This window comes from Rhodococcus sp. D-46 (assembly GCF_011290655.1).
GTDB classification, from domain to species: Bacteria; Actinomycetota; Actinomycetes; order Mycobacteriales; family Mycobacteriaceae; genus Rhodococcus_F; species Rhodococcus_F qingshengii.
In genome coordinates this window covers 1-230,686 of record NZ_JAANTF010000005.1, presented here as the reverse complement: position 1 = coordinate 230,686, position 230,686 = coordinate 1, and the positions used below count along the sequence as shown (strand labels likewise).

Genomic DNA, 230,686 nt, shown 5'->3' with positions numbered 1-230,686 from the left:
GCCTTGCGGAAGGGGTCGATCTGCGCCGTGGTGACGTCGGGAAGCAACATCATGTCGGACTCGTGGATCGACTGGAATCCGCGGACCGAAGATCCGTCGAATGCGAGGCCGTCCTCGAACACGTCCTGGTTGAAAGCAGACGCCGGGATCGAGAAGTGCTGCTGGACGCCGGGCAGGTCGCTGAACCGAATGTCGACGTACTCGATGTTCTCGTCCGCGATGTACTTGATGACCTCTTCGGCCGTGGTGAACGCCACGCTTGTGCTCCTTAAGTCGCTTCAGCCAAGTGATGTCGGTTGAATCCGTCGAGGCAGACGGTAGGGAGCTGGTGTTGCCCGCTCGTCAACCCTTTGTTTCGGCAGTGTTACGCGTCGCAGCATCCTGGGGATTTCCGAAGTCCATGTGACCGGCCACACAGTTAAAACCCGGCAAATCTGGACTACGGTGCTGCGACGCCTATCCTGGACAGCATGGCACGTATCACCGGAACTTGGCTCTCTGGGCCGCAAGCAGCTTTGCCGAAGAGCGCGGACGGCCGTGAGCAGTCGTACCGTGGCGAGTTCCTCGGTTTCCCTCAGGAGGGTCCGGGTTCGCTGGTCGGTTCGGGCCGTCGTATCGCGGCACTGTTGGTGGATTGGGTGATGGCTGTGGGAGTGGCCTCGCTCATCACCGGCGACTTCTTCGACGGTATGACCTCGACTGTCACGCTGATGGTGTGGTTCGCCGTCGGTGTCGTCACCGTGGCTCTGTTCAACTTCACCCCGGGGCAGTTCGTCCTCGGACTTCAGGTTGCGCGTATCGAAGGCCCGATCCGAGTGGGCTTCGTGCGCGCGCTCGGACGTCAGGCACTGCTTGTGTTCGTGATTCCCGCGACCATCACCGACATCGACGGTCGCGGTATGCAGGACCGCGCGACCGGCACTTTGCTCGTGAAATCGCGCTGACACAAATTTCTCGAAGTAAAGAAAGACCCGGGTCCGTGTGGGCCCGGGTCTTTCGTTTTGCTGTGGGGGAGTGTCAGCGACGACGAATGGTTCGCTGCATTCCCTTCATCTTCGCGCCTCCGGGCATCGGGCCCTTGGGAAGCGCTGCTCCGCCGCCGCGTGCGCTCAGTGCAGCGAGGCGACCTTCGATGTTGTCCATGCGCTTGGTGTCGATGTTGCGGGGCAACTTGTTCAAGTAGCGCTGGAGCTGCGAGAGCGGAACCTGGCCCTCGTCGTTGCCGATGATGATGTCGTAGATCGGGGTGTCGCCGATGAGGCGGGCGGTCTTCTTCTTCTCCTGCGCGAGGAGGCCCTTGACGCGTTGCGGCGAACCTTCGGCGACGAGGATGACACCCGGCCGTCCGACGACGCGGTGAACGGCATCGAGTTGGGTAGTGCCGGCGACGGCATTCGTGACGCGCCACGCACCCTGCATGTTGTCGAGCGCCCACGCAGCGGCACCGGCCTGACCTTCAGCCTTCTTGTACACCGATTTCTGGACGCGACGACCGAAGATGATGAAGGCGCCGAGGAGACCGAGAACGATGCCGATCGGCAGCAGGAACCACTGAAGGCCCCAGATGAGGCCGACCAGGAAGAAGACCAGAGCCGCACCGACGAGGGTGCCGATCATCAGCGGCAGGAGGAGCTTGTCGTCCTTGCGCTGCATCTGGAATGCCTGCCAGAGCTGAGTTCTACGTTCCTTGGAAGCCTGCTTGCGGGCAGCCTTCGCTGCAGCCTTTGCCTCTTTGGTGGGTTTGCCCTTACCGGATTTGCTGCCGTTCGCCATGTACCCAGGATACGTCCATTGCTGTGCGCCTTTACTAACCGCCCGCGGTTAATAAAGGCGCACAGCAAAAAGTGGATCAGCGATTCAGGCGCGCCATGAGTGAGCTGGCTTCCTGGGAAGCGTCGCCGCCCTCGGTCAGATGACGCTGCGCCTCGGGAAGTTCGCGGCCGTGATGTGCCATGGCCTGCGCATACAGGCGGCCGGCGCGGTACGACGAGCGAACCAACGGACCGGCCATGACGCCGGCGAAGCCCATCTCTTCTGCAGCCTTCGAGTGTGCGACGAACTCCTCGGGCTTGACCCACCGCTCGACGGGGTGGTGCCGGGGCGAGGGGCGCAGGTACTGGGTGATGGTGAGGATGTCGCAACCGGCGGCGTGGAGATCTGCCATCGCCTCGGTGACCTCTTCAGGGGTTTCGCCCATGCCGAGGATCAGGTTGGACTTGGTGACCAGTCCGTAGTCGCGTGCTGCGGTGATGACGTCGAGGCTGCGCTGGTACCGGAATGCCGGACGGATCCGCTTGAAGATGCGGGGGACGGTCTCGAGGTTGTGTGCGAGTACCTCGGGGCGTGAGGCGAAGACCTCGTCGAGCAGTTCGGGCTTGCCGTTGAAGTCCGGAACCAGGTTCTCGACGCCGGTGCCCGGGTTGAGTTCGTGGATCTTGCGGACGGTCTCGGCGTAGAGCCAGGCGCCGCCGTCGGGGAGGTCGTCGCGGGCGACGCCGGTGATCGTGGAGTACCGAAGGCCCATGGCCTGAACGCTTTCCGCGACGCGACGGGGCTCGTCGCGGTCGAGGGCTTCGGGCTTGCCGGTGTCGATCTGGCAGAAGTCGCAGCGGCGTGTGCACTGCTCACCGCCGATCAGGAACGTGGCTTCGCGGTCTTCCCAGCACTCGTAGATGTTGGGGCAGCCCGCTTCCTCGCAGACGGTGTGCAAACCTTCACGCTTGACCAGGCCCTTGAGCTCCGTGTACTCGGGGCCCATCTTTGCTCGGGTCTTGATCCAGTTGGGTTTGCGTTCGATGGGCGTCTCCGCGTTTCGGATCTCGAGACGGAGCAGCTTACGTCCTTCTGGGGCGATAGTCACGACAGTGATCCTACGCCCGGTGATTACTGCAACGGGGTTCGGGCGAGCCCGTCAGCTGTACTGAACGGTAGTAAAAGTCGGAGTAGGCGAGGCGCTTTCGAAGGTGACGCGCTCGACGTTCCGTTCGGTGACGGGCATGGTTCCGTCGAGAGCAGCGATCACTGCCTCGGTCACAGCGGGAGTGACTTCGTCCACGGTGACGTCGCGACCGAGTTCATGCGACAGCGTCGTGACCCCGGCGTCACGGATGCCGCAGGGAATGATGTTGTCGAATCCGGTCAGGACCGAATTGCAGTTCAGGGAGAAGCCGTGCAGTGCCACGCCCCGTTGGACGCGCACGCCGATGGCAGAAACCTTGCGCTCGGGCTTCCAATGCTCGTTTGCGAGTTCGGCAGGCAGCCAGACGCCGGAGCGGCCTTCGATGCGCCCGCAGTTCAGGCCGAGGTCCGTGCACACCGTGATCAGTGCTTCCTCGATGCGTCGGACATACCGCACCACGTCGATGGGCTCGGCCAGTTTCACGATCGGATATCCCACCAGCTGGCCGGGGCCGTGCCAGGTGATCTTCCCGCCGCGGTCGACGTCGATGACAGGCGTGCCGTCGACGGGACGATCTTCGGGTTCCGTGCGTCGTCCTGCCGTGTACACCGGCGGGTGTTCGAGGAGCAGTAGCGTGTCCGGTCCGATGTCGTCCGCCCGCGCAGCCGCGAGCTCACGCTGGCGGTCCCACGCGGCGTTGTAGTCGATCGAACCGAGTTGCTCGACGGCGATCGGCAGTTTCGAGAACCGGGCGGAAACGGCAGCGCTGCTCATGGACGTAGAGATTACGCCCGACTTCGGAATCAACCGAGTGCGGCCGCCAGCGCTTCGCCGATCGTGTTGTGGCGGAAAGAGAATCCCGCCTTTTCCAAAGCTGCGGGAATGGCGCGCTGGCCACCGAGGATGCCGCTCTTGGCGAATTCTCCGATCAACGCTTCGAGTGCGAACCCGGGAACGATCCAGGGAGCCGGGCGGTGGACCGCACGGGACATGGCGTCATTGAACTGGGCATTGGTGACAGGGGCCGGACCGGTCAGGTTGACGGGACCGGAGAGTTCGGAATTCGTGAGCGCGAACTTGATCGCGTCGCACTCGTCCTCGAGTGAGATCCACGGAAAGTACTGGCGACCGTTGCCCAGTCGCCCGCCGAGGCCGAACGAATAAAGGCGCCGAAGCCGACCGAGCATGCCCCCATGAGGTGAAATCACGACGCCGGACCGCAGATTGACGACGCGGGCGCCCGCCGCACGCGCCGGTTCGGTGGCAAGTTCCCAATCGCGACACGTCGTGGCGAGAAAGTCTGTGCCTGCCGGCGAATCCTCGTCGACGATCTTGTCGCCGGTGTCGCCGTAATAGCCGACGGCGCTCGCGTTGGCGAGGACGGGAACCTTCTGACTCGCGACCGCTTCGGCCAAGACGTCGGTCGCGACGATGCGGCTGTCACGGATCGCTTGCTTGTAGGAACCCGACCACCGTTTGTCGCCGATGCCGACGCCGCAGAGGTTCACGACGGCGTCGGCGCCCTGCAGGACGGAGAGGTCCAGACGGTCGTGGTCCGGGTCCCAACGCGATTCGTCGGGGCCGGCGGTCGAGCGTCGCACCAGACGCACCACGTCGTGGTTGTCGGAGCGCAACGATGACACCAAGGCCGTTCCGATCAAACCGGACGAGCCGGCGATGACTACTCGCATTCGGAAAGCCTCCTTCGATTCAGCGTGCTTCGATATCCGAACGTATATCTCCGACCGTACTGAAAAAGCCGGGGCGCCACCTCCTGATGGAGATGACGCCCCGGCCGGCCGAGCAGTTGCTTACAGGCCCAGATCAGCTTCGAACGAGGCTTCTTCCAACCGCTGCTTCACAGTGGTGAGGAATCGGCCGGCGTCGGCGCCGTCGACCAGACGGTGATCGTAGGTCAGCGGCAAGTAGATCATCGAGCGAACGCCGATGGACTCGTTGCCGTTCTCGTCGGTGACCACCATCGGGCGCTTGACGATCGCGCCGGTTCCGAGCATGGCCGCCTGCGGCGGTACCAGGATCGGGGTGTCGAACAGCGCGCCCTGGCTGCCGATGTTGGTGATGGTGAAGGTGCCACCCGAGAGCTCGTCCGGCTTCAGGCCACCCGAGCGTGCACGCTTGGCGATGTCGGCGATGGCGCGGGCCAAGCCGGCCAGGCCGAGATCGCCGGCGTTGTGGATGACGGGGGAGAGCAAGCCCTGATCGGTGTCCACTGCGATGCCGAGGTGTTCAGCGTCGTAGTAGGTGATCTGCTTGGCAGCCTCGTCGTAGCTTGCGTTGATGTTCGGGTGCGACTTCAGCGCCTCGACGACTGCCTTGGCGAAGAACGGAAGGAACGTCAGGTTGACGCCTTCGCGCTCGATGAAGCCGGCCTTGGCACGGGCCCGCAGGGCGACGATCTTGGTGACGTCCACCTCGAAGGTCTGCGTGAGCTGAGCGGTGTTCTGCAGCGACTCACGTGTCTTGGTGGCCGTGATCTGCCGAATACGGTTGGCCTTCTGCGTGGTTCCACGCAGGTGTGCCAGTTCGGGTCGGACGCCTGCGGCTGCGGTGGCGGCCGGTGCGGCCGCGGGTGCTGCAGCAGGAGCAGCGGCGGCGGGAGCCTTCTTGGCCTCCGCAGCGGCGAGCACATCCTGCTTGCGGATGCGGCCGCCGACGCCGGTGCCGGTGACGGTCGCGAGGTCGACGCCGTTGTCCGTGGCGAGCTTGCGCACGAGCGGGGTGACGTACGGGCTGCTGTCACCGGACGCTGCGGGGGCAGCCGCCGGTGCGGGAGCCGCAGCAGGCTTCGGAGCGGGTGCGGCCGGTGCGGCGGCAGGCTTGGGTGCTTCAGCCTTGGGTGCTTCGGCCTTCGGAGCTTCGGCCTTGGGGGCAGGGGGTGCTGCCGGTGCTGCGGGAGCGGCCTTGGGTGCCGGTGCCGCGGCGGGTGCGCCGGAGCCGACGACGGCCAGCTGGCCACCGATCTCGACGGTGTCGTCTTCCTGCGCATTGATCTCGAGCAGGATTCCGGCGACGGGGGACGGGATCTCTGTGTCGACCTTGTCGGTCGAGACCTCGAGCAGCGCCTCGTCGACGGCAACCTCGTCGCCGACAGCCTTGAGCCAGCGGGTGACGGTGCCTTCGGTGACGGACTCGCCGAGGGCGGGCATCGTCACGGCGGTACCTTCAGCGGAACCGCTCGAAGCAGCGGGTGCCTCGGCAGCGGGAGCTTCTTCAGCGGGAGCTTCGGCAGCCGGCGCTTCCTCGGCGGGAGCTTCCTCGGCGGCGGGGGCGGGTGCCTCTGCCGCGGGTGCTGCGGCTTCGCCGGCTTCACCGATCTGGGCGAGCTCGCCACCGATTTCCACGGTGTCGTCTTCCTGCGCGACGATCTTGGTCAGGACGCCGGCGACGGGAGACGGAATCTCGGTGTCGACCTTGTCCGTGGAGACTTCGAGCAAGGGTTCGTCGACTTCGACCGTGTCTCCTTCCTGCTTGAGCCACCGTGTGACAGTTCCCTCGGTGACGCTCTCACCTAGGGCTGGCATCTGGACGGAGAAGGCCATGTCTTTTGACTCCTCGACAGTTGTGTTCGGGTTGTTGAATTTTGTCGACTTGTGGTCGTAATGCATTGTGCTCGAGTGGCGCGCGACGTGCGGCTACTTGTAGCTATTTTGCCGATGTCGACGCGCGAGCGCGGCGTCACCGTCGTTCATCTTTCCATTGATACGCCGGGCGTGTCCGATGAGGGGGATGCCGTCCGTTTCGGGTGTGTCGGCTACTGGCGAGTAGGTATGCGTCGGGGGTCCGGCTGTAACGTCGGAAGCGGACCAAACGGTATGTCGTGCGCAGGCACAACGGACATCGCCTGGCAAACTTGACATATCGCCGGGGTGCATCCGCGGCGTCGGTACCGAGGAGGGTACGACCGTGGGACTGTTCGATCGTTTCAAGCGTCCGCCGAGTGCGGCTCAGGCCGCAGCGCAAAGTGATGCGGATCATCTGGCGAATTGGGCGCACTCGCACGAAGGCGTCGAGGCCTATGTGGAACCGCAGACGACGGTGACCGAGGTGACCGTCGTCCTGGTTGCGAAGGACGGGGAGTGGACTCGTCGTCGTGTCGGCGGCGAACGTGGTGCCCGCAAATTGGGACAGGACCTGAAGATCCCGGTCTACGACGTCCGCAAGACGGGATATCCGCAGCGTATGCGCGATCACGACGAACGTAAGCGAATCGAACGCAAGCGGGCCCGAGAGCAGGAATTACGCGACGGCGCCTGAACTGCTGTGCGCCTTTATTAACCGCGGGGGGTTAATAAAGGCGCACAGCAAGGGGTCAGCCGTTTACCGCGATGTCCTCCAGGACCGAGATCATCGTGCGAACGGGAACGCCGGTACCGCCCTTGCCGGTGTAACCCCACGGCCCTGACGTGTTGTAGGCCGGACCCGCGACGTCGATGTGCGCCCACTGGACACCCTCGGGAACGAATTCCTTGAGGTAGTGAGCTGCGACCAGCATGCCGCCCCAGCGGTGCGGGGTGACATTGGCCATGTCGGCGACCTTGGAGTCGAGATCTCCGCGCAATTCCTCCGGCAGCGGCATGGCCCAGCCGTTCTCGCCGACGCTCTGCGAGATGGAGGCGACGCGGTCACGGAACTCGTCGGTGCCCATGACTCCGGGGGTGCGGTTGCCGAGCGCGACCATCTGCGCACCGGTCAGGGTGGCGGTGTCGATCATGTAGTCGGGATCGTCCTCACCCGCGCGAACCATCGCGTCGGCAAGAATCAAACGGCCCTCGGCGTCGGTGTTGACGACCTCGATGGTGATTCCGCCGTACTGGGTCAGCACGTCGCCGGGACGCTGCGCGGTCGCGGACGGCATGTTCTCGGCCATCGGTACGTATGCGACGACGTTGACGGGCAGGCCGAGCTTGGCGGCAAGCACGACGGTGGAGATGACGGCTGCGGCGCCGCCCATGTCCGAGGTCATGTTCTCCATCCCGGCGGCGGGCTTGATGGAGATTCCGCCGGTGTCGAAGGTGATGCCCTTGCCCACCAGTGCGACCTTGCGGGCACCACGCTTCTTCGACGCGTATTCGAGGCGGACGAGACGCGGCTGGCGTGACGAGCCCTTGCCGACGCCGATGATTCCGCCGTAGCCACCCTTCTCGAGTGCCTTCTCGTCGAGAACCTGGACGGTGAGCCCGGCCTCGACGCCCAGTGCCTTCGCGCGCGCGGCGAACTCGGCGGGGTAGAGGTGGCTCGGGGGAGTGTTGACGAACTCGCGTGCGGTGGCGACGGCCTCGGCGATGGCGGCCGACCGTGCCAGCGTCGCTTTGGTCTCCTTCGTGCGCGGCGACGGCACCAGAAGTTCGACGCGGGCCAGTGGCTGCGAATCGGGACCGGGAGCCGTCATGGACGACTTGAATTCGGTGAAGCTGTACGCGCCCAACGCAAATCCCTCGGCGGCTGCACCGAGGTCGAGGATCGAGAGCGTGGTTGCGACGGTGTCGATGCCGGACAACGAGCGAGCTGCGGCGCCGGCGGACTTACGGATCTGCTCGCTGCCGAGCTTGTCGGCAGAGCCGAGTCCGACGGCGAGAACGCTGGTGACCGACAGTTCGCTCGGTGCCGGGACACGAGTGAGCTGCTCGGGCTTGCCCGTGGCGCCGACGGCGATGAGGCTGTCGAGGATCTCGGCGAGTACGTCTTCGGCGACGATGCCTTCGCTGAGTGCGATTTCGGGGCCGTCCGGACCCGACGTCAGACCGACGACCAGTATCTCTGCGCGCTTGGCGACTGTGCCGGCGAGAACGAGGTCGGGTCCCAACGATCGGGCTGTGCGAGTGCTCAAGGTGTCTCCTGTGAGGTGAGTGTGCGATGCGTCCGGTTCTGGCGGATGCCTGAGTCGATGTTAGGCCCTTTGCAGTTTGCGGACGGGCGATCGTCACGGCCGGGTGAGCTCTCGCTGCGGACATGTTTCGATCGGCGAAGTCCGATAGGTTGTGGGCCATGACCGACGAACAACTGTTGCAGGGCCCGATCCACCCCGTCCACGTCGAACTCGGCGCGACGTTCGCGCCGTTCGGGGGGTGGCAGATGCCGGTTTCGTACGCCGGCGTCGTGGCCGAACACACCTCTGTGCGTGAGAATGTCGGACTCTTCGACGTCAGTCACCTCGGCAAGGCCGTCGTGCGTGGCGCGGGCGCCGCGGAATTCGTGAACTCCGCACTGACCAACGATTTGAACAAGATCGGGCCGGGTAAGGCTCAGTACACGTTGTGCTGCAACGAGTCCGGTGGTGTCATCGACGACCTCATTGCGTACTACGTCAGCGACGACGAAATCTTCCTCGTCCCGAACGCAGCCAATACCGCGGACGTCGTTGCGGCTCTGGTCGCCCTCGCACCGGACGGAATCACCGTCGAGGATCAGCATCGTGCCTACGGTGTGCTGGCTGTGCAGGGTCCGAAATCGGTGGCGGTTCTGACCGCTCTGGGACTTCCCACCGAGATCGAGTACATGGCGTACGAAGATGCGGAATGGAACGGCGTGCCTGTTCGTGTGTGCCGCAGCGGTTACACCGGTGAGGTCGGCTACGAACTCCTGCCGCGGTGGGAGGACAGCGAGCCGTTGTTCCGCGCGCTTCTCGAGGCAGTGCGCGCCGAGGGTGGGCAGGCCGCCGGACTCGGCGCCCGTGACACTCTTCGTACCGAGATGGGGTATCCGCTGCACGGGCATGAGCTTTCGCTCGAGATTTCTCCGCTCGAAGCGCGCTGCGGATGGGCGATCGGTTGGAAGAAGCCGACATTCTGGGGCAAAGAGACCTTGACCGACGAGAAGGCTGCCGGCCCGGCTCGCAAACTCTGGGGGATCAAGGCTCTCGATCGCGGCGTGCTTCGTGCCGGCCTCGGTGTTCTGCGTGACGGCGAGGCAATCGGCGAGACCACCTCGGGGACGTTTTCGCCCTCGCTCAAAGTGGGAATTGCGTTGGCGCTCCTCGATTCCGGTGCCAATGTCTCGGCCGGCGACGAGATCGAAGTCGACGTCCGTGGTCGTGCTCTTCGGTGCGTCGTGGTGTCTCGTCCGTTCGTGGAGACCAACACCAAGTAGAGAGCTTTTTCACGTTAGATAGGATTGCGCCCATGACAGGTGCCGCCGATTTCGTTCGTGTTCAGAGCTCGTCCCCGAAGTCCGACGCCGAGCGCCGTGACATTTTGGCGGCGCCCGGCTTCGGGCGGCACTTCACCGACCACATGGTCTCGATCGACTACACCGCGGGCAAGGGCTGGCACGACGCCCAGGTGTTGCCGTACGGAAACATCGAGCTCGATCCGGCCGCAATGGTTTTGCACTACGGACAGGCCATCTTCGAGGGCCTCAAGGCATACCGTCAGCCGGGTGGCGAGATCAGCTCGTTCCGCGTCGAGGCCAACGCCGAGCGTTTCGCGGCATCTGCGCGCCGTCTGGCCATGCCGGAGCTCCCGTCGCAGATGTTCATCGATTCCATCACCGAACTGATCGACGTCGATCTCGACTGGGTTCCCGCAGCCGGTGGCGAGGACGCGCTCTACCTCCGTCCGTTCATGTTCTCCACCGAAGCCGGACTCGGTGTCCGTCCCGCCGACGAGTACCGCTACCTGCTGATTGCCTCGCCCGCCGGTGCGTACTTCCCGCGCGGCGTCAAGCCGGTCAGTGTGTGGCTGTCCACCGAATACGTTCGCGCGGCCCCCGGCGGTACCGGCGCGGCCAAGTTCGCCGGCAACTACGCCGCTTCACTCCTCGCCCAGGCGCAAGCCGCCGACGAGGGTTGCGACCAGGTGGTCTGGCTCGACGCCATCGAGCGCACGTACGTCGAGGAAATGGGTGGAATGAACCTGTTCTTCGTCTTCGGCTCGGGCCCCGACGCTCGCCTCGTGACGCCGTCGCTGTCCGGTTCTTTGTTGCCAGGCATCACGCGCAACTCGTTGCTCGCCCTTGCCGCCGATTCCGGTTTCGCCGTCGAGGAGCGCAAGATCAGCACCGACGAATGGCGCACCAAGTGCAAGAGCGGTGAAATCACCGAGGTCTTCGCTTGCGGCACAGCAGCAGTCATCACCCCCGTCGGACGCGTCAAGTCCGCCGAGGGCGAGTTCACCATCGCCGACGGCGAGCCGGGTGAGGTGACGATGGCACTGCGCGACACCCTCACGGGTATCCAGCGCGGAACCTTCGCCGACACCCACGGCTGGATGACGAAACTTCACTGATCGCTGGTTCGTTCCGCGAGCAATCGCTCCCGGAAGAACTGCAGAATCTCGTCTCGAGCGACGGTGGTGGGCGATCCCGCCTCGTCGACGAGATGAGCCGTCACCACGCTGTGTGGATTGGCAATGACGTGTTCGAAGAACGGCGACGTTGTCGCGTTGGCCGCTTCGTCGGGTAGTACCTTCCCGACGAAGCGCTCGCCCAAGGCCTTCGAATAGGCGGCGAATCGTTGTGCGCGGCAGAACGAGTCACCTCGAAAGCGGTATGCAAGCACCGTGAGGTCTTCGGCCTCGAGTCTCGAGCGCACGGCTTCGAGTTCTTCGGGCCCGCTGTCGGTTTCGTCCGGTCGATCGAGCGGTAACGACGGTTGGGCGAGAACCGGCGCGATGACCGAGGGTTCGAGCATCATCGACAACGCGAAGTTACCGGTGAAGCACATTCCGATCACGCCGACGCCAGGACCGCCGCTCTCCTCATGCGCCGAAGCGGCGAGTGAACGCAGCCAACGGACCGCCGGACTCGGTTCGTCGGCAGCGAGGGCGCGGAATTCTGCACTGACGCAGGCTCTCTTGAATACCGTCAGCCCCTCGTTCACTGTGGGGACCGCGCCGTCGTGCCCGAAGAGTGACGGAACGAAGACAGTGAAACCGGCGTCGCGCACCCAGCGGGCGAATCGCGCTACATGCGGGCTGATGCCCGGCATCTCCGGCATGACGATTACTGCGGGACCGGTGCCGGCCACGTACACGGACTTCGCCACTGCGTCGATGGTGATCGTTCGACGGTCGAAGTCTTCGAGCGGATCGTCTTCGGTCATGCTCCGGTTCGGCACGGTGAGCCCTCTCAGTAGTCGAAACAATTCCTCTGCACAGTCTTTCGGCGCGGGATCGACTACAGAAGAGGGCGGTTCGCCATGTTTTCGGGCGGGCTCGCCTCGCACCTATCCGGCGCCGCCGTTGCGGAATCGCTTTCGGTAGTCGGCCGGGCTGATGCCGACGCGGTCGGTGAACAGGCGACGGAAGGTTCCAGGATCCTGATAGCCGATGTGCCCCAGGATCTTTCCGAGAGGCCAGTCGGTCGATTCCAACAACCGTTTCGCTTTTCGGATCCGTGCACGCTGCAGATAACTGCGCGGCGATTCCCCGGTCTCGTCCTTGAACTTCCGAAGCATGGTTCGGGTGCTGAGGTGAAAAGCACTCGACAGCAGATCCAAGTCGTAAGGTTCCGCCATCCGTTCGACCAGCCACCTTCCGACGTCGTCGGCAAACTGTGTGTGTTTGGCGGGCAGCATCGAGTCGAGGATGTACGGAGCTTGACTGGTTCGGTTTTCGGGCGCCAGCGTAATTCTTGCGGTCGTACGCGCAATCTTGTCGCCGAGATGCTCGCGCACGAGTGCTGTTGCGAGGTCGAGCGCGGCGGTGAACGCAGCAGTGGTGGTGACGCCGTCGTCCTGGACGATCAACGAGTCGGTTCGAACCGTCGCACCGGGGTAACGACTCGCGAGGTCCGCACCGTACAGCCACGACGTCGTACATCGGCGTCCGTCGAGCAGTCCCGCCTCGCCCAGCAGATACGCGCCGACGCAGACCGACGACACCCGAACGCCGCGCGCCTCGCACGCACGGATGAACTCGATTTCTCTGTCCCACAGCGACAAACGCGTCGCAGGGTCTTCGGACGGCACGAGTTCGAACCCCGGCACAACCAGGTGATCGATGTCGTGATGCCCCTCCTGCACGCCGAGCGAAAATCCACCTGCCGCAACGACGGGCGTGCCGGACGCTGCGATGACCGATACCTCGAAGGGGTCGGCGGGCGCTCCATCAGCGACGCGATTGGCGATCAGGAGAAGGTCGGTGAAAACGAAGATCTCGGCCGCGAGGCAACCTTCGTACGCAAGGACACCTACTCGCACGACGTCGGATCACAGTCCGAGAGTGAGGCCGACGGCCGTAAGCGTCACAGTGAGTTCGAGTGCGAATCCGAGAACGTCTCCGTTGAGTCCGCCGAATCTACGGACGCAGTGACGCACGCACAGCACACTGATCACCAGCGCCGACGCGGTCACGAGAGGGCCGAGCCACCACCGGTCGGTGGCAAAGCCGGAAGCGGCGATCAGCGGAACCGACCACACGATTGCGGCCCACAGCGGTTGTGAATCGGCGACGAGCGCACCGAATCCGCTCGGGCTCGACGCGAGAATACCTCGGCGGCAGGCAAAAACGACGGCCACACGACCCGCAGCGACAGATACGAGAACGGCGATCCACTGCGTGGGGGAGTCGGCAACAGCGAGGACGCCGAAGGAGACCGATTGCAGCCCAAGGAAGATGAACAGTGCCGCGACCCCGAACGGTCCGGCACCGCCGCTGTGCATGACCTCGCGGGCGCGCTCCGGTGGACCGTAACAACCCAGTCCGTCGACGGAGTCTGCCAGTCCGTCCACGTGCATCCCGCGTGTCCCGAGAGCGAGCGCACCTACCGTCAGCAAGCCTGCGAGATAGGGATTCAGACCGATACTGGTTGTGCCCCAGAGCAGAAACGTCGCGGCAATGCCGAGAGCGATCCCGGTGAGCGGAGCTGCCGCGATGGCGCGACGGCCGGCAGTTCGATCAATGTCGGAGGGACCACGAACCGGAAGGACCGTCAGCCACGAGAAGGCCAGCGGCACTCCGGACAGCGGGCCCGCCACGCTCACTCCGCCGTATCGGTCTTGGTCAGGTCGATCGACTCGGGTTCGTCGGCAGGTGCGCTGCCCTGAGTGCTGACACCGGCTTCGGAGAATGTCGCCATCTTGCTCAGGATTGCCACTGCGCCCTGAAGAATCGGGAGAGCTGTGACTGCACCTGAACCTTCACCGAGACGCATGTCGAACTCGACGATCGGGTCGAGACCCATTCGGGTCAATGCGATGGTGTGGGCGGGTTCGGTGGAGCGGTGTCCGGCGACCCACCATTCACGTGCGCCGAAAGCCAGTTCGTCGGCAACCATGGCGGCTGCGGTGACCACAACGCCGTCGAGGATCACCGGCGTACGACGCGAAGCTGCCTGGGCCAGAAAGCCGGCCATCGCGGCGAGGTCGGCACCCGAAGACGTGCGCAGCAGCGCGACTGTGTCGCGAACGTGCGGACGGGCACGCCGGAGAGCGTCGCGAATCGCTGCGGTCTTGCGGATCCATCCGGCGTCGTCGATACCGGTACCTCGACCCACGACCGCGACGGGTTCACTGTCCGTGAGTGCGGCGATGAGTACGGTTGCGGGCGTCGTATTGCCGATGCCCATGTCGCCGGCGATGAGAAGATCTGCGCCCCCGTCGATTTCCTCGTCCGCGATCGCTCGGCCGGCGGCGATGGCCTGAAGGGTTTCCTCGTTCGACATGGCGTCTTCGCGGTCGATGGACCCGGAAGACCTGCGTACCTTGTGGTTCGAGACGGACAGATCGGTATCGCCGTCCACTGCGATGTCGACGACGCGTACCGTGGCGCCGGCAACCTCGGCGAGGACGTTGACTGCCGCGCCGCCCCCGAGGAAGTTGGCGACCATCTGTGCGGTCACTTCCGGCGGATAGGCGGAGACCCCGTTGCGGGCGATTCCGTGATCACCCGCGAACACGACGACGCGAGGCCGAGCGAAAGCGTGTGGGGGACAAACTCCTTGGCAGGCTGATGCCCAGCCGGCGAGAGCCTCCAGTCGGCCCAGCGAACCGGCCGGCTTGGTCAGATCACGCTGACGCGCATCGGCCTGCGCTCGCACCTCGCGGTCGGGCGGGGTGACGGGTTCGAAGTCGGCGCTACTGACTGGCGCGACGTCAGGGTTGGCATCTGGATTCGCCCCTGAAATGGCCCCTGGATTGGCCTCGGTACTCACATCGTGCCTTCCGGTTGTGCAGCAGTATCTTTCAAGATGAGCGGTAACCCTGCAACCACTAGTACGACACGATCGCACACCGCCGCGATACGAGCGTTGAGAGTGCCGATCTCGTCGCGGAACAATCGTCCGGACCGCGTCTCGGGGATGACGGCCAAACCCACTTCGGGGCTGACCAGCACCAGGTGTCCGCGATAGTTCTCGACACTGGCGACCAGGCTGTCCGCAGCGGGAGTGACGGTGCCGCGCGGAGCGTCCCAGGCGCCTTGCCGATCGAGTTCCGTGGTCAGCCACGTTCCCAGATCGTCGACCAACGTCGCTGTGTGTGAATCGCTTTCGAGCTGCGCCGCGAGATCGCCGGCATCTGCGGTTTCGACCGTCGACCAATGGGAAGGCCGCCTGTTGCGGTGTTGGTCGATCCGGCTCTCCCAGTCTGCGTCGGAGACATCGCGCCTTGCCGTCGCCAGATACCGGATCGGTGCCGAACTTTCGGGTAGGTGGCCTCCACAAACCAAATCCTCGGCGTGCGCGGACTTACCAGACCGTGCGCCGCCGAGGACCAAAGTTCTATACGTGTTCGTCACGCTCAGATTGCGTCGCCCGGCCCCACACGAGGCTTCGGTGCGCGCAGCTTGCGGATCTGCGACGCGCGAACGAACGCGTACCAGCCGAGCTTGAAGCCGCCGTCGGTGCTGTCGGGGAAGCGCTCGGCGACGCGGTTGTTGATCATGCGACCGAGCCAGATGCCTTCACCGACCATGAAGAGCATCATCACGAGCATTGCCAGTGTGACGATCTGCTGGAGCGCGGGCGTGACGAACATGGTCATGATGAGGATCAACGCGAGCGGCATGAACAGCCCGACGAGGTTGCGGCGAGCGTCGATGAAGTCGCGGACGTAGGCGCGAACCGGTCCCTTGTCGCGGGGGAGCAGGTACTTGTCCTCGCCGGCGAGCATGCGGGCGCGGCGGTCTGCCGACGATGCGCGACGCTCGGCGGCTTCGGCCTTGCGGTCCTCCTTGGAGCCGCGGGTCGCCTTGCGGCGGGCGCGGGCTTCCTTCGCGGTCAGCGGGGCAGGGGCAACGGGGCCACGCCTCTTCGCCTCGGCGTCACGACGCTTGGGTGTGGGGCGGCCCTTGCCCACCTGCTCGATGGGCGCCTCTTCGGAGGCCGAGGATGCCTCAGTGCCCTCGACGTCACGTTTGTCGGAGTTGTCTGAGTCACCGCGGCGTAGCAATTTCACACCTCCAGGCTATTGGATAAGTGCACGGTCTGGGAAACCGACCTCGGTCTTTCTGAAAAACCCAATCGCCCGAGGCACTGAAACGCGCGAGATCGTGAAACATCGGGGTCATTCGGGACTCTTAGACTTCGGCTATGCGGGTAATAGTTGCTCCAGATTCGTTCGGTGAGACGTTGACGGCCGTCGAAGCGGCCGAATCCATTTCTGCCGGTTGGCGACGTGGCCGACCCGAAGACGACGTCGTCACCGCGCCACAATCCGACGGTGGTCCGGGATTCGTCGACGTCTTGGCCACGGCCGGGGGCGACATCCGGACTGCACGGGTGTCCGGGCCTTTGACCGCCGCCGTCGACGTCACGTGGCTGTTCGATTCGGACACGGCGTACATCGAGTCCGCCGAGGCCGTCGGGCTCGGCCTGCTCGGAGGTCCGCCGACGCGGGACACCGCACTCGCCGCGCACAGTCTCGGTGTGGGAGAGCTGATCGCTGTCGCGCTCGAGGCAGGCGTGAAGACGGTTGTCGTCGGACTCGGTGGGAGTTGCTGCACCGACGGGGGACGTGGACTGGTGGAGGCGCTGGGCGGCCTGGAGGTTGCAGCGGCGGCTACGGCAGGCACTCAGTTGGTCGCCGCCACCGACGTAGAACACGTACTTCTCGGCGAGCACGGTGCGGCAGCGGTGTTCGGCCCGCAAAAGGGTGCCGACGCCGAAGCCGTCGCTGTCCTCGAAGCGCGGAACGCGAGATGGGCCGAACAGTTGGAGTCCGCCACCGGAATACGAGTGTCGGATTTTCCGGGTGCCGGCGCCGCGGGTGGTATCGGTGCCGCGCTCTTTGCGCTCGGTGCACAGCGGCGATCCGGGGCCGACGTCGTCGCGGATCGCACCGGACAGGCCGCGCTACTGGCTTCCGCTGACCTGGTGATCACAGGCGAAGGCAAGTTCGACCACCAATCTCTGCGCGGCAAACTCGTCACAACGCTCGCTTCGGCGGGAGCAGCGCACGGCGTTCCGACGCTCGTCTTTGCCGGCCAGGTGACGCTCGACGAGGCGGACTATGCGTCGACCTCGATAGTCGCGGCGAAGTCGGTGACGGATTTCGCCGGGTCGGTGGAACGTGCGATGGAGGAGGCGTCGGCGTGTCTCGAGGGACTCGCCGAACACACGGCACGCGAGTGGAACATCTGGCGCGGCGTCCGGAGCTGAGGATCCACAAGCGTCGACGCGCCGTTGCCGTGTCTGGAAGACCGGATAGGATGAAGACGAATCGCACCCGGTAAAGGACTGGCGGGAATAAGTCGGCAGCGGCGTACCGTTGAAGCGTTCACGGGTTGGTACGAACATTAGGGAGAGCCCATGACTGTGCAGAACGAGACCGCCACCCACGGCGTCAAGATGACCGAGGCCGCGTCCGCCAAGGCGAAGGCACTCTTCGATCAGGAGGGTCGCGACGACCTCGCGCTGCGTATCGCAGTGCAGCCCGGCGGCTGTGCCGGACTGAAGTACCAGCTGTTCTTCGACGACCGCACGCTCGACGGTGACCTCACCGTCGACTTCAACGGCGTCAACCTGGTTGTCGACCGGATGAGCGCGCCGTACGTCGAAGGTGCGTCCATCGACTTCCTCGACACCATCGAGCAGCAGGGCTTCTCGATCGACAACCCCAATGCAACAGGCTCCTGCGCCTGCGGTGACTCGTTCAACTGAGTCTGTCGATCACAACTCAATTCACGAACAACTGACGCGGAACCGACATTCGGTTTCGCGTCAGTTGTTTGTGGTGACTCGTACGTAGACCGTTCCGATCCGACAGCTCGGGCGCCGATGACGGCGCTACGGGCGGTAACGTGAACTTTTGCTCCTCTTTCATTCTTGTACTCACTTCGCTGAAAGGCCACGATCCGTGACTATTGCGGTAACCGGTTCCATCGCCACCGACCACTTGATGCGCTTCCCCGGCCGCTTCGCCGATCAGCTCCTCGCCGATCAGCTCGCCCACGTTTCGCTGAGTTTCCTGGTCGACGATCTCGTGATTCGCCGCGGTGGTGTCGGCGGCAACATCGCTTACGCCATGGGCGTGCTCGGTGGGTCCCCGCTACTCGTCGGCGCAGTCGGTGCCGACTTCGCCGAGTACCGCACGTGGCTCGAGGACAACGGCGTCGACTGCAGCGCGGTCCGTATCTCGGACAAGGCACATACGGCGCGTTTCGTGTGCACCACCGACGAGGACATGGCGCAGATCGCGTCGTTCTACCCCGGTGCGATGAGCGAGGCTCGCGAGATCGAACTCGCGACAGTGGCCAAGACTGCGGGCGCAGTCGAGTTGGTGCTGATCGGCGCCAACGACCCCGAGGCCATGGTTCGCCATACCGACGAATGCCGTCTGCTCGGGATTCCGTTCGCAGCGGATCCGTCGCAGCAGCTTGCCCGCCTGTCCGGTGACGAGGCCAAGGCGCTCATTCACGGCGCGAAGTACTTGTTCACCAACGAGTACGAGTGGGGTCTGCTTCAGCAGAAGACTGGTCTGAGCGAGGAAGAGATCCGCGCGCAGGTCGGCATCCGTGTCACCACCCTCGGCTCCAAGGGTGTGGAAATTGTTGACGCCGAAGGTAATTGGGTGCGCGTCGACGTAGTGCCCGAGACCGGCAAGGTGGATCCGACGGGCGTTGGCGACGGCTTCCGCGCCGGGTTCCTGCTCGCACACGGCGCCGGTCTGAGCTTCGAGCGTGCTGCACAGTTGGGATCTTTGGTCGCTGTGTTGATTCTCGAGACCGTGGGAACGCAGGAGTGGGTGTTCAATCGCGACGAGGCACTCAAGCGCCTTACCGACGCATACGGCAGCGCGGCAGCGGACGAGATCGCGACGATCCTGCCGAAGTAGGGCTCCGCCCCGTGAGTGGTTGAGGAGTTCGGAGACTCCCTAACCGCTCACGGGGCCGAAGGCCTAGATATTGACCGGGTACACCGGCTCCTGGATCTGCGGCACGATGCGCTTCTCCACGAAGATTCCGTGCCAGACCATGAAGGTCAGGACGGTCCACAGGCGTCGGCTGTGGTCGGACACGCCCTCGCGGTGATCGTTGAGCATCTTCACGACGGCCTGCTTGTCGAAGATGTGGTCGGTTCCCGACTCCTCGATCTGCAGATGTGCCCAGTCGAAGAGTTCGGTGCCGCGCAGCCAATGGCGCAGGGGAACCGGGAATCCGAGCTTCGCACGGTGCAGAACATGGTGCGGCACAATGCCTTCCAGGGCCTGGCGCAGTGCGTACTTGGTCGTGTCCTTCGTGATCTTCTGATCGAGCGGTACGCGTGACGCGACGTCGAAGACCTCGGGATCGAGGAACGGCACACGCAGTTCCAGCGAGTTGGCCATCGTCATCTTGTCTGCCTTGACGAGGATGTCGCCGCGCAGCCAGGTGAACAGGTCGAGATGCTGCATCCGCGCAACCGGATCCCAGTCCCGTGACTGCGCGTAGATCGGCGCGGTGACGTCCTGGTGCGTCCACTCCGGACGGAAATCGCGCAGGACGGCGCGGAGCTGAGCGTCGTTGAAGCTACGAGCATTTCCGTAGTAGCGCTCCTCGAGGGTCAACGAACCGCGATTGAGCAGGCTCTTGCCGCGAGTGCCGTCCGGGATGCGTTCGGACAACTTGCCCGCGGCCCGACGCAGCCCCTTGGGGAGGTACTCGAAAGGCTTGAGCGACAACGGCTCACGGTAGATCGTGTAGCCGCCGAACAACTCGTCGGCACCCTCGCCGGACAGCACGACCTTGACGTGCTTGCGCGCTTCCTTCGCGATGAACCACAGCGGAATCAATGCCGGATCGGCTACCGGGTCGTCGAGGTACCAGACGATCTCGGGAATGGCAGCGGCGAACTCGGCGGGGGAGACCACCTTGACGACGTGCTTCGCGCCGATCGCTGCGGCAGATTCTGCAGCGACGTCGACCTCGGAATAGCCCTCACGTTCGAAACCGGTCGTGAAGGTGATCAGGTTGGGGTTGTGGCGCATCGCCAGCGCCGCGATCGCCGTGGAGTCGATACCACCGGACAAGAACGAACCGACGGTGACGTCGGCGCGCATGTGCTTGGCGACCGAATCCTCGAGTGCCTCGGCGATTTCCTGGTAGCGCGCCTTCTCGGTGCCAGGTGCAAAAGGCTTGGCCGGGAACTTCGGCGTGAAATACCGCGTGAACGTGGGCTCCTCGCCCGGACGCACCCGAGCGAAGCTGCCCGACTCCAGGCGTCGGATCTGCTTGTGCAGTGTTTCCGGCTCCGGTACGTACTGCAGAACGGTGTAGTGCTCGATGGCACGCGGATCCAGCTCGGTACCGATGCCGATCAGATCGGTGAGTTCGAGCAGGCTCTTCTTCTCGCTGCCGAACGCGGTGCCGCCGGCGCCGGTCGCGATGAACAGCGGCTTGATCCCGAACGGATCGCGCGCGATGAACAGCTCGCGTGTGTCGGTGTCCCAGATCGCGAACGCGAACATTCCGCGCAGGCGCCGGACCGCGTCCTCACCCCAGTAGTGGAATGCAGCGACGATGGCCTCGGAGTCGCCCTCGGTGAAGAACTTGGCGTCGTGGTCCTTGACCAGTTCGGCGCGGATCTCCAAGTAGTTGTAGATCTCGCCGTTGAACGTGAGCGCATAACGCTCCGGGTTCTCCGGTGGGCCCCAACGCAGCGGCTGGTGGGAATGAGCGATGTCGATGATCGCCAGGCGGTTGAACCCGAAGACGAGGTGATCGTCGTTCCACGTCCCGTGTTCGTCCGGCCCGCGGTGACGAAGGCAATGCATCGCCTGGTCGACCCGCGAGACGGCGTCCTCGCTGGTTCCGCCAGATGTCAGTAGCCCGAGCAGTCCACACACAGCGTCCGGTTCCTCGATTCAGAATTTTTGTACAGAAGGCTCCCGGACACGAGTGTCGGGGAGAGGTCAACGAACTCTTGACGAAAGTATGCCGCAGATCGACGTCCCTGCCGATCGCGGCGGAACGAATCGACGTGATGTGCGTCGCCGAAACGACCTGAGCCGTTCCTGAGCAGCACCTGAGAGAGCTGTGTGACGTCCGCCGCGACACGGGCGAGGACCCGAGGATGGATAGCGCCCGGCTTTGGTCTACGCTGCGTAGTAATTGGGCCTTCCCTCCGGGCATGCCCTAGTTGAATTTTGTGGCGATCAGGAAGGCGTGAACGTGGCGCAAGGTCGGATCCTTCGGCGAGCGGGGCTGGCAGTATCTCTGGGCATTGCTGCCTTGCTGCTGTCGGGTTGCTCCATCGACAACGAAGTGCTTCGTTTCGGGTGGCCTTCGGGCATCACCCCGGAGGCGACGCGCATGCGTGAGCTGTGGACGTGGTCGGTTGTAGCCGCCCTCGTCATGGGTGTGCTGGTGTGGGGGTTGGTCTTCTGGGCCGTCATCTTCCACCGTAAGAAGAAGGACTCGCCGGAATTCCCGCGTCAGACGGCATACAACGTGCCGCTCGAACTCGGTTACACGGCAGTTCCCTTCGTCATCATCGCGGTTCTCTTCTACTTCACCGTCATCGTTCAGAACCATGTTCTGGACAAGACGGACAACCCTGACGTCGTTGTAGACGTCACGGCCTTCCAGTGGAACTGGAAGTTCGGCTACCGCTCCATCGAGTTCGGTGACGGTTCCGCCAAGTACAACGGAATCGACGTCGAGGCCGAAGAGGCTGCCAAGACCGAGGGCTCCACTGTCAACGATCACGGCGAAGAAGTCCCCGGCCCGATCCACGGCAACAGCACCGAGGACCTGAGCTACCTGCACTACGACAAGATCGAGACCGTCGGTTCCAGCCAGGAGATCCCGATCCTCGTTCTGCCCACCGGCAAGCGGATCCAGTTCGAACTTGCTTCCTCGGACGTCATCCACGCTTTCTGGGTGCCTGAGTTCCTGTTCAAGCGCGACGTTCTCCCGAACCCCAAGGAGAACCACTCGGACAACATCTTCCAGATCAGTGAGATCGAGAAGGAAGGCGCGTTCGTCGGGCGTTGTGCAGAAATGTGTGGCACGTTCCACGCGATGATGAACTTCGAGGTTCGTGCGGTTTCGCCCGAGGACTTCGCCAAGTACATCGAACTGCGCAAGGGTGACGCGGAGGGCAAGGGTGGTCTGACGACCGCTGAGGCTCTGCAGGCAATCGGTCAGTCGCCGGTGGCTACGTCGACCACGCCGTTCAACACCGACCGCGAGTACCGTCAGGCAACCGTCGCCACTGCAGGCAACTGAGCCGGCCAGCCTCTTCACTGAACAAGGACAAGTGCTGATATGAAGATCGAAGCCAAGCTCTTCGAGATCCTGACGATGTTCTTCATTCTCGTCGCGATCATCTACGGAGTGTTCACCGCTCTGTCACGCACAGGTATCGAGTGGGCCGGACTGACGGCCATCGTCCTGTCTGCAGGTCTGACGCTCATCGTGGGTACCTACTTCCGCTTCGTCGCCCGTCGTCTGGACACCCGTCCCGAGGACTACGACGACGCTGAAATCTCGGATGGTGCAGGAGAACTGGGCTTCTTCAGCCCGGGTAGCTTCTGGCCGATCCTGCTTGCCGCTGCTGCTGCACTCGCGGCAGTGTCGCTGGCGTACTTCCAGCCGTGGCTCATCGCAGTCGCAGTTGTCTGTGTGCTCGCCGCAGCCGCAGGCCTGGTGTTCGAGTACTACACCGGACCCGAGAAGCACTAGTTTCACCCGCACTCGAACAGAGGCGCCGCACCCACCCGGGTACGGCGCCTCTGTTGTCGTTTATGTGAGTTTCGGTGGTAGGAGGGTGCCTGTCAACAACCGCTCTCTGTCAATCGTGGAGCGAGTATTCGAGGTCGTAGCGGTGCAGACCGTCGACGACCTCCAGCTCGAGAGTGCCTGCGATGCCCTTCAACTCGCCGGTTCCGGACCCCGGCACGATCTCGTACAGAAGCTTCTGCGTTCCGTCGATCATCTGACCGAACTGCTGCAGGGCGAACGATCCCACAGCTTCGTCGACCTGCCCCGTGACAAACTCCAAAGCGACATAGCCCGCTGCACCGGCTGTCGGATCGCCCGCGGACAGCATCAGGCCGGACGACGTGCCCTCGACGCCGCCGATGAACGTCTTGTCGAACTCGAAGCGTCCGACGCGTCCGGAGAGCTCAGGATCGGCGGGGCGAAGATCGATCTCGAAGGTGCCGCGTGAATGGGATGTCATGGTCCGAGTATCTCACCAGGCGACAACGCCTCGAGGGGACTCCCGAGAACGTGCAACACTCGGTAGATGATTCTCGAACATGCCGTCCTGCAGGTCGATCCGTCGCAGTCAGCGCGTTTCGAGGCCGCATTCGACGTGGCCCGAACCATCATCTCCGAGGTTCCCGGATTCATCAGGCTGCGGCTCTCGCACTGCCTGGAATCACCGGAGCGATATCTCCTGCTGGTCGAGTGGGAAGACGTGGAGTCACACACCATCGGGTTCCGTAAGTCGCCAGGATACGAGAAGTGGCGAGAACTTCTCCATCACTTCTACGAGCCGTTCCCGACGGTGGAGCACTATTCGACTGTGCTCGAGGTCTAGCAAAGCGTAGTGCCTGCTGTTGTCGGCGCTCAGACGACGAACCGGGGGAGTGGTGCCCACTTGGAGGTTGTCCATACTGAATCGCTCAGAGAACGAGTGAGGCCCCGAACCGGAATCCGGTTCGGGGCCTCACTGGTCAACTGACGTTCTTAGTGGAGTTCTCCACTGGAACCATCGGACTTGCCGTTGGTTCGGTTCTGGTAGTCCAGAAGGATCTGAAGCTGCTCGTGCTCAGCTTCGTGATGAGCGGCTTCGAGAGCCTCGCTCTCCTCGACAGGGTCGGCGGTGATCAGGCTACCGCTACCGGGCTTGCCGGCGAGGCCGAGCTTGTTCATCTTCTTCGGGACAGCAGCACCCTGGTACTCGAGCGGGATCGGGTGTCCGTGCTCGTCGACGGGGCCGAGCGGCTGGTGGATCTCGATGTACTGGCCGTTCGGCATCCGCTTGATGATGCCGGTCTCGATGCCGTGTTCGAGGACTGCACGGTCACTGCGCTGCAGGCCGATGCAGAACCGGTACGTCACGAAGTACGCGATGGGCGGAAGGATGACCATGCCGATACGGCCGATCCACGTCATTGCGTTCAGCGAGATGTGCAGGTGGTACGCGATGATGTCGTTGATGCAGGAGATCGTGAGCACCAGGTAGAACGCGATGGACATCGCACCGATAGCGGTACGGACCGGCACGTCGCGCGGGCGCTGCAGGATGTTGTGGTGAGCGTCGTCTCCGGTGAGACGCTTCTCGATCCACGGGTACGCGATCAACAGTGCGAAGACGAGGCCCATGATCAGGGCGACGGCGAACACTGCAGGGATCGTGTACCGGTTGAACAGGTAGATCTCCCACGCCGGCCACAGTCGAGCAAGGCCGTCCGTCCACATCATGTAGATATCGGGCTGGGAACCTGCCGAGACCTGTGACGGGTTGTACGGACCGATGTTCCACACGGGGTTGATCTGGAACAGACCACCGAGCAGTGCGAGCACGCCGAAGGTCATGGCGAAGAACGCGCCACCCTTCATCGCGAAGACCGGGAGGATGCGGACGCCGACGACGTTCTGTTCCGTACGGCCGGGGCCGGGGAACTGCGTGTGCTTCTGGTACCAGACCAACGCGAGGTGGCCGGCGATCAGAGCCAGGATGATGCCCGGGAACAGCAGCACGTGAGCGACGTAGAGACGCGGGATGATGAGGTCGCCGGGGAAGTCGCCGTCGAAGATCAGCCAGTGCATCCAGGTACCGACGATCGGGATACTCATCGTGATACCACCGAAGGCGGCGCGGAGGCCGGTGCCCGAGAGCAGGTCGTCGGGGATGGTGTAACCGAAGAAGCCTTCGAACATCGCCAGGATGAGCAGCAGGCAGCCGATGACCCAGTTCGCTTCACGCGGGCGACGGAAGGCGCCGGTGAAGAAGATGCGAGCGAGGTGAACGATGATCGACGCCGCGAACATCAGTGCAGCCCAGTGGTGAATCTGGCGAACGAAGAGACCGCCGCGCACCTCGAAGGAGATGTTCAGGGTCGTCTCGTAGGCGCGAGACATCGTGACACCACGAAGCGGCTGGTATGCGCCCTGGTAGACGACGTGTGCCATCGACGGATCGAAGAACAGCGTCAGGAACACACCGGAGATCAGCAGGATCACGAAGCTGTAGAGCGCGATCTCGCCGAGCATGAAGGACCAGTGCGTCGGGAAGACCTTGTTGATCTGCCGGCGCATGCCTGCGGCGAGGTGGTAGCGGGAGTCCATAGCCTCCGCTTGTCCAGCCGCTGCCGCGCTGATCTTGGACGGTTTGGTTGTTGTTGTGGTCACGGTCGACGCTCCCAAAATGCCGGGCCGAGTGCTTCGATGAAGTCACCGTCGGCGACCAGGAAGCCCTCTTCGTTCACTGTAATAGGCAACTGCGGAAGTGCGCGAGCAGCGGGACCGAAGATCGGCTTGCCGTAGGTCAGTGCGTCGAACTGCGACTGGTGGCAGGGGCACAGAATACGGTTGCTCTGCTGTTCGTAGAGCGAGGTGGGGCAACCCAGGTGGGTGCAGATCTTCGAGTAGGCGAAGTAATCGCCGTAGTTGAAGCTTTCCTGGCCCTTACGCTTGGTGACACGCGCGGTGTCTTCCGTGCGGAGGCGGATGAGCATCACCGAGTTACGAATGCCGCGCAGTGCTGCGAGCAGAGCGTGCTCGTCGCCACGGTCGGACTCGCGGAACGGGAAGACCGTTTCCATCGAACCGGCATCGAGATCTTCCGGGCGAACGAGGACGATGTCCTCGGGACGGCCGGTGTCACGACGCAGGTAGATGGTCTCGCCCGGGTAGTTCGGGGTCCAGCCGGACACCCACAGAGGTGAGTCGTCGCCCTTGGCCCACGGGTTCTTGATGAGTCCGCCGAGGGGCATGACCATCATGACGCCGAGTGCGCCGCCGCCGAACATCAAGCTGCGCTTGATGGCCTTGCGGCGGGGGAGGGTGGACGTCTCGAGGGTGTCGCCGAGCTCGGCGACGATCGTGCGACGATCGACCTCGGTGGAACCACCGTCGTGGCGGTCCTGGATCGAGACCTCTTCGGGGATGAACTTCTTCGTGAACTGAACGGCACCGATGCCGACGCCGAGGATCGCCAGACCCATGGTCAAGCCGATCAGCGGGGTGTACAGGCTGTACTTGCCGTAGTTCTCGTCACCGGCGCCTGCGTACTCCCAGGGCCAGAACAGGTAGATCGCGATGAACGCGATCGCCGAAACGCCGGCGAGGCCGAACCAGAAGGCGACGTTGCGCTCGGCGCGCTTTTCCGCCCTGGTGCCCTTTACCGACCAACGATCACGGCGGTAGACGACATCGACGCCATCGAGATTGGTACCCAGCTTGACCAGGTCGTCGCGTGACATCGCGTCGAGCTCTTCATCTGTGTACTTCTTAGGCGTATCGCCGCCATGCTGGCCAGCGTCGCTCATGACCTTGCTCCGATCCACAATGCTGCACCGACGACAGCGATGATTCCGACGGCCCACATGGCGAGACCCTCAGAGGCCGGACCGAGGCCACCGAGCCCGTACCCACCGGGGTCCTTCGACTCGCCCGACGACTTGACGTAGGCGATGATGTCCTTCTTCTCCTCGATCGTCAGCTGACGATCCGAGAACTTCGGCATGTTCTGGGGACCGGTAACCATGGCAGCGTAGATCTGCTGCTCGCTGGCCGGATCCAGGACCGGGGCGTACTTGCCCGAGGACAGTGCGCCACCGCGGCCGGTGAAGTTATGGCACGACGCGCAGTTGAGCCGGAAGAGCTCACTGCCGCGTCCGACGTCGCCACCGCGCAGCGAGGACTGGGCGATTTCGCCGTTCTCGTCGCGGATGAGCGTCGGGCCGCCGCCGTTGGCCTGGATGAAAGCGCCGAGGGCGTCGGTCTGCGCAGCATCGAACTTGGGGTCCTTGCGTGCAGCCTGGGCCTCGTTGCGAGCTGCCGGCATACGACCAGAGGAGACCTGGAAGTACACGGCTGCTTCGCCGACGCCGATGAGGCTGGGACCGCGGTCCTGCACGCCCTGCAAGTTCGCGCCGTGGCACGTGATGCATGACGTGTCGTACAGCTGCTTGCCTTCACGAATCAGGGCTGCTGAATCGTCACTGGCGGTCGCAACCTGCGGAGCTGGTGTCAACGCCGAAGCGAGGAAACCTGCGCTGATCAATCCCATCATCAATACGAGCGCGCCAGTGACGCGCCGGCGGATTTTCCGCTGGCGACGCGACTTCGCGGCATTCGCTGAGTTATCGGATGCGGGAGGGGGGGATGAACTCATCTGTATCCCTTTGGTATGTCGGGACGGAACTGGACGTCAGGGGCTGCCTGGGGCGTACAGCTGATTAACGGATGAAATAAATCGTGGCAAACAGCGCGATCCACACGATGTCGACAAAGTGCCAGTAGTACGAAACAACGATCGCGGCGGTGGCCTGGGCGGGCGTGAACTTGCTGACCCGGGTACGTGCGATCAAGAAGACGAAGGCGATGAGACCGCCGATGACGTGCAGACCGTGGAAGCCGGTGGTCATGTAGAACACCGAGCCGTACACGCTGCTCGAAATCGTGGTGCCCTCGTGCACGAGGTGGTAGTACTCGTAACCCTGGCCGGCGACGAAGAACGCCCCCATGACCAAGGTGATGGTGTACCAGCGACGAAGTCCGAAGACGTCGCCACGCTCAGCCGCGAAGACACCCATCTGGCAGGTGAACGAAGATGCGATAAGCACCAAGGTCACCGGCACGGCCAGATAAAGGTTCAATTCGGTTGGCTCCGGCGGCCAATTTCCGTTCGCCTGAGCTCGTGCCACGAAGTACATGGCAAAGAGCCCTGCGAAGAACATGAGCTCACTTGACAACCACACGATGGTGCCAACGCTGACCATATTCGGCCGGTTCAGCGAGTGCACGCGTTGGGTGATTGCCGATCCTGAAGTCCCTACTGCGCTCGTCACAGACAGAAGTATGACGCTTCGTCGTAAGAGACGACCACTCGGGTCCACCATCGGCGCGTCGCTCGGCTCGAGTTCGCGGGATCGGGCGGCGAACGCGCTGGTGGCGTGGTCGGAATATGCTGGCGCGATGGCAGCTACACACAAGAGTAGACCGTGGTTCCTGAGAATTTTCGGCACGAAGATTCCGACACCGCTCGATGCAGGGCGGTCGGATCTGGTCGTCGTTGCCGAAGGCTTCGACGACGCCGAGGCGAGCTCGACGGCTCTCGAACGTGCCGCCTCCACCGAGCCGGAGTTCAGGGCGGAGTCCGAAGTGGTTCTGCGGCATCATCTCGACCTCCCGGAGGGCTCGGTAGCCGATGCCGAGAGCATCGTCGCCCAGGACGGATATGTGCGAGGCTCGAGTCGGCCCGAGGACGTGACTCCGACGGTCGAGAATTCGGTTCGCGTCGTCTTCGAGCGTGTCCAGGTGCTTGACGCACTGCATTGCTCCCAGGAGCGGTCACGAATGGCCGGTCTGGCGCAGCGACTCGGTGGTTCGGTCGCCGGGTGGGACGCGCTCCAGCCCCCGATACTTGCGGAGGCGCCGCCCAAACGCGGTCGCAGAAAGTCCTGAGCGGCCCTATTCGGTTTCCTCGTTACCTCACTGACTAGGCTGCGAGGGTCAGAGGCAGCACGTAATGACAGCACAAAAAGACAGCACGAAACGACAGCACGAAACGACAGCAAAAAATTAGCCCACTTGAACGACAGGGGACCAAGGCACTATGGCCGGCACCGACGCATCCAACGCCGTGAACGTCGATTCGAGTGCAGTGGTGCGGTCCTGGCCGATGATTCTCGGTTTGCTCACGGACGGCAGTGACTTGTCGGAAGCCGACAGTCGCTGGGCTATGGGCGAGATCATGTCGGACAACGCCACCTCCGCTCAGATCGCTGCTTTCGGGGTCGGTCTGAAGATGAAGGGAGAAACCCCCGCGGAGTTGGAAGGGCTCGCCGCCGCGATGCTCGAACACTCCAGGCGCGTGCCGGTCGATTCCGACGTCGTCGACATCGTCGGCACGGGTGGTGACCGCTCCAACACGGTGAACATCTCGACGATGGCCTCGATCGTGGTTGCCGCGTCCGGTGTGCGAGTTGTCAAGCACGGCAACCGCGCTGCTTCGTCCAAGAGCGGTGGCGCCGACGTGCTCGAGGCGCTCGGCGTTCGCATCAACCTCGGGCCGGAGCAGGTTGCGAGGTGCGTCGAAGAGGTCGGCATCGGCTTTTGTTTCGCGCCGGTCTTCCATCCCGCACTGCGCTTTGCGGCGGTGCCTCGCAAGGAAATCGGCATTCCGACGGCATTCAACGTGCTCGGTCCACTGACCAATCCGGCTCGTCCGCGTGCCGGGCTGATCGGGTGCGCATTTCCGAAACTGATCTCGGTCGTCGCGGGAGTCCTTGCGCAGCGCGGCAATTCGGCGTTGGTGGTACGGGGAGACGACGGACTGGACGAACTGACCACATCGACGACGTCGACGGTTCACATCGTCGGCGGTGGAAGTGTGCGAACTGTCACGCTGGATCCGCGTGACCTCGGAATCGACCGCGTTCCTCTCGAAGAGTTGCGTGGAGGCGACGCCGAAATCAACGCCACCGTCGCCAGAACGCTGCTTTCCGGGCAGAAGGGGCCGGTCCGGGACGCGGTCCTGCTGAACGCGGGAGCAGCCATCGCGGCATTCAACGGTGTCGGCGACGATCTCGAGAGTGCGATCTCTGCCGGGATGACTGCAGCCGCTGCCGCGATCGACAGCGGCGCGGGCGCTGAACTGCTTCACAAGTGGGCGGCGCTCACCGCCGAGCTGGCCGACCAAGCCTGATCGAGGGGCTATTCACCCAGCGAGAAACCGGCCTCGACGTCTGCGCTGGAGAATGACTGGAACGCAATGTGTGTGGCGGTTCGGAGAACGCCGGGCACCTTGTTGATTCCTCCGGTGACCACGTCGGCGATCTGGGCGTGGTCACGCACTTTCACGATGGCGATCAAATCGACGTCACCTGCGCACGAGTAGACCTCGGTCACTCCGGACAGGTCGGCGACGGCCTGCGCGGTTTCCGGGATCCGAGCGGACTCGGCGTGAATCATGACGATGGCGTTGATCATTTCTCTCCTCGATTTCCCTGCGGGTTGTGATGACCCGGTGGTTTCGATCGAGCTTAGGGGTGCCGCCCCGCCGTTACGTCATCGATGTTCGGATTCGGTTCCGGCTCGGGCGAGTCGGCACCAGGCTTCCCACTTGCCGGCGCCGCTCACAGGTTCGACGTATCCGGATGTCGCCGACACGATTCGGACACCGTCCGACGAGAGCCACCTTGCGATCAGTCCCAGTTCTTCGGGTGACGCGCCGCGGAACGGGGCGTCGTCCGGTAGGACGGTTTCGGCCGCCGCGGTGATGGCGTCGACGACGGGCATCGGGTGAGTCCCACGTCTGGCGAGCCCGGCGGACGCGAGACGCCCGGACCGGATCACCGACAGCTCCCAGCCGCCGTCTCCGGTGGGGCGGGCGAGAACGAGTTGTTCGATCGCCGCGACTGCGGCGAGTCGCTGAGTGCGCCGCACTGCGGTGGCGACTGCGACCGTTCGGTCACGCAGACGCGCAGCATTCTCGAACAACGCGTGTGCGGACAGCTCGTCGATCCGGGCCTGCATCTGTTGGAGGGGAGCGTCGTTGGTTCCTCGGAAGAATCCACGCACGGCCTCAGGGGCGGCCGCGTAGTCCTCTGCGTTGATTTCCGGGGTCCAGGAGGCTGGACACGCCCCCAGTTCGCGAGCGGGGCAGTCAGGGCCGTGAACGGCGCCGCGTCCGAGACGCTTGGTACACGTGCGCAGACGACTGAACTCTGCGACGGTGTCGGCGACGTCGACTGCGTCGGCGCGAGAGGTGAACGGGCCGATCGAATCGGCCGTGGGCGTGCGAACCACGGACAGTCTCGGAAACGCCTCGTCGGTGAGGGTGATCCACCAACCTCGCTTGGGAAACTTGGAGCGACGGTTGTACGGCGGCGCATGCGCGCTCAGCAGTCGTAGTTCACGCACCCCGGCTTCGAGAGCGTGCGCGCACTCGACATGGTCCACGCGGGTGGCCAGCGCGACCATTTCCTTCATCCGGCCGCGGGTCTCCGAACCGGTGAAGTAGTTGCGGACGCGGCGTCGAAGGTCGGTAGCAGTTCCTATGTAGAGGGCTTCGTCGGAAGGACCGCGGAAAAGGTAGACACCGGGGCTTCGCGGCAGGTTTGCGGCGAAGGACCGTTTGGCCCGTTGATGCGAGGAAATGTTGGGCAGGTAGTCGACCAGTTCGCTGTAACTGTGGACACCCTGGTTTCCGACCCTGTCGATCAGTCCGTGGAGGACGTCGACGGTCGCACGCGCGTCGTCGAGAGCCCGGTGCGTCGGCTGGGTGGTCACTTGGAAGAGATGGGCGAGTGCGGAGAGTTTCACCGAAGGTGCTTCGTCGCGTGTGAGTACGCGCCGGGCGAGTTTGACGGTGCACAGGACACGGAACGCAGGCCACGGGCGCGCGCTGCGTGACGCCGCTGCTTTGAGGAAACCGATGTCGAACGGCGCGTTGTGTGCCACCAGCACCGCGCCCTCGGCGAACTCGAGAAATGCAGGCAGGACACGTTCGATGGGAGGTGCGCCGATCAGCATGGCCGTGGTGATTCCGGTCAGTTCGACTATGTAGGGCGGAATCGACCGGCCGGGGTCGACGAGTGTTGCCATTTCGCCCAGTACCTCGCCGCCGCGGATCTTGACGGCGCCGATCTCGGTGATGGAGTCCTGGTCGGCGCTGCCCCCTGTGGTCTCGAGGTCGACGACGACAAATGTTGTCTCGCTCAGCGGTGTGTCCAGTTCGTCGAAGCTCAGTTGCCGCCCGACGTCGAACTTCTCCCCGTCGGAGAACGGGGGCGGAGACGGAAATTCTCGGACCGAGGCGGGACTCACACCGCAGACAGTAGAAGTACCCCCCGACACGAATTCGAGAGTGCAGACACGGAATCCGACCCGCACGGACTTCCGTTGCGAAATCGGTCGATGAACGCCCGACAAAAGTAGGAGAGACGAGGATCACACTTGCGGTGGGAACTCGCGAATGTGGACGCGCGCCTACTTGTGAGTAGGGCGAGTCGAGGGGGTCTTCGGTGCGTCTGTCGACGGCTGAAACCGCTTCCGTGACCGGAACAAGTTCTAGTTTCAAGTAATCATCGTTGAACTGCATGGAAGATCGGATTGTCGGGTTTGGTGAGCCTTGGCAGTGGGTAGCGGGCGCGGGTTTGACGGCCTGGAGTGGGTCGCCGAACCGACCTGTTGTTATCTCCCCGTGACCCGCCGGGCGTATCGCGGGCGCGGCACCACGATTTCCGGCGAATCGGGCGCGATTGTCACGAAGCGGTCGACATCGTCGCGATCATTTCGTAACCTTCCTGAGACCTAACGAAGTCTTGCCGGACCAAACAGGACCGGCATCGTCAGGAACCGCCTAATCGGGATCTCCGCGAGGAACCCGAACCGGGAACCCAAGTTTCCACTGGGGTGAATCCCGCCTGGGGTGCAGCACGCAGGATCGCTGCAGACCACGCGGGTAGGGCTGATCTTCCCAGCCCGAACCCGTCAGCTAACTCGGTCGGCGGATGAATGGAAGAAATGGAGCACCCCTTAAGTGGCGTCACAGAGTTTCAAGCGTTCAGCGCAGTTGGCAGTAGCCGGCGCGCTCGCAGTCGGAGCATTCGCTGCAACCGCTGCACCTGCCTCGGCAGACCCCATCACCATCCCCGGCGTCGGCACGTTCGAGGTTCCGGGCGTTTCTATTCCTCAGTTGCCGGTCATTCCGGGCATCGCCGACATCGCACCGGCTGCACCGGCCGCTCCCATCTCCAGTGTTGGTGAGCAGGCAGTTCGCGCCGCAGAGAGCAAGCTGGGCTCCCCGTACGTGTACGGCGCAGCCGGCCCGGACGCATTCGACTGCTCCGGTCTCGTTCAGTGGGCATACAAGCAGGCCGGTCTCAACCTGCCTCGCACGAGCTACGACCAGGCTGCAGCCGGCGTTGCCGTCGCACAGTCCGATCTTCAGGTCGGCGACGTGATCTCCTTCTACGGCGGATCGCATTCGGGCATCTACGCCGGTAACGGCAATGTCATCCACGCGTCGACCGCTGGTCAGCCCGTGAAGCTCGCTCCGGTGTCCTCGATGCCGTACGACGGCGCTCGCCGTTACTGATTTCTGAACACGCTCGACGGCTGTCTCCGGTAGGCAGTCGGAACGATCCGCCGCTGTGATGCGGCGGAGCTCGGGGGAGCTCCGGATCTTCGAATGTGGGCCTCGAATCTTCGATTCGGGGCCCACATTTTCGTTTCGCGACAATTCGCCCGGTACTTCACCCCGACACGCCTACCGGCGAGTAGACACAAACGTATGCCGTTCCGTAACCTTATCGAGACATTGCGCGGCCGAGACAGGTACTGTGGATAGTTGACAGCCAGCTAACAGATCGTCGACCGGTCCCGGTCGGCGTCGCTTCACCGAGACGGAGAGTTGCATTCCGTGGTTTCATCGAAAAACAACAGTCGAGTACGGGCCGCATTGACAGTGGGAGTGCTGGCGTTCGGACTCGTTGCAGGGCCTTCGATGCAGGCCGGTGCCGACCCCGTCATCACCAACCCCACCGAGGCGCTCGACAAGCTCGGTGAACTCTCCCGGGTTTCCGAGCAGACCAACGAAGCGCTGCACAACGCGCAGATCGACCTCGACGCGAAGCTGGCAGTCGCGAATGATGCGGACGTGCGATCGGCAGCCGATCAGGGTCTTCTCGACGCGGCTTCGGCGCGCGTCGCCGAGTTCGCTCCGGCGGTAAACCGTATTGCCACAGCGAATTACCAGGGTGCGCGAACCAATCGCCTCTTTGCGTTGATGGTGAGCGACTCGCCGCAGCAGTTGCTCGACCAGATGTCTGCGCTCGACGTGATTTCCAACGACGCGGCAGTACAGGTCTCTCAGTTCAACCAAGCCACTGCCGATGCGCGTGCCGCCTCGGAAGCGTCGAAGCGATCGGCCGAAGAAGCGCGAACCGCCGCCGATCAAGCCCGCGCGCTCAGTGACGATTTGCAGCGCAAGCAGAGTGAACTGCAGACGCAGATCGCCGACGTGACCAAAGCCTTCCAGAATCTCACCGACGACGAACGTAACCAACTGAGCGGTACGCCTTTCCCGCCGGACGTCGATCTCAGCAAAATTCTGGCTAACTTGACCCCTGGCTCGGGTGCTGCTGCTCTGCAGGCAGGCCTCACGCGGATCGGTGACCCGTACGTCTGGGGCGCGACCGGCCCGAACGAGTTCGACTGCTCAGGTCTGGTGGTGTGGGCCTACAAGCAGATCGGAAAGACTCTGCCGCGATCGAGCCAAGCGCAGGCGCAGGGCGGTGTACCGGTGTCGAGGGACCAACTACAGCCCGGCGACGTCGTGACTTTCTACAGCGACAACTCGCATGTCGGCATCTACGCCGGCGACGGAAACATTCTGCATGCGTCGACGTTCGGCGTACCGGTGAAGGTCCAGTCGATGGCAGGCATGGAGTTCTCCACTGCGCGTCGTTACTGACGGCTTGCTGCGCCCGAGCGGCGTGTGGCCAGCCGCCGTGAAGCGTCGAGTCGAGTTCTCCTACACTCGGCACCGTGCCGACTGAACCGATGACGACGCCCGACGTCGGCGCAGATCGACCACGCCGTTGGGAGTATCCGGCCCTCGTGGCGCTCGGTGTAGCCGTGGTGCTCGTTCTGGGCCTGACGATCTTCCTGACGAACAGGTCCGATTCCGACGAAAATGCCGCCGCCGAACAGGACGCGGAACGCAGCGCTCAAGTCCAGAGCTTTCTCGATGCATGGGCCGCGGCTCAGATGTCCGACGATCCGTCGGGGCTGGCGAAGTTCGTCGACAGTGCCGCCGCACCCGGTGTGCTCGAGGCGGAAGTTCGACGAGCCACTGCTGCGGGAGCGCTTGAATTCTCCGACTGGGGATACGAGATTCCCAGCGGCGGCCTGACTCCGGCGCCGCGAACCGGTGCGCCGGGCGGAGACGTCGAAGTATGGAATGCGCAAGTTCTGTTGCGGTACGCCCTCGACGGCGTCGACGCATTGCCCACGCGCAAGGCAGTGTCCATGACGCTCGCGAAACGCGGCGATCAGTGGTCGGTTCTTGCGGACGGGTCGATCGTCGGACTGGACGGCGCCCGAACGGCGGGCGAATCCTGGAACGGCCCCTGGGACTTCGGCCCGCTTGCCGTCGCCGAGAATTCTGCGGGTAACGCGCTGGTGATCGGCCACCCGGGTCAGCAGGCGTTCGTCGACGCTTTGGCTGCCGATGTGGACTCAGCCATCGAGAACACGACGCAGTTGTGGGGGCCGTGGTGGTCCGAGCGCGCGGTGCTCATGGTGGCGGGGTCCGCTGAGGAATTCACCGCACTGGTCGGCTCCCATCACGACGGCGCTTCGATTGCCGCAGTGTCGGTCGCGGATGCGACGGCGGACGGGTCTTCCGACGTGAGTGGCCAGCGGGTGGTCTTCTCGCCTGCCGCGGCTTCGAGGTTGACCGACATCACCAGGCGAACGGTGTTGCGCCACGAACTGATGCACATAGCCGCCCGATCGAAAACCCGTGACGGGTCGCCGATGTGGGTATTGGAAGGGTTTGCCGAATACGCGGGAAACCGTGGATCCTCGCGGGCCTGGGGTGAGATCGCGCCGACTCTGGCGGCAGCGGTACGCTCCGGCGATACTCCGACCGAGTTTCCGGACGACACGCAGTTCAGCGGTGTACCGGTCGTGAGTTCACTGGCGTACGAATCGGCGTGGTCGATCAACGCGTATATCGCCGATCGATTCGGAGAAGCAAAGCTGACCGACCTCTTTCGCGCTCTCGCCTCCGGAAAGATGACGGCCGAAGACCTCGATTCGCGGATCCGAGCGGTCGTTGGCGTCGGAACCGAGGAACTGCGAGCCGGATGGGTCGACTGGACCAACAGTCATCTGGGCTGAGTAGTTCGCGGCTGGGTCGATTGCAGCGGCGAGGTGCCCTTCGCACGTTTGAAGCACCGAGTGCCCTACGGTGGACGGATGCGCCGGACCCTCTTGGTGACCAACGATTTTCCTCCTCGCCCCGGAGGTATCCAGTCCTATCTCCACACGTTCGCCGGGCATCTGCCGCCGGACAAGTTGGTGGTGTACGCACCGCGGTGGCGGGGCGACTCGCACAAGAAGTTCGATGCGGCACAGCCTTTCGAGGTCGTTCGGCACCCGACGACGCTGATGCTGCCGTCGCCTTTTGTCGCTCGTCGAGCCGCGAAGTTGGTCAAGAAGCACGACTGCGAGTCGGTCTGGTTCGGTGCGGCAGCGCCGTTGGCGTTGTTGGCACCGGTTGTTCGACGCGCCGGAGCGAGCCGAGTGATCGCGAGTACTCACGGCCACGAGGTCGGATGGTCGATGATTCCCGGTGCGCGGCAGTCGTTGCGTGTGATCGGTGACCACACCGATGCGGTGACGTTCGTCAGCAAATACACCCGTGGGCGGTTCTCGGCGGCCTTCGGCCCGCAAGCGGCGCTCGAGCACCTTCCTTCCGGAGTGGACACGTCAGTGTTCCACCCGGACTCGGTCGCCCGCGCGGAACTGCGTAAGCGATACGGGCTGGGCGAGCGGCCCACGATCCTGTGCCTGTCGCGGCTCGTGCCACGCAAGGGGCAGGACATGCTCATCAAGGCGCTGCCGACCGTACGCAAGAGCATTGACGGGGCGGTACTGGTGATCGTCGGAGGTGGGCCGTACGAGGACCATCTCCGCCAATTGGCGCGTAAGACCGGGATGGACGATCACGTCGTCTTCACGGGCACGGTGCCCGCCGCAGAGTTGGCAGCGCACCACACGATCGCCGACGTGTTCGCCATGCCGTGCCGTACCCGAGGCGCCGGATTGGACGTCGAAGGACTGGGAATCGTCTACCTCGAGGCCTCGGCTACCGGTGTGCCGGTCATCGCCGGGCGCAGTGGTGGCGCTCCGGAAACGGTGCAGCAGAACAAGACCGGGCTCGTGGTCGACGGCACCTCTGTTCGCGACATCGCCGAATCCGTGATCGAGGTGCTGTCCGATCGTGATCGCGCGGCCGCGATGGGAGCAGCCGGCCGGGCATGGGTTGCCGAAGACTGGAAGTGGGACACGCTCGCTTCGAAACTGCGTAATCTCCTCGGCTGAGCAAACGGGACTCGAACGCGAACGGCCCGCACCGAATTCGGTGCGGGCCGTTCATGTCGGCACGTTCGTGTCGGCAGAGGGCTGATCGGCGAAAGACTACTTGGCGTAGATCTTTTCGATGTCGGCGGCAAAGCTCTCGTGCACGACGTTGCGCTTGAGCTTCATCGTGGGCGTGAGTTCGCCTGTGTCCTCGGAGAAGTCGACCGGAAGAATGCGGAACTTCTTGATCGCCTCGGCGTGTGAGACGAGCTTGTTGGCCTCGTCGATGGCGTCCTGGATTTCGCCGACCAGTTCGCCGTCCGAAACCAGGTCGGCCGCTGTGGTTCCTGCGGCCTTGTTGTTGCGCTCGTTCCAGGCGGGGAGAGCTTCGGCGTCGATGGTGATGAGGGCGCCGATGAAAGGCTTCTGGTCGCCGACCACGATGGCCTGGCTGATCAGCGGGTGCGCGCGAAGGGAATCCTCGAGCTGAGCGGGGGAGACGTTCTTGCCGCCTGCCGTGACGATGATTTCCTTCTTGCGGCCGGTGATGGTGATGTAGCCGTCCTTGTCGACGGTGCCGAGGTCGCCGGTGTGGAACCAGCCGTTCTCGATCGACTCGGCGGTCGCCTTCTCGTTGCGCCAGTAGCCGGTGAAGACCACCGGTCCCGAGAGGAGGATTTCGCCGTCTTCTGCGATACGAACGGAGTTGCCGGCCAACGGCTTTCCGACAGAACCGACCTTCTGTGCGCCGATGGTGTTGACGGCGAACGCTGCGGTGGTCTCGGTCAGTCCGTAGCCCTCGTAGATCGTGACACCGATACCGCGGAAGAAGTGGCCGAGTCGAGCGCCCAGAGGTGCACCACCGGAAATGGCCAGCTGGCACTGCCCGCCGAGCGCTGCGCGCAGCTTCGAGTACACGAGCTTGTCGAAGAGAGCGTGCTTGGCCTTGAGAACGATGCCGGCGCCGCCCTTGTCCTGCGCCTCGCTCCACGCGACGGCGGTGTCTGCGGCCGCGTCGAAGATCTTTCCCTTGCCGTCGCCGTGCGCCTTGGCGCGTGCGCTGTTGTAGACCTTCTCGAACACGCGCGGCACCGAGAGGATGAAGTCGGGCTTGAACTCGCCGAACGTCGGAACGAGGTTCGGGATGTTGCTCGTGTGCCCCAGCGCTGCACCGGCATCGAACGACGCGATGCTGACTGCGCGAGCGAGAACGTGCGCGAGCGGCAAGAACATCAGAGTGCGAACGCCAGGAGTCTTGAGCAGCGTGCCGAGGTTGGAGTCGAGGATGCCCTTCGACTCGGCAATCAGGTTGGAGTGCGTCAGCTGGCAGCCCTTGGGTCGGCCCGTGGTGCCCGACGTGTAGATCAGGGTCGCGGGATCGGATGCCTTCAGTGCAGCGACGCGGGCGTGGACGTCCTCGTCGGAGATGTCGGCGCCCAGTGCGGTCAATTCCTCGACGACACCCTTACCGCCTGCCGCGGCATCGATCTGGTACACCGTGCGCAGCGCGGGGGCGGCTGCAGCGACGTCCTTCACGGTCGCGGCATGAGCGTCGTTCTCGACGATGAGGTCGATTGCTTCGGAGTCCTCGAGAATCCAGCGAACCTGCTCGGCTGCGGAGGTTTCGTAGATCGGAACCGTCACGCCGCCGGCCGCCCAGATGGCGTAGTCGACGAGCGGCCATTCGAAGCGAGTCGCCGACATGAGGCCGACGCGGTCGCCCTGCTCGACTCCGATCGCGATCAGGCCCTTGGCGACGGCAGTCACCTGAGCGGCGAAATCGCCTGCAGTGACATCGACCCATGCATTTCCGACTTTGCGCTTGTAGACAACCGCCGCCGGCTTCGTCTTCGCGAAGGCGAAGACCGAGTCGACCGCGGAGGCATCCTCGGGAATGGTGAACGTCTGGGGTGCGCTGAACTCAGGCACGAAATACCTCCGACACTGCGAAATACTGACGAGTAGGGTTTTCGTCTCCTACTGTAGTCGCATGTCCGACGCAGTTGTGGCCAGGCTTACAGTCTGTCCGGTATGTAGTGTTGCGACACCCCTCGACGCTTCGCGGACGCGATATGTGAAGCTACTTCGGTGAGCAGCATTCAGGTCGCAGACCAGACTTTCATCGCCGCCCCGCCCGAGCGGGTCGCCGAACTGTTGTCCTCGCGCGCGCAGTGGCGTCGCTGGTTCAGTGATCTCGAGCTCGAAGTCCGGGAAGATCGCGGTCCCGCAGGATTCCGTTGGGGGGTGTCCGGTCAGCTGGTCGGCACCATGGAGGTGTGGCTCGAACCGGTCATGGACGGGACGATCGCGCACTACTTCCTGCATTGTGAGCCGGTCGGCGTATCGCCGTCCGATCTGGCGACCCTCGACCTCGCCGGGATGAACCGCAAGCGTCGGGTCGACGGCAAGGTCATGTCGTTCCAGCTCAAACGCGAACTCGAAGCGGGACGTGCCGCCGGAGTAGCACCGGACTGATAATCGAAGCACTGCACGTTGTGCAGGTTCTGGACTTTTGACGAAGGAAGGTAGCGCAGTCGTATGGCCGAGAAGACCAAGGGGTTGATCAGCATCGACGCTCCTGCCGACGCCGTGATGGACGTCATCGCCGATTTCGAGCGGTACCCCGAGTGGGTGGCCGCGGCGAAGTCCGTCGAGGTGACGGCGCCGGGACAGGGCGGCCGCGCGGACCGAGTACGTTTCGTCCTCGACGCGGGGATGGTGAAGGACACCTACGAACTGCAGTATTCGTGGGCACCGGACGGTATGGCGGTGAGTTGGGAGCTGATCTCGGGCGAGATTCAGAAGTCCCAATTCGGTTCGTACACACTCGAGCCCGGCCCGAACGGCACCACGTCGGTCACCTACGAGTTGACGGTCGACCTGACGATTCCGATGATCGGACTGTTCAAGCGCAAGGCCGAGAAGATCATCACCGACACAGCTCTGAAGGAACTGAAGAAGCGAGTCGAGGGCTGAGTGCCGGAGCAACGATCGCGCGTCCAACTGTTCGTCGGTAAAGGCGGAGTAGGCACGACGACGCTTGCCGCAGCGACTGCTGTGTCGGCTGCGACCGATGGGGCGAGAGTGCTGCTCGTGTCGATCGATCAGGCAGGTTCTCTTGCAGACGTCCTGGGCGTGCCGAATCCGCGAACGACCACATCTCTCACCGAGCGTCTCGACGTCCGGCAACTCGACACGTCAGCGCTCCTCGAGGACAAGTTCCGAGGATTGTCGGGGTTGATCGACGCTGCAGGAACTTTCGGAGCGGGAGATCACGAACACGGTTCGTCGTTCGAGGGCTTGGAACCGGAAGAGTTGACGGGATCCCTGGGCATCCAAGACATGCTCGGGCTCGCCGAGATCGTCGACCTCTCGGACAGCGGCGACTACGACGTCGTGATCGTGGACTGTCCGGCCGCAGCCGAAGCGCTGCGGATACTCGGCTCGCCGTCGATGGTGTCGGAGTATCTCGAGCGATTGTGGCCGCGGCACAGGCGGATGGTCGCTGTGACAGGTACGGACATGCGGCTGCTCCTGCTCGTGTCCGTCGTCGAACGCGTGCTCGCGTCGGTGGATCGGATCGCGGTTCACCTCTCGGATCGGGAGAACACCGGCGTGCGTGTGGTGACGTCGGCCGACGGCGTGTCGGTCGCGGCGACTCGTCGGACGTTGTCCGGGCTGGCTCTGGCCGGGTTGCGAGTTGACGGGATTGTGGTCAACAACCTTGTCCCGCAGTTCAACTCGTCCGCCGGGAAGGGTGTCGACGATTCACCGGCGGCGCAGTGGCTCGCGTCGATCCGGGCGGCTCAGGCACTCGTCGTGGACGAACTGCGTGGATCAACCGATGGAATGTCCGTCACAACGGTCGAACGCGCTTGCGCCGAACCGGTAGGGTTGGCCGCTCTGGGCGAGATCGCGGCCACGTTCGAGGGTGGAGCGGGCACGGATTCGGGCACCGTCGGTACCGCGGACAACATCGTGGTGTCGTTGGAGTCCGGGACCGGAGTCGATTCGGTGTACGTGATGCGGATGTACCTTCCGCTCGTGGATCCGTCGTCGTTGTCGTTGGGCCGGGTGGAGGACGATGTGCTGGTGGGAGCAGACGGCGTACGACGCAGAGTTCGTTTGGCGTCGGTGCTGCGTCGTTGTGTCGTGAACGGGGCGGAGTTGGACGGCAGTTACCTGATCATCCGGTTCAGCCCGGATCCCGCGGTGTGGCCGGTATGAGCGAAGAGCACGAGCGCCTCGTCGCGGAGTTTCGCGCGCTGGCGGAAACCGTTCTGACGCGCCTGGAACCGGTGCTGCAGAAGGCCGCAGCAGCGACGGCAGACGTTGCGAGTGACTCGGCGTCCACGGACACGCAGCCGGTGTTCACCGGCTGCAGCTGGTGCCCGGTGTGCGCCCTCGCCGCACTGGTTCGCGGTGAGCACCACGAACTGTTGGCATTCCTCGCGGGTCAAGCAGCAGCATTCCTTGCGTTGCTTCGTGAGATTCTCGACGAGTTTCTCGGGGGGCCGTCAGGCCCCGATCGTGGACCCGAAGGCGGTCCGACGACGCCAGGTGCGGAGCGAACTCGCACGGCGGCATTTGTCCCGATCAACGTCACGGTCAAGGACTGACTCAGTACCCCGGGTAGAGCGAACGGCCCGAGATGAGCACAATCGACACAATGGTCACCGACGCACGAGGCACCGATTCAGGGTGCGCACTCCAGCGGACGCCGCTCGCGCGGGAATCGTCGCGATGAGCGCGCGCCGCTTGAAAGCGGTCTCCGACTCCACCATGGACGACATCTTGACGGTCGGCATCGACGTCGGCGGGACGAGTATCAGGGCCTCCGTCGTGGACGTCGACGGACAAGTGCTCGAGATGATTCAAGCCCCGACCCCGCAGTCGGCCAGGGCACTCGAAGACGGTCTCGATCGCGTCGTGCGCGAATTGGTCACCAGGCACGAGGTATCGGCCGTGGGGTTGGCGGTCGCCGGCTTCATCACCTCCGATCGAAGCTCGGTTCGGTTCGCTCCGCACTTGCCATGGGTGGACGCGCCGGTCGGAAGTGACTTGAGCAAGCGGCTCGGCTTGCCGGTCGTTCTCGAACACGACGCCAATGCGGCGGCGTTCGCGGAGCACCGATTCGGCGCGGCCGCAGGTGGCCGCAATGTCGTGATGGTGGCGATCGGGACCGGAATCGGTGGAGCGCTGCTGATCAACGGTGAGCTGTACCGGGGAAGTCACGGCGTCGCTCCCGAACTGGGCCACATCCAGGTCGTTCCGGGCGGGCGTCAGTGCGCGTGTGGCAAACGTGGGTGTTGGGAGCGCTATTGCAGCGGAACGGCGCTCGTCGACACGGCAATCGAACTGCTTGCCGCCGACCCGGCCGCGTCGACGGTCCTGGCGCGTGAGGTAGCGGTGGATCCTGGTTCGCTCACCGGTCGCCGGATCGCCAACGCCGCGCAGGACGGTGACCCACTCGCGCTGGCAACGATCGCCGAGTTCACCCGTTGGCTGGCCGTGGGTCTGGCCATGGTCGGTGACGTCTACGATCCCGATCTGGTCGTGATCGCCGGCGGCGTCGCGAGTTCTGCCCCACTGTTTCTCGACGACGCCCGCGAGCAATACGCGACATTGTTGACCGGGGCGAAGCACCGCCCACTGGCCCGCATCCGTTCCGCTCAGCTGGGCGAAGCTGCGGGCATGGTCGGCGCCGCCGCTTTGGCCCGATCGGTAGTGCCTCAGGATCTCGGTGGGGTCGACGGCGCTGGAACCACGTCTGCCGGACTGTGATCGGGTCGATCCTGCAGGGGCGTGTGTAGCGGGGGTTACCGGTCGGCAGTAAGGTCGTACTCAGCGAAATTCAGCTGTGAATGGGAGGGACGCCGTGTGGTATTGGCTCTTCAAGTATGTGTTGCTGGGGCCGATTCTCTGGCTGCTCGGGCGTCCGACGGTCAAGGGTCACGAGAACATTCCGACTGACGGGGCGGCCATTCTGGCCAGCAATCACCAGGCGGTTCTGGACTCGTTCTACCTTCCGCTTCGCGTCAACCGCCGCATCACGTTCCTTGCCAAGAGTGAGTACTTCACCGGTTCCGGTCTGAAGGGCGCTTTCCAGAAGTGGTTCTTCACCGCGGTCGGTCAGGTCCCTATCGACCGAACCGGTGCAGACGCGGCGCAGGATGCACTCAACGCCGGTCTCAAGGTCCTCGGTTCGGGCAGCCTGCTGGGTATCTACCCTGAGGGGACGCGCTCGCCTGACGGTCGCCTCTACAAGGGCAAGACCGGAATGGCGCGCCTCGCACTTGAATCGGGCGTCAAGGTGATCCCGGTAGCGATGGTCGGCACCGACAAGATGAATCCGATCGGCTCACGGATGTGGCGTCCCGCCAAGGTCACCGTGATCGTCGGCGAACCCATCGATTTCTCCCGCTTCGAAGGCATGGGCGGAAACCGCTTCGTCGAGCGCGCTGTGACCGACGAGGTGATGTACAAGTTGATGAAACTCTCCGGCCAGGAGTACGTGGACATCTACGCGGCGAGCCTCAAGAACCAGGCGCCCACGAAACCCGAAGCTGCCGTCGACGTTCCGGCGGAAGGCGGCGAGTCGGTTGTCGATCTCGTGGCCTCGGCCGAGTCGAAGGAATCCGCGAAGTCCGACAAGGATTCGCTCCCGGACGCACAAGCCAGCTAGAGATTTCCCACACCGGCCGCACGCGCATTGGCTCCAGAGCCTGCGCGTGCGGCATAGTTTTCGGACGTGCGCTACTTCTACGACTGTGAATTCATCGAAGACGGTCGAACCATCGATCTCGTGTCCATCGGCGTTGTCTGTGAGGACGGCCGAGAGTACTACGCGGTTTCGACGGAGTTCGATCCCGCCCGTGCCGGTAGTTGGGTGCGCAAGAACGTGCTGCCGAAGTTGCCGCAGCCTTCGTCGCCGCTGTGGAAATCACGCGAGAAGATCCGCGACGATCTTCTGAAATTCTTCGTTCCGCGGCCGATGGTGGTTCCGGAGCTCTGGGCGTGGGTCGCCGCCTACGACCACGTCGCGCTGTGCCAGTTGTGGGGCGACATGACGGAACTACCGCAGTCGATGCCGCGGTACACCCGCGAACTCCGACAGTTCTGGGAAGACAACGGCAGTCCTGCCCTCCCGTCGGCGCCCGCCGACGCACACGACGCACTTGCCGACGCCAGGCACAACCTCGTGAAGTTCGACGCCATTTCGGCTGCACGGTCACTTCGCTGACCCAGGTTTCGGTGCGCGGGAAGTGTTCCGATTGGGCTGCGATCGAGAGCCTGTGTGACGCGCCGACGAGCGAGCGAATATCCTGTAGAGGTGAACTGGACTGTCGACGTGCCGATCGACCGCTTGCCCGAACTCCCGCCGCTGCCTGCCGGACTGCGTAAGCAGCTCGACGAGGCGCTCGCGAAGCCCGCTGCTCAGCAGCCCTCGTGGCCCGCTGACCAGGCGGCCGCCATGCGGACTGTGCTCGAGAGCGTGCCTCCCATCACGGTGGCCAGCGAAGTCGAGGCGCTGCAAGAGCGTCTCGCGCAGGTCGCGCGTGGTGAGGCATTTCTGCTCCAGGGCGGTGACTGCGCCGAGACCTTCGCGGACAACACCGAGCCGCACATCAAGGGAAACATCCGCACGTTGCTGCAGATGGCCGTCGTGCTCACCTACGGTTCCTCGATGCCGGTCGTCAAGGTCGCTCGCATCGCCGGCCAGTACGCCAAACCGCGCTCTGCCGACATCGACTCGTTGGGTCTGAAGTCCTACCGCGGCGACATGATCAACTCGCTCGTCGCCGACGAGGCAGTCCGCGCCCACGATCCTTCGCGACTGGTGCGTGCATACGCCAACGCCAGCGCCGCGATGAACCTGGTTCGCGCACTCACCGGCGCCGGCATGGCCGACCTGCACAAGGTGCACGATTGGAACCGCGAATTCGTCGCAGCGTCTCCCGCGGGCGCACGCTACGAGCAACTGGCAGCCGAGATCGACCGCGGCCTGCAGTTCATGAACGCGTGTGGCGTCACCGATCCGAGCCTGCACCAGGCACAGATCTTTGCCAGCCACGAGGCCCTGGTTCTCGACTACGAGCGCGCGATGCTGCGTCTCGACAACGACAGCGATCACCCCAAGCTCTACGACCTGTCGGCTCACTTCCTCTGGATCGGTGACCGCACTCGTCAGCTCGACGGCGCGCACATCGCCTTCGCCGAGTTGGTGTCCAACCCGATCGGCCTCAAGATCGGCCCGAGCACGACGCCGGAAATGGCGGTGGAATACGTCGAGCGTCTCGACCCCACCAACAAGCCAGGTCGTCTGACTCTGATCTCGCGCATGGGCAACGGCAAGGTCCGCGACCTGCTGCCGGCGATCATCGAGAAGGTCCAAGCCACCGGTCACCAGGTCATCTGGCAGTGCGATCCGATGCACGGCAACACCCACGAAGCCTCCACCGGGTACAAGACGCGCCACTTCGACCGCATCGTCGACGAGGTCCAGGGATTCTTCGAGGTCCACAACGGTCTCGGCACGCATCCGGGTGGCATCCACGTCGAGCTGACCGGTGAGAACGTCACCGAGTGCCTCGGCGGCGCGCAGGACATCTCCGACCTCGATCTCGGCGGTCGCTACGAGACGGCGTGCGACCCCCGATTGAACACCCAACAGTCGTTGGAGCTCGCGTTCCTCGTGGCCGAGATGCTGCGAGGCTGAAACCTTGCTTCGCCGAAGCTGATTCGCGCCGGCATAGATTTTCGGCAACCGCCCTCACCCGCTCGCGCAGGTGGGGGCGTTCGCTATTGCGTGAATCGTGTGACGAATCGGCGCTGCCAGGGCATTTCGACGGCGCGAGGTGAGTAACGTGCGCGAACGTACGCGGTGGCGTCCTTACTGGGCACTCCGTCCATGACGGCAAGAGCGGCCAACGCTGTTCCGGTGCGGCCGTATCCACCACCACAAGCGATCTCGACTCTTTCGGTTTCCGAGCGCACCCACACTTCGTGCAAGGCCCTGCGCAGCGCATCGGGATCGCTCGGCAACCAGAAATCTCGCCAGCGGACCCACTCCGACTCCCATTCGGTGTCGGGAGGTTCTTTGCCGGTCAGATAGACGCCGAAGGTGGGGAGAGGTCCGGAAGGAAGTGGATTGCGGAGTCCTCGACCCCGAATCGATCTCCCCGACGGCAAGTCGAGTATCCCAATGCTCTCGGGTTCCCACGTGGCCATGAATTCAGATTAGGCCGAAGCGGACTGTCAGGGAATTGCGACGACGCTGATGTCGGTGCCCTTGGCAACGAGGTCGTTCTTGACGCTCTGGCTGATGATGACCGAGCTGTCGTTCTGGGTGAGCTGACGCACGGTGATCTCGAGGCCGAGGCGGCCGAGTTCTTCGCGTGCTGAAGAGACGGAGCGGCCGATCAGCGAGGGAACCTTGACGGAGTCGGAGATGAGCAGAACCACGGAGGTGCCGGCGTTGACGGAGGACCCGACTGCGGGATCGGTGCCGATCACGCCTCCGCCCTCGACGGCGTCGTCGAACGTTGTTCTGGTGGTGCTGACTGAGATGCCTACCTTGTCGAGGGCGGCGCGCGCAGCGTTCTCGGACATGCCCTTCACATCGGGAATGTCCACGGGCGGTGACCCTTTGGATGTGATGACCTTGACCGAGGAGCCCACGGCAACTTCGGTTCCCGGTGCCGGGTCGAGCGCGGCCACGCCGCCGATCGGGATCTTGGAGCTGAATGTGTCCCCGCCGTCGACCGCGACGAGAGTGCGGTCGGCGAGTTGTGCGCCCAGGGCCGAGACGTCGCCGCCGGCCGGAATGGGCGGGACAGTCGGACGCCCGAGCGAAGTCAGCAGCGCGACGGTCGAGCCTTTGGTAACCCTCGAGCCGGAGGCCGGGTCTGTCCCGATCACCGTGTCGATGGGTTGGGCGTCGGAGTACTGACCCTGGATGTCGGGGGAGAGCCCGGCGTCCTGCAGAGCGGTGACCGCAGTGTCCTTGGTCAGCCCGTCGATCGAGGGAACAGCTGTATAGCGGCCCGAGCCCATCCACCATCCGCCGAAGCCCAACGCGAGCGCGAGGACCGCGATGACGAGCAGCCAGATCAGGGTGGCTCGTCGCGATTTACGACGTGCCTCGACAAAATGAGCATGCGGATCGTCGTGCCCCGGGTGGTCGTCGCCGAAATCGGAACCGTCGTCGAAATCCGAGTCGCCGTCGACCGTCGCCGGACGAGCAGTTTGTGCGGTGACCGCGCGAGTGTGCTGGATACCGCCAGGGGGAGGAGAGCCCGTGCCGAGCGCCGTGGTGGCTGCCACAGCCGGGGCCACGCCGGACGCCAATACCGTCGTGGCAGCAGGGTTCGGGCGCGCAGCAGAGTTCGGGTGTACCTCCGTGGGAGGCGCGGGCGCCGGTTGTGGCCGGGCCGGGGCAACTTGCGCGCTCTGGTGCTGGGCGCTTCGACGCGGAGCGGGAACGCGGTATGACGGAAGTTCCAGTTGCTCGCTCACACTGCGAAGTGCAGCTGCCATCTCACCGGCGTCGGCGAAACGATGTGCGGGCTCGCGGTGAGTGGCTTCGGCAACCAGACGATCGAACTGCGCCGGTACACCGGGGATACGTGAACCTGGGCGCGGGACATCGTCGTGGATGCGTTGGTAGGCGATGGAGAGTGACGTATCGCCGGTGAACGGTGTTGTACCGGTGAGAAGTTCGAACATCAACACGCCGGTGGAATAGACGTCGCTTCGAGTGTCGGCAATTCCTGACGTCACCTGTTCCGGCGACAGATAGGCCGCGGTGCCGAGGATCACGCTGTTGGAGGTGGTGGTTGCTGCCGCAGCTGCACGCACCAATCCGAAGTCGGCGATCTTCACTTCGCCGGTGTCCGAGATCAAGATGTTCTCGGGTTTGACGTCACGGTGAACCAGTCCCGCTCGATGCGCCACCGCCAACGCGTCCAGGACAGGTGCCACGACTGCAGCGACTGCGTGTGGCGGCATCGGTCCGCGCTCACGAAGGAGTTCACGCAAGGTTCCGCCGTCGACGAGTTCCATCACGAGGAACACGTGATTGCGATCGCTGCCTTGGTCGTAGACGGCCACAAGGGCCGGATGCTTGAGTCGGGCCACGGCCCGGGCCTCGAACTCGAAACGAGTCAGGAACGCTGGATCGCCGGCGAATTGCGGGTCCATCACCTTGATCGCGACAGGTCGATCCAACCGTGTATCGAGGCCTCGATACACGGTCGACATACCGCCGCGCGCGATCGGTGCGTCCACTCGATAGCGGCGCTCGAGCATTTCGCCGATCAACCCTCGACCTCCGTAATGACTGTTCCTCCGTGCTTGCGCTCTGCGTGCTTGTGATCTGCGTGCTTGCGATCTGTCTGCTTGCGGTCTGGGTGGTAGCTGTCAGCAATGTGGGTGGTTGTATACCGCGTACCGGTTCCCGCAGTGAGGGCACCGATTCACATCCACCGCGAAATCCCGGTTACTGATACGCCGCATCCCGTCCATCGTAGCCAGCGATACCGACGCGGAAGTCTCGACAACGTCACAGAGCGCTGTGACCTGAGCGGAGCGGCAGTTTCGAGCACTGCACCGGGCGGTACACAGCGGGTTCGCCGGACCGGATAAACTTCTCGCGGTGAGCGCGATTCCTTATTGTGATGATGTCCTGGATTCTTCGGTTTCCCTGTTCCAGCTTGTGGATGTGGCGAAGAACGTCGGGTTGCCGGTGAGCAAGGTTCACCAGTTGCTTCGCGATCACAAGATCATCGCAGTCAAGCGGCATGGCGTTCTCGGTGTCCCCGAAGTGTTCTTCGGCGAGGACGGCCAGATCGTCAAGTGGCTGCCCGGTCTGCTGGCGGTGCTGCACGACGGCGGCTACACCGACATCGAAATCCTCCGCTGGTTGTTCCTGGCCGACGATTCCCTGCCGGGGCGCCCGGTGGACGCACTGCATGGTGATCTCGCGCGTGAGGTCATCCGCCGCGCACAGGCCATGGCTTTCTGAGCTGCCGGCCTTCTGACAACTCACCGCATGCGGTTTTTCGCCGCGTAGGTTGCCGACCGGACCAGACCCGGCGCAGCGACTCGAAGTCGCGTGCGTCCTGGAACGGACACACGTCGATGCAGTATCCGGAAGTCGGCGCGCTCGACCTGATCGAGAATTGCTCCGTACAACACGAAAGCCGTGCGGATCGACGGCTGGACCCGTCGGTCGAGCATCGGGATGCCGGATTCGGCGGTCCGATACCGCCCCCGCGTCACGGCGATGAAGTGTGCCAGCGCGCGCTTGACCCGAACGTCCACCGTTTCGGTTCTTCGCCCATGTTCGAGCATCTCGATGTCGACCCCGAATGCGGCGAACTCGCCCGCCGGTAGATACAGACGTCCCCGGTCGAGGTCTTCACCGACGTCGCGGATGAAGTTGGTCAGCTGAAACGCCTCACCGAGATTCGACGCGGGCACTACCGCTTCCCGCTGCGGAACGCTCACTCCGAGAATCGGGAGCATCTGCAAACCGATGACGACGGCAGAGCCGTACATGTACTCGCTGAGTTCGTCCATCGTGTTGTAAACGGGTCGAAACTTCGCCGTGTCGGGGGCGTCCATCCGCATGGACTCGAAGAAGGCGTCGAAATATGCGCGCGGGATGTCGAACGTCTTCACAGCATCCGCGAAGGCGGGGAGTACGCGTGTCAGGTCGAGGGGAACCGTCGACGCGAAGCCACCTGTCGCAGTGGGGTTGTCGAGTGCGTTGACGGCTGCACGTTCGACGTCGGCGAGCACCGTGCCTCGTTCATGCGGACCCGAGGGTTCGTCCACGATGTCGTCGACGACGCGAGCAAATGCGTAGAGCGCGTGAACTGCGCGGCGTCGAGGTACGGGCAACAACCGGGTGGCCAGAAAGTACGTTCGGCCGTGTTCCCTCGTCACGCCCTCGCAGAATTCATAGGACGCAGGCAGTGCGTTCATGACACGCGGATCACGCAGATCCTGACGTCGAGGGCGCCGAGGCGGCTGACGTCATTTCGATCGGTTTCTCGTGTTTGCGTCCACGAAGTCGCAGTGGGTCTTCCGTCTGCAAGGACATCGCCGCGATCACGGCAGCGACGATGGCCAGAGCCACGTGCGGGAAGGTGTACAGGCCGATCGATCCGTCCGGCTGGAACACCAGCATCAGCCAGGTGGACAGCCCGGTCAGTACGGCGAGAGTCGTCGGCGACATTGCGAAACCGGCAGCTACTGCCAGCGGCCAGGAGTAGTACCAGGGGAGTGCTGCGGGGGACAGAACGACGATGGCGACCATCACGATCACGATGCCCATGACGGCGTCGCGCTCGGTCTTGCGGTAGCGCCACCACACGACGGCGATGATCGCGATCAACACAACCGCCGAGATGGTCCGGGAGACTTCGAGGATGTCGTTGAAATGGTCGCCGGCGAACCAGGAGGTTGCCATGGTTCCGATGTGCGCCACGATCGTGGGCAGCGAGAGCCAGTTGATGATCTTTGCCGAACCGGAGAGTGCCGTCGTCCAGCCGAGGCCGACTCCGGCGATCAGTGAGGTGGATCCGAGTACCGCCACGAACACCGCGAAACCTGCGCCGGCCGTTTTGACGAACGATCGGATCGGTGACGCCGGTTCTTGCCCGGCGGCTGCGGCGTCCTCCCGCTCGTGGATCATCCAGATCCAGACTATGAAGGGAAGTGCGACGCCTGCGGTTGCCTTGATCGCGACGGCGAGCGCGATCAGCCCGATCCCGAAGAGGTGCTTGCGTTCGAGAGCGAGCGCAATGCCTGCGGCCATGAGGCCGACCATGAGCATCTCGTTGTGAACGCCGCCGATCAGGTGGATCAGGACGAGGGGATTGAGTACTGCGAGCCACAGGGCGATCGAGGTGTTTCCGCCGAGCTTCGTCGCGAGATGGGGAACGGCCCACATCATCAGGGCGAGTCCGGGGAGCATCGTGATCCGCAACAGCATCGTGCCGGCGATGACGTTCTCACCGGTCAGCCGAACGATGGCGTCGGCAAGGAGAAGGTGAACCGGACCGTACGGGGTAGTTGTCGTCGTCCACACGTTGGAGACGTTGTCGAGCAGGATTCCCGGATTGACGACGGGGCCGACGGCATACGGGTCGAAGCCGTTGCGCAACAACGCGCCTTGCGCCAGGTAGGAGTAGGCGTCACGGCTGAACATGGGCACCGCGAACAGCAGCGGAAACGTCCAGACCGGGACGACGTAGCGCAATCCGCGCAACGAGACGTCACCGCGCAGAGTCGAGCGGCCCAGTCGAACCCAGGCGGCGATCATGCACAGGACACCGATCCAGACGATGGCCGCCGACAGAATCGATCCGTGTCCGAAACGGAGCCAGGACAGATGCATCGACTCGAGCAGCGGATCTTGGCGCCGGACGCTACCGGCACCGAATCCGCCGAAAGTGATCATGACTGCGCCGAAGAAACCGAGCAGTGCACTGTGACCTTCGGGAGTCCGAAGGAAATTGGCGGCCCTTAGGTGCCACGGTCTTTCAGTGGCTGCGGCAGAGGACGTCATCGGTGCAGGTTCCTCCCCCGAGGAGATCGGTGTCGATCGGCGCATGCAGCGCCCGAGTCGGTGAATCGTGGATGAATGGTCGGTTACGAGGGGCTAGTTTAGTTGCTCGCACGAGTGCCCACCGCGCTGGCTCGCTCGCGTGTACCGGTAATACGTTCGGCGGCGAGCCGTCCGGACAGCAGAACGGTCGGTACTCCCACCCCCGGAACGGTTCCCGATCCGGCGAGAACGACGTTGTCGAAGCCGCGGGCGAGGTTCTTGCGTCGGAACGGCCCCGTCTGGGTGAAGGTGTGTGCCGCTGCGAACGGGCTACCCGCGGCCATGCCCTTCTCGAGCCAGGTCTGCGGGGTGTCGACGTGATCGATCTCGAACCCTTCGACCAGTCCCGTGTAGCCACGTTCTTGCAGCGTGAGGATGATTTCGCGCACGTAGGGCGGGCCGAGAGTCGACCAGTCGAGACTTGCACTGTCCAGATTCGGACACGGCGCGAGGACTGACAGCGGTTCACGGATTCGGCCGTCTCGCGAGAAGGCCAGGCTCGGATCGGTCTGTGCCGGTCGGGTGACGAGCAGTGACGGATCACTCATCAGTCGCCCGCGGCCGCGGCGTGCCGTGATCTCGGCGAAGGTACGCTTCCACGCCTCGCCGAAGTCGATCATGTGGTGTCGCTGCGCGGGCCATTCGTCGGCGACCGCGGAGGAAACAGTGCCGTGAATCACGACAGCGGACGGCGATGTACGCACCGGGCGCGGACGCAATCGCGTATGCGGGCGCAAGAGCGAGTCCGTGACGGCCATGTCGGGAGTGAGGACGGCGGCGTCACAGTCGAAGCGCTCGCCGTCGCGTGTGTGAACGGTGTGCACGCGCCGATCGCTTACCTCGAGGCGTTCGACAGTGCGGCCGAGATGCAGAATTCCGCCGGCCTCGGTGAAGGCGTCGGCCATCGACTCGGCGATCGTGCGCATCCCGCCCTCGGGGAAGTAGACGCCGAGTGAGGTGTCCATGTGAGCGATCGCCCCGTACACCGCGAGGGCCCGAGACGGAGCAACGCCCGCATACAGCGCTTGGAAGGTGAAGATCCGCCGGAGGCGAGGGTCGCGGATCTTGCGATCCACCTGCCCGCCCAGTTTCCCGAATCCTCCCAGTGCGACGAGCCGGCTCAGATCTTTGACTGCGTCACGCGAATTGACCAGTCCGAGGGGAGAATCGAAGTCGGCGTCCATGAAGCGGTCGAATTCCGCGTCGAAGATCCGGTTCAGCCATCGCCGCAACGCACGGTATCGCTGCGCTTCTTCCGGCCCGCAGACACGGGAGACCTCGGCAGCCATGTCTTCTGGATCGGCGTGGACATCGAGAGCGGTGCCGTCTGCGAATCGCGCGTGGTACGTCGGATCGAGCTTGTGCACAACGAATTTGGGGTTTGTCGAGGCTGGGTCGGCACCGACGGCCGCAAGCGCGTCTTCGACGAGTTCGGGCATCGTGAGCACCGTTGCGCCGTTGTCGATGCTGTAGTCATTGCCCTGGTAGACACCGACTCGCCCACCGACCGAGCTGTTGCTCTCGAGAATCGTGACGTCGCGGCCGGCGCCACGCAGATACAACCCCGCAGACAGTCCGGCAAGTCCCGCGCCGACGATCACGACTCGATCGGTCGGCGAGCTGACGGTTCGAGTGCGGTGCACGTGTGCCACGGTCAGTAGCTTCGCTTCGTGGCCGCGATCGCCATGTCGGTCAGGCGAGCCTTGGACTCTGCCGTTGCCGTGCTCGAGTCGAGGGCGTTCGCAGCTGCCTCGACGAGGGTGTCGATCTGCGTTTCGACGTCGGTGACGGCGCCCAGATCGGTGATCACCTGGCGCAGAGTGTCGACCTCGGTGTCGGTCAGCTGGGTGCCGATTCCGTTGCGGAGCAGTTCTGCTGCCGCCGGATCTGCGGCGTCGGCGCGGGCAAGCGCCATCGCGAACAGGACAGTTCGCTTACCGGCGATGAGATCGTCGCCCGACGGTTTGCCCGTGACGGACGGATCTCCGAAGACACCGAGCAGGTCGTCGCGAAGTTGGAAGGCGATACCGATGTCCGTGCCGAAGGTCCGGTAGGCATCGACCAACTCGGCGTCCGCACCGAACAGCGCGGCGCCGAGGTGCAGTGGGCGTTCGATCGTGTACGCGGCGGTTTTGTAACGGTTGACCCGCATGGCTGCCTCGACGGTCTCGTCGCCTCGGGCTTCATTGCTGATGTCGAGGAATTGGCCACCGAGCACCTCGGTCCGCATTGCCGACCAGACCGGGCTGACACGTGCGGCCGCCTCGGGGCTGATCCCGGATTCTCGGATCATGTCGTCCGCCCAGGCCAAGGCCAGGTCGCCGAGAAGAATGGCGACGGCCTCGCCGAAGTGCGCGGAATCGCCGCTCCACTCCTCGTCTCGGTGCTGGTCCTCGAATTCGACGTGAACGGTCGGGAAGCCGCGCCTGGTCGTGGATGCGTCGATGATGTCGTCGTGGACGAGCGCGCAGGCCTGCACCAGTTCGAGGGCGGCGCACGCACGAATCACCGCGTCTGCGCCCTTACCGTTCGGGTCGCCTCCGGCGCCGAGCCATCCCGTCCAGGCGAACGACGGTCGGACGCGCTTTCCTCCGCGCAGGACGAAGGCCTCGAGGGTGCTGACGGCCTCCTCGTATCCACCGCCGATGTTCGAGACGAGTTCGCGGCGTGAAGCGAAGAAGTCGCGGAGCGCTGCTTCGAACAGACCTGGCAGTTCGAGTGAGGTCGGATGCGGTGCGGTGTTGGTCGAACTCTGTCCAACGCGCGCGGTTCCTGCGGACAGGGTGGCCTCCAAGATCGGTATGTTCTCGCGCCGGATGGTTACACGGAAGCGAGCTTGGGGCCCAGCTTAGTAGGGGTTGGAATCAACGGCGGGTCGGGCCGTGAACTGCGCGATCCTGACATTCGGGATACGCAGTACTGGGCGATGAGCTTGTTTGCAGCGGGAAAACATATGCTTGACCGGTGACATTCGATCCAGTCAGGGGCCGCTCCAGCGAGGGGTGGGCCACCCGAACACCGTCGATCGTCGATCGGATCGCTTCCTCGACAGGTAGCCGTATTCCGTTCTCGGTCGAGTTTTCGCCGCCGCGTGACGCGGACGCCGAAGCGCGCCTGTGGCGTGCGGTGCGTACCTTCGAGCGGCTCGGACCGGCGTTCGTCTCGATGACCTACGGCGCAGGTGGCTCGACGCGCGATCGTACGGTGCGTGTCACCGGCGAACTTGCCGAAGAGACGACCCTGCTGCCGGTTGCTCACCTAACTGCTGTCTCACACAGCACCGAAGAGCTTCGCGCCATGGTCGGTGCCTACGCCGATCGTGGGATCAGCAACATCCTCGTATTGCGCGGCGATCCGCCCGGCGATCCGCTCGGCGAATGGAAGAAGCATCCCGAAGGCGTCGAGTACGCCGAGGAACTCGTGCGGATGGTCCGTGACCTGGGCGACTTCCACGTCGGCGTCGCGTCGTTCCCCGAGGGGCACTACCGCGCTCCGGACTTGGCATACGACACGAAGTACCTGGTGTCGAAGTTGCGTGCCGGCGCCGAGTACTCGATCACGCAGATGTTCTTCGACGTGGAGGACTACCTCCGTCTCCGTGACCGGGTGAGTGCGTACGACGCAGAACAGGGCGCCAAGCCGATCATCCCGGAGATCATGCCGGTGACGTCGCTGCGCTCGGTGAGGCGCATGCTCGAGCTCTCGGGCTCGTCATTGCCCCCTGCTCTCGAACGCCGATTCGACGCCGCGGCCGGAAGCGGTCCGGACGAGAACCGTGCAGCGGTCCGCGAACTCGGCATCGATCTGGCCACCGAGATGGGTGAGCGGTTGATCGCCGAAGGCGCTCCGTGCCTGCACTTCATCACGCTGAACTTCGCGCGCGCCACCAGTGAGGTCCTCGAGCGACTCGGTCTCACCCCCGACACCTCTGTCGGGACAGCACAAGCCGTCTGATCCCGGTTGCCCCGCTCGACACCAATCGAGGGGGCAATCGCCAGGCGCTACTTCGCGGTGTTTTTCGGATTCCTGTTGTCAGCTTGCTTGCTGACAGGTGATTTCGTGACAGGCGTCTTCATGACCGGTGCTTTCGCGGCGGGCGCGCGCTTGATCGGTGCTCGATTGCGCGCCATCCAGGCCATCGCACCGACGACAATCGCGACACCGAGCGCCAGCCCGGCCATGATTCCTGCCCACCCGGCGAAGCTTCGGGTGCTTGGGTCCGCGTAGTTGACCTCGGCGCGCATTGTCGACACCTCGCCGGCGGGCAAGGTCCACGACACCCGGGAATCGCCGTCTCGTGTTCCGTTGGTCGTGCCGACCCGTGCCGGGAAGGCGATGCTGACCTGGACGTCGGCGCCCTGAGTCGGAACCGTCTTCAGGTCTGCCTTGCCGTCGAGCGTGACGGTGTCCCCGGATCGCTTGAGGGTGATCTGGAACGACCCGGACCCCTCGGCGTACATGGAGCCCAGTTGGGCGACGTCACCGAAGGACAAGTCGCTGAAGAACGCCTGGCTGCCGACGTACCCGTCCTTCTTGTACTCCTGAACCCGTATCTTGTCCTCCAGCGACGAAGGTGGGGTCAGCTGCGGACCCTTGTCCGCCTCGTTCGCCGGAATAGCGGCAGCTACCACCTGTCCGGTCACACGATCGTTCGCGGACACTCCCATCGACACCTGCACGCGGATGCACCCGGCAAGCAAGGGAACAAGCATGAGGGCGAGCGCGGCAACCGTCAGGAAACGTTTCCGACTGGTCGGCTTGGCGGCGGGATCGGTGGACTGTTGCACAGTGGTCATCGTGCCAGCCGTGGCGTAGCCAGTCATCGAGGCGGGGGCGTGTCGGCGGGTGAAGTTCGGCGGGTGACCTTCACGACCTGCTCGAACGACGCATCCAACGACGAGTCGCGCCCTGGCGGCTGTCCGACAGTGCGATTCGAGCCGCACTGCGACCGCTGGCTCCGGACACACCGCCACCGGGATGAGTCGATGCTCCGGTCAGATACAACCCGTCTGCTCCCGGAACGCGATGGCCGGACAGTTCCGGAAGCGGTCGCCACAACATCATCTGATCGAGTGACATCTCGACGTGCATGACATTTCCGCCGATCATCCCCAATTCCGACTCGATGTCCCGGGGAGTCTGAATGAATCGGTCGAGGACGGAATCGGCGAACCCGGGTGCGAAAGCCTCCATCTCGCCGACGATCCGGTCGGCCTCCGCCTCGGCGACCGATGCCCAATCGCGATGTCCGCTGAGGCGATACGGCTGCCACTGCGACCACAGTGTCACCTGATGCCGCCCGGCCGGGGCGATCGTGGGATCGATTCCGCTGAAACTCATTCCGAGAACCGCAGGGCGAGGAGGAAGTTCCCCCGCCAGTGCTGCGCCGTGTGCCGTGCGCAAGTGTGCGCGATCGGAGACGAGTAATTGCAATCCCGAGGTACTTTCCCGTGTCGTGGCGTCGCCGCGGTACGACGGAAGCGCGGATGTCGCCAGTCGAAGTACCGCGCCGATGCCGGGGCCGACCCTGATTTTCCGCCGCCAGTGATCGAGCGTGGTTCGGTCGAAGCCCCCTCGGCCCAGGAGGTCGAGCGTGGTCAGGATGTGGCACCCGGCGATTACCTTGCGAGCGTGAACTTCTCGACCGCTCTCGGTTGTGGCGGTCCAGTGACTCGAGTTTCGACGGATCGACGTCACGCCGTCACCGAGCGCGACCGTGGCGCCGTCGACAGCCATCCGGGAGGCCAACGCAGCACTCAGTGCGCCGCTTCCACCGACTGCTCGCCCTGGCGGCAAGATGTGCATGAGGGCCGCGAAGCCGACCATCGGAGCGGTTCCCGGTTCCGACATCGCAGGCCCGGACTGGGCGCCGAACCACGCAAGCGCTGCTTTGAGTGCCTCACTGTCGAAATACTCGTCGAGCAGTGCGTCGCCAGGCGCGAGGAACTGCCGAGACAGTTCGCTGTTGCCGCGTGCGGTGGCGAGACCTCCGAACGCACCGATCAGGTTCGATCCGGTGGGCGGTGCGGAAAACGCTTTCATGACATGTCGACTGCGCTCCGACCAGACCGCGACGAATCGCCGGTAGGAGTCGGCGTCCTTTGTCCCGCATGCTCGTTCGATGGACCAGCAGGTTGCGTCGAGGTCGCGGTGAAACGCGATGCCCGGCCCGTCGGTGCCCGGGGCGGGCGGCGCGAACGCCCACGGGTCACAGTCGATGTAGCGCAGTCCGTGCGCGCCGAGTCCGAGTTCCTCGATGATGCCGCTGTGTCGGATCATGAGGTGTGCCGACGACCCCCGGTCCACCTTGTATCCGGGAAATCGCTCGACGGTCGAGACGGCGCCGCCGAGAACCGTGTCCTTCTCCAGAACCTCGACCGACCAACCCTCGCGTGCGAGGTAGGCGGCCGATACGAGCGCGTTGTGTCCGGAGCCGACGACGACGGCGTCGAGAAGCGCGCTCACAGCGGGAGTCCACGGCCGAGGACTGCGAACGGCCGGTTGTCGCCGGCAAAACGAAATCTGCGGAGCACGTCACGAAAGCCGAGGCGACGGTACAGCCGCCAGGCTCGGTTGTCCTCGTCGTACACCTCGGGTGTCGACAACAGAACACTGCGTTCGGGTCGATCGACGAGGAGGTGACGCAAGAGCGATTCGCCCAACCGGTGACCTTGTCCGTTCGGATGCACGTGGAGTTCGGTGAGTTCGAAGTAGTCGCTCAGAATCGCGTCGATCTCGCTCTGGGGACGACCCGAGCGCCGAAGCCCGTGCAGTACCTGTTGATGCCACCACTGGTCCGGGCTCCCGCGATACCCGTAAGCGATCCCCACCAGCGGCAGATTTTCGTGTGACGGTTGCTGAGGAACCGCCAAAGCGCCGACTGCCTTCCAGCCAGGCCGGTTCGCGTGCTCCTGCCACATCGGTGCGCGATGGAACTCGGTTCCTCGCGGATAGTCCATCGCGGTGACGTACACGGCCAGTGCCTCGTGGAGTCGACTCGCGAATTCTGCGCGATCGAGGTCGACCGTATGTGGTGTCCAGGCGATCTGCGGGTCGACCGGTCTCACCTCTTCTCTTGACGGCGTGTCGGTGGGTGCAGTTATATTGAATAGGTCGAACAGATGTTCGATGTGGGTGATCCGGAGATGCCCGAAGGGAAGCGGGCATCTCCGGCCCACCTGGTCTTGGATCCTCACGGTGCAGGAGGTGCCCCGATGTCCGAGCGTGTGAAGCCTGAACGTGTGAAGTGCCAACGAACTCTTCCTGCCGAGTTGTCGAGTCCGTCGGATGCCGCAATTTCTCGATTGCCGATGTCGGCGAGGCGGTCCTTCGGCGCGACGGACGCCAGCCACCGCACTGCTCGAGTGGGAAAGTCCGGTGTGGCGTGGGGGCTGCTCCGGAAGGCGGATGCGCTTCTTGAGGAAGCGATTGGGGCGGGCGATCCTGCCGACCGGTTCCGGTGTGCCTACCTGGCGGCCCTACGTCATGCCGGGGCAGTGTTGGCCGCAGCTCCTGCCGGTGCCGGCTCGAAGCGCAAGCGAAGCGGAAACGCGTGGGTTCTGATGGACGCCGCAGCGCCCGCGTTCGGAGCGTGGTCGAAGTTCTTCGCAGGGTGGTCCTCTACGCGTGCGGCCGTGGAAACCGGCGTGTCGATCGTGATCACGGACTCCGATTCCGACGCATTCTTCGCCGAGGTCGGCCGTTTTCTCACGGCGGTCGAAGATTTCATCGGTCAGGACGCGTCCGAGCATTTGCGAGCGTCGTGAACAAATGGTCCGTGTCGGCAGTTGTTTCCGGGGAATTTCCTGGTCCGCACAGGCAAATGGAGCCGAATCGGGGCCCTTCGGCACGAATACGTACGCTTGTGGCGGAACTCGTACCCGGAGTTGGTGGTCCGAGACCTAAACTGCTCGTATTATGAAAACAGGTAATCGTCCAACTTGATTACCCGCCGCCTCACACCGTGGGGTGGTTGCCAAACTTCCAGTGCCGGGGGAGGTACCGTGCCACTCTCCGAGCACGAGCAGCGCATGCTCGATCAGATCGAGAGCGCTCTCTATGCCGAAGACCCCAAGTTCGCCTCCAATGTGAGGGGCGGCCGTATGCGGGCGCCGTCGAGTAGACGGCGGTTCCAAGCAGCGGCTCTATTCGTGCTGGGTCTGGTCCTGCTGATCGCGGGGGTTGCACTCCCGCTCAAGCCGGGCGGTTTTCCGATCATCAGCCTGTTCGGTTTCTTGTTCATGTTCGGCGCAGGGGTGTTGTTCCTCTGGGGTGGTGGACGTAAGTCTGCGCCGGCCGCCGACTCCGCTTCCGAAGGTGGCAATCATCCCTCCGGTCCGCCGGGTAGGGGTAGTGCCGGCGGATCCGGGCGGGGACGCGGCCGGAAGTCTGGCGGCGGATTCTCGTCGCGGATGGAAGATCGATTCAAACGCAGGTTCGAGCAGGACTAGCTCTCCCGCCCTTCTTCGGGCGTACTTCGAGAGTGATGCAGTTCGGACGTGACGCCCTCTTCAGGGCACGGACGACCACACGTGTGGCGGTCGGCAACCAAGGTTGCCGACCGCCACACGCCGTTGCTGTGGGTGTTGTACGTGTGCGCCGGCAATCCATCGAGTGAATCAGTGACGTGCGAGCGAATCACTCGCCACTCCTGCTGCCTCAGGGCATGCCCGCGGGCTTCCTCCACTTCGCTCCACTCGGCCCTCCACTTTCCTCCACCCTGGTCGAACTGCAACGCACGACCAGACCTCGTCCCGCTCACGTCTATTCGAAAACCGCGCTTGTACTGCGATTTTGTGTGGGGGAGCAACAGATCGTGGCGTAAAGGGTCGATCTGACGGCGGTGTGGGCCGGGACACGGTTACAAATTTCCCCCACGTCTCCCCACCTGCGCTGACCTGCTATTTATCAGCAAATGATGCTGAATAGGGACCATGTGCTCCTTGTTTGTGGGGGAAAGTGGGGTACTGTGGGTTCGGGCGGAGAGCTGAAGCACGATCCGCTCGATAGGGAGGGTTTCAGCGCAAGCTCGCAGGAGGTGTCGAGTGTTCCTCGGTACCTTCACGCCGAAGCTCGACGACAAAGGTCGGCTCACGTTGCCGGCAAAGTTCCGAGACGAACTGGCAGGAGGATTGATGATCACCAAGAGTCAGGATCACAGCCTCGCCATCTACCCCCGGGACGAGTTCGTCAAGCTTGCTCGAAAGGCAGCGGCAGCTCCACGCAATGATCCGGCAGCTCGGGCGTATGTCCGTGCTCTGGCCGCCGGCACAGATGAACAGCACGCCGATGCCCAGGGGCGAATCACCCTCTCGGCTGATCATCGGCGTTACGCAAACCTGTCCAAGGAATGCGTAGTGACCGGCTCCGTCGATTACCTCGAGATCTGGGATCTAGCAGCCTGGGAGAGGTATCTCGGAGACAACGAAGAGGACTATTCGCAGGCAACAGGCGAATCTCTCAGCGAGATCGTCTAGGCGAAGAGCCCCCGGCGAATGCCGCGAGGCCTCTGCCCGGAAAGACCCTGACGCACTTCCCCAGCGCCAGGTTCTCCTTCGGGCAGGGACCTCGAAGCATTCGCCTTCTCGAACAGTCATCGCCTTCTCGGAAAGTCAGCACCTTTTCGAAAAGTCATCGGAAATCATGAAAGTAGGAGCCGGAGCAATCATGGTGGATCACGAGGTGAACGAACCCTCGGATGCCGATGGCTTCGCGCACGTCCCTGTACTTCTGCACCGCGCCGACGATCTTCTCGGCCCTGCCATCACCGCCGTCGGTGACGGTGGAGCGGGCGCATACATGATCGATGCAACGTTGGGGCTCGGTGGCCACTCCGAATTCTTCCTGGGCAAGTACCCGGGCCTTCACCTCATCGGTCTCGATCGCGACACCAACGCACTCCGGATCGCTTCCGAGCGTCTGGCGCCATTCGCGGACCGAACGACGTTCGTGCACACCACGTATGACGGGATCGAGGACGCGCTCGAACAGGCAGGTCTGCCGTCGACGGAGTCGGTTCACGCGATCCTTTTCGATCTGGGTGTGTCGTCGATGCAGTTGGACGAAGCCGACCGAGGTTTTGCGTACTCGATCGACGCTCCTCTCGACATGCGGATGGATCAGACGGTCGGGCTGACCGCGGCAGAGGTCCTGAACACTTACAGTCACGGCGACCTTGCTCGCATTCTGAGCACGTACGGCGAAGAACGGTTCGCGGGAAAGATTGCGTCCGAGATCCTTCGGCAGCGTGAGCGTGAACCCTTCACCACCAGTGCAGCTCTGGTCGAATTGCTGTACCGAACAATCCCGGCAGCCACGCGGCGTACGGGGGGACACCCGGCCAAGCGCACCTTCCAAGCGCTGCGGATCGAAGTCAATGCCGAGTTGGATTCGCTTCGTGCAGCCGTTCCTGCCGGGCTCGACGCACTGGCAGTCGGTGGGCGAGTGGTGTTCATGTCCTACCAGTCGCTCGAGGATCGAGTTGTGAAGGCGGAGTTGGTTCCCCGCTCGAAGTCCACCAGTCCTGAAGGACTACCGGTCGAGTTGCCGGGTATGGGACCGGAGTTCCGCATTCTCACCCGTGGCGCAGAACGTGCGTCAGAGCAGGAAATCGAAGAGAACCCACGATCAGCTCCGGTGCGTTTGCGTGCCGCAGAACGCATTTCCAGGAGGCGGGCATGAGTCGTCAGGGCAAATCCGGTGCAGCGCAACGTGCATACGACAAGCGCACCGCACGGGCGGCAGGCCGGACCGGAACTGTCGCTGCTGCCGGCCCGTCTATCTCTCCTCGGGCGATGCTCAAGGGGAGAGTGCCGTTCGTGGCCTCCGTCATCGGACTTCTGTCCATCGGTCTCGCGGTGACTCTGCTGCTGACCACTCGCGCTGCCGAGGATTCGTACCAACTCAGTGATGCACGTGCATACAACCAGTCTTTGGTCGAGCAGAAAGCAGCGCTCGAACGTGACTTCCAGTCGCGTAACTCGGCTCCGGAGTTGGCAAATCAGGCAAGCGCTCTCGGCATGGTCCCCGCCAAGGACCCTGCACGACTGGTAGTTCATCCGGACGGTTCGGTCGAGGTCGTCGGAACGCCGACTCCCGCGACTGCCGGAGCTATGCCGCCGCTCGATGCGCCCACATCGGTGCCCGCACCGACTGCGACACCCCCGCGCACCACAACGCCGGTTGCTCCCGGAGCCACGCCGAGCGTTCCGAATAACACGCGAAACCTCGCGCAGAGTGAACAATTGGTTCCTGTGATCCCCACGACGACAGCACCCGCCACCACGACGGCGGTGCCTGCTCCGCCTGAGGAACGTCGGTGAGTCAGAACTCCCGTAACAACCCCGGTCGGCGTCCGCGCCGCTCGGCCACCGCCTCATTTCCGTTTCGTCAGCGAGTCGGTCGTATCACCATGTGTGGTGCGCTCGCCGTTGCGGCATTGCAGCTCTTGTGGATTCAGGGAATCGACGCGCCGAGTCTGGCTGCGGAATCTGCCAATCAACGAACCACGACCCAGGTCGATCCGGCTGTACGTGGCTCGATAACCGATCGCAACGGAAACCCCCTCGCCTTCACCATGGAAGCCAAGGCGCTGACTTTCCAGCCGGTGCGGGTACGCAAGGAACTCGAGGAAGCGCGCGCCAAGAGCATCGAGCAGGGCGCCGAGGGTGACAAGCAGGCGCCGGAAGTGAGCGATCGCCTCGCCGAGATCGCCGCCGGAATCCACGCCAAGCTCGGCGATACCGTTCCGGAAAAAGATCTGCTTCAGAAGATGAACAGCAACGAGACTTTCACGTACCTCGCGCGCAGCGTGGATCCGGCGGTTGCTGCCGAGATCTCGGACAAGTTCCGGGAGGTCGGCCTCGAGCGTCAGGACATCCGCGAGTACCCCGGTGGCTCTCTGGCCGCGAATCTCGTCGGCGCGACCGGCTGGGACGGGCACGGTTTGCTCGGTCTCGAAGATTCGATGGACTCCACGCTCGCCGGAACCGATGGATCCGAAACGTACGACCGCGGTTCCGACGGCGCTGTGATCCCCGGCAGCTGGCGTGACAAGCAACCGGCAGTCAACGGTTCGGGTGTCGAGCTGACCATCGATTCGGACCTCCAGTTCTACGTTCAGCAGCAGGTCCAGATCGCCAAGGACAAGTCGGGCGCAAAGAACGCTTCGGTTGTGGTCATGGACTCCAAGACGGGACAGGTGTTGGCCATGTCCAACGACAGCACCTTCAACCCCGCAATCGGCATCGACAAGAACGCGCCGACAGCCGAAATGGGCAATCCGTCGGTCAGTACGCCGTTCGAGCCCGGATCGGTGAACAAGATCGTCACCGCAGCAGCGGCCATCGAGGACGGTAAGACAACTCCGGACGAAGTTCTGCAGGTCCCGGGCAGCATCACGATGTCCGGTGCCACAGTCAAGGACGCGTGGGATCACGGTGTGGCCCCGTACACCTCTACCGGTGTGTTCGGAAAGTCCTCGAACGTCGGCACCTTGATGCTCGCTCAGCGAGTGGGCGAGGATCGCTACGCAGACATGCTGAACAGGTTCGGCCTCGGACAACGCACCGACGTCGGACTTCCCGGCGAGAGCGCGGGCAGCGTTCCGAGTCGCGACCAGTGGTCGGGCGGAACCTTCGCGAACCTGCCGATCGGGCAGGGTCTCTCGATGACAACCCTGCAGATGACCGGGATGTACCAGGCCATTGCCAACGACGGCGTGCGAATTCCTCCGCGGATCGTGAAGTCGACTGTCGATTCTTCCGGCACGCGGACCGAGACGCCGCAGCCCGAGGGCGTCGAGGTGGTCAGCGCCCAGACAGCGGCGACCGTTCGGGACATGTTCCGGTCGGTCACTCAGGAAGACACCGGCAACCAACGAGGAACCGGTGTTGCCGCGGGCGTCGAGGGATACCAGGTCAGTGGAAAGACCGGGACCGCGCAGCAGGTGGATCCCGCGTGCAAGTGCTACTCCAACTCCAACTACTGGATCACCTTCGCGGGAATCGCGCCTGCGGACAATCCTCGATTCGTGATCGGAATCATGCTCGACGCACCGGTTCGCGGCGTGGACGGCGGCGGCGGTCAGTCGGCGGCACCGTTGTTCCACAACATCGCGTCGTGGATGCTCCAGCGTGACAGTGTCCCGATGTCGCCGGACCCCGGTCGCAAGTTGGTGTTGCAGGCGGACTGATTGCGGTGTGTCGGTTTCGACACGGTCTTCGGGTGAATCCCGGACACGGTAATCTCAAACGTCGCAGTAACCTCATTCATCGCAGTGCGCCGAACTTTGCTTGCGTTGCGACCGCCATAGACAACGACCGCCATAGACAACGACCGCGATAGAACAACGACAATTGCCAGGAGTCGAGTGACAGTGCCGAATCGTTTGCAATCGTCGAACTCGGACGGCGCTCCCGGGACGCGTCCGACACAACCGGTTGCTACCGCGATCACGGCGCTCTCCGAACTGTCCGGGGCTCGCCTCGAATGGGTGGGGCAACCGGGATCACAGTCCTCGGAGGTCGTCGTCAAGGGCGTCGACCTGCGTGCGCAGGGAATCGTGACCGATGACCTCTTCGCCGCTCTGCCCGGTGCACGGACCCATGGCGCTCAGTTCGCCGTCGACGCTCTGGGGCGCGGTGCGACCGCGATCTTGACCGACGAGGCCGGCCTCGAACTGATCGAGGCCGCGGACAAGGCGCCTGACCGGTCCGTCCCAGTTCTCGTTCATCCGAACCCGCGGGATGTGCTCGGTGAGATCTCCGCGGAAATCTACGGCCGGCCCTCGGAGAAGATGCAGGTCGTCGGGATTACCGGTACATCGGGCAAGACCACGACGTCGTACTTGCTCGAAGCTGCGATTGCCGGAGCCGGCCGCAAGCCCGGCCTGGTCGGGACCATCGAGACTCGAATCGACGGCCGCCGGGTGCCCAGCGCTCTGACCACGCCGGAGGCTCCGCAACTGCATGCTCTGTTCGCCGTGATGGCAGAGCAGGGGATCGATACCGTCGTCATGGAGGTCTCCAGTCACGCTCTCGCTCTCGGACGCGTCGACGGCATCCGCTTCGACATCGGCGCGTTCACCAATCTTTCGCAGGATCACCTGGATTTCCATCGGGACTTCGAGGAGTACTTCCAGGCCAAGGCTCGGTTGTTCGATCCCGAGTCGACGGTGCGAGCCGAGCATGCCGTCGTCTGCGTCGACGACGTGTGGGGTCGACGGATGGCCGAGTTGGCCGCGACCGACGAGAGCGACGCGGTGACAACGGTCTCGACCTCGACGGCCGAGGCCGAGTGGACGGTCGGCGCAGTCGAGGTTGCCGAGGACGGCTCGCAGACCTTCGAGTTGGTCGGGCCGGACGGACAGTCGTGGCCAGTCTCACTTCGTCTCCCCGGGCGATACAACGTGGCCAACGCTGCGCTGGCGTTGACCGTCAGCTTTGCGGCGGGACTCGACCCGGACGCGGCTGTTCGAGCGCTCGGGACCGTGGACGTCCCGGGGCGAGTTCAGCGGATCGACCGGGGGCAGAGCTTTCTCGCCGTGGTCGACTACGCCCACAAGCCGGCAGCGCTCGAAGCCGTGATCGCCACGCTGCGCAACCAGGTTCCCGGCCGAGTGGCCGTGGTCGTCGGTGCGGGCGGTGACCGCGACGCCGGCAAACGGGCACTCATGGGTGAAGCGGGTGCGCGAGGCGCAGACCTGCTGATCGTCACCGACGACAACCCACGCACCGAGGATCCGGCGAAGATTCGCGCTTCGGTGATGCAAGGCGCCATGGACGTGCCCGAATCCGAACGCGGCGAGGTTCGCGAAGTGGGGGACCGGGCCGCCGCGATCGAGCAAGCAGTCCGGTGGGCACAGCCAGGAGATGTCGTCCTGGTGGCAGGCAAAGGCCACGAAGTAGGTCAAGAAATCGACGGGGTCAAACACCCGTTCGACGACCGCGAGGTGTTGGGCGAAATGATCGGCCGATTCGCGATCAACACAGCACATGGAGGCAAGCAATGATCCCGATGACGCTCTCTCGGATCGCCGAGATCGTCGGAGGAACCCTGCACGACGTCGACGATTCGTCGACGCAGGTGACTGGAACCGTCGAATTCGATTCGCGCAAAGTAGCTCCAGGTGGGCTCTTCCTCGCCCTACCCGGAGCGCGTGTCGACGGTCATGATCACGCGGAAGCGGCGGTGGCAGCGGGCGCTGTGGCGGTGCTCGCGGCGCGGCCGGTCGGAGTTCCGGCAATCGTCGTTCCATCGGTGCCGAACGACGGTCCCAGTGCAGTCATGCTGCTCGAACACGACACCGACGGGTCCGGAGCCGCGGTCCTGCATGCCCTCGGCCTTCTGGCCAGGGCCGTGGTCGACGAACTGGCAACTGATGGCACACCGGCCGATGGTGGACTGACGCTGGTCGGTGTCACCGGTTCTGCCGGCAAGACCTCGACAAAGGATCTGATAGCAGCGCTGCTGCGCGAGTGCGGCGAGGTGGTTGCGCCCCCCGGGTCGTTCAACAACGAATTGGGTCTGCCGTGGACAGTGCTCCGCGCCGACGAGAAGACCCGCTTCCTCGTTCTCGAGATGTCGGCCCGTGGGGTCGGTCATGTCGGCGAACTGACGAAGATCGCGCCGCCGAAGATCGGCGTAGTTCTCAATGTGGGCACTGCCCATCTCGGTGAGTTCGGTTCGCGTGAAGCGATCGCGGTCGCCAAAGGTGAACTGGTGGAAGCACTCCCGTCGGCAGCCGACGGTGGAGTTGCGGTCCTCAACGCCGACGACCGCATGGTCGCCGCAATGGCGAGTCGAACCAAGGCCCGGATCGTATTCGTCGGCCAGTCCGAAGACTGCGACGTTCGGGCGACCGACGTGGTTGTCGACGACCAGGCCAGGGCTTCCTTCACACTGAACTGTTCACAGGGTTCTGCACGTATTCGCCTGGCCGTTCACGGCGAACACCACGTGAGCAACGCCCTGGCCGCGGCGGCCGTCGCACTCGAGAACGGCCTCGCGGTTGCAGACATCGCACGTGTCCTCGAGGGCACGAAGGCAGCGTCCGCGAGGCGGATGGAAGTCACCGAGCGCGCCGACGGCGTCACCGTCGTCAACGACAGTTACAACGCCAATCCCGATTCCATGCGCGCCGCCCTCAAAGCGTTGGTGTCCATGGCGCGATCGGATCGGCACTTCGGTCGCCGTAGCTGGGCTGTGCTCGGAGAGATGGGTGAGCTCGGACCGGAATCAGTTGTCGAGCACGACGCGATCGGTCGCCTTGCCGTCAGACTCGATGTCAGCAAGTTGATCGTCGTCGGGACGGGCCGCACCTCGCGTGCGATGCATCAAGGAGCAGTGATGGAGGGGTCGTGGGGTGACGAGTCCGTCGTCGTGCCCGACGCAGCTGCGGCAATCGCCATTCTCGAAGCGGAACTCGAACCGGGCGATCTCGTCCTGGTGAAGGCGTCCAAGTCGGTGGAACTGTGGTCGGTCGCCGAAGCGATTCTGGCCGCAACGCCCAGCGACAACACCGGTGACGCGAACACCGATGGCGAGAACGGCGGGGATTCGCAGTGATCCAGATTCTTCTCGCCGCAGGCATCGCGCTGGCGGTCTCCATCATGCTCACGCCGATCCTGATCAAGGCGTTCTCGAAACAAGGTTTCGGGCAGGAGATCCGAACCGAAGGTCCAGCCAGTCACCAGGCCAAGCGCGGCACGCCGACAATGGGCGGCGTCGCGATCCTGACCGGAATCTGGGCCGGCTATCTCGGCTCACACCTCATCGGTCTCGGGATGGACAACGCGGAGGGGCCATCGGCGTCCGGCCTACTGGTACTCGGTCTGACCACCGCGCTCGGTGGAGTCGGTTTCCTCGACGACTTCATCAAGATCCGCAAGCAGCGCAATCTGGGACTGAACAAGACAGCGAAGCTGGTCGGACAGTTCGTCGCTGCCATTGCCTTCGGAATCCTGGCCCTTCAGTTCCGCGGTGACGACGGGCTGACTCCGGGCAGTGTTCATCTGTCGTACGTGCGCGACATCGCCACCGTCTCACTCGGGTCCGTGGTCTTCATCGCCTTCTGCTACCTACTGGTCAGCGCCTGGTCCAATGCCGTCAACCTGACCGACGGCCTCGACGGATTGGCCGCCGGTGCGATGAGTTTCGTTCTCGGCGCCTACGTCATCATCACGTTCTGGCAGTTCCGCTACTCGTGCGAGACGAATCCCGGTAAGGGTTGCTACGACGTCCGAGACCCGCTCGATCTCGCGGTGCTCTGCGCGGCCGGCGCCGGCGCGTGCATCGGTTTCCTCTGGTGGAATGCCGCACCCGCCAAGATCTTCATGGGCGACACCGGTTCTCTTGCCCTCGGCGGCATGCTCGCCGGATTGTCGATCACCACCAGCACGGAACTGTTGATGGTGGTCATCGGTGCACTGTTCGTCGCGGAGGCCGCGTCGGTGGTGATCCAGGTAGCGGTGTTCCGGTCCAGCCGACGGCGGGTCTTCCGAATGGCGCCGTTCCATCACCACTTCGAACTCGCCGGGTGGGCTGAAACCACGGTCATCATCAGATTCTGGTTGCTGGCGGCTATTGCGTCGGCTATCGGCTTGGCACTCTTCTACAGCGAATACCTCGCAGCGCTCGGAGGCTGAAAACCATGACCAGCTCAGCGGATTCCGAGAACGACCTGTCCTGGCTCCGCGGTACGCGAGTGCTGGTCGCCGGTGGGCGGGTGTCCGGTCAAGCGACCATCGAACCTCTCGTCGCCCTCGGTGCTGTCGTGACGGTTGCCGATTCGACCTTGGACTTCGCGGAGCGCTGCGCGGAGCTCGGCGCGGACATGGTGACCACCACCTCGATCGAGGATGCTCCGGATTCGATCACCGAGTACGGGCTCGTCGTCACCAGTCCGGGCTTTCGGCCGGATGCACCGATCCTTGCAGCCGCCGCCGGTCACGGGATTCCCATCTGGGGAGACGTCGAGTTCTCCTGGCGCGTCGACCACAGCGGGCACTTCGGCACACCCCGTAAATGGCTCGTCGTGACGGGGACGAACGGAAAGACCACGACGACGTCGATGCTGGCCTCGATTCTCGACGCCGCTGGAGTTGTCGGCCGAGCCTGCGGAAACATCGGGCTGCCGATACTCGACGCACTCGCCGAGACGTCGCCGCGCGTGGAGTACCTCGCTGTCGAACTGTCGTCCTTCCAATTGCACTGGGCGCCTTCGGTGCGTCCGGATGCCGGCGTGGTCCTCAACGTCGCCGAGGATCACCTCGACTGGCACGGCGGAATGAGCGCGTACGCCGAGGCCAAGTCGCGGGCGCTGAGCGGAAAGGTCGCGGTGGTCGGCCTCGATGACGCGATCGCTTCCGAACTGGGAACTCGCGCAACTGCAGACATTGTCACCGGGTTCAGATTGGGTGAACCGGGCGAAGGGGAACTGGGTGTCGAAGCGGGACACCTCGTGGACAACGCATTCGGCGATCACGTCCGCTTGGCCGAAGCAGCGTCGATAGATCCCGCCGGCCCGGCAGGCGTCATGGACGCGCTGGCCGCCGCCGCCTTGGCGCGGGCACTCGGATTCGAGGCAGACGTCGTCGAACGCGGTCTGGCCGCACACAAGGTCGGCCCACACCGAGGGGCGCTGGTCGGCCGTGTCGGGTCCGTTGTGTACATCGACGACTCCAAGGCCACCAATCCGCACGCAGCCAGACCGTCGATACTCGCGCACGATCGCGTCGTCTGGGTTGCAGGCGGTCTGCTCAAGGGAGCCAGCGTCGACCAATTGGTGAGCGAAGTCGGCCCTCGACTCTCCGGCGCTGTCCTTCTCGGGCGTGACGCTGGTGTGATCGAGGACGCGCTCGCGCGACACGCACCCGATGTTCCCGTGGTGCACGTGATGTCGGGGGACGATGCAGTGGTGAGCGAAAACAGCAGCAACTCGACTCTCACCATCCGGCTGCCGTCGGGTGCCGACGCGGATGCCGTCATGGCCGCAGTGGTAATCGAAGCTGCCGAGTTGGCGTCCCCCGGTGATGCAGTTGTACTCGCCCCGGCCGCCGCGTCCTTGGACATGTTCGCCAGCTACGGACATCGTGGTGACAGCTTCGCCGCCGCCGTAGCCGCATTACCCGATCCGTTCACGGATGCGCCTGGCCAAGCCGGGAACTTGCTATGACCAAGGGTCCCAAGACCCGAATCGGTGCCTGGTTGGCGCGGCCGTTGGCGTCGTTCCACCTGGTGGTGACGATTGCCACGATGTTGACTGTCTTGGGGCTCGTGATGGTTCTGTCGGCGTCGAGCGTCGAGCAGTACGTGTCCGGTGGCTCGGCGTATTCGTTGTTCACCCAGCAGTTGATCTTCGCGATTCTCGGAGCTGTGCTCTTCTACGTCGCGCTGCGGATCCCGGCGAGAGTGCTCCGGCAGTATTCGTTTCCGCTGTTCGTCGTCGTGCTGATCATGCTGGTACTCGTCCTGATTCCGGGAATCGGCACAGAAGCGCAGGGCGCGCGTCGCTGGTTCAACGTCGGCGGGTTCTCGGTGCAGCCCTCGGAAATCATGAAGGTCGCGTTGGCGATCTGGGGCGCCCATCTGTTGGCTTCGCGGCGGCCGGACGACCGATCCGTGAAGTCGATCCTGATTCCGCTCGTGCCCGCAGCAATGCTGGTCTTCGCGCTGGTCGTCGCGCAACCGAACCTCAGTACGACCATCGCATTGGGAATCATCGTCGGGGCCCTGCTGTGGTTCGGTGGGCTGCCACTGAAGCTCTTCGGCTCGATCGCGGTGACGGGCGTCGTCGTGGCGGGCGTGCTGGCGATGACGGCCGGTTATCGTTCCGATCGAGTTCAAGCCTTCTTCAACAAGAGCGACGACCTGCAGGGCAACAACTATCAGGCCAAGCAGGCTTTGTATTCGCTCGCTGACGGGGGCCTTTTCGGACGCGGACTCGGTCAGAGCGTCGCCAAGTGGAACTACCTACCCAACGCGCACAACGACTTCATCTTCGCGATCATCGGCGAAGAGTTGGGATTTGTCGGCTGCGCAGTGGTGATCGGTTTGTTCGCTGTATTCGTCTACACGGGATTGCGGATCGCAGCCCGCAGCATCGATCCGTTCTGGCGGCTCCTGTCGGCCACTGCAACTACCTGGATCGTCGGCCAGGCAATGATCAACATCGGTTACGTCATCGGACTGCTGCCGGTGACCGGACTCCAGTTGCCCTTGGTCTCCGCCGGCGGTTCGTCCTTGGCGATCACATTGTTCATGTTCGGTGTCATCGCCAATGCAGCGCGCCACGAGCCCGAAGCAGTTGCCGCTCTGAACTCCGGGCAGGACGGCAAGATCTCGAAGTTGCTCAGACTGCCGAAGCCCGTGCTGTACCACCCGCCGTCAGGGGGCCGGCCGATCCGTCGACCGAAGCCCGCACGGCAGATCGAACCGGCACGCGGACGCGACGGCCGGCGCGCGATCGAGACGGGCGATCGACGCAAGCGGGCAGATCAAGGTGCTCGCCCTTCCTCGGATTCCAACCGAGGTGCGGCCGCTGGGTCACGGAAGCGCACCGCGGGAGGGCAGAATGGTCAGCGTCGGCAGGCGCCGACACGTAGGGCACAAGATCCACGAGAAGTTCGAGAGCGAGGAATTCGTAGGTGAGCGGCAACAAATCGGCTCTGTCGGTAGTGGTGGCAGGGGGAGGCACGGCTGGTCACATCGAACCCGCACTTGCTGTCGCGGACGCGGTCAAGGCCGCTGCGCCCGACACCAGAATCACTGCGCTCGGGACGGCGCGTGGTCTCGAAACCACCTTGGTGCCGGCTCGCGGGTACACGCTCGAGCTCATTCCGCCGGTTCCGCTTCCTCGCAAGCCCACGATGGATCTCGTCAAACTGCCGACACGCATCCTCGCCTCGGTGCGCAAGACCCGCGAGGTACTCGATTCCGTCGACGCCGACGTGATCGTCGGTTTCGGTGGTTACGTCGCGCTTCCGGCGTATCTTGCCGCACGTGGTGGTGTTCTTCGGCGCCGGCGCAAGATTCCGATCGTCATCCACGAGGCGAACGCCAGTGCCGGTATCGCGAACAAGATCGGTGCTCGCCTGGCGACGCGGGTGCTTGCCGCTGTTCCGGGTTCCGGAGTGAAGAACCGCGGCGATCAGGACGCCGAGATCGTTGGCATCCCGGTTCGCGCGTCGATCGCCAATTTCGATCGAGCGGGACTCCGCTCGCAAGCTCGCGAGTACTTCGGACTGCCTCAGGACGGTCCCGTTCTGCTCGTCTTCGGCGGATCGCAAGGCGCGAAGTCGCTCAACGACGCGGTGTCCGGAGCAGCGGAAGAACTGGCGAAGGCCGGGATCTCGGTCCTTCACGCACACGGACCCAAGAACTCCCTCGAGGTCACGCAGTACTCGGAGACGGCACCGTATGTGGCTGTTCCTTATCTTTCGCGGATGGATCTCGCGTATGCCGCAGCCGACGCGACGATCTGTCGTTCGGGCGCGATGACGGTCGCCGAGGTCTCGGCGGTCGGACTACCGGCCGTCTACGTTCCGTTGCCGCACGGCAATGGTGAGCAGGAACTCAACGCGAAACCCGTTGTCGCAGCGGGCGGTGCGATCATCGTCTCCGACAACGAGCTCACGCCGACGTTCGTCGCCGGTACCGTCGTCCCGATGCTGAGCGACAGCGCGCGCCTCGACAAGATGAGCAGTGGTGCTGCCAACGTCGGGCACCGCACCGCGGCAACCGAGATCGCACGGATCGTGCTCGACATCGCGGCAAAGGAAAACGCCGTCCAGGAAAACGCAAGGGGAAACCGATGACCGCGCTGCCCGCCCACCTCGAGCGAGTACACATGGTCGGAATCGGCGGTGCCGGTATGTCCGGCATCGCGCGAATTCTGCTTTCCCGCGGGGGCCTTGTCTCGGGTTCGGACGCAAAGGAGAGCCGAGGAGTCCTGGCGCTTCGTGCACGCGGGGCGCAGGTCCGGATCGGCCACGACGCCGATGCTCTCGACCTGCTGCCGGGTGGTCCGACCGTCGTCGTCACGACGCACGCGGCTATCCCGAAGGACAACCCGGAACTCGTCGAGGCCGCTCGCCGCGGAATCCCGGTGATTCTTCGGCCGGCTGTCCTTGCATCACTGATGCAGGGCAATCGCACGTTCCTGGTTTCGGGTACACACGGCAAGACGTCGACGACCTCGATGCTCGTGGTCGCCCTGCAGCACTGTGGTTTCGACCCTTCGTTTGCCGTTGGCGGCGAACTCAACGAAGCGGGAACGAATGCCCATCACGGCAGCGGTGACGTCTTTGTCGCCGAGGCGGACGAGAGCGACGGGTCGCTGCTCCAGTACGACCCCAACGTGATCGTCGTGACCAACATCGAGGCCGATCACCTCGACTATTTCGGCAGCGTCGAAGCGTATGTGAAGGTGTTCGACGATTTTGTCGACAAGTTGCGTCCGGGTGGGCTCTTGATTGCTTGCCTCGACGACCCGGGATCGGCGGATCTCGCGAAGCGAATCGTGGCCTCGGGCCGTTCGGACATCCGGGTACTCGGTTACGGATCGGCAGACGCGCAGGAGGTGGAGGCGGGCACCGCCTTCGAGCCTGTCGACGGTGTCGAGGTCGGAGTCCGACTACTGGGCTTCCATGCGCACGACGTCGGGGGAGTCCTGCAGTTCCACCTGGCGGGCGAGAGCGCCGCGCGAACCGTGCGGATGGCAGTGCCGGGTCGTCACATGGCGCTCAACGCACTTGCGGCTCTACTGGCTGCCCGTGACGCCGGCGCCGAGACGGAGGAGATCGTCGAGGGGCTCGCCGGATTCGGTGGCGTACACCGCCGGTTCCAGTTCACCGGCCGCGAGCGTGGTGTCCGGGTGTTCGACGACTACGCCCACCATCCGACCGAAGTTCGTGCGGTTCTCGGCGCGGCGGCGGATCTGGTTCGACCGGAGGACGATTCGTCGTCGACCAATTCGGCAGCCGGACGCGTGATCGTGGTCTTCCAACCTCATCTCTATTCACGCACCGCCGCGTTTGCCGAGGAGTTCGCGCAGGCGCTGGACTTGGCCGACGAGGTTGTCGTTCTCGATGTCTACGGCGCTCGCGAAGAGCCGATGCCGGGCGTCAGTGGTGCGCTGGTCGCTCAGTCGGTCACGAAACCTGTTCATTATCAACCGGATCTGTCACAGGCGCCGAAGCAGGTGGCGGCGTTGGCTCACCCCGGCGACATCGTCATCACGATGGGTGCCGGTGACGTGACCATGCTCGGCAAACAGATCCTCGATGCTTTGCGTTCGGCGCCGCATCCCGCGCCGCGATGACACCCGACGCACGAAGTCGGCGCGGGCGTCGAGATCCTCGAGCCAGACAAGCCACCAGTACGCGTCGGCGCAGTACTCGCACCGAATCGCGATACTCGACGCGGTCGACGGAGCCGGCTCCCGAACCCACACCGACTCGTAAGTGGTTCAAGCGACCGCTGATCGTGGCACCGCTGGCAATCGTGCTGGTGGTGGGAATTGCGTTGACGGCTTGGTTGTCTCCGGTGCTCTCGGTCCGGGGCACCGAAGTTCTCGGTGCGACGACCGTCAGTGAGGAACAGATCCTTTCGCTCCTGGCCGTACCGACCGGTCAGCCGTTGATGCGGGTAGACACCGGCGCCGCCGCCGCACGTGTGGCGACGATTCCGAAGGTGGCCTCGGCTCGTGTGCAGCGGATGTATCCGTCGACTATCCGCGTCACCGTCACCGAACGGGTACCGGTCGTCTTCGTCGACTCACCTGAGGGTGCACACCTGCTGGACGAGAAGGGCGTCGACTTCGAGATGGGCGTCCCGCCGCCCGGGGTTCCGCGTCTGGTGACACCGACGCCCGGGTGGAACGACGAGCCGACGCTTGCCGCGCTCGAGGTGTTGTCGGTGTTGCCGCCGGATCTGAGATTTCAGGTGGGAGAGGTTGCCGCTCGGTCGATTTCGAGTGTCACGCTGACTCTGCTCGACGGTCGGGTCGTAAACTGGGGCGGTGTCGAGCACTCGGATCGTAAGGCTGCTGTGACGCTTCCGCTGTTGACCCAACCGGGGCAGACGTACGACGTGTCCAGTCCTGATCTGCCGACGGTCCGATAGCGCACGGTGCAGCCGTGCGTCAGTGCGCAGCAAATACTTCGGTGTGTCTCGGCGCGCCTAATGGCGGAACGCGACGACGGTGCATAGCGTTTCGTTTCAGATCGAATACTTGACATAACTCTAACCCTGTGGTTGAGGTTTAGGGTTGTTCACGAAAAGCATGAAGCTACAAAAACAGCAGTAACAAAGACAGCAGCACTGACAAGCAGCGTGAAACACGACACGGAAGGCGAGAGCCGATGACGCCCCCGCACAACTACCTCGCCGTAATCAAGGTCGTCGGCATCGGCGGCGGCGGCGTGAACGCAGTCAACCGCATGATCGAACAGGGACTCAAGGGAGTCGAGTTCATCGCGGTCAACACGGACGCGCAAGCCCTTCTGATGAGTGACGCCGACGTCAAGCTCGACGTCGGTCGTGAATTGACCCGTGGCCTCGGCGCCGGTGCCGACCCGGAAGTGGGTCGCAAGGCAGCCGAAGATCACAAGGACGAGATCGAAGAGGTCATCAAGGGCGCCGACATGGTGTTCGTGACGGCAGGCGAGGGTGGTGGCACCGGAACCGGTGGTGCCCCTGTCGTGGCAAGCATCGCCCGGAAGCTGGGCGCACTCACCGTCGGTGTCGTGACGCGACCGTTCTCTTTCGAGGGCAAGCGTCGTGGGGGACAGGCGGATACCGGAATCCAGGCGCTCCGCGAGTCCTGCGACACGCTGATCGTCATTCCCAACGATCGCCTGCTCCAGCTGGGTGACGCGGCCGTCAGCCTGATGGACGCGTTCCGCAGCGCGGACGAGGTTCTCCTCAACGGCGTCCAGGGCATCACCGACCTCATCACCACTCCGGGTCTGATCAACGTCGACTTCGCGGACGTCAAGGGTGTCATGTCCGGTGCCGGTAGTGCGTTGATGGGAATCGGTTCCTCGCGGGGTGAGGGACGCGCGATCAAGGCGGCGGAATCCGCGATCAATTCCCCGCTCCTCGAAGCTTCGATGGAAGGCGCCCGCGGCGTGCTCCTGTCGATCGCCGGCGGTAGCGATCTGGGTCTGTTCGAGATCAACGAGGCGGCTTCGCTGGTGCAGGAAGCTGCCCACATCGACGCCAACATCATCTTCGGAACGGTCATCGACGATTCACTCGGTGACGAGGTTCGTGTGACGGTCATCGCTGCGGGATTCGACGGAGGAGCTCCGGCTCGTCGTCCCGTGGAGTCGACCGCGCAGGGACGTGGAGCTATCGGCGCCGGGCGCGCGGGTGAGGTCGGCCGGTCGCCGGTGGCCGCCGAACCTGCTGGCGAGCAGCCGATTTCCGCAGCGCGCGAGACCACCGGTTCGGGCAGCTTGCCTCCGATCGGTGGCCCCCGCCATGCGCCGGTCCAGGAAGACGAGGGCGACGACGACGTCGACGTGCCGGTCTTCATGCGTCGCTGACGTAGGGCTACAAACAGTTTCGAGAACAGGGTGCCCGGAATTTCTGGGTACCCTGTTCTTGACTGGATGTCCGGTCACGTCTGAGCCGGACGACAACTTTCGACGTTTGTGAGCACACTTATCTTGAGTACCGAGAAGTCGACCACCCGCACCCGCATTCGCCGCGTCGTGACCAGCCGAGCCGGTGGTGTTTCCGCGTCACCGTACGAGTCGTTCAATCTGGGCGATCACGTCGGAGACGATCCGGCAGCCGTCGATGCGAATCGCCGACGTCTGGCACGCGAAATAGGCGTCGAGCCTGACCATCTCGTGTGGATGGAACAAATCCATTCGCGCAACGTCACTGTCGTGACGGAACCGACCGACGAAGTGATTCCGGTGACGGATGCTCTGGTCACCACTGTTCCCGGCCTGGCGCTCGCCACCCTCAGTGCAGATTGTGTTCCCGTTCTGCTCTCCGACGAGGAGGCCGGTGTGATCGCGGCCGTTCATGCCGGACGGATCGGTGCCCGCATCGGTATCGTCCCGCGCGTCCTCGCGGAGATGGTGCGTCAGGGCGCGGACGTTTCGCGTATCGGCGCCTTCCTCGGTCCGGCTGCGAGCGGACGCCAGTACGAGGTTCCCGCTGCGATGCGCGCGGACGTGGAAAAGCACTTGCCGGGCAGTGCAACTCGCACCGAGAAGGGCACGCCGGGGCTCGATCTGCGTGCGGGACTGCGTAAGCAGTTGCTCGCCGCGGGTGTGTCCGGTGTCGCCGAGGACCCGCGGTGCACGATCGAGGATCGCGCGTTGTTCAGTCATCGCCGAGAATCTCTGACCGGGCGTCAAGCTGCAGTGATCTGGATGGAAGCGCCCGCAGCGCGGGAAACCGTCTAGGCAGAAATGCGCGAGACGGAAATGCGGCTGACAGAAATATCGACGGCACTCGACTCGGTGAGGGCGCGATTGGCGGCCGCCTGCCTTGCCGCCGGTCGCGAGGTTTCCGACGTAGCACTGCTGCCGGTGACCAAGTTCTTTCCGGCGTCCGACGCTCGAATTCTGTACGAACTGGGTTGCCGTGAATTCGGTGAGTCGCGTGAGCAGGAAGCAGTGGAGAAGGTCGCGGACTTCGACGGCGCTGCACAGACGGGCGCGATCGATGATCCGGTTCGCTGGCACATGATCGGACAGTTGCAGCGCAACAAAGCTCGATCGGTAGCGAAGTGGGCCTATGCAATTCACTCGGTGGACAGTGCGCGACTGGCCGATGCACTCGATCGGGCTGCGCTGAGTGCTTTGTCGGACGGTGAGCGCACGGAGCCGCTCCGGGCGCTCATCCAGGTAAGTCTCGACGGAGACCCCGCGCGTGGCGGAGTTCCGACGGGCGAGCTAACGCCTCTCGCCGAGCGGATCGAATCAGCCGAAGGTCTCGAATTCGCGGGACTGATGGCCGTCCCGCCGCTTGGATCAGATCCGGACGAGCAGTTCGAAATCCTCCGCAGGGCACATCTTTTGATCCTCGAATCGCATCCCCGGGCAACCGAACTCTCGGCCGGTATGACCGGCGATCTGGAGGCTGCAGTGCGCCACGGATCAACCTGCGTGCGTGTCGGAACCGCACTGCTCGGCTCACGACCAGTAATCTCGAGGTGATCGCTCAGGTGATCGCCCAACCCGTCCACACCGCTGCGACCGGTCGCAGTCGGATTGATTCCGCCGCGCCAAGGAAGGTCGATCAATGAGCAACCTGCATAAGTTCAAGGCTTACTTCGGCATGGTTCCCCTCGATGACTACGAGGACGAATACGTGGAGGAGCCCGATCAGGCTCGCCGCGCACCCCGTCGTAGTCACGACGGCTATGCCGAGCGCGACGACCGCGAGTTCGTCGAACCTGCCTTCTCGAAGGCGAGCTACGCGCCCAGTCGTCGTGACGAAGAGGACGCGGAGTTCGATCGCTACGATTCCCGGCCCCGCGTCGACACCGTTCCCAGCCGCAGCAGCCGCCCGGCGATGGCGCCGCGCCCGGCAAGCCGTGGCAACCTCGCGGTCGACGCGCGCGCAGAGCGACCCGAAGCGCGACGTGCGCCGGTTGTCGACGACGGCGGCCCGCTCGCCAAGATCACGACACTGCGTCCGCAGAGCTACGCAGAGGCCCGCACGATCGGTGAGCGGTTCCGGGACGGCACTCCCGTCATCATGGATCTGGTCGACATGAGCAACGCCGACGCGAAGCGTCTGGTCGATTTCGCGGCCGGCCTGGCGTTCGCATTGCGTGGTTCTTTCGACAAGGTAGCCACCAAAGTGTTTCTTCTCTCACCGGCCGACATCGACGTTTCCGCCGAGGAGCGCCGTCGGATCGCCGAGACGGGTTTCTACAGCCAGAAATGATGGTCTCGACCGCAGTCCGGCCCCTGAGCAGGGGTGACGTGAGCACATTCGAACGGCGGCCCGCCTCGGCGGACGCCGCATTCGGACCCATCGCCGGCCGTTACAAGACGGACTCGATGCGGACCGGTTCCGGAATTGCTGCGGTGTGTCTGTTTTGGACACACCGCAGAAGTCAGGCAGAGTGAGGGTGTGGACGCGCTTCTCTCTGTGATCTATCTGGTGCTGGTTGTCTTCTGGCTGTTGCTGATCGGCAGAGTGATCGTCGAGTTCGTTCGTTCGTTTGCCAGAGATTGGCGACCGACCGGATTGGTCGCAGTCATTCTCGAAACCATTTTTACGATCACCGATCCTCCGGTGAAACTGCTCCGCAGGTTGATCCCCCCGATCAACCTCGGTGGAGTTCGCTTGGATCTATCCATCATGGTCTTGCTTTTCATCGTCATCATCCTGATGTCGGTTGTTCGCTGAGCGCAGTCCGAGTGAGTGGTGTGCCAGAATGGATGCCATAACTCATCCAGTGGTTCGCCACTACGTAGTTCGCCACTACGTAGACTGTGTTGCAACTGAATGCTTGCTAGACCGCCAAATGACGCGTGAAGGGATCCTTCCATGCCGCAACTGACTCCAGCTGACGTGCACAACGTTGCGTTCAGCAAGCCGCCTATCGGCAAGCGTGGCTACAACGAGGACGAGGTCGACGCATTCCTCGACCTCGTCGAGCAGGCGCTGTCGCAGCTCATCGAAGAGAATGCGGACCTGCGCCAGCGCGTAGGTGAGCTGGATCAGGAGCTCGCGGCTGCCAAGAAGTCGCCGGCACCTGCTCAGCAGGCAGCACCCGTCGCAGCGCAGCCCAAGCCGGAGCCCGCTCGGGTCGTCGAACCGCCCAAGCCTGCACCTGTTGCAGCGCCGGTTCCCGCCGCCGCTGCCGTTGCAGCGCCGCAGAGTGGCGACACCCACATGCAGGCCGCAAAGGTCCTCGGACTGGCTCAGGAGATGGCGGATCGCCTCACCAACGATGCCAAGACCGAGTCCGAGCAGCTGCTCGGCAGTGCCCGCACCAACTCCGAGCAGCTCATGAGCGAGGCTCGCAGCAAGGCTGACGGCATGATCGCGGATGCGCGCAACAAGTCGGAGGCAATGCTCACCGACGCTCAGACTCGCTCCGAGACCCAGCTTCGCCAGGCTCAGGAGAAGGCAGACGCTCTCAAGGCGGACGCCGAGAAGAAGCACACCGAAATCATGGCGACCATCAACCAGCAGCGTTCGGTCCTCGAGGGCCGTATCGAGCAGCTCAAGACGTTCGAACGCGAGTACCGGGTGCGCCTGAAGTCCTACCTGGAATCGCAGCTCGAAGAGCTCGAACAGCGCGGCTCGGCCGTTCCGGTCGACGGTGGACAGGATTCCTACAGCCCGTCCTTCGCCAAGGGAAACAGCTGACCGAGAGCGCCCCGTCGGCTCAGCTATCGGACCGGACAAAGGTTGATACGTGCTGGTCGTGACGTTGGTTCTCGCGGGAGTTGGTTTCGCTCTCCTGATCGTCGCCCTGACCACAGGGTCGTTGATCTGGGCGTGGGCATGTATCGCGATTTGTGTAGCAGGTGCCGTCCTCCTGCTGGTCAGTGCGCTGACCAGCAGGAAGGCGGTTCCTTCGTTGGATGACCCGGCATCGGGCAGCGGAATGTCGTCGCCTTACGGTCGAGTCGAGAGTTCCTCGAATTCGTCGATCGACGATGCAGCCACCGCCAACGATGACAATCAGAGAAATCATGGCGAGTCGCCGGGTGGCCCCGACAAGTCCTAGGGCGAGTTCCGACAAGGTCCAGGACGAGTATTAGACTGTCCAACACGAATACCAGGCTGTGATCCGGCAATCACCGGGGAGCTTTCGGAAGAACGGTTCTTGTCGCTTCAGGCGCCCAGAACTCAGTAGAACCGAACGGGTGAGCCCGTCACAGCTCGATCGAGTGGCACCTCGGGATCCAAGCGCGGATCTACGGGGTGCAAACGGGGTGGTACCGCGGTGTCGGCGCACAAGCGCCACGTCGTCCCCGTGCCGAGTCCGACTGGCACGAGGAGATCGCCATGGCGAGTAACGGGTATCCCAAAGTCGACTACGGTGTCCCCGCCGACACCGGAGTCAAGTTCCCCGAACTGGAACAGAAAGTCCTGAAACAGTGGGACGACGACGACACCTTCCGTGCGTCGGTTTCCAATCGGGACGGCAGCGAAGAGTTCGTTTTCTACGACGGACCGCCCTTCGCAAACGGCTTGCCGCATTACGGTCACCTGCTGACGGGGTACGTCAAGGACCTGGTGCCGCGCTTCCAGACCATGCGTGGACGCAAGGTCGAGCGACGCTTCGGCTGGGACTGCCACGGACTGCCCGCAGAACTCGAAGCGGAGAAGCAACTCGGCATCAAGGACAAGGCCGAGATCGAAGTCATGGGTCTGGCCAAGTTCAACGAGTACTGCAAGGCCTCGGTGCTCAAGTACACCGACGAGTGGCGCGACTACGTCACCCGCCAGGCACGTTGGGTCGACTTCGACAACGACTACAAGACCCTGGACGTCGACTTCATGGAGTCCGTCATGTGGGCCTTCAAGGAGCTGCACGACAAGGGCCTGATCTATCAGGGCTTCCGCGTGCTGCCCTACAGCTGGTACGAGCAGACTCCGCTGTCCAATCAAGAGACTCGTCTCGACGACGCGTACAAGATGCGTCAGGATCCTGCAGTCACGGTCGACATGCCGCTGGTCGCTCCGGGTTCACCATTGGACGGCGCAAACGCGATCATCTGGACCACGACTCCGTGGACACTGCCGTCCAACTTGGCCACTGCGGTTCATCCCGAGGTCGACTACGTCCAGGTGCTCGGCGAGGACGGAAAGCGGTACGTGCTCGCGGAAGCACGGGTTGCTCATTACGCACGTGAGCTGGGGGAGGACCCCGAGGTCGTTTCCCGTCACAAGGGCGCCGAATTGGTCGGACTGTCGTACACACCGCCGTTCGACTTCTTCCTCGGACATCCGAACGCGCACGTCGTGCTTTCGGCCGACTACGTGACAACCGATTCCGGAACCGGAATCGTCCACCTCGCACCGGCTTTCGGTGAGGAGGATATGGATGTCGCCACGGCCAACGGTATCGAGGTCGTGCAGCCGCTCGATCCGGGTGGAAAGTTCACCTCGATGGTTCCGCCGTACGAGGGCTTGATGGTGTTCGACGCCAACCCGGTCATCATCAAGGACCTCAAGGCTGCCGGAAAGCTGCTGCGGCACGAGACGATCGAGCACTCGTACCCGCACAGTTGGCGCAGTGGGCAGCCGCTCATCTACATGGCGGTTCCCTCGTGGTTCGTCGCGGTCACCAAGTTCCGCGATCGCATGGTCGAGCTGAACAAGGACATCACGTGGGTGCCCGAGCACATCCGTGACGGCCAGTTCGGCAAGTGGCTCGAAGGTGCACGCGACTGGAACATCAGCCGAAACCGCTACTGGGGCAGCCCGATCCCGGTGTGGGTGTCGGACGATCCGCAGTACCCGCGTACGGACGTCTACGGATCGCTCGATCAGTTGGAGGCAGACTTCGGTGTGCGTCCGACCGATCTGCATCGCCCGATGATCGACGACCTGGTCCGCCCGAACCCCGACGACCCGACCGGGAAGTCGATGATGCGCCGCGTTCCCGAGGTGCTCGACTGCTGGTTCGAATCCGGTTCGATGCCGTACGCGCAGGTGCACTACCCATTCGAGAACCGTGAATGGTTCGAGGGTCATTTCCCGGGCGATTTCATCGTCGAGTACAACGGGCAGACTCGCGGCTGGTTCTACACGCTGCACGTGCTGGCCACCGCACTCTTCGATCGTCCGGCGTTCAAAACCGTTGCTGCGCACGGCATCGTGCTCGGCGACGACGGACTCAAGATGAGCAAGTCCAAGGGCAACTACCCGGACGTGAAGGAGGTGTTCAACCGCGACGGCAGCGATGCCATGCGATGGTTCCTGATGTCTTCGCCGATCTTGCGCGGCGGAAACCTCATCGTGACCGAGCAGGGCATCCGCGAAGGTGTGCGTCAGGCATTGCTCCCGCTGTGGAACGCCTGGAGCTTCCTGCAGTTGTACGCGCCGGAATCCGGTGTGTGGCGTACCGATTCGGAGAACATCCTCGATCAGTACATCCTGGCCAAGCTCGCTACCACCCGCGACGTGATCACCGAGGCCCTCGAGGTCAACGACATCGCCGGCGCGTGCGACGAGCTTCGGTTGTTCTGTGACGCACTCACCAACTGGTATGTGCGACGGTCTCGTTCGCGGTTCTGGGACGAGGATCGCGACGCAATCGACACCCTGCACACCGTGCTCGAGGTCGTGACGCGTCTCGCTGCGCCGCTGTTGCCGTTGGTGTCCGAGGTGATCTGGCGCGGGTTGACCGGGGAGCGCTCGGTTCACCTGGCTGATTGGCCCGAGGCGTCGGAGCTCCCCGCGAACCCCGACCTGGTAGCGGCGATGGACGACGTCCGGACCGTGTGCTCCACGGTGCTGAGCCTGCGCAAGGCACAGAATCTGCGTGTTCGTCTTCCGCTGCCCGAGGTCACGGTTGCGGCGCCGGATGCCGAGCGTCTGCGTCCGTTCCTCGGACTGATTGCCGACGAGGTCAACGTCAAGAAGGTCGATCTGACCGATGACGTCGACGTGCACGGGCGCTTCGAGATCGCGGTCAACGCGCGTGCTGCAGGACCGCGTCTGGGCAAGTCCGTTCAGACTGTCATCAAGGCGGTCAAGGCGGGCGACTGGACCGAGAACGCGGACGGCGTCGTGGTTGCGGCGGGCATCGAACTGCTGCCCGAGGAGTACACGCAGAAACTGGTTGCAGCCGAGCCTGATTCGACGGCTGCATTGCCCGACGGTGCGGGACTCGTCGTACTCGATTCCGTCGTGACGGAGGAACTCGAAGCCGAGGGCTGGGCGAAGGACCGTATCCGTCAGTTGCAGGATGCGCGTCGTGCCGCCGGTTTGGACGTCTCGGACCGGATCAACGTCGTGCTCGAGGTTCCGCAGGACTGCAAGGAGTGGGCAGAGCGTCATCGCGAATTGATCGCCGGTGAGGTTCTGGCCACCTCCTTCTCGGTGGGTGAAGCGGGAGACGACGCCGTCGATCTCGGTGACGGTATCCGCGCCGCGATCACGAAGGTCTAATACCGCCGTAACTACTCCGGCTCCCCGAAGAATGTCTGTATGTCGGGGTGCCGGAGTAGTTTGCTCTCATGAGTACGAGCAAGGAAACCGTGGCGCGCATTCTCGAGCAGTTGGAACCGCTCGACGTGCGGGCAAGGGCGATGTTCGGCGAGTACGGATTGTATTGCGACGAGAAGATCGTGGGCTTGATCTGCGGAGACGTTCTGTTCGTCAAACCCACCGAGGTCAGTGCGGAGTTCGGATCAGAGGCGGATCTGGCTCCGCCGTACCCGGGAGCGAAGGATTACTACCGGGTGACGGAGGAACGGTTGCAGGACCTCGATCACCTGCACGCCTTCATTCAACGGACTGCCGACGTATTGCCGCTGCCGAAGAAGAAGTCGCCCAAGAAGAAGGCGCGGACGTAGATTCTGCACCTACTTTTGAGAGAACCGTAACTCCCGATGAATCAAGGTGATCCCACACGAAGTCGCAGGTGGGTGCTGCATCTCGACATGGATGCGTTTTTCGCCTCCGCCGAGCAGTTGACCCGTCCCACGCTGCGAGGTCGCCCGGTGCTGGTCGGCGGCTTGGGCGGGCGCGGAGTGGTGGCCGGGGCAAGTTACGAAGCGAGAGTTTTCGGTGCGCGTTCGGCGATGCCGATGCATCAAGCACGCCGGATGGTCGGTGGTGGAGCGGTGGTATTGCCACCGCGGATGTCGTTGTATTCGGTTCTGAGTAAACGCACGTTCGACGCGTTGCGCCTTCGTATGCCGATCCTCGAGCAACTGTCGGTGGACGAGGCTTTCGGGGAGCCGGTGGAGTTGGCCGGTGTCGGAGCTGACGAGGTCCGCGCGTTTTGCGAAGATTTGCGGGCGTTGATCAAAGCCGAGACCGGGTTGGTCGCCTCGATCGGTGCCGGCGCAGGTAAGCAGGTCGCCAAGATCGCGTCGGGACTGGCAAAGCCCGACGGCGTCGCAGTCATTCCTCCCGGGATGCAGCACGAGTTGCTCGATCCACTGCCGGTGCGGAAGCTCTGGGGGATCGGCCCTGTTGCCGAGGAAAAGCTCAAGCGTCTCGGCATCGAAACCATCGGAGGGTTTGCCCGCACTCCCATAGCGGAGGTGGCGTCGATACTCGGAACCACTGTCGGACCGGGGTTGCATCGGCTCGCACAGGGGATCGACGATCGGCCGGTCGCCGAGCGTGCCGAATCCAAGCAGATCAGCGCGGAATCCACTTTCGCCGCAGACATCGTCACGATGGCGCAACTGCGCGCCGCCGTCGAAAGTAGTGGTCGTGCAGCATTTTCCAGGCTGGAGAAGGACGGAAGAGCTGCTCGCACCGTCGTACTGAAGCTCAAGAAGTCCGATATGAGTATCTTGACTCGATCCGTGACGCTGCCGTTTGCCACCATCGACCGCCAAATCCTCATCGCGACTGCGCAGAAACAGGTCATCGATCCACAGGAATTGGGGCCGATTCGCCTGGTCGGTGTGGGATTCGCCGGTTTGTCCACCGTTCGGCAAGGATCACTTTTTCCCGAGTTGGATCAGGATGTTCCCGGCTATCCGGTCGAGACTCTCACGGGCGCCCTCGATGAGGCTGAACTCGACGTTCCGGTGGCCGCACGCGTGCCTCAGCGCTACTGGCACCCCGGTTTGGACGTGAAGCATCCAGAATACGGACACGGTTGGGTGCAGGGCGCCGGGCACGGTGTGGTCACCGTTCGCTTCGAAACCCGTTCCAGCGGAACGGGAATAGCCAAAACCTTCGCCGAATCGGATGAGGTGCTCGCGGTAGCAGATGCGGTCGACAGCCTTCTCTGAGGATGTCCTTAGACTTTTTCCGCTTACCGTTGGGTAATGTTGTCGACGATCCTCGAGCAAGCACGATGTTCGACTGACGCTCGAATGTGAACACCCGAATGGATAGGACTGAGAAGTTGAAGCTTCAGAAGATGACCGTTGCAGCCGTGGCGATCGCAGCAGCCCTGACGATGACCGCGTGTGGTTCAGACGGAGGAGACTCCGACAAGACGACTTCGGCGAAGCCCACGACCACCACCTCTGCGGCACCCACGTCCGAGGTTGTTCTGCCGACCGCCCCTGAGCTCAACGCCAAGGTCGCTCAGGCACTCGACGAGAGCGTTCCGGCCGCAGACAAGGTCAACCTCGTCCAGGGCGCCGAGGCTGATCCCGAGCTGATCAACCAGGTCGCCGCTGCCGCCAAGGCTGCCGGCGCGCAGGTCGAGATCCTCGACCCGGTCACCGACACGGGCAGCGAGACGGCAGCAGCTTCGCTGAACATCGTCGTCAACGGCCAGCCGCTGCAGCAGGGCCTGCAGGCTTCGTTCGTCTACGAAGACGGCGTCTGGAAGCTCTCGAAGACCACGGCTTGCCAGATCGTCGGCGTTGCAGGTCTGACCTCGCCGGCTTGCGCTGCTTGATCTCTCGGTAACACCTGAAACACCAGAGCGGCCGCCGACTCCCGAAGGGGAGTGGGCGGCCGCTCTTCACGTGGTAAGCGACGTCAGTGATGGAATCCCTCGGTGACGCGCGGCCGCGGCATCGGGCTGTCCAGTTCGTCGAGGAACGCGGTTTCCTCTTCGATGATGCGCAGCAGATTGGCCGCCAGGTCCATGCTCAGTCCGTTACGAACCACGATGCGCTGCACTGTCAGATCCGCGAGATCGTCCGGCATGGGGTAGGCCGGCACCAACCAGCCCTTGCCTCGCAACCGGTCCGAGAGGTCGTACAGCGTCCAGTTGGACGTGTGCCCCTCGGCGAGGCGCCACGCGAAGACCGGGATGTCGGAACCGTCGTTCCACAGTTCGAACGCGTCGAGTTTCCCGATCCCTTCGGCGAGAAATTTCGCCACGTCCTGGGAGGACTGCTGGATCGCGCGATAGCCGTCGTGGCCGAGACGCAGGAACAAGTAGAACTGCAGGATCACCTGAGCGCCGGGACGCGAGAAGTTCAGTGCGAAGGTCGGCATACTGCCGCCGAGGTAGCTCACCTTGAAGACGAGGTCGTCGGGAAGTAGATCCTGCGATCGCCAGACCACCCATCCGAGGCCGGGATAGACGAGCCCGTACTTGTGCGCCGAGGTGTTGATGGAGTGGACGCGCGGTAGTCGGAAATCCCATTCGAGTTCGGGCTGAAGGAACGGTGCGATCATCGCACCGGAAGCGCCGTCGACGTGGATGGGGACGTCGAGTCCCGTCTTCGCCTGGATCTCATCGAGTGCCTTCGAGATTTCCAGGACCGGCTCGTACATCCCGGTGTAGGTGACGCCCATGATCGCGACGACGCCGATGGTGTTCTCGTCGACGTACTTGTCCAGATCGTGACCGTCGAGGGTGCGGTGTTCCTCGCTGATCGGCACGTAACGCGCTTCGACGTCCCAGTAGTTGCAGAACTTCTCCCAGCACACCTGGACCGCGGAACTCATGATGAGATTTGGCTTTTCGGTCGACTTGCCCGCGGCTTTTCGTGCGTGCTGCCAGCGTCGTTTCATCGCCAGGCCGCCGAGCATGCAGGCTTCGGACGAACCGATCGTCGAGGTGCCGATTGCGTCCTTGGGGGAGGGTGAGTGCCAGAGATCGGCAAGGATGCGCCAGCAATAGGTTTCGATCGCGGCGGTCTGCGGATACTCGTCCTTGTCGATCATGTTCTTGTCGAACGACTCGGCATACAGTTTGGTGGCGTGATCGTCCATCCACGTGCTGACGAACGTCGCGAGATTGAGCCGCGCATTGCCGTCGAGCATCGTTTCGTCGTGGACGATCTGATACGCGGTCTCGGGAAGCATGCCATCGGGTTCGAGTGTGTACTTCGATGCAACCGAATCCTCGCCAGGCCTCGAGAAGATCGGATTGACGGCTACGTAATCGGTGTGATCTGACCTTCTGGGTTCCGGCATGAACTCTGGCTCCTCACATCAGTGTGTCGCGTTGGTCTGTTTCGTACCTACTCTCACCGTTCAGTGTGGACGGGCAGTTGTCAAAGGGTCCATGATCAATCAATTATCCGGTCTGAAGTCCTAGTCTGCACACATCGTAGAAAGCGGCGAAAGAACACACGGTGGTGACAATCATGAGTGGGCCTACGATGCGAGGTAAGGACAGGCGAGAATCAGAGGCCCTGCGCCCGCCGCGCCGCAATCGAGGACGGACTTCTGTTTCGCTGATCGCAACTGCGACGAAAGGGCCGGATCGCAGATGGCTTGCCTCCTGGAGCGATCCGCCGGTTGACATGAATTCGCAGAGTCACCGCGACTCCGACGGTCTTAGTAGCGTCACCCGGGAGATTTCGTGGCTGGAGGTACGCAGGCACGCTCGAACGCGAGTTGCGCCAGCGCGAGTGAGGCTTCGGGCCGGATCCTGTCGGCAAACACCCTTCGGCCGACAGGATCCGGCCCAGATCGCTCGTCAGTGCAGTGAGCGAGTTCGCATGTCTGTGCCGCCGCGACCTGATCGCCGGTGAGCCTGTCCGCCAGCGGATTCCACATTTTCGAAAACCGTCGAACTTTGGACGTTTGGTGAGTCGGGTGTCGGGGGCGCCTGGCCTCGGCGCTCGGCTCCTTTGGTGAAATTGCGTTCAGGGCGCCGTGCTTGGTCGTGGCGCATCATCGATTCACAGGCTCGCGAGCACCAAGATCCCGGCGCTGATGGCCAAGGTGGCGACCAGCAACACCAGCGCTGAATTTCGTGTTGGCCCCGGGAAGCTGCGGCCGATCCCGAAATCGTCGGATCTGCAGCGGTGCGCTCGGTGACTGATTGCAATAATGCCGACTGCACCGATCAGCGTGCTTCCCCCGAGAATACCGATTGCGACTGGTGGGCCGGGGACATAGCGCAGGTAGATCAGCGCCGCTGTAGCCAAGGAGGTACCAGTCCGAACCCATGCCATCGTGGTCCGTTCTGGCTGTAGCCCTCGGTCGGCATGTGTGGGTTGAAGGGGTGTCACCGCGTCACCTCGACCATCAACAACGTCAGCGCGGATCCCAGTACAAGCCCCGCGGCGATGCCTGCGAACGTAGGGACTGGGAGGCTTCGCCCCAACCGCAAAGCGCGTTCGACCGCGATCCATCGATGAAATGCACTGACAGACAGCATGGTTGACCCAGTCAACACGCCAACTACCAGGGTGGCGTGAACGGTGGGGCCAACCATCTCGGAGCCGAATGCCTCGAAGCCGACGGCGGCGGCTACCAAAGCCAGGGCGGTCCGGATCCAGGCGAGGAATGTGCGTTCGTTGGCCAGGGTGAATCGAGGGTCCGGGTCTTCGCCGACCCGGAACGCACCGGGGCACCAGAACGGTCTCATTTGGCGACGGCGACGAAGGGGGCCGGCGGGGTGAGCTTCGTGAGATGATCCGCGTGATATGCGGCGAAGGCCTCGAGGACCTCCGGCTGTGTGCCGATCCAGAATGCGCCTTTCGCGAGCTGAGCGAAGATGCTCTCTGCAGCCTGCTCGGGTGTCAGGCCCTGGCCGAGGTACCGGTCGAGTTGCTCGCGAAGCGCTTCACCGGCCAGGCCGCTGGCTGAAGCACCTGAATAGATCTGGGTCCGTACCGCGCCCGGGAGCACTGCCGATACCTGAATGGGAGCGCCGACGGTCTTCACGTCCAGGTAGAGCGTCTCGGTCAGGGCTAGCACCGCGTGCTTACTCGTGAGATATGGCGATTGCAGTGCGCCCGCGCTGAGGCCACCGATAGAGCTGAGATTGAGCACGTATGCCTCCTCGCCAGACGCGATCATTCGTGGGAGGAATGCGTGGACCCCGTTGAGCACACCGCCCACATTTATCGAAAGCAACCGCTGCCAGCGGTCTATCGGAACCTCCCAAAATAGGCCAGGGGCCTCGATCCCGGCGTTGTTGACGAGCAATCGGACAGAGCCGAACCGCTCGTACGCGGCCCGGGCCAGCCCCTCCACCGACGACGGGTCACTGACGTCCGTCTGGACCGCAGTGGCCTCGGTGGCTGCCGTTGACAGTTCGGCTGCGAGTTGTTCAGCCCGGGGCATGTCGATGTCCGCTAACACCACGTTCATTCCGATGGAGGCCGCGTGTCGTGCGAGCCCCTCGCCGATTCCGGATGCCGCGCCGGTGATGACGGCGGTGCCGCCGGAGAACTTGTCATGCGTGATAGTCACTTGTGGCCTCCGTGGGGGACTGTTGCTTGACCGGTATTGTCGCGGCGGCAGGACGTGCAGTATTCGCGCCAATCGTTGCTCCGCCGGAGGCGGGGGCGCGTCCGTGACTCATCGTGAACGCCACTATGAGACCGATGGCGCCGAGTGCACCGAGTAGTAGGAAGACGTAGGTGAATCCCGCATCCGTGTAAATGATCTGGCGTGTGCCTTGGTCGACGGACCAAATGTGCGCGGAGAGGATCGCGCTGAGGATGGTGACGCCGAATGCAGCGCCGAGGCTGTTGCTGGAGCCGAGTACGCCGGCGTTCGCCCCCGTCTGAGATGGCGGTACCGCTTCGACGACAAGGTTGGCGCTGGCTGCGTAGAAGAAACCCTGGCCGACGCCGAAGATGGCGACCAGTGTGATGATCTGCCACTGTTGGTCGTGCACAAAGGCCAGCAGGCTCAGGCTGATCATGATCGCGGTCATGGCGACGATGAGGCTCGCCCGGGGGCCACTGCTGCGCGCGAGCAGTCCGGCCAGGGGGCCGCTCGCCATGGCGAGGATGCCATGTGGGAGAGTCCACAGCGCGAAGGCGAAGGCAGTGAGCCCGAACCCGTAAGAGATGCCGTCAACCCGTGGCGTCATGAGCATCAGTGGCAACGCGAACGCGTATCCACCGATAGCGAATGAGCCGAGTAAGCTTGCGAGCATCGTGCTGCGCATGGCACGCGCCCACAGCACCCGCATGTCGATCAGAGGTTGCGTGGTGTGCAATTCGTAGAGGACGAACACCGCGCTCAGGACCGCAGAGACCGCGAACGCAATCAGCGTCTTTGGTGAGTCCCATCCCCAAGAGCGACCCTGGTTGATGGAGAGCATCAGCAGCAATGATCCGCCGCCCAGCAGGCCCGCGCCTACCCAGTCGAGCTGGTGGGACAGGCGCAGCGGCGATTCCGGCGCGGTGAAATAGACCGCCGGGGCGATGACGGCGACATAGGCGAGGAGGAACCAGAAGATTGCGCGGTAACCGAACTCGGTCGAGAGGTAGCCGCCGATGAGCGGGCCGGCGATACCGTTGAATCCGATGCCGGTGGACACTGCCGACAGGGCCACGGGGATCATGCGTCGTGGGAAGACATCGCGGATGAGGCCGTAAGCGAGCGGGGTCATGCCGACGCTCGCGGCCTCGAGGGCGCGCCCGAGCAGCAGAATCGGAAAGGTCGGGGCGAGGGCGCAGGTCAGCGTTCCGATGCTGAATATGCCGGCGACGACCATCAGCATGCGCTTCTTGCCGTAGATGTCTCCGAGCTTGCCGATGATCGGCAAGCTGACGACCCCGACAAGACCGAGGATGGTCACCACCCAGCCGATGTCAGGAGTGTTGAATTCGGCCGCCATGTATCGCAGTGATGGGTACACCATGCTGTATTCGAGGGGGGCGACTTCGAACAGTAGAACGATCGAGATCAACAGGCCCACATAGTATTTGGTTGATCGTTCAGGCGCTCGGCGTTGTTGCGGCGGTAGGGGGGTAGGTCGAGTCACGACAGTCTCGTTTCCTTGAGTTGTGGTTTCGTGGCGATTCGAACGTCGATCCATGAGTCCGCGGACCCGGAACATTCGGCGATGTCGGCCGTGAGGGACTTTGGGAGCACGGAGTGCGCGTATCAAGGTTGTGTCGCAATTGGTCGAAATATCGACCGATGCGGTAAGGTGATGCGCGTTACTGTAGGTGCCTTGGGAAGGATTGGTCAATGGTTGATTCCGAAGTGGCGGACCGCTCGGCAGGCAGGGAGGTCGTGTCGCCGCCCACTGCGCGCGTAGTGCAGGTTATCGACTTTTTGGTGCGTAACCAGGGGAAGCGTTTCGGTCTTTCAGAGCTTGCGCGACGATGCGAAATCACCAAACCGACCTGTCTCGGCATCGTGACCGAACTGACCGCGTGCGGATATCTCATTCGTGACACACAGACCAAGTCTTACGGGCTTGGGCCAGCATTGGTCTCGGCCGGGCGGGCGGCCCAGCGCGATTTTGCGCTGGGCTCGATGGTGCGCGACCGTCTCGAGGGCCTGAGTGAGCAGTTCAGCGCTATCTGTATGGCATCGGCCGTGGTTGGCGACAATGTCATGGTTCTCGAGATGGTCGCGCCCCCGGGCGTCGAGCCGCCGGCCAGTGTCGGCGACGTGTATCCGTTCGCACCGCCGCTGGGGCTCATGTTCATGCTGTGGGAACCGGACGAGGAGCTGGAACGTTGGCTGCGGAGCGAGTCCGCGCTGGCTGTCGGGACAGACTTCGAACACATCCGGCTGATGGCCGCCGAGTGCCGGGCGGAAGGATATCTGGTTGAGAACCTCTCGCCGACCGTTCAGCGGTTGCACCGGCTGATGGCCGGGGTTGCTGCGCACGACGTGCCGCCTGCCGTACTCGAGCTTGTCGGTGACCTGGTGTCGAGTCTGGGCGAGCGGAGATTCCTCGGGGAAGCGGTTCGCGCTTCCGCTGGAAAACACCCAGTCAGCCTGGTAGCGGCCCCGACCTTCGACGCGGACGGTCACCAGTCTCTCGTTTTGACCGTCTACGTCGGCGGCGAGATCAGCAACCTTGAAATCGCCAACCGAGCGTTGGCACTGAAACAGGTGGCCGACGCGGTGACATCCGACGTCGGTGGCCGCAATCCCTTTGCCGGCCGCGGAAATTGACCGTTGACTGGTCAGGAATTGGCTTGTAACCTCAATCCGTTCCCATATCCGACCGTGCTGGTCGATATTTAGACCGTCAATGGAAGTTGCGGCGCCCGAGTCCGATTGCTCGCGGTCGCCGCACTGCCCGGGTCGTTCAGTTCTGGGACGCAATTTGTGTGAGGCGTATCGACGCTAAGGCTGCGGCCGTGCGAGGAGGCTGTCGCCGACGCCTCTTCGGCGATGTGTAGGGCTTTGCGTCGAGCGAATCTCACTGACACGTAACGACTCCCGAGGAGTTCCTTGATGACCACCATGATCGACCAGTCTTTGAGTGTCGACGATGTCAGCGATCTGATCGCCGATGCCTTCGACTGGGGCATACATCTTGCCGGGTTTTACGAATTGCGGCACGTCTACACGGGTTTGGAGGGGCAGCCGGCATATCGCGGGCTCAATCGTCTCCAGCCGATCCTCGATTTGTTCGACGCCAAGGTTCGCATCGCCACGACAGTAAATGCCTCGACGCTCTATTCCGGTGGGATGTTCGACTTGTCGAACGATCCGGTCGTCATCGAAGCTCCGGGCGTAGCTGACGGTCGGTACTGGAGTATTCAGGCACTTGGCCCGAACATTGACTGGTTCTTCATGGCCGGATCGCAATTCACCGGAAATGGGCCGCAGCGATACGTGATCGTTGGTCCGAGGTGGAGAGGCCTCCTACCGGCCGGGTTCGCTGGCACTGAGGTCGTGCGATCACCGTCCGATGCATTCGTGCTCACTGTTCGCGTGGCAGTGACGAGTCGAACTGAGCAGGACCTGGCCGGTGCACGGGCCGCGGTGACGGGCGTCCGCGCGGCTCCACTTTCGCTGTGGCACGCCGGCGGTGGCCGCGTTCCGGACCTCGCGGATCAGCCAATTGTCAAGTCCGACTACGCCACGTTTCCGCGGATGGACCTGATTGCCGACATCGGAAAGTCGATGACCGCGATCGACTATCTACAGCTCCTGAGTTTGGTAATCAACGATCCTTCCATGACTCGCCGGTCGGATTCGGTAAAGGAGCGGGAAGCCCTCGCGAATCTCGCTCGGCTCGGGTTGCGTCCGGGGACTTGCTTCGACCCCTCGCAGATCACCGATGAACAGCGCGAGGTGATCGATCGCGGATTCGCGCGGGCGCGGACCGATGCCAGGCAGGCATTCGAGAAGACGCAGGTGGATATGAGCGGGTGGAAGTTGCAATCCAGCCTTTTCTACGACGATCTCGACTACCGTGCCAAAGCTGGTGCTAACGACGTGGCGTGGGGCACCCCAGTGCCTTTTCAGTCCCACACAATTGGTTACCTGTTCGACGACGCCGAGGGTTTCCCTCTCGATGGTGCGAACTGCTACACCATTACATTCGACGTGGAGGATTTGCCGCCGGTCACCGAGTTCTGGGAGCTCCCGGTATACGACTCTCAGGGCTACTTTATCGAAAACTCTGAGAACCGTTACAGCGCAACGAGTTACCTCGCGCGAGCCGGAGAATACGCCGTTCGGGACGGGAAGTTGACGTTCTACCTCCAGGCTGAGCGACCCTCTGATTCTGATCTTGCCAGGAATTGGCTTCCTGTCTCCGCGACGGATGGCTTCCAGATTGCGGCTCGCTTCTACGGCCCCCTGGCGCAGCTGATCGACGGCACCTATCCGATGCCCCCGGTGGTGCGCGCGGGGGCATGACCCTCGGGTTCCGGTCCCCGCCTTCGTAGGCGCGAATGGCCACTCTTTCATCGACTGTCTGTGTATGAATTGAGTTGGTGTACAAGTTGAGTCGGATCCATGATGCGAGCCGGACCCAGTGCCGAGGCGGTCCGGCAGTAGTGGAAATCTGCCGGACCGTATCGGTTCCGCGACTGTCGAAGGCAACCTGTGCGAGAAGATCCGCACCTCTGGGTATCACAACGGAAGGTGGAAGATCTCGAATCGTTTCGGGAGAAGTACGCGGGCGAGCGCGACAAACATCTGCCGAATACCGGGGCCGACACCGTTCAGGCGATTGATTTCGAAGGTACTTTCGCATCGTTCGACAGCGATCCGAATGCGAGCGATTCTGGCACCGCACCGCCGTTGACCGCCGATCTCGACGTGCTCATCGTCGGCGCCGGCTTCATGGGCATCAGTGCTGGCGTCGAACTGAAGAAAGTCGGTGTCACCCACTTCAAGATTCTTGATGTCGCAACGGACTTCGGCGGCACCTGGTATTGGAATCGGTACCCGGGTGTGCGCTGTGACGTCGAGTCGTACGTCTACCTACCTTACCTGGAAGAGACCGGTTACATCCCGACTGAGCATATCTACTCGGGCTGCATGATCGGTCCAGGCTGGTTCGCAGGTCGCCGTTGGGTGGCGCCGATGCGACTCAAGGACCTGCGCTTCCCGGCGAGCGGACCGGTCGCGGCCGAGATCGCGGACAGTTCGTACCTTGCGATCTACTGGGTACACGAGCCGGAGACGGAACAGGCAGAGGCATGGGCCCGTACCCAGGTTGGCGAGCTGTACGCCGCCGGCCGCGGATTCGCCGAGCGTGAGCACGTGTGCATAATGACGCATGCCGAATGAGGCACCCTGATCTCGATACGCCGGCGCGTGCGGACATCGAGCCGATATTTTGCGAGCCTTAACGGCCAGTCGGTCGACGCGGGCGCGGTGGCCGTCACCAATTGACATTCCCTGCTCGGCGTAGATGTTCGAGACGGTGCTGTTCACTGCGGTCGTAGATGCATTCGCACGCTCGCCAGGGTGCCGGTGAACGGAACGGAATCGACGGCTGTCGGCGCTCTGCGAACGCCGCCGTCCTTTTCGTGTTCCAAGGCCGAAGACAGCGATCTTCCGAGCGCTGACAGACCACAGAAGCGTCAGCGAGGCAATTCCATTCACAAGAACATAGTCCGGAGGTTCGCGAGAGTGTTTCCGGCCGAACTGTTTACGGTGACTGGGCGCGCAGGCGATCTGCGGCGGCCGATGCCATCGAGTGGAGAACATCGGGGGCGATCGGACTCGGCGCCGTCGCGGACAGCTGAGTCAACGTCGTCCCGACTGCGGCCACGATCGCGTCGGCAACCAAGGTGAAACCGCCACTCTCCGTGATGATTCGGAAAGCGAAAGACGCGTCGCCAACGTTCGGGTCCGACGCTCCGCCGACGCGATAGGTGATTGTCGTTCCGTCGGCATCGGTTCCTGAATATTCCGCGCACCCGGCCAGCGTGGTCTGAAGTTTCTCGAAAGCTGCTGCTGCCGCGGTGCCGTCGGCGTACGAAGCAGAGTCCTGATCGATGCTCGTGAAATCGGGGCCGGTGAACATGTCGGAGAGGTCGGCGACCGATCCGGGAGCCTGGGTGGCTATCGGCGCCAGAACCTGGGCGCAGACGGCGGGGTCGGTGCTCGACTTGTCCGCCTCCGAACTCTCCGGCGCCGGTGCGAGGCCGAGGTCGTCGACCGGGTCGGGAACTATGTCGAAGTCCGCAGGTAGCTCGGACAGGGTGAGCGCGGCTCGTTGCAGGCCGTCACGGTCGAGAGGCGCCCCGCTCAGCGGTGCGGCCGGAGCAGCCGTGAACGGCGCCAAGCCGACCTGTGGGGCGGAAACCTGCGTAGTCGTGTCGGCACCAGGCGAGTCGTCCGAGCCGCAACCGGTCACGACGAACAGTGCCGCCGTTGCGGTCAGACCAAGTGCGAGAAGCGACCGGCGTGTCACGATTCCCACCGAATGCTGTTGGAGATGGTCTGCCGGATCACCGAGGAGCTGTCCGGGTCGCCGTATGCCTGGTCGCCGCCGACGGTCATCTGTCCGTCGATCGGCAAGGGGAGTGAGAGGTCGACGGTGAGGTTTCCGGAGCCGGCCATGACGTACTGATCGATGTTCAGCGTTCCGGCGTCACCGGCCAGGTTCCAGACCGGGCTCTGCGGGGTCTGCGATACGTCCACCGCGAGCGAAAGCCGATTGCCCTCGCGCGCGGTGAGCGTGACGGTGGTTGTCTGATCGAGCAGGATTTCGCTGCTGACTTGCTGCCGAACCACCCAACGTGCGCCGACACCGACCGGAGCGTCGGGGAGTGCGACGGTCCGGTAGACCGCTTGGCCCAGCGCTTGTTCGATTGCAGCGCGGGCAGCATTGGCCGAGTTGGCGGAGGGCTTCAACCGTAGGGCGGTGATGGCGCCCGAATCCGTGACCGACAATCCGGCCGCAGACCCGTCGGCCCCGCTCAGCGCAGCCTGCAGCGTTGCATCGGGCGAGGTCATCGACGACAGCGTGAGGTCAACGACTGCGGTGGGATCGTCAGCGGTCACGTTTGCCGAGAGCGGGATCGTGATCTCCGGCGAAGAGAAATCCTGCGCCGGTTGTTGATCGATCTGCTGACTCACGACGGCCTGGGTGACGAGCGTCGCCGTCTGCGTGGTGCCGACAGGCAAGTTCGTACGCAAAACCTCGCGCGGCTCGCTTCCCGCCTCGAGAACTTCGACCGTCGCGGCGGTCACCGGAACAGTCACCTCACTCGGCGAGGAGGTCGGGGTGTTCGGAGGTTGATCCGAGTCGCCGCAAGCGGTGAGAACGGTGGTGAGAGCGAGGGCAGCGAGGGCGAACGGAACGCGTCGGCCGGTCGTGGACAGCAGTGGCACGCGCTCCAGGCTAGCCGCAGTTGCAGAGTGCGTGACCCGGTGCGGTGAACATGAGGGATGATGGTTGCGTGAGTACAGACCACCCAGACCGAGATGTCAACGCGGAGGATCAGCCGATTACCGAAATCTCGAAGGCCGACGAGCCCGAAACCGTGAAACCGGAAGCCGTGAAATCGGAAGACGGTGACCTGGCGGTTGCGCCGGTCGAAAAGCCCCGCCGGCTGACCATGCTCATTGCCATCGCCGCTGTCATCCTGCTCTCGGACATTCTCACGAAGGTGTGGGCAGTCGCCGCGGTCAAACCGGGGCAGCCGATCGAAATCATCGGTGACGTGGTCACATTCACGATGGTGCGCAATCCGGGGGCAGCGTTCTCGATGGCGACGTCGATGACGTGGATCCTCACTCTCGTCGCAATCGGTGTGGTCATCGGTGTGATCAAGATCGGTCGCACGCTCCGATCACCGTGGTGGGCGCTCGGTCTCGGCCTCGTTCTCGGCGGCGCGCTGGGTAACCTCGTCGACCGATTCTTCCGCTCTCCCGGAATCATGCGCGGACATGTGGTGGATTTCGTCTCCGTCGGCTGGTGGCCGGTGTTCAACATCGCGGATTCCGCGATCGTCTGTGGCGCGATTCTGCTCGTCGTCCTGACACTGTTCGGCTTCGAACCCAACGGTGAACGCCTGCGTGATCACAAGGCGGACGACAAGAAGCTCACCGAATCGAAGGCTGCAGCCGAGGGAGAAACCAAGTGAGGGAATCCCGTTCGATGCCCGTGCCCGACGGTCTCGATGCCATGCGCGTCGATGCCGGCCTCGCGCGCCTTCTCGGACTCTCGCGCACCGTGGTCGCGACACTCGCGGAAGAAGGCTCGGTACTCGTCGACGGTGTGGCCGTCGGCAAGTCCGATCGTCTGACCGCAGGGTCGTGGCTCGAGGTAGTCCTGCCCGAACCGCGGCGGCCCCTGACCATCGAAGCGACACCGGTCGAGGGAATGGAGATTCTCTACGCCGACGACGACGTCGTGGCAGTCGACAAGCCCGTCGGAGTTGCCGCGCACGCCAGCGTCGGGTGGACGGGACCGACCGTCATCGGCGGACTTGCCGCGGCCGGTTTCCGCATCTCGACGTCCGGTGCCCACGAGCGTCAGGGCATCGTCCACCGCCTGGACGTCGGAACGTCGGGTGTCATGGTGGTTGCCACATCCGAGCGCGCGTACACGTTGCTCAAGCGCGCTTTCAAGCAGCGGACCATCGACAAGCGCTACCACGCTCTCGTGCAGGGACACCCCGACCCGAGCAGCGGAACGATCGACGCGCCCATCGGACGCCATCACGGGAACGACTGGCGATTCACGGTCACGGCCGACGGCAAGCCCAGCGTCACGCACTACGACACCATCGAGGCGTTCCAGGCAGCGAGTCTGCTGGACGTGCACCTCGAAACCGGTCGCACACACCAGATCCGTGTCCACTTTTCGGCGTTGCGCCATCCGTGCTGCGGCGACCTGACTTACGGCGCGGACCCTCGACTTGCCGAAAGGCTCGGCCTCGAGCGCCAGTGGCTGCACGCCGTGTCTCTTGGATTCGCACATCCGGCGGACGGTCGCTGGGTCGAGATCAAGAGCAAGTACCCGAAGGATCTCGAACACGCACTCGAAGTTCTCCGGTCCTCATGACACCGCGCGGGCTTACCCCCGCGCCCGCCGTCGTCGCGGTGGTGGTCGGTGTGGCGGCGGTGGTGGGCGTGGGGTTCGCGAATCCCGTGCCGACCCCGCCGATCCGGACGGACACTCTGGGTCCGGACAGTGGGGAAGCTGTCCCGGACTACCTCGACCGAGCGCGAGATTCTGTTGCGTCGGTCGACGGGCCGGTGTGGGCGTTGGTCTCGTTCACGAAGGCACTCACCGTCGACGAGGTCATGACGACGACCAGCAGTGTTCAGATGCCGGGCGCTGAGGTCTCAGGCGTTCGCGTGTCCAGGGTCATGTTCCGAGTTCCGATCGAGCGCGTCCAGACGCCGCTCATGTCGGTGCCCGTTCCCGACAACGACGAATCAGTGCGCAGATCGCCCGGGGTTGCAGCCACGCGACTGGTCTCGCTCGGCGGCGACACCGATCGTCAGCAACAGGTGGCGCTCGCGTCGGCGAAGCAATTGTCCGCCGGGTGCGCCTGCGCAGTGGGCGTGCTGGTGCGAGCGACTCCCGAAGGACTCGAAGCGATCGAACATGACTCGAACGTCCGTGCAGTGGAAGCGTTGCCGTCCGACGCCTCGCCGTGGTTGGCAGCCGTCCGTCCCTTGCTGCCGGAGTACGTGGACGTCGTTGCTCCCGGCCCCGACGATGGTCCGGTCCCGTGAACTCCGGTTCTGTGAACAAGGACGAACGCGCTGAGTCCCGTTCGTCCTCGGGGATCTTCTACGGTGTGGCGGCTTTCCTGTTGTGGGGAACGTTCCCGGCATTCTTCGGGCTACTCGACTTCGCCGATCCGGTCGAGATCCTGGCGCACCGGGTGGTGTGGACCCTTCTGTTGATGCTGATCGTGTTGGCCTTTGCCGGCCGCCTCGGATCGCTTCGCGGAATCAGCGCACGCACCTGGCTGCTGGTGACCGCGGCGTCAGCGGCGATCGCCGTGAACTGGGGGACGTACATCTATGCCGTGGTGTCAGGCCGCGTCGTGGAGGCGGCTCTCGGGTACTTCATCAACCCGCTGGTCACCGTTCTGCTCGGCGTCGTGATCTTCCGCGAACGATTGCGTCCCGCCCAGATCGCCGCGCTCGTTCTCGCTGCCACGGCAGTTGTGGTGATCACGGTCGACTTCGGGAAACCTCCGATCGTCGCTTTGCTGCTCGCCGGCTCGTTTGCCACCTATGGGTTGGTCAAGAAGGTGGTTCCGCTCGATCCTCGAACCAGTTTGACTGCCGAGGGAGTCGTTGCCGCACCGTTCGCGGTCGGCTACCTCGTGTTTCTCGGCCTGACCGGGGCCGGTGCATTCATCAGCAGCGGTACCGGGCACAGCCTGTTGCTGCTTGCCGCCGGCCCGGTCACCGCGCTGCCGCTGCTCCTGTTCGGCGTCGCCGCTCAGAGAGTTCCGTTGGCGACGATGGGCATGCTGCAGTACCTCACCCCGGCGCTCCAGATGGCGTGGGGTGTGGCCGTCATGCACGAGGACATGCCGGCGTCACGGTGGATCGGCTTCGTTCTGATCTGGGCTGCACTGGTGATCTTCACGACAGACACCTTCGTCGCCGGTCGACGTTCGCGGCGTTCGGTGAGGTCGAGCGCCGAACCCGAGGTTCCGGTCACGTGACCGGAGGCGGCGCACGGCGACTCCGCTACGTCGGTCGCCGGTCGTGTCGGCAGCGCGGCATACACTCGATCTCGCTCCCAGACCTTCAGAGAGGCGCACGTGGCTGACTCGTTCGTACATCTTCACAATCACACCGAGTACTCGATGCTCGACGGTGCGGCCAAGGTCGGCGCCATGTTCGAGGAGGCCGCTCGTCTCGAAATGACCGCAGTCGGCATGACCGACCACGGAAACATGTACGGCGCCAGCCAGTTCTACAACGAGGCAAAGAGCGCCGGCATCAAGCCGATCATCGGCATCGAGGCCTACATCGCACCCGAGTCTCGCTTCAACACCAAGCGAGTTCTGTGGGGCGATCGCAGCCAGAAGTCCGACGACGTCTCCGGTAGCGGTGCGTACACCCACATGACGATGGTGGCCGAGAACGCGACCGGACTCCGCAACCTCTTCAAGCTGTCGTCGCTCGCGTCCATCGAGGGCCAGCTCGGTAAATGGCCACGGATGGACGAGGAGCTCATCGCCGCGCACGCCGAGGGCATCATCGCGACCACGGGTTGCCCGTCCGGTGAGATCCAGACCCGCCTTCGTCTCGGTCACGATCGCGAGGCTCTCGAAGCTGCCGCGAAGTGGCAGGAGATCTGGGGCCCGGACAACTTCTTCCTCGAACTGATGGATCACGGTCTCTCGATCGAGCGCCGTGTGCGAGAGGGTCTGCTCGACATCGGCAAGCAACTCGGTATTCCGCCACTTGCCACCAACGACTGCCATTACGTCACCAAGGACGCCGCCGAGAATCACGAGGCGCTGCTCTGCATTCAGACCGGCAAGACGCTCTCCGACCCCACTCGCTTCAAGTTCGACGGCGACGGCTACTACCTCAAGTCCGCTGCCGAGATGCGCGCCATCTGGGACAACGAGGTACCGGGGGCATGCGACAACACCGTTGCCATCGGCGAGCGTGTGCAGTCGTACGAGGACGTGTGGGCGTTCCACGACCGCATGCCGATCTTCCCGGTCCCGGAGGGACACACGCAGCAGACCTTCCTGCGCGCCGAGGTGATGCGCGGACTCGATCGCCGCTTCCCGAGCGGACCGCCGCAGGAGTACCTCGCCCGCGCCGACTACGAGATCGGCGTCATCAACGAAATGGGCTTCCCGGCCTACTTCCTCGTGGTCGGCGACCTGATCAACCACGCCAAGGACGTCGGGATCCGTGTCGGGCCCGGCCGTGGATCGGCTGCCGGTTCGTTGGTGGCCTACGCGATGGGTATCACCAACATCGACCCCATCCCGTACGGGTTGCTGTTCGAGCGATTCCTCAACCCCGAGCGTGTGTCCATGCCCGATATCGATATCGACTTCGATGATCGCCGTCGCGGCGAGATGGTTCGCTACGCGACGGACAAGTGGGGCAACGACAAGGTCGCCCAGGTCATCACCTTCGGCACCATCAAGACCAAGGCTGCCATCAAGGACTCGGCTCGCGTCCAGTTCGGCAAGCCGGGCTTTGCCATCGCCGATCAGATCACCAAGGCGCTCCCGCCGCCCATCATGGCCAAGGACATCTCGGTTTCCGGTATCACCGACCCGAAGCACGAGCGGTACAAGGAGGCAGTCGAGGTTCGAGCGCTCATCGACTCCAGCCCGGACGTCGCGAAGATCTACAAGACCGCGGTGGGTCTGGAAGGGCTGATCCGCAACGCCGGTGTGCACGCCTGCGCGGTCATCATGTCGTCCGAACCGCTCACCGACGCAATCCCGGTCTGGAAGCGCGCCCAGGACGGCGCCATCATCACCGGGTGGGACTACCCCTCGTGTGAAGCCATCGGTCTGCTCAAGATGGACTTCCTCGGTCTGCGAAACCTCACGGTTATCGGCGACACGCTCGAGAACATCAAAGCCAACCGCGGCATCGACCTCGACCTCGACACGTTGCCGATGGACGATGCGGCAACATACGAACTGCTCGCCCGCGGCGACACTCTCGGTGTGTTCCAGCTCGACGGCGGCGGTATGCGCGAGTTGCTGAAACTGATGCAGCCCACCGGATTCGGCGACATCGTCGCCGCATTGGCGCTGTATCGACCGGGACCGATGGGTGTGGACGCCCACATCTCGTACGCCAAGCGCAAGAACGCCTTGGAAGACGTCAAGCCGATTCACCCCGAGCTGGAGGAGCCGCTAGCGGAGATCCTCTCGGAGACATACGGCCTGATCATCTACCAGGAGCAGATCATGCAACTGGCGCAGAAGGTGGCCGGTTACACCCTGGGTCAGGCCGACTTGCTGCGTCGCGCCATGGGTAAGAAGAAGCTGTCCGAGCTGGAAAAGGCCTACGCCGGCTTCCGGCAGGGCATGTTGGACAACAACTTCAGCGAAGCCGCCATCAAGGCGCTGTGGGACACGGTCCTTCCCTTCGCCGGGTACGCGTTCAACAAGTCGCACTCCGCCGGCTACGGACTCGTGTCGTACTGGACTGCGTACCTCAAGGCGAACTACCCGGCCGAGTACATGGCGGGTCTGCTGACCTCCGTCGGTGACGACAAGGACAAGTCCGCGATCTACCTCGCCGACTGCCGCAAGTTGGGCATCACCGTTCTCCCACCGGACGTCAACGAGTCACGCGTCGACTTCGCGACCGTCGGCGACGACATCCGTTTCGGTATGGGGTCGGTGCGCAACGTCGGCGCCAACGTCGTCGCTTCGATCATCAAGGCGCGCACCGAGAAATCGAAGTTCACCGATTTCTCCGACTATCTCGGCAAGATCGACGCGATGGCTTGCAACAAGAAGGTCACCGAATCTCTCATCAAGGCCGGTGCTTTCGACTCGTTGGGTCACCCGCGCAAGGGCCTGATGTTGGTTCATGCCGACGCCATCGATTCCGTGATGAGCACCAAGAAGGCAGAGGCGATCGGACAGTTCGACCTCTTCGGCGGTGCCGAGGCGGACGAGTCGATCACCTCGGTGTTCGACGTCAAGATTCCCGAGGAGGAGTGGGACTCCAAGCATCGCCTGGCACTCGAACGAGAGATGCTGGGGCTGTACGTTTCCGGTCACCCGCTCAACGGTGTCGAGCACATTCTTCGCCAGCAGTCCGACACGTCCATCGCTGCGATACTCGAAGGCGGCGTTCAGGACGGTGCCCAGGTAACTCTCGGCGGCATCATTGCCTCGGTGGACCGCCGGGTCAACAAGAACGGTCTGACCTGGTGCATCGTGCAGCTCGAAGATCTCGTGGGTGGAATCGAGGTGCTGTTCTTCCCGCAGGCGTACGCCGTTTACGGGATGGACATCGCCGAGGATGCCATCGTGTTGGTCAAGGCTCGCGTTTCGATCCGAGACGATCGGATGTCGCTGATCGGCAACGACCTTGCGGTGCCTGATATTTCGGCGATCGGGGTCGCGCGTCCCCTGTCGGTCTCGCTGCCGCTTCGCCAATGCACCAAGGACAAGCTCAGTGCTCTCAAGCAGGTGCTGACCAGGCACCCCGGAACATCCGACGTTCACGTTCGGCTGATCGGTGGAACCGATATCAGCTTGTGGAAGGTCGACGACGTCCTTCGGGTCGAACCGTCCTCGGCACTGATGGGCGACCTGAAGGCATTGCTCGGACCGAGTTGCCTGACGGTCTGACCGCCGAGCGGACCTGAACCGAACGAAGGGACCTTGCTGCTGATGCAGCAAGGTCCCTTCGTGGTTCGCGGGAGTTCGGGGGAGTGCGGTGATCAGGTGGTGCGTGAGTAGTGCACGCGCCGTACCCACCACGTGACTACAGCGGCCGTTGCGGCAGTCAGTACGGCCACCTGCATCGACTGCGTGACGGCACCGGCGACGACGAACAGCACGAACCCGACCACGAGAGCTTCGATCTTGTACAGCGGCCACCGAGTTCCGGCCAGATCGACGCAATAGTCGGGGGAGGGGCGTGATTCGCGAGTGGAGATATCTGCGGTGGTCATCTCGTCCCTTTCCGATACGGCTGTTCGAAGCTGTGGTTTCAGAGTAGCCAGAGATGAGAGTTCGGGCAAGCGAACTTTATTGATCGGCAGCTCACTTAATCGATCAACCAGGGGAGTGCGCGGGCGACAGGCCTGGTCGGCGTGGTTCGGTGGCCAAGGTGCTCGAGTGGGTGTTCACTGGTACACATGCCAATCACAGGTGAGTACGAACCCAGTCCAGCGTCGTGGGCCGCCGATCAGGTCGCACGCATCGAGAACTCCGGTGGCACCGAGGGAAACGACATGAACGGCATGCCCGTCGTCGTTCTCACGACCATCGGCGCAAAGTCCGGCAAGGTCAGGAAGACGCCGCTGATGCGGGTCGAGCACGACGGTTCGTATGCCGTTGTGGCTTCGCTCGGTGGCGCCCCGAAGAATCCGGTCTGGTACTACAACGTCAAAGCCGACCCGCACGTCACGCTGCGTGACGCGACGCAGGTCTTCGACCTGGTTGCTCGGGAAGTCACCGGCGACGAGAAGGCGGTCTGGTGGGAGCGCGCTGTCGCTGCGTACCCCGACTACGCCGATTATCAGACGAAGACCGATCGTGAGATTCCGGTGTTCGTGCTCGAACCCAAGTAACCCCGCATTCCACAAGAAGCGCTGCATCAATCACAAGTAAATCGTCACTCCCGGGGGTCGGCGATCCCGACTCCCGGGAGTGTGTCATGGAGGTCTGATGAGTCCGAAAACCGTTGCAGATCAATTGGTTCAGCAGCTCGTTGACGCGGGTGTCAGTCGGATCTACGGCATTGTCGGTGACAGTCTCAATCCCATCGTCGATGCGGTTCGTCGCACCGGTGGTTCCGAGAAGGGCGGAATCGATTGGATACACGTCCGGCATGAGGAAGCAGCCGCCTTTGCGGCCGCAGCGGATGCCCAGATCACCGGAAAACTCGCAGTGTGTGCCGGATCCTGCGGTCCCGGAAACCTTCACCTGATCAACGGCCTGTACGACGCTCATCGTTCGGGCGCGCCGGTCCTCGCGATCGCCTCACACATCCCCAGCGCCCAGATCGGAATGGGCTACTTTCAGGAAACGCATCCCGAGCGGATCTTCATCGAATGTTCGAGTTACACCGAACTCGTCAGCACGGCAGTCCAATCACCTCGCGTGGTGCAGTCGGCGATTCAGCATTCGGTGGCTCGAAACGGCGTCTCGGTGATCGTGCTTCCCGGGGACATCGCCGATTGTCCGGCAGAAGGCACCCCGCCGACGCTCGTCGAAACCCGAAGGCCGACAGTCGTTCCGGATGCCGGTGACGTCAAGGCGTTGGCAGATGTGATCAACGGCTCGCGTAAGGTTGCGATCTTCGCCGGCGCGGGCGTGCGAGATGCGCGCGCGGAGGTTCTGGCGTTGGCCGAAACCGTCGGCGCTCCCATCGGGCATTCACTGCGTGGCAAGGAATGGATCCAGTACGACAATCCATACGACGTCGGGATGACCGGATTGCTCGGTTACGGTGCGGCGCACGACGGTATCCACGGCGCCGATCTCCTGCTCCTGATCGGTACGGACTTTCCCTACGATCAGTTCTTGCCCGACGACGTTCGCACTGCTCAGATCGACATCGCGGCCGAGCGGTTGGGGCGTCGAACCAGCCTGGACCTGGCTGTGCACGGCGACGTCGCGAGCACCTTGAGCGCACTGATTCCGCAGCTCGATCGAAAGACCGACCGCGGGTTCCTGGAGGACACGCTCGCCAAGCACAACACTCTGATGACCAAAGTGGTTGGTGCATACACGGATCCGGTCAAGCAGCGCACGCCGATTCACCCCGAGTATGCGGCATCGATCTTGGACGATCTGGCAGCCGACGACGCAATCTTCACCGCCGACACCGGGATGTGCAACGTGTGGACGGCGCGCTATCTCAATCCGAACGGATCGAGACGCTTCATCTCCTCGGCGCTGCACGGATCGATGTCCAATGCGCTCCCACACGCGATGGGTGCTGCATGGTCGAGTCCGGGGCGTCAGGTCATCTCGGTGTCGGGCGACGGTGGATTGTCGATGCTGCTCGGTGAGTTGGTCACCGTCGCGATGTACAAGTTGCCGGTCAAGATCGTGGTGTTCAACAACTCGACGCTCGGAATGGTCAAGCTCGAGATGCTGGTCGACGGCCTTCCGGATTTCGGGGTCGACGTGCCCGCGGTCGACTACGCGGCGGTTGCTGCTGCGCTCGGTATCTTTTCGCGCCGAATCGAGAATCCCGCGGATATCGAAGCGGGCCTACGCGCCGCGCTCGATCACGACGGTCCGGCCTTGGTTGATCTGGTGACCGATCCGCTGGCATTGTCGTTGCCGCCCACCATCACCGGTGGTCAGATGAAGGGCTTCGCTTTGGCGATGTCGAAGATGGTGATGAACGGCGGCGTCGGCGAGGCAGTACAGATGGCCAAGTCGAATCTGCGGAACGTGCCACGTCCCTCACAGTTGGATCCTCGCGGCTGACCTACCGCCACCCTGCCTCGCAGACCATGCGGGGCGGGGTGGTGGGAAGGTTGATCTCCGACGTGCGAAAATGGCGGGGTGTCTAACTCGCCCGATGTCGTAGTAACGAAGTCCACCGTCCCCGCGCTCGACGCGCAGGAGATCGACGCGGCCATCGAGCGAATTCAGCACGTCATTGCGGCGACACCTCTGCAGTACAGCGACCGTCTTTCGGCGTTGACCGGGGCACACGTGTACCTCAAGCGCGAGGACCTCCAGGGCGTTCGTTCGTACAAGATTCGTGGAGCGTACAACCTGATCGCTCAGCTCAACGAGGCCGAACGCGGTGCCGGCGTAGTGACTGCCAGTGCCGGTAACCATGCGCAGGGTGTTGCTTTCGCGTGCCGAACGATGCAGATCAAGGGTCGGATCTACGTTCCGGCCAATACCCCCAAGCAGAAGCGTGATCGCATCCGCGCGCACGGTGGAGCGTTTGTCGAACTGTTCATGATCGGTGAGACCTATGACGCCGCCGCTGCTGCGGCCGCCGAGGACGTAGCCGAAACCGGCGCAACCATGGTTCCGCCGTTCGACGACGTGCGCACCGCTGCGGGGCAAGGAACCATCGCAGCGGAGATTCTCACGCAATTGGACGCCCCTCTCGACACGATCGTCGTGCCGGTCGGAGGCGGCGGTTGCATTGCGGGCATCGCCACCTACCTGCACGAGCGATCGCCCAAGACGTCGATCGTCGGGATCGAGCCGTCCGGCGCGGCGTCCATGACGGCCGCTCTTGTTGCCGGAGGCCCGGTGACTCTTCCCGACGTCGATCCATTTGTCGACGGAGCAGCGGTCAAGAGGATCGGCGATGTCCCCTACGAGGTCGTTTCACGTCTGGGTGCCGCCGTCGTGTCGCACGCGTCGTTGCCGCTCGTGGCTCGTCAACTTCAGACGCGGTCCGGTTCGGGATCGTTTGTCGTCAATCAGATCGACGAGGGCGCTATCTGCACGGCGATGCTCGAGCTGTATCAGAGCGAGGGCATCATCGCCGAACCTGCAGGTGCGCTTTCCGTTGCGGCACTGCAGAATCTGACGTTCGAGCCGGGCTCGACCGTCGTGTGCCTGATCTCCGGTGGCAACAACGACGTCTCTCGTTACGGCGAAATTCTCGAGCGTTCGCTCGTTCACCTCGGGCTCAAGCACTACTTCCTGGTCGACTTTCCGCAGGAACCGGGAGCGCTCCGTCGCTTCCTCTCGGACGTGCTCGGGCCGGACGACGACATCGCGCTGTTCGAGTACGTCAAGCGAAACAATCGCGAGACGGGTGCCGCGTTGGTGGGTATCGAACTCGGTTCCGCCGACGGGTTGGCGGCGTTACTCGAGCGGATGGAGCGCGCGCCGATGCAGTCCGAGAGGCTCGAGCCGGGAAGCCCGGCGTACCGCTATCTGACGTAAGAGACGCCCCCGGTCAGGGCCGCAGTCGCTCGACCACCTGTCGATGCAATTCGGGATCCGGCTGGGGGAGCCCGAGCATGGCCGCCAGATACAGGCCGTCGCCGACGAGTCGGATGATCTCGGCCTGCACAGGGTCGGCGATCTCGGTCTGAAGGCCCTTGTCCCAGCTCCGCATCACATGTGTGACGGCTTTCTGGATTTCGTCGTGTTGTCCATCGACTGTTCTCAGTGCCGCGATGATCGACCGGAAGAGTGAGAGTTCTTCGCTTTCGTTCGCATCGGGGATCTGCAGATAGAACTCGGTGACCGTCGTACCGCCGGCTACGGCGTCGTCGAGTTGCTGATCCGAGCGTTCCCCGAGTCTGCGGACCATCGCCGCGAGGAGGGCTTCCTTGCTGGGGAAGTGATAGAGAAGTCCGCCCTTGGAAACCCCGGCTTCGGCGGCAACGCCTTCGAGCGTGACTTGGGCAACGCCGCTGACCAGCAGCAGCTTCTCCAGTGCGTCGAGAATTCGATCGCGAGTGTCGGCAGCCATGTGATGTGACCCTACCCGGAAATAACTTTACCGCTTGGACGGTTCACTGTTACCGTAGACCTACTGTACCGGCTGGACGGTTCAGTGAAATCTTTTCGAAAGAACTCAGAGAAAGTCGCAGGGGAGCAATGTCAGTGTCGGCAGATCAGACGTCTGCAATCAATCCCGACGAGGTTCGGGCGACAAAGCGTGACTGGGCGGGCTTGATAGTCCTTGCCTTTGCTGTGTTGCTCATCGCAGTCGACGGCACGGTGCTCGATCTTGCGCTTCCGTTCATCAGCGCCGACCTCGAGCCGAGCAGCACGCAGTTGCTGTGGATCATCGACGTCTATTCGTTCGTGCTCGCCGGTCTGCTCATCACCATGGGTACGCTCGGTGACCGGATCGGTAGGCGAAAACTGCTCCTGATCGGCGCAGTCGGCTTCGGTCTCGCCTCGATCATCGCCGCTCTCGCTGTCAGTCCCGAGATGCTCATTGCCGCCCGCGTGCTGCAGGGTATTTCCGGCGCAACGCTGATGCCTGCCACCCTCGGTCTGATCCGCACGATCTTCGTCAACCCGCGTCAGCGCACCGAGGCAATCGGTGTCTGGGGCGCGATGGCCGGTGGCGGTACAGCGGCAGGCCCTTTGGTCGGTGGTTGGTTGCTCGAGCACTTCTGGTGGGGTTCGGTCTTCTTGATCAACATTCCGGTCATGATCGCGCTGGTTGTACTCGGCCCGATCCTGATCCCGGAGTCGAAAGACCCCAATCCGGGTCGATTCGACCTCATCAGCGCTGGTCTGTCGATGGCGACCATGTTGCCGCTGGTGTACGCGGTCAAGGAATCCGTGGTGCACGGCGTCAGCATCACGTTGCTGGTGATCGGCCTTGTTGGTCTCGCGGCGGGTTACGTGTTCGTGCGTCGTCAGCGGATGCTGAAGGATCCGATGTTGGATCTGAAGCTGTTTGCCAACGCGTCGTTCTCCACCGCCGTCATCACCAACCTGCTCTCGATCTTCGCGCTGGCAGGTGTCCTGTTCTTCGGCTCGCAGTACCTGCAGTTGGTGCTCGGTAACTCGGCGCTCGACGCCGGCCTGCTGATGCTCCCGGGTATGTTGCTCAGCGCATTCACCGCGGTTGCGGCGGCCTGGTTGATTCGCCGATGGTCGGTGTCTCACGTGCTCAGCGCGGGCCTCGCGGTTGCCGGTATCGGTGCTGCGATGCTGCTCGCGCTCGGCGTCGACAGCGGCCCGTTGATGTTCGTGATCGGCTTCGGTCTGGCCGGTGCTGGTGTCGGTGTCGCGTTGACGTTGACATCGGATCTCGTGGTCAGCTCGGTGGAACCCGAACGCGCCGGCGCTGCGTCCGCTGTGTCGGAGACCGCGTACGAACTCGGCATCGCGCTCGGCGTGGCGATCCTGGGCAGCGTGGTGATGGCGATCTTCCGCAAGGGAATCGACACCTCGATGCTCGAAGCAGATCAGGTGCACGCTGCACAGGGCACACTCGGCGGTGCCCTGCAGGAAGCAACGTACCTACCTGGTGAACTCGGTTCGGTGCTTGCCGATTCCGCGAAGTCGGCGTTTGTCGACGGTATGCACGTTGCTGCCGGTGCAACAGCTTTGGTTCTGTTCGTCAGTGCCGCATTGGTGTTGAGGATGCTGCGGAGTACACCAGAGAACGCGAAGCGTTAATACCGGAATCTCGAGAGTTAGTCAGCTTTCGAGTACGACGAACGAGTGCCCCGGCACCACTGTTGCGAACGCGGTCTCGTCCTGTGTCGGCGGATCCCACCAGAGGATGGGGGTTCCGCCGGCCGGGACCGAGGCCGCGTCCGTTCCCAGATTGCACACGATCTGTAATGCGCCGCGGCGCAGGGTGATCCACTGGTCGTCCTCGTCGTAGTCGACGTGCAGGTGCCCCAGCCAAGGGTCGGTGATCTCGATTCGCTTCCTGCGCAGGGCAAGTAGATCGCGATAGCAGGCCAGGACGCGAGCGCGTGTCTCGTCGTCTCGCTCGTCCCAGTCCAGTTTCGATCGCAGAAATGTCTGTGGGTCTTGCGGATCCGGAATGTCGTCACTGTTCCAGCCGTGCGCCGCGAACTCCGCTTTGCGGCCTTTGGCAGTGGCCTCGCCGAGTTCCGGTTCCGGATGCGAGGTGAAGAACTGGAACGGCGTGGTCGCTCCCCATTCCTCGCCCATGAACAGCATCGGCGTGTACGGCGATAGCAGGACCAGCGCCGCCTTGATCGCCAATTGTCCTGGCGTCAGATAGGCGCTCGGGCGGTCCCCGATCGCGCGGTTGCCGATCTGATCGTGGGTGCACGTGTATGCGAGCAGGGCGCTGGCGGGCTGATGCGTGATGTCGATCGGCCGGCCGTGAACCCGTCCACGGAACGAGGAATACGTTCCGGCGTGGAAGAAACCGCGCCGCAATGTATTTGCAAGGGATTCCAAGGATCCGAAGTCGGCGTAATAACCCTGGCGTTCGCCGGACACGGCCGTGTGAATCGTGTGGTGGATGTCGTCGTCCCACTGCGCGTCCAAGCCGAACCCGCCGGCCGCTCGTGGCGTGATCAGAGTGGCGTCGTTGAGATCACTTTCGGCAATCAACGTGAGCGGTCGGCCCAGATGGGCCGACAGTGTTTCCGTTCGGACGGCGAGTTCCTCGAGGATGTGCGTTCCGGTGTGATCGACCAACGCGTGGACGGCGTCGAGGCGTAGACCGTCGATGTGGAAATCGCGCATCCATCGCAGGGCATTCCCGATGATGTACTCGCGAACCTCGCCCGACTGCGGACCGCCGATGTTGATCGTTCGGCCCCAGGTGTTCGCTCCATCGGCAATGTAGGGGCCGAACTTTTCGAGGTAGTTGCCCGACGGGCCCAGGTGGTTGTAGACCACGTCAAGAATCACGCCGAGTCCGCGTTCGTGGGCCGCATTCACCAAGCGTTGCAATCCGTCCGGGCCACCGTAGATCTCGTGGACCGTGTACCAGAGCACACCGTCGTAGCCCCAGTTGTGAGTTCCGTTGAAGCCGTTGACCGGCATGATTTCCACGAAGCCGACGCCGAGGTCTACCAGGTGATCGAGACGTTCGATCGCGGCGTCGAATGTTCCTTCGGGGGTGAACGTTCCGATGTGCAGTTCGTAGACCGATGATCCTGGGAGTTGTCGTCCGGTCCACTGAGAGTCGGTCCAGGACGCCTCGTCGAGCTGATGCAACTGGGAGCGAAGGTGCACGCCTTCGGGCTGGCGTGGTGAACGCGGATCCGGGAGTGTTTCACCGTCGACGACAAAGCCGTAGCGAGCGCGGTTGTCGCAGTCGACCTCGGCGCGCCACCACCCGTCGTCGGTCCGGTCCATCTCGTGCGTGATGCCGTCGACTTCGACCCGGACCGATTCCGGTGTGGGCGCCCAGACCTCGAAAGTATGCACACGATCAGCATGCCTTGTTCGGCCGGATGTGGCAGCCCGGCGGGCTGGTTCCGTCGTCAAGGACTGTTTCTATCCGCAGGTGTTGCCGGACGGTGCAGACAGCGTGATCAGTTTCGGAGCGGGGGCGCTGCAGCATCCGCCCTCGGCTTTCCCTGTGTCGGTTTCTGCTGTGTCAGGTTCGTCGAAAATACCTGCGCCGCCGCAGACTCCGGTCTCCGGAAGGATCAACTCGACGCGGGCCGCTGCTTCGTGATCGCCGGCGAGCTCGGCCGCGATGCTGCGAACCTGCTCGTAGCCGGTCATCGCCAGGAAGGTGGGTGCTCGGCCGTAGCTTTTCATTCCTGCCAAGTACACCCCCGGCTCCGGATGGCGAAGCTCCTTCGCGCCATGCGGGTAAACGGTGCCGCACGAGTGGACGTTCGGATCGATCAGCGGAGCAAGCTCGACCGGTGCTTGTAAGACCGGGTCGAGGCCGAGTCGAATTTCCGAGAGCCAGGACAGATCGGGGCGGAAGCCGGTCAGCGCTATGACGTTGTCCACGTTCTCGATGCGATCACCCGCATCGGAGGCAAGTATGAGTTGTCCCGAAGGGGTAGTTGTCACGTCTGCGGTGCGGAAGCCGGTGACGACTCTCAACAGGCCATCCTCGACGGCCTTCTTTGCGCGCAATCCCAGGGCGCCGCGCGCGGGCAGTTCGTCAGCGTCGCCGCCTCCGAATGCAGAGCCGATGTTTCCTCGGCGGACCGCCCAGGTGATGCGGGTGCTCGGAGCCTGCTCCGCCAACCCTGACAGCGCAACGATCGCCGTCAGCGCGGAGTGGCCACTACCTGCGATGACCGTGTGTTTTCCGGCGAACTGTGCCCGCACAGCCGGATCGTCGAGATCAGGAACCCGGTACCGGATCGCAGTACCCACAGCGCCTTCGCCGAGTGCAGGAAGACCTTCACCACCGAGCGGGTTGGGGGTGCCCCAGGTGCCGGACGCATCCACAACGGCCTGGGCGAACATCCGATCCTCGGTTCCGTCCCGGCGCCGCAGGTGAATCGAGAGGGGTTCGCTGTCGCGTCCGGCGTCGACGACCAGGTCACGTCCGCGTCGAGCTACGCCGATCACCTCGGTGTCGAACTGGACCAGGTCGGCGAGGGCCGAGGCGAGTGGTTCGAGGTAGAGCTCGCGCCATTGCCGGCCGGTCGGATAGGTCTGCCCGTCGGGTGAGCTCCATCCATTCTGGTCGAGGAGCCGCCGCGCGGCGGGGGAGACGAGTTCGGACCACCGGGAGAACAGTCGAACGTGATTCCACTCGGAGATCGCAGCACCGGCTGTGGTTCCGCGCTCGAATACAAGGGGTGTGAGTCCGCGCTCGCGCAGTTCTGCCGCGGCTGCCAGGCCGATCGGGCCGGCCCCGATCACGACAACGGGTAGGGGGTTCATTTTCGCGCCTTTCATCGACGATTATCGATCTACGGGGAACTGTATCGACGATCATCAATGTAGGCAACCATCGACAGCTGTCGATATAGTGGAGAGATGACTTCGCTGCAGACTCCGACGGTGCGAGTCGGAGATTCGGACTCGGATCAGATCCGTTCTTCCGTCCTCGCGCAGGGCGATGCCGATACCTACGCGCAGTGGTTCGCCTGCCTTGCCGAGCCGATGCGCGTCCGATTGCTTCACCGGGTAGCGAGCGCGGTCGGTGGTATTACCGTCGGAGCGCTCGCCGAGGCGTTGGGGATCGGGCAACCGACGGTGTCGCACCACCTGCGCAAGCTCGCCGATGTGGGTTTTGTGACCATGCGTAAGGAAGGGACGAGCACGGTCGTCGCGATGAGTCCGACGTGTTGCGTTGCCTTGCCGCAGGCGGCGGATGTGGTGATGGGAGTCCTTGCTCCGCGTCCGTGCTGCCCGAGTGATCTGCCCGACGATGTCTCTGTCCGGGCCATGATCGACGATGACTGGGATGCGGTTCGCCGTATTTACGGCGAGGGTATCGACACCCGAAATGCCACCTTTGCCGCTGAGGTCCCCTCGCGTGAGCATCTCCACGAACGGTGGCTGCCGCAGCATCGATGGGTGGCGACTATCGGGGGTGTTGTTGTCGGATGGGCTGCGTTGAGTCCGGTTTCCGAGCGTGACTGCTACCGCGGGGTTGCCGAGAACTCCGTGTACGTTGCGGACGGCATGCGTGGTCGTGGCGTCGGAAAGGCGTTGTTGCGCAAGCAAGTCATGGCCGCCGACGCCGACGGACTCTGGACTCTGCAGACGTCGATGTTCCCGGAGAACCGTGCCTCCATCTCGCTCCATCATTCGGCCGGGTTTCGAACGGTCGGCCTTCGCGAGAAGATTGCCGAACTCGACGGCGTGTGGCGCGACACTGTTCTGCTCGAGCGTCGAACGGCGATCGCCGAGGGATGAGTCCGGGATCCGGCTGACCGGATGCCCGATTGCGCGTTGATTCGATATCTGTCAATATCGAAGAATGTCGAATCAAGAGCTGCCGGGCTCCGAGGCTTGCTGCACCCCGCTCGTTCGTGAACCGTTGACCGAGGATTGGGCCGGCGACTTGTCTCGGATGTTCAAGGCCCTCGGCGATCCGGTTCGTCTCCGCTTGCTCAGCTTGGTGGCAAGTCACGAGGGTGGTGAAGCCTGCGTCTGCGACATCTCCGACTCGTTCGACTTGTCTCAGCCGACTATCTCGCATCACCTGAAGGTGTTGCGCCAGGCCGGGCTGCTCGATTGTGAACGACGCGGGACCTGGGTGTACTACTGGGTTATTCCGGCTGCGCTGCAACAGCTTTCCGCCGTTCTGCTGGTAGAAGGTGCGAGCGTGAGTGCCGCGGACGCTTGCGCTGAGGTCACCGCATGAGCAACACCGCTGCCACCACCGAACACCCCGAAGTCGTCGGAAAACTCTCCACCCTCGACCGCTATCTGGCGGTCTGGATCGGCGTGGCCATGGTCGTCGGCCTGCTGGTTGGACGCTGGATCCCCGGTGTGAACACTGCCCTGGACAAGGTGCAGATCGACGGCATCTCGCTACCGATCGCCCTCGGTCTGCTGATCACGATGTACCCGGTCCTGGCGAAGGTCCGCTACGACCGCCTCGACACAGTCACCGGGGACAAGAAACTCCTCGCCGGCTCCCTGTTCCTGAACTGGGTTCTCGGCCCGGCGCTGATGTTCGCCCTCGCCTGGCTGTTTCTGCCTGACCTGCCGGAATACCGAACCGGTTTGATCATCGTCGGTCTCGCTCGGTGCATCGCGATGGTGATCATCTGGAACGACCTGGCCTGCGGAGACCGCGAAGCCGCCGCGGTGCTGGTCGCCATCAATTCGGTGTTCCAGGTGATCATGTTCGCCGTGCTCGGTTGGTTCTACCTCTCGGTCCTGCCCGGGTGGCTCGGCCTCGAACAGACCACCATCGACACCTCGCCCTGGCAGATCGCCAAATCCGTTCTGATCTTCCTCGGTATCCCGCTGCTGGCAGGTTTTCTGTCCCGCTTCTTCGGCGAACGCGCCAAAGGCCGCGACTGGTACGACAACAAGTTCATCCCCAAGATCAGCCCCTGGGCGCTCTACGGTCTGCTGTTCACCATCGTCGTGCTCTTCTCGATGCAGGGCGAACAGATCACCTCCCAGCCTTGGGATGTCGTCCGGATCGCGCTGCCCTTGCTCGCGTACTTCGCGCTCATGTGGGGCGGAGGCTACATCCTCGGCGCCGCAATCGGATTGGGCTATGAACGCACCACGACCCTGGCGTTCACCGCCGCGGGCAACAACTTCGAACTCGCGATCGCGGTAGCCATCGCCACCTACGGCGCCACCTCGGGGCAAGCTCTTGCCGGTGTCGTCGGCCCACTGATCGAGGTACCGGTGCTCGTCGGGCTGGTCTATGTCTCCCTTGCTCTACGCAAACGCTTTGCAGTCGAAGAGGTTTCATCCAGTCGAGAAAGAGCGAGGTCATGAGCAAACCATCGGTGTTGTTCGTCTGCGTCCACAATGCCGGTCGATCTCAGATGGCCGCGGGATTTCTGAGCCATCTCGCAGGCGACGCCATCGAGGTCCGTTCCGCCGGATCCGCACCCGCCGAGACCGTCAATTCGGCAGCGGTCGAGGCGATGGCAGAGCGCGGTATCGACATCTCAGCGCAGTCTCCGAAGATCCTCACTGTCGACGCCGTCCAGGATTCGGATGTCGTCATCACCATGGGCTGCGGCGACACGTGCCCGATCTTCCCCGGCAAGAGTTACCGAGACTGGGTTCTCGACGACCCGGCCGGACAGGGCCTTGAAGCAGTTCGCCCGATCCGTGACGAAATCGAGCGGCGCGTTCAAGCCTTGATCGCTGAACTCACCACTGCAGCGAAGTCTCCCTGACCGATCCGGGAATCGACAGGATCATTCGCCGGTGGGCTCGATGTGTTCGGCACCGAGGACGGAGAGTCGGTATTCCTGTGCGTCCTGCTCGGTTTCGAAATCTTTCTCTTCGAGGAGATTCCGGTCGGCGTCGAGGTATCGGTAAGTAGTCATTCCTCCACCGTGTCACTGATGAACGATTCGTGCTCGGATACCGGTTCGATTTCGTCGACGGCTATTTGAATCAGCCTTCCGTAGCGCCGGATCAGATCCTCCGACGACAGTGAATCCTCACCGAGGAGTTCGAGCGTCCGCATGCCGGTGGCCAGTCCGAGCAGCAGTGAGACGACGATCTGGCTGCGTACCAAACCGGGCTCCGTGTCGCCGATGCGGCGCGCGATCCCGTGAACGTATCGTTGCTTGATCTCGGCCCGAGCGGCGGCCGGATCTGGCGCCTCGTGAACGTGTACTGCGAGCATTGCCCACGGATCGGTTTCATCGGATTCTCTACGAGCGACAAGTTTCTCGACCAGTTGACAGCCGATGTCTCCGGTGGCGTCGGCATTCGGATCCTCGTCCATCGGAGGTGCGGACGGGATCGCAGCCGAGTACAGCCGAGCTTTGCTGCCGTAGATCTTCATGACCAGGGCAGGGGAGTAGCCGGCTGCGACCGCGATGTCCTTGATGGTCGTCGATGCGTAACCTCGTTCCGCGAACAAGGCTTTCGCTGCTGTGAGGATGCTGGCTTCGCCGCTGCTCATGTCGCTCGCCTCCACCTCGATACCCGATCGCCATGCGTTCGGTTGCTCATACTGGCGTTCATACTGTCGTCAACGGCTCGGCATCGACGGGTACGTCGAAATCGACGACGGTGGACTGCGCGATGACCGCTATCTGACGAGCCAATGTGCCGTGTCCGCTCTCGGTCAGCGCGGTCAGGATGTACCGGCCGGATGTGGGAAGTGCGATTCCGTAGTGCCCGGTTCCGTCGGTGACCGTGGATGCGACGAATTCGCCGGTCGGTTTCGTGAGTGTGACGACGGTTCCCGAGGTTGTTCGGCCGCCGACTCCGACCTTGCCGGAGATGGTGAGGCGGTCACCGAGTTCGACGGTGTGCGTCGATTGCGCGCTGTCGAAGCTGATTACCTGTGATCTCGGGGACCAACCGTCGGCGCTCGTGACCACCAGGTACCGGCCGGGCCGGGGTAGGGCGAGGGAGAAGTTGCCTTCGTTGTCGGCGCGACTCCAGTCAATCGGTCGACCCTCCATGTCCATCACGGTGACAACGGCCTGCCGGATCGGTCGGCTGTCGGCCCGGATCACACGACCGGCAACCACAATTTCCGTTTCGGACACGGCGGCGTCGGGAAGCTCGAACCCTTCCGGGGTCACCGGGCGAAGTGCCGCTTCCGGTTTTGCGCCGCGGCGAGGAATGAACGCAGCGGCAGCGGCAGCAGCCACGGCGGCGAGGGCGGCCAGCCAGAAGATGTTCTTGAAGGCGTCGATCGACGGAAGGCCCTCGCCCGGCCCGGACGGGATGACCATCGAAGTGAGCATGGCGGCAACCACCGCGCTGGACGTGGAAGTACCGACTGAGCGGAGCAGCGAATTGAGGCCGTTTGCCGACGCGGTTTCAGTAATCGGAACCGATCGCATGATCAGCATCGGCATCGCGGAGTAGGCGATTGCGGTTCCGATGCTGACCACCGCCGCGCTGATGATGATCAGTGCTATCGAACCGGTCAGGAACACTCGCGCGATGTAGGCGAGCGCGAGCACCGTGCCGCCGACGATCAGGGTGATCTTGGCTCCGAATCGCTTCGTGATGTTCGCGGAGACGGGCGCGAAGAAGACCATCGCGAGGCCTGCCGGAATCATGCACAGTCCGGCCGCCATCACGCCCAGTTCGAAGCCGTAGCCGGAGATCTTCGGCATCTGAAGTTGTTGGGTGGTGGAGAGGTTGTTCGCGTACATCGAGAAGCCGACGAGGATCGAGGCGACGTTGGTCAGCAGAACAGGCCGCTTGGCCGACGTTCGTAGATCGACCATCGGCTGGGTGACGCGGAGTTCGTAAGGGAACCACAATGCGAGAGTCACGATTCCGATGACGAACATCAGCAATGTCAGTTCGCTCGTCCATCCCCAACGGGCGCCCTTGGAGATGGCGAGGAGGATCGCCGTGAGTGCTGTCGAGAGCATGACCGCGCCCAGGAAGTCGAATTTGCCGCGGGTACGAACACTCGATTCCGGGACGACGACGGCTACCGCGATGATCAGCAGGACGCCCACGATCGCCGAGAGCCAGAAGATGGCGGGCCAGCCCAGATGCTCGAAGATCAACCCGGACAGCGGGAGCCCGAGTGCGCTGCCGATTCCGAGAGTGGCACTCATCAACGCTGTTGCCGACGCCACCTTCTCCTTGGGCAGTTCGTCCCGCATGATGCTGATTCCGACGGGGATCATCGAGATCGCGAAGCCCTGGAGACCACGTCCGATCAGCAGGGCGACAAAGTTGCCGCCGATCGCCGCGACCAGTGATCCGACCACGATCATCGTCATCGAGATCAGCATCATGCGTCGTTTTCCGAACATGTCTGCCAGGCGGGAGACGATCGGAGTGGCGACGGCACTCGTGAGGAGCGTGACGGTGACGAGCCAGGAGGCGTCGTCAGCGCTGACGCCGAGGATCTTCGGGAAATCGGGCAACAACGGAATGACCATCGTTTGTTGCAGCGCGACCACGGTGCCGGAAAGACAGAGAATTGCGGTAATGAGCCGACTTGAATGGCGAGTGGTCGGAGACGAGTGCAATGCCAAGAGACGGTCCTTCACGCGGCGATGGTGAACAGGAATTCACCCATGAGTGAACCACTGTTCACCCGTCGCTGTCACCTTCGGTGAATATGCGATTTCTCACGACGGCAACTCGCCCCAGGGTTTCCGAGTCGGCATGGCGGGAACAACGTCAGTGGTTGGTCTGCGCCTGCGCGAGCGGGCAGCGAGGAGGAGTGATGCATGCCGAAGTGGGTGACCGTCTCCACGTCCAGGGGCGCGTGGTGGGGCAGGCGGAGGTAACTGCCGAGGTTCTCGAGGTGCACGGCGAGGACGGCGGTCCTCCGTATCTGGTCAGGTACGACAATGGCCACGAGGCGTTGGTGTTTCCCGGTAGCGACGGCTGGATAGATCACCCCGGAAAAGGCTCCTGAGCTGCACGATTCTTTCCATGCATGGTCGTTGCATCGAATGCGGCTAAAGTGTGCGCAATGGAGGGCAGACGCCAGTACCACTCCCGCGTGCGTGAAGCTTCCGCGCAGCGAACGCGTGAACTCATTCGTGATGCGGCGACGGCCTTGTTTATTCGAGACGGGTATGTCAAAGCCACCGTCAAGCAGATTGCCGCCTCGGCCGGCGTCGCCGATCGGACGGTGTTCACAGCCTTCCCTGGCGGGAAACTCGAGATCTTCGAAGCGGCCCTCGCTGCGGCGCTCGATGCCGAAGAGGTTCCACTCGGCGCGCCGAACCTGGCCTCGGACCCCGATGACGTTCGCCGGATCGTCTCCCAGATCGTGGCTCAGGGCATCGGACTGCTCGAACGTGCAGGCGCTCTGATGATGGTCGCGGTCGAATCCTCGGGTGCGGATGCCGACATGCGTCGACTATCCGAGGAGTCGTCGGATCAGTCGGCCGTCAATGCGATGTCGATAGCCGAGGGTCTCTCCGAGCATGGCTTGTTGAGGCCTGAGATTTCGCTCGAGAAAGCTGCGGGCATACTTGCCGCTTTCGTCTCGCCTCAGCTTCATCAGCAATTGCGTCGGGTCAGTGGATGGGACGTCGATGCGTATCGAGGATGGCTCGAGTTCAACATTCGCCAGAATCTAATGTACTAATTGGTCTGTTTTCGTTAGCATGGCGAGGGTTTTTTATTCTCGGGAGGAATCGCCAGCGTGCCCTATGCCTTGTTCGGCCTCATCACGATGTTGCTGTGGATTTTCTGCATCGTCGACGCCATCACGAGAGATGACGCCTACATCCAGTACCTACCCAAGGTCGTCTGGATTCTGATCATCATCTTCCTTCCTACTTTGGGATCGGTTCTGTGGCTGGTGGTCGGGCGCGGACAGAACGCGCCCCGCGGTTACGTCGGCCCAACCGGTTACGGCGAATACGAGCGCCCGGGACGTGCCGTTGCGCAGGATCCGGCGGCGGACGAAGCCTTCTTGCGTCAGTGCCGCGAGCGGGCGGAAGAGCAGCGTCGAATTGCCAAGCAGCAGCGCCGCGACGGCGACGCTGATCGGATGTGAGTTATCGGTAGGCCGTGAGTCGGTCCAACACGAGCCGAAGCGGCGGCCACGACGATCGGCCGCGACGCGTCACCGCATAGGCAGTGAGGATGACGGGCGGATCGACGAGTGGTTCGACGCGCACGCCTTCGCGAGTCTTGCGTTCGAGCGGCATCAGCCCCACGCCGTAACCACTGAGGATCAAGAGTTCGACCAAGTCGAGACTGTCGATCTGGTGAGTGATCCGAGGGGTGAACCCGGCCAGCGACGCGAGGGTTCGCACAGCGCGCTCGTCTGCCGTGTTGCGTGAGTTCACTATCCATGACGTGTCGGCGAAGGCGCGGAGATCGATTCCGGATTCTGTGGACTTGTCGGGAGCTTTGGCGTCGTCGGGAACACACAGTCCCCAGGGCGTCGACCAGAGCGGAATTGCTTCGAGTAGTGGGCTCGGCGACGCGGGGGCAAGGTTGTAGTCGTACGTCAGTGCGAGGTCTAGATCGTCGCGTTCGAGGAGTGCAAAAGCCTCGACGGGTTCGTATTCGTAGATCATCACGTCCACCTGCGGGTGACTGCGTTGCAGGCTTCGAGCGACGGGGAGCATCGCGGTTCTGATCGCAGTTGCGAATCCGCCGACTCGCAGGGTCCCCACCGGTTCCGCGTCCGGATCGAGGTCCAGGCGAGCTGCATCGACGGCTGCCAGGATGGTGACGGCATGATCGGCCAGTCGTTGACCGGCCGGCGTCAGCCGCACCCGGCGACCGTCGGGCTCGATCAGTGCGGTACCGGTCTCCGCGGTCAAGGCCGCGAGTTGTTGGGACACTGTCGACGTCGTGAGGTTGTGCGCTTCGGCGACCGCACGCATCGAACCCAAGCGGGAGAGTTCGAGGAGGAGATGGAGTCGACGGGTTTCCATCCTTCGATCATTCACTAATCGTGAACATAATGTAGGTCAAAATCGCGTGGACACGAACGGTTGGCCTCCCGTTCAATTCAGCTATGGATACGAAAGCGCGGGCCGGAGTGGGCCTGGCTGTTTTGGCGATGTTGTGCGTGCAGCTCGGGCTCGCCGTGTCGGTGGGCCTGATCGATCAGCTCGGCGCAGACGGAGCGGCGTGGCTACGACTCGCCTGGGCAGGCATCATTCTTCTGATCATCGTCAGGCCCCGCCCTTCGGCGTTCACTCGCAAGGCGTTTCTGGCTTGCGTGGTTCTGGGTGTGGTCACCGCAGGCATGACGCTCCTGTTCATGGCAGCGGTGGAGCGCCTTCCGCTGGGAACAGCAAGCGCATTGGAATTCTTGGGTCCGCTGACGGTTGCTTTGCTCCGGGGGCGTGGCCGCGTTCTGTGGCCGATTCTGGCAGGCGTGGGCGTCGTGCTTCTCACCGAACCGTGGGCCGGGACAGTCGATCTGGTCGGTGTGGCGTACGCACTCGGTGCGGCGCTCTGCTGGGCGATGTACATTTTGCTCACCCAGCGCGTCGGCGACGAGGTTGCCGGTATCAACGGGCTGGCGGTGTCGATGGCGGTAGCCGGGTTGGCCGCGACAATTGCCGTAGGCCACTCGGCTATCGGGCGGCTGACTCCGCATCTGATTCTCGTGGGCCTCGGACTCGCGATCTTGCTGCCCGTCGTGCCGTTCGTTCTGGAGATGGTCTCGTTGCGAAGGCTGTCCACGGCGGCGTTCGGCACGCTGATGAGTCTCGAGCCTGCTTTCGCGCAGCTTATCGGTCTGGTTGTGCTGCAACAGGTTCCGAGTGTTCTGGCCGTGGCAGGTATCGCGTGCGTCGTCGTCGCAGGAATCGGCGCGGCCCGCGGTGGTGCTCGGGATGGTGCTCGGGATGGCGCCCGGAAGCCGACTGAGCCACCCTCCGATTCCGAGCGAACGTACCTTTCGGCGCCTTCATGAGACCGAGAGTGCCGTTCGCTCAGGTCGCGTTCGCTCAGTGCGAGTGCGCCGCGGCGATTGCTCCGTCGAACACGTCGGCGACCTCGCCGAGGGAATCGAGAATCGGCTGACCGGATCGTTCGACGCGAGCCCGCACCAGCGAGCCCTCGAGCGCGGACACTGCCAGGACGGCAAGCCGTTCCGCTCGCGCACGTCCGACCCCGGACGCGATCAGTGTGTCGCGCAGTAGCGAAGTCCACTGTCGATACACCGCCTGTCCGGCGGCTGTCACGCTCTCCGAATCGGGGGCAAGTTCCAACAACACCGTCGTGATCGGCGAGCCTTCGTGGAAATCCGAATCGCTCACCCATCCGGCGAGCAACCGCGCGTACTCGCGCAGCAGCGACCCGGCGTCCGATTGGCTGTCGGCGAGTTCGGTCAGGGTGTCGGTGACCAACTGCCCGCCGACGCGGACGACCTCTTCGCCGATCTGCTCTTTGCCGCCGGGAAAGTAGTGGTACAGCGAACCTTTCGGCGCCCCGCTCGACTTGAGGATCTCGTTGAGGCCCGTTGCCGCATACCCCTGGCGGCGAAACAGATCGGCCGCAGCTCGTACGAGTGCTTCGCGGTGTTTCGGGGGAGTCGCCACGAGTTGGAGCTTAAACACCCCAGCGATCCACCACAATCTATGTAGACTGGTCTACATGGGAAATTCTGAAATGCTCGAACAGTTGCGGGCGGTCAACGCCTCGGCGGCCTTCAACCGGTGGGCCGGATTCGAAGTCACGGAGGCCGAACCGGGTCGCGTTTGTCTGCGGCTCGAATGGCGTGAGGATCTGGGCCAGTACTCGGGACACCTGCACGCTGCGCTCGTGGCGGGACTCGTCGACACCGCGTGCGGATTTGCTGCTTTCACCCAGGTAGGTGTCGTGGCGGCGTCCAACTGCGCGGTCAATTTCGTGAGTCCGGGCGTCGGAACCGCATTTGTCGCTACGGCGCGCTCGGTCAAGGCCGGGCGCAAGCAGGTGTTCGTCACTGCCGAGGTACATGCCGAACGCGAAGGCGAATCCGTGCTCGTCGCGTTCGGCACCACCCTGTTGGTTCCACTCGCCCCTCAGACACAGGGAACCGCAAGCAACGTCAGGGAATGAGGATGAACTTCCCGGCGGGATGGGAGCTCTGCAACTCGGTGTGAGCGAGTGCCACGTCCGCTAGCGGGAAGGTCTTGGCGATCTTCACGATGAGGTGTCCGGAACCGGCTTGTTCGACAAGTTCGGATCGTGCCTTCAACCGGGCTTCGGCGCTCGCCGGATTACCGCCGCCGACGGAAGCGAAGCCGTCGGTCTGAGCTCGCCCGAACGCGACGATGGTGACGATGCGACTCTTGTCGGTGACCAAAGCCAGAGATGCATCGACGGCTTCGTCCGTTCCGGCGGTGTCGAACGCCGCATCGACGCCGTTCGGCGCGAGTTCACGGACACGCGCTTCGAGGCCGTGGCCGTAGAGCACAGGCGTGGCGCCGAGCGAGCGCACGTAATCCTGATTCGAGGCTCCCGCAGTGCCGATCACCGTAGCTCCGCGACCAACTGCCAGCTGAACAGCGATCGCACCGACGCCGCCGGACGCGCCGTGGATGAGAACGGTGTCGCCGGAACCGACCCGAATGGTGTCGAGGGCGTCGACTGCAGTTCCGCCGACCAGAAGGAGGCCGGCTGCCTGTTCCCAGCTGATGCCTGCGGGCTTCGCGGTGACAGAGGAGACCGGCACGACTACTTGTTCGGAGTAGAGGCCGTTGCCGGGGCTGACGATCACTTCGTCGCCGACGTTCACATTTGTGACGCCGTCGCCGACAGCCGAGACGACGCCCGCTGCCTCGCCGCCGAGGCGGATGGGAAGTTTCTCGGGGTCGGTGCCGAAAGCGCCGCTGTAGAGCTTGAAGTCGAAGGGATTGACGCCGATCGCCTTCACGTCGACCAGGACTTCACCTGATTTCGGTGCCGGTAAATCGACGTCCACCAGCTTCAGGACCTCGGGCGTGCCGTACGTCTGCGCTACAACAGTTTTGGTCATGTCTCGCGCAACCGTCCTCGGGGAAGCGATATTCCCCGAGGACGGGAAAAACTCGAGAAGATTCGATCAGCGGATCAGGGTGCCCAGATCGAGCGGCATCGCGATGCCGGTGATGTGATGGGCCTCGTCGGAACCGAGGAACGCGACGGCGGCGGCGATGTCCTCCGGCTGGCTGACCGGGTCGGGCAAGGTCTGCATGAAGATCGGACCGAGTGTGTGGGCGTTGGCGTCGATGAGCGGCCGCATGTCCGTCATCTGCATTCCGGTTTCCACGCCGTGTGGGTGGATGGTGTTGACCCGAATGTTGTACTGCCCCAACTCCGAGGCCATCGTCTTGGCCAGACCGGTGATGCCGTGTTTGCTCGCGACGTAATGGCCGAGGAAGGGGAGGCCGCGCAGGCCGGCGACGGAGCTGGTGAAGATGATCGAGCCACCGGTGCCTTGCTTGATCAGGTGCGGGATCGCTGCCTTGGCGGTGTGGAAGACGCCGGTCAGGTTGACGTCGAGCGTTTCCTGCCACTGCTCGGGCGTGATTTCCCAGGACATGTTGGCAGAACAGATTCCGGCGTTCGCGACGACGACGTCAAGTCGCCCCAATTCGTCGATGCCGGCCGCGAGCGCCGCGGACAGCGCAGAGAAGTCGCGAACGTCGGTCTTGGTAGCGACAATTCGACGGTCCAGGGCCTTGACGAGTTCGACTGTCTCGGCCAGGTCGTCGTCGGTGGCGCCGGCATACGAGGTGGATTCGAATTGAACACACGCGTCGACGGCGATGATGTCTGCGCCCTCTTCTGCCAGCCGGACAGCTTCGGCGCGCCCCTGACCACGGGCGGCTCCGGTGATGAAGGCAACTTTTCCGGTGAATCGACTGGCGGCCATGCTCAAACCTCCGACTAGTGGTGATGATCTGCTCTTCGGAAGTTAGCGCGACGAAGTTCTTTTCGGGGGTGAATGCCCAGTCAGCGGAAACCGCTCAGCGCACCCTGGTCAACAGGGCACATGGCCCGGCAGCGAAGATGTCCCGCGCATCCGAAGACAAGACGGGTTGTCCGCTCAGTGCGTCGACCCATTCGCCATCTGGCAGGTCCACTCGCGTATCTCTCCAACCGTGCGACGAGAGTCTGAGCGAATGTCGCGTCGCCACAGCAACGACCATAGGCGGATCACCTGCCGGGCCGCGCGAGAAGCCGACCAGATGACCGGATCCGGAACCTGAAGCGAAGACCGGCCGGTACTCACCGTGATCGAACCACGAGGGGTTCTCCCGCCGCAGTGTCAGTGCCGTGCGAACGAGGTGCAACTTTGCGGTTCCTGTTGCGTCGATCGGCGCGGCGCCGGAATCGAGCAGTGATCGCCTCGTTCCGTAGTCGACAAGCCGCCGGTTGTCCGGATCGACCAACGAGTCCTCCCACAGCTCAGTGCCCTGGTAGACGTCGGGAACGCCGGGCCCGAGAAGTTGGAGCAGCTTTTGGCCCAGAGAGTCCGACCAGCCGTGACGCGCGATCCGGCCGACGAATTCGCTGACCGAATCACCGACCGGGCCGTCGATCACCTCGTCGATCCAGCGGTGAACTGCCGACTCGAAGTCGACGTCCGGATCGTTCCAGGAAGTTCTGGCGCCGGACTCGCGGACGGCTTTCTCCGCATAGGCGTGCAAACGCTCGCGCAGCTCTGGAACCGAGGCTGCCGAGCGGCCGTCCGCCGGCCACACACCGATGATGTTCTGCCACAAGAACAATCCGGTAAGCGGATCAGGGCTGGGGCACACGTCTTCCCACTCGCGAATCAGCCGGGCCCACAGCGTCGGCACCTGAGACACAACACCGATCCGTGCCCGCACGTCCTCGCCGCGTTTGGTGTCGTGAGTGGACAGACTCGTCATCGCGCGCGGCCACCGCTTCGCTCGGTCCGCGTTGTGGAGATGGAATTCGGCGATGGAGACGGCAAGCGATGCCGGGTTGCCGCCGACTTCCTGACGTGAGACCAGGCGCGCCGTCCGATAGAAGAGTCGATCTTCGACGGACTTGGCCATGACAGCGCCACACACCTGCTGGAAGCGAACTGAGGCTTCACCGCTGTTCACCAGGGATTGCGCCAACACGTTGAACGATGGTTCATGTCCGGGAGCCAATTCGTGCATGTCGCCGACGATCCGAGCGGCCAAACCGGCGAGGGGACTGTAGTCGGATCGGTACACCGGCATCCGAGCGATCGCGACGACAACTGCGTCGTTCAGTTCGGTCTCACTGCAACGACTTCCGGTTTCGCGTCGGATTGCACGTACGAGCCTGCGAACCTCCGGTGCCAGGTCACCGCGCCCGGTGTCGCGTTTGAACTGACGTTCGGTGTGATGCAACCACGTACTGTCCCCGTCGTCGCCGGTCAGATCTGCCGAGAGTTCGGTCAATTCGAGTTCGGCGGCGGGATCGACGAAAATGCCGCCCAACTGATTGAGGGCGTCGTATCCGGTGGTGCCGTCGATCGGGAGCATCGGATCGAGTGGTTCCGTATGGCCGAGGATCTTTTCGATCACGAGCCACTGATCTGGTCCGATCAGTTCTCGCAGGCGCCCGAGATATTCCGCCGGATTCGCGAGTCCGTCCGGATGATCGATGCGAACGCCGTCGATCAGTCCTTCGTCGACCCACGACTTCACTTGCCGATGGCAGAGTTCGAAGACTTGGGGGTCCTCCTGGCGCAGCGCAGCGAGTTCGTTGACGGCAAAGAACCGTCGGTAATTGACGATCCCGGCGTTCCACGGTACGAGTCGGTACGACTGCCTGGAGTGCACCTCCTGTGGAGATCCGAATTCAGTACCGGCAGCGATGGGGAAGCGGTGCTCGTAGAACGCGAGAAGTGTTTCCTCGCCATCTTTCTCGACAGTCAGTGCGTCGAGATCGTCCGGGCTGCCCAGTACCGGGAGTGAGAGTTTGCCGTCGGCGCCGTTGGCTCCGTTGTCCTCGGCCCAATCGATGTCGAAGAAATGCGCGTACTCCGACGACTGCCCGTGCGTGAGAACGTCCCACCACCAAGCATTTTCGCGAGGTTTGGCGACACCGACATGGTTGGGGACCAGATCGACGATCAGGCCCATCCCACGTGATCGAACGGCGCGCGAGAGCTCCACCAGGGCCTCGCGGCCACCAAGTCCTTCGGACACGGTTGTCGGATCGGTGACGTCGTAGCCGTGCGTCGATCCGGACGTTGCAGTGAGGATGGGGGAGAGATAGAGATGTGAGACCCCCAATGCCTCGAAGTAGTCCACCTGTGCGGCCGCATCACGAAGAGTGAATGCATCCGGTCGCAACTGCAGTCGGTAGGTGCTGGTTATCGGGGCCATGTGCACGTCTCCCTCAAGCGGTTCTGCGAAGTACCGTCAATGCTCGCGCTTTTACATCCAATGTTGTTCCGGCTTTGATCACGGTATCGCTCTCACCGGTGGGGACCGAGGTGTCGAGTACGACGGTCCACTCCGACGCGTAGTCCGCGTTGGGGGTGGAGAATTCGAGATCTTCGTAGTGGGCGTTGAAGCAGAGAAGGAACGAATCTCCGGTGACGCGCTCGCCACGGTAGTTCGGTTCCGGGATCGCGTCACCGTTGAGAAAGACAGCCAACGACTTGCCGAAACCGCTGTCCCAGTCGGCCGGAGTCATCTCTTCGCCAGACGGCGTGAGCCAGGCGATGTCGCGACTCTGATCGCCGCTTCGAATAGGTCGCCCCTCGAAGAATCGACGACGCCGGAAGACCGGGTTCTTGGCGCGCAAGGCAATTGCGCGCTTGGTGAACTCGACGAGGTCGGCGTTGGTTTCCGCGAGAGTCCAATCCATCCATGACAGTTCCGAATCCTGGCAGTAAACGTTGTTGTTACCCTGCTGAGTTCGGCCCATCTCGTCGCCGTGAGCAAGCATCGGGGTGCCCTGGCTGAGCATCAGCGTAGCCAGTATGTTCCGGCTCTGACGGCCACGCAGTTCGAGGATTTCCGGGTCGTCGGTGGGGCCTTCGACCCCGCAGTTCCAAGATCGGTTGTGCGATTCGCCGTCGTTGTTGTTCTCGCCGTTGGCTTCGTTGTGCTTCTCGTTGTACGAGACGAGGTCGTGCAGGGTGAAACCGTCGTGAGCGATGACGAAGTTGATGCTCGCGCCAGGGCGACGTCCGGTGGCCTCGTAGAGATCAGAGGATCCGGTGAGACGGGAGGCGAACTCCCCCAGCGTTGCCGGCTCACCACGCCAGTAGTCGCGGACGGTGTCGCGGTATTTGCCGTTCCATTCGGTCCACAGGCCGGGGAAGTTGCCGACCTGGTAACCGCCTTCGCCGACGTCCCACGGTTCGGCGATCAGCTTCACCTGACTGACGATCGGATCCTGTTGCACGAGATCGAAGAAGGCCGAAAGGCGGTCCACGTCGTGCAGTTCACGGGCGAGTGTCGAGGCGAGGTCGAAGCGGAAACCGTCGACGTGCATCTCCGTGACCCAGTACCGCAGAGAGTCCATGATCAATTGCAGCGTATGCGGATGACGGGCGTTGAGGCTGTTGCCCGTTCCGGTGTAGTCCATGTAGTGCTCTTCGTCGCCGTCGACCAGGCGGTAGTAGGCGGCATTGTCGATTCCGCGGAAGCTGATGGTCGGCCCCATGTGATTGCCCTCGGCGGTGTGGTTGTAGACCACGTCGAGGATCACTTCGATACCCGCCTGGTGGAAGCTGCGCACCATGGCTTTGAATTCCGCTACGGCCGCATCGGGTTTCGTGGCCGAGGAGTAGTCGGTGTGTGGAGCGAGAAAGCCGAAGGTGTTGTAACCCCAGTAGTTTCGCAGACCTTGGTCGAGAAGCACCTGATCGTGCATGAACTGGTGGACCGGCATCAGTTCGATCGCCGTGACACCCAGATCGGTGAGGTGCTCGATGATCACCGGATGAGCGAGCCCCGCGTACGTGCCGCGCAATTCCTCCGGAACTCCGGGATGCGTCGCGGTCATACCCTTGACGTGCGCTTCGTAGATGACCGTCTCGTGATACGGACGCTTCGGCGAGTGGTCGGACGCCCAATCGAAGAACGGGTTGATGACGACGGTCGACATCGTATGGCCGAGCGAATCATGTTGGGGGAAAGGGATGGTGGCGGGTTCGTCGACGAGTGGTTCCGGCTCGAAGGGTTCGGGCTCGAGGATCTCGTCCGATTCCTGATCGCCCGTGGGCGAGTCGTCTTCGAGGCCCACCTCGTCCGATTCGGCTTCCGAACTCGTTTCGTCGATAGCCTCTTGCGGCTCCACGGCGGGAGATTCGTCGTCTCCTGAAGGTTCGGGGTCCGCCGCCGATTCGACGTCGTACGAGAACAGCGAACGGTCTCCGTCGAAGTCTCCGTCGAACGCTTTTCCGTACGGGTCCAGCAGGAGCTTGCTCGGATCGCATCGCAGACCTGCAGCCGGATCGTACGGCCCGTGTACGCGGTAGCCGTATCGCTGGCCGGGGGATACCGACGGAAGGTACGCATGCCAGACGTAACCGTCGACCTCGTCCATCCGAATGCGGGTTTCGGTTCCGTCCTTGGCGATCAGGCACAGCTCGACGGCCTCGGCGACCTCGGAGAAGAGCGAGAAATTGGTCCCCGCGCCGTCGTAGGTGGCACCGAGTGGGTACGCACTGCCAGGCCATACCGGGATGGGAGTGGCTGAGGTCTCGCTCGGCGGTTGATCCATGAATCAGACCCTATCGGGTGCAGCCGATCGAATCTCGTCGACTGTCTACGGTGCCGATCACCGTTTCGCCTGGCTGCGGGCGGTTGCAAGCATTCCGGCTGTGATCTGTTCCACCTCTGCCTCCGAACACAGGTACGGAGGCATCGCGTACACGAGGTTGCGGAACGGCCGGAGCCAGACGCCGGCGTCGACGGCTGCATCGGTCGCGCTCTGCATGTCGACCGGCTGTTCGAGTTCGATCACTCCGATTCCGCCTTTGACGCGGACGTCGACGACCCCGGGAATTGTGACGGCTTCGGCGAGGCCTCGAGCGAGGCCACGTTCGAGGGTTGCGACGTCACGCCGCCAGTCCATCGCAAGCAGAAGTTCGGTCGACGCCACCGCGACGGCACACGCGAGTGGATTGCCCATGAAGGTGGGGCCGTGCATCAGCCCGCCGCCCTCACCGGCAGTGATGGTCTCCGCGATCTCCGTGGTGCACAGCGTTGCCGCCAGACTCATGTACCCGCCGGTCAGTGCCTTGCCGACGCACATGACGTCGGGACTGACGCCGGCGTGATCGGCGGCGAACAATTCTCCGGTGCGTCCGAATCCGGTCGCGATTTCGTCGAAGACCAGGAGGACTTGGTACTTGTCGCAGAGGTTACGCAGGTCGATCAGGTACGCGGGATCGTGGAAACGCATTCCGCCGGCACCTTGGACCACTGGTTCCACGATCACCGCTGCGAGGTGCTCGTGATGCTCGGCCAAGAGCGATTCCAACTCCTGCACGTATTCGGGGAGATAGCCCGCCGGGGGAGCCTGCGCGAAGACCTGAGGGCGCAGGACGTCGGTCCAGAGAGAATGCATGCCGCCGTCGGGATCGCAGACGCTCATGGGGGTGAAGGTGTCACCGTGGTATCCGCCGCGCCAGGTCATCAAACGATTCTTCGACGGCTTTCCGAGGCTCCGCCAGTACTGCAGGCACATCTTCACTGCGACTTCGACGGCCACCGAACCGGAGTCGGAGAGGAACACCTTGTCGAGGTGAGGTGGTGTGATGTCGACGAGCAGCCGCCCGAGGCGAGCGGCGGGTTCGTGCGTCAGTCCACCGAACATGACATGGCTCATCTTGCCGAGCTGCCGTGCGGCGGCGGTGTCGAGCACGGGATTGCGGTAGCCGTGAATGGCGGCCCACCACGAGCTCATCCCGTCGACCAATCGGCGGCCGTCGGAGAGCGTCAGGCTAGCCCCCTGCGCAGAGTCGACGATCAGCGGACGAGTCGACGCGGGAAACGATCCGTACGGATGCCAGAGGACATCGGCATCGATGGCGGAGACGTCATGGGGATCAAGTCCGGTTGTGAGCACGGATGCACCCTAACCATTGAGTTGAACGGTGTTCAAGTATGGTCGGAAAAGTGAACACCTCGCTGAATTGGCTGACGGCCGTCGAAGCGGACCGCAGGGCCGCCGGACTGCGTCGCGAACTCCGTCCTCGCACGGTCGACTCCCCGTTGATCGACCTGGCGTCGAACGATTACCTCGGACTCGTGCGGCACCCCGATGTGATGGAGGGTGCCGCGGCGGCTCTGCGCCGTTGGGGCGCGGGCGCCACGGGCTCGCGTCTGGTCACCGGCACCACCACCGAACACGAACTGCTCGAAGTCGAACTGGCCGAGTTCGTCGGGGCGGACTCCGGACTTGTCTTCTCCTCCGGTTACACAGCCAATCTCGGCGCGGTGACGGCGCTCTCGGGTCCAGGGTCGTTGATCGTCTCCGATGCGGGATCGCATGCCTCGCTGGTGGATGCCTGCCGCCTGTCACGTGCTCGGGTTGTCGTTGCTCCGCATTCGGACGTGGGCTTTCTCGCCGACACGTTGCGCAGCAGAGTGGAAGAGCGAGCGCTGGTCGTCACCGATTCGGTCTTCAGTGCCGACGGAGACCTCGCGCCACTGCGGCAGATGCATCAGGTGTGCCGCGAGTACGGGGCGATCCTGTTGGTCGACGAGGCGCATGGCATCGGTGTGCGCGGTGCCGGTGGACGTGGACTCGTCCACGAGTCGGGCCTGGCCGGTGAACCCGACGTCGTCGTGACGGCAACACTGTCCAAGTCGCTCGCCAGCCAGGGCGGAGTTGTGCTCGGTGACAACAAGATCCGCGCGCATCTCATCGACGCGGCAAGAACGTTCATCTTCGACACCGGGCTCGCACCGGCCGCCGTAGGCGCGGCCAGGGCTGCACTCGCCGTACTCCAGCGTGAGCCGACGCGAGCGCTCGACGTCCTGGCCCGGGCATCCGAGCTGGCGGACGTCACCGGTGCTCCGTCGCCTGAATCTGCTGTCGTCTCAGTCGTTCTCGGTGATCCGCAGCGGGCGTTCGATGCCGCGTCGGCGTGCCGGGATCAGGGGTTGCATGTCGGTTGCTTCCGCCCGCCGTCGGTTCCGGAAGGAACGTCACGGCTGCGTCTGACCGCACGAGCGACGCTGTCCGCATCCGAGATGGAGCGGATCGCTCTCGTACTGCGCGAAGTATTGGCCGGAGCCCGAGCATGAGCATTTTCCTGGTGACCGGAACGTCGACCGACGTCGGAAAAACAGTGGTGACAGCCGCATTGGCATCGGTGGCCTTGCAGTCGGGCAAGTCGGTTGCAGTGCTCAAACCGGCCCAGACCGGCGTCGACGTGGACGGTGCGGGTGATCTGGCCGAGATCGAGCGTCTGACCGGCGGCGGCGTGACGCTGGTCGAGTTGGCGCGGTATCCCGAACCTTTGGCGCCGGATACTGCTGCCCGTCGAAGTGGTCTGCCGTTGTTGGCGCTCGACGAAGTAGTCCGAGTTGCTCGCGACCTGGACACCACCCACGACTTGACCCTGATCGAAGGCGCCGGCGGCTTGCTGGTCCGCTTGGGCGTCGACGGGTTCACCGCTCGCGATCTTGCCGCGGCTCTGGCAGTGCCAGTGGTGCTGGTGGTTGCGTCCGGCCTGGGCACGCTCAACCACACCGCACTGACCGTGGAAGCCCTACGTGCATCCGGCGTGGACTGCGCCGGGTTGGTGATCGGTTCGTGGCCGCAGGAACCGGACCTCGCCGAGAGATGCAATCGCGAGGATCTGGTTTCGGTCAGCGGTGTTCCCCTTCTCGGGGTAATGCCTGCCGGAAGTGGAGGCGCGAGTGTCCGAGAGTTTGCTCGCACCGCTTCGATCACGCTCCGTGAACTTCATTTGACCAACTGACGACGTAACATCCGATTTGTCCGCATCGATAGCCAAGGCACAGTGGGGCGCCTCGGGTTTCGACGTCCCTCGCGTACGATTCCGGTCGGTATATTTCGACGGGTGTCTTGCGGCGACCCTGCATCCGGGGCGCCTTGGTCACCGACAGTGGTTGTCGAATTGTGAGTAGGTCAGTCGAATGTAGGTGGTGAGCACGGTCGAAAAGTCGTTGTCGTCATCGGCCGTACGTCGCGCACTGCTTATCGGCGTAGTCGTCTTCGTCTCGTGCCTGGTCGGAATTCTGAGCCGTCTGCCGGGCACGCTTGCAGTCTTCTGGCCGGCGAACGCGCTGCTACTCGGGATCCTCTTTCGGTCGCCGCGTTCCGCCACACTGCTCACCTGGATCTGCGTCGTAGTCGGTTATGTCGGAGCCGACCTGATCACCGGTGGGGCATGGGAGTCCACGGTGTGGCTCAACGCGGCCAACATCGTCGGGGTTGCGAGCGGCTTCTACGCCTTTCGCTGGGTCGACAGTGAGGACCGTCGACTGACCAGTATTCAGTCCGTCGGCTATCTCGTGTCGATGACTGTCGCCGCCGCGTCGATGGCGGCGCTCGTGGGCGGAATCGCGAACCGCGTGCTGTTCGGCGGGCAGTGGTGGGACGGCTGGTTGCTCTGGTTCTCGAGTGAGTTCGTCAACTACATGACCATCGTCCCCTTGGTGCTGACATTCCCTTCGCTTCGACGAGTGGATCGAGAACCGAAAGCTGTTGCCACGCTTGTGCGTCGATCAGTCGTTCCGACGGCGCTGCTGGCCGTCTGCATCATCTTGGAGTGGGTGATAGGCGGTGCCGGAGCGATCGCGTTTGCCATGCCGGCGCTGGTGACTGCAGCCTTGCTCACCAATGTATTTGTCACGTCGGTGCTCACCGCTGTGTCAACTGCCTGGACGTTGGTACTGACGGTCGACGGCCATCTCGGATTGTCCAGCGAGGGCGTCTCGCCGGTCAGCGCGTCGGTCCAGATCGGATTGTCGCTGCTGGCGGTAGCGCCGATCGCGGTGGCCTGCGTGATCCTCGAGCGTCGCCGCGCGCTCGAGGCACTCACCCAGGCCGTCACCCACGACGATCTCACCGGTGCGTTGCGCCGGGACGAATTCCTGCGGCGAGGCGGCAGCGTGACGGGTGCGACCGATCCGCGTCGCCCCTCTGGACGTCCGGTCAGCGTCCTGATGATGGATCTGGATCACTTCAAGATGGTGAACGACAACCTCGGTCATCGTGCCGGCGATACGGCGTTGGTGAGTTTTGCCGATCAGGTGCGGCGGCACCTCGATGACAAGCATCTCTTCGCCCGATTGGGCGGCGAGGAGTTCGTCGTACTGATGGCCGGCGTCGATCTCGAGGGTGCGACCGAAACAGCCGAGATGATTCGACGCGCGCAAGCGGAGAATTCGTCGGCAGTATTGGGTGAATTCGGGCCGACGGTCAGCATCGGCGTCGCGTGTTCACCCCACGGCGACGCAGACCTGACGCAATTGGTCGATTGCGCTGACGAGGCGTTGTATCGAGCGAAGAAGTTGGACCGCAATCGAACCGTGGCGCTCACGGTCGGTAGCTGAAGAAATACGTGCGGACCCGCAGTTTGTTGCGGGTCCGCACGTGGTGGTGGAGTCGACCGATTCAGAACAGATTGATCAGCGCAGGAACACTGAACAGCGCTACGTAGTAACCCATGAACAGAACTCCGCCGTGAATCTTGAACAGGCGCCCGAGAAGACCACCGACCAGGCCGACCGTCACGGTGATCAGAAGCCCGAGGATGCCGCCCTCCCAGATGCTGATGACGACGACGAGTCCCGTGAACACCGCGATCACAGCTTCGTGACTGATGTGCTTGACCACCGCTGACGCAGCGCGGTACGCGTAGTTCATGGCAAACGGGTATGCGATGACCGTTGCCGTGACCACTGCGAGCAGTCCGTAGAGCAGGAACTCCCACTGCGTCAGGTACGTGGAGAGATTGTTGATCACTCCGGTTTCCTGATTGGTCTCGAACACCGGTGGAGCGTTGAACAGAGGGGCTGCGGGGCCTGCCGCGAGCGGGCTGAGCGGAAGGCCGAAAGCGACGAGTGGGATGAGGGTTTCCGCGATGTAGGTGGATTCCGTCGTACCGTTCTTCGCCGAGACCATTGTGGTCAGTCGGTGATAGCCGTTCTTGATCCGCGCACCTACCAGCTCACCCATCAGAACAGTCATGGCGACCGGGCTGAAGACGAAGGTTGCGCTCGACACCGTGGAAGCGGCGGCGGTGTAACCGATCTGCTTGCGATCGAGGACCTTCAGAGGATTGGGGAAGTATCCCTTCCATCCTTTGATGTCCGGGGCCAATGCAACGGTTTTGGGTTCACTGCGTTCCATGTCCTTACGGCTCGACGGGCCCAAGGTCAATGCGAGGTCCGCGATCAGCGGCCCGACTGCGATCGCAAGGAAGTAGCTGATGTTCAGCGACACATCGTAATTCGACGTCAACGCGCGGGCGCCGAGGATCAAGATGACGAAGGGAACGAGGGCGACAACCCCGGCCCAGCGGCCTGGTGAGGCGTAGGCGATGCCGATGGCGGCGACCAGGAACAGCCACGGTGCTATCGACTGAACGGTGTCCGCGAACGGCGCGAGGATGGTCGCGAACAAAACGGCAACCGGCACAGCGACGAACGCCGAGATCACTGCTCCCGAGATCGCCTTGCGGAGTGCGATGTGCGGGATGCCGAGTGAGCGCATCATCTGCGCTTCCGGCAAGAGTGGAATCGCCATCGTGTCGCCGGGAATGCCCAGCAGCATCGTCGGCACCGCGTGCGTCATGTGTTTGGCGATCGCACCGGAGAGGAAGAACGTGAAGACCGCCGCCGGGGGAGCGCCGAGCAGAATCACGAGCAGAGTCAGCGGTGCAATCGTAGCGGTCTCGTCCGTGCCGGAGATCAATCCGATGAACGTGAACGCGACCGCACCGATGATGCCGAAGAGAACGGCAATCAGAATTTCGTTGGTCAGAACCGAACTCATGCGCGCCCACCGTCCTTCGGTGTGTTCGAGACCCGTGCGTGCTCGGCCTCGGCAGCGGCGAAGTGGTCGTACAGACCCAGCTCGCGAAGTTCCTGTCGGCTCTGCTCCGGAATGTCGGCGAGAGTGCCCAGACCCTGGCGCTGTTCACTCATCGTCGTGATGACACCGTCGATCGACTCCGCGTCGGCGGCGGCCAAGGCGACTATCCGCTTCGGCTTGATGAAGATTCCGCAGACCACGCCGGCGAGCAGGCAGGCCGCGATGCCGACCAGAAGGCTGTACGCCTGGGCCAACGACGGTTCGCTGACGACCCGTTCGAACAGTGCCTGGGCCGCGAGAAGGGCCGAGGCGCCGACGACACTGCCGACTGCAACGGAGATCGCGAGGTGTCGACCGTTGACGGTGTCACCCCAGACTTCGAGGTATGTCTGCTGCTCGGTCGGCTCGGTTGTGGTGGTCGGCGTCGTTGCCGGCTGCGGTGGTGACATCAGTCTTCTCCAGTGTCATGCATGGCGGGGTCGTACAGGGAAGGGCTTGCGAGATGAGGGGCTTGCGTTGCGGGTGTCAGGTGCGTGCTGCGCGGAGGGCGGTGACAACTCGGGACGGGCTCGAATGGCCGATCTGTTCGGCCATCCAGCTGCTTGTATCGGTGAGCGAATCCAGGTCGATGCCGGTGTCGATCCCGAGGCCGTGGAGCATCCACACCAGCTCCTCGGTGGCGAGATTTCCGGTCGCGCCCTTGGCATATGGGCACCGTCCGAGACCACCTGCGGAACTGTCGAATTCGGATACCCCAGCGGTCAACGACGCATAGACGTTCGACAGCGCCTGGCCGTAGGTGTCGTGAAAGTGCATGGCGATCTGCGATGTGGGGATGCCACGTTCTCGGAGGGCGCCGAGCAAAGCGAGCACATGGCCAGGTGTGCCGACGCCGATGGTGTCGCCGAGTGAGAGTGACGTGACACCGCTGTCGATCAGGGTCTTTGCGATGTCGGCGACACGCTCGACGGGCACGGAGCCTTCCCAGGGGTCGCCGAAGCACATGGAGATGTAGCCGCGGACGGGAAGTCCCAGGGCTCGGGCGGCCGTAGTGACCTCGGCAGCCGCGGCGATCGCGCCGTCCACCGTGGAATTGAGGTTGCGTTTCGCGAATTCCTTTGTGGCGCTGACGAATACTGCAACCTCGCTTGCTCCGGCGGCGACGGCCCGCTCGAGACCCTTGCGGTTCGGGACAAGAACGACCGTACGTACCGAGTCCGGCAGGTGCAGCCGACCCATCAATTCTTCCGCGTCCGCAAGTTGCGGGATCCATCGAGGTGAGACGAAACTCGTCAATTCGACAGTGCGGGAGCCGGCCGCGACCAGGCGTTCGATGAACTGGGCTTTCGTCTCGGTCGGGATCACCGCTGTTTCCGCTTGAAGTCCGTCGCGTGGCCCGACTTCGTAGATCCGGACCGAGGTCGGCAGCCCCGGCGCCGGCACTCGATGAGGCGCCGGCTTCCACACCGGTGATCCTGCAACTGTTTCGGTCATTGTCGTCAGTTTCCGCCGCGGATCTCGGCGAGAACCTTCTCGGCATGCTCGACGCGAATGCTCTTGTCCGCGATCAGGCGTGCCACCACGGCGTCGATCTCGCTCTTCTGCGCTCCGGCGGTGGCAGCGATGTTGCGGGCGTGCAGCCCCATGTGTCCGCGCTGGACACCCTCACTGGCCAGAACGCGGACAGCAGCCAGGTTCTGCGCCAGGCCGACTGCCAGGATGATGCCGGCGAGTTCCTCGGCGCTCTCGACGCCGAGCATCTTGATTGCGGCCTGCGCTACGGGGTGCACTTTGGTGGCCCCGCCGACGAGGCCGACCGGCATGGGTAGCTCGAGGGTGCCGACGATGTTTCCGTCGGCATTCTTCTCGAAATGCGAGAGCGACGAGTAGATTCCGTCGGCGTTGACTGCATGGGAGTGGCACCCGGCTTCGACTGCGCGCGTGTCATTTCCGGTCGCCAGCACCACGGCGCTGATGCCGTTCATGATGCCCTTGTTGTGTGTCGCGGCGCGGTAGGGATCCAGCTCCGCCAAGCGTGCGGCATGGATCAGGTTGTCCACAACCTCTGCGCCGCCGATCAATTCGGCGTCGAACACGGCGCGAACGCGTGTCAGCCGCAGATCGGCCTTGTTGGTGAGGATGCGCAGGACGACGTGTCCGCCGCCGATCTCGGCGACTCGATCCGCGATTGCCTCGGCCATCGTGTTGACGGCGTTGGCGCCCATCGCATCTCGTACGTCGACGTGAAGGTGGAGGACGACGTAGGCGGCCTTGTCTGAGGACACGATGCGAACCGAAACGTCCTTCACGCCACCGCCGACGCTGACCAGTTTCGGGTCCTGTTCGTTGGCGAGTGCAATGATTTCTTCACGTGCCTCGAGGAGTCGGATACGGGCGGCTGCCGGATCCACGACGTCGACGAGTTGTATCTGGGCCTGCATGATCGGCGGGGTACTCGAGACGTGAAAGCCGCCGAGTCCGCGTGCGATGCGAGCAGCGTTGCTTGCGGCTGCGACTACCGACGGCTCCTCGGTGGCGAGCGGGATCAGGTAGTCCGTGCCGTTGATCGTGAAGTTGGTGGCCACGCCGACCGGGATGCCGATGACGCCGAGGACGTTCTCGACCATGCGATCGGCCTGGTCGATGGTGAGGCCGTCGGCGGCGTCGTAGACCGCGATGTCTGCCTCGGTCAGGTCGGTCTGGCGGACGATCTCGGCGCGTCGTGCGGCGACGTCGTAGGACCGGAAATCGGCGATGCGGCTGTTGATGGACCGGTTGTTCATAGACACGTGGGGTCGTCCTCCTGAAGTGGTTCTGTGCTCCGCTTCACAGTAGGGAGGTCGATGCTTGCCAGGCCACGTGCTCACGACACATCGATCGGTCGAAATTGTAGTGTCATGCACCATCGGCGCTGTCGTTGATGCCGCTTCCGGCCTCTTCGGTTCCCACGTCCCGAAGTTCGTCGAGCCTCGTCGCCATGGACACCCGGAAAAAGTTCTCGTCTTCGCGCCACGATTGACCGAGGAGCGTACGGATGCGGTCGAGACGCTGAACGACGGTGTTGGGGTGATAGTTGAGTGCGCGGGCAGCCTTGGTCGGGCTCCCGTCGTTGCGTACCAGGGCACGAAGGGTCGCGGTGAGATCGGTGTCCTTGTCGCGGTCGTACGCGAGTACCGGGCCGATTACTTCGTCGATGAACTGATGAAGTGATTCCGGATTTTCGCCGAACAGAACGGTGTACGGCAGATATGACGCCGTCGTGACCGCGCCGTCGGTCTTGCCCAATGCCGTGAGTAGGCGGGCCGTGCGCAGCGCCGAGGTGAAGCGCGCCGGGAGCTCTTCGGGGCGTTCCGCCGTCGCCGGCGCAATGACTACTGCGTGCGGTCCTACCGAACCGGTGATCTGACGGTGAATGACCGTCGCCGCGGCTGCCGGGTTTCCCGAGCGCGAGACCACCGCGATCAATCCGGCATGCTGCGCCGCCAACCCCGCTACCGGCAGAGACTGCCCGATTGCGCGGAGCGCGGCGGTGCGGAGTTCCGGAGCGACCGACACCACGAGGACGGTGTCCAGTTCGCCGAGGGAGATGCCGAGGTTTCGGGTCCTACGTTCGAGATCGCGCCTACGCTCGGGCGCAGTGCTCAGCAAGTCGGCGACCAGTTCGTCACGTGCACGCCGGTCCGCTGCTGCCGCCGCCGAGTGTTGCAACACGAGGATGGCAGTGACCTGAGCTGCCCGTTCCACGGTCCGGAGTTCGACGGGGCCGATCGGCGCGTCCGAATGATTCAGCAAGATGGCCCCGAGGAACGATTCTCCGGCGGTTACGGCGCTGACGAGTTGGATCACGGTCTCACTGTCGGCGACGAACGTGCATCGGCCGCTTCGGCGACTCTGGTCGATGGCCTCGGACACGGCGGGAGGAAGAGACATCGGCACCGTCGTGATCTGCTCGCCAGAGGATTTCACGAGTGGGCGTAGCTCACTGTCGACGACGACGGTGCTGCGCTCGAGAGAGCTGCTGAGAGTTCGTGCAACCTGGGCGTATCCGCCGCCGCGGAGAACGGCGTGGATCAGATCCTGGTGGACGACGTTCGATTTGTCCCGCGCGGACACGTGTTCGCGCAGCTCGTCGAGTGCTCTCCCGGTCTCGGCAGCGGATTCCTCGGCGCGGTCGAGTGCCCGCGCGGTTTGCAGGACCACCGAGGCGTGATCAGCCAGCGCCGAGAGCAGGGCGATCTGATCTGCGGTAAAACGCCGTTCCCGACGGTCGGCGGCAAACAGGACTCCGAGGATCTGGCCGTCGGAGAGCATCGGCACGCCGAGAATCGCCACCAGACCCTCGGCGACGATCGCGGCATCGACCACTTCGTCATGGCGCGACTGCGTGTAGTCGCTGTAGTTCTGAACCCATTGGGCTGCTCGAGATTCGGCAATCGCGCTGACCAGTCCCGCGCCGGCAGGAACTTGCAGATGCTGGAGTTCCGGCGAGACCGCGCCGGCCGTCTTTCGAACATTCAGGTCACGAGTGATCACGTCGAACTCGGACAGGTACGTGACGTCGGTGCCCATGATGTCGTGTGCGCGGTTGACCAGCCTCTGCAGCAGTGTGTCCACGTCGCGAACCTGCGCGAGCTCACGTGCACTCGAATAGAGAACCGCCAATTCGTTCTCGCGACGGCGAAGTCGCCGAAATTCCGACCGACTGGCCCGGATGCGGGCCGCGGTCTCCGCGACCTCCGTTGCGCCAAAGCCGAATTCGGCAAGTACCTGTTCGACATGTTCGTCGCCGACTGCATCGGACGTCACGTCGAACAGCGCGGCAATCACGTTGGGCGCTGAGTCGGAGTCTGAATCAGGGGCGGTCACACCGAACAAACTACAGACCGGTGGATCCACCGAATTCGTCGAGCGGTGTGGATATGTGATTGTTGTTTGTTTCCAATGCATTCCGAGTCGTGCTCGTGTCTCCCGTTTCCCGTCTCAGTCTGTTCACGTCCTTCTCGAGCGCACTGACTTCTGTCTCGAGGGCACTGATTTTGCGGTTCAACGCTTGGATGCTCGCCATGCAGACGCCGTTCGCGTCGACGGCGGAGATCCGGCGGGCGTTGGATCCCAAGCCGAAAATCGCCGCAAAGTCTTGCGCCATCGGACCCAGGTGACGGACCGACTTGTGGTCGAATCCGTAACTCCACGTACTTATTCGGAGTGCCGTCAACCGGTCGAGCACGTCCTGCGCGCTCGTCGGAACATCTACGCCGGTATGCACGCCACGTCGATGCGCGGCCCGTGCGAACACCCACTGCGCGGGGTGTCGCATCGCGGCGTTCACCCGAATACCGACCCGAGTGCCCAAAAATTCAGTGCGCTCGCCCTCGTCAGGCGGTGAGTTCACGTCGTGCGGTTTTGACGGTCTTGTCGCTCAGCAGAATTCCCGCTCCTGCGCCGAGCAGTCCGAGGCCGATTCCGACAGCGGCGCTGCCGAGGCCCAAAGCAATTCCCAACATGATTCCTCCAAAAATTGTGCGGTGAATTGAGGGGCCAGGTGTCCGACGAAAGTGCTGCCGACCTGCTCCGCGCTCATCTTTCACATTGCTCCGCCGTGCGGGCGATGACAACCCGTCTGGACCGAATTTCTCGTGGAAAACACAGGCGTGCAACACTGGGTGAAGAACTGCTGAGTCATCGGCGTCTTGTCGGCGCCGTACGGGCGGCAGTAATTGAGTAGCCATCGACCGATCTCTAACGCAGGTTTATCTGCGCGCGGCAACGATGACCAGGCAAAAGGGTGGCATGTGAACGAATCGAGCAGTGGCTTGTTTTCCGACCTCAGCGCGTCGGAGCCCGTTGTCGACGCAAAAAGCGCCGAGCAACTGGCTGCCGAGCGTGAAACTGCGGCAGCAGAACGCTCCAACACCGACACCGCTGAACAGCGGCAGTCGCAGCTGTTCAGCGGTTAAGCGCGTCAGGACTCCTTGATCACCGACAGAACATTGCCGGCGGGATCGGTGAACCAGGCGATGTCGGGGCCGTTGCCACGCATGATGCCTCGCGCATCCTGGGGGAATCCGTCGTATTTGAGAAACTCCACGCCACGTGCGGTCAGTTGGTCGACGGTTGTGTCGATGTCGTCGACGACGAAGTTGAGAATCGTGTAGGTCGCCGCTTCGTGATTCGGCTTCGGATAAACGAGGATCTCGGTTCCGCCGGCAAGATGTAGGCGAATCAGTCCCATGTCTCCGTCGGTTACCTTCAACCCGAGTGTTTCGCCGTAGAACTTCTTTGCAGAGTCGATGTCTGTCACCGAAAATCCGCTGAATGCTTTCGTGTCTGTAAGCATGACTATCTCCGTTCCCAGCGGTTGCCGGACTAGGTGGTTTGGGAATCCGTCATTCCGGATTCCATCTCGGCCCTGGCTTCCTCGCTGAACTCGATGATCTGAACGTAGTTTCCGTCGGGGTCGATCGCAGTGGCGAACAAACTGCCCCCGCGGTCTTCGAGTGGAGCGTGCCATTTTCCGCCGAGCGCATCGATGCGCTGTGCGATCGACCGGGCGTCGTCGGTTTCGACGTTGAGGAACATGCGACCCGGCTGGGGGTTGGTCTCGCCGACGTCGTCGCGTCTGTCGAGCATCACGTAGAAACCGTTGAAGTCGAGCACGTCGTAGCCGGGTTCGCCGGGAGTCCGGTCGACCTTCGGGGCGAACGCCTCGGCGTACCAGTCGCGCAAGCGTTCGGGGTCGGTGCTCGAGAGCAAAATGCTGCTGATGCTGGATCCGGACATGGGTCCTCCTGCTGTCGGTCGTTACTGTCGTCGGCAATCGAGGCTCTGGCCACATCACCTCCCAGATACAGACTTCCCGCAGCGGCGAAACTCATCGCGGCTCAGGTGTGTTCCGACACCAAGATCGCTGTCGTCCCGGGCTCGAGCGCCCGAAAGATGTGCTCCTCGTCGCCGGGATAAGCAAGATAGTCGCCCGGTCCGAGTTCGATCGGATTTGCAGTGGGCCCGACCTGCGCCCGTCCGGTGCCGATCACGACGTGTTCGGTGGTGCCGCGTGCATGCGGAGTCGAAATACGCGGCTCGCCCGGTTCGGCGACTATCCGATACAGATCGCGTCGTGCGTTCGGTGGGCTCGGCGCCAAGAGTGTCGCGATGTACGACGCGTTTGCCGACGCAATCGCGGGACCTTCTCCGGCTCGAATCAACTGAACGGTCTGTGCCTGAGAGTCGACGAGTTGTGAGAACGGCACGCCCAATGCGTTTCCGAGTGCCCACAGTGTTTCGAGGCTCGGATTTCCGAGTCCGGATTCGAGTTGGGAGAGTGTGGACTTGGCGATATCGGCGCGCCGGGCGACCTCCGAAAGGCTCAAGCCTGCTCGGGCACGTTCCCGTTTGAGTGCGACGGCGACCAGTTTCTGAGGAGTCTCCGCTGTATCCGTTTCATTACTGGGCATCGTTCGATTCTCCGATCGATCGTTCTACTTGACGAACGGTGTCACTTCGTTCAACATAGAATACATGCGTTCTTTATGGCGAACAGTTGATCGAGACACGGTTCGGGTGAGCGTGCTGATCTGTCTCTCCGTGGCCATCGTCGGTGTGTCCTACGGTGTGACGGCAGGATCGGCTGGATTCTCGTTGTGGCAGCTTTTGGCGTTGGCTGTACTCGTTCTGGGAGCGTCTTCGGAGTTCTTGTTCATCGGAATCATCGCAGCCGGAGGCAGTGCCACCGCTGCTGTTGTGGCGGGCTTGTTGATCAACTCCCGTAACTTCGCCTATGGGATGTCGGCAGGATCATTCCTCGGCAGGGATCGCTACAAAGATTCAGGCTGGCGCAGGGGCTCGGGCTGGCGCAAGTTGGTCGGCGCGCACCTGGTCAACGACGAAAGCGTCGCGGTCGCCATGGCGCAGGAATCGGTGGAGCGCAAGCGTGCGGCTTTTTGGTTCTGTGGAATCGGGATCGCGGTGTCGTGGCCGATCGGAGCTCTCCTGGGCGGGCTGCTCGGCAGCGTCGTCCGAGACCCCGGCGCGTTGGGATTGGATGCCGCGTTTCCGGTTGTCATTCTGGCCCTTGTCTTTCCTGCGCTGAAGGAGAAGGTGACGCTGCTTGCCGCCCTGATCGGTGCAGCAGTCGCGGTGGCCACGTCGCCGTTCCTGCCGCCCGGCACCGCGCCGCTCGTAGCGCTGCTGAGTATCGCGGTGACGATACCGTTCCGGGAGAAGGTTCGATGAATACCGCGTCGGTCTGGATCGGTATCGTCGTGTTCGCTTGCGGTTCTTACGCTTTGCGGGGAAGTGGCGTTCTGCTCCGCGCTCGGGTGAAGCTCTCCGGCTTCGCCGAGAAAACCCTCGATCGTGCTGTCGTGGTGCTGCTGCTCGCAGTGGTTGTGACATCGACGGTCTTCACCGGGCATGACGTTGCGGGGCCGGCGCGGATGCTCGGCATGGTGGCCGGAGGCATCTGCGCCTGGTTCAAGGCGCCGTTGGTGGTCGTGGTGATTGTCGCGGCCGGCACTACTGCAGTACTCCGACTGTCAGGAGTGTCGTAGAGCCGATTCGATGGGCGTTGAATCGGGGATCGAATTCAGGCGAGTGCGAATGCCGTCGATGAACAGGTCCAGGCCGAACTGGAAGCGCACTGTCGGATCGCCGTCGAGGAGGTCCTCGTCGGAACCGCCGCCGATCACCTCGGGGGAGTCGGGGGAAATGGGTGCTCTGGTCAGTGCCCCCATTTCTTCCATCTGCGCTCGGGACTGCTCGTCCACGGTATGGCCGAGTACGTAATACAGCAGGGCGTACGCCGCGAGTTGGGCGTGCTCGCGTGAGAGACCGGATTCTTGCCCGGCTTGTACGAAATGCTCGCGCACCTTGCTGCTTGTCATCCGGGAAGCGAAGGTGGCGCTGACCAACTCGGCGCCATCGCGGTGCGCCAGTAGGGCAGACCGAAGTCTGTGTGCCAGTTCGGAATACGCTTCTTGCCACGTGTCTGCGTCGACGGGGGCGTCGAGGTCTTCGAGGATCTTGTCGACGACCGCGCCGAGCAAGGTCTGCTTGTTCGGGAAGTGCCAGTACAGGGCGCCGGGTTGGACGCCTAGTGAGGTTGCGAGCCTGCGCATCGTGAGGTCGGCAAGTCCGAACTCGTCGAGTATTGCCATGGCGCCGTCCAGCACGTCGCCGCGTCGCAACTGCACTTGTCGTTCCCCTCGTTTCGTCCCGCTGTGGACCGCTCGCGATCGGATGTCGATCGGACCCGCCTTTGACAGTATTCCACCACGTCTCTAACGTGAACACCGTTCAACTTGTACGGTGTTCAATTTTGCTGGTTTCGAAGGAGACGTCTGTGACCCCGCCCCCGATTAGCACGGCCCCTGCGACGGTCGACATCCTCGACCAGGCGCGCGAGCAAGTTCTCGAAAGAGGAGTTGGCCTGACCGAAAGCCAGGTGCTCGACGTACTCCGACTCGACGACGACAGGCTCGAAGACCTGCTGGCTCTCGCCCACGATGTGCGTATGAAGTGGTGTGGACCGGAGGTCGAGGTCGAGGGCATCATCAGCCTGAAGACGGGCGGCTGCCCTGAGGACTGCCATTTCTGCTCGCAGTCCGGACTCTTCCAGTCGCCGGTTCGCGCGGCGTGGTTGGACATCCCGAGCTTGGTGGAAGCTGCCAAGCAGACTGCGAAGTCGGGCGCTACCGAGTTCTGCATCGTGGCCGCCGTCCGCGGACCCGACGCCCGGTTGCTCGCTCAGGTTGCCGCAGGCATCGAGGCGATCCGCAACGAGGTCGACATCCAGATCGCCTGCTCGCTCGGCATGCTCACCCAGGAGCAGGTCGACCAACTGGCCGCCATGGGTGTGCACCGGTACAACCACAACTTGGAAACTTCGAAGTCGCATTTCCCGAACGTCGTGACCACGCACTCGTGGGAAGAGCGGTGGAACACGCTTCGGATGGTTCGCGAAGCAGGCATGGAAGTGTGCTGCGGCGGAATCCTCGGCATGGGCGAATCCCTGGAGCAGCGCGCAGAATTCGCGGCCAACCTGGCTGAACTGGAGCCGGACGAGGTCCCGCTCAACTTCCTCAACCCGCGTCCGGGTACCCCGTTCGGTGATCTGGACGTGTTGCCCGCCAGCGAGGCGCTCAAGTCCGTGGCGGCATTCCGTCTCGCGCTGCCTCGCACGATCCTGCGCTTCGCGGGTGGACGCGAGATCACTCTCGGCGACCTGGGTGCCAAGCAGGGCATCCTCGGCGGAATCAACGCCGTGATCGTCGGCAACTATCTGACGACCCTCGGACGTCCCGCCGAGAAGGATCTGGATTTGTTGGTGGATCTGCAGATGCCGATCAAAGCACTGAACGACACTCTGTGAGCACTCCGGTGACCGAGGAGCGGTACAACCCGTTCACCGGGCGTCGGATCGTCGACGGCGTCGACGATCCGACGCCGACTGCGGCGTCGATGGGGCTCGAGCCTCCTCGCTTCTGCGAGCAGTGCGGGCGCCGCATGATCGTTCAGGTCAGCCCTGACGGATGGTGGGCGAAATGCTCCCGACACGGTGTCGTCGACTCGATCGACGTCGCCCGCAGGTAGCGTCACTCTGTGTGATCTCTCTTCGGCAGATTCGTCTGCGCACCGCGATCGTGATCGCCGCAACCATTGCGGGCGTGAGCGTGCTCGTCGGTGTGCTGTGGGCGTTCTTGGCTCCGGCCGAGCACCTGTTGGTGGTGTCCGAGGGGCGCGGCGTCGCGTTGACGGGTGAGAGCCTTCATCAGTTCGACGCGAGCGCCGTGTTCATCTGGCTGGCACTGATCGTCGGTGTGCTGTCGGCGGTGGCGGCCTGGTTGGCACGCCTGAGTCGAGGTCCTTATGCCCTGGGCGGGTTGATAGTCGGTTCAGTGGCAGGTACCGGACTGATGGCACTCGTGGGTTCGGGCGTGACAAAACTGCGTTTCCCCACGGCCGACAATCCGGCGGTCGGGGAGATCATTGCGCGGGCCCCGAACGTCGGAACTTTGCTCGTGCTTCTGTTTCAGCCGCTCGCGGCGTGCGTCGTGACATTGGTTCTTGCAGTGCTCAATCCGTACGACGACCTCGGGGTGGGGGACCACCCGGAATCCGGGGATCCGGAATCTGGGGATCCGGCCACCGACACCGAACAGGCCGAAGTCGAAAGCCAGCTGAAACTTCCGTAACTGTTGCGTCGCTACGCCGCAGAGGTCGACGAGCGCTTGGTTTCGGCTTTCATTCGCACGTCACCCAACAGTCGCCCGGAAATCAGCGCGCCCAACCGGCGGGTTGCGAAGCGAGTGCTGATCGAGGACACCCAGTTCGGCAGTCCCGATACGACGGTCGGCGGCGCGTAGCGTCGATCCAGTGCTCGGAAAGCGGTGTCCACCACCTGAGTTGCCGTCTGCATTCGCCCGACCGCCGCGTCTTCGGAGCCGACTACGTCGAAGAACTCGGTGCGCGTCGGACCGGGGCACACCGCCAATACAGTCAATCCGCTGCCGCGAGCTTCGGCCCAGAGTGCTTCGGTGAAGTTGAGTACGAACGCCTTGGACGCGCCGTAGACGGCCATGCCCGGTGTCGGCTGGAACGACGCTGTGCTGGCGATGTTGACCAGTGCTCCGCGGCCGGTGAGAAGGTCGGGCAGGAATGTGTGTGTCAGCTCGACCAGCGTGGCGATGTTGAGTTGAATTTCGGACGTGACGCGCTCGAGATCTTCGTCCACGAATGCCCCATGTGTTCCGAATCCGGCGTTGTTGATCAGCGAGTCGACGGTGATGCCACGGTTTGTCAGCTCCTGGTGCAGCGATGCACCGACGCCGGGTGCGGCCAGGTCGGCGGGCAGGACTGTCACGATGATGCCGTGGACGCCACGGAGTTCGGTGGCGAGTGCCTCGAGGCGGTCGGCCCGCCTGGCGACCAGAACCAGGTTTGCGCCGCGAGCGGCAAAGCGATGAGCGAATTCCACTCCGAGCCCAGCGCTGGCTCCGGTGATGAGGACGGTGGTTCCGGCTACGTCGATGGCCATGGTGGCTCCTTCGGTTCGGGTGATCCCAAATGTAGGCACTGACACCATAGTTGTCAATGACAACATTTTGATATGGTGCCACCATGCCCGCCCACGAACAGCCGTATCATCACGGCAGCCTGCGACAGGAACTCCTGGCGTCGGCCGAAGCAACACTCGAACGAGATGGCGTCGACAAGTTGTCGCTGAGGCAACTCGCGCGTGAGGCGGGCGTGAGCCACGCGGCTCCGGGCAAGCACTTTCGTGATCGCCAGGCTTTGCTCGATGCCTTGGCCGAAAGTGGATTCCATCGGATGACCGGTGCGCTCGAGCGGGCAGTCGCGGATGCTCCACCGACCGCGAGGGCCCGGTTCTCCTCGCTCGCCAATGCCTACGTGGATTTTGCGCTGGAGCATCCGGGCCTGCTCTCTCTGATGTACAGCAACAAGCATGCGCCGGGCGCCGCCGAAACTGTCGTCAACGCGGGGCACGCGACGATGGACCTGACCGTCCGGCTCGTGTCGGAAGCTCAGGCCGCAGGTGACATTGCCGCCGGTGATCCGGAAAGTATTGCGCTGGTTGCCTTTGCGACGTTCCACGGCGTCGCGACGCTTGCTGCGGGCGGAATGTTGGGCGACGTGCCGGTGGGCGAGGTGGTGAACGCGGCCTCGACGGTCTTCTGGGCGGGCCTTTCCAGGGCTGTCTGAGGTGGGGCGCGCAATTCCCCAGAGTTCTCACAGAACCAGCACAAGGGAAGCACAAGATTGCGGACTTACATAGGAGTCAAGAAGATTGATTCCGAGTGGAGGTTCGGCAATGAGTGTTTCAGAGATCGCCGCCAACAGGGGAGTTGTACTTGTCACGGACATCGGATTCGAGCACGGTGCGCGCACGGCCGCCGAGTTTCTCGACGCTGGTTGGAGCGTGGCAGTCACGGCGCGGACGGTCACCGAATTGGTTCGCGTCATGGCGGGAAAACCTGCCCATCGCTTCTTTGCGATTGTCGCCGATCCGACGGATCGTTGGCAGGCCGATCGGATTCTCGATCGGGTGACGACTCGGTTCGGTGTAATCAACCGGGTCATCGATCCGGCCGGCGCCGTGACCTCGGTGTGGCTGCAGCGCGGAAGTCTCGAAGCTGTTGCCTGACAGTGCGATCGGTGTCAGCTTGGCGGCCGTAGTGCGGCGAATTCGTCGGTGACCCGCAAGGTGGAGTCGGTGAAACGGTACAGGGCGGGTGGACGTCCACCCGACTTGCCGGACGGTGCGGTGTTGCCGGTGGGAGTCAGAACGCCTCGACGCCCCAGCACGCGTTGCAAGTTGGTGGCATCGACCTGGTAACCGAGGGCAGCGCAGTAGATTTCGCGCAGTGTCGACATCGCGAACTCTTCCGGGGCCAGCCCGAATGCGATGTTGGTGTACGAGAGTTTCGCGGCAAGTCGATTGCGCGCGTGCCGTACGACGGTTCCGTGGTCGAACGACATCTCCGGCAACTTCGAAACGGGGTGCCAGGCCGTGTCCGGTGGCAGTTGTGGGTCGGCGCTGAGGGGAACGAGTCCGAGGAAGGTCGACGCGATGCGGCGCGGACCCGGCACGCGCTGTGGATCACTGAAGACGGAGAGCTGTTCGAGGTGGGCGACCTTTCTTAGGTCGACCTTCTCGGCGAGGAGTCGTCGAGCGGAGGTCGTCAGGTCCTCGTCGTCGCGCAAAGTGCCCCCGGGCAGGGACCACGTGCCCTTCTGTGGGTTGAGTGCACGCTGCCACAGCAGCACGGCCAACTCTTCACGCCCTTGCGGGCAGTGATCGCCGTCACCTGCGGCGATGCTTGCGGGGAAGGTGCGAACTTGGAACACCGCTGCAAGCACTTCGTGGGTGGTGTTACTATTGGGCACGTTTTCGATCCTAAGTCGAAAACCTCGAATACGGAAATCCGGGCCAGCCCGTCCGGATTTGAACTGGGTGACGAGCCCGGGTTCACGGTGAAGGAGAACGCCATGACGACCACGACGTTATGGGAGGGATCGGCCTCGCAGATTCACGACGGCCCCGGCGGATACAACGGAGTCGAAGCGACCCCCGAGTGGGCCGCTGAGATCAAACGTCTGGCTCGCGAACGCGGCGCGACGATTCTTGCGCACAACTACCAGCTGCCTGCGATTCAGGACGTCGCCGATCATGTCGGTGACTCCCTGGCGCTGTCGCGAATCGCTGCCGAGGCGCCCGAGGACACGATTGTCTTCTGCGGTGTGCACTTCATGGCCGAGACCGCGAAGATCCTGTCGCCGTCCAAGACCGTGCTGATCCCGGACGAGAGAGCCGGCTGCTCTCTGGCCGACTCGATCAATGCCGAGCAGCTTCGTGAGTGGAAGGCCGACAACCCGAACGCGCTGGTGGTGTCGTACGTGAACACAACCGCAGAGGTGAAGGGTCTCACCGACATCTGCTGCACCTCGTCCAATGCCGTCGACGTGGTCAACTCGATCGATCCCGACCGCGAGGTTCTGTTCCTGCCGGACCAGTTCCTGGGAGCTCACGTCAAGCGCGTGACGGGCCGTACCAACATGCAGATCTGGGCTGGTGAGTGCCACGTGCACGCCGGCATCAACGGTGACGAGCTGACGGCCAAGTCCAAGTCGCACCCGGACGCCGAGCTGTTCGTGCACCCTGAATGTGGTTGCGCTACTTCGGCTCTGTACCTAGCCGGTGAAGGCGCGGTCCCCGCGGACAAGGTCAAGATTCTCTCCACCGGCGGAATGCTCGACGCGGCCCGCGTCACCAAGAGCAAGCAGGTTCTGGTCGCGACCGAGATCGGGATGCTGCACCAGTTGCGCAAGGCAGCGCCCGACGTCGATTTCCAGGCCGTCAACGACCGCGCGTCGTGCCCGTACATGAAGATGATCACGCCTGCCGCGTTGCTTCGCTGCCTTCTCGAGGGCAAGGACGAGGTCCACGTCGATCTCGAGATGGCCAAGCGTGCACAGAAGTCGGTGCAGCGCATGATCGAGATCGGTAATCCGGGCGGCGGCGAGTGACCAGCCCTGCCGGGCGTTTCGCCTGGGAGGCTCATGCCGACCTGGTCGTCGTGGGAGGCGGTGTCGCGGGCCTCACCGCTGCGCGCACCGCTTCTCTGCGGGGATTGAAAGTACTCACGGTCAGCAAGGGCGGTCCGACGGACACCGCGACTCAGTACGCGCAGGGCGGCATCGCGGTCGTCGACGATCTGAATACCGATTCCGTCGAGTCGCACGTTTCGGATACGTGTGAGGCCGGCGTCGGTTTGTGCGACGAGGAAGCCGTCTATTCCATCGTCGAAGCTGGTCACGACGCTGTTGCTGCGCTGGCCGCGTTGGGAGCGGTCTTCGATCGCGGGCGAGACGGCGAGGTGTCGCGCACCCGCGAGGGTGGGCACAGCACGCGTCGGATCATCCATGCCGGCGGCGACGCCACTGGCGCGGAAGTGCAGCGGGCTCTCAATGCTGCCGGGCTCCCCGTTCTGTTCGGTGCAGCGGCAGTCCAGGTGGTGACCAACCGGCGTGGGGCGTGCGGACTCATCGTCTCCTCGCCGGAAGGCCTCGGAGTGATCCATGCGCCCGCGGTGCTGCTCGCTACCGGCGGACTCGGTCAGCTGTATGCCTGCAGCACAAATCCGCCCGGAGCGACTGCCGACGGAATCGCGTTGGCACTCGAAGCCGGTGCGGCGATTGCGGACCTGGAGTTCGTTCAGTTCCATCCGACGGTGCTCTTCACTCCGGGCGGGGTAGGCCGCCGACCCCTGATCAGTGAGGCGGTCCGCGGCGAGGGCGCGATTCTTGTCGACACCAACGGTGATTCGGTCACCGCAGGTGTTCATCCGCTGGGTGATCTCGCCCCGCGTGACGTGGTCTCGAGGGCAATCGCAGCACGCCTACGCGATCTCGGCACTGATCACGTCTATCTCGACGCTCGCAAGCTCGACGGTTTCGATTCGAGATTCCCGACCATCACGGCGTCCTGCCTCGAAGCGGGCATCGATCCACGCACCCAATTAATTCCGGTCGCTCCGGCCGCGCACTATTCGTGCGGCGGAGTCGCCACCGACGTCCATGGACGAACGGGAGTGCCTGGTCTCTACGCAGCAGGCGAAGTGGCTCGCACGGGATTGCACGGCGCGAATCGTCTTGCGTCCAACAGCCTTCTCGAGGGTTTGGTAGTCGGGGAGCGTGCAGGAATCGCAGCTGCCGAGCGTCGCGAGGTTCATGCCGAAGTGGTCAACGTGGTGCGCAAGCCGATGCCGATCCTGCCGCGAGAGACCGTGCAGTCCGTCATGACGGCACACGCGTCGGTGGTTCGCGACGGAGGCGGTCTCCAGATTGCGCGAGCCGCGCTTGCCGACGCCGAACAGACAGTGGCGGTGGCTGCTCCGGACCTCGAAGACGCGGCGCTCACGTTGACCGCGACTGCATTGGTCGACGTGGCCGTGGCGCGAACCGAGAGCCGTGGCTGCCATACCCGCACCGACTATCCTGAAACAGATCCGAATCAGCGTCGCAGCACTCGGATCAAGATGGGTGCCGATGGAGCGCTCGAAATACCCGACATGTTGTTGACAGGAGTTCATTGATGACCGAGCAGAAGATCCTGCCCTCGCCGCTCGACCGTGACGAGCTGCTCACATTGGTCAGGCTCGCTCTGGACGAGGATCTGCGCTATGGACCCGACATCACTTCTACCGCAACGGTTCCCGCCGATGCGGTCGCGAAGGCGTCGGTCGTCTCACGCTCCTCGGGTACTGTCGCCGGCATCGACGTCGGACTGCTTGTTCTCGACGAGGTGATCGGCGCGGGTAACTACGAGGTCGTTGATCGGGTGGCCGACGGAACTCGGGTTGCGCCAGGTCAATCGGTGCTCACCGTTGTCGCGCCCACCCGCGGACTTCTCACGGCAGAGCGCACGATGCTCAACCTCGTCTGCCATCTCTCGGGAATCGCCACGGCGACATCACAGTGGGTCGACGCCATTGCCGGCACTCATGCCAAAGTGCGGGACAGCCGAAAGACGCTGCCCGGACTGCGTTCTCTGCAGAAATATGCAGTCCACGTGGGCGGAGGCGTCAACCACCGTATGGGATTGGGCGACGCGGCGTTGATCAAGGACAACCATGTTGCTGCTGCCGGTTCGGTGGTCGCAGCACTTCGTGCGGTCCGTGAGCTCGCCCCGGACATCGAGTGCGAAGTTGAGGTCGACAACCTCACTCAGCTCGATCAGGTGCTGGCGGAGAATGTGGAACTTGTTCTGCTGGACAACTTCCCGCTGTGGCAGACGCAGATCGCGGTCCAGCGCCGAGACGCTGTTGCTCCAGAAACCAAACTCGAGTCATCCGGTGGTCTCACCATCGACGTTGCCGCAGAGTACGCCCGAACCGGCGTCGACTACCTCGCTGTCGGTGCCTTGACGCACTCGGTGACGGTCCTCGACCTCGGGCTCGACATGTAGGTGTCGCTATTGCTCGGCGTCCAGCAGTTGCGGGACGGCCGAGCGAAGCGCGTTTGTCACGGTTGCGACCGCCGGGTGAGCGTCGGAGCCCGCTCGGTGTGCAATCTTCGTCCTTCGTCGAATGTGCATCGGCGTCAGGCGCACACCTAGCGGCGGATGGATTGCTCCGAGTTCAGGAACCAGCGAAACACCCTGTCCCGCAGCGACGAGGGCGAGAACGGTGGCGAATTCGTCGATGTGGTGTCGCACTTTCGGGGTGAATCCAGCTGCCTGGCATGCGCGAATAGTCATTGCATGACAAGCAGTTCCGGGAATTGCGGTAATCCAGGGACGTTCTACGCAGTCGGTCAGCGATGCGACAGCGTCGTGGGGATCTGACTCGATGTCACTCGATGCGAGGTACACGGCTTCGCTGCAGAGCGGCAATGTCGTCAGGCCCGGTTCGGTGGGGCGAGGGACGAAGTCGTAGTCGTGAATCAACGCCAAGTCCAGAGTCCCAGCTCGTAGGTCGTCGGCGACGTCCGCCGGGTCGATCTCCGAAACCATCGGTTCCAACCCGGGATGCTCGCGAGACAGGGCGATCAATGCCGCCGGGAGGATCGCCCGTGCCGCGGTCGGGAACGTTCCGATGCGCAGCGGCCCCGCCAGTCCACGACGTGCGTCGACCAATTCACCTGACGCCTGCTCCAGGCGTTGCAGGATGGCTTCGGCATGACGTGCGAGGTTCTCACCGGCGGGTGTGAGTCGGACGCGACGGCCTGTTCGTTCCAGCAGCGGCACGCCGGCTTCACGTTCGAGGACGGCCAACTGCTGCGACACCGCGGAGGGACTGAACGACAGCGCCTCGGCAACGGCAACGATGGTTCCGCGCAGCGCTAGTTCACGCAAGAGCTTCAGTCGGCGAACATCGAGCATCAGCTCAGCTTACGCTCGACGATGGAAATGCGAACTAGACCTACAAGGTTTGTTCGGTGAGGCTGAGTTCTATGACTACGACTCGAGTTGACCTGGCCGGAATCCATGTTCCACTGATCACGCCCTTCGAGAGCGACGGTCGTATTGCAACCGATGCACTCGAACAGCTTGCGCACCAGGTCCTCTCCGAGGGTGCGGTCGGACTCGTTGCGCTTGGGACTACAGCGGAAGCCGCAACACTCACCGAACAGGAGAGAGTGACCGTTCTGGATATCTGTGCGAATGTGTGCCGTGCGAGAGGTGCGACGTTGATCGTCGGCGCGGGCAGTAACGACACGGCGGGCAGTGCGCAGGCGCTCGGGAGGCTGGCTCGGTGGCCTGAGGTCTCGGCGGCCTTGGTGCCGGTTCCCTCCTTCACGAGGCCGTCGAAAGCCGGTGTGGTGGCGCATTTCGCGCATCTGCAGTCGTCGAGCCCAGTGCCGCTGATTGTCTATCACGTGCCGTACCGAACTGCGTGCGATCTGGACAGCGGCACTATGCAGGAGGTGGGTACTTTGCCCGGGGTTGTTGGTGTGAAGTATGCCGCGGGCGGTATCGACGCAGCTGCCGTCGAACTCTTCGCGGATCTTCCAGGCGACTTCGCCGTACTGGCGGGGGATGATCTATTTCTCGCGCCTCTTCTGGCCTTGGGTGCGGCCGGTGGCATCTTGGCGTCCGCTCATGTGTCGACCGCTGAGTTCGTCCGCTTGGTAAAAGCTTGGGACAGTGGCGATGTGGACGGCGCCCGTGACCTCGGGCGGAGTTTGTCGAAGCTGTCCGGAGCTCTGTTTTCCGAACCGAACCCGACTGTGATCAAGGGCGTATTGCATGCGTTGGGACAGATTCCGACTCCCCATGTGCGACTGCCGTTGCTACCTGCGGGTGACGAATCGGTAGCGCGGGCGCTCGAGGTCTACCACTCTTGACTCGAACGGGTGTTCGAGTATGATTTGAGGAGGGGATCGGGGGATTCAATGAGTGTCTTGTTGTCGGATGTGGTGTCGGGTTCTGCGGTGGGGTTACGCGGACGCCTGTGGCAGTTGACTGCTTCTGAGTTGCGTGCTGCTGCTGTCGAGGCGAGTGCGGAGATTCTGCGCCTGGAAGCTGTGCGTGTGGCTGTGGTGGACGAGTTGTCGTTGCGCCCGGATGATCAGGTGATTGCCAGCCGCGGAGTGGGTGCGTGGTTGGCGGCGAACACGATGCTGCAGGTTCGGGACGGGAAGAAGATCGCCGCGTTGGGTGCGGCTTTGCGGCCGTTTCCGGCGGTGGCGGCTCGGTTCGATTGCGGGGATTGCTCGTTCGAGCATGCGGTGTTGATCGTGGCGTTCTGCGAGTCACCGCCGAAGGGGATGCCGGAGGAGGCATTACCGAAGTGCATCGATTTGTTGTTGGCTGCTGCGTCGGGGGTGGAGGCGACGACGACGAAGGTGCGGAACGTGATCGCGACGTTGGAGCGAATTTTCGAATCGGATGAGATTCCGCCCGCCGAGGATGTCGATCTCAATGAGTTGCGGATCGCCTCGACCTTGAATGGTCGGGTGGTGGTGCGTGGGGATTTCGATGCCCTCAGCGGGGAAATGTTGTTGTCGGCGTTGTCGAATCTGACGATGCCGACCCCGGCACCGGACGGGACTCCCGATGCCCGGTCGGCGGCGAAGCGGACTGCGGATGGGTTCACGGAACTGATCCGGCGTTACCTGGACTGCGCGAGGACTGGTACCGATGGTGGTCAGCGTCCGCATGTGAATGTGCACATCAATGCTCGTGATTTGGCGGAGCATCGGGATTGTGCCGCACAGTCTTCGGATTCGGGTGATGACGGCTCACTGGAGCTGTCCGATCTTGATGTCGGGCACATGCCCTGGCTGGGACCGCTGTCGGTGTCGCAGACCAGGCTCCTCGGGTGTGATTGTTTCCTGTCGACCGTTCTGCTCGACGATCACGGCGCGCCCTTGGATGCGAAACCAGGAAAGAGGTTGGTCACCGCCGAACAACGGACTGCGTTGATTGCCCGCGACAGAGGCTGCGCGTTCCCGCGTTGCACATGCGTGCCCGCCTGGACTGATGCGCACCACATCCGGCACTGGGCGAACGGTGGCCCGACGGTGATGAACAACCTGGTGCTGCTGTGCCGTTCACATCACCGACTGATGCACCGCAAATCAGGGTTCGTCGGGAAATGGGCGATCCGAATAGGCGCCGACAACAAACCGTGGTTCATCCCGCCGCCCTCGATCGACCCCGGCCAGCACCCGCGACCGGCCAACACCACATTCAAAACCTGACTGAGTGGTGACACCCGTTCAGGCGCACAACTTCACGCCGATAGGCTTCAACTCGGAGATACACCCGGGTTGGGGCCTGGAGGCCGTGTTGTTGTGAACGGCTGCAGATATGGGGGAGGTCATATGGTTGTCGACGTTGTGCAAGCGGTCGAGACCGATGGGCCGGAGATTCTGGCGCTGCGGCACGCGGCAGAAGACTGGTTGGCAGAACGCGGAATCATCCAGTGGTGCCCGCGTGAAGTGTCTGTCGAGCAGGTCGGGGAGCAGATTTCGAGAGGGGAGTTCTTTGTTGCGCGAGACCGGGAACAGTCGAGGATTGTCGGTGCCCTGCGGTTGATCTGGTCAGACCCCGTGGTCTGGCCCAATTCGAACGATCCTGCCGGCTACGTGCACGGATTGGTTATCGATCGAGAATTCTCGGGCACCTCGTTGGGCGAACGCTTACTCGTCTGGGCCCATCGACGGTCCGCGCAGGAGAACGCGCAGTACCTGCGGCTCGATTGTGTAGAAACCAACGTGCGGTTGCGCCGCTATTACCGAGACGCGGGTTTCGCCGAGGTAGGGCGTCGTGACTTCGGAGACGATGCCGACAACGGGTGGTTCAGCGTCGTGCTGTTCGAGCGCTCCCTGACCTGAGCCATTCACAGCAACTTTCCAGCCGGCTCCCAGTGCCGCCAGGGTTGGAGACGCGATCGTTGGCAGGACAGTAACTCGTGAAGGGACTTCCTGATGACCGCCGTTCTGCATCCGGCCCCGCGTCAGCGGCCGGCACCAACTGCCCATCGCGCGGAGCCCTCGCCGTCGTGGTTCCGCACGCGCAGTACAGGATTGGCGCTGACGATCCTGTTGGCAGCAACGGCAGTCCTGTATTTGTGGAATCTGACCGCGAGTGGCTACGCCAACACCTTCTACGCTGCGGCGGCGCAGGCCGGCTCCCAGAATTGGAAAGCGTGGTTCTTCGGTTCCCTCGATACCTCGAATTTCATCACTGTCGACAAACCGCCCGCTTCATTGTGGGTGATGGGTGTGTCCGGACGAATCTTCGGATTCTCGAGTGCCAGTCTTCTAGTTCCGCAGGCGTTGATGGGCGTCGGATCAGTTGCGCTCGTGTATGCGGCCGTCAAACGAGTGGCGTCGCCCGCTGCGGGTTTGGTGGCGGGAGCTGTGTTGGCAGCTACGCCCGCTGCCGCCCTGATGTTCAAGTTCGACAATCCTGATGCACTGTTGGTTCTGCTCATGACTCTTGCCGGCTACTTCGTGATTCGGGCTATGGGCACGGCGATCGGTCGTCGAGCCGCGATGTGGGTGGCGCTCGCAGGAGTAGCGCTGGGGTTTGCCTTTCTCACCAAGATGCTGCAAGGGCTGATGGTGTTGCCTGCATTCGGTGCCGCGTATTTGATCGCCGGACAGGTGCGCTTGCGGACTCGCCTGGTCCACCTGGTGATCGGTGCTGCGTCCGTTGTCATATCGGCTGGGTGGTGGGTGTTGGCAGTGTGGCTGTGGCCCGCTGATTCTCGCCCGTACATCGGCGGATCGACCAACAACAGCGTCATGGACTTGGTACTGGGATACAACGGATTGGGTCGACTTTTCGGGAGCACCGGTGGCGGTGGCGGAATGGCCGGTGGCAGTGCAGGTTCGAGCTTCGGGGGAAGTGCCGGACTCGAACGGCTGTTCGGCAGCGAGATGGGTATCCAGATTTCCTGGCTTATTCCTGCGGCTTTGATTGCGTTGGTGTTCGGCTTACTCGCCTGTGGGCGCGCACCGCGCACAGATCTTGTCCGTGCGTCGTTGATCCTTTGGGGTGGCTGGTTTCTCGTTACCGGCCTGATCTTCAGCTACATGTCCGGCACGATCCACCCCTATTACACAGTTGCGCTGGCGCCCGCCGTCGCGGGGATGATCGGGACCGGTGGATACGCTCTGTGGTTGGTCCGTGCCCGTTGGATCGGACGTTGCGGCTTGGCTGCGACGATGCTGGCCGCAGGAATCTGGAGTTGGGTGTTGTTGCACCGCAATGCCGACTGGCTGCCGATGCTGAAGTGGATTCTGTTGGCGGGCACTGTCGTCGGCGCGATCCTGGTTCTCGTGGGAGCCAAGGATCGATTCCGCAAGCTCGCTGTCGCTGGATTAATTCTTGGATCGTTGGCAGGGATAACCGGTTCTGCGTCTTACGCGATTGCCACTGCCGCAACAGCGCACGGCGGATCCATCCCGACGGCCGGACCAACCGGCGCCGTGTCCGACTCCGGAATGGGCGGGGGAGGAGGTATGGGTGGGGGCCCAGAGCTGCAAAACGGTGACGCTCCGCCGAATTCTTCTGACGCGACTGTAAATCCGGCGTCGAACGGGCAAGAACTGAGTAGCGGCAGCGAAAGTACTTCCGAGTTGACGGCAATGCTGGTCAATGCGGGCACCACGTGGTCGGCCGCGACCAACGGCTCGCAAAGCGCAGCAACCTACGAGTTGGCCAGCAATACCGCGGTGATGGCGATCGGCGGTTGGAGTTCCGATCCCGCACCGACATTGGATCAATTCATCCAGTACGTGGCAGACGGAAAAATTCACTACTACATTGCCGGTGGCCAGGGCGGAAGCCAGCGAGAGGGCCAAAGCGGGGACAGCACGTCGAGTGTCATCCAGGAATGGGTCGAAGCGAATTTCACGTCGACAACGGTGGGAAATTCCACGATCTACGACCTCAGCGGGTATGTCGGATAGCGACGTAGTTGTTGTGGTAGGCAATGATCGAGAAATGTCTGGGCGCACCGCACACGAGTCGAACCGTCGCCGCGAGCAATGGACCTGGCGTGACGGGCTGGTGATCGTCTCGATCGTCGCCTTGGGAACTGTTGTCGCGGCGGTGACGAACGAAGACACGGGCACGTCGATTCCCGGCTGCGATTCGGTGGCATCGCCGGGTCCGCCGGTGCGTATCAACTACGGTTTTGCCGGTGAGCCCGGCTATGACGACCCGGACTATCCATGGTTCTCGGGACCGAAGGCCACCGCCATGAGCGACGCACTACTCGAATCGCTGCCTTCCGATGTCGACGTTGCATTTGCGAGTCCATCGAAATCGCTCGAGTTTGCGCCGATCCAGAATTACCGGGGTGCCTCGTTTCCTGACGGGGTCGACCCGATCGAGTTCAGCGGTTCTACGTCGGCGAAGGGAACCTTGACTCGCGTCGGGCGGACTGCGGATATCTCGGTTCAGGTGCGTGCATGGGATCAGCCGGTGCCGCCATGCTTGGAGGGTCTGGTGGATCGGCGGGAGCATCTCGAAAACGGAACAGTGCTCGACATCGCCGATTTCGAGGACAGAGCCGATTTCGAAGACAAAGACGGTTCGGAAGTCGGGGGCGAGCGCGGAGTCGTCGCGTATCTCGGTGATGGATCCCGGGTTGTTGCCAGCGTCGACACGTCGACCGGAACTTCGTCGGATGCTTCCCCGCTCTTGACGATGGACGAACTGATCGCGTTAGCGACCGCGCCGGGGCTTGCGGTGACTGCGCAGGTTCCAGACTCGACGCCGCCGCCGATGGCATCCTGCTACACCGATTCTGTGAATGCCGGTCCACCTGCGTCGCGCATGGATATCGACCGACTGAATCAGTTGCTCGATGCACGTTGGAAGGATCTCGGCGCGGCAGGCGTCACTTTGGAGCGCCCGCTCGGTTCGTTGGTTCCAGATGATTACGGACAGGGAGGAGTGTGCGAGCGGATCGTCGCCTCGACAGCGGACGGCAGCAGCGATGTCGAAATATCAGTTGGTACCGCTGTGCCGGAACCGGGTGAGACACTGACGTTGCCAGGCTCCACCACCGTGACTCGCCTGGTCGATCCCGATGGCTCGGGCGATGACACGGTCCGAGTTGTTCACCCCTCCGGCGAAACAGTAGTGGTGACCCAGTTCGTGTCATCGGCGGGCTCCACATCGGCGTCGCCTTTGACGATCGAACAGCTCGAGTTCATCGCAACCACTCCAGGGCTGGTGATTTCGGCTCGGTGACGGTGGTGCTGGCACAATAGTGGCGAATTGTTCGTACCCAGAGACGTCGGAGGCTCAACGAATGGGCGATGCCAGCCCTGCTCGCGGTGACGACTTCTCCACGTGGTTCATCGATCAGTTCTCCGTGTACTGGCAGTCCGGCGGTGGGGCCCGCATCGAAGGACGTATTGCGGGCTATCTGCTGATCAGCGAGTCGCCAGGGGTCAGCGCCGAAGAGTTGGCGCAGGCACTCGGAGCAAGTCGCGGATCGGTGTCCACCTACATTCGTCGGTTGATCGAACGGGGGTTCGTCAAGCTCACGCGCAAGCCTCGGGATCGGACTCACTACTACGTCATGGATTCCGACGTGTGGGGCGGATTCCTCGAAACAGAGCACGTGTATCTCGAGAATCAACGCAAGCTTGCGACCGAGGCCCTGCAGTACGCAAATCCCAACGGTCCCGCGTACATTCGTGTGCTCAACATGCGCGATTACATGGGGTGGATCATCGACAATCGCATGCTGAGCAGTGAGTGGATGCGATTCAAAGCTGAACGCGACGGCAAGAAACCCGCGTCCGAATAGGACGCGGATTTCTCGATCGCACGATGCTGATCTACATCACTTGTTCAGCTTCGCGATTGCCTCGTCGATCATCGGCACGTAGCGCTCGAGCGACCAGGGCACGGTCAGAGGGTTGATCATCGAGGAACCGGTGACGAAGGGCTGTTCGGTCGGAGCGATGACAGTTCCCCGAGCCACAGCGGGGATTGCCTGGTAAGCGGGCTGCGCTTCGATCTCGGCCCGATTGGCCGGGTCCGAGTAGAAGGTGAAGAGCAGGTCGGACTTGTCGAGGAGGTTTGCGTTCTCGAGGCCGATGACGGCGGAGTCTGTTCCTTCGGATTCCGTCAAGGTGTAGACGACGGGATCCACCTGCAGGCCAAGTGCGCGGACCATGGCCACACGCTGCTCTTCGGCGAAAAAGACGCCGAGGGTTCCTGGGCCCGTGTTGTAGATGAAAGAGAAGCTGACGTCGGCGTAGTTCGGATGTGCTGCAGTCGATTCCGCGAACTGCGACTTGATCTTGTCGATTTCGGCTGTCGCCTTCTCGGATTCGCCCATGGCTTTGCCGATGACGTTGATCTGGTCTTCCCACGTGATGGTCCAGGGGCTCTCGGCGTAGGCGACGGTCGGCGCGAACGCGTTGAGTGAGTCGAACTGCTGCTGTGTGATGCCGGACCAGGGGGCGAGGATCAGGTCGGGTTCGAGAGCGATGATCGCCTCGATGTTGAGATCGGTTCCGCCGGTGAACTGCTCTGGCAGTTCGCCACCTTGCTTCGTGACCGCTTCGTGGACCCACGGCAGATACCCGGTGTCGTCGCTGCCCCATGCGTACTTTTCGACGCCGACGGGGATCGTGCCGAGCGCTATTACGGTCTCCGCCGACCCCATGCCGAGAGTCACGATTCGCTCGGGCTTTTCGGTGATGACGGCGTTTCCGAGCGCACTTTCGATGGTGACGGTTTCGAAGTCGCTGCTGCTCGATTCGGTTGCGGTGTCGTTGTTACTGCATCCGCCGATTACCAGGGCGGCAATGACCAATCCACTCAGCGCCACAGTTCGGCGAAGTGAGCGCACACGGGCGTATCGCATGGGGTACCTTCCGTTGTCGATGCGCCGAGGAGTGAGACTCCGACGGATCGCAGCCGACGGCCGGTTCCAGGCGCGTCAGGAAGCATAGGCTAGCCTTTGCCAAAGTTTCAAATCTGCTGAAAGTTCACGAGTCCGACAAACGGCGACATGCCAGGGGCCTCGTCGACGTTTGCCGGACAAGCTCAGCAGCTAGGAACGTCGACGGTAATCTTCGGGTCGTCGACAAGCGGCTGGACCGGTACGCGAGCTTCGCCCTCGGCTGTGGGCTCGGTCAGATCGAACTTCAGCTCAACCGTCTGGCCTCGCGGAATGACGGCCCTGGTCATGTAGGCCGGGTGACCCTGTTCAGTTCCGTTGACGGCAAACGAAATCTGTCCACCCACGGAGACGGCATCGAGTTTGGCGCCGGCTGTCGCAAGCAGAGTGACTGCAGCCACATTGGTGCCATTGGGCAGTCGTCCGGGGTTGTCGACGATCCCGCTGACATATTCGGTCAGGTCGGCGTCGGGCGCGTTGTTGGTCAGTCGAACGGTGACCGTTGTCTTTCGGGTGTCGCCGGTGCACGTCTGGGCTGTGTAGTCGATTTCTCGTGTGAGGTAGTAGTCGAGCTTGTTGCCGGCTTGGTTGTTGATCACCACACCGGCATACGGAGCCGCATCATCGGGAATGGTGTGCCCGAGGACGGTGTCGTCAAGAACCGATTGTTCGTCGGGGTGAGAGCTCCACACTGCGATTCTGCCCTCGCTGACACCTCTGCCCAGAGCCTCCAGTAATGCGCTCGGCGACTTGATGTTCCCGGTCATCTTCGCCACGACACGGGCCGCGATTGTCTGCAGATACTGCTTTCGTGCCTTGTTGTCGGAGGGAAAGCGTGCGTACGCGGTCGACTCGGTCAACTCAACGACGTTGTCGGCGGTGACCGACTCTCCGTCCGGCATCTCTACTGGTCCCACCGCCGCGAGGAGGTAACTCAGTGCTATCGGATCGGTCGCTATCGCGCCGTCGACCAGCTCACCCCCGGACTCCTGTGACCACAGGGACTGCCAGATCTGCGCTGCGTAGGGAAAGTGCGAGCTGAGGTTGCTGTTGCGAAAATCGGTGGTCGGTCGACTGTTTCCGTACAGCTGGTTGAAGTCAGGACCAAGGTCTATCGGTTGATTGTCCAGTGTTAGTTCGGAGTTGGGGGAGAGTGTGTCCACCCGAGCGGCGCCGTTGTCGACTCGGACGATGCCGTATCCACCCAACAGGCCGCCGGTTCCTCGCGCTTCCGCATTGGTCTGGAAACCGATGAAGTAGTTGCGCGGTCCGTCGGTGCCGAGCATCGCCGGTGCGATGCGCGCCGCGGTGGCGGTGTTCGTCAGGAGGGTAGCCAGTTCGCTTGTCTGCGACTGTAATTCTGCTCTGGCATCGTTAACTCGGCCCAGGTACTTCGATTCGGGAACTTCCTGTGCCTGCGACGACAGCAATTCCGCGGCGATAGCTGTTTCGGCCAGTTTCGGTTCCGCTTCGCGTAACGGTGCGAGTGCCAAGCGCCCACCGGGCTGCACCAATTCCGTTGGTGCGAGTGAAGTTCCGGTAGTCACGGCAGGGCCGAGAACGTCACGCGTAAGCCCCTGAACGACCTCGGTCATCTGGCGCGTCGACTCGAACGGCGACCCGATGACGGGAATTGCGGCGGTGATGTTCCAGGGGAGTGAATGGGTGTTGTCGTATGCGTCCGATGCTTCGCGATCGGCTTCCGCCGCGGCAGACTCTGCGACTCCCGTATCTCCGGCCAGGAGAGCGCTCTTCGCCGACTGTGCGTGGTCGCGAGCCGCCTCCAGGTTGTCTTTCGCCTCGTATGCCGTGTACCCGAGCCATGCCACGAAACCGCCCACTACCAGCGTCGTTGCGGTGATCGCGACTGCCGTTCTACGGCTTCGGAGAAAAGCGGCCGCCCCCTTGGTTTCGCGCTCCGGGCCCCTCGGTGGGATGGTGTTGGAGCCGCTCGGTTCAGCCCCGGAATCGTCGTCGGACTTTGGTCCCACCGTGTCGTTGTTCATCCGCTGAAGCTCCTGACGTTTGAGTGCGTGAAAGCTGCGTCGACATGTCTAGCAGTGTTGGCCCAGTGGTGAAAACTTAGACGAGACAGTAGGGTTCGGTTCGGCCGTTCGTGGTGTTCGCTCCCATGGATTCACGTGATCAGCCACCGAACGTTCGTGAAAAACAAGGCTGGTGAAATGTGAGGTGACGGGTTGAGTGCTTTTCCGTTGTCTCGGGCTCAGCTCGCGCTGTGGTTCGCGCAGCAATTGAGTCCGTCAACTCCGTTCGTGGTGGCTCAGTACGTGGAACTACGCGGACCGGTTGACGTCGACGCGCTGATCGAGGCAACGAATACGGCATGTCATGAATTGGAGTCGCCGTTCGTTCGCCTCGTCGCTACCGATGCCGAGCCGGCACAGGTCGTCGATCATTCGATCGTCGACGATCTCGCATACCTCGACTTACGCAGCGACCGCGACCCGGTTCAGCGCGCGAACGAGTGGATGACAGCGGAATACTCACGGCCACTTGACGTGATGTCTGACCGCCTGATCTCGGCAACCTTGCTTCACCTGGCAGATGAGCACTACTACTGGTACTCGCACGCCCATCACCTCGTGCTCGACGGACATGCGGCGATGACACTCACCGCTCGGGTGGCCGAGCGCTATTCGCATCTGGTTCATGGCAAGACGCTGACTCCTTTCGGTGGTCTCGGGGTACGTGCACTGCATGACCTCGACGTCGATTACCGATCCTCGTCGCGGTATCGATCGGACGAGCAGTACTGGACGGAGATGTCCGAAGGCCTGCCCCGCCCGGTTCGCCTCGCCGACGGCGCCGGCCTGACGTCCATGCCGCAGCGCATGATGGTTCGGACACTGAATCCAACTCTTGCAAAACAGCTTTCGGATGTCGCGACCGAGTGGACTACGTCCGAGGTGGCGGTCCTCGTCGGTGCATTCGCGTCCTATCTCGGTCGCATGACTGATTCCGATGACGTAGTCCTCAGCTTGCCGGTGTCCGGCCGCACCACGGCGACGTCGAGACGTTCAGGTGGGATGCTGTCCAACATCGTGCCTGTTCGTGCGCAACTCGAACGGGATCTGTCGCCACGAGAACTGGTGCGTCAGATCTCGGTTCAAATGACCGGTGCGCTACGCCACCAGCGATTCCGCTACGAGGACATGGGCTTCCAGGAAGGTCAGGGCGGATCCCGTGAGGCGGCGGGCCCGGCCGTGAACGTCATGATGTTTCACGAAGCCATTCGGCTCGGCGACGTCGTCGGCGAGTTTCACGTCCTCACATCCGGCCCCACCGAAGACCTGTTCTTCAGCATCTATCCGTCGATCGCGGGGGAGAACGTTCGCCTTTCCTTCGAAGCCAATCCGCACCTCTACAGTGAACGTGACCTGGCGATGCATCATCGTCAGTTCGTTCGGCTACTCGAGGGGTTCCTCGACTCTGCTACCCGTGCGCTCGGTGACCTCCGCATCCTCTCGACGGATGAAGTGAAGGATCTGGTCCCCGCGCTGGGTCCGCGGACGGACGGATTCGCGACGCTCGATTCGGTCATCAGAGGCGGCGCAGGGCAGGGGAGTGCTGTCGCGATCCGCGAGCAAGGTGTGGACGTCACTTATGACCAGCTCGGCGCTCGCGCGGATGCACTCTGCGCCTTGCTCGTGGAGAACGGAGTCGGACGAGGCGACGTCGTCGGGATCCTCACCGAGCGCTCGACCGATTCCGTCGTTGCATTCCACGCGGTAGTGCGGGCTGGTGCTGTCCTTCTTTTCGTGGATCCTCAAACACCCTCCGAGCGTGTCGCTTTCATTCTCGACGACGCCGACGTGTCCGTTGTGGTCGGTGGCGAACTCGTGGACGTGCCGGCTTGGGTGTGCGTCGTTGATCCCAGTGGCGACGAGACCGTCGAAGGGCCGGTGGATCGACGCGTGGGGGCGGGTTCATCTATCGCCGACCTGTCTCTGGACGACACCGCCTACGTGGTCTACACCTCTGGTTCTACCGGGCGACCGAAGGGTGTCGCGGTCACGCACCGAGGCATTGTGCCGTTGCTGCGTTCTCACGCACGGCGTCTGAACATCGATAGTTCCTCCCGCGTCGCGCTCCTTGCAAACACATCGTTCGACGTGGCGATCCTCGAGATTCTGCTTGCACACGGCTGCGGCGCGACCGCAGTGATCGTTCCTCCCGGATTGATCGGCGGAGTGGACCTCGAAGACTATTTGCGGCTCGAAGGTGTCACGCACCTGAACTCGACGCCATCGGTTCCGTTGACGATGGATCCTCGGGCTTTGCCGAAACTTCGAGTCCTGAACGTCGGCGGCGAGCGACCGCCGGGAGCGCTAGTGGATGCGTGGTCGAGTCACGTCGACATCGTGAATTCGTACGGCCCCAGTGAAGCGACCGTCGCGGCATTCATGAGCGAGCCACTCGAGCCTGGCGGTGATACTCCGATCGGGCGTCCGATCGACGGCGTTGCCGCTGTGGTGTTGGATTCGTGGTTGCGTCCGACTCCGGTCGGCGCCGCGGGGGAGCTGTACGTGATGGGACACGGACTGGCGCGAGGGTACCTTTCTCCGACGCTCACCGCGGAGCGTTTCGTAGCGGCGCCCTTTGGTGCCACTGGTGCCGGCGAGCGCATGTACCGCACCGGGGATGTCGTGCGATGGAACGATGCCGGTCAACTCGAGTTCTTGGGTCGCTCTGATCAACAAGTCAAGATCCGTGGAGTACGCGTCGAACTGGGCGAGATCGAGGCTGTGCTCCTGTCGACTCCCGGCGTTGCGCAAGCAGCGGTGGTCGAGCGATCCGGGTCGCTTGCGGCGTATGTGACCGTGGCCGAAGGTGCAGCTCATCCGTTGAGCCAGACGATGGTGCTCGATCATCTGGCTTCCCGACTTCCTCGTTCCATGCTGCCGAGTTCGGTGACTATTTTGGCAGCATTGCCCGTCACGAGCCATGGAAAGACTGACCGTTCAGCGCTCCCCGAACCGGCGTCGTCCGCGCCGGCCGAGCAGCGCGCGGCGGTCAACCGTCCGATCGAGTACGACGAGGAATTGATTGCCTCGGTGATGGCCGAGGTCCTCGGCGTCGGAGTTCTCGGACCGCACTCCGACTTGTTCGCCTGGGGCGGTAGTTCACTCGACGCCGTGTATGTTGCCGCGCGAGTGAGTTCCGCTCTCGGAAGACGGGTTGGTGTCAGGGACGTGTTCGGTGCCCCGACGCCGGCGCGCCTGGCCCGGGTAATCCGTGCGGGGCGGGCGGAGTGGATGGTGGAACCCCAACGCATTTCGGACGACCTCGTCGTGGAAATCGCACCGGCGCAACAACGCCTGTGGTTACTCAACCGTCTGGATCCCCAGTCGTCGGCGTACAACATTGCGTTCGAGGTCGCGTTCAGTGGTGCTCTGGATATCGAGGCGATGAGGGCGGCGGTAGGTGACCTGACCGATCGCCATCTCGTCTTGCGTACTGTTTTCTCGTTCGACCAGAATCACGATGCGTGGCCGATCCAGGTTGCGACCGCGACTCCGGTGACTCTGATCGAGGTTGCGTCCGAGGATTACGAGGCTGCGTCAGCGGATTTGGTTGCGGCGGGTTTCGACCTGGCGACCGATGCGCCTCTTCGCTTGATCCTCGCCTCGGGCAGCGACGCCGACCACCGCATGACCGTGGTTGCCCATCACATCGCCCTGGACGGCCTTTCGTTCGCGACGATCGTCTCGGACCTCGTCGCGGCGTACGACGCTCGCGCCGACGGACGGTCGCCGATCTGGCCTTCGCCCGCTCTCGACTACCGCGACTATTCCGCTTGGCACAGAACCATTCTCGGTGATCCCGCGGATCCACAGAGCTTGGCAGGACGCCAGCTGGAATTCTGGTCCGACACACTCGCCGGTGTTGATCCGACTCTTGCGCTTCCCGTGGACAGATCCCGCCGGCCGGACCAACCGTCGTCGGCTCGGGACGTGACGTTCGAGTTGCCCTCACCCATCCATGCGGCGCTGAACGAGATCGCTCGCGCGCACGACTGCACAACCTTCATGGTGTTGCACGCCTGCCTTTCGATCGCACTGAGCAAGATCACCGGTGCGTCCGATGTGGTCATCGGGACCCCGACCTCCGGACGAACGCATCCTTCGTTCGACGGTGTCGTCGGTATGTTCGTCGGGACCGTCGCGCTGCGAACGCTCCTTCGCGGCGGAGACACGTTCGGTGAGTTCTTGACTCAGGTGCGCGAGGTTGATGTGGCGGCCCTGTCCAATGCCGACGTTCCGTTCGACTGGGTGGTCGACCGTGCGGTCGGCGGGGGCGTAGGTGAGAAGAATTCCTTCCTCAGAGTGGTTCTCGCTGTCGATCCGGTAGCGCCCGACTCCGCGATCGCGATGGGAACTTTGACGGCGCACGGCACTCCGCTACCTCCGGTCCACCCTCGCTTCGACCTCGAAGTGACTGTGCGCGAGGATCGTACGATTGACGGCGACGCGAGCGGTGTTCGCGGCACTTTCCGATATGCCGCCGATCTGTTCGATGCAGGCACCGTGCAGAGCTGGGTCGAGCGGCTTCGTCGAGTATGTGACTCGATTACCGAGAACTCGTCAATCATGCTGCGTGACATCGATGTTCTCAGTGTTGCGGAACGCGAAGAATTGTCGGCTCGGGTGCCGGCGCCTTCGATTGTCGCGCAGTCGCTGCCTGACCTCTTCGGGGCCGTCGCAGCCCGGCATCCGAATGCAATCGCGGTGTCGAGTGGCGATACTCGCGTCACCTATGAAGAGGTGCGAGTTCGTTCGGAGGGCCTTGCCGCTGTCTTGATCGATCGAGGAATTCGAGTCGGTGATCGCGTGGCGGTCGCCCTGCCTCGATCGGTCGACCTCGTCGTAGCCATCATCGCTGTCGTTCGCGCGGGCGCGACGTACGTACCGATCGACTTGCAGTATCCCGACGCTCGTATCCACTACGTACTTGCCGATGCAGGCCCGAAAGCGATTCTGTCGACGGACGAATCTGCTGGGCGGTTCGTTGGGTACGAGCAACTTGTCATCTTCGTGGACGAGACGACTGACGCTACAGCCGACTGGCCCGTTGCACAGTCGGAGTCCGCCGCCTACGTGATCTACACTTCCGGATCGACCGGAGCTCCCAAAGGCGTAGTGGTGTCTCAGGACAACGTGTTGGCGCTGCTCGCCTCGACCCGAGAGATCTTCGACTTCAACGCCGAGGATGTGTGGACGATGTTTCATTCGTACGCATTCGACTTCTCGGTCTGGGAGATGTGGGGCTCGTTGACCACTGGCGGATCCCTCGTGATCGTGGACGGTGATGTCGCGCGCTCACCCGAAAGATTCGCGGATCTGATTGTGCGGGAACGAGTGACCGTTCTCAATCAGACCCCGGCCGCCTTCTATGCGTTGGCGGAAGTCACGCAGGAAATGCTGCTTCCGCTCCGGACGATTGTTTTCGGCGGTGATCGCCTCGACGCCGGGCGCGTGGAGGCTTGGTTCGATCGGCACCCGGACGTGCGGGGCGTCAACATGTTCGGAATCACCGAAACCACAGTCCATGTCACCAGTTTCGATCTTGTCCCCGGTGACGAGACTGTCTCGCCGATCGGGTCCCCACTACCAGGGTTGCGCAGCTACGTACTGGACGCGTCGTTGAAGCCCGTCCCTCCGGGATCTGTCGGCGAACTGTATGTTGCGGGTCCGCAGGTGGCCGAAGGCTACTTGGGTCGACCCGCGATGACGTCTTCGCGATTCGTGCCTGAACCCGGATTCGATGGATCACGGATGTACCGCAGCGGCGATCTGGTCCGTTGGCGAGCCGGCCGACTCGAATATGTTCGCCGCGCCGACGGTCAGATGGCACTGCGCGGTTACCGCATCGAACCGGGCGAGGTCGAATCCGCGCTGTTGGCTCACACGTCGGTGGAGCAGGCCGCGGTAGTGGTGAGAGAACTCGACAGCGGGCCGACTTTGGTCGGTTACATCACCCCGGGGAGCGGACACGACCTCGACGGCGTCTTGCGGACTGCTCGTTCGTTGCTGCCCGCGCACATGGTTCCGTCGGCTTTGATGGCGCTCGCGTCATTACCGGTCACGATCAACGGCAAAATCGACCGAGCATCGTTGCCGACCCCGGTGTCTCTCACGCAGCCGACTCGGCAGTCGCGAGACTTCTTCGAGCAGACAGTCGCAGCCATTCTGAGCGATTTGATGGAAGTTCCGCATGTCGATCCGGTCCGGAACCTCTTCGATCAAGGCGCCAATTCCTTGATCGCCACTCGTCTTTCGTCGCGTCTGAACTCCGCCCTGGGCTGTAACCTCGACGTCCGCGATGTGTTCGAGCACCCATCCGTCGATCAGCTCGCAGACATCGCTGCTGCGCGGATAGGTGTAGGGCGAACCGGCGCGGAGCACGCGTCTGACGTGTCCTTGGGGCCTCGTTCGGACAACACGGAAGTGCACCTGTCAGCTTCCCAGCATCGAATGTGGATTCTGAATCAGTTGGATACAGACTCCGCCGGATACAACATCCCGATCGTGCTGCGCTTGGCAGGCGAGCTGGACGTGGTTGCGGCCGAACTGGCAATTCGTGACGTGATCAATCGCCATCGCACTCTGCGGACCGTGTACCCGGTTGTCGGCGGCGGCCCGGTTCAGACGGTGCTCGACGCCGAGGATGCGCTTCCGGCCTTTCAGCTCGAGGCACTCGACGGCGGCGACGCCGAGAATTGTGTAGCAGAACTGGTGGGTTCGGGCTTCGATGTCACCGTTGATCCGCCCGTACGTGCGGCACTTCTCCAGGTTTCACCTGTCGAGCACATCCTGGCTGTCGTCGTCCATCACATTGCCGCCGACGCTCGATCACTCGAATTGTTGGTCCGCGACTTCACTGCGGCGTACATCGCCCGCTCGGCGCAGCACGCTCCGCAGTGGTCGCCGCTCGCGCTCGAATACTCCGATTACATCGCATGGCAAAGGGAATCGGGGATTCCCGAGACGGTACGCAGCTACTGGATGCAGGCTCTCGAAGGACTTCCCGAGCAGGTGACGCTTCCCCTCGATCGTCCACGTTCGACGTTCGCCCGTGCGTCGAGCTATCGGGTGGAGATCTCAGGTTCGGTACGAACGGGCCTTCAGACACTCGCACGATCGAACAACGCGACCATGTTCATGGTTGTACACGCCGCTCTCGCGGCGCTGTTGGCGAGGTACAACGGTAGCGATGACGTAGCTGTCGGCACTGTTGTGTCCGGACGCGTCACACCTGAACTCGACGAGCTGGTCGGCATGTTTGCCGGCACGATTGTTCTTCGAACCGAAGTCGATCCGTCGAACTCGTTCGGCCGGTTGGTCGAGCAGGTTCGTCAGCGTGACGTAGCGGCGTTCGCGCACGCAGAGATGCCCTTCGAATCGCTGGTCGATCTGATCGACCCACCGCGATCGCGTTCGCGACATCCGTTGTTCCAGGTGGCGCTCTCGTTCCGAACTGCTGAGACCGCCGCGTGGTCGATACCAGGGCTGGACATCACACAGATTGCTCCTGAAGTCAGGCACGCAAATTTCGATCTGCAGGTCAACGTCACGGACGAGGGGGTCGGGGGCGAACTCGGTCTCGAATTCGTCTACAACGCTGATCTATTCGATGATCTGACGGTATCGAGCTTTGCGGGCCGGTTCGAGCGCTTCCTGAATCAAGTGTCTGTCGACCCGAATGTCGCCGTAGGGCAAATCGACCTGTTGGACAGTGCGGAACGAGCTCTTCTCGTCCCCGCACACGGCGCGGTCGACCGGCCTGATCGATCTCGACTTTCCGGTACGACACTTGCCTCCATGCTGCGCTTCGGCGTCGAATCCGCCCCGGACGCTGTGGCGGTCGAGGGTGAGGGCAACACACTGACTTACCGGGAACTCGATGCCCAGTCGGATGTCGCAGCCGACGAGTTGCGCTCCCGGGGAGTTGGAGTCGACCAGGTCGCTGCTTGGACTGCAGATCGGTCGATTGCGTCGATCGTGCAACTGTGGGCAATCGCGAAGGTCGGTGCAGCTCCGGCATTGACGGACCCGGAACAGCCGCAGGCGCGAGTACGCGATGTCCTCGAAACACTGGGCACCGGAGCGATCGGCGGCCGCAACGCTGGTGGTGAAGACGCTGGTGCTGAAGACGCTGGTGGTGGGAAAGTCACCGACTCGGTGCGCGAATATTCCGAGAACCTGGCGGCCTACGTAGTTTTCACGTCAGGAACGACCGGAACCCCCAAGGCTGTGGTCGTGACCAACGGCGGGCTCGGTGTGATCGCCGAAGACCTGCCCGGTCGATTCTCGGCTGGGCCAGGTTCTCGCGTATTCCATCGCGGAGCGCCAGGATTCGACATGACGTTGCTCGAGGTGCTCATCGCGAGTGCGTCCGGGGCCACGCTCGTTCTGGCGAAGAACGAAGAACTGTTCGGCTCGGGACTCGCATCAGCACTGAGGCGCGAGCGAATTACTCATCTGTGCGCCACACCTACTGTCGTCGCCTCGATCGGCGATCCTTCGCTGCCGGACCTTTCCACGGTGATGTTCGGGGGCGAGCGACTCGGCGGCGCGTTGGCGAAGCGCTGGCAAGCCGGACGCCGAGTCATCAACGGATACGGACCTGCCGAGTCGACGATGTATTCGCTTGCTACCGAACCACTGTCGATCGAACAACTGTCGGCTGACACTCACGACGGATCGATCGGGTATCCACTGGCCGGGGTCGACGCCGTCGTACTCGATGATCGACTCGAACCGGTGCCGCCGGGAGTCGCCGGCGAACTGTATCTCTCAGGTCGAATGCTCGCTCGCGGTTACGCCGGCCAACCGGCCCGAACTGCGGAACGATTCGTGGCAACCGGTTCAGGCGCCCGGATGTACCGGACGGGCGATCTGGTGATGTGGAAGCCGGAAAGCCCCAAATCCGAGGGAAATACGTATCGCCTGCATTATCTCGGGCGAACCGACGTGCAGGTGAAGGTCAACGGTGTCCGGATCGAACCGGGTGAGATCGAGGCAGTCATTCAGTCTGTCGCGAACGTCGACTTCTGTGTCGTCGGGGTTCGGTCGGCCGAAGGTGGAAGTCCTCTGTTGGTCGCCTACGTGAGAAGTTCAGGTGCCGAAAGAGTTGACACTGGTCAACTTCGCGCTGCCGTCGCAGAAGTCCTTCCGACGTACATGGTTCCGCATGTCATCGTCGACATCGAGGGCGAGCTTCCGATGCGGAACGGCAAGGTCGACTTCGCCCGTCTCCCGTCGCCGACACTGGATGCTTCCCGTGCAGAGGGGCCGGCCACCGCCACCGAACGTCTTGTAGCCGGAGCTTTTGGTTCCGTCCTCGGTGGGAATGAGGACGACCGCGACGCAGACTTCTTCTCGCTCGGGGGCAACTCGCTGTCGGCCGCGGAGGTTACCTCGCTCTTGAGTAGTACTCTGGGGCTGGTTGTTCCGCTCAGGACCGTATTCGAGCATCCAACAGTTGCGGCGTTGGCAGCCCGGCTCGATTCGCTCGAGCAGAACGACTCGGTGAACGATCTTGTCCGACTGGAACCGCGCCGCGACCCCACGCCCGCACCCCTGTCACGAAACCAGCGTGCGATGTGGGTACTGAATCAGCGGAACACGGCGAGCGGTGCGTACAACCTGCCGATCTGCATCGAGATCGACGGTGAACTCGACGCGGCGGCGCTGCGTCAGGCAGCAACGGATCTTGTCGGTCGTCATGATGTCCTCAGAACCCGGTATCCGGGCACTCCACCGGTTCAGGTCGTGGATCCTCCGACCTCCGTGACAATGGAAACGCGGCTGGTCGCCGACATCGAGGTCGAGGTGCTGCTGCGAGAGTTCGGCTCGCGTGGTTTCGATGTAGCGGCAGACCTGCCGGTGCGCTGGATGCTGCTCCAGGTGTCACCGGTCAGGCACGTTCTGGCAGTGAGCTTTCATCACATCGCAGTCGACGGGGTGTCGATGCGAACGGTGGTCGGCGACCTGCTGACCGCGTACGGCAAGCGACGAGCTGGACTGGATTCGCAATGGTCTCCGTTGCCGATCCAGTACGGGGATTTTGCCGCGTGGGAGGCAGCACGTGACGTTTCCCCTGTCGTCGAGCAGTTCTGGCGCCGAACGCTGGACGGTGTGACATCTGTGTCTCCGCTGACGGTGGATCACTCCGATGGCGGGCTGGATACCTTAGCGCAGCGAGTGAACTTCGTGATACCAGCCGTCATCACCTCGGCACTGCAGGCGCGAGCCGACCGATTGAAGGTCTCGCTGTTCGCGGTGGTTCATGCGGCGTTGTCGGTGGTGCTTGCCAAGCTGAGTGGAAATCCCGATGTCGTGATCGCGACAGCTGTCGACGGACGGCGGGCGCCTCAGCTCGACGGCGTGGTCGGCATGTTCGTGGATACGGTGCCTCTTCGCCTTCGGATCGACGGGGACGTGCCGATCGATCTTCTGTTGGGTGCAGCTTTCGATGCTGATGTGGCAGCGTTCGAAAACAGCTCTGTTCCTGCCGAGTTGGTTGGTGAGCTGCTCGGTGGACGAACTCCCCAGATTGCGCTGGGTCTGCAGAACTTCGCGATCCCTGCCGTGGAGGTTTCCGGCCTCACGATCGAGGCTCGCGAAATCGAGACCGCGACAACGAAGTTCCCCATGCATGTCTCGCTCGCACCCGCTGACGACGGTTCATTGACCGGAGCGCTCATCTATGCCGCGAGCGCATTCGATCCTTCGAGCGCCGACGCGGTTACCCGACAGCTGTCGAGAGTGCTCACCTCGATTGCCGAGGATGTACCAGTACTCGTTTCGGATCTCGTGGTGGGCGCGGCGCCCAGTTGGACTGCTGCCGAAGTCGATTCGTCCCGCACGCTGACCGAGATCTTCGCCGCCACCGCGGCGCGATTCCCGAACAACATTGCTCTCGACGACGGACACCGCACGGTGACGTATGCCGAACTCGACTCTGCCTCGGATGCCCAAGCCTGGGAACTGGTGGCCCGGGGAGCAGGACCGGGTGCCGTGTACGAGATTCCGGCGGTACGGACTATCGCGTACCTGGTCCGAATGTTGGCGATCTCGAAGACGGGCGCGGCATTCGTACCGATCGACCCCGACCTGCCGCCGGCACGTCTGAAGCAGCTGCGCACCGTCCTCTCCGATCGCAGCCCTGTTCCCGGTCGGCAGTATCCGGATTCAGTCGCGTACGTTGTTCACACGTCCGGGTCGACCGGTGAACCGAAAGGCGTTGCAGTCACACACCGAGGACTGGGCCTGCTGACCGACGATGCTGTCCGCAAGTACGGCGTGACTTCGGAATCGGTTGTGCTGCACGGTTACAAACCGACGTTCGATGCAGCAATCCTCGAGATGATGTTGGCGATCGGCGCCGGGGCTACCTTGGCGGTCGCTCCTCGGGAGGCTTTCGGCGGAAGGGCACTCGAAGAATTCGTCGCAGAACGCGGCGTCACTCACATGTTGTCCACTCCAGCCGTACTCGACACGATGGCTCCGGAGCGGTTCGATTCGCTCGAGGTGGTGGCAGTCGGTGGCGATGTGCTCTCACCTTCCACCGCGCGTGCGTGGAGTCGCCGCGCGCGAATGCTCAATGCGTACGGACCGACGGAATGCACGGTGGTCACCACTGTCGCCGAAGTGGATCATCGGGTCACCATCGGAGTCCCGCTCGCCGGAATCGGTGCAGAGGTGCTCGATACGCGACTGCGTCCGGTGCCGTGGGCCGGGATCGGTGAGTTGTACGTCAGCGGGCCCGGGCTTGCGATGGGCTATGCCGGAGATCCTGCCGGCACCGCCACGTCGTTCATCGCAGCACCCGGTGGGCACCGCCGTTATCGGACCGGTGATCTGGTTCATCGCCGCACGGATGACACGCTCGGATTCGTCGGACGTTCCGACCGTCAGATGAGCGTGCGAGGAATCCGCGTCGAGCCCGCCGAAATCGAATCAGCTCTGCGTCGGTGCACGGGCGTCGAGGCTGCGGCGGTTGTCCTCGTCGACGACATCGCCGTTGCGTGCGCGGTTGGCGATGGTGTGGAGGCGGATCAGCTGACAATCGAGTTGGCCGCGATGTTGCCTGCGTATCTGATGCCCGGCCGCGTGGTCGTATTGGAGTCGATCCCGCTCACGACGAACGGAAAACTGGATGCAGATGCGTTGCGGCGCCATGTGTTCGAGAGCCAGGCGCCCGATGCAGCAGTGACGGTTTCGGAGGAACTCGTCACCGCTGTCATGTCGGAACACGTGTCCGGAAGTTTCGGCGCTCTGCACAACCTGTTCGAATCAGGTGGTGATTCGTTGGCCGCGGCAGCGGTGGCAGGTCGACTCGCCTCGATCTTCGCGCGAGATGTGCCTGTTCGCGCCGTCTTCGACAATCCGTCGCCGCGAGCGATGTCTCAGTGGCTGTCGGCGAGCGCGTCTGATGGCAAACGCCGCGAACTGACTCGACGTGATCCCGGCAAGCCGGCCCCGCTGGCGCCCTCGCAACAACGACTCTGGCTGATCAATCAGCTTCAGCCGGAATCGACTGCGTACAACCTGACGTTTGCAGCGGTCCTGGCAGACGACATCGATCGTTCGGTCTTGAGCAGCGCCCTCGGCGACGTCGTCGATCACCATGCCGTATTGCGAACTGTCTGTGTTCCGGGCGAATTCGGTCCGCAACAACTTGAAATGGACTCTGTTGCATTCGATCTCACTGCGGTATACGTCGGCGATATCCGTGCGAGCGCTTCGGCATTCGCGACTGTGCCGTTCGATCTCGAACGAGATGTTCCGTTCCGTGTGCGTGTGTTCACCGAAAAGGCAGGAGTCGACTCTGCAGGACTGACGGTCCTGGTCATCGTTGTTCACCACATCGCGATCGACGGAGCGTCGACGGGCCCGATCCTGACCGATTTCGTGGCAGCCTTCGAGGCCAGGTCGGCAGGTCTTCCCTGGGATCGCTCGTCGGGGGAGATCAGCTACGGCGACTACAGTTTCTGGGCGAGAGAGAGCTTGGGTGACCCCGAGGATTCTCTCAGCATGGCCCACCGGCAACTCGACTACTGGTCGGACGCACTTTGTGGCGTCGAGGATGTGTTGGCTCTACCCGTCGACAACCCCCGGAGTCCCGTGTCTTCACGATCCGAGGAGATGGTGACGGAAGTCCTCGACGGCGCCACCTACGACGCGTTGTCGGCGTTGGCTCGTTCGCATGGCGTCACGGTATTCATGGTCGTCCACAGCGTGATTGCCGTGCTGCTCGCTCGCGAGTGCGTCACGGACGACGTCGTGGTGGGAGCAGCTGTGAGTCTGCGGAACGATCCGGCGCTGCTGAGCGTCGCCGGAATGATGGTGGGTACTGTCGCATTGCGCACGAGGATCAACTCCACCGATCGCTTCGCTGCTGTTCTGGACGAGGTTCGCCGTGCCGATCTGGAAGCAATGGCGAACGCGGACGTCTCGTTCGACGACGTCGTTGCGAAGGTCGATCCGCCGCGCAGGATGAACGAGCATCCGCTGTTCACGGTCATGCTGGCGTACCGGCGAGCGCTGGAGTTGCCGCAGATCGACGGCATCACCGTCTTCGACATCGACAACGCAGGGGCGTCGACCGGTTACGACTTGACGTGGGACCTGGTCGACACCGGTGACAGTCTGACTATTCGATTGCTGTATGCGACGGAGAAGTTCCGCGAGTCGACCGCGGAACTGTTCATGCAGCGGGTGAGACGTATCGCCGAATCAGTGACCGCGGAACCCGAGATTGTGATCGGGGAGATCGAACTGCTGTCCGGACTCGAACGCTCGGCGCTGACTGCTGCGAATCCTCGCCACGTCGAACCTCTGACGATTGCCGACATTTTCGAACGCGCTCTGCGTCAGGCGCCCGACGGCGTCGCGCTGGAAGAGAACGGCAGACGCTGGACTTACCGCGACCTGCACGAGGAGTCGTCGCACTGGACACGCGAGTTGGTGGTCCGAGGAATCGGACCCGACGACGTGGTGGCCGTTGCGCTCGGGCGCGGGCATCTGTGGATCGTTGCGTTGTGGGCAGTAGCGCGTGCAGGCGCAGCGTGGCTGTCGCTCGATCCGGCGCTGCCGACAGCGCGCCGGCAGACGATGGTCGAGGAATGCGGTTCGGTTGTCGGTTTGACAGCGGGAGGTGCATCCGAGAGTTTGCCCGAGTGCGTCGAGTGGGTGGCGATGGACGAATCCCGCACTGCTGGTGGCGCTGCCGAGGTATCGGCAACGCCGGCTCACCCCGACAACCTCGCCTACGTCATCTACACGTCGGGTTCCACGGGAAGACCCAAGGGCGTGGAGGTTTCACACCGCGGAATCATGAACGTCTGCACCGCACACGCCGAGATCGCCGAGCTCGAGCGTGGCCCCCGAGTCCTGCAATTGGCGTCGTCGACCTTCGACGCGTCGGTGATCGAGATCCTTCTCGCGGCTGCAGGGTGTGGAACGCTGATTCTGACTCCCGACTTCGTCTACGGGGGAGAAGAACTCACGAATCTGCTGATAGCCGCCGACGTAACACATCTGATCGTGACGCCGACGGTCCTGGCGACAGTCGATCCGGATGCAGTGCAACCGTTGATCGTCGAATCGATGGGGGAGCCGCTCTCTGCGCGCCTTGCGTCGGCGTGGTCACCCCGACATCGCATCGTCAACGGATACGGACCGACCGAATCAACGATCGCGGCATCGATTTCCGCACGGATCACTGACGCGGACGTCACTGTCGGCACTCCAGTCCCTGGTACGACAGCATTTGTTCTCGATCAGAGGCTCCGACCGGTTCCGGATGGCGTTGCGGGAGAACTGTTCCTCGCCGGTGAGAATGTGGCACGGGGGTACGTCGCTTCCCCGGCTCTGACGTCCGAGCGCTTTGTTGCCAATCCTCATGCGGTGGGGACCCGGATGTATCGCACGGGTGACCTCGTGCGTCGTAGGCGTCACGACCGAGCGCTCGAGTACCTGGGTCGCAACGACGCGCAGGTGAAGGTGCGGGGTGTCCGCGTGGAACCGGCGGAGGTCGACGCGGCTCTGTCAAGCCATGGAGCAGTGGCCTTCTCGGTAACCGTTGTCTGTGACGACGGGCACGGATCCGCTGAGCTCCGTTCGTATGTGACGTTGGCGGAAAACGGTTCGGCGACGGAATCGGAGCTTCGCGGGTTCGTCTCCGGCCTGCTGCCGAAGCACCTGCTGCCTTCGTCGGTGACGATAGTGGGCGAGGTACCGTTGCTCGCTTCGGGGAAGATAGACGCAGCGGCACTTCCTGCTCCTTCACCGCAGCCGGGGTCGAGTGTGGATCGACCCATCTCGGATACCGAACGTCACGTGGCACAGGCATTCGAGGGCGTGACCGGCGCGAAATCGGTCGGCCGCTACGACGACTTCTTCGAGCTCGGCGGGACATCGATGGGTGCAGTTCGAGTGGCTACGCGCTTGCGTGAGAGCCTGAACAGGGAATTCCCGGTTCAATGGATTTTCACCGACCGAACTGTGGCGGAGCTTGCCTCTCGGATGGATCTCGTTCATGCCGATGTCTTCGAGGGTGATTCGCTTCGTTCGGATCCGCTGGACACGGTCGTCATGCTCGGAGGCGACCCCGATGACCAACGGCCGCCGTTGTTCTGTGTGCATCCGGTCAGCGGAATCGCCTGGTGCTACGCCGGACTCGTCGGTCAGCTGCGGGGTCGACGGGTGTACGGCATCCAGGCAACGGGAGCAGGTGAATTGCCAGGCACGGTGGCGGAGTTGGCGTCGGGGTACGTCGATGCCGTACGGACGGTGCAGCCGTCGGGTGAATACCATCTACTCGGTTGGTCTGCCGGCGGAACGATCGCGCTCGAGATGGCGAGCCAACTCGAAGAGGCCGGCGATCTGGTCGGTTCGGTTGTCATGCTCGACGCGCTGTTACCGGAGATGATGCCATCGGTACAAGCGGCTCCGAAACCTTCCGAACTGTTCGCGCAGATCGGGCTATCCGAGGTTGAAACTGACACTGCAGCACTGACTTTCACAGACGTTGCGGCAGAGATCCGAAGGCAGACCGGTATGGATTTCCTTTCCGATACGGTACTCGAATCCGTAGTGGGTCGGGTGGAAAAACTGTCGCGAATCGTTCGGGACCACACGCCGAGGCACTATTTCGGGTCAGTGGAACTGTTTGTGGCGCAGCATGATCTGCCTGAACATCGTCACCTGGTCGAAAGGTGGTCCGAACTGGTGGGGCCGTTGCGGGCGTACCTGGTCGACTGCTCCCACTCGGAAATGTCGAGCACTGAGGTGTTGGCGGAGGTCGCCCAAGTTCTCGTCGGCTATCTCGAAGGTGTCGATTCGGATTCGAAGGATCGCAATCATACTGGGGTGCAGTAGATCTAACGGGCCGGGACTTTGGTCCGGAATTGTCACTCCCGTGGTCCCCTTGCTTCAGTTCCGCAAGTAGAATCTGTAGCATTTCCCTTGTGGCAGTAAGCCATTCAGAAACTATCTCCGGAGGATCGTATGTTGGGTTCCCTTTTTTCCATCAGCTCTGAAATCGGTGTTCCGTCCGTCGACGCGCTCTTCGAGGCTGCTCGGACCATCATCGGCGCGCTCTTCGGCCTGAGCTGACACGTCGCAGCGACCTTCCCCCGCGGTGAAGAAAGTCCCTGTTCTCCGACAAGGAGAACAGGGACTTTCGTGCAGCCTGCAGGTGAGCGTTTGCGTGGCGGTGAGTGAGTGACCTACCGGCCGTTCTGTTGATACGCGATCGCTGTCAGCAATCCGACTTCGTCGTTCACGTCTGCGGTGCTGCTGAGCCCGATCTTGTGGGTCGACTGCCCGGGAGCTTTGGCCGGGACAAGAAGTTCGGATTCGGGGGCCTCGACAAAACGTAGTCCGAGGTCGACTCGGGCCTTGGTGGCCGCTGCGATGGCGGCGAATTGGCGAGCGCGAACGAAGGGCGTGTAGGTTCCGCGGCCTTCGACCCGAACATCGGTTCCGAGTTCGTCGATCAGACGTCGGGCTGCATCGAAGATCGGCCGCAGTGCCGCCTTCGGGCCGCTGTACTGCTGGTCGATGTATTGCTCGACGGTCGGCTCCACCCATCCGGACTGTTCGGCAGACTCGAATGCAATTGCCCACTGCGAATTCTGCGGCACACCGTGCTCTGCTTTCAGCCACTTGCGCACTTCGTTCTGATCGAGCGGGTCGACCCCGGACGTCCGTACGGCCTCAACCCATTCTTCGAGGGTGCGCCCGGTACGGTCGCGCATGGACGAGGTGACTGCGGCCATCATGTCGGAGGGTTCCATGTGTCTGTTCTACCGGTTGTCACTGGTCTTCCGGTTGTCGCTGCTCTCTCGGTTCTCACGGTGCACGGGTAGCTCGCTCAGTCGATGCCGAGCATCGTCTTGAACGCGCGCACGCCGGTCACTTCGACGGGATACGGCGGTGCGACAAAATCTTCGCGGCTGAGGGTGAAGAGACGACGCACGGTCATGCGACCGTCGGCAGCCAACTCCTCTACTGTGCCGTCTGCGCGGTACCCGACTTTGGTGGACACCGTGATCGAGGCGGGGTTGTCCGTGAATGCCGATGACACCACGCTTCGTGCACCCAAAGAGTCGAATGCGAATGCGCAGATTGCCTGTCGGGCGAGAGTGCCGACACCCCGGCCTTGGAACCCGCGTCCGATCCACGAGCCGGTTTCACCGGTACGACTGGTAGGAAAGTCCGTCGCGGCGAACGCCTGGCAGCCGACGATTTCTCCGTCGACGACAATGGCTGTTTCGAATTTCCAGTCGGTCATGGTCATCGCTCCGCGGACCGACCAGTGGTATTGGATGAATCTTCGCGACACTTCGTCGGGAGTGCCCACCGTCCAGGGGACGAGAAACGGCATCTGTTCGGCAGGGTGAATGCCGGCTCGGACCAGCGCAGTGAGTTCGGGGAAATGATCGTCGCGCACAGGGAGCAAGGTGATGGGCCCACACGTGATCGTGACTCCGTACGGAGGCCAGATCTCTCGCAGTGGGTCAACCATCGTCTTCAGACCTTCGTTTCGTGTGCGAATCGGGTCACAGTCTGGCATGCCAGGCACGTCCGAGTGAGCGACTTCTGGTCATCGGGATTCTTTTGCCCTCGCGGTACGAAGTCGTGACATTAGTGTGTGGACGGTGACTACAGACAAACCGGTACGTCTTCGTGAAGGTAGATCGCCTGACAGGCTTTCGCGTGGTGTGGTGGCCGGATACGCAGCGGGAAGTGTCGGTACGGGTGGATTCGGTGTTCTGCCAGGTCTGGTACTGGCGTACTACCTGACCGACACGCTCGGCGTTGCCGCGGCGCTCGCGTCGCTTGTGGTCATTGTCCCGAAAATCGCCGACGTCCTGATCGATCCGCTGATCGGGTCGATAAGCGACCGAAGCTCTCATCGAACTGGTACGCGAGTGCCACTCATGCTCGCAGGCGCTCTGGGACTGCCGTTGCTCTTCATTCTCACGTTCTCGGCCCCGGTGTCGGCCGGCCCCGGAGTCGGGGCGATGTGGGTGCTCGTCTTCTTCCTGCTCGCGGCGAGTGCCTACAGCCTCTTTCAGGTGCCGTACATCGCGTTGCCGACCGAGTTGACCGGCGATTACCACGAGCGCACCCGGTTGGTATCGGTTCGAATTGCGGTGTTGGCCCTGACAATTCTGGTCATCGGCGCCGGCGGACCCGAGCTACGCGACGCTGCCGGGGGCGGAGCACGCGGTTATCTGGTCATGGCGATCGGGGTGTCGGCGCTGATGTGCGGGGCAATGATCTGGGCAGTTCGCGGAGCCGCGCGCCACACGGTGACTCACGCGGACGCGCCGGTCGGCTCGTTGCTCACGCAGTACCGGGACGGGTTCGACGCGATACGACGTACCCGCGCGTTCCGATTGCTGGTCATCGTCTTTGTGCTCCAAGCTCTTGCCACCGCTGTGATGTTGGCGGGTGCGCAATATCTGGCGACCTATGTGATGGGCAACGAAGGTGCGCTCACCGGTCTGTTCGTTGCACTCGTCGGACCAGCTCTCGTCGTCATGCCGCTGTGGTACCGGTTCTCGCATCGGTACGGAAAGCTTCGCGGTTACGTGGTGTCTTCGGTTCTGTTCGTCGTCGCCACGGCGTTGTTGACGCTTGCGGCTGTCGACGCGGGTTCGTGGATCTACGGTGCCGTCGCGCTTGCCGGCGTCGGCTACGCCGGCATGCAGGTGTTCCCGCTGGCGATGCTTCCGGACGTCATCGAGGACGACGCGCGAATCGGTGGGCGCCAACGCGGTGGTTCGCTCAGTGGTATCTGGACCGCCGCGGAAACCGCAGGCCTTGCCCTGGGACCCGCGGTGTTCTTGGGTGTACTCGCGGTGACCGGCTTCGTTTCGAAAACTGCGGGCGAGGCTGTCGTGCAACCGGAATCGGCGCTGACCGGAATTGCCCTCGGCTTCTCGGTCGTGCCGGCGATCCTGGTTGCGATCAGCCTGGTCGTATTGCGGAATTACCGCACCGAACAAGAATCCACTCACGAGAACGAAAGGTGAACGATGAGTTCCACTCGGGCCGAGGAACTTCAGGGCAAGATCGTCGAGAGCGCAAACCTCGAGAAGAGGGCGGCCGACATCTTGAGTCGGTTGCGTTCGCTTCGCGAGCAGGACGCTCCGACGCACGGAGGCCGGGTTCTGTCGTACGTGTACGACAGCGGCCTCGCAGCGCTCGACGAGTTGGCAGCGGACGCAGCTCGATTGGTTCAGCCGGTCAACGGTCTCGACCCGACGGTGTTCCCGTCCACCGCGGTGATGGAGCGTGAGTTGGTTGCGTTCGCACGCGAGTTCCTCCATGGAGCTTCAGACCCAGCCTCAGATACAGACGCCGGAGGCGTAGTCGTCGGCAATGTCACCAGCGGCGGAACGGAGAGTTGTGTGTTGGCCGTCAAGGCAGCTCGCGACTTCCGTGGGCTCCCGCCGGGTGAGGGTTCGCTGGTTCTTCCGACCACCGCGCATGCCGCTTTCCACAAGGCAGCTCACCTGCTCGGACTGGAACTGATCCTGGTACCAGTAGATCCCACGTCGGGGCGCGTCGGCGCACAAGATATTGCGACGGCAGTTCGGAAAGACACGGTCTTGATCGTCGTCTCCGCGCCCAGCTACCCGTTCGCGGCGCTCGACCCGATCGCCGATGTCGCGGAAGTTGCTCGTGCACATTCGATTCCACTGCATGTCGACGCCTGCATCGGTGGGCTTGCGTTGCCGTGGTGGGGTGATCTGCCACCCTGGGATTTCCGGGTGCCCGGGGTCACCAGCATGTCCGTCGACTTCCACAAGTACGGATACTCGCCCAAAGGCGTTTCGGTCCTGCTGCACCGAGGGCGAGATCTGCATCGCAAGCAGTATTTCGGACTCACGGACTGGCCGGGGTACCCGGTGGTCAATCCCACGCTTCTCGGTTCCAAATCCGTTGCTGCTCTTGCCGGTGCTTGGGCGATTTCGCAAGTCCTCGGGCAATCCGGGTACGCCGAATTGGTGTCCCGGGCGCAGCGGGCCACTCGTGCACTGATCGGCACGGTCGAGGCAATCGAGGGTCTTCGCGTCGTGGGCTCGCCGGTGGGACCACTGTTCGCGGTCGCTACCGACGATTCCGTGCCGCTCGAACGGCGAGTGGATCCGCATCGCTGGGTGAGCGCTGTCGGTGCTCGCGGCTTCGTCCTTCAAGGGCAGCCGGCGTCGACGCAACCTGACGGGACGACGTTGCCTCGAACAACCCACCTCACCGTCACCCCGGTGACGGAATCTGTGCTCGGCGAGTTGACCAGCGCACTCGTCCTCGGTGCCGACGACGTTCGCGGCTCGGCGGCAGCCGAGGCGCCGCCGGCCCTGGCAGAGTTGGCCGGAGCATTCGAACGTGGCGATGTCACCGTCGCCGATGTTCTTGCGTTGCCCAGTGACGCCGTCGCGGCAGCGTTGACGTCGGCGGGGCTGGATCCTCGGGGCTCTTCCGATTCTCCCTTGGACATGGCGGCCGTCCTCGCGGCAGTGGAATCGCTGCCACGTGAGGTCACGAAGAGACTGCTGGTGGAATTCCTCGCCGGAATGGTGGAGCCCTGAACTCGGCGATGAATACCGAAACCGCGATGAACACTGTCCAAAACTCGGACAAATGGCGCGAAAGATTCGCGAATCGGGCGTAAGTTTTCTGTCATCGGCTAACCATCTTTTGTCGGAGGGTTGATCAGTGACTGGTGCCGCGGCCAAGATTTTGACGGTGTTCGAGGAAGTGATCGGGGTTCCGCTTCCGGTTCGCGTGCGATGTTGGGACGGTTCGGAGGCAGGGCCACCGGACGCCGCTGCGCAGGTTCACTTCCGGAATCGGCGTGCCCTACGGCGGGTCCTTTACTCTCCCAACGAATTAGGGCTGGCGAGGGCGTACGTTTCCGGCGATCTGGACGTAGACGGCGATATCTTCGCGCTCCTCGACGTTCCGGAACTGGTCACGCGGCTCGGTGAGAATCGTTTGTCGACGTTGCCGCTGCGCTCGATTGTTCGCGCCGCCGGTACTTTCGCCGGCTTGGGAGCGGTGGGTCCACCACCGTCACCCCCGGCGATCGAGATGCGTAGTAAGCGAGGCAAGCGGCACAGTAGATCACGCGATTCGGCGACTGTCTCCCATCACTACGACGTCGGGAATCGCTTCTACGAACTGTTCCTCGGGCCGAGCATGGTCTATTCGTGCGGATACTGGCCGGAAGGTGTCGAATCCCTCGAAGCTGCTCAGTACGCGAAGCTGGACTTGATTTGCCGCAAGCTCGATCTGAAGCCGGGAATGCGACTGCTCGACGTCGGCTGCGGTTGGGGATCGATGGCATTACACGCCGCCCAGAACTACGGCGTCGACGTCGTCGGAGTCTCGCTGAGCAACGAGCAGGTCGAATACGCCAAGGGGCGAGTTGCCGACGCGGGTTTGACCGATCGCATCGAGATTCGGGTGCAGGACTACCGCGACGTCGACGACGGCCCTTATGACGCGATTTCGAGCATCGGCATGTCCGAGCACGTGGGCCTGGTCAATTTGCCGGTGTACACGGCAAAACTCTACGACCTGCTCGTGCCGCAGGGTCGTCTGCTCAATCATGCCATCGCCGCGGTGAAGTCGTTGTCGGACAACGTCGATGACGGTCCCAGCTTCATCGACAGGTACATCTTCCCGGACGGTGAGATCCTTCCTTTGAGTAAAACCATTGATGCGCTGGAACTTTCGGGTTTCGAGACGCGTGACAGCGAAGCGTTGCGCGAGCATTACGCACTGACACTGCGCGCATGGGTCCAGAACCTTCGTGAGAACTGGGACGCATCGGTCTTACAGGTCGGTGCTCCCCGGGTGCGTACCTGGTTGCTGTATCTCGCTGCCAGTGCCCTGGGTTTCGAGGAGCCGCACAGGCTTACGATTCATCAGGTTCTGGCCGTGAAACCAGGGGATCGGGGGGCCAGCGGCATGGCCCGCTCGCGTGACAGTTGGTATCGATCGATTGAAGTCCCGCAGATCGAAACCGGTCCGCGCGTCGACTGAGGCCTATACGTTGGATTTCCATGAGCACCCGGAAGGTTGTCCTCGCGGCACTGACGATTTCGGCCGTTGCGGTATCAGCGCTGTTGCCGACCTCGCTGTTGTTCACACCGATGTCGAACGCCGAACCTGTGAACGATTTCTACGATGCGATTCCGGGCGACGTCGGTGATCCGGGTTCGGTGATTCGGACGGAACCGCTGGCTCTGGCCGGTGCCGTCGGCGGAGTGCCTGGTGTGGGGACCCGGATCCTGTATTCGAGTACCGACACCCACGGATCCAAGGTTGCTGTGTCGGGCTCGTACCTGGAGCCGGCTGCCCCGTGGTCAGGAGCGGGCCCCCGCCCGACGGTGGTGATCGGTCCGGGTACGCAGGGCCAAGGTGATCAGTGCGCGCCGTCGAGGATGTTTCCCACTGCCGGTCAGCTCCGCCTGGCGGAACCCGGGAATCCGTCGAACTACGGTGCCGGTGTGGACAGTGTCGGTGTCAACTACGAGTCAGCTTTTGCTTTCGCTTTCCTCACCCAGGGCGTTCGTGTATTCGTCACCGACTACATCGGACTCGGAACACCCGGCGTCCATACCTACGTCAATCGCGCCGAGGAAGCCCATGCGATGTTGGACGGTGCGCGCGCTGCCCGAGCCCTCGCGCGGGCAGGAGAGGACGATCCGATAGCGCTGTGGGGCCACTCGCAGGGCGGCGGCGCCACTGCCGCTGCAACCGAACTGGCACCCGAATACGCGCCTGAGTTGAATCTGGTCGGGAGTTACGCGAGCGCGCCCCCGGCAGACCTGGCAAGCGTTCTGCGTCATATCGACGGTACCGGCCTGATGGCCGCGATCGGTTACACGATCAACGGCGTCCTCGACCGCTATCCCGCCGCCCGAGAGCCGATCGAATCTCGACTCAACGACTACGGCCGGTCCGTGCTCGCCGACGTCGCCGGGCAATGCCTCATCGATTCCCGAACCAAGTACGGGAAGCAGTCGACGGCGTCGTGGACCACAGACGGACGACCACTCGCCGACGTGGTGGAATCGGTACCGGAGATCCAACAGGTGATCGAGGAACAACGCATCGGGTGGCGAACCCCGGCCTCGCCGATTCTGGTCAACGGAGCGCTCAACGACGATTTCATCCCGTACGAGCAAACCCGGCGCCTGGTTCAGGACTGGTGCGGGCGCGGGGCCGAGGCGACGTTGTTCACCGACACCTTGCCTGCGGTGAATCCGGGGAGCGGCAACAACCACCTCGCGCCGGCCGTAGCGGATTTCGGCGTCGGATTGCAGTACGTGCTGGACAGATTCAACGGCAAGCCGATAGTCGGTGCGTGCAACGCCTGAGTCGCCGTGTCACGTAACCACCGTCTCACTTCTAACAGTGGTTGACTGAGCCCGTGAACGATCGACCGCACGACCTTCCGATCAACCCGGTTCCACGGAGCGCCCTGGGTGCCGGGCCGGCGCTGAGAGTGTCGACGGGTCTGCTGCTCGGTGTGGCCGCCGGTGTCGTCACGGCGTTGGTCGGCTACCCCCGATTCGCGTTTCTGATCGGCTGGGATGTGGCGGCGATGGTGTTCACGGTGTGGACGTGGATTCTGGTCTGGCCCTTCGACGCGACGCTCACCGCAAGCCACGCAACGCGCGAAGAGCCGGCCCGAAACGTCGCGCACCTGCTGATTCTCGGTGCCGCCGTCGCGAGCCTGGTCGGTATCGCGTTCCTGCTCCTGGCGGCACCCGACGGACATCACTACCAAGTAGTGGCGGCATCGGTTGCAGTCGGCAGCGTCGTGATCTCGTGGCTGGCGGTACACACGCTCTTCGCCCTCGGATATGCACGGCTGTACTACTCCGGCCCCGACGGCGGAATCGATTTCAATCAGGAAGAACCGCCGAGGTACAGCGATTTCGCCTACGTGGCGTACACGGTCGGGATGAGCTTCGCGATTTCCGACACCAACTTGAAGTCGTCGGACATGCGCGCGATGGCACTCGGCCACGCATTGCTGTCGTACCTGTTCGGTTCGGTGATCGTGGCGTCCGTCGTCAACTTGATTGCGGGCCTGTGATCTCTCGAGCCGTGTTACCGATCAAGCCGCTGCACGCCCGATGCTCGAGAGGAAGCCGGCGGCTCCGAAGAACAGACCGGCGAACACTCGATTGGTGGTTCGCTGCTGTTTGGGGGAGCGCATCAAGGTGAGCACCCGGGCGGCCAGGCCGGTGTATCCGGTCATCACGATCACGTCGACTGCGCACATCGTGGCGGCGATGATCAGATACTGCGGCAGCAGCGGCGCCGACGGGTCCAGGAACTGCGGGAGCACTGCGAGCATGAAAACGACGGCCTTCGGATTGCTCGCGTTCACGAGAAATCCGCGAAGCATCATCATCGGACCGGAGCTGCTCGCGGCTGCCTCGTCGGTCTCCACCTCGGTGGGCGCCGATCGCCACTGCCTGATCCCCAGGTAGACGAGGTATGCGACACCGAACCACTTGATCAAGGAAAAGGCCACGGTCGAACTGGCGAGAATTGCACCGACCCCCGCCGCGACAATTCCGATCTGCAGCAACAATCCCAACTGCAGCCCGAAGATGTTCCAGTATCCGCGTCGCAAGCCGTAGGCAAGTCCCGACGACATCGACGCAATGGCGCCGGCCCCCGGCGACAGGCTGATCACCCAACTTGCTCCGAAGAACGCCAACCAGACGTGCCAACTCATGTCGAAAGTCCTTTGATCGGGAAATACTCCCGACAACGAGCACGCACGGGATCAGAAAAGTGTAGACGGACAGTCCTGCTCACTGCTCGCGACAGTGCAATGATCGGGAGATGACGTCGTATCCCGTACTGGACCTGACACCCGACGAATTGCTGACCACAACGCGGACCGTTCGAAAGCGTCTGGATCTGACCCGTCCCGTGCCGTTGGACCTGGTGAAGGAATGCCTCCAGATCGCCCTGCAAGCGCCCTCCGGTTCGAATCGCCAGGGCTGGCAGTGGATGGTGGTGACCGATCCGGCACTGCGTGCAGCAGTCGGGCAGATCTACAAGGAAGTCACCGACGAGTACCTTGCCTCTCACGGTTCGGCGGCAAAACTCTTCGCCGATGATCCCGATCGCGCGCCGATTCAACAACGCGTGGGCACCAGCGTCGCGTGGCTCGGTGAGCACATGGGTGAGGTGCCGGTCCTTCTCATTCCGTGTATCAAGGCGGGCAAGACGCTGCCGGAGGGGAACCAAGCCGGCCTGTGGGGTTCGCTACTCCCGGCTGCGTGGAGTTACGCGCTGGCCGCGCGGGCAATTGGGCTCGGTACGGCGTGGACGACATTGCATTTGCAGCGTGAAGCGGAAGTTGCGGAGCTGCTGGGCATTCCGGCCGGATTCCATCAGGCTGCGCTCATCCCGACGGCGTACTTCACCGGCGAGACGTTCAAACCCGCCGCCCGTGAACCGGTCGACAACGTGCTGCACGTGGACCGATGGTGAGCCTGATCTACTCGGCGATCTGCTCGATCGACGGGTATGTGGCCGATGAGCAGGGGAACTTCGACTGGGCGGTTCCCGACGCGCAGGTCCACGCGTTCGTCAACGAGCTAGAGAGGGGAGTCGGCACGTACCTGCTCGGGCGCCGGATGTACGAGACGATGATTCCCTGGGAAACAATGGCGTCCGAGGATCTCGAGCGTTCTTCGGTGGCAGGAGGACCTTCGGCTCCGGGCGAGTTTGCCGGTATCGAGGCGGCGACCGCCGAGTTCGCTCAGATCTGGCGTGGAATCGACAAGATCGTGTACTCCACGACGCTGAACGAGGTGTCGACCGCACGTACCAGGATTGTCCCGAGCTTCGATGAAGACTTCATCCGTTTGCTCGAGAGTGAAGCGGTACAAGATATCTCGATCGGTGGACCGACGGTTGCGGTTAGTGCTTTCGCGGCGGGTTTGGTCGATGAAGTCAGACTGTTCCTGTGTCCGGTCAATATCGGTGGCGGATTGCGAGCTCTCCCGGAAAGCCGGCTTGATCTGCAACTGCTCGAGGAGAAAACCTTCGACGGCGGCGTCATCTATCTGCGATACGCCGTTCGCTAAGCAATCACCATCACTGCCGTGACGACGCCGAGTAGAGCGATGTAGGCGGCGGCATGGACTCGGTCCGGTATGGCACCGACGATTCGTCGGCTCAGCGCGATCGCCGGTAGGGAACCGGCGAGTAGTGCACAGACGGCCAGAAGGTCGACAGCGCCGACTCTGCCCGCCGACAGATCCGAGGCTGAACTGTGCCCTGATGAGACCGCATACACCGCAGTCGCGACGACGGCGACAGGCAAGCTCAACGGGTTGGCGCTCGCGGCGGCGTCGGCCATCGGAACTCCGCGGCGTCGCATCATCGGAACCGTCATGACGCTCCCGCCGACTCCGAGGAAACTTGCGACGGCACCGATGCCTATCCCGACAGCGCGGACGCCGTGACGGTCAAGATGTTCGCGAGGTTCAGATGGTGTCAGAAACCCTTGTCGCAGAAGACTGTCCAGGATTGTCACCAGCAGGTAGAGCACAAACAGAATCCGGACGACGCCGTCGTCTACGTGGCCCGCCGCAACCGCTCCGAGCCCGGCTCCGAGTGCGACGGGGCCGATCAGAGGTCTGATGTACTCCGTCCGAAGCCGTCCTGACTTCCTGAATGCGACTGTGGCACCGAGTGAATTGACCACCATCACGGCCGCCGAGGATGCTACGGCGACATGCATCGGATCGATGACGTCCGGCCTCAGCGTCGATGCAGCGTAAACGACTGGGACAGTGACAAACCCGCCACCGAATCCGAACAGAACGGTGGTGACTCCGGTCAAGGCGCCGAAAGCGAGAAGGATGAGGGCGTAGTGAAGCACTCGATGAACGGTAGCGATTTCTCCGCTGGCGCACATTCGAAGGTTCGCCAGGTTCCATTGTCAATCAGACACGGACTCGGTAGGTTCCTCCGGTGCGCAACATCTCGATCAACGACGTCGATCACTCACCCCGCGGTGTTCTCGCAATCGGAACCGACTACCCACCCGGTCACGTGCTGGCCGCCCACGAACATCGACGAGCCCAGTTTCTCTTCGCTGTGAACGGTGCGATGAACGTCGAAACCGAAGACGGTGAGTGGACTGTTCTGCCGTCCAATGCGGTCATGATTCCCGCCGGTGTCGCTCATGCCGTGACAATGGACGGCGTCAGCACGCGAAGCCTCTACATCGAACCGTCCGCAGCGCCGTGGTTCCCGGTCAGGTGCCGAGTCGTCGCAGTATCGTCGCTCCTGCGTGAGTTACTTGTCGCTGCAGTCGACGTGGATGTCGAGCTGAATGTGGAGGACGACTTCCCCGCACACGGACGCAGCGCCGCGGTATTTCAGCTGATCCTGCACGAACTTCGCGATCTTGCGCCCCTACCTGTGGAACTCCCGCTGCCTCGGCACTCGGGATTGCGGGCGTTGTGCGCGCAGTATCTCGCAGCCCCGTCGATCCATGACTCGCCCACGCGGTGGGCTGACCGACTCCACGTCAGTGAACGGACACTGCACCGCTTGCTGATCTCGGAAACGGGGATGAGCGCGTCGTCGTGGATGCAGCGTGCCTGCATTCTTCACGCGCTTCCGAAACTTTCTGCCGGGGCCAGTGTGACGGCCGTTGCGTCTGAACTCGGATACTCGACGCCGGCTGCCTTCGCGGCGATGTGCACCCGAGTCTCGGGTGCACCGCCCAGTAGCTATCGGGCGCGCGTCACGACACAGACACAGGGATGATGTCGGCGACGACGTCGTGGATGAGACCGTCACGGACTTCGAAGGTTTCACGAATCTCCACGGTCATGAGGCGAGTGCCGCCGATTCCCGCGTCCAGCAGGTAGGTGGTCGAGACGATGTCCCCGGCCTCCGACATCTCGAGGTCTCGGACGCCCTGGATAACGCGGTATTGGATGCCGTTTTCGAGGTCGGCGGACATCTGTGGTCCGGAGAACCCCGTCTTGAGTCCGGCTTCGACGCGGGTCGCATCCGGGGCGAAATGAACATCGGAGACGTCATGGGAGACGAGGGCGTCGATGTAGGCGCGTGCTTGCGCCTCGCGGGGTGAATCGGCCGGGTTCGGGGCTGCCGTCGCAGCGCCTCCGGCAACCAGGATCAGGACAGCGGTGGCAGCGGCAGTTCCGGCGATATTTCGCAGTGTTCGCATGGGACATCCTAACGACGAGGAGTGGAGGAAATTCGGAAAACGGCCCTCATCGAGTAGCCGTACAGCTGCGGGGAGGATCGACGAGCGAGCAGAAAGCCGGGGCCATGACGGGCACGTAGTCGGCTCCGACGCCGTTGTCGTGGATGATTCGGCGGTAGGCGGCGACGCCGTCGGTCGGGATTCGGGCCGCAGTGGGATCGCCGAGAACATCGACCGTGTAGAGGCCGAATCGAGGTCGGTACGAACCCCATTCGTAGTTGTCGGTGATGGACCAGTAGTTGTAGCCGATCACGTCGGCACCGTCCTCTCGGGCGCGTTCCATCCAATAGATGTGATCGCGTAAGTGATTCGCGCGTGTGTATCCGTCGGCGCGCGGCGCTCCGTTGTCGGTGGGCATGCCGTTCTCGACGATGTAGAGGGGGAGTTCCGGATACTTGCCCGAGTACTGCATCAATGCGTCGTACAGGCCTTCGGGCTGCGGCGTGACGTTGTAGAACTCGTCGAGTGCGGCGTACGCGGCAGTCGGATTGTTCAGGGCCACACCGTAGTAGTAGTCGATGCCGAGAAAGTCGAGCTTGTCGCGAACTCGATCCGTGAATACCGAATCGATCGCCTCGGACACGCCGGGAATGAAGGAGAAATTACTGCTTACGCGGGCACCGGGATCGAGAACATGGATGCGGTCGTAGATCGCCCGGTGGACTCGGACCAATGAGTCGAACATCGACGGCGCCTGGGTGAGTGCGATTCCGCCGTAGGTCAATTCGCGCTGAACGTACACAGTCGGCTCGTTGATCGTGATCCAGAGTGCCCCGATTCCGGAGTACCGCTCGACTACCTTCTCTGCGTTGACCAGCCAATCGGCTTCCGTCTTCGGATTTGTCCAGCCGCCTTGATCGACAACCCATCCCGGATACACCCAGTGGTCGAGTGTGATCATCGGAGTCATGCCCCGCGCGCGGATGTGAGCTACCACGTCGTCGTAGTAGGCGAATTCGGTCTCGTTCCAGCTCCCGGCGGCGGGCTGAACTCGCGCCCACTCGACGCCGAATCGGAAAACCTTCGATCCCAGATCGGCCGCCCGGTCGATGTCCTCGGCGTAGCGATGACGGAAGTCGACCGAGTCACCGATCTTGTCGTGGGTTCGTTCGGAATCGGAGTATCGAGACCAGTTGCTGTCCGGCGACGAACCTTCCGATTGGAACCCGGAGGTGGCAACGCCCCAGAGGAAGTCATCCGGTACCTCAGCCGAGGCGTGCGCGGGAAGGGCCAGCACCCCGAACAGGCACGTCAGTGCCATCAGCGCAGGCGCGATAGACCGTGACAGGGCTCCCATGCCTGGGAGACTAAGTCATACAAGTGTCCAGTCGCAGGCGTTTCGTCCGATCCGCCCGCGGCTGGACCGTGTCACTCAGTGACCCAGCCGCTCAGAAATTCCGCTCAGAAATCCATGGTCATCGATCCCGGGTTCCACGTCCCGGAGCGCTGAACGGTCGTTTCGTCGACCTGGGCAGGTACTGCACTCGGATCGATCGGTGTGTACTTCTCGATCGAACCCCAGTCGCGAGCCCAGTCGTTGTCGAGATACGACGGAATGGTCTGCGCGGTCAGGAGCAGATCGATCCACCCCAACGGTCCACCACCGTAGTGGTCCTGCCAGGCACTGGTCACGAGCGCACCGGAATGGTCGGGAAGGATCCGATACTCGGGGACCTCGGCGATACCGACCCGATGATCGAAGGGGCGTTGGCATGGGAATGCCAGTCCGACAGCCCAATCCAGCATGACGGGCGCCTGTGAACCGACGACGTCGTTGAGCTTCTGGGTCTTCGGAACCCGCGGCGGGGTGACGGCCACCCATTGGTCGGGCTTGCTGTCGTAGTCGCTGACGACCAGTCGAATGCTGTTGGCTTCGACGGGAATCTGATCCAACGGCACACGCAGGTTCCGCCATGACGGCGCCGGGCCGATGTCGAGGGGCGCGATCTTTCCGAGTGTTTCGACAGCGTCTGTTTCGGCATCGTCGACGCCACGCGCTGTGCCGTACTCGACCTCGACGTTCTGGCCGTAGGTGACGATTCCGTCCTTGTCGACGGACCGAACACGACCAGCCGCGGCAATCGAGATGATGTCGCCACGCGTGGCGTTCTCGCCCACGTCGGGGAGTTGGTACCAGTCACTGGTCAGAGTGCCGGGGGAGGGCTGACCGTAACTACCCATGACGGGTGTTGTCGCCGGGTCGAGACCGAACGGCAACGCGACCGAACTGCCGTTGACTCCGGTCTGTCCGGCGCCACCGCCGGTTCCGGCCGAGTTGCCGGCGGTGTCCTCGGAGGTGTCGACGGTGTTCGCGCCGCCGGTAGCCGTGGCTTCCTTGTCTGCTCGAAGGTCGGAAGCGACGCCATTCGGATCGAATCCCGTAGCCCCACCGGCGGACAGTCCTGCGGCGACGCTGCCCGAGAGGGGCGTCAGCATCGAGGCGTTCGGATCGGTCTCGAGCAGAACGTCGTTGGCGAGACCGCAATGTTGGCCGAGAACGGCGTCGACGTTTGCACGGCCCACCGAATAGGCCGGGTACTGGGTGACCGCGCCCTTGGCCATGGACAGCACCTCGAAGAGGACCATGGCACCTGCGGCAACCGTCAGTGGCGAGATGGCAAGCAGTCGAGCGTGCTTCGCGGACGGTTCCTTCCCCGCGGTGTACGGCTCACGGAAGAAGTACCACGCGGCGACGCCGAGCATCAGCACCGTCAGCCCGAGGAGGACGGTGCTCGCGCCGAGTCCGCTGATGGACACAGGCTTGTCCCACCACGGAACGCTGTAGCTGGACACGTAGTAGTAGCTGTTGCTGCCGGTGAATGCCACCGCGAGGAGGAACAGGACGGCCGCCGCGAAGAGGGCCCGATTGCGCGGCGAGCGCAGGAGTTTTGTTCCCACGGCGACGGCCGTCATCATCGCCAGAACGGCGGTGAGTCCGGCAAAGATTCCGAAGTGGTGCGTCCACTTGGTCGGCGAGAACATCAGCAGTGGCAGTGCGCCGATCGTCAGCCCCACGACGCGGCGTGACGGGCCGGCGGCCAAACCGGGAATCCGGCCCCCCTTGCGCAGCATCATCGCGGTGCAGACGCCAAGGCACAGAACCATGACGAACACACCGAATCTGCGAGTCAGGGAACCGTCGACGGAGATGTTGAAGAGGTACTGATAGCGGAGGTACTCGTCGAACCAGGGCTGATTCGGTGAGATCGAGTGGACGCGTTGCATCTCGATGACGGCGGCCAGACTTTGATCGCCGAACGCGGGGATGAGAATCGAGAGTCCGGCAGCTAGCAGTGGCCCGACAGCCGCGACGTAACCGGTGGTGCGCGCACGTTCGATGATGATGCGCATGATCGGGCGTATTCCGGCGATGAGTGCGGCAAAGCAGATGAGGCCGGAAGGGCCGGCAGTCAAGGTGAATCCGGCGATCAGGATCGCGACTGCGACCGGCAGAAGTCGTCTCGTCGCGACGGCGCGTTCGATCGAGCACCAGGTCAGCAGCACGCCGAGGGCAACGATCGGTTCGGGGCGCAGTCCGTTGTTGAACGGAAGCCAGAAAGCGAGGAAGACAAGCGCGCCGGTCCAGAGGGCGAGTCGATTTCCGCGAATGGCGGCGCCCAGCCGAGGCGCAACCTCCCGGCTGATGACGAGCCAGGTGATGATGCCTGCCAACAGAGCAGGCAGACGGACCCAGGGGCTTGCGGTGCTGACGTGGGCCAGGAGTCCGAGGATGTTGTAATACGGCGTTCCGAACGGGGTTTCGGGGACCGCGAACCACCGGAAGTAGTTGGACATGTAGCCCGATTGCTCGGAGGCTCTTGCCATCGTGAACTGGTAGCCGTCGTCGGTGGTGGTAGCGCCGATGAAGTGCCACAGCACCAGAGTTCCGACGACGACCCCGTCGAGGACGGTGAACTTCCACCATCGGGCGGGCAGAAATTTGCGTGTGCCCCGGCCGTCGCGGTTGTCGAGGCGGTGCAGCGCGAAGAGGGACACGAGAGCCGTGAGTGCCCCGAGAATCATGGCGAGAGTCTTGATCACCGACGGGCTCGACGTGAAGCGAGAGTCCGCCTCGATCGAGACGTTCAAACCGGCTGCCGCCGAATCGAGGTCGCTGAAGACGCCGACTACCTGTGGCCGGCTGTCGCCCTCGATGACGCGCGGTTCGGAACCGGTGGCACTGAAGGTGGTTCGGGTCGGCTCGGCGGCGAGCGTGAGTGCGCATCCACTCGGCAGATCAGCGACGGGTGTCGAGAGCAACACTCGATCGCGTAGGACAACGTCGACCCGAGCGGGAGCGTCGGCGGATTCGGGGGAGACAGTGGCAACAAATCCGTAGCGGCGCGCATCGGCGGCACCCGGGGGAGCAGTCGAGACGAGCGTTCCGCCGGTGGCAGCCAACTCACTGATCGACGCGCACGGAATCGATGACTCCATGCGCAACGGTGTGTACGAGACCAATGGCGCCTCGACGCTTGTCGTCGACCCGGCCTGCGGCCAGTTGACGGCGGCGGTGTCCTGCTCGATCGGCAGGAACGGCACTGATCCGCACAAAACTATGCCGAGGATCGATGCGACAATCCCAACGATCCGTGCTCGGTTCGGTCCGCTGGATCGCTGAGGGGTCGGCAAGGCCGGAGGTGCGGTCGTGGCCACGTCACTGTCTGTCACGACTTTGGACCCTAGCTGTGCGTGACGTGTTTGTTATAAAAGCGCGAGTAATGGGATGGTCGTGTTCCCGGTGTCATTCCTCGGGGTGGGGTTGTCGGCGATCGAGGCGGGGGTGCTGTGCGCGAATTTCACGAGTCCATTCCCCTGAGCCCACTACTGCGGCGGTCGGCGGTCGCATTGTGCGTCGTCCTCGGAATTGTCCTGGTAATTGTCTGCGGGTTCGCGGCAATCGTGGATCGCGACTCGGCGGGCTACGTCGGCGCCGTGTTGTCCGCGGTCCTGTCCTTCGGGTTGGCCGCGTACATGTGGAAGGTGCGCGTGATCATCACCACAGACGTCGAACGAGTGTCGATCGCGCTGTCTCCGGGGCTGTGTCAGGTATTTCGGTGGGACGAAGTTGTGTCTGCCACTGCAGTACATATCGGGATGGGCTCCGGAATCGGTTATCGAATGACCGGCCCAGGTTTGCGGGTAATTCTCGCATCTCCCGGCGACGGGGTCCGCTTTCGTCTGCATGACGGCCGTGAAATCTCGGTGGCAACACCTCGAAGGGACGAGCTGATCGAACTCGCCCGGCGGCGGGCGCCGGACCTGCAGTGAGCGTTGCAGGTGGACCGGTGAAAAACGGGGTGCGCCTATCCTGGATAATTGACATCAGTTCTGTGTTTCAGGCGCGCTGTTCAGGGCCTGTGATGCCGGACCGGTTTGCTGCCGCTTGCACAGGCACCCCGTTTGCGTACGAGAGGAACTCTCATGCTTGCCCGCACCGACCTGCGTGGTCGTACCCCATCCACGGCCGAACTTCGCGCCGCGCTTCCCCGAGGTGGAGTGGATGTGGACGCGGTACTGCATCAGGTTCGCCCGATGGTCGAAGCCGTCCGTGATCGCGGGGCAGAAGCCGCCCTCGAATTCGGCGAGAAGTTCGACGGCGTTCGTCCGGCTTCGGTTCGTGTACCCGCGGCCGAGCTCGAGCGCGCACTTCGTGAACTCGACCCCGCAGTCAAGGAAGCCCTCGAGGTTGCGATCGAGCGCACCCGCAAGGTGCACGCCGATCAGCGTCGCAAGGACACCGTCACCGAGGTCGTTCCGGGTGGCACGGTCACCGAGCGTTGGGTTCCGGTCGAGCGCGTCGGGCTGTACGTGCCCGGCGGCAATGCCGTGTACCCGTCCAGCGTTGTCATGAACGTCGTGCCGGCTCAGACCGCCGGCGTCGGATCACTTGTTGTCGCCTCGCCGCCCCAAGCCGACTTCGGCGGATTGCCGCACCCGACCATCCTTGCCGCAGCAGCCATGCTCGGCGTCGACGAGGTGTGGGCCGTCGGCGGCGGGCAGGGCGTCGCCCTCCTTACCTACGGCGGAACCGACACCGATGGAACCGAGCTTGTCCCGGTCGACCTCATCACCGGTCCCGGCAACATCTATGTCACTGCCGCCAAGCGTCTGTGCCGCGGACTGGTCGGCATCGACGCGGAAGCCGGTCCCACCGAGATCGCGATCCTCGCCGACCACACCGCTGACCCGGTCCACGTTGCCGCCGACCTCATCAGTCAGGCCGAGCACGACGTGATGGCCGCTAGCGTTCTTGTCACGACCAGCGTCGACTTGGCCGACGCGGTCGACAAGGCTCTGGCTGCGCAGCTCGAGATCACCAAGCATCGCGAGCGCGTCACCACGGCACTGACCGGTAGCCAGTCGGGCACGGTGCTCGTTTCTGATGTTTCCGCTGGTCTGCGCGTCGTCAATGCGTATGCGGCAGAGCACCTCGAGATCCAGACCGAGGATGCAACCGGGGTGGCAGCTCAGGTCACCAGCGCTGGTGCCGTGTTCGTCGGCCCGTGGGCGCCGGTCAGTCTCGGCGACTACTGCGCCGGCTCCAACCACGTTCTGCCGACGGCCGGGTGTGCACGCCACTCCTCCGGTCTGAGTGTGCAGACGTTCCTTCGTGGAATCCACGTGATCGACTACTCCGAGTCTGCACTGAAAGACGTTGCCGGACATGTCATCACGCTGGCCAATGCGGAGGATCTGCCGGCTCACGGCGAGGCTGTGCGTCTGCGATTCGAGGCTCTGCGATGAGTAGTGCTCCTGGAGAGTCGATTTCGGTCGACGCCCTGCCGATTCGCGAGAACCTGCGTGGAAAGTCGGCGTACGGCGCACCGCAGTTGACGGTTCCGGTTCAGCTCAACACGAACGAGAACCCGCATCCGCCGACCCAGGCGCTCATCGACGATGTGGCCGAATCCGTGCGCGAAGCCGCGAAGGAACTGCACCGCTACCCCGACCGTGACGCTGTGGCGTTGCGGACGGATCTGGCGGCGTACCTGGCGAAGCAGACAGGTGTACCGGTCACCGTCGACAATCTGTGGGCGGCAAACGGATCGAACGAGATTCTGCAGCAACTTCTTCAGGCGTTCGCAGGTCCGGGACGTAGCGCGATGGGTTTTGTGCCTTCGTACTCGATGCACCCGATCATCGCCGACGGTACCGATACCGAGTGGGTCGAGGTCTTCCGTCGGGACGACTTCGCACTCGACGTGGATGCTGCCGTCACCGTGATCGCGGAACGTCGACCCGACGTCGTGTTCGTGACCAGCCCCAACAACCCGACCGGACACAGCGTCGGCATTGCAGAACTGCGACGCATCCTCGACGTGGCGCCGGGCATCGTGATCGTGGACGAGGCGTACGCGGAGTTCTCCGCTGCCCCGAGCGCGATGACGCTGATCGACGAGTTCCCGGCCAAGCTGGTTGTGACCCGCACCATGAGCAAGGCTTTCGCGTTTGCCGGTGGCCGACTCGGCTACCTCGCCGCCGCTCCCGCGTTCATCGACGCACTGTTATTGGTGCGCTTGCCTTATCACCTCTCGGTGGTCACGCAGGCGGCGGCACGTGCCGCCCTGCGTCACGCCGACGAGACCCTCGGCAGTGTGCACGCCTTGTCCGCCGAGCGCGATCGCGTGTCGAAGGCGCTGGCGGACACCGGTTTCCGAGTGATTCCCAGTGACGCGAACTTCATCTTGTTCGGTCAGTTCACCGACAGTGCACAGGCGTGGAAGGAATACCTCGACCGCGGGGTTCTCATCCGCGACATCGGCATCCCCGGATATCTGCGGGCCACCGTGGGACTCGAAGCCGAGAACGACGCGTTCATCAAGGCCAGTGACGAAATCGCAGGCACCCAGCTGGTCGACACGAATTCAGGAGAGACGGCATGAGCGATCGCATCGCGCGGATCGAACGAACAACTCGGGAATCAAGCATCGTCGTCGAACTGAATCTGGACGGGACCGGCATCGTCGACGTCTCCACCGGCGTTCCGTTCTTCGACCACATGCTCAACGCGTTGGGTACTCACGCCAGCTTCGATCTCGACGTCAAGGCGAAGGGCGACGTCGAGATCGACGCTCACCACACCGTCGAGGACACCGCGATCGTCTTCGGCCAGGCGCTCGGCCAGGCACTCGGCGACAAGAAGGGCATCCGTCGTTTCGGCGACGCTTTCATCCCGATGGACGAAACGCTGGCGCACGCGTCGGTCGACGTCTCCGGTCGCCCGTACTGCGTGCACACCGGGGAGCCCGACTACATGGTGCATTCCGTCATCGGCGGGTACCCGGGCGTTCCGTATCACGCGGTGATCAACCGCCACGTGTTCGAGTCGATCGCATTGAATGCACGTATCGCACTGCACGTTCGGGTTCTGTACGGCCGCGATCAGCATCACATCACCGAAGCCGAGTACAAGGCCGTTGCGCGCGCTCTGCGTGAGGCGGTCGAGCCGGATCCGCGCGTGAGCGGCGTGCCGTCGACGAAGGGCACACTGTGAGCGTCCTCTTCACCTATCTGCTGTTCATCGGTGCGGGAATTGCCGTGGGCGGCGCCTACTCGATGTTCAAGGTCAACAAGCTTGCGTCGGGAATCCTTCTGGCGTTGGCGGTTCTGGCGGCGGTAGCGGGCGCACTGCGTCTGTGACGCGAAAAGTGACTGTGTCTGAGACGCAAGATCCTGTTCCATCACCGGGGTTGTTTCGCACTCCGGGCATGATCGGTGTCCTGATCATGGCGGCAACAGCTTTCGGTGGCTGGTCGTTGCTGTTGCCGGTGGTGCCGTTGCTGGTTGCGCAGTCCGGCGGATCGGATGCGCTTGCCGGATCGGTGACCGGTGTCTTCATGGCGGCCACGGTCTTGACGCAACTGCTCGTGCCTCGGTTGTTGCGGACGCAGGGCTACCGGCGCGTGCTGGCGGTCGGGTGTCTGCTCCTCGGCCCACCGTCGTTGGTGCTGTTGATCTCGGCCGACGCCGGCCCTGTCCTGGCGGTTTCCGCGGTGCGTGGCATCGGTTTCGGCATGCTGACGGTGGCCGGCAGTGCACTGGTGGCGGAGTTGGCGCCCAAACGAATTCTGGGCCGTGCCACCGGTGCTCAGGGAATCGCGATCGCAGCGTCACAAATGGCGGGGCTTCCGCTGGGGCTTGCGATCATGGAACGGTGGTCGGCGACACCGGTGTTCGTCCTCGGTGCGCTGATCCCGGCGCTCGCGCTGGTGGCCATTGCCGGGTTGCCGAAGATCTTCGCCCAGCCGACCGGGGAATCCGTTCGACTGAGTGTGTTCGCCGTCTTGGTTCCGGTGCTCGCTCTGGCGTGTGTGTCCGCCTCGTTCGGCGGATTGTCGTCTCTACTGCCGATCGCAATCTCGGAGCGTGCGGCCGTTGCTGGAGTGGTGTTGGCGACCGCCAGTGGGTCGATGTTGGTCGGCCGGTACTCGGCGGGCCTGATCGCCGATCGTCTCGGCAGTGGTCGGACACTCGCGCCGGCATTGGCGTCGTCGACCATCGGATTGGTGCTGTTCGCGATCAACGTCGACGGCGGGTCGACGCCGGTCTTGTTCTGCGCGGCGGTCCTTTTCGGGCTGGGGTTCGGGGCGGTGCAGAACGAGTCCTTGGTCATGGCGTTTCAGGCTGCCGGCCCGAGGCAACTCGGATCCGCCAGCGCGATCTGGAACATCGGCTACGACGCCGGCACCGGAATCGGTGCACTGGCGTTGGGATTCGTGGCCACGACTGCCGGCTATGCGTGGGTCTTCGCGGTCTCTGCGGTCGTTGTCGCTCTGCTCCCGGTACTGGCCGCGGGCGGCAAAGTGATCGGCAGCAGGGTTGCCCGATAGAGTTGGGGCATGAGCGCTTCCACGATTGCTGTACTCGATTACGGCTCCGGCAACCTGCATTCGGCTACTCGCGCACTGGCGCGCACCGGGGCGCAGGTGGAGGTGACCAACGACATGAAGGTTGCACTGGCGGCCGACGGTCTCGTGGTGCCCGGCGTCGGCGCGTTCGCGGCCTGCATGGAAGGTCTGCGTGCAGTGCAGGGTGACCGAATCATCGGCAGACGCCTGGCTGGTGGCCGACCGGTGCTGGGCATCTGCGTCGGTATGCAGATTCTGTTCGACCGGGGAGTCGAATTCGGTGTCGAGGCGGAGGGCTGTGGCGAATGGCCCGGCACCGTCGAGAGGCTGCAAGCAGAGGTTTTGCCGCACATGGGCTGGAACACCGTGGAGGCGCCGGAGTCCAGCACCCTGTTCAAGGGCATAGACGCCGATACCCGCTTCTACTTCGTCCACTCCTACGGTGTGCAGAGTTGGGAGCTCGCGCCGTCCGAGCACATTGCACCCCCGAAGCTGACATGGGCCGATCACGGCGGAAAGTTCCTCGCTGCCGTCGAGAACGGTGCGTTGTCGGCAACGCAGTTCCACCCCGAGAAATCCGGTGACGCAGGCGCCGAGTTGCTGAGCAACTGGGTGCAGAGTTTGTGACCGGGGGATCCGGACCGAACCGCGGTGACGATTTCTCCCTCGCCCGTCTGGCGTTGTTCTCGCTCGGCGCCGCTGTGGCTGCGCTGGCGGTCGCAACCGTCGTCATCGTTGTTCTCAAACCATCGCCGGGCGTCGGCCTCGTGATCGGTCTCGTGGGGGTCGTCGCTGCGATTGCGGCAATGGGCGTCGTATCCAAGCGGATGACCCGAAAAGCGTTCGGTGACCCGGAAGACGGTTCGAGGTCCTGACCTACTAGGGTTACCGCACGTGAGCCTGGTCCTTTTGCCTGCTGTAGATGTCGTCAACGGTGAAGCTGTTCGCCTCGTGCAAGGAGAGGCGGGAAGTGAGACCGGTTACGGGTCGCCCCGCGACGCTGCTCTTGCGTGGCAGAACGACGGTGCCGAATGGGTGCATCTTGTCGACCTCGACGCTGCTTTCGGGCGTGGGTCCAACAGTGAACTGTTGGCCGGCGTCATCGGCGACCTGACGGTCAAGGTGGAACTGTCCGGTGGAATCCGCGACGACGCTTCCCTGGAAGCCGCACTGGCCACCGGCTGTGCTCGCGTGAATCTCGGTACTGCCGCTATCGAGGATCCCGAGTGGTGCGCGCGTGCATTGGCCAAGTACGGCGACAAGATCGCTGTCGGCCTCGATGTTCGTCTCGTCGACGGTCAGTACCGCACCCGTGGTCGCGGCTGGGTCACCGACGGCGGCGATCTGTGGGAGACCCTCGCGCGTCTGGACCGTGACGGCTGCACTCGTTACGTCGTCACCGACGTCTCCAAGGACGGCACCCTGACCGGTCCCAATCTCGAACTTCTCAGCCAGGTCTGCGCGGTCACCGACGCGCACGTCGTCGCCTCCGGTGGTGTGTCGACCATCGAGGATCTACTCGCCATTTCCAGCCTGGTTGATCAGGGTGTCGAGGGCGCGATCGTGGGCAAGGCATTGTATGCCGGTCGCTTCACTCTCCCCGAAGCACTGGCAGCAGTTTCCGGATAGATTTTCCAGATGACTCCGACGCGTGACCTCGACGAACTTCTCGCGATTGCGGGTCGGCTTCTCGACGGCGTCCACGATCAGTTCGTCTCCGGTGTCGGCGCCCCGAGTGCGGTCCGCAAGGGCTGGGGTGATTTTGCCACCGAGGTCGATCTTGCGCTCGAGAAGCGGTTGACCGCGGAGTTGTTCGAGCAGACCGGCATCGAGGTGCACGGCGAGGAATTCGGCGGTCCCGACGTCGGTTCCGGGCTCGTCTGGGTTCTCGACCCCGTTGACGGTACTTTCAACTACTCGGCCGGATTGCCCACTGCCGGAACGTTGTTGGCGCTTCTCGACGACGGTGTTCCGGTGCTCGGATTGACCTGGCTTCCATTGATCGGTCACACGTACGCGACTCGCGCCGGCGGTCCGTTGTTGGTCAATGGAATCGCCGTACCGCCGCTGGAGCCAACCGATCTGGCGTCGTCGATCGTCGGCTTGGGTGCGCTCAACGTCAACAGTCGAGGGCGGATCCCCGGCAGTTTCCGTCTCGACCTCCTCGCCGAGATCAGCAAGGTGTCCTCGCGGATCCGGATACACGGTTCAACCGGAGTCGATCTGGCCTTCACCGCGGCCGGCATCCTGGGCGGTGCGATCGTCTACGGCCGCAACGCGTGGGACAACGCGGCCGGGGTCGCGCTCGTTCGCGGTGCGGGCGGGGTGGTCACCGACCTGGCCGGCCGCCCGTGGACCGTAGAATCGGAGTCGGTGCTCGCTGCCGCTCCGGGCATCCACGGTGAGATTCTCGATATCCTCAACGCGCTCGGTGATCCGCGCGCTTCGTCCTCAGGAGGACCACAGTCATGACCCTCGCAGTTCGTGTGATTCCGTGCCTCGACGTCGACGCCGGGCGAGTGGTCAAGGGTGTCAATTTCGAGAATCTTCGCGACGCCGGAGATCCGGTGGAACTCGCGGCAGCGTACGACGCTCAGGGCGCCGACGAACTGACCTTCCTGGACGTGACCGCCTCCACGTCGGATCGCGGCACGATGCTCGACGTCGTAAGTCGCACTGCCGAGCAGGTTTTCATTCCACTGACCGTCGGCGGTGGAGTGCGCACGGTCGCGGATGTCGATCGTCTGCTGCGTGCCGGTGCCGACAAGGTCAGCGTCAACACCGCGGCGATTGCGCGCCCGGATCTGCTGAAGGAACTGAGTGAGCGTTTCGGCTCGCAGTGCATCGTCCTCTCGGTCGATGCCCGCACCGTTCCCCAGGGGCAGCCGGACACACCGTCGGGGTGGGAGGTCACGACGCACGGGGGCAAGCGCGGCACCGGGATCGACGCTGTCGAGTGGGCCGAGCGTGGTGCAGAGTTGGGAGTGGGGGAGATCCTGCTCAACTCGATGGATGCCGACGGCACCAAAGCGGGCTTCGACCTTCTGATGATCCGCGCTGTCCGGGCGGCAGTCCACGTACCGGTGATCGCCAGTGGCGGTGCCGGCCTGGTCGAGCACTTTGCCCCGGCTGTCGGAGCGGGCGCGGACGCAGTTCTCGCAGCAAGTGTCTTCCACTTCGGCGATCTGAGCATCCCGGAGGTCAAGGATGCGATGCGTGCCGAGGGAATCGTCGTTCGCTAGGCGTTCTCGGCGCGGATTCCGTCGAACATGAGGCGGCTGATGGCTTGGTTCAACGCCGTGCAGTCGACGGACGAACCGGCTCGCAATCCTTGAATCGCACTTGCCAGCATCATGCCGTTGACGGCGTGGGCAGTGTTGTCGACATCGAGGTCGGCGCGTAGATAGCCGCATTCGACTCCGTGGTGCAGGTACGCCGCGGTCAACGAAGCCGACTGGTCGAGTAGATCGAGCATCCGGCCCGTCAGATCGGCGTCGACGCCCGTCGTCTCGAACAGCAGAACCCGCGGGATGCGGGGGTCGTCGAAGAAGATGCGGGGGAGCGCCTCGGCGATCCGTCCCACCTGGGCGCGGTACTCGTCCAGTGTGCTGGCGGCGTCGGGAGCATTCTCGGTGGCCAGTGCGCTGATGATCTTTGCGACGAGGTCGTCGATGACGTGATCGATGATGTCGCGCTTGTTCTCGAAGTACCGGTAGAAGGTCCCGTGGCCGATTCCGAGAGTTGTTGCGATGTCGGCAATTCCGGTTGCGTGATAGCCGCGCTGGGCGAAGCACTCGAATGATGCGTCGATGATCTCGCGGCGCAATTCCGCCTTTTTTCGTTCCGCTCTGGTCATGGCCTTCGTCACATCAGGAATGATACCGTTCTCAATAACGGAATGACGTGTCAGTTTCTGATGTGCAGTTTTTCTGATGTGCAGTTCACGAGAGGGATTCTCCGATGGCAGTGCAGTACGACGCAGTTGTGGTGGGGGCGGGCTTCGGCGGAATGGGTGCGGCCATTCAACTCAAGCGGCTGGGCCTGAACAACCTGGCGATCCTCGAGCGCGAGGACGATCTGGGTGGAACCTGGCACGTCAACCGCTATCCCGGTCTGGCTGTCGACATCGCGTCGGTCACCTACTCGTATTCGTTCGAGCCCAATCCGAACTGGTCCAGGCTTTTCGCACCGGGCGCGGAACTGAAGAAGTACGCCGATCACGTCGCGGACAAGTACGATCTGCGGAAGCACATGACGTTCGGTGCCGTGGTCAACGGAGCCCGCTGGGACGAGGATTCCTCGCACTGGGTCGTATCCGTCGAAGGCGCGCCGGACATCACTGCCAAGTACCTCCTGACTGCGACGGGTTTCCTCTCGCAACCGCATCGGCCCGACATCTCCGGTATCGACGACTTCGCCGGCAAGATCATCCACACCACGGCCTGGGACGATTCCTACGATCTGTCCGGCACCAAGACCGCAATCATCGGAACCGGCGCCACCGCTGTGCAGTTGATCCCCGAGGTGGCGCGGCAGGCCGCAGAGTTGACCGTCTACCAACGCACCCCGATCTGGGTGGTTCCCAAGATCGACGTCCCCATTCCGAATGCAGTGCAGAAGCTGTTCTCGCGTATTCCGCTCACCCAGCGAATTTCGCGCGCTGTCAGTTCGTCGATCCTAGAAATGATCATGGTCAGCGCGGTCCTGCACTACAAGCAGGTCAAACTGTTGAACAAGGGTGCGGCGGCCGCATCACGTGCGTTTCTGCGGTCCCAGGTCAGCGACGCCAGCCTTCGCAAACAACTCACACCGGACTACGACTTCGGGTGCAAGCGTCCCACATTTTCCAACAGCTACTTCCGTACGTTCACCAAGGACAACGTGCATCTCGAAACGACGCCGATCGACCACATCGCTGCCGACGGAATCGTCACCGCCGACGGTCGCAAGACCGAGATCGACACCTTGGTGCTGGCAACGGGATTCAACCTCTGGGATGTGAATTTTCCAGCCATCGAGGTTATCGGTCGAGAGGGACGAAACCTCGGTAAGTGGTGGCGCGACAACCGTTTCCAGGCCTACGAAGGGGTCGCGGTTCCGTATTTCCCCAATTTCCTCACGCTCGCCAGTCCGTACTCGTACAGCGGGTTGTCCTACTTCACGACGATCGAATCCCAGATGCAGCACATGGATCGACTGTTCGGCGAGGTGAAACGGCGCGGCGCGGAAACATTCGAGGTCACCGAAACTGCCAACGCCGAGTTTCTCGACCGGATGACCGAGAACCTGGCGGACTCCGTCTTCTACGGCGGTAGTTGCCAGACTGCACGAAGCTATTACTTCAATCAGCACGGCGAGGCTGCGATTCTGCGGCCCACGTCTACACGGAATGCGTTCGTCGAAGCGAAACGCTTTCCGCTCGAGGACTATTCGATCATCTAGGCGGGCTTGTCCCGCGTTCGGCTATCTTGCCGAGCTGACTCCGGTCGGAACCGATATCACGGGATAACGGTTCTGCCGGTTCAGTCGGGAAGTGACCGAGATGTGCATCAGTCGGCTCACCGCGGAGGCAGCGCCTTTTCGCGGAGATCCGATCACGATGGTAAATGCGTCGTATTTGTCCGCGGTTGCGAGAATGACACCGGCCGGGTCTCCATAGGTGCAGTCGTACGTCCAGGTGTCGGCGTGCGAGGCAAGTGCCGAGGTTGTCTGCTCGCGTTGCGACACCATCTCGTCGTGCAGACGCGTTTCGAATTCTGGTGAGTCGGTTTCGACAGGTAGGTCCTCGGACGTGATGCAGTGAACGACGTGGAGGGCTGAATCCTCCTTGGCGGCAAGCGTCAATCCGTAGCTGATGACATTCTTGCTGGTAGCACCTGGGCCGATCCCGACAACGATGTGGCGGGCCGGGACGCGATCGGTACTCGGGTTCGCGAGATGGCAGATGTACTCCGGGTGCGGACCGTCATGACGTTGATGGTTCATGTCGGATCTTCTTCCAGAGCGAGAAGCGAAGGAACTTCCATTCTAGGGCGGCCGTGCAGGGGAATTCCACGGAAGTCACAGGTGGAAGGTATAAACGTCATATGAGCCTTGATCCCGCAATCGCGGCGAAGCTGAAGCGAAACGACGCCGGACTGTTCAGCGCGGTTGCGCAGGAGAAGTCGACCGGTGATGTGCTGATGGTCGCGTGGATGGACGACGAAGCGCTCGCGCGAACACTGGAAACCCGTAAGGGGACGTACTATTCGCGCTCGCGGCAGCAGTACTGGGTCAAGGGAGAGACCTCCGGGCACACCCAGTACGTGCACGAGGTGCGCCTCGACTGTGACGGCGATTCCGTCTTGCTGATCGTCGATCAGGAGGGCGCCGCGTGCCACACCGGCACTCACACGTGTTTCGACACCGACGTCCTGCTCGCTGCTGAGCAGTGACGCGAGATGGCCACTGACAAGACTCCACAACCGCTCGATTACTCGTTCACCGCTCCCATCGAGAAAGACGGTGCGTTCGCAACGTTCTTGACCGTGCCCGGCTCGGCGGAAATTCTGGGAACCAGACGCGCTGTGAAGGTGGTCGGGACCCTCGATGGTGAGCATCCCTTCGAGGCGACGCTGATGCCCTCCGGTGACGGACCGCACTGGCTTCCGCTGCGCGTGGCGCTGTGCAAGGCGATCGGCAAGAGCGCCGCTGGAGAAGAGGTAGCGGTACATCTACAGCAGCGACTGAGCTGAAGTTTTCCCGAACCAAGGAGCGCCGTCGTGCAATTCTGTTCGATTTCGAACATGCCGCGGACGTGGAGCCGGATCGGTGGGCCGAGTACGGTCCAGGTGCCGTCGGCGTCGGGTGGGACATGGGACTGCTCGGGCTGGCTCGACACGTGGAACTGAGGATCGCGACGCCACTCGAGACGCCCGAGTGGTCGGCGAGCGACGAGGCCAAGGCATTCATCGCGGGAAGCAGTGAACTGTGGGCCGAAGCTGCGATCGCATCGGGCGACGACCCGGATGCGGCTGCAGCCGCCGCTGCTCGCACGACCGCTGCATACACCGGGTAGATCACCTCTACGAGGACTAACATCGGATTAGTCTGGTTGTTGCGGGACTTCCGCGCCACGAGCGGAGACGACGATGGTGTATCGGCTCATCGAAGTAGTAACGGTGTTCGTTCACTTCGGGTTTGTCCTCTATGTGGTGCTGGGTGGGTTCGTGGCGTGGAAGTGGCGTCGTACCATCGGTTTCCACCTACTTGCAGTCGTCTGGGGAGCCGGTTCGATAGCGGTCGGATATGACTGCCCGCTGACCAATCTCGAGAACTGGGCCCGCCGGATGGCCGGGATCGCGGAGTTGCCGTCCACCGGATTCATCTCGCACTACATCACCGGCGTGTTCTATCCGGCGAGTATCGAAGGCCTTGTACAGGCGCTCGCGGCGACAGTGGTTGTCGGATCCTGGGTCGGATACGTGCTGCTCGGACGGCATGCGAAGGGTGAGGTCAAAGCCTCTTCAGCGACCTGATTCCGTACAAACGATCCCAGCCGTTTCTGAATGGAAACGACTGGGAGGTGCTACCAGGATTTACGCGCGAGTCAGGGCTACCACCGGGATTGTGCGGATCCCAGCGGTCTTCTCCGCGTATTCGGCAAATCCCGGGTATCGACTGGCCTGCTCGTCGTAGATGCGGTCACGCTTCTCGCCGGTTACTTCGCTGACGGAGACCGGGTATGTTTCGGTGCCGATCTCGACCTCTGCCTGGTCGGTGGCAACGAGGTTGTAGTACCAGTCGGGATTGGTCGGGGCACCGGCCTTGGATGCAAAAACGTAGATGGTCTTCGGATCCTGCTCGTCTGCCAGATACATCATGGGACTCACGAAATCGCGTCCGGATTTGCGTCCTGTGTGGTGGACCAACACCATGGGCGCACCTTCGAAGGGGCCACCTACCTTGCCCTCGTTCTCCCGAAATTCCGCAATGATTCCTGCGTTCCAATCGTCGGTACTCATCGTTGTCTCCCGGTCTGCGAGTGGCGAAGGGCTCTGCCGCCGAGCTTTGCACAACTGGTGAATCGACGAGAGGTCATCTTCGGCGTCCAGCATGATCTACTATCTACGTATGAACGCAGATAGTGGTGTTTGTCGCCGCAAGCTTCCCGATGATCAAGTCGACCTCGTCGTCGAGGTGTTCCGCATGCTGGCCGACGCAACCCGTGTGCAGGTCTTGTGGGCATTGGTCGACCGCGAGTGCTCGGTGAACGAACTGGCGGAACGCGTCGGCAAGCCGGCGCCCTCGGTGTCGCAGCACCTGGCGAAATTGCGCATGGCAAGGTTGGTACGAACCCGCCGCGATGGTACGACGGTGTTCTATCGCCTGGAGAACGACCATGTGCGCCAACTGGTTACGGACGCGGTCTTCAATGCGGAGCATGCCGGACCCGGATTGCCGGGGCATCACCGTAGTGAAGGTGAGCTTCGGGAGATACACCCGGAGCGCTCGGCGAACGTCGATCGGACCGATCAAGAAGAAGGTGCGTCGTGACGCACGAACCCAAGACGTCCCACGGCCACGGCCACACCCATGGCCACGGGCCGAAGGGATTTCGATCGGCAGTCCGCGAAGTGTTCTCGCCGCACAGTCACGACGCTGCCGACAGTGTCGACGACGCATTGGAATCGAGCGCAATCGGCATCCGGGCGGTCAAGATCAGTCTTGTTGCGCTCGGAGTCACCGCAGTTGCTCAGGTCGCGATCGTGGCGATCTCGGGTTCGGTGGCGCTGCTGGCGGACACCATTCACAACTTCTCCGACGCGCTCACGGCAGTCCCACTCTGGATTGCCTTCGCGCTCGGTCGGCGCGCTGCGACCAGGCGCTATACCTATGGTTTCGGGCGTGCGGAGGATTTGGCCGGACTGTTCGTGCTCGCCATGATCGCACTGTCGGCAGTGATCGCCGGTGTCGAGGCGGTGAGGCGATTGATCAACCCGGTCGAGATCGAGCACCTCGGTTGGGTAGCGGCGGCAGGTTTGATCGGTTTCATCGGAAACGAATTGGTGGCGTTGTATCGGATCAGGGTCGGCAGGCAAATCGGTTCAGCGGCCCTGGTGGCCGATGGATTGCATGCTCGGACCGACGGATTCACTTCGCTCGCAGTCCTTCTGGGGGCGGGGGGAGTTGCGCTGGGTTTCCCGTTGGCAGATCCGATCATCGGCCTTGTCATCACCGTTGCCATCGTGGCGGTGCTCAGGACTGCAGCGCGAGACGTCTTCCGGAGGTTGATGGACGGCGTCGAACCTGAGTTGGTGGACGACGCAGAGCATGCATTGATGCACGAACCTGGAGTCCTCGGTGTTCGTGATCTGAAGATGCGGTGGATCGGACACCGACTGCATGCCGATGCAGAACTCGACATCGATCCCCGGGCAACACTTGCCGAAGCTCATGCGATTGCACACAGCGCCGAGCATTCGCTCACTCACGCGGTGCCCAAACTCGCTACTGCCTTGGTGCATGCGTACCCGGCGCATGACGCGGCCAACTCCGAAGTCTGATACCGGCCGCCTTCCCGGTGATCTGTGCTTGATGTCAAGCGCAGGCGGCTTCCCAGGCGAAACCGTCTGGGTCTGTGAAGGTTTCAGACGCGCCGGCAACGGTCAGACGGTGTGATCCGGTGCCTTCCGGAGCAACCCCGGCATCCTTTGCCAAAGCGCGGCGACCATACAGTGCGAGTGTCACATTGTTTGCTGCACTGGTGAATTCGACGTACTTGCGACCGAAGCTCTTGGACACCTCGAGTCCGCGGTCGAGGTAGAACTGCTTGCTGGCCTTGACGTCTTCGGCGCCGAGCAGCAGCACGAGGCTGTCGATCGTGCGGGTGGCCGGCCCGTCGTTCTTCTTCGACGACGTGGCGATCTTCCAGATCGAACCGTCTGGAGCCTGGACGACTCCGCCGTATCCCCAGAGGGATTTCTTGACAGGCTTCAAGGCGGTGGCACCGGCTGCGAGTGCTGCGCCGACGAAGGCGTCGACGATGTTCGGTTGGGAGACGACGAGCGAAAGGGTGTACCCACGAAACCCTGTTGTCGGTTCGTTCGATTCGCGTAGCTGGATTCGATCTCCGAGGCCGAGAGCGTTGTAGAAGGCTTCGGCTGCCGCGAGGTCGGGAACGTCGAGTATCACGGATTTCGCGGTGGTCATCTGGGCGCTCCCTGCTGATGTGTGGATTGGCGACGTGTGGTCGGAAGTGGACTTCTGTGGTGTGTTCATGTGTTTCAACGTAATTGCGGGTCCCGTGGCTGTGCTTCTCGATTTCTGATCGGTTTGCTGAGACTGCTTGCAAGGTGCAGCACTCACGCAGGCCTTAGGTGGGCGATTTGTCGTGAATATCCTGTTCAGCCGATGTTTTCTCGATAGGCTGGTGAGCGCTGATCGGACGTACCTCACGCCACCATGGAACGGGGAAACCAGTGATCGCACTGCGAGGAAAGTCGTTAGCCGCAGCAGTAGTGGTGTCCATGACGATGGCGTTGGCCGCGTGTACCTCCGGTGAATCGGCGCCCGAGGTGGGCGGCAATTACGGCTCTGGCGGAACCGCCGTCGACTATCGGGAGCCGGTGAAACTGAGTAGCCGAGATGGTGTTCTCGAGGTGCGCTTGTCCGCTCATCAGGGAGTGATTCCGCTCGATACCGCTTCGGCGCCCGTGTCGAATTTTCTGCTCTTCGGGTACGAGGTCATCCGCGGTACGGCGTCGGACGGATCGACCTCGGCGAGTGACGTCTATCCGGCGCCGACTCTCCGCGTCAATCCCGGAGAGCGATTGATCATTCATTACGACAACGATTTGCAGGATCTCACGATCCAGGACTTCTACGATCCGGCATTCACACCGGCGGGCGGGGACGTGCCGATCTATCCGCCGGCGCTGACGTCGGCTCCGCTGAATCTGCACACGCACGGAGTGCACGTGAGTCCGGACGGCAATGCGGACAACGTGTTGCTCAACATTCCCGCCGGCCAGGGAAACGTGTACGACTACGCGATTCCGGGGACGATGCCGAACGGTCTGTACTGGTATCACAGTCACCGGCACACCCTCACCGCCCAGCAGACGTACATGGGCCTGGCCGGGCTACTGGAAATCGGCCGGCCGGACGGCAATCTGCCTGTCGTGACGGCAAACGACGTTCCGATTCGCGATATGGCACTGCAGTACAACTTCGTATTCGACCGCAAAGGAAAGGGCCGACAGCTCAACGACGCGAACTGGCCCCAATTCGTCAGTACGTTGACGCCACCCGCCGGTACGGAACTAGCCGACGGGACGTACCGTCCGAGCCTTGCTCCGGTGAATTTCTCGGACACCACCGAGGGCGCGCAGTATTTCACCAACTGGTATACCGGACCGTTGTCCCCGGCCAATCATCGTGGACAGAATCAATTCGTTCCAGGCAATCTGCAGAGCTTTGTGGGTGAATCGACGACTGTACCGGCCGATCCCTCACTGCCGGACAACCAACGCGATGTGCAGTACACCGTGAACGGTCAGTTCCAGCCGTCGCTGAAACTGAAGCCGGGGCAGACCGAGATCTGGGTGCTTGCCAACATCAGCGACTTTGCCTACATGCCGGTCACGTTGACGGAAACCGCAACCGGCGCCCATCCGAAGTTCGCCATCGTAGGGCAGGACGGAAACCCGTTCGACGAGGTCAGGCCACCCGTGGACGGGGACGGAACCAGGCTGGTGATTCCGCCGGCCTCGCGATACGCGATCGCAGTGACGATGCCGGAGTCCGGCGATCTGGTGCTGGAGATGCCACCGCTCGAAGGTGCAAAGCCGGTGAGCAATCCAGGCATTCTCTACACCAACAACGGTACCGACAATCCGCCCGCCGAACTCGGAACCGTCACCGTCGACCCGTCGGTGATCAGTTACGCGGACGGATTCTTCACGTTCCCGACTCAGCAGTTGATCCGTGCGACGCCAGACGAGGGTGAAGGAAAGACGACTCCCTTCGAGTTCGGACAGAAGCTCGATACCTACACCTCGTTCGTGGATACCGCAGCGATGACGCCCGACGTGACCCGCAACCTCACAGTGTCCGGTGGGTTCGGAAACGAGAAGGCCAGCAACAGTGATCCGAAGGCCTTCACCTACGAATTCGCCGACAACACGTTCCCCAACATTCCGCTGATTCAACCGCGACTGAATTCCGTTGAGGAATGGAAGATCACGAACCTCAACAACGACGAACACCCGATGCATATTCACGTCAACGACTTCCAGGTAACGGAAGTTGTGGATCCCGTCGCAGGTACCACGACGGGCGTTCAGCCCTGGGGAATCGACAACGTGAACGTGCCCGCTCCGGTGACTGACGAGAATGAGAATGCTCTCGAGCCTGCGTCAGTGACGTTGCGAACGAAGTTCACCGAGTACACCGGAACCTTTGTGATTCACTGCCACCGACTCAATCACGAGGACAACGGTTTGATGGCGACTGTCAACGTGATTCCCGAGGTATCGACATATGCCGTCGCGATACCTGGTTCGGCCGGCGTGCCCGCCAAGGTGCAGATATTCGATGCCAACGGCGACAAACTGATCACTGCTGTGACGCCCTTCCCGTCGTTCGAAGGCACCCCGAGTGTTGCGATGGCGGACGTGAACGGAGACATGGTGCTTGATCTGGTCGCTGGAACAGGTGCAGGCTCGGCTCCGGAAGTGGTGGCGTACAACGCAGTCGGCGGCGTGCCGTTCACCGACGAGTTGGCAAGATTCGCCCCCTTCGATGTGGGTTCCCGCGGTGGAGTGAACGTCGGCGGTGTCGACATCGACGGAAATGCACTGGCAGACAACATCATCGTTGCATCAGGCCCAGGGATGGAGTCGCAGGTCAAGATCTACTCCACCGACCTTCCGGCGGACAAGAGGTCCGCACCCACAGAATTCGGTTCGTTCTCGCCGTACCCGGGATCGAGTAGCGGAGTCACGTTCGCAACCGGAATGGTTGACAGTCACTCCGGTCGAGCGAGCATCGTGACAGCACCCGGTGCGGGCGAGGAGCCGTTGATCAAGACGTTCCGCTACGACCTGTACGAACCGACGGCGGCTGCGCAGGGCGGCTCCGATGAACACGCAGGTCATACGGCTGGTCCGGCAACGACATCACAGTTCTTGGCATTCGATCAGGGCTACCGCGACGGGGTGTCTCTGTCGACGGGTTGGGTGGCCGGCGCCGAGGGCGGCGCAAAGTCGATAGTGGCAGGCATGCTCGGAGGAGAAGGATCAATCCGCGTCTTCTCGAGTGGATCCAGGCTCGACGGTGCACCCGAGATGTACCTCGAGAGTCCAGATGACCATTCGACGGACGTGGCATTTCGGGAGGTTGCAGCTTTCGACCCGTTCACCGCTCCAGAGTCGGGTGTGGGAGTGGCCACGACGAGCACGACTACCGGCGCGGATCTCCTCGTCAGCGGCAGCAACGGAGCGGGTGCCGAAGTTCGGAAATTCACTCTCGGTCGTGCCGATCCGTCTGCGACCACATTGACACCGACGCTTGTGGGAACGCTGGCGCCCTATCCCGTCGGCGGGGGAGTTCTGCCGCTCGGCGGCCGATGATCCGGTTTTGAGAGTTGCTGAAAGTAGTTTCATATCAACGTGTCTCGAGCCTTCCTGTTCTCGAAGTTGTCCGTTTTGTCTCTGGTTATCGAAAGTGTGTTCGATTAAACTTTCGGTATGGACAGTCGGGGAGCGTGGCAGCTGGATGGTGAGGGCCTCAAGGGTGAGGTTCTGGATCTGGTGCGTGTCCGGCACGAGTTGCAGTCGCGGATGGTGTTGTTGATCGTGGAGATGTTTTCCCGGGAGGTTCTCGGCGGGAGGGGTTTTCGGGCGATCGCGCTGTGGTTGCATGGTTCGACGAATCTGGAGATCGGTGAGTGCAGCCTGTTGGTCAGTCTGGCGCGGTTGTTGATGCTCGAACCGGTTGTGGCGGATGCGTTTCATCGCGGTGACGTGGATGCGTTGAAGGCGCGGCAGGTGGCGTCGTTTTGTCAGCATCCGCCGAAGAACATGACCCTGGCGGATGTGGACAGGGCTCGCGGGATTTTGTTGTCGTTGGCGTCGAAGAACATTGCGGATTGCGATGCGGTGCGGGCGGCGATTCGGCGGATCGAGAAGCAGTACGGCAAGCGCGAGGACGGCGTCCCGGTCGGCGAGGATTCGGAGCGCAACGAGTTCTACGCCTCGAAAGGCTTGTACGGGCGGGTCACTGTGAAGGGTGATCTGGATGCGATCAACGGGGCCCGGTTGATCACGTTGTTGTCGAGTCTGTCGGCTCCGACGCCGGAGAAGGACGGCGTGAAGGACACCCGTACGCCGGCATTACGACGGGCGGACGGGTTCTGCGAATTGTTGCGGCGGTACGAGCGGGCGGGGTTGGGTCCGATCGAGGGCGGGGTGAAACCGCACATCACGGTGACTGCGTCCGCGAAAGACATGACCGACCTTAAAGTTCTGAAAGACCTGTTGCCGTCCACCGAGGAGCTGGGATTTGCGTGGGCGGATTGGGTGGGTCCGATCAGTATCGATACCGCGCGGATGTTGGCCTGCGATTGCACGGTCACGCGAATTTTGTTGGATGAGAATGGTGTTCCGCTCGACTGCGGTAAGGAAGTGCGAACGGCGACGGTTCCGCAGCGGCGGGCTCTTGCGGTTCGGGATGGTGGGTGTGCGTTTCCGGGGTGCGGGACTCCGTCGGGGTGGTGCGATGCCCATCATATTGTTCACTGGAACGATGGTGGCCCAACGGATCTCGACAACCTGATCTTGTTGTGTGGTCATCATCATCGGACGATGCATCACACGGAGTGGCGGGTGGAGATCGGGCCGGATCGGAAATCGGTGTTCTATCCACCGATGTCGATCGATCCGTATCAACAGCCGATCGGCGGGAACAGCCCACCAACGGCCGCGTGAACGGACATAACTGAAAATGCCAGCGTATGCACCGGGGAAGAATCATGCCCCGTTACATGCGCTGGCATTTCGTGTTCCGGAGCGTTCAGGGCAGCGACCAGAACTGAGTAGTCACGAGGTAGAAGACGACAACCCAGAACAAGGTCACAGCGGCGACGATTGCCACCCCTTGTGCGTTGGTTTTTGCGACAGGAATCCCCGGAGGCGGACGCAGCCAACGGCGCAGGAGTCGATTCACGTAGTACGGCATCGTGAAGAAACTCATGATGAAGCTCGACAGCAGATTGCCGATCAACAATCCGAGCCAGAGTGGTAGCTTCAGCGGTGACAGCGCCAAAGTAAGCAAGACGACAGTCGGGTAGAGACCGACCCAGACCGCGATCGAGGTTTTTGTCTCCGAAGGTGGAGGGGCCTCGTTTCCGTTCTCGTCGAAGGCAAACCAACTGCCGAACGAATTGTCCACGGTTCGCAGTTCGAAGTCGTGAAACTTGCGGCCCTCGGCGAGGAGTTGTTGTCGCTCAGGGGAAGTCAGCCACGTATCGAGGTGGGCAGCATTGTCGAAGCGATACAGCAGGGTCCATTCATCCTGCACACCGTCGACGGGGCGAAACAGTTCGGTGCCGCGGAATCCGTCGAAAGCACTCTCCACCTCCCGAAGGCGATCCTGCCAGGCAAGGAACTCGTCGATGCTGTCGTCACCGACTCGGTGCGTCACTACGACGGTCAGCAGTGGGTCCGGAGGCCTGATCCCACCGCTCACTACCTGCTGCGTGGCAGGGCCGTCGAAGTACTGACGCCCGCTGTCGAGGTAGTTCTGCCTCGTCGCGCTGTTGATCCACGCTTGAACATGAGCGATGGAGTCGAAGCGGTACACGATCACCCAATCGGGTTGGGTGGGCGTCGGAGCCGCGATTTCTGCCCCGAGGAAGCCCGCGTAATCTGCGGCGGCCCGGTTGAGATCTTTCTGCCAGACCTCGAATTCTTTCTCCAGTCCGGCACGCACTCGCTGGCCGATGATGACCGTCGCGGCGCTGTCCGCCGACGTGTTCGCGGTCATCGGTTCAGGCCTGAGTAGATGCGTTCCGGGGTGAGCGGTAGTGACCGGAATCGTGACCCGGTTGCATCCTGCAGTGCGTTCGCCAATGCAGGGGCAACCGGATTGATGCAGCACTCCGCCATGCCCTTGGAGCGGAGTGGGCCGACGGAGTCTGATGACTCGACGAGGATCACCTCCGTGCGTGGGATATCTGCATATGTCGGGATCCGGTAGTTACGTAGATTCGGGTTCATCATCGCGCCGTTTGCGTCTACGTGGAAGTTCTCGGTGAGTGCGAAGCCGATGCCCTGGGCGACGCCACCTTCGATCTGTCCCCGCACTTGCGCCGGATTGATGATCACCCCAGCGTCGGTGGCTTGGACACTGTAGAGAATGCGGATCTCGCCGGTGATGCGATGGACGGCAATCCGGAAGCCATGAGTGTTGGACACCACGCTGCGCGGAGATCCGTATGCCTTCCGCGCCTCGGTGAATCGGATCCCGCGCGGGCGTGCGGCCTCGAGTGTCTCTTGCAGTGTTAATCGAGTACTACCGCAGACGATCTTGTCGTCGTCCATCGAGCACTGGTCAATCGACACGCCGGTGTGGTGCGCGGCGAAGGCAAGTAGGCGATCGCGGAGCGCATTCGACGCGCGAAGTACCGCGTTCCCAGCGACAAACAGGCCGGCGCTGGCGAAAGCGCCTGTGTCGAAACCGGTTCGGTCGGTGTCCGACTGAATGATTCGTACACGTGACGGTGTTGTGCCCAGCTGATTCGCGGCGATCTGCACGTGGGCGGTAGAAGTTCCCTCACCGAATTCGACTGTGCCGATGGCAAGTTCGTATACACAGTCTTCGCCGAGGGTGAGCCAGGCCTCGGAAATGTGCTCGGTGGGTGGCGCGGTCTCGTGTAGTGAACTGGCGGTACCGGTGCCGATCAGCCAATCGTCTCCGAGGGAGGGAACCGGTTGGCGCTTCAACGCGGCGTCGATCAGATCTATGCATTGTCCCAGTCCGTCTTCGGTGAAGATCACGTCGTCTGGGCCGTCTTCGAGTGCGACGAGCGAATCGCCCGGTCGGACGATATTGCGTCGACGCAGTTCGAGCGGATCCATGTCCAGCGCGATGGCCAATTCGGTCATGGCCGATTCCACGGCAAAGGCCGGTTGCGTCATCCCGTACCCACGTAGAGCGCCGCTCGGAACATTGTTGGTGTACACGGAATACGCATCGAACTTCTTGTTGGCGCAGCGGTAGAGCGAGACCGCCGCGCCGCCGGCAAAGAGTGTCTCTCCACCGTGGTTTCCGTACGCACCGGTGTTCGAGATGTTTCGGTACTGAAATGCCGTGAGGGTTCCGTCAGACTTGGCACCGAGCTTGATCGTGAGCTTCATCGGATGACGCGGCGACGCGGTGGTGAACTCTTCTTCTCGGGTGAACTCGAGGCAGACGGGACGACCGGTGTCGAGGGTGGCGAGCGCCACCAGATCCTCGCTGATCACTTCCTGTTTTCCTCCGAACCCGCCGCCCACGCGTTTGCAGAACACGCGTAGCTGATCCGGGCGGAGGTCGAAGAGATGGGCGAGTTTGACCTTGGCGATGGAGGGGGACTGCGAACTTGTGCGAACGTGAAGGCGTCCGTCTTCCATCCAGGAGATCGAACCGTGCGTCTCGAGGTGCGCGTGCTGAACCCGCGGCGAGAAGTAGGTGCCTTCGTGGATGACGTCGGCCTCGGCGAACCCGGCCTCGACGTCGCCCACATGACCGTGAAGTTCGAGCAGGATGTTGTGCTCGGGATCTCGAACAAAGGGATCGTCGGATCCGTGCAGGGCTGGAGCGCCGTCGGCCATGGCCTCTTCCGGATCGAACACGGAAGGCAGGATCTCGTAATCGACCTTCACCTTCCGACGGCCTTCTTCCGCAGCGACGACGGAGTCGGCGAGGACGGCCACTACACGCTGACCCACGAACCGCACGACGTTGTCGAGAATGTAGGTGTCGTCCGGATCGACAAGGTGGTCGGTATGTATTGCCGTGGTGAAGAGCTTGCGCGGCACGTCTTTCCAGGTGTAGACGCGATGGACACCGGGGACGGCGAGCGCCTCGGTGGTGTCGATGGAGGTGATGCGGGCATGTGCGTGCGGCGAGTGCAGCACTTTCAGGTGCAGCATGCCGTCGATGGCGGTGTCCATAGTGTATTCGGCTCGGCCGGTCACCACGTCGGTGGCCGCCGGCGCCCCGACGCTGGTTCCGACGGCCTGTCCCGGGAGGGCAACTTCGACAGCACCGACACCGTTGACCGCGTCTTCGATGGATCGGTAACCGGTGCAGCGGCACAGGTTTCCCTTGAGCGCTCGCGGCAAGTCTTCTTTCTGCGCGTCGGTGAGCGCCGCCGAGGTCATGATCATCCCGGCGGTGCAGAACCCACACTGAAAGCCGGGTGCATCCCGGAACTGCTGCTGAATCGGATGGAGATCTTCGGGCGTGCCGAGTCCCTCGATCGTGGTTACCGCGCGACCGTCGGCGCGAAAGGCGGGCGTGATGCAGCTGTGTATCGGTGTTCCGTCGAGCCACACTGTGCACGCCCCGCAGTCCCCGCCGTCGCACCCCTTCTTCACCCCGTGGTGTCCGAGGTGCCGAAGAAACGTCCGGAGACACTGTCCCGGGAACGGCTCCTCGTGGAACTGCCGGTCGTTCACCGTGTAGCTCATGACTGGCTCCCCGTGAGTTCGTTTCGGAGCTCGTCGGCGTAGTGGCGGGCGAGGTGGAGGCGGTGGTCGGGGGTTCCGTTGGGATCGTCGAACCAAATGTCGGCCGAAATGGAGTCGACGGCTCGTCGCAGAGAGTGCTCGTCCGGCATGGTGTCGAACGTCAGCCGGATCGGATGGGTGGTGCCGGCGGTGATGGTGAGGTGAAAGTCGTCGGCGCCAGGAGTCTGCGTCGCGATCATGAAGATCGTCGAACGGCCGAGGTGCGTGAGACTGAAGCGGCGGTGGGCGTGCCGTTTGGTGAGTGCGTGCACCGGGAACTCGATGCTCCGAAGGACTTCGCCCGGCTCCAGGACATTCTGGTGGTCACCGGTCACGAAGTCGCACGCGTCGACGGTCCTCACTGTTCCGTCGGTAGCCCATAGTGTGAACGAAGCCTCGAGTGCAACTGCCAGGGTGATCATCGGTCCGGCTGGAAGTGACATACAGATGTTGCCGCCTACGGTTGCCGAATTCCACACCTTGAAGGAAGAGAGGAAGTACTCGCAGCCGACGCGAATAAGTGGACTCGCACGCCAATTGTCCGGCGGGACAAACGCATACAGTTCGGCAACGGTGCACGTAGCTCCGACACCGAAATGAGTCGCGCCGACCTCCAGTGATGTCCAGCCGAGCGCGTTGAGGTCGACGAGTCGACGGGTGTCGGGTTGTTCCGCTGAGAACAGCCACGTTCCTCCCGCGAGCCAGGCGTCGCCGGGACGCCACACGTCCCCTGGGCGATCCGGTGGTCGGCGTATCACGTCGGTAATGGTGGTGATGTCCATGCGCCTGCTCCCCTCGGGGGATGTGTCTTCTCGGAGTGGGACATTACCGAGGTGACGAGACACATTCACACTTTTAGTACATATCGGGCACGCGAAACATGAGCGATACGTACGTGACATCGACTGGTGGGGCGGTGCATGCGCGTGCCGATTCTGGGTACGACTGCTTGAGAGGCGCGATCAGCCTCTTGCTTTCGCGCTGTTGATTCGGACGCGGCTACGCACTCGGCGGCCGCGGAGATCATGCGGGGCGGGGCGCTGTGAAACCCTTCGAGGTAAGTCGGACCGATCCTTCTGATGAGACGCTCTTTCCGCTCTCGGCCGCCCAACGGGCAACCTGGTTCGCTCAGCAATTCGATCCCGAAGTCCCGATTCTGATAGCGCACTACGTGGAGCTGCGCGGCGAACTCGACGTCGAACTGCTGGATCGCGAAACGCGAGCGGTGGCATACGAGTTTCAATCTCCTTTGCTCAAAGTGATCGAGATCGACGGTCAACCGATGCAGTACGTGGACGAGACATCTGAGATCACCGTCCGTCTTGTCGACCTCCGTGGGTCCCCCGATCCGATCGAGGATGCCCTCGGGTGGATGCGCCGAGATTGCCGGACGCAGCTCGACCTGGCAGTCGACGGAATCGTCGCGACCGCTGTGCTGCGCGTCGGGGACGCGCACTATCTGTGGTACAGCCGCATCCATCATGTTGCGCTCGACGGTTTCGGTGCCATGACCATGATGAACCGCATTGCGCATCGGTACTCGGCCTCGGCGGCGAGAAAGGACTCGCAGCCGAGTCGTGCCGCGACGCTGCGCACGCTGTACGACATCGACGAGCGGTACAGAATGTCGGATCGATTCGCCGCCGACCGGGAGTACTGGGCTGAGCGCAATACCACCCTCGCTGGATCCAGCCTGGCGGAGGCTTCTGGGCCCGCGCAAACCGAGAGCCGACTCGAAAGCACACTGATGTCGGACCGAAGTTGTGCCCTTCTCTACGAATCCGAGAACCACGCTGCACCGGTCATCGCTGCGCTCGCGTTGTACCTCGCGCGGATGACGGCGAAAGAGACTGTCCAGATTCATGTTCCGATGTCCGGACGGACTACGGCGGTGCTGCGGGACTCGGGCGGCATGATGGTGAACGTCACGCCACTGCTCATCCGTGTCGCAGCGGTCGACACCGTCGGTGAACTGTTCGCCCAGGTCCAACATGAGCTCATGGGTGCATTGCGGCACCAGCGCTGCAGCCTCGACGACATCCGTCGGGACGCAGGCGTGACGAGCGGTCTGGAAGGCGAAGACTCATATGCCGGGCCCATGGTCAACGTCATGCTGTTTCGCCAGGAGGTGCAGTTGGGCGAGGTGGTTGGGGAGTATCACATCGTCACCTCCGGGCCGGTGGAAGACCTTCTGGTCAACGTGTATCCGAGCGGCGACAGGCTGCGTGTCGACTTCCGGGCAAACCCGATCCGATACGAGGAGGCGGGTTTACGCGAGCACCACCGGAACTTTGTCGGCTTGCTGGAAGAGTTGATCGCGTCTGATTCCGGTGCCGAACTCGCAGACATTCACGGCCCGACGGCCCGAGAGGGCGAGCGACGACAACGCGAAGTCCGGCACCTCGAGTATTGGAGACATGAGCTCGCCGGGGCGCCCGAACTTTTGCAACTTCCCTTCGATCGACCCAGGCCTGCAACGCAATCGCTGGACAGTGCACAGGTTGAGGTCCTGATCGCCCCCGACACCCACGCGCGGATCACGGCGATGGCGAGTGATCTCGGGACGGACACTCGTGCGGTCTTACATGCGAGCTTTGCTCTCCTGGTGAGCCGGTTGTCCGGTGCTTCGGATGTTGTGGTCGGTACGCCCGCGGGATCCGACGCGAGCATCGTCGCCATCCGGAGTCGCATCGATCTGGAGACGCCGTTCACGGCACTCTTGGGCAGTGTCGTCGAGGTCCGAAGTAATGCGCTGCCGCACAGTGGGATACGGCTCGAGCAGTTGGTTCAGCCATTGCACGTGGAGGATGTACCCGCCTATGCGCCGGTTGTACAGGTGATGTTCGAGTCCGTCGCCGGCGCTGACGAGCACCCTCGCGACATCGGCCGCTTCGATCTCGGAGTGTCTGCAGTCGAGACTTTCGACGAGGTGGGTACGCCGTCCGGAATCTCGGTGAGGCTCGCGTTTGCCACCGATCTATTCGACGCCGAGACGGTACGCGGCCTCGGTTTGCGGCTCGCGTGCGTCCTGGAATCCGTCACAGCGGATCCGGCAATCATGGTCGGCGACATCGATATCTTGTCCGACGACGAGCGATCCGCGATACGGCCTGTCCGCGGTGACCCGCGCGCTTCGCATCGCACCCTGGCCGATTTGTTCGACGGTGCGGCGCGCACACACCCCGACGGCGTGGCCCTGTCGTATCTCGATGCCGAGTTGACGTATCGAGAACTCGACGAGCGTTCGTCGAAGTTGGCCCGAGAATTGATCGACCGCGGCATCGGTCCGGAAAACAGTGTGGCGCTGGGTTTGACGCGTTCGATCGAATCGGTTGTCGCGATGTTGGCGGTGACCAAAGCCGGCGCGGCATTCTTGCCGGTGGATCCGACCTATCCGGATGAACGTGTTCGCTTCATGCTGACCGATTCCGGCGCCGTACTGGGGCTCACGGTCGTCGCGGAACTTCATCGCTTGCCGGATTCGATTTCCTGGATAGCAATCGACGACGCTGAGTTCCGTGGCCGACTTGCACGGTTGTCCGTGCGCTCCATCTCCGATGTCGATCGGGTGCGCCCGATCCGGCCCGACAATCCCGCATACGTGATCTACACGTCCGGGTCCACCGGACTCCCCAAGGGGGTGACGGTCTCGCATCGTGGACTGGAAGCGCTTGCTGCCGAACAGCGTTCGCGGTTCGGTGCGACCCAGGATGCGCGAACGTTGCACTTCTCGACCCCGAGTTTCGACGCCTCGATTTTCGAGTACCTGCTGGCTTTCGGTGCCGGAGCGACCATGGTGATTGCGCCGAGCACGATCTACGGCGGTGACGAGTTGTCTCACTTCCTCGAATCCCAGCGTGTCACGCATGGTTTTGTCACTACTGCGGCGCTCGGAACAGTTTCGCCCGAGGGCCTTTCGGACTTCGGCGAAGTGGTGGTCGGTGGTGAGGCCTGTCCGCCGGATCTCGTGCAGCGGTGGGCTCCCGGCCGACGGCTGTGCAATGCGTACGGGCCGACCGAGACCACCGTCATGTCGAACATCGGCGAGCCGATGGTGTCGTCGGAGGACATCACAGTGGGCGGTCCGCTCCGCGGCTTCGAGGAGATCGTGCTCGATCAGCGATTGCACCCCGTCCCCGACGGTGTTGTGGGCGAGCTGTACATCTCGGGAGACGCGCTCGCACGTGGATATCACCGGAAGTATGCGTTGACCGCAGAACGATTCGTGGCAGACCCCTTCGGCCTCCCCGGGCAGCGGATGTATCGAACGGGGGATTTGGTGCGGTGGCGCCGTGGCCGTGGACTCGAGTACGTCGGTCGTAGTGACTTCCAGGTGAAAGTTCGCGGATTTCGTATCGAACTCGGGGAAATCGACAGCGTCGTGCGGTCGTGTCCGCAGGTCGAGAATGCAGTCACCGTGGCGCGTGCGGCTCCCTCCGGGACAGCGACGATCACCACGTACGTCGTGCCTGCCGGCGGAAGTGCGCTCTCGACGGCCGAGCTGACGCGGTACGTCGCGAGCCGTGTTCCGTCGTACATGGTTCCTGCGGCATTTGTTCTACTCGACGAGTTGCCGGTAACTCCGGCGGGAAAGGTCGATCGCGCTGCCTTACCTGCACCTCGGCTCGATGCTCGGTCGGACGACTTTCGACCGCCCGAGGGCGCTGAGGAACTAGTGCTCGCCGAGATTTTTGCCGATGTTCTAGGCTTCGAGACGGTGGGTGCGGGTGACGACTTCTTCGATCTGGGCGGGAACTCACTGATTGCCACGAAGCTGATCGCTCGCGTAAATGCCGCTGAAGAAATCGATTTCGGGGTGCGGACTTTGTTCGAAGCACCGACTATCGAATCATTGGCCCGTCACGTGCGGGATGCGAAGTCATCCCGCGTTGATCGCACGCGTTCGAAGCGTCCAATCCTGCAGGCACATTCGTACAGGGACAAGATTCCGGTGTCTGTGGCACAACGACGCCTGTGGTTCGTCAATCAGTTCGACACGTCGTCCCCGGCCTACAACATTCCGATGGTGGTCCGACTGTCAGGTGCCTTGGATGTCGCTGCGATGCAGCGCGCGGTGGGAGATGTTGTCGATCGGCATGAATCGCTCCGTACCGTCTACCCGGCGTCGGTCGACGGCCCCCATCAGGTAGTAGTGCCTTCGGAACGCGTGACGTCGAAGATCGCGTGGGAAGTATCCGTGGACGAGGAAGCCTTGGACAGGCGCATCGCCGATCTCGCTCGCGAGGGGTTCGACGTGAGCGCGAACGTGCCCCTGCGCGGCTCCCTTTTTCGGGTCACGCCGGACGATCATGTCCTTGCGCTGGTGGTTCACCATATTTCGGCGGACGGAGCATCCCTCGAGCCGCTGGCCCGCGACCTGACCCGCGCCTACGCGGCGCGGGCTGCGAAACGGGCACCGGACTGGTCGCCTTTGCCTGTGCAGTACGCCGACTACAGCCAATGGCAGATCGAACTGCTCGGCAGTGACGACGATCCGGACACGCTCGAGGCGAAGCAGTTGGACTACTGGACGTCCACCCTGGCCGGTCTACCTGACGTGATCGACCTTCCGCTGGATCGACCGAGACCGGCGGAACGATCCATGCGCGGTGAATCGGTCCGATTCTCGGTGCCCGCAGACGTGCACAGTGAACTCCTCGAACTCGCTCGGAATCACAACGCGACACCGTTCATGGTGATGCACGCAGTGCTGGCGGTTCTGTTGGCACGGCTGAGCGCCTCGCCGGACATAGCGATCGGGACTCCGGTAGGAGGGCGCGCCGAGCAAGTCCTCGACGATCTGGTCGGGATGTTCGTCAACACGGTCGTCCTGCGAATCACCGTTGACACCGCCGCGACTTTCGAGGAGATCCTTTCACGAACTCGCGAAGTCGATCTGGCAGCGTTCGGACAAGCCGAGGTGCCGTTCGAGCGAGTCGTCGATGCAGTTGCGCCGGAGCGTTCGTCATCTCGCTCACCGCTCTTCCAGGTTCTGTTGGAATTCCAGAACACCGCAGATCCCCACCTCGAACTACCCGGACTCGGTGTCGATGTTGTTCCAGTCGACGTCGGTGTCGCCAAATTCGACTTGCAACTGTCGCTCACCGAGCAGCGTGGCAAAGACGGCGTCCCCATGGGTTTCGATGCCGCCTTCACCTATGCCTCCGATATCTTCGAGCGCACCACAGTCGCCGAGTTCGGCGAGCGTTTCGTCCGCCTCCTCCGGTCGGTCGTGTCGGATCCGACAGTGCCAGTAGGGGATACGGAAATTTTGGGCGCGCCCGAGCGTGGGTTGGTGGTGGGTGGTTGGGATGGTGTGGGGGTTGTGGTGGGGGGTTTGACGTTGGTGGATGTGTTGGATGGGCGGTTTGCTGGTGTG

Annotated in this window: 203 protein-coding genes, 1 pseudogene and 1 riboswitch (1 of these 205 cut by a window edge); of the genes and pseudogenes, 122 read left to right on the top strand and 82 right to left on the bottom strand. The window is 63.0% G+C overall.

Annotated elements, in window-relative coordinates; all coding sequences use genetic code 11:
- Window positions 1-257, bottom strand: the 5' end (the start) of a protein-coding gene (gene glnA / locus G9U53_RS14325; RefSeq protein WP_003941609.1) for a type I glutamate--ammonia ligase. The gene continues 1,180 nt to the left of window position 1, outside the view; 257 of the gene's 1,437 nt are visible here — the first part of the coding sequence; the start codon lies at window positions 255-257; the stop codon falls past the left edge of the window.
- 213 nt (window positions 258-470) lie between these two features.
- Between glnA and G9U53_RS14320 the strand changes: the two genes are divergently transcribed.
- Window positions 471-944 (top strand): RDD family protein, encoded by a 474-nt coding sequence (locus G9U53_RS14320; protein ID WP_047887991.1) that lies wholly within the window; start codon window positions 471-473, stop codon window positions 942-944.
- 73 nt (window positions 945-1,017) lie between these two features.
- Here G9U53_RS14320 and G9U53_RS14315 read toward each other — a convergent pair whose 3' ends face one another.
- The 5 genes from G9U53_RS14315 to sucB all read right to left on the bottom strand — a co-directional run bounded on the left by G9U53_RS14315 (window position 1,018) and on the right by sucB (window position 6,459).
- The gene (locus G9U53_RS14315) at window positions 1,018-1,773 is read right to left on the bottom strand and encodes a DUF4191 domain-containing protein (protein ID WP_003941625.1); all 756 of its coding nucleotides are present in this window, start codon (window positions 1,771-1,773) and stop codon (window positions 1,018-1,020) included.
- 76 nt (window positions 1,774-1,849) lie between these two features.
- Complete coding sequence (lipA, locus tag G9U53_RS14310) at window positions 1,850-2,860, bottom strand: lipoyl synthase (protein ID WP_003941610.1); 1,011 nt, start codon at window positions 2,858-2,860, stop codon at window positions 1,850-1,852.
- A 51-nt stretch (window positions 2,861-2,911) separates the two neighbouring features.
- Window positions 2,912-3,673, bottom strand: a complete 762-nt coding sequence (gene lipB / locus G9U53_RS14305) for a lipoyl(octanoyl) transferase LipB (protein ID WP_165638816.1) — start codon at window positions 3,671-3,673, stop codon at window positions 2,912-2,914.
- Window positions 3,674-3,702: 29 nt separating this feature from the next.
- Window positions 3,703-4,590 carry a TIGR01777 family oxidoreductase gene (locus G9U53_RS14300; RefSeq protein ID WP_003941584.1) on the bottom strand — a complete coding sequence of 296 codons (888 nt, stop codon included), beginning with the start codon at window positions 4,588-4,590 and terminating at the stop codon, window positions 3,703-3,705.
- A gap of 120 nt (window positions 4,591-4,710) precedes the next feature.
- On the bottom strand, window positions 4,711-6,459 hold the full coding sequence (sucB, locus tag G9U53_RS14295) for a 2-oxoglutarate dehydrogenase, E2 component, dihydrolipoamide succinyltransferase (RefSeq protein WP_058039509.1): 1,749 nt from the start codon (window positions 6,457-6,459) through the stop codon (window positions 4,711-4,713).
- A gap of 364 nt (window positions 6,460-6,823) precedes the next feature.
- On the opposite strand from sucB, the gene G9U53_RS14290 reads away from it, so the two are divergent.
- Window positions 6,824-7,174 (top strand): hypothetical protein, encoded by a 351-nt coding sequence (locus tag G9U53_RS14290; RefSeq protein ID WP_003941713.1) that lies wholly within the window; start codon window positions 6,824-6,826, stop codon window positions 7,172-7,174.
- Between the two features lie 55 nt (window positions 7,175-7,229).
- Here the strand turns inward: G9U53_RS14290 and G9U53_RS14285 are convergent, their stop codons facing one another.
- Window positions 7,230-8,747, bottom strand: a complete 1,518-nt coding sequence (locus G9U53_RS14285) for a leucyl aminopeptidase (RefSeq protein ID WP_019748919.1) — start codon at window positions 8,745-8,747, stop codon at window positions 7,230-7,232.
- Between the two features lie 158 nt (window positions 8,748-8,905).
- Here G9U53_RS14285 and gcvT point away from each other — a divergent pair, with 158 nt between their 5' ends.
- Together gcvT and G9U53_RS14275 are read left to right on the top strand one after the other, a co-directional pair.
- Window positions 8,906-10,006, top strand: a complete 1,101-nt coding sequence (gene gcvT / locus G9U53_RS14280) for a glycine cleavage system aminomethyltransferase GcvT (RefSeq protein WP_165638815.1) — start codon at window positions 8,906-8,908, stop codon at window positions 10,004-10,006.
- Window positions 10,007-10,038: 32 nt separating this feature from the next.
- Complete coding sequence (locus G9U53_RS14275) at window positions 10,039-11,142, top strand: branched-chain amino acid aminotransferase (protein WP_003941766.1); 1,104 nt, start codon at window positions 10,039-10,041, stop codon at window positions 11,140-11,142.
- On the opposite strand, the gene G9U53_RS14270 is transcribed toward G9U53_RS14275, so the two are convergent.
- The 6 genes from G9U53_RS14270 to G9U53_RS14245 form a co-directional block, all read right to left on the bottom strand.
- The gene (locus G9U53_RS14270) at window positions 11,136-11,972 is read right to left on the bottom strand and encodes a dienelactone hydrolase family protein (RefSeq protein ID WP_029538292.1); all 837 of its coding nucleotides are present in this window, start codon (window positions 11,970-11,972) and stop codon (window positions 11,136-11,138) included. The genes G9U53_RS14275 and G9U53_RS14270 overlap by 7 nt on opposite strands.
- A 108-nt stretch (window positions 11,973-12,080) precedes the next feature.
- The gene (locus tag G9U53_RS14265; protein ID WP_019748916.1) at window positions 12,081-13,055 is read right to left on the bottom strand and encodes a helix-turn-helix domain-containing protein; all 975 of its coding nucleotides are present in this window, start codon (window positions 13,053-13,055) and stop codon (window positions 12,081-12,083) included.
- Window positions 13,056-13,064: 9 nt separating this feature from the next.
- Window positions 13,065-13,832, bottom strand: a complete 768-nt coding sequence (locus tag G9U53_RS14260; protein WP_080961137.1) for an adenosylcobinamide-GDP ribazoletransferase — start codon at window positions 13,830-13,832, stop codon at window positions 13,065-13,067.
- Window positions 13,833-13,834: 2 nt separating this feature from the next.
- A complete protein-coding gene (gene cobT, locus G9U53_RS14255; RefSeq protein ID WP_165638882.1) occupies window positions 13,835-14,980 on the bottom strand; it encodes a nicotinate-nucleotide--dimethylbenzimidazole phosphoribosyltransferase in 1,146 nt (381 codons plus the stop codon).
- Window positions 14,981-15,003: 23 nt separating this feature from the next.
- On the bottom strand, window positions 15,004-15,591 hold the full coding sequence (gene cobU, locus G9U53_RS14250; RefSeq protein ID WP_054828420.1) for a bifunctional adenosylcobinamide kinase/adenosylcobinamide-phosphate guanylyltransferase: 588 nt from the start codon (window positions 15,589-15,591) through the stop codon (window positions 15,004-15,006).
- 2 nt (window positions 15,592-15,593) lie between these two features.
- Window positions 15,594-16,250, bottom strand: coding sequence for a DUF3043 domain-containing protein (locus tag G9U53_RS14245; RefSeq protein ID WP_007730051.1), 657 nt, complete (start codon window positions 16,248-16,250; stop codon window positions 15,594-15,596).
- A 134-nt stretch (window positions 16,251-16,384) separates the two neighbouring features.
- Between G9U53_RS14245 and G9U53_RS14240 the strand changes: the two genes are divergently transcribed.
- The 3 genes from G9U53_RS14240 (at window position 16,385) to G9U53_RS14230 (ending at window position 19,127) form a co-directional block, all read left to right on the top strand.
- Window positions 16,385-17,452, top strand: coding sequence for a glycerate kinase (locus G9U53_RS14240; protein WP_083058822.1), 1,068 nt, complete (start codon window positions 16,385-16,387; stop codon window positions 17,450-17,452).
- A 150-nt stretch (window positions 17,453-17,602) separates the two neighbouring features.
- Entirely contained in the window at window positions 17,603-17,953 is a 351-nt protein-coding gene (locus tag G9U53_RS14235; protein WP_007730053.1) for an iron-sulfur cluster assembly accessory protein, read from the top strand.
- Window positions 17,954-18,149: 196 nt separating this feature from the next.
- Window positions 18,150-19,127 carry a carbohydrate kinase family protein gene (locus tag G9U53_RS14230; protein ID WP_058039452.1) on the top strand — a complete coding sequence of 326 codons (978 nt, stop codon included), beginning with the start codon at window positions 18,150-18,152 and terminating at the stop codon, window positions 19,125-19,127.
- Window positions 19,128-19,190: 63 nt separating this feature from the next.
- On the opposite strand, the gene asnB is transcribed toward G9U53_RS14230, so the two are convergent.
- Window positions 19,191-21,116, bottom strand: coding sequence for an asparagine synthase (glutamine-hydrolyzing) (gene asnB, locus G9U53_RS14225; RefSeq protein WP_003941790.1), 1,926 nt, complete (start codon window positions 21,114-21,116; stop codon window positions 19,191-19,193).
- A gap of 319 nt (window positions 21,117-21,435) precedes the next feature.
- On the opposite strand from asnB, the gene G9U53_RS14220 reads away from it, so the two are divergent.
- Together G9U53_RS14220 and G9U53_RS14215 are read left to right on the top strand one after the other, a co-directional pair.
- Window positions 21,436-22,500: a cytochrome c oxidase subunit II gene (locus G9U53_RS14220; protein ID WP_007730054.1), complete on the top strand. Its 1,065-nt coding sequence runs from the start codon at window positions 21,436-21,438 to the stop codon at window positions 22,498-22,500.
- Window positions 22,501-22,539: 39 nt separating this feature from the next.
- Window positions 22,540-22,956 (top strand): cytochrome c oxidase subunit 4, encoded by a 417-nt coding sequence (locus G9U53_RS14215; protein ID WP_003941723.1) that lies wholly within the window; start codon window positions 22,540-22,542, stop codon window positions 22,954-22,956.
- 109 nt (window positions 22,957-23,065) lie between these two features.
- Here the strand turns inward: G9U53_RS14215 and G9U53_RS14210 are convergent, their stop codons facing one another.
- Window positions 23,066-23,455 (bottom strand): DUF3224 domain-containing protein, encoded by a 390-nt coding sequence (locus tag G9U53_RS14210; protein ID WP_058039453.1) that lies wholly within the window; start codon window positions 23,453-23,455, stop codon window positions 23,066-23,068.
- 66 nt (window positions 23,456-23,521) lie between these two features.
- Here G9U53_RS14210 and G9U53_RS14205 point away from each other — a divergent pair, with 66 nt between their 5' ends.
- Window positions 23,522-23,818 carry an antibiotic biosynthesis monooxygenase gene (locus G9U53_RS14205; RefSeq protein ID WP_019748908.1) on the top strand — a complete coding sequence of 99 codons (297 nt, stop codon included), beginning with the start codon at window positions 23,522-23,524 and terminating at the stop codon, window positions 23,816-23,818.
- Between the two features lie 149 nt (window positions 23,819-23,967).
- Here G9U53_RS14205 and G9U53_RS14200 read toward each other — a convergent pair whose 3' ends face one another.
- The 4 genes from G9U53_RS14200 to G9U53_RS14185 all read right to left on the bottom strand — a co-directional run bounded on the left by G9U53_RS14200 (window position 23,968) and on the right by G9U53_RS14185 (window position 28,298).
- Window positions 23,968-25,572, bottom strand: a complete 1,605-nt coding sequence (locus G9U53_RS14200) for a cytochrome bc complex cytochrome b subunit (RefSeq protein WP_007730057.1) — start codon at window positions 25,570-25,572, stop codon at window positions 23,968-23,970.
- Between the two features lie 59 nt (window positions 25,573-25,631).
- The gene (locus G9U53_RS14195) at window positions 25,632-26,774 is read right to left on the bottom strand and encodes a ubiquinol-cytochrome c reductase iron-sulfur subunit (protein ID WP_007730058.1); all 1,143 of its coding nucleotides are present in this window, start codon (window positions 26,772-26,774) and stop codon (window positions 25,632-25,634) included.
- Window positions 26,771-27,622, bottom strand: a complete 852-nt coding sequence (locus tag G9U53_RS14190) for a cytochrome c (protein WP_003941682.1) — start codon at window positions 27,620-27,622, stop codon at window positions 26,771-26,773. Before G9U53_RS14190 ends, G9U53_RS14195 begins: the two co-directional genes overlap by 4 nt.
- Before the next feature lie 64 nt (window positions 27,623-27,686).
- Complete coding sequence (locus tag G9U53_RS14185; protein WP_007730060.1) at window positions 27,687-28,298, bottom strand: heme-copper oxidase subunit III; 612 nt, start codon at window positions 28,296-28,298, stop codon at window positions 27,687-27,689.
- Between the two features lie 127 nt (window positions 28,299-28,425).
- Between G9U53_RS14185 and G9U53_RS14180 the strand changes: the two genes are divergently transcribed.
- Window positions 28,426-28,914: a hypothetical protein gene (locus G9U53_RS14180; RefSeq protein ID WP_064689205.1), complete on the top strand. Its 489-nt coding sequence runs from the start codon at window positions 28,426-28,428 to the stop codon at window positions 28,912-28,914.
- A 151-nt stretch (window positions 28,915-29,065) separates the two neighbouring features.
- Entirely contained in the window at window positions 29,066-30,157 is a 1,092-nt protein-coding gene (gene trpD, locus G9U53_RS14175) for an anthranilate phosphoribosyltransferase (RefSeq protein WP_003941751.1), read from the top strand.
- Window positions 30,158-30,165: 8 nt separating this feature from the next.
- On the opposite strand, the gene G9U53_RS14170 is transcribed toward trpD, so the two are convergent.
- Window positions 30,166-30,441, bottom strand: coding sequence for an Lrp/AsnC ligand binding domain-containing protein (locus G9U53_RS14170; protein ID WP_003941677.1), 276 nt, complete (start codon window positions 30,439-30,441; stop codon window positions 30,166-30,168).
- Window positions 30,442-30,519: 78 nt separating this feature from the next.
- Window positions 30,520-32,280, bottom strand: a complete 1,761-nt coding sequence (locus tag G9U53_RS14165; RefSeq protein WP_165638814.1) for a DEDD exonuclease domain-containing protein — start codon at window positions 32,278-32,280, stop codon at window positions 30,520-30,522.
- Between the two features lie 522 nt (window positions 32,281-32,802).
- A riboswitch (cyclic di-AMP (ydaO/yuaA leader) is annotated at window positions 32,803-32,981 on the top strand.
- Between the two features lie 14 nt (window positions 32,982-32,995).
- Between G9U53_RS14165 and G9U53_RS14160 the strand changes: the two genes are divergently transcribed.
- The 4 genes from G9U53_RS14160 to G9U53_RS14145 all read left to right on the top strand — a co-directional run bounded on the left by G9U53_RS14160 (window position 32,996) and on the right by G9U53_RS14145 (window position 37,569).
- A complete protein-coding gene (locus tag G9U53_RS14160; protein WP_050655815.1) occupies window positions 32,996-33,553 on the top strand; it encodes a C40 family peptidase in 558 nt (185 codons plus the stop codon).
- Window positions 33,554-33,877: 324 nt separating this feature from the next.
- Entirely contained in the window at window positions 33,878-34,930 is a 1,053-nt protein-coding gene (locus G9U53_RS14155) for a C40 family peptidase (RefSeq protein WP_003941704.1), read from the top strand.
- Between the two features lie 74 nt (window positions 34,931-35,004).
- Window positions 35,005-36,363, top strand: coding sequence for a hypothetical protein (locus G9U53_RS14150; RefSeq protein ID WP_223304499.1), 1,359 nt, complete (start codon window positions 35,005-35,007; stop codon window positions 36,361-36,363).
- A gap of 78 nt (window positions 36,364-36,441) precedes the next feature.
- Window positions 36,442-37,569 carry a glycosyltransferase family 4 protein gene (locus G9U53_RS14145; protein ID WP_165638813.1) on the top strand — a complete coding sequence of 376 codons (1,128 nt, stop codon included), beginning with the start codon at window positions 36,442-36,444 and terminating at the stop codon, window positions 37,567-37,569.
- Between the two features lie 96 nt (window positions 37,570-37,665).
- On the opposite strand, the gene G9U53_RS14140 is transcribed toward G9U53_RS14145, so the two are convergent.
- A complete protein-coding gene (locus tag G9U53_RS14140; protein ID WP_165638812.1) occupies window positions 37,666-39,477 on the bottom strand; it encodes a long-chain fatty acid--CoA ligase in 1,812 nt (603 codons plus the stop codon).
- A gap of 159 nt (window positions 39,478-39,636) precedes the next feature.
- Here G9U53_RS14140 and G9U53_RS14135 point away from each other — a divergent pair, with 159 nt between their 5' ends.
- The 8 genes from G9U53_RS14135 to G9U53_RS14100 all read left to right on the top strand — a co-directional run bounded on the left by G9U53_RS14135 (window position 39,637) and on the right by G9U53_RS14100 (window position 46,267).
- Window positions 39,637-40,023: a hypothetical protein gene (locus G9U53_RS14135; protein WP_003941776.1), complete on the top strand. Its 387-nt coding sequence runs from the start codon at window positions 39,637-39,639 to the stop codon at window positions 40,021-40,023.
- A gap of 63 nt (window positions 40,024-40,086) precedes the next feature.
- On the top strand, window positions 40,087-40,524 hold the full coding sequence (locus tag G9U53_RS14130; protein ID WP_003941701.1) for an SRPBCC family protein: 438 nt from the start codon (window positions 40,087-40,089) through the stop codon (window positions 40,522-40,524).
- A complete protein-coding gene (locus G9U53_RS14125; RefSeq protein ID WP_003941793.1) occupies window positions 40,525-41,775 on the top strand; it encodes an ArsA-related P-loop ATPase in 1,251 nt (416 codons plus the stop codon).
- Window positions 41,772-42,167 (top strand): hypothetical protein, encoded by a 396-nt coding sequence (locus G9U53_RS14120; RefSeq protein WP_007730069.1) that lies wholly within the window; start codon window positions 41,772-41,774, stop codon window positions 42,165-42,167. Before G9U53_RS14125 ends, G9U53_RS14120 begins: the two co-directional genes overlap by 4 nt.
- 124 nt (window positions 42,168-42,291) lie before the next feature.
- Window positions 42,292-43,332, top strand: a complete 1,041-nt coding sequence (locus G9U53_RS14115; protein ID WP_020969875.1) for an ROK family protein — start codon at window positions 42,292-42,294, stop codon at window positions 43,330-43,332.
- 94 nt (window positions 43,333-43,426) lie between these two features.
- Window positions 43,427-44,233 carry a lysophospholipid acyltransferase family protein gene (locus G9U53_RS14110; RefSeq protein WP_003941692.1) on the top strand — a complete coding sequence of 269 codons (807 nt, stop codon included), beginning with the start codon at window positions 43,427-43,429 and terminating at the stop codon, window positions 44,231-44,233.
- A gap of 66 nt (window positions 44,234-44,299) precedes the next feature.
- Window positions 44,300-44,791 carry a polyadenylate-specific 3'-exoribonuclease AS gene (locus G9U53_RS14105; protein WP_003941683.1) on the top strand — a complete coding sequence of 164 codons (492 nt, stop codon included), beginning with the start codon at window positions 44,300-44,302 and terminating at the stop codon, window positions 44,789-44,791.
- 90 nt (window positions 44,792-44,881) lie between these two features.
- Complete coding sequence (locus G9U53_RS14100) at window positions 44,882-46,267, top strand: 3-deoxy-7-phosphoheptulonate synthase class II (protein ID WP_007730070.1); 1,386 nt, start codon at window positions 44,882-44,884, stop codon at window positions 46,265-46,267.
- A gap of 83 nt (window positions 46,268-46,350) precedes the next feature.
- Here the strand turns inward: G9U53_RS14100 and G9U53_RS14095 are convergent, their stop codons facing one another.
- On the bottom strand, window positions 46,351-46,779 hold the full coding sequence (locus tag G9U53_RS14095) for a protein-tyrosine phosphatase family protein (protein WP_003941706.1): 429 nt from the start codon (window positions 46,777-46,779) through the stop codon (window positions 46,351-46,353).
- A 27-nt stretch (window positions 46,780-46,806) separates the two neighbouring features.
- The gene (pknB, locus tag G9U53_RS14090) at window positions 46,807-48,870 is read right to left on the bottom strand and encodes a Stk1 family PASTA domain-containing Ser/Thr kinase (RefSeq protein WP_165638811.1); all 2,064 of its coding nucleotides are present in this window, start codon (window positions 48,868-48,870) and stop codon (window positions 46,807-46,809) included.
- Window positions 48,871-49,204: 334 nt separating this feature from the next.
- Here pknB and G9U53_RS14085 point away from each other — a divergent pair, with 334 nt between their 5' ends.
- Window positions 49,205-49,573, top strand: a complete 369-nt coding sequence (locus G9U53_RS14085; protein WP_020969869.1) for an Rv2175c family DNA-binding protein — start codon at window positions 49,205-49,207, stop codon at window positions 49,571-49,573.
- A gap of 20 nt (window positions 49,574-49,593) precedes the next feature.
- Here G9U53_RS14085 and G9U53_RS14080 read toward each other — a convergent pair whose 3' ends face one another.
- The 4 genes from G9U53_RS14080 to G9U53_RS14065 all read right to left on the bottom strand — a co-directional run bounded on the left by G9U53_RS14080 (window position 49,594) and on the right by G9U53_RS14065 (window position 54,959).
- Window positions 49,594-50,538, bottom strand: a complete 945-nt coding sequence (locus G9U53_RS14080; protein WP_030537042.1) for a phytoene/squalene synthase family protein — start codon at window positions 50,536-50,538, stop codon at window positions 49,594-49,596.
- A gap of 10 nt (window positions 50,539-50,548) precedes the next feature.
- A complete protein-coding gene (locus G9U53_RS14075) occupies window positions 50,549-52,126 on the bottom strand; it encodes an alpha-(1->6)-mannopyranosyltransferase A (RefSeq protein WP_037126786.1) in 1,578 nt (525 codons plus the stop codon).
- Between the two features lie 98 nt (window positions 52,127-52,224).
- Complete coding sequence (gene crtI / locus G9U53_RS14070) at window positions 52,225-53,817, bottom strand: phytoene desaturase family protein (RefSeq protein ID WP_030537040.1); 1,593 nt, start codon at window positions 53,815-53,817, stop codon at window positions 52,225-52,227.
- A gap of 2 nt (window positions 53,818-53,819) precedes the next feature.
- Window positions 53,820-54,959, bottom strand: coding sequence for a polyprenyl synthetase family protein (locus tag G9U53_RS14065; RefSeq protein ID WP_080726734.1), 1,140 nt, complete (start codon window positions 54,957-54,959; stop codon window positions 53,820-53,822).
- 170 nt (window positions 54,960-55,129) lie between these two features.
- Here G9U53_RS14065 and G9U53_RS14060 point away from each other — a divergent pair, with 170 nt between their 5' ends.
- On the top strand, window positions 55,130-56,119 hold the full coding sequence (locus G9U53_RS14060; protein WP_003941803.1) for a methylenetetrahydrofolate reductase: 990 nt from the start codon (window positions 55,130-55,132) through the stop codon (window positions 56,117-56,119).
- Between the two features lie 47 nt (window positions 56,120-56,166).
- Here the strand turns inward: G9U53_RS14060 and G9U53_RS14055 are convergent, their stop codons facing one another.
- The 3 genes from G9U53_RS14055 to G9U53_RS14045 form a co-directional block, all read right to left on the bottom strand.
- On the bottom strand, window positions 56,167-56,961 hold the full coding sequence (locus G9U53_RS14055; RefSeq protein WP_075833434.1) for a DUF3153 domain-containing protein: 795 nt from the start codon (window positions 56,959-56,961) through the stop codon (window positions 56,167-56,169).
- Between the two features lie 70 nt (window positions 56,962-57,031).
- Window positions 57,032-58,630, bottom strand: a complete 1,599-nt coding sequence (locus G9U53_RS14050; RefSeq protein WP_007730076.1) for an NAD(P)/FAD-dependent oxidoreductase — start codon at window positions 58,628-58,630, stop codon at window positions 57,032-57,034.
- Window positions 58,627-59,232, bottom strand: coding sequence for an N-acetyltransferase (locus G9U53_RS14045; protein ID WP_003941672.1), 606 nt, complete (start codon window positions 59,230-59,232; stop codon window positions 58,627-58,629). Before G9U53_RS14045 ends, G9U53_RS14050 begins: the two co-directional genes overlap by 4 nt.
- A gap of 147 nt (window positions 59,233-59,379) precedes the next feature.
- On the opposite strand from G9U53_RS14045, the gene G9U53_RS14040 reads away from it, so the two are divergent.
- The 25 genes from G9U53_RS14040 to G9U53_RS13910 all read left to right on the top strand — a co-directional run bounded on the left by G9U53_RS14040 (window position 59,380) and on the right by G9U53_RS13910 (window position 87,707).
- A complete protein-coding gene (locus G9U53_RS14040; protein WP_242692558.1) occupies window positions 59,380-59,931 on the top strand; it encodes an SAV_6107 family HEPN domain-containing protein in 552 nt (183 codons plus the stop codon).
- Window positions 59,932-60,168: 237 nt separating this feature from the next.
- On the top strand, window positions 60,169-60,615 hold the full coding sequence (locus G9U53_RS14035; RefSeq protein ID WP_003941660.1) for a DUF3040 domain-containing protein: 447 nt from the start codon (window positions 60,169-60,171) through the stop codon (window positions 60,613-60,615).
- A 594-nt stretch (window positions 60,616-61,209) separates the two neighbouring features.
- Window positions 61,210-61,641: a division/cell wall cluster transcriptional repressor MraZ gene (mraZ, locus tag G9U53_RS14025; protein ID WP_003941779.1), complete on the top strand. Its 432-nt coding sequence runs from the start codon at window positions 61,210-61,212 to the stop codon at window positions 61,639-61,641.
- 190 nt (window positions 61,642-61,831) lie between these two features.
- On the top strand, window positions 61,832-62,845 hold the full coding sequence (rsmH, locus tag G9U53_RS14020; protein ID WP_007730079.1) for a 16S rRNA (cytosine(1402)-N(4))-methyltransferase RsmH: 1,014 nt from the start codon (window positions 61,832-61,834) through the stop codon (window positions 62,843-62,845).
- Window positions 62,842-63,486: a hypothetical protein gene (locus tag G9U53_RS14015; protein WP_003941715.1), complete on the top strand. Its 645-nt coding sequence runs from the start codon at window positions 62,842-62,844 to the stop codon at window positions 63,484-63,486. Before rsmH ends, G9U53_RS14015 begins: the two co-directional genes overlap by 4 nt.
- Window positions 63,483-65,357, top strand: coding sequence for a penicillin-binding protein 2 (locus G9U53_RS14010; protein WP_003941764.1), 1,875 nt, complete (start codon window positions 63,483-63,485; stop codon window positions 65,355-65,357). Before G9U53_RS14015 ends, G9U53_RS14010 begins: the two co-directional genes overlap by 4 nt.
- A 183-nt stretch (window positions 65,358-65,540) precedes the next feature.
- Window positions 65,541-67,175, top strand: coding sequence for a UDP-N-acetylmuramoyl-L-alanyl-D-glutamate--2,6-diaminopimelate ligase (locus G9U53_RS14005; RefSeq protein WP_042921840.1), 1,635 nt, complete (start codon window positions 65,541-65,543; stop codon window positions 67,173-67,175).
- Complete coding sequence (gene murF / locus G9U53_RS14000; protein ID WP_125051248.1) at window positions 67,172-68,731, top strand: UDP-N-acetylmuramoyl-tripeptide--D-alanyl-D-alanine ligase; 1,560 nt, start codon at window positions 67,172-67,174, stop codon at window positions 68,729-68,731. The genes G9U53_RS14005 and murF overlap by 4 nt, the downstream gene beginning before the upstream one ends.
- Window positions 68,728-69,810 (top strand): phospho-N-acetylmuramoyl-pentapeptide-transferase, encoded by a 1,083-nt coding sequence (mraY, locus tag G9U53_RS13995; RefSeq protein ID WP_003941699.1) that lies wholly within the window; start codon window positions 68,728-68,730, stop codon window positions 69,808-69,810. The genes murF and mraY overlap by 4 nt, the downstream gene beginning before the upstream one ends.
- A 5-nt stretch (window positions 69,811-69,815) precedes the next feature.
- Window positions 69,816-71,339 carry a UDP-N-acetylmuramoyl-L-alanine--D-glutamate ligase gene (gene murD / locus G9U53_RS13990; RefSeq protein ID WP_165638809.1) on the top strand — a complete coding sequence of 508 codons (1,524 nt, stop codon included), beginning with the start codon at window positions 69,816-69,818 and terminating at the stop codon, window positions 71,337-71,339.
- Window positions 71,336-72,814, top strand: a complete 1,479-nt coding sequence (gene ftsW, locus G9U53_RS13985; RefSeq protein ID WP_007730088.1) for a putative lipid II flippase FtsW — start codon at window positions 71,336-71,338, stop codon at window positions 72,812-72,814. The genes murD and ftsW overlap by 4 nt, the downstream gene beginning before the upstream one ends.
- On the top strand, window positions 72,811-73,980 hold the full coding sequence (murG, locus tag G9U53_RS13980) for an undecaprenyldiphospho-muramoylpentapeptide beta-N-acetylglucosaminyltransferase (RefSeq protein ID WP_003941767.1): 1,170 nt from the start codon (window positions 72,811-72,813) through the stop codon (window positions 73,978-73,980). Before ftsW ends, murG begins: the two co-directional genes overlap by 4 nt.
- Window positions 73,977-75,485: a UDP-N-acetylmuramate--L-alanine ligase gene (gene murC, locus G9U53_RS13975; RefSeq protein ID WP_030537033.1), complete on the top strand. Its 1,509-nt coding sequence runs from the start codon at window positions 73,977-73,979 to the stop codon at window positions 75,483-75,485. Before murG ends, murC begins: the two co-directional genes overlap by 4 nt.
- A complete protein-coding gene (locus G9U53_RS13970) occupies window positions 75,482-76,288 on the top strand; it encodes an FtsQ-type POTRA domain-containing protein (RefSeq protein ID WP_003941781.1) in 807 nt (268 codons plus the stop codon). Before murC ends, G9U53_RS13970 begins: the two co-directional genes overlap by 4 nt.
- Before the next feature lie 239 nt (window positions 76,289-76,527).
- On the top strand, window positions 76,528-77,715 hold the full coding sequence (ftsZ, locus tag G9U53_RS13965) for a cell division protein FtsZ (protein WP_003941788.1): 1,188 nt from the start codon (window positions 76,528-76,530) through the stop codon (window positions 77,713-77,715).
- A 108-nt stretch (window positions 77,716-77,823) separates the two neighbouring features.
- Entirely contained in the window at window positions 77,824-78,591 is a 768-nt protein-coding gene (gene pgeF, locus G9U53_RS13960; protein ID WP_058039459.1) for a peptidoglycan editing factor PgeF, read from the top strand.
- A gap of 6 nt (window positions 78,592-78,597) precedes the next feature.
- On the top strand, window positions 78,598-79,347 hold the full coding sequence (locus G9U53_RS13955) for a YggS family pyridoxal phosphate-dependent enzyme (RefSeq protein WP_030537030.1): 750 nt from the start codon (window positions 78,598-78,600) through the stop codon (window positions 79,345-79,347).
- An 85-nt stretch (window positions 79,348-79,432) separates the two neighbouring features.
- Window positions 79,433-80,083 (top strand): cell division protein SepF, encoded by a 651-nt coding sequence (locus G9U53_RS13950; RefSeq protein ID WP_003941752.1) that lies wholly within the window; start codon window positions 79,433-79,435, stop codon window positions 80,081-80,083.
- 189 nt (window positions 80,084-80,272) lie between these two features.
- The gene (locus G9U53_RS13940) at window positions 80,273-80,551 is read left to right on the top strand and encodes a YggT family protein (RefSeq protein ID WP_003941780.1); all 279 of its coding nucleotides are present in this window, start codon (window positions 80,273-80,275) and stop codon (window positions 80,549-80,551) included.
- 141 nt (window positions 80,552-80,692) lie between these two features.
- Window positions 80,693-81,520, top strand: coding sequence for a DivIVA domain-containing protein (locus tag G9U53_RS13935; protein ID WP_003941722.1), 828 nt, complete (start codon window positions 80,693-80,695; stop codon window positions 81,518-81,520).
- A 49-nt stretch (window positions 81,521-81,569) separates the two neighbouring features.
- Complete coding sequence (locus tag G9U53_RS13930; protein WP_007733197.1) at window positions 81,570-81,884, top strand: hypothetical protein; 315 nt, start codon at window positions 81,570-81,572, stop codon at window positions 81,882-81,884.
- A 281-nt stretch (window positions 81,885-82,165) separates the two neighbouring features.
- Window positions 82,166-85,279 (top strand): isoleucine--tRNA ligase, encoded by a 3,114-nt coding sequence (gene ileS, locus G9U53_RS13925; protein WP_165638808.1) that lies wholly within the window; start codon window positions 82,166-82,168, stop codon window positions 85,277-85,279.
- A gap of 68 nt (window positions 85,280-85,347) precedes the next feature.
- Window positions 85,348-85,686 (top strand): TfoX/Sxy family protein, encoded by a 339-nt coding sequence (locus tag G9U53_RS13920; RefSeq protein WP_021344556.1) that lies wholly within the window; start codon window positions 85,348-85,350, stop codon window positions 85,684-85,686.
- 36 nt (window positions 85,687-85,722) lie between these two features.
- Window positions 85,723-87,087: a DNA polymerase IV gene (locus G9U53_RS13915; RefSeq protein ID WP_058039460.1), complete on the top strand. Its 1,365-nt coding sequence runs from the start codon at window positions 85,723-85,725 to the stop codon at window positions 87,085-87,087.
- A gap of 116 nt (window positions 87,088-87,203) precedes the next feature.
- Entirely contained in the window at window positions 87,204-87,707 is a 504-nt protein-coding gene (locus G9U53_RS13910) for a hypothetical protein (protein ID WP_047270137.1), read from the top strand.
- Between the two features lie 83 nt (window positions 87,708-87,790).
- On the opposite strand, the gene G9U53_RS13905 is transcribed toward G9U53_RS13910, so the two are convergent.
- From G9U53_RS13905 to G9U53_RS13885, 5 genes are all read right to left on the bottom strand, one after another.
- Entirely contained in the window at window positions 87,791-89,182 is a 1,392-nt protein-coding gene (locus G9U53_RS13905; RefSeq protein WP_003941675.1) for a glutamate decarboxylase, read from the bottom strand.
- A 713-nt stretch (window positions 89,183-89,895) separates the two neighbouring features.
- Window positions 89,896-90,228 carry a DUF202 domain-containing protein gene (locus tag G9U53_RS13900; RefSeq protein ID WP_165638807.1) on the bottom strand — a complete coding sequence of 111 codons (333 nt, stop codon included), beginning with the start codon at window positions 90,226-90,228 and terminating at the stop codon, window positions 89,896-89,898.
- Complete coding sequence (locus G9U53_RS13895) at window positions 90,225-90,587, bottom strand: DUF202 domain-containing protein (protein WP_054781930.1); 363 nt, start codon at window positions 90,585-90,587, stop codon at window positions 90,225-90,227. Before G9U53_RS13895 ends, G9U53_RS13900 begins: the two co-directional genes overlap by 4 nt.
- Window positions 90,584-91,417, bottom strand: a complete 834-nt coding sequence (locus G9U53_RS13890) for an SDR family NAD(P)-dependent oxidoreductase (RefSeq protein ID WP_063316146.1) — start codon at window positions 91,415-91,417, stop codon at window positions 90,584-90,586. Before G9U53_RS13890 ends, G9U53_RS13895 begins: the two co-directional genes overlap by 4 nt.
- Entirely contained in the window at window positions 91,401-92,879 is a 1,479-nt protein-coding gene (locus G9U53_RS13885; protein ID WP_207624273.1) for an MFS transporter, read from the bottom strand. Before G9U53_RS13885 ends, G9U53_RS13890 begins: the two co-directional genes overlap by 17 nt.
- A gap of 275 nt (window positions 92,880-93,154) precedes the next feature.
- Between G9U53_RS13885 and G9U53_RS13880 the strand changes: the two genes are divergently transcribed.
- The 3 genes from G9U53_RS13880 (at window position 93,155) to G9U53_RS13870 (ending at window position 96,676) form a co-directional block, all read left to right on the top strand.
- Window positions 93,155-94,096, top strand: coding sequence for a helix-turn-helix domain-containing protein (locus tag G9U53_RS13880; RefSeq protein ID WP_081557978.1), 942 nt, complete (start codon window positions 93,155-93,157; stop codon window positions 94,094-94,096).
- Window positions 94,097-94,381: 285 nt separating this feature from the next.
- Window positions 94,382-95,797, top strand: a complete 1,416-nt coding sequence (locus tag G9U53_RS13875; protein WP_165638805.1) for a DUF1254 domain-containing protein — start codon at window positions 94,382-94,384, stop codon at window positions 95,795-95,797.
- 189 nt (window positions 95,798-95,986) lie between these two features.
- Entirely contained in the window at window positions 95,987-96,676 is a 690-nt protein-coding gene (locus G9U53_RS13870) for an NAD(P)-binding protein (protein ID WP_207624272.1), read from the top strand.
- A gap of 364 nt (window positions 96,677-97,040) precedes the next feature.
- On the opposite strand, the gene G9U53_RS13865 is transcribed toward G9U53_RS13870, so the two are convergent.
- Together G9U53_RS13865 and G9U53_RS13860 are read right to left on the bottom strand one after the other, a co-directional pair.
- A complete protein-coding gene (locus G9U53_RS13865; protein ID WP_256082668.1) occupies window positions 97,041-97,808 on the bottom strand; it encodes a sensor domain-containing protein in 768 nt (255 codons plus the stop codon).
- Window positions 97,805-98,731, bottom strand: coding sequence for a hypothetical protein (locus G9U53_RS13860; RefSeq protein ID WP_003941753.1), 927 nt, complete (start codon window positions 98,729-98,731; stop codon window positions 97,805-97,807). Before G9U53_RS13860 ends, G9U53_RS13865 begins: the two co-directional genes overlap by 4 nt.
- A 167-nt stretch (window positions 98,732-98,898) precedes the next feature.
- Between G9U53_RS13860 and lspA the strand changes: the two genes are divergently transcribed.
- The 5 genes from lspA (at window position 98,899) to dnaE (ending at window position 105,675) form a co-directional block, all read left to right on the top strand.
- Window positions 98,899-99,486: a signal peptidase II gene (gene lspA / locus G9U53_RS13855; protein WP_228402286.1), complete on the top strand. Its 588-nt coding sequence runs from the start codon at window positions 98,899-98,901 to the stop codon at window positions 99,484-99,486.
- Window positions 99,483-100,409 carry an RluA family pseudouridine synthase gene (locus G9U53_RS13850; RefSeq protein ID WP_165638802.1) on the top strand — a complete coding sequence of 309 codons (927 nt, stop codon included), beginning with the start codon at window positions 99,483-99,485 and terminating at the stop codon, window positions 100,407-100,409. Before lspA ends, G9U53_RS13850 begins: the two co-directional genes overlap by 4 nt.
- Complete coding sequence (locus G9U53_RS13845; RefSeq protein ID WP_165638801.1) at window positions 100,406-101,089, top strand: hypothetical protein; 684 nt, start codon at window positions 100,406-100,408, stop codon at window positions 101,087-101,089. Before G9U53_RS13850 ends, G9U53_RS13845 begins: the two co-directional genes overlap by 4 nt.
- 11 nt (window positions 101,090-101,100) lie before the next feature.
- Entirely contained in the window at window positions 101,101-102,039 is a 939-nt protein-coding gene (rarD, locus tag G9U53_RS13840) for an EamA family transporter RarD (RefSeq protein WP_047270138.1), read from the top strand.
- Window positions 102,040-102,138: 99 nt separating this feature from the next.
- Window positions 102,139-105,675, top strand: a complete 3,537-nt coding sequence (gene dnaE, locus G9U53_RS13835; RefSeq protein WP_165638800.1) for a DNA polymerase III subunit alpha — start codon at window positions 102,139-102,141, stop codon at window positions 105,673-105,675.
- A gap of 92 nt (window positions 105,676-105,767) precedes the next feature.
- Here the strand turns inward: dnaE and G9U53_RS13830 are convergent, their stop codons facing one another.
- Window positions 105,768-106,001, bottom strand: a complete 234-nt coding sequence (locus G9U53_RS13830; RefSeq protein ID WP_003941759.1) for a hypothetical protein — start codon at window positions 105,999-106,001, stop codon at window positions 105,768-105,770.
- 186 nt (window positions 106,002-106,187) lie between these two features.
- Here G9U53_RS13830 and G9U53_RS13825 point away from each other — a divergent pair, with 186 nt between their 5' ends.
- The 3 genes from G9U53_RS13825 (at window position 106,188) to ilvA (ending at window position 109,929) form a co-directional block, all read left to right on the top strand.
- A complete protein-coding gene (locus tag G9U53_RS13825) occupies window positions 106,188-106,622 on the top strand; it encodes a nitroreductase family deazaflavin-dependent oxidoreductase (protein WP_003941666.1) in 435 nt (144 codons plus the stop codon).
- Between the two features lie 97 nt (window positions 106,623-106,719).
- Complete coding sequence (locus G9U53_RS13820) at window positions 106,720-108,495, top strand: pyruvate dehydrogenase (protein WP_020969844.1); 1,776 nt, start codon at window positions 106,720-106,722, stop codon at window positions 108,493-108,495.
- A 78-nt stretch (window positions 108,496-108,573) separates the two neighbouring features.
- On the top strand, window positions 108,574-109,929 hold the full coding sequence (gene ilvA / locus G9U53_RS13815) for a threonine ammonia-lyase IlvA (RefSeq protein ID WP_007733150.1): 1,356 nt from the start codon (window positions 108,574-108,576) through the stop codon (window positions 109,927-109,929).
- 13 nt (window positions 109,930-109,942) lie between these two features.
- On the opposite strand, the gene G9U53_RS13810 is transcribed toward ilvA, so the two are convergent.
- Window positions 109,943-110,464 carry a TetR/AcrR family transcriptional regulator gene (locus G9U53_RS13810; RefSeq protein WP_003941685.1) on the bottom strand — a complete coding sequence of 174 codons (522 nt, stop codon included), beginning with the start codon at window positions 110,462-110,464 and terminating at the stop codon, window positions 109,943-109,945.
- A gap of 128 nt (window positions 110,465-110,592) precedes the next feature.
- On the opposite strand from G9U53_RS13810, the gene G9U53_RS13805 reads away from it, so the two are divergent.
- Window positions 110,593-112,137: an MFS transporter gene (locus G9U53_RS13805; RefSeq protein ID WP_165638799.1), complete on the top strand. Its 1,545-nt coding sequence runs from the start codon at window positions 110,593-110,595 to the stop codon at window positions 112,135-112,137.
- Window positions 112,138-112,158: 21 nt separating this feature from the next.
- Here the strand turns inward: G9U53_RS13805 and treZ are convergent, their stop codons facing one another.
- Window positions 112,159-113,880 carry a malto-oligosyltrehalose trehalohydrolase gene (treZ, locus tag G9U53_RS13800; protein ID WP_165638798.1) on the bottom strand — a complete coding sequence of 574 codons (1,722 nt, stop codon included), beginning with the start codon at window positions 113,878-113,880 and terminating at the stop codon, window positions 112,159-112,161.
- 69 nt (window positions 113,881-113,949) lie between these two features.
- Window positions 113,950-115,311: an NAD(P)-binding domain-containing protein gene (locus tag G9U53_RS13795; protein WP_165638797.1), complete on the bottom strand. Its 1,362-nt coding sequence runs from the start codon at window positions 115,309-115,311 to the stop codon at window positions 113,950-113,952.
- 96 nt (window positions 115,312-115,407) lie between these two features.
- Between G9U53_RS13795 and G9U53_RS13790 the strand changes: the two genes are divergently transcribed.
- The 4 genes from G9U53_RS13790 to G9U53_RS13775 all read left to right on the top strand — a co-directional run bounded on the left by G9U53_RS13790 (window position 115,408) and on the right by G9U53_RS13775 (window position 118,253).
- Window positions 115,408-116,292, top strand: coding sequence for a metalloregulator ArsR/SmtB family transcription factor (locus tag G9U53_RS13790; RefSeq protein ID WP_054187266.1), 885 nt, complete (start codon window positions 115,408-115,410; stop codon window positions 116,290-116,292).
- Between the two features lie 64 nt (window positions 116,293-116,356).
- Window positions 116,357-116,743 (top strand): metalloregulator ArsR/SmtB family transcription factor, encoded by a 387-nt coding sequence (locus G9U53_RS13785; protein ID WP_165638796.1) that lies wholly within the window; start codon window positions 116,357-116,359, stop codon window positions 116,741-116,743.
- Window positions 116,740-117,843: an ACR3 family arsenite efflux transporter gene (gene arsB / locus G9U53_RS13780; protein ID WP_165638795.1), complete on the top strand. Its 1,104-nt coding sequence runs from the start codon at window positions 116,740-116,742 to the stop codon at window positions 117,841-117,843. Before G9U53_RS13785 ends, arsB begins: the two co-directional genes overlap by 4 nt.
- Entirely contained in the window at window positions 117,840-118,253 is a 414-nt protein-coding gene (locus tag G9U53_RS13775; protein ID WP_007733138.1) for an arsenate reductase ArsC, read from the top strand. Before arsB ends, G9U53_RS13775 begins: the two co-directional genes overlap by 4 nt.
- A gap of 21 nt (window positions 118,254-118,274) precedes the next feature.
- Here the strand turns inward: G9U53_RS13775 and G9U53_RS33945 are convergent, their stop codons facing one another.
- From G9U53_RS33945 to G9U53_RS13765, 3 genes are read right to left on the bottom strand one after another with little or no spacing between them, the layout of a single operon-like run.
- Window positions 118,275-118,406, bottom strand: a complete 132-nt coding sequence (locus G9U53_RS33945; RefSeq protein WP_256519392.1) for a hypothetical protein — start codon at window positions 118,404-118,406, stop codon at window positions 118,275-118,277.
- Window positions 118,403-118,993 carry a TetR/AcrR family transcriptional regulator gene (locus tag G9U53_RS13770; RefSeq protein WP_003941800.1) on the bottom strand — a complete coding sequence of 197 codons (591 nt, stop codon included), beginning with the start codon at window positions 118,991-118,993 and terminating at the stop codon, window positions 118,403-118,405. The genes G9U53_RS33945 and G9U53_RS13770 overlap by 4 nt, the downstream gene beginning before the upstream one ends.
- Before the next feature lie 58 nt (window positions 118,994-119,051).
- Window positions 119,052-121,064: an MFS transporter gene (locus tag G9U53_RS13765; RefSeq protein ID WP_165638794.1), complete on the bottom strand. Its 2,013-nt coding sequence runs from the start codon at window positions 121,062-121,064 to the stop codon at window positions 119,052-119,054.
- A gap of 179 nt (window positions 121,065-121,243) precedes the next feature.
- Here G9U53_RS13765 and G9U53_RS13760 point away from each other — a divergent pair, with 179 nt between their 5' ends.
- The 3 genes from G9U53_RS13760 to G9U53_RS13750 are packed head-to-tail and all read left to right on the top strand — an operon-like array spanning window position 121,244 to window position 122,533.
- Window positions 121,244-121,438 (top strand): DUF1918 domain-containing protein, encoded by a 195-nt coding sequence (locus tag G9U53_RS13760; protein WP_003941743.1) that lies wholly within the window; start codon window positions 121,244-121,246, stop codon window positions 121,436-121,438.
- Window positions 121,439-121,495: 57 nt separating this feature from the next.
- Window positions 121,496-122,119: a TetR/AcrR family transcriptional regulator gene (locus G9U53_RS13755; protein ID WP_042450140.1), complete on the top strand. Its 624-nt coding sequence runs from the start codon at window positions 121,496-121,498 to the stop codon at window positions 122,117-122,119.
- 57 nt (window positions 122,120-122,176) lie between these two features.
- Complete coding sequence (locus tag G9U53_RS13750) at window positions 122,177-122,533, top strand: PLD nuclease N-terminal domain-containing protein (protein WP_003941757.1); 357 nt, start codon at window positions 122,177-122,179, stop codon at window positions 122,531-122,533.
- Between the two features lies 1 nt (window position 122,534).
- On the opposite strand, the gene G9U53_RS13745 is transcribed toward G9U53_RS13750, so the two are convergent.
- The gene (locus tag G9U53_RS13745; RefSeq protein WP_042921818.1) at window positions 122,535-123,425 is read right to left on the bottom strand and encodes a LysR family transcriptional regulator; all 891 of its coding nucleotides are present in this window, start codon (window positions 123,423-123,425) and stop codon (window positions 122,535-122,537) included.
- An 83-nt stretch (window positions 123,426-123,508) separates the two neighbouring features.
- Here G9U53_RS13745 and G9U53_RS13740 point away from each other — a divergent pair, with 83 nt between their 5' ends.
- Window positions 123,509-124,417, top strand: a complete 909-nt coding sequence (locus tag G9U53_RS13740; protein ID WP_064689172.1) for an EamA family transporter — start codon at window positions 123,509-123,511, stop codon at window positions 124,415-124,417.
- A 34-nt stretch (window positions 124,418-124,451) separates the two neighbouring features.
- On the opposite strand, the gene G9U53_RS13735 is transcribed toward G9U53_RS13740, so the two are convergent.
- Complete coding sequence (locus G9U53_RS13735; protein ID WP_003941729.1) at window positions 124,452-125,045, bottom strand: TetR/AcrR family transcriptional regulator; 594 nt, start codon at window positions 125,043-125,045, stop codon at window positions 124,452-124,454.
- Between the two features lie 55 nt (window positions 125,046-125,100).
- Between G9U53_RS13735 and G9U53_RS13730 the strand changes: the two genes are divergently transcribed.
- Window positions 125,101-125,547 (top strand): PaaI family thioesterase, encoded by a 447-nt coding sequence (locus G9U53_RS13730; RefSeq protein WP_223304504.1) that lies wholly within the window; start codon window positions 125,101-125,103, stop codon window positions 125,545-125,547.
- Here G9U53_RS13730 and G9U53_RS13725 read toward each other — a convergent pair.
- The 5 genes from G9U53_RS13725 to G9U53_RS13705 form a co-directional block, all read right to left on the bottom strand.
- Entirely contained in the window at window positions 125,537-126,466 is a 930-nt protein-coding gene (locus G9U53_RS13725) for an NADP-dependent oxidoreductase (protein WP_042921812.1), read from the bottom strand. The genes G9U53_RS13730 and G9U53_RS13725 overlap by 11 nt on opposite strands.
- Before the next feature lie 66 nt (window positions 126,467-126,532).
- On the bottom strand, window positions 126,533-127,345 hold the full coding sequence (locus G9U53_RS13720) for a mycofactocin-coupled SDR family oxidoreductase (protein ID WP_007733124.1): 813 nt from the start codon (window positions 127,343-127,345) through the stop codon (window positions 126,533-126,535).
- 94 nt (window positions 127,346-127,439) lie between these two features.
- Complete coding sequence (gene treY, locus G9U53_RS13715; RefSeq protein WP_165638793.1) at window positions 127,440-129,806, bottom strand: malto-oligosyltrehalose synthase; 2,367 nt, start codon at window positions 129,804-129,806, stop codon at window positions 127,440-127,442.
- A gap of 13 nt (window positions 129,807-129,819) precedes the next feature.
- Complete coding sequence (gene glgX / locus G9U53_RS13710; RefSeq protein ID WP_083058773.1) at window positions 129,820-132,159, bottom strand: glycogen debranching protein GlgX; 2,340 nt, start codon at window positions 132,157-132,159, stop codon at window positions 129,820-129,822.
- A 57-nt stretch (window positions 132,160-132,216) separates the two neighbouring features.
- On the bottom strand, window positions 132,217-133,509 hold the full coding sequence (locus G9U53_RS13705; protein WP_165638792.1) for an adenosylmethionine--8-amino-7-oxononanoate transaminase: 1,293 nt from the start codon (window positions 133,507-133,509) through the stop codon (window positions 132,217-132,219).
- A 38-nt stretch (window positions 133,510-133,547) separates the two neighbouring features.
- Between G9U53_RS13705 and G9U53_RS13700 the strand changes: the two genes are divergently transcribed.
- The 3 genes from G9U53_RS13700 to G9U53_RS13690 all read left to right on the top strand — a co-directional run bounded on the left by G9U53_RS13700 (window position 133,548) and on the right by G9U53_RS13690 (window position 136,973).
- Complete coding sequence (locus G9U53_RS13700; RefSeq protein ID WP_165638791.1) at window positions 133,548-134,693, top strand: 8-amino-7-oxononanoate synthase; 1,146 nt, start codon at window positions 133,548-133,550, stop codon at window positions 134,691-134,693.
- Window positions 134,690-135,373: a dethiobiotin synthase gene (gene bioD, locus G9U53_RS13695; RefSeq protein ID WP_165638790.1), complete on the top strand. Its 684-nt coding sequence runs from the start codon at window positions 134,690-134,692 to the stop codon at window positions 135,371-135,373. Before G9U53_RS13700 ends, bioD begins: the two co-directional genes overlap by 4 nt.
- Window positions 135,374-135,560: 187 nt before the next feature.
- Window positions 135,561-136,973 carry a diguanylate cyclase gene (locus G9U53_RS13690; RefSeq protein ID WP_347570814.1) on the top strand — a complete coding sequence of 471 codons (1,413 nt, stop codon included), beginning with the start codon at window positions 135,561-135,563 and terminating at the stop codon, window positions 136,971-136,973.
- A gap of 61 nt (window positions 136,974-137,034) precedes the next feature.
- Here G9U53_RS13690 and G9U53_RS13685 read toward each other — a convergent pair whose 3' ends face one another.
- From G9U53_RS13685 to G9U53_RS33940, 7 genes are all read right to left on the bottom strand, one after another.
- Window positions 137,035-138,417 carry a tripartite tricarboxylate transporter permease gene (locus tag G9U53_RS13685; RefSeq protein WP_003941745.1) on the bottom strand — a complete coding sequence of 461 codons (1,383 nt, stop codon included), beginning with the start codon at window positions 138,415-138,417 and terminating at the stop codon, window positions 137,035-137,037.
- Window positions 138,414-138,905 (bottom strand): hypothetical protein, encoded by a 492-nt coding sequence (locus G9U53_RS13680; protein ID WP_003941716.1) that lies wholly within the window; start codon window positions 138,903-138,905, stop codon window positions 138,414-138,416. Before G9U53_RS13680 ends, G9U53_RS13685 begins: the two co-directional genes overlap by 4 nt.
- Before the next feature lie 76 nt (window positions 138,906-138,981).
- Complete coding sequence (locus G9U53_RS13675) at window positions 138,982-139,950, bottom strand: hydroxymethylglutaryl-CoA lyase (protein WP_165638788.1); 969 nt, start codon at window positions 139,948-139,950, stop codon at window positions 138,982-138,984.
- A 5-nt stretch (window positions 139,951-139,955) separates the two neighbouring features.
- A complete protein-coding gene (locus G9U53_RS13670) occupies window positions 139,956-141,239 on the bottom strand; it encodes a hydroxymethylglutaryl-CoA reductase, degradative (RefSeq protein WP_054827941.1) in 1,284 nt (427 codons plus the stop codon).
- Window positions 141,240-141,351: 112 nt separating this feature from the next.
- Entirely contained in the window at window positions 141,352-143,322 is a 1,971-nt protein-coding gene (locus G9U53_RS13665) for a helix-turn-helix domain-containing protein (protein WP_347570813.1), read from the bottom strand.
- Window positions 143,323-143,332: 10 nt separating this feature from the next.
- Window positions 143,333-143,773, bottom strand: a complete 441-nt coding sequence (locus tag G9U53_RS13660; protein WP_007733103.1) for a tail fiber domain-containing protein — start codon at window positions 143,771-143,773, stop codon at window positions 143,333-143,335.
- Between the two features lie 58 nt (window positions 143,774-143,831).
- Entirely contained in the window at window positions 143,832-143,960 is a 129-nt protein-coding gene (locus G9U53_RS33940; RefSeq protein WP_003941742.1) for a hypothetical protein, read from the bottom strand.
- A gap of 288 nt (window positions 143,961-144,248) precedes the next feature.
- On the opposite strand from G9U53_RS33940, the gene G9U53_RS13655 reads away from it, so the two are divergent.
- Entirely contained in the window at window positions 144,249-144,413 is a 165-nt protein-coding gene (locus G9U53_RS13655; RefSeq protein WP_003941708.1) for a hypothetical protein, read from the top strand.
- 5 nt (window positions 144,414-144,418) lie between these two features.
- Here G9U53_RS13655 and G9U53_RS13650 read toward each other — a convergent pair whose 3' ends face one another.
- The 3 genes from G9U53_RS13650 to G9U53_RS13640 form a co-directional block, all read right to left on the bottom strand.
- A complete protein-coding gene (locus tag G9U53_RS13650) occupies window positions 144,419-144,793 on the bottom strand; it encodes a VOC family protein (RefSeq protein WP_030537100.1) in 375 nt (124 codons plus the stop codon).
- Window positions 144,794-144,822: 29 nt separating this feature from the next.
- The gene (locus G9U53_RS13645) at window positions 144,823-145,236 is read right to left on the bottom strand and encodes a VOC family protein (RefSeq protein WP_030537099.1); all 414 of its coding nucleotides are present in this window, start codon (window positions 145,234-145,236) and stop codon (window positions 144,823-144,825) included.
- A 101-nt stretch (window positions 145,237-145,337) separates the two neighbouring features.
- Window positions 145,338-145,910 (bottom strand): XRE family transcriptional regulator, encoded by a 573-nt coding sequence (locus G9U53_RS13640; protein WP_047270126.1) that lies wholly within the window; start codon window positions 145,908-145,910, stop codon window positions 145,338-145,340.
- A gap of 64 nt (window positions 145,911-145,974) precedes the next feature.
- Between G9U53_RS13640 and G9U53_RS13635 the strand changes: the two genes are divergently transcribed.
- Together G9U53_RS13635 and G9U53_RS13630 are read left to right on the top strand one after the other, a co-directional pair.
- Window positions 145,975-146,688: an AzlC family ABC transporter permease gene (locus tag G9U53_RS13635; protein WP_064444274.1), complete on the top strand. Its 714-nt coding sequence runs from the start codon at window positions 145,975-145,977 to the stop codon at window positions 146,686-146,688.
- Window positions 146,685-147,005: an AzlD domain-containing protein gene (locus tag G9U53_RS13630; protein ID WP_165638786.1), complete on the top strand. Its 321-nt coding sequence runs from the start codon at window positions 146,685-146,687 to the stop codon at window positions 147,003-147,005. Before G9U53_RS13635 ends, G9U53_RS13630 begins: the two co-directional genes overlap by 4 nt.
- On the opposite strand, the gene G9U53_RS13625 is transcribed toward G9U53_RS13630, so the two are convergent.
- Window positions 146,991-147,647: a TetR/AcrR family transcriptional regulator C-terminal domain-containing protein gene (locus G9U53_RS13625; protein ID WP_003941670.1), complete on the bottom strand. Its 657-nt coding sequence runs from the start codon at window positions 147,645-147,647 to the stop codon at window positions 146,991-146,993. The genes G9U53_RS13630 and G9U53_RS13625 overlap by 15 nt on opposite strands.
- Window positions 147,648-147,811: 164 nt before the next feature.
- Between G9U53_RS13625 and bioB the strand changes: the two genes are divergently transcribed.
- The 3 genes from bioB to G9U53_RS13610 are packed head-to-tail and all read left to right on the top strand — an operon-like array spanning window position 147,812 to window position 149,648.
- Window positions 147,812-148,825 (top strand): biotin synthase BioB, encoded by a 1,014-nt coding sequence (gene bioB, locus G9U53_RS13620; protein WP_024487821.1) that lies wholly within the window; start codon window positions 147,812-147,814, stop codon window positions 148,823-148,825.
- Window positions 148,822-149,046, top strand: coding sequence for a hypothetical protein (locus tag G9U53_RS13615; RefSeq protein ID WP_003941741.1), 225 nt, complete (start codon window positions 148,822-148,824; stop codon window positions 149,044-149,046). The genes bioB and G9U53_RS13615 overlap by 4 nt, the downstream gene beginning before the upstream one ends.
- An 11-nt stretch (window positions 149,047-149,057) precedes the next feature.
- Window positions 149,058-149,648, top strand: coding sequence for a DUF2567 domain-containing protein (locus G9U53_RS13610; protein ID WP_165638785.1), 591 nt, complete (start codon window positions 149,058-149,060; stop codon window positions 149,646-149,648).
- Between the two features lie 11 nt (window positions 149,649-149,659).
- Here the strand turns inward: G9U53_RS13610 and G9U53_RS13605 are convergent, their stop codons facing one another.
- Entirely contained in the window at window positions 149,660-150,490 is an 831-nt protein-coding gene (locus G9U53_RS13605; RefSeq protein ID WP_047270127.1) for an SDR family oxidoreductase, read from the bottom strand.
- A gap of 83 nt (window positions 150,491-150,573) precedes the next feature.
- Between G9U53_RS13605 and G9U53_RS13600 the strand changes: the two genes are divergently transcribed.
- Window positions 150,574-151,176, top strand: a complete 603-nt coding sequence (locus G9U53_RS13600) for a TetR/AcrR family transcriptional regulator (RefSeq protein ID WP_007733070.1) — start codon at window positions 150,574-150,576, stop codon at window positions 151,174-151,176.
- 109 nt (window positions 151,177-151,285) lie between these two features.
- Complete coding sequence (locus G9U53_RS13595; RefSeq protein WP_050655334.1) at window positions 151,286-151,618, top strand: short-chain dehydrogenase; 333 nt, start codon at window positions 151,286-151,288, stop codon at window positions 151,616-151,618.
- Between the two features lie 14 nt (window positions 151,619-151,632).
- Here the strand turns inward: G9U53_RS13595 and G9U53_RS13590 are convergent, their stop codons facing one another.
- The gene (locus G9U53_RS13590; RefSeq protein ID WP_007733069.1) at window positions 151,633-152,361 is read right to left on the bottom strand and encodes an NUDIX domain-containing protein; all 729 of its coding nucleotides are present in this window, start codon (window positions 152,359-152,361) and stop codon (window positions 151,633-151,635) included.
- Between the two features lie 102 nt (window positions 152,362-152,463).
- Between G9U53_RS13590 and nadA the strand changes: the two genes are divergently transcribed.
- From nadA to nadC, 3 genes are read left to right on the top strand one after another with little or no spacing between them, the layout of a single operon-like run.
- Complete coding sequence (nadA, locus tag G9U53_RS13585; protein ID WP_003941702.1) at window positions 152,464-153,501, top strand: quinolinate synthase NadA; 1,038 nt, start codon at window positions 152,464-152,466, stop codon at window positions 153,499-153,501.
- The gene (locus G9U53_RS13580; protein ID WP_165638784.1) at window positions 153,498-155,069 is read left to right on the top strand and encodes an L-aspartate oxidase; all 1,572 of its coding nucleotides are present in this window, start codon (window positions 153,498-153,500) and stop codon (window positions 155,067-155,069) included. The genes nadA and G9U53_RS13580 overlap by 4 nt, the downstream gene beginning before the upstream one ends.
- Window positions 155,069-155,941: a carboxylating nicotinate-nucleotide diphosphorylase gene (gene nadC, locus G9U53_RS13575; protein ID WP_054781898.1), complete on the top strand. Its 873-nt coding sequence runs from the start codon at window positions 155,069-155,071 to the stop codon at window positions 155,939-155,941. The genes G9U53_RS13580 and nadC overlap by 1 nt, the downstream gene beginning before the upstream one ends.
- A gap of 6 nt (window positions 155,942-155,947) precedes the next feature.
- Here the strand turns inward: nadC and G9U53_RS13570 are convergent, their stop codons facing one another.
- On the bottom strand, window positions 155,948-156,856 hold the full coding sequence (locus G9U53_RS13570) for a LysR substrate-binding domain-containing protein (RefSeq protein WP_070160579.1): 909 nt from the start codon (window positions 156,854-156,856) through the stop codon (window positions 155,948-155,950).
- A gap of 71 nt (window positions 156,857-156,927) precedes the next feature.
- Here G9U53_RS13570 and G9U53_RS13565 point away from each other — a divergent pair, with 71 nt between their 5' ends.
- From G9U53_RS13565 to G9U53_RS13540, 6 genes are all read left to right on the top strand, one after another.
- Window positions 156,928-157,821, top strand: a complete 894-nt coding sequence (locus tag G9U53_RS13565; protein WP_083058744.1) for a dihydrodipicolinate synthase family protein — start codon at window positions 156,928-156,930, stop codon at window positions 157,819-157,821.
- A gap of 48 nt (window positions 157,822-157,869) precedes the next feature.
- The gene (locus G9U53_RS13560) at window positions 157,870-159,180 is read left to right on the top strand and encodes an HNH endonuclease signature motif containing protein (protein WP_083058741.1); all 1,311 of its coding nucleotides are present in this window, start codon (window positions 157,870-157,872) and stop codon (window positions 159,178-159,180) included.
- Window positions 159,181-159,303: 123 nt separating this feature from the next.
- A complete protein-coding gene (locus tag G9U53_RS13555) occupies window positions 159,304-159,816 on the top strand; it encodes a GNAT family N-acetyltransferase (RefSeq protein ID WP_165638783.1) in 513 nt (170 codons plus the stop codon).
- A 93-nt stretch (window positions 159,817-159,909) separates the two neighbouring features.
- On the top strand, window positions 159,910-161,901 hold the full coding sequence (locus G9U53_RS13550; protein ID WP_083058739.1) for a glycosyltransferase family 39 protein: 1,992 nt from the start codon (window positions 159,910-159,912) through the stop codon (window positions 161,899-161,901).
- A 34-nt stretch (window positions 161,902-161,935) separates the two neighbouring features.
- Complete coding sequence (locus G9U53_RS13545; RefSeq protein WP_083058735.1) at window positions 161,936-163,192, top strand: hypothetical protein; 1,257 nt, start codon at window positions 161,936-161,938, stop codon at window positions 163,190-163,192.
- A gap of 61 nt (window positions 163,193-163,253) precedes the next feature.
- Window positions 163,254-163,757, top strand: a complete 504-nt coding sequence (locus G9U53_RS13540) for a MarR family transcriptional regulator (protein WP_063316119.1) — start codon at window positions 163,254-163,256, stop codon at window positions 163,755-163,757.
- A gap of 36 nt (window positions 163,758-163,793) precedes the next feature.
- On the opposite strand, the gene G9U53_RS13535 is transcribed toward G9U53_RS13540, so the two are convergent.
- Window positions 163,794-164,825, bottom strand: coding sequence for an iron-siderophore ABC transporter substrate-binding protein (locus tag G9U53_RS13535; protein ID WP_007732282.1), 1,032 nt, complete (start codon window positions 164,823-164,825; stop codon window positions 163,794-163,796).
- A gap of 182 nt (window positions 164,826-165,007) precedes the next feature.
- Window positions 165,008-166,867 carry a DUF4012 domain-containing protein gene (locus G9U53_RS13530; RefSeq protein ID WP_165638782.1) on the bottom strand — a complete coding sequence of 620 codons (1,860 nt, stop codon included), beginning with the start codon at window positions 166,865-166,867 and terminating at the stop codon, window positions 165,008-165,010.
- Window positions 166,868-167,059: 192 nt separating this feature from the next.
- On the opposite strand from G9U53_RS13530, the gene G9U53_RS13525 reads away from it, so the two are divergent.
- Entirely contained in the window at window positions 167,060-183,271 is a 16,212-nt protein-coding gene (locus G9U53_RS13525; RefSeq protein ID WP_165638781.1) for a non-ribosomal peptide synthetase, read from the top strand.
- 350 nt (window positions 183,272-183,621) lie between these two features.
- Here the strand turns inward: G9U53_RS13525 and G9U53_RS13520 are convergent, their stop codons facing one another.
- Complete coding sequence (locus G9U53_RS13520) at window positions 183,622-184,191, bottom strand: DUF5655 domain-containing protein (RefSeq protein ID WP_064689187.1); 570 nt, start codon at window positions 184,189-184,191, stop codon at window positions 183,622-183,624.
- Between the two features lie 77 nt (window positions 184,192-184,268).
- Complete coding sequence (locus G9U53_RS13515) at window positions 184,269-184,922, bottom strand: GNAT family protein (RefSeq protein WP_180279627.1); 654 nt, start codon at window positions 184,920-184,922, stop codon at window positions 184,269-184,271.
- A gap of 124 nt (window positions 184,923-185,046) precedes the next feature.
- Here G9U53_RS13515 and G9U53_RS13510 point away from each other — a divergent pair, with 124 nt between their 5' ends.
- From G9U53_RS13510 to G9U53_RS13490, 5 genes are all read left to right on the top strand, one after another.
- Window positions 185,047-186,438, top strand: coding sequence for an MFS transporter (locus G9U53_RS13510; RefSeq protein ID WP_193595237.1), 1,392 nt, complete (start codon window positions 185,047-185,049; stop codon window positions 186,436-186,438).
- A gap of 3 nt (window positions 186,439-186,441) precedes the next feature.
- Window positions 186,442-187,998 (top strand): aminotransferase class V-fold PLP-dependent enzyme, encoded by a 1,557-nt coding sequence (locus G9U53_RS13505; RefSeq protein ID WP_007732275.1) that lies wholly within the window; start codon window positions 186,442-186,444, stop codon window positions 187,996-187,998.
- Between the two features lie 127 nt (window positions 187,999-188,125).
- Window positions 188,126-189,457 carry a cyclopropane-fatty-acyl-phospholipid synthase family protein gene (locus tag G9U53_RS13500; RefSeq protein ID WP_054187182.1) on the top strand — a complete coding sequence of 444 codons (1,332 nt, stop codon included), beginning with the start codon at window positions 188,126-188,128 and terminating at the stop codon, window positions 189,455-189,457.
- Window positions 189,458-189,477: 20 nt separating this feature from the next.
- Window positions 189,478-190,797 (top strand): lipase family protein, encoded by a 1,320-nt coding sequence (locus tag G9U53_RS13495; RefSeq protein WP_050655342.1) that lies wholly within the window; start codon window positions 189,478-189,480, stop codon window positions 190,795-190,797.
- Window positions 190,798-190,850: 53 nt separating this feature from the next.
- The gene (locus tag G9U53_RS13490) at window positions 190,851-191,522 is read left to right on the top strand and encodes a DUF1345 domain-containing protein (RefSeq protein WP_030537075.1); all 672 of its coding nucleotides are present in this window, start codon (window positions 190,851-190,853) and stop codon (window positions 191,520-191,522) included.
- A gap of 21 nt (window positions 191,523-191,543) precedes the next feature.
- Here the strand turns inward: G9U53_RS13490 and G9U53_RS13485 are convergent, their stop codons facing one another.
- The gene (locus G9U53_RS13485; protein WP_037130153.1) at window positions 191,544-192,173 is read right to left on the bottom strand and encodes a LysE family transporter; all 630 of its coding nucleotides are present in this window, start codon (window positions 192,171-192,173) and stop codon (window positions 191,544-191,546) included.
- Between the two features lie 110 nt (window positions 192,174-192,283).
- On the opposite strand from G9U53_RS13485, the gene G9U53_RS13480 reads away from it, so the two are divergent.
- Together G9U53_RS13480 and G9U53_RS13475 are read left to right on the top strand one after the other, a co-directional pair.
- Window positions 192,284-192,940: a nitroreductase family protein gene (locus G9U53_RS13480; RefSeq protein ID WP_165638779.1), complete on the top strand. Its 657-nt coding sequence runs from the start codon at window positions 192,284-192,286 to the stop codon at window positions 192,938-192,940.
- Window positions 192,934-193,539, top strand: a complete 606-nt coding sequence (locus tag G9U53_RS13475; protein WP_030537073.1) for a dihydrofolate reductase family protein — start codon at window positions 192,934-192,936, stop codon at window positions 193,537-193,539. Before G9U53_RS13480 ends, G9U53_RS13475 begins: the two co-directional genes overlap by 7 nt.
- Here G9U53_RS13475 and G9U53_RS13470 read toward each other — a convergent pair.
- Complete coding sequence (locus G9U53_RS13470; protein WP_197492815.1) at window positions 193,536-194,339, bottom strand: sulfite exporter TauE/SafE family protein; 804 nt, start codon at window positions 194,337-194,339, stop codon at window positions 193,536-193,538. The genes G9U53_RS13475 and G9U53_RS13470 overlap by 4 nt on opposite strands.
- 92 nt (window positions 194,340-194,431) lie before the next feature.
- On the opposite strand from G9U53_RS13470, the gene G9U53_RS34175 reads away from it, so the two are divergent.
- On the top strand, window positions 194,432-195,235 hold the full coding sequence (locus G9U53_RS34175) for a helix-turn-helix transcriptional regulator (protein ID WP_081557950.1): 804 nt from the start codon (window positions 194,432-194,434) through the stop codon (window positions 195,233-195,235).
- Here G9U53_RS34175 and G9U53_RS13460 read toward each other — a convergent pair.
- The 3 genes from G9U53_RS13460 to G9U53_RS13450 all read right to left on the bottom strand — a co-directional run bounded on the left by G9U53_RS13460 (window position 195,213) and on the right by G9U53_RS13450 (window position 200,357).
- Complete coding sequence (locus G9U53_RS13460; protein ID WP_007732260.1) at window positions 195,213-195,662, bottom strand: hypothetical protein; 450 nt, start codon at window positions 195,660-195,662, stop codon at window positions 195,213-195,215. The two genes, G9U53_RS34175 and G9U53_RS13460, sit on opposite strands and share 23 nt — an antisense overlap.
- A 46-nt stretch (window positions 195,663-195,708) precedes the next feature.
- The gene (locus G9U53_RS13455; protein WP_081557949.1) at window positions 195,709-196,962 is read right to left on the bottom strand and encodes a family 1 glycosylhydrolase; all 1,254 of its coding nucleotides are present in this window, start codon (window positions 196,960-196,962) and stop codon (window positions 195,709-195,711) included.
- 140 nt (window positions 196,963-197,102) lie between these two features.
- Window positions 197,103-200,357: an arabinosyltransferase domain-containing protein gene (locus G9U53_RS13450; protein ID WP_165638881.1), complete on the bottom strand. Its 3,255-nt coding sequence runs from the start codon at window positions 200,355-200,357 to the stop codon at window positions 197,103-197,105.
- A 132-nt stretch (window positions 200,358-200,489) separates the two neighbouring features.
- Between G9U53_RS13450 and G9U53_RS13445 the strand changes: the two genes are divergently transcribed.
- From G9U53_RS13445 to hisF, 11 genes are all read left to right on the top strand, one after another.
- Window positions 200,490-200,972 carry a hypothetical protein gene (locus tag G9U53_RS13445; protein WP_232329865.1) on the top strand — a complete coding sequence of 161 codons (483 nt, stop codon included), beginning with the start codon at window positions 200,490-200,492 and terminating at the stop codon, window positions 200,970-200,972.
- 153 nt (window positions 200,973-201,125) lie between these two features.
- Window positions 201,126-202,448, top strand: coding sequence for a histidinol dehydrogenase (gene hisD / locus G9U53_RS13440; protein WP_007732254.1), 1,323 nt, complete (start codon window positions 201,126-201,128; stop codon window positions 202,446-202,448).
- On the top strand, window positions 202,445-203,587 hold the full coding sequence (locus G9U53_RS13435) for a histidinol-phosphate transaminase (protein ID WP_042449556.1): 1,143 nt from the start codon (window positions 202,445-202,447) through the stop codon (window positions 203,585-203,587). The genes hisD and G9U53_RS13435 overlap by 4 nt, the downstream gene beginning before the upstream one ends.
- Window positions 203,584-204,198 (top strand): imidazoleglycerol-phosphate dehydratase HisB, encoded by a 615-nt coding sequence (hisB, locus tag G9U53_RS13430; protein WP_003942383.1) that lies wholly within the window; start codon window positions 203,584-203,586, stop codon window positions 204,196-204,198. Before G9U53_RS13435 ends, hisB begins: the two co-directional genes overlap by 4 nt.
- A complete protein-coding gene (locus G9U53_RS13425) occupies window positions 204,195-204,344 on the top strand; it encodes a hypothetical protein (RefSeq protein WP_007732248.1) in 150 nt (49 codons plus the stop codon). The genes hisB and G9U53_RS13425 overlap by 4 nt, the downstream gene beginning before the upstream one ends.
- 68 nt (window positions 204,345-204,412) lie before the next feature.
- Complete coding sequence (locus G9U53_RS13420) at window positions 204,413-205,534, top strand: MFS transporter (protein ID WP_081557947.1); 1,122 nt, start codon at window positions 204,413-204,415, stop codon at window positions 205,532-205,534.
- A 9-nt stretch (window positions 205,535-205,543) separates the two neighbouring features.
- The gene (hisH, locus tag G9U53_RS13415) at window positions 205,544-206,179 is read left to right on the top strand and encodes an imidazole glycerol phosphate synthase subunit HisH (RefSeq protein ID WP_003942389.1); all 636 of its coding nucleotides are present in this window, start codon (window positions 205,544-205,546) and stop codon (window positions 206,177-206,179) included.
- Window positions 206,176-206,427 carry a hypothetical protein gene (locus tag G9U53_RS13410; RefSeq protein ID WP_042449550.1) on the top strand — a complete coding sequence of 84 codons (252 nt, stop codon included), beginning with the start codon at window positions 206,176-206,178 and terminating at the stop codon, window positions 206,425-206,427. The genes hisH and G9U53_RS13410 overlap by 4 nt, the downstream gene beginning before the upstream one ends.
- Window positions 206,428-206,446: 19 nt before the next feature.
- Window positions 206,447-207,181, top strand: a complete 735-nt coding sequence (priA, locus tag G9U53_RS13405; protein WP_003942371.1) for a bifunctional 1-(5-phosphoribosyl)-5-((5-phosphoribosylamino)methylideneamino)imidazole-4-carboxamide isomerase/phosphoribosylanthranilate isomerase PriA — start codon at window positions 206,447-206,449, stop codon at window positions 207,179-207,181.
- Window positions 207,182-207,190: 9 nt separating this feature from the next.
- A complete protein-coding gene (locus tag G9U53_RS13400) occupies window positions 207,191-208,024 on the top strand; it encodes an inositol monophosphatase family protein (protein WP_003942414.1) in 834 nt (277 codons plus the stop codon).
- On the top strand, window positions 208,021-208,794 hold the full coding sequence (hisF, locus tag G9U53_RS13395; RefSeq protein ID WP_081557946.1) for an imidazole glycerol phosphate synthase subunit HisF: 774 nt from the start codon (window positions 208,021-208,023) through the stop codon (window positions 208,792-208,794). The genes G9U53_RS13400 and hisF overlap by 4 nt, the downstream gene beginning before the upstream one ends.
- Here the strand turns inward: hisF and G9U53_RS13390 are convergent.
- Window positions 208,791-209,420 (bottom strand): TetR/AcrR family transcriptional regulator, encoded by a 630-nt coding sequence (locus G9U53_RS13390; RefSeq protein WP_037126827.1) that lies wholly within the window; start codon window positions 209,418-209,420, stop codon window positions 208,791-208,793. The genes hisF and G9U53_RS13390 overlap by 4 nt on opposite strands.
- A gap of 92 nt (window positions 209,421-209,512) precedes the next feature.
- On the opposite strand from G9U53_RS13390, the gene G9U53_RS13385 reads away from it, so the two are divergent.
- Window positions 209,513-210,994, top strand: coding sequence for an NAD(P)/FAD-dependent oxidoreductase (locus G9U53_RS13385; protein WP_081557945.1), 1,482 nt, complete (start codon window positions 209,513-209,515; stop codon window positions 210,992-210,994).
- A gap of 21 nt (window positions 210,995-211,015) precedes the next feature.
- Here G9U53_RS13385 and G9U53_RS13380 read toward each other — a convergent pair whose 3' ends face one another.
- A complete protein-coding gene (locus tag G9U53_RS13380; RefSeq protein WP_054828036.1) occupies window positions 211,016-211,537 on the bottom strand; it encodes a universal stress protein in 522 nt (173 codons plus the stop codon).
- 101 nt (window positions 211,538-211,638) lie between these two features.
- Here G9U53_RS13380 and hisI point away from each other — a divergent pair, with 101 nt between their 5' ends.
- The 4 genes and pseudogenes from hisI (at window position 211,639) to G9U53_RS13360 (ending at window position 213,069) form a co-directional block, all read left to right on the top strand.
- A complete protein-coding gene (hisI, locus tag G9U53_RS13375; protein WP_003942390.1) occupies window positions 211,639-211,986 on the top strand; it encodes a phosphoribosyl-AMP cyclohydrolase in 348 nt (115 codons plus the stop codon).
- Between the two features lie 6 nt (window positions 211,987-211,992).
- Window positions 211,993-212,286, top strand: coding sequence for a DUF1905 domain-containing protein (locus tag G9U53_RS13370; RefSeq protein ID WP_054828037.1), 294 nt, complete (start codon window positions 211,993-211,995; stop codon window positions 212,284-212,286).
- A 47-nt stretch (window positions 212,287-212,333) separates the two neighbouring features.
- A pseudogene (locus tag G9U53_RS13365) lies at window positions 212,334-212,609 on the top strand (hypothetical protein); the annotation flags it as partial.
- Between the two features lie 73 nt (window positions 212,610-212,682).
- Complete coding sequence (locus tag G9U53_RS13360; RefSeq protein ID WP_003942402.1) at window positions 212,683-213,069, top strand: DUF2784 domain-containing protein; 387 nt, start codon at window positions 212,683-212,685, stop codon at window positions 213,067-213,069.
- Window positions 213,070-213,129: 60 nt separating this feature from the next.
- Here G9U53_RS13360 and G9U53_RS13355 read toward each other — a convergent pair whose 3' ends face one another.
- Window positions 213,130-213,555 (bottom strand): nitroreductase/quinone reductase family protein, encoded by a 426-nt coding sequence (locus G9U53_RS13355; RefSeq protein WP_029255500.1) that lies wholly within the window; start codon window positions 213,553-213,555, stop codon window positions 213,130-213,132.
- A gap of 109 nt (window positions 213,556-213,664) precedes the next feature.
- Between G9U53_RS13355 and G9U53_RS13350 the strand changes: the two genes are divergently transcribed.
- Together G9U53_RS13350 and G9U53_RS13345 are read left to right on the top strand one after the other, a co-directional pair.
- Window positions 213,665-214,087, top strand: coding sequence for a metalloregulator ArsR/SmtB family transcription factor (locus tag G9U53_RS13350; protein WP_003942406.1), 423 nt, complete (start codon window positions 213,665-213,667; stop codon window positions 214,085-214,087).
- Complete coding sequence (locus G9U53_RS13345; protein WP_007732228.1) at window positions 214,084-215,097, top strand: cation diffusion facilitator family transporter; 1,014 nt, start codon at window positions 214,084-214,086, stop codon at window positions 215,095-215,097. The genes G9U53_RS13350 and G9U53_RS13345 overlap by 4 nt, the downstream gene beginning before the upstream one ends.
- A gap of 34 nt (window positions 215,098-215,131) precedes the next feature.
- Here G9U53_RS13345 and G9U53_RS13340 read toward each other — a convergent pair whose 3' ends face one another.
- Window positions 215,132-215,743 carry a glyoxalase gene (locus tag G9U53_RS13340; protein ID WP_165638778.1) on the bottom strand — a complete coding sequence of 204 codons (612 nt, stop codon included), beginning with the start codon at window positions 215,741-215,743 and terminating at the stop codon, window positions 215,132-215,134.
- Window positions 215,744-216,060: 317 nt separating this feature from the next.
- Here G9U53_RS13340 and G9U53_RS13335 point away from each other — a divergent pair, with 317 nt between their 5' ends.
- Window positions 216,061-219,165 carry a multicopper oxidase domain-containing protein gene (locus G9U53_RS13335; RefSeq protein WP_165638880.1) on the top strand — a complete coding sequence of 1,035 codons (3,105 nt, stop codon included), beginning with the start codon at window positions 216,061-216,063 and terminating at the stop codon, window positions 219,163-219,165.
- Between the two features lie 117 nt (window positions 219,166-219,282).
- Window positions 219,283-220,521, top strand: coding sequence for an HNH endonuclease signature motif containing protein (locus tag G9U53_RS13330; protein WP_165638777.1), 1,239 nt, complete (start codon window positions 219,283-219,285; stop codon window positions 220,519-220,521).
- An 85-nt stretch (window positions 220,522-220,606) separates the two neighbouring features.
- On the opposite strand, the gene G9U53_RS13325 is transcribed toward G9U53_RS13330, so the two are convergent.
- Genes G9U53_RS13325 through G9U53_RS13315 form a run of 3 tightly spaced genes read right to left on the bottom strand, consistent with a single transcriptional unit; the run spans window position 220,607 to window position 225,089 of the window.
- The gene (locus G9U53_RS13325; protein WP_116056599.1) at window positions 220,607-221,578 is read right to left on the bottom strand and encodes an antibiotic biosynthesis monooxygenase; all 972 of its coding nucleotides are present in this window, start codon (window positions 221,576-221,578) and stop codon (window positions 220,607-220,609) included.
- Window positions 221,575-224,268 (bottom strand): molybdopterin cofactor-binding domain-containing protein, encoded by a 2,694-nt coding sequence (locus G9U53_RS13320; protein WP_165638776.1) that lies wholly within the window; start codon window positions 224,266-224,268, stop codon window positions 221,575-221,577. Before G9U53_RS13320 ends, G9U53_RS13325 begins: the two co-directional genes overlap by 4 nt.
- The gene (locus G9U53_RS13315) at window positions 224,265-225,089 is read right to left on the bottom strand and encodes an FAD binding domain-containing protein (RefSeq protein WP_165638775.1); all 825 of its coding nucleotides are present in this window, start codon (window positions 225,087-225,089) and stop codon (window positions 224,265-224,267) included. The genes G9U53_RS13320 and G9U53_RS13315 overlap by 4 nt, the downstream gene beginning before the upstream one ends.
- A 260-nt stretch (window positions 225,090-225,349) precedes the next feature.
- Between G9U53_RS13315 and G9U53_RS33520 the strand changes: the two genes are divergently transcribed.
- The coding region (locus G9U53_RS33520; protein WP_165638774.1) for a non-ribosomal peptide synthetase at window positions 225,350-230,686 on the top strand (5,337 nt) is incomplete at its 3' end.

Coding starts and splice junctions, on each gene's coding strand:
- sucB (WP_058039509.1), bottom strand. CDS start 6,459: ATGGCCTTCTCCGTCCAGATGCCAGCCCTAGGTGAGAGCGTCACCGAG.
- G9U53_RS14190 (WP_003941682.1), bottom strand. CDS start 27,622: ATGAGTTCATCCCCCCCTCCCGCATCCGATAACTCAGCGAATGCCGCG.
- G9U53_RS13680 (WP_003941716.1), bottom strand. CDS start 138,905: ATGTCACCACCGCAGCCGGCAACGACGCCGACCACCACAACCGAGCCG.
- G9U53_RS13755 (WP_042450140.1), top strand. CDS start 121,496: ATGGAGGGCAGACGCCAGTACCACTCCCGCGTGCGTGAAGCTTCCGCG.
- hisH (WP_003942389.1), top strand. CDS start 205,544: ATGAGCGCTTCCACGATTGCTGTACTCGATTACGGCTCCGGCAACCTG.
- G9U53_RS13605 (WP_047270127.1), bottom strand. CDS start 150,490: ATGGCCATCGACGTAGCCGGAACCACCGTCCTCATCACCGGAGCCAGC.
- G9U53_RS13635 (WP_064444274.1), top strand. CDS start 145,975: ATGCGTTCTTTATGGCGAACAGTTGATCGAGACACGGTTCGGGTGAGC.
- G9U53_RS13555 (WP_165638783.1), top strand. CDS start 159,304: ATGGTTGTCGACGTTGTGCAAGCGGTCGAGACCGATGGGCCGGAGATT.
- G9U53_RS13670 (WP_054827941.1), bottom strand. CDS start 141,239: ATGAACAACCGGTCCATCAACAGCCGCATCGCCGATTTCCGGTCCTAC.
- hisD (WP_007732254.1), top strand. CDS start 201,126: ATGCTTGCCCGCACCGACCTGCGTGGTCGTACCCCATCCACGGCCGAA.
- G9U53_RS13435 (WP_042449556.1), top strand. CDS start 202,445: ATGAGTAGTGCTCCTGGAGAGTCGATTTCGGTCGACGCCCTGCCGATT.
- G9U53_RS13630 (WP_165638786.1), top strand. CDS start 146,685: ATGAATACCGCGTCGGTCTGGATCGGTATCGTCGTGTTCGCTTGCGGT.
- G9U53_RS13685 (WP_003941745.1), bottom strand. CDS start 138,417: ATGAGTTCGGTTCTGACCAACGAAATTCTGATTGCCGTTCTCTTCGGC.
- G9U53_RS14200 (WP_007730057.1), bottom strand. CDS start 25,572: ATGGACTCCCGCTACCACCTCGCCGCAGGCATGCGCCGGCAGATCAAC.
- G9U53_RS13420 (WP_081557947.1), top strand. CDS start 204,413: ATGATCGGTGTCCTGATCATGGCGGCAACAGCTTTCGGTGGCTGGTCG.
- arsB (WP_165638795.1), top strand. CDS start 116,740: ATGAGCAACACCGCTGCCACCACCGAACACCCCGAAGTCGTCGGAAAA.
- G9U53_RS14300 (WP_003941584.1), bottom strand. CDS start 4,590: ATGCGAGTAGTCATCGCCGGCTCGTCCGGTTTGATCGGAACGGCCTTG.
- G9U53_RS14240 (WP_083058822.1), top strand. CDS start 16,385: ATGCGGGTAATAGTTGCTCCAGATTCGTTCGGTGAGACGTTGACGGCC.
- G9U53_RS14195 (WP_007730058.1), bottom strand. CDS start 26,774: ATGAGCGACGCTGGCCAGCATGGCGGCGATACGCCTAAGAAGTACACA.
- G9U53_RS14320 (WP_047887991.1), top strand. CDS start 471: ATGGCACGTATCACCGGAACTTGGCTCTCTGGGCCGCAAGCAGCTTTG.
- G9U53_RS14180 (WP_064689205.1), top strand. CDS start 28,426: ATGGCAGCTACACACAAGAGTAGACCGTGGTTCCTGAGAATTTTCGGC.
- G9U53_RS14130 (WP_003941701.1), top strand. CDS start 40,087: ATGGCCGAGAAGACCAAGGGGTTGATCAGCATCGACGCTCCTGCCGAC.
- G9U53_RS13540 (WP_063316119.1), top strand. CDS start 163,254: ATGGGCGATGCCAGCCCTGCTCGCGGTGACGACTTCTCCACGTGGTTC.
- G9U53_RS13725 (WP_042921812.1), bottom strand. CDS start 126,466: ATGACCAAAACTGTTGTAGCGCAGACGTACGGCACGCCCGAGGTCCTG.
- G9U53_RS13335 (WP_165638880.1), top strand. CDS start 216,061: ATGACGATGGCGTTGGCCGCGTGTACCTCCGGTGAATCGGCGCCCGAG.
- G9U53_RS13790 (WP_054187266.1), top strand. CDS start 115,408: ATGACTTCGCTGCAGACTCCGACGGTGCGAGTCGGAGATTCGGACTCG.
- G9U53_RS13460 (WP_007732260.1), bottom strand. CDS start 195,662: ATGCGAACACTGCGAAATATCGCCGGAACTGCCGCTGCCACCGCTGTC.
- G9U53_RS13530 (WP_165638782.1), bottom strand. CDS start 166,867: ATGAACAACGACACGGTGGGACCAAAGTCCGACGACGATTCCGGGGCT.
- G9U53_RS13505 (WP_007732275.1), top strand. CDS start 186,442: ATGAGTTCCACTCGGGCCGAGGAACTTCAGGGCAAGATCGTCGAGAGC.
- G9U53_RS13325 (WP_116056599.1), bottom strand. CDS start 221,578: ATGACCGCGAACACGTCGGCGGACAGCGCCGCGACGGTCATCATCGGC.
- hisF (WP_081557946.1), top strand. CDS start 208,021: ATGACCCTCGCAGTTCGTGTGATTCCGTGCCTCGACGTCGACGCCGGG.
- G9U53_RS13955 (WP_030537030.1), top strand. CDS start 78,598: ATGCGCGAGACGGAAATGCGGCTGACAGAAATATCGACGGCACTCGAC.
- G9U53_RS13640 (WP_047270126.1), bottom strand. CDS start 145,910: ATGCCCAGTAATGAAACGGATACAGCGGAGACTCCTCAGAAACTGGTC.
- G9U53_RS14040 (WP_242692558.1), top strand. CDS start 59,380: ATGTCCGAGCGTGTGAAGCCTGAACGTGTGAAGTGCCAACGAACTCTT.
- G9U53_RS13400 (WP_003942414.1), top strand. CDS start 207,191: ATGACTCCGACGCGTGACCTCGACGAACTTCTCGCGATTGCGGGTCGG.
- G9U53_RS13700 (WP_165638791.1), top strand. CDS start 133,548: ATGGTCGGAAAAGTGAACACCTCGCTGAATTGGCTGACGGCCGTCGAA.
- G9U53_RS14275 (WP_003941766.1), top strand. CDS start 10,039: ATGACAGGTGCCGCCGATTTCGTTCGTGTTCAGAGCTCGTCCCCGAAG.
- G9U53_RS13315 (WP_165638775.1), bottom strand. CDS start 225,089: ATGGACATCACCACCATTACCGACGTGATACGCCGACCACCGGATCGC.
- G9U53_RS14015 (WP_003941715.1), top strand. CDS start 62,842: ATGAGTCGTCAGGGCAAATCCGGTGCAGCGCAACGTGCATACGACAAG.
- G9U53_RS13370 (WP_054828037.1), top strand. CDS start 211,993: ATGGCCACTGACAAGACTCCACAACCGCTCGATTACTCGTTCACCGCT.
- G9U53_RS13810 (WP_003941685.1), bottom strand. CDS start 110,464: ATGGCTGCCGACACTCGCGATCGAATTCTCGACGCACTGGAGAAGCTG.
- ileS (WP_165638808.1), top strand. CDS start 82,166: ATGGCGAGTAACGGGTATCCCAAAGTCGACTACGGTGTCCCCGCCGAC.
- G9U53_RS13660 (WP_007733103.1), bottom strand. CDS start 143,773: ATGCGACACCCCGCGCAGTGGGTGTTCGCACGGGCCGCGCATCGACGT.
- G9U53_RS13360 (WP_003942402.1), top strand. CDS start 212,683: ATGGTGTATCGGCTCATCGAAGTAGTAACGGTGTTCGTTCACTTCGGG.
- G9U53_RS13950 (WP_003941752.1), top strand. CDS start 79,433: ATGAGCAACCTGCATAAGTTCAAGGCTTACTTCGGCATGGTTCCCCTC.
- treY (WP_165638793.1), bottom strand. CDS start 129,806: ATGGCCCCGATAACCAGCACCTACCGACTGCAGTTGCGACCGGATGCA.
- G9U53_RS13745 (WP_042921818.1), bottom strand. CDS start 123,425: ATGGAAACCCGTCGACTCCATCTCCTCCTCGAACTCTCCCGCTTGGGT.
- G9U53_RS13775 (WP_007733138.1), top strand. CDS start 117,840: ATGAGCAAACCATCGGTGTTGTTCGTCTGCGTCCACAATGCCGGTCGA.
- trpD (WP_003941751.1), top strand. CDS start 29,066: ATGGCCGGCACCGACGCATCCAACGCCGTGAACGTCGATTCGAGTGCA.
- G9U53_RS13320 (WP_165638776.1), bottom strand. CDS start 224,268: ATGAGCTACACGGTGAACGACCGGCAGTTCCACGAGGAGCCGTTCCCG.
- G9U53_RS13340 (WP_165638778.1), bottom strand. CDS start 215,743: ATGACCACCGCGAAATCCGTGATACTCGACGTTCCCGACCTCGCGGCA.
- G9U53_RS13380 (WP_054828036.1), bottom strand. CDS start 211,537: ATGAACCATCAACGTCATGACGGTCCGCACCCGGAGTACATCTGCCAT.
- G9U53_RS13905 (WP_003941675.1), bottom strand. CDS start 89,182: ATGCCGGAACCCAGAAGGTCAGATCACACCGATTACGTAGCCGTCAAT.
- G9U53_RS14210 (WP_058039453.1), bottom strand. CDS start 23,455: ATGACATCCCATTCACGCGGCACCTTCGAGATCGATCTTCGCCCCGCC.
- G9U53_RS13595 (WP_050655334.1), top strand. CDS start 151,286: ATGAGTGTTTCAGAGATCGCCGCCAACAGGGGAGTTGTACTTGTCACG.
- G9U53_RS13545 (WP_083058735.1), top strand. CDS start 161,936: ATGTCTGGGCGCACCGCACACGAGTCGAACCGTCGCCGCGAGCAATGG.
- murC (WP_030537033.1), top strand. CDS start 73,977: ATGACCGCGCTGCCCGCCCACCTCGAGCGAGTACACATGGTCGGAATC.
- G9U53_RS14215 (WP_003941723.1), top strand. CDS start 22,540: ATGAAGATCGAAGCCAAGCTCTTCGAGATCCTGACGATGTTCTTCATT.
- G9U53_RS14120 (WP_007730069.1), top strand. CDS start 41,772: ATGAGCGAAGAGCACGAGCGCCTCGTCGCGGAGTTTCGCGCGCTGGCG.
- G9U53_RS14170 (WP_003941677.1), bottom strand. CDS start 30,441: ATGATCAACGCCATCGTCATGATTCACGCCGAGTCCGCTCGGATCCCG.
- glgX (WP_083058773.1), bottom strand. CDS start 132,159: ATGGATCAACCGCCGAGCGAGACCTCAGCCACTCCCATCCCGGTATGG.
- nadA (WP_003941702.1), top strand. CDS start 152,464: ATGACGACCACGACGTTATGGGAGGGATCGGCCTCGCAGATTCACGAC.
- G9U53_RS14055 (WP_075833434.1), bottom strand. CDS start 56,961: ATGACCACTGTGCAACAGTCCACCGATCCCGCCGCCAAGCCGACCAGT.
- ftsW (WP_007730088.1), top strand. CDS start 71,336: ATGACCAAGGGTCCCAAGACCCGAATCGGTGCCTGGTTGGCGCGGCCG.
- hisB (WP_003942383.1), top strand. CDS start 203,584: ATGAGCGATCGCATCGCGCGGATCGAACGAACAACTCGGGAATCAAGC.
- lipB (WP_165638816.1), bottom strand. CDS start 3,673: ATGAGCAGCGCTGCCGTTTCCGCCCGGTTCTCGAAACTGCCGATCGCC.
- G9U53_RS13895 (WP_054781930.1), bottom strand. CDS start 90,587: ATGAGACCGTTCTGGTGCCCCGGTGCGTTCCGGGTCGGCGAAGACCCG.
- G9U53_RS13475 (WP_030537073.1), top strand. CDS start 192,934: ATGGTGAGCCTGATCTACTCGGCGATCTGCTCGATCGACGGGTATGTG.
- G9U53_RS14205 (WP_019748908.1), top strand. CDS start 23,522: ATGATTCTCGAACATGCCGTCCTGCAGGTCGATCCGTCGCAGTCAGCG.
- G9U53_RS13875 (WP_165638805.1), top strand. CDS start 94,382: ATGACCACCATGATCGACCAGTCTTTGAGTGTCGACGATGTCAGCGAT.
- G9U53_RS13720 (WP_007733124.1), bottom strand. CDS start 127,345: ATGGCCGCCAGTCGATTCACCGGAAAAGTTGCCTTCATCACCGGAGCC.
- murD (WP_165638809.1), top strand. CDS start 69,816: ATGACCAGCTCAGCGGATTCCGAGAACGACCTGTCCTGGCTCCGCGGT.
- G9U53_RS13825 (WP_003941666.1), top strand. CDS start 106,188: ATGCCAATCACAGGTGAGTACGAACCCAGTCCAGCGTCGTGGGCCGCC.
- G9U53_RS13830 (WP_003941759.1), bottom strand. CDS start 106,001: ATGACCACCGCAGATATCTCCACTCGCGAATCACGCCCCTCCCCCGAC.
- gcvT (WP_165638815.1), top strand. CDS start 8,906: ATGACCGACGAACAACTGTTGCAGGGCCCGATCCACCCCGTCCACGTC.
- G9U53_RS13935 (WP_003941722.1), top strand. CDS start 80,693: ATGCCGCAACTGACTCCAGCTGACGTGCACAACGTTGCGTTCAGCAAG.
- G9U53_RS13915 (WP_058039460.1), top strand. CDS start 85,723: ATGAATCAAGGTGATCCCACACGAAGTCGCAGGTGGGTGCTGCATCTC.
- G9U53_RS13760 (WP_003941743.1), top strand. CDS start 121,244: ATGCATGCCGAAGTGGGTGACCGTCTCCACGTCCAGGGGCGCGTGGTG.
- G9U53_RS33940 (WP_003941742.1), bottom strand. CDS start 143,960: ATGTTGGGAATTGCTTTGGGCCTCGGCAGCGCCGCTGTCGGAATCGGC.
- G9U53_RS13480 (WP_165638779.1), top strand. CDS start 192,284: ATGACGTCGTATCCCGTACTGGACCTGACACCCGACGAATTGCTGACC.
- rsmH (WP_007730079.1), top strand. CDS start 61,832: ATGGTGGATCACGAGGTGAACGAACCCTCGGATGCCGATGGCTTCGCG.
- G9U53_RS13550 (WP_083058739.1), top strand. CDS start 159,910: ATGACCGCCGTTCTGCATCCGGCCCCGCGTCAGCGGCCGGCACCAACT.
- G9U53_RS13455 (WP_081557949.1), bottom strand. CDS start 196,962: ATGGCACTGACGTGCCTGTTCGGGGTGCTGGCCCTTCCCGCGCACGCC.
- G9U53_RS13330 (WP_165638777.1), top strand. CDS start 219,283: ATGGACAGTCGGGGAGCGTGGCAGCTGGATGGTGAGGGCCTCAAGGGT.
- G9U53_RS14315 (WP_003941625.1), bottom strand. CDS start 1,773: ATGGCGAACGGCAGCAAATCCGGTAAGGGCAAACCCACCAAAGAGGCA.
- G9U53_RS14115 (WP_020969875.1), top strand. CDS start 42,292: ATGAGCGCGCGCCGCTTGAAAGCGGTCTCCGACTCCACCATGGACGAC.
- ftsZ (WP_003941788.1), top strand. CDS start 76,528: ATGACGCCCCCGCACAACTACCTCGCCGTAATCAAGGTCGTCGGCATC.
- G9U53_RS13795 (WP_165638797.1), bottom strand. CDS start 115,311: ATGAACCCCCTACCCGTTGTCGTGATCGGGGCCGGCCCGATCGGCCTG.
- G9U53_RS13820 (WP_020969844.1), top strand. CDS start 106,720: ATGAGTCCGAAAACCGTTGCAGATCAATTGGTTCAGCAGCTCGTTGAC.
- G9U53_RS13385 (WP_081557945.1), top strand. CDS start 209,513: ATGGCAGTGCAGTACGACGCAGTTGTGGTGGGGGCGGGCTTCGGCGGA.
- G9U53_RS13515 (WP_180279627.1), bottom strand. CDS start 184,922: ATGGTTGACCCACTGCGAGAGATCTGGCCTCCGTACGGAGTCACGATC.
- G9U53_RS13495 (WP_050655342.1), top strand. CDS start 189,478: ATGAGCACCCGGAAGGTTGTCCTCGCGGCACTGACGATTTCGGCCGTT.
- G9U53_RS13350 (WP_003942406.1), top strand. CDS start 213,665: ATGAACGCAGATAGTGGTGTTTGTCGCCGCAAGCTTCCCGATGATCAA.
- G9U53_RS13570 (WP_070160579.1), bottom strand. CDS start 156,856: ATGCTCGATGTTCGCCGACTGAAGCTCTTGCGTGAACTAGCGCTGCGC.
- G9U53_RS14235 (WP_007730053.1), top strand. CDS start 17,603: ATGACTGTGCAGAACGAGACCGCCACCCACGGCGTCAAGATGACCGAG.
- G9U53_RS13730 (WP_223304504.1), top strand. CDS start 125,101: ATGGGAAATTCTGAAATGCTCGAACAGTTGCGGGCGGTCAACGCCTCG.
- murF (WP_125051248.1), top strand. CDS start 67,172: ATGATCCCGATGACGCTCTCTCGGATCGCCGAGATCGTCGGAGGAACC.
- G9U53_RS13675 (WP_165638788.1), bottom strand. CDS start 139,950: ATGACCGAAACAGTTGCAGGATCACCGGTGTGGAAGCCGGCGCCTCAT.
- G9U53_RS13535 (WP_007732282.1), bottom strand. CDS start 164,825: ATGCGATACGCCCGTGTGCGCTCACTTCGCCGAACTGTGGCGCTGAGT.
- G9U53_RS13520 (WP_064689187.1), bottom strand. CDS start 184,191: ATGGAACCCTCCGACATGATGGCCGCAGTCACCTCGTCCATGCGCGAC.
- G9U53_RS13485 (WP_037130153.1), bottom strand. CDS start 192,173: ATGAGTTGGCACGTCTGGTTGGCGTTCTTCGGAGCAAGTTGGGTGATC.
- G9U53_RS33945 (WP_256519392.1), bottom strand. CDS start 118,406: ATGACTACTTACCGATACCTCGACGCCGACCGGAATCTCCTCGAAGAG.
- G9U53_RS14145 (WP_165638813.1), top strand. CDS start 36,442: ATGCGCCGGACCCTCTTGGTGACCAACGATTTTCCTCCTCGCCCCGGA.
- G9U53_RS13355 (WP_029255500.1), bottom strand. CDS start 213,555: ATGAGTACCGACGATTGGAACGCAGGAATCATTGCGGAATTTCGGGAG.
- hisI (WP_003942390.1), top strand. CDS start 211,639: ATGAGCCTTGATCCCGCAATCGCGGCGAAGCTGAAGCGAAACGACGCC.
- G9U53_RS13880 (WP_081557978.1), top strand. CDS start 93,155: ATGGTTGATTCCGAAGTGGCGGACCGCTCGGCAGGCAGGGAGGTCGTG.
- G9U53_RS14095 (WP_003941706.1), bottom strand. CDS start 46,779: ATGGCCACGTGGGAACCCGAGAGCATTGGGATACTCGACTTGCCGTCG.
- G9U53_RS13560 (WP_083058741.1), top strand. CDS start 157,870: ATGAGTGTCTTGTTGTCGGATGTGGTGTCGGGTTCTGCGGTGGGGTTA.
- G9U53_RS13650 (WP_030537100.1), bottom strand. CDS start 144,793: ATGCTTACAGACACGAAAGCATTCAGCGGATTTTCGGTGACAGACATC.
- G9U53_RS13645 (WP_030537099.1), bottom strand. CDS start 145,236: ATGTCCGGATCCAGCATCAGCAGCATTTTGCTCTCGAGCACCGACCCC.
- G9U53_RS13740 (WP_064689172.1), top strand. CDS start 123,509: ATGGATACGAAAGCGCGGGCCGGAGTGGGCCTGGCTGTTTTGGCGATG.
- G9U53_RS14080 (WP_030537042.1), bottom strand. CDS start 50,538: ATGAACGCACTGCCTGCGTCCTATGAATTCTGCGAGGGCGTGACGAGG.
- G9U53_RS13970 (WP_003941781.1), top strand. CDS start 75,482: ATGACACCCGACGCACGAAGTCGGCGCGGGCGTCGAGATCCTCGAGCC.
- G9U53_RS14075 (WP_037126786.1), bottom strand. CDS start 52,126: ATGACGTCCTCTGCCGCAGCCACTGAAAGACCGTGGCACCTAAGGGCC.
- G9U53_RS13845 (WP_165638801.1), top strand. CDS start 100,406: ATGACACCGCGCGGGCTTACCCCCGCGCCCGCCGTCGTCGCGGTGGTG.
- G9U53_RS13785 (WP_165638796.1), top strand. CDS start 116,357: ATGTCGAATCAAGAGCTGCCGGGCTCCGAGGCTTGCTGCACCCCGCTC.
- G9U53_RS13805 (WP_165638799.1), top strand. CDS start 110,593: ATGTCAGTGTCGGCAGATCAGACGTCTGCAATCAATCCCGACGAGGTT.
- G9U53_RS13600 (WP_007733070.1), top strand. CDS start 150,574: ATGCCCGCCCACGAACAGCCGTATCATCACGGCAGCCTGCGACAGGAA.
- bioD (WP_165638790.1), top strand. CDS start 134,690: ATGAGCATTTTCCTGGTGACCGGAACGTCGACCGACGTCGGAAAAACA.
- G9U53_RS13920 (WP_021344556.1), top strand. CDS start 85,348: ATGAGTACGAGCAAGGAAACCGTGGCGCGCATTCTCGAGCAGTTGGAA.
- G9U53_RS13565 (WP_083058744.1), top strand. CDS start 156,928: ATGACTACGACTCGAGTTGACCTGGCCGGAATCCATGTTCCACTGATC.
- nadC (WP_054781898.1), top strand. CDS start 155,069: ATGACCGAGCAGAAGATCCTGCCCTCGCCGCTCGACCGTGACGAGCTG.
- G9U53_RS13770 (WP_003941800.1), bottom strand. CDS start 118,993: ATGAGCAGCGGCGAAGCCAGCATCCTCACAGCAGCGAAAGCCTTGTTC.